A 224,745-nucleotide genomic window follows, 5' to 3' on the forward strand; every position below is an offset into this window, starting at 1 on the left:
GACGGAGACGATGATGCTCACGATGTTGATGCCGTTGACGGCGTCCTGGATGCCGAACAGCGTGCTGAGGAAGCCGCCGAGCAGCGCGCCCACGATGCCGAGGACGATCGTGATGATCCATCCGCCGCCCTGCTTGCCCGGGAGGATGAGCTTGGCGAGCGCCCCGGCGATGAGGCCGAGGATGATCCAGCTGATGATGCCCATGATGTTTCTCCTTCAGTTCGTGCTCGATCGGCCGTTCCGATGCGAGCGGAGACACCGGCGGGCCGGTGTCCTGTGAGTCGTGGAAGCGGGGGTCAGCGGAGGCGGCGCTGCACCTTGTCGCGGGCCTTGCTCGCGATGGCGGTGAGCTGCTTGGCCTCGCGCTTGGAGGTCTTCTTGAGCTTCTTGCGGGTCTTCTTCGTGGCCGGGTCGTTCCACACGCCGAGTGCGAGGTGGCGCAGCTCTTCGTAGCGGCCGCGGCCGGCGCGGGAGCCGAACACGTAGGCGGTGAAGGCGACCAGTGCCAGCAGGACGAGGCGGGGATTCATGCGGTGACCCTTCCATCGGAGAGCACCGGGTCGTGCTCGACACCCATTTGACTCTCCTGCGCAATCCGTGACAAACCACGGCCCGACCATTGACAGGGACCCCTCGCATCGTGTTCCGCGTGCGCGTGTACCCGATTCAGCCGCAGGCCGGAGACGTCTCGGACGGGAAGCGAGCGTGGAGGTAGTGGCCGTAGCCGCCCTCGACCCGGTTGTCGCGGCGGCCGGAGGTGACCACCTCGCCGCGGTCCGTCGCTCCGACCCGGGCGCCGCTCGCGCGCAGCCGCTCGACGAGCAGGACGTCCTCGTGCAGCGGCTCCCGGCCGAAGCCGCCCGCCGCGAGGTATGCGCTCGCGCGGACGCCGAGGTTCGCGCCGTGGATGCTGCCGATCGACTCCTCCCGCGCGCGGACGTCTCGCCAGCGCGAGTAGGCACCGGGGGAGAGGTCGGCCGGGTCGGGCCGGACCGTGCCGAGCAGCGCGTCGTGCCGTCGGGAGTGCTCGACGTGGGCGGCCAGCCAGTCGCGGGGGACCACGGTGTCGGCGTCGGTGTTGGCGATCCACACCTGCTCGAGCGGAGCGGTGACGGAGGAGAGGGCGTGCGCGATCCCGGCGGAGCGGGCGGCGCCGACTCCGCAGCGGGCGAGCTCCAGCACCTCGGCGCCGGCGGCGCGGGCCCGCTCACCGGTCGCGTCGGAGCAGCCGTCCGCGGCGACCACGAGGCGCATCCCGATGCCGGGCGCCCGGTGGGCGAGGTGGGTCGCACTGGCCTGGACGGAGGCGATCAGGCCGCCGATCCGCTCCTCCTCGTCGCGCGCGGGCACGACGACCAGCACCTGCGCGAGCCGGCTCACACCAGCCCCGTCCGGCGGGCGACCGAGCGGGAGTCGCGGGCGTGGACCTCGAGCAGGACGTCCTCCTCCTCGTGGCGGGCGAGGCGGTGCAGGCCCAGCTCGGCCACGGCGGACTGCACGGCGTCGCCGTCCAGAGCGAGCCCCTCGATCGGATGCCGCCAGTGCACAGTGACGAGCTCCCCGGCGGGGGCGAGGGCGTCGCGGATGGTGCGCAGCACGCCGGGGAGGGCGTCGCCGAGGTAGTAGCCGACCTCCGAGAGCACGACCAGGTCGAACGGACCCTCCGGCATGCCGCGGGTGATGTCGTGGTGCTCGACCCGCACGTGCTCGAGCGGAGCGAGGCGGCGGGCGGCGCGCTCGACGGCGGCGCTCGACACGTCGATCGCCAGCAGGCTGTCGGCCCGGTCGGCCAGCGCCTCCGCCAGCACGCCGATAGAGGCGCCGATCTCCAGCACCGAGCCGTAGCGCTGCTCCGGCAGGCTCGCGAGGGTCAGGGCGCGTTTGCGCTGCTCGTACCAGCGGCTCGTGTACCCCCACGGGTCCTCGTGGCGGGCGTACAGCTCGTCGAAGTAGCTCATGCGATCCTCACCAGCCGGTCGTCCCCGGTGAAGGTGCGCAGGAAGAGCGGATGGAGCACCGGACCGGTCCCGTCGGGCGCGGGGCGGGTCTGGCTGGGGTAGCGGGAGCGGGCGCGGCGGGTCCGCTCGAGCAGCTCGTCGTCGAGCGGCAGGCGCACGAGATCGCCCCACGGCACCTCGGGGTCCTCCGGGTCCGCCCAGTGCCACAGCCAGATCGGCGCGGCGAGCAGCGGCTGCCCGCGCTCGCGCGCGACCTCCGCGCAGATCTCGCCGACCACGCGGTGGTCCCGGTGCCCGTCCCCGGTCCAGGTGGAGAGGAGCAGGACGGTCCCGGGGGCGCCGGCCGCCCGCTCGCGCACCTCGCGTGCGATGCGCTCGTGGTGCTCCGGGGTCGCCGAGTCCGGCACGTCGAGGAAGGCGAGCCCGATGCCGGGGCCGAGCTCCGCCAGGGCGTCCGAGGCCTCCCGCCGGCGCTCGGCAGCGAGGTCCGCGTCCCGCTCCCCGTGGGCCGCGGCTCCGTCGGTCACGACGACGACGTCGACCGCGATCCCGCGCCGACGCGCGAGCGCGATGGTGCCGCCGCAGCCGAGGGTCTCGTCGTCGGCGTGCGCCACGACCACCAGGACGCGCCGGATCCCGTCGGGCAGGGTCAGCTCCGGGAGGCGGTCGCGGCGGCCGTCCGCGGTCCAGCGCTCGAGAGGAGTGCCCTCGAGGCGCCCGTCGAAGGGCCGGCTCACCAGGAGGCCGCCTCGCCCGAGGCGAGCACGGCGCGGCCGAGAGCGGCGTCGTCGCGCTCGGCGTGGTGCTGGCGGACGTAGAGCGCGAGGTCGGCGACGCGCTTGGCGTGCTCGGCGTCGAGGGCGAGCGGAGCCGGGCCGAGCGCGCGGCCGGCGCGGAGCAGGATCTCCTCGACCGCTCCGGCGACGCTCGCCCGCACGCGCTTGGCGAGCAGTGAGCCGCGGGGGCCGTCGGCCTCGCCCGCGTCGACAGCCGCGGCGGCCTCGTCCAGCGCCCGGCGCGACGCGGAGAGCGCCGTGTCGATCGCTCCGAGGTGGGCCAGGAGGTGCGGGTCCTCGCGTCGGTCTGCCGCTGCCGCGACGGCAGCCGCGACTCCGAGGGCTCCGCCGTGCCAGCAGGCGGCGACGCCGATGCCGCCCCAGGCGAAGCCGGGCCGCGAGAGGTACCAGCCGGCGTCCCCCACGGGAACGGCGCGGGTGCCGGAGAAGCGGACCGGTCCGCTGGGCACCTCCGTCAGGCCGCGCGCGTGCCAGGCGTCCTGCTCCGGCGTCGCCGTCCCGTCCCGCAGCGCCACGGCGAAGAGGCGGCGCTCGCCGGAGGCGTCGCCGACGTGGGCGGTGACGAGGGCGGCGTCGAGGCGGTCGGCCAGCGAGCACCAGGGCTTCACTCCGTCGAGCAGCCAATCGCCGTCGCTCTCGCGGGCGACCAGAGGATCCCCGCCGCCCTCGGCCGCGAAGACCCCCCAGGCGGCGTCGGCGGCGACTCCGAGTCCGGACGGGTCGAGCTCCGCCTCGCCGAGGATCGCGAGAGCGTCGAGGTGCGGCTCCACCGCGCGCGCGACGCCGAGGTCGTGCCGAGCCAGGCGCTCGAGGAGACCGTGCAGCTCGGCGGTGCGACCGGTGCCGGGCCGGGGCGCGTCGGCGCTCAGACCGCGCGCGAAGCCGAGCGCGCCGTCGACGTCGTGGGGGAGGAGAGAGGAGGAGTGCTGGTCCATCGCCTCCGAAACTACGCAGTCGAGCGGGCGGCGTCCGGCGATTGTCCCCGAACGGACGGGGTGCTAAGCGTCAGATGTCAAGGTCGTTGATCCTGTGCAGGAGAGAGGCGAAGAGCTCGACGTCGGCGAGCGCCCAGCTGCGCAGCTCCTCGTGCATCAGCGCCTGGTTCGAGCTGCGGATCTCGCGCAGCCGCGCGGCGGTCGCCGGAGTCACCGAGAGGATCGTGGCGCGGCCGTCCTGCGGGTCGGGGGTGCGCTCGAGGAAGCCGAGGCGGTCGAGCGCCGTGATCTGGCGGCTGAGCGCCGACTTGTCCATCTCGAGGAGCTCGGCCAGCACGCCCGAGTGCACGGGTCCGCGGCGCTCGAGCGCCGAGATCGTCTTGTAGCCCAGCGGCGTCAGCTCCGGGTGGAGCCGCTCGGCGTAGGAGCGCATCGCCGCCCGCACGCGGTTGAAGAGGGTGCTGAGCTCGCCCTCCACCGAGGCGATCGCGGAGTCGACGTCGCGGGCGGAGTCGGGGGTCGGGCCGGTCATGCCTCCAGCATCCCGCGCGCGGGCCCTCCTCCTCGACTTGCGCCCGCGCGCCGCGATGACGTACGCTTCCCGAAGCCAAAGACCGCCGGTTTCCGGTGTGCGCACGAGCAGGGCCCCGGCCCCGCGGATCGCCACCGGACGAAGGATTCGCGAAGCGAATTGCCCGCGCAGGTGCACGAGTTCAGTTCCGCCTCACCGCGATCCCGAAGCTCCGCGCCCCTGTGCCGGAGCTTTTTTCTTTGCCTGCCTTCGGGCTACCGGCACGAGAATTCACAGGAGTAGCCATGGCGAACAAGGAAGCCTCGGTTGCCGAACTCACGGAGAAGTTCCAGAGCTCGACGGCCGTTCTGCTGACCGAGTACCGCGGTCTCACTGTTGCTCAGCTCAAGACGCTGCGCAAGGACATCAGTGAGCACGCAACCTACGCCGTGGTGAAGAACACGCTGACCAAGATCGCGGCGAACAACGCCGGTATCTCGTCCTTCGACGACGAGCTCGCTGGCCCCTCGGCCATCGCGTTCGTGCACGGCGACCCTGTCGCCGTCGCGAAGTCGCTGCGTGCCTTCGCCAAGGCAAACCCTCTCCTCGTGGTCAAGGGCGGTTACTTCGACGGTAACCCGCTGACCGCAGAAGAGGTGGGCAAGCTCGCCGACCTCGAGTCCCGCGAAGTTCTGCTCGGCAAGCTTGCCGGCGCCTTCAAGGCCTCGCTGTTCGGTGCCGCATATCTGTTCAACGCTCCGCTCTCGAAGGCCGTTCGCACGGTCGAGGCGCTGCGCGAGAAGCAGGAGTCCGCGAGCTGACGTCTTCCCCTTCCGGGAAGCAGTGCGCGCGCGGTTCGTAGACAAAGAAAAACAAGGAGAAAAATCATGGCAAAGCTCACGCAGGACGAGCTCATCGAGGCCTTCAAGGAGCTCACGCTCATCGAGCTCTCGGAGTTCGTCAAGAAGTTCGAAGAGGTCTTCGAGGTCACCGCTGCGGCGCCCGTCGCCGCCGCCGGTGTGGCCGGCCCGGCCGCCCCCGCCGAAGAGGTCGAGGAGCAGACCGAGTTCGACGTCGTGCTCGAGGCCGCCGGCGAGAAGAAGATCCAGGTCATCAAGGAGGTGCGCGCCCTCACCAGCCTCGGCCTCGGTGAGGCGAAGGCGCTCGTCGACGGTGCCCCCAAGGCGGTCCTCGAGGCCGTCAACAAGGAGACCGCCGAGAAGGCCAAGGCTCAGCTCGAGGGCGCCGGCGCGACCGTCACCGTCAAGTAATCCCCTTCACCCGTCGCGGGTGCCGGCTCCGGCCGGTCGCTCGTCAGGGTGACGCAGGCACGCCTGCAGACGCAGGGCGTCGTCTCCTCGGAGGCGGCGCCCTTCGTCGTTCCCGGCCGTTCGAGGCGCGCGCCCCTAGGATCGGAGCGTGACTGCTCACGATCTGCTCGCCGGGCTCCCCGCCCGCGACGTCCCGCCCAGCGAGGTCTCGCTCAGCGAGCTCCTGAGCGACTTCGTCTCGGTGACGCACCGGATCACCCGCCTCGCCGCCCAGGCGACCGGCAACCAGGAGTCGCAGGCCGTCTGGCGCACGCTCTCGGTGCTCCTCTCGATGGGCCCGATGCGCCTGGGGGAGCTCGCCTCCCAGAGCCGCGTCTCGCAGCCCACGATGACCAAGATCGTGAAGAACCTCGTCGAGACCGGCTGGCTCGACCGCATCGCCGATCCCCTCGACGCGCGCGCCTGGCAGATCCGCCTGGCTCCCGCCGGCGCAGACGCGCTGAACGCCTGGCGGACCGACCTCGGCGACGCGCTGACGCCGATCTTCGCCGATCTCACCCCGGAGGACCGCCGCGTCCTCGAGCGCGCCGTCGAGATCATGCACGAGCGCCTCGTCGTCGGTCCGCGCGACTGACCCCTCCCGCGCGGTTCCGCCGCGCGGCACACTGGTCGCGTGCAGATGCGACTCGAGCTCGTCCCCCTCCCCGTCAGCGACGTCGACCGCGCGGTCGCCTTCTACACGGAGGTGATGGGCTTCCACCTCGACCACGACGTGCGGCCCTCCGCCGCGATGCGCGTGGTCCAGCTCACGCCGCCCGGCTCGGCCTGCTCGATCGTGGTCGGCAGCGGGATGGGCCCCGGTCCGGAGGAGGGCGTCGTCCGCTCCCTCCACCTCGTCGTCGACGACATCGCCGCCGCTCGCGCGGAGCTCGTCGGCCGCTCGCTCGAGATCAGCGAAGTCCAGGACTTGGGCGGCGTGCAGTACGCGTACTTCGCCGATCCGGACGGCAACACCTGGGCGCTCCAGGAGATCGGGAGCAGGACGCCCCCGGAGTGAGTCAGTCCTCGGGCCAGCGGACCCGAGCGTCGACGTCCGGGTGCTTGCGCAGCCAGGCCGCGACGAAGGGGCAGCGCGGGACGACCGTGCCGCCCGCCTCCGTGATCGCGGTGACCGCGGCCCGCGCGAGGATGCTCCCGAGGCCGTGGCCCTCCCACGCGTCGTCGACGACGGTGTGGGTGAGCGTCACCTCGTCGCCCTGGCGGGTGTACTCGGCGAAGCCGGCCGGAGTGCCGCCGACCTCGATCACGAAGCGGGACCGCTCGGGGACGTCGCGGACAGTGGGGGTGTCGGAGTCGCTCATGCTCCGATTCTCGCCCCCCGCGGCGCCGAGGTGCTGGTGCGGATCACCAGCGAGGCGGGGATCAGCGTGTGGCGGGCCGGGGGAGGGGGCTCGCCGCGACCGAGGGCGGCCAGCGCGTCCAGCACCAGCGCGACCGCGAGCTCGCCCTGCTGGCGCGGGTCCTGGCGGATCGAGCTGAGACCGAAGAGCTCGGCGAGGGGGTGGTCGTCGATCCCGATGACGGAGACGTCCTCGGGCACCGAGAGGCCGAGCTCGCGCGCCGCGAGGATGATCCCGATCGCGATCTCGTCGGAGGCGGCGAAGATCGCCGTCGGCCGGGTCCGCGGGTCGCCGAGGACCTGCCGTCCGGCGCTGTGCCCGCCGGGGATGTCGAAGGTGGTGGGCACGATGTCCTGCGCGTCTGGCTCGAGGCCGGCGGCCGCGAGCGCCTGGCGGAAGCCGTCGCGGCGCTGCGTGTGGACGTGGAAGTCCATCTCCTCCTCCGCGAGCCCGCCGATGTGGACGACCCGCTCGTGGCCGAGGGAGAGCAGGTGCTCCGTGGCGAGGCGGGAGGCGGCGACGTCGTCGATGCTGAAGGTGGGGATGCCGGGGAGCTCGCCGCCGATGCCGACGATGGGCTTGCCCAGGGCGAGGAGCGCCTCCGTCTCGTGCGGCGAGATCTCGAGCGTGACGGCGACGATCGCGTCGACGCGCTTGCGGACGAGGTAGTACTCGAACACGCTCCGGCGGGCGTCGAGGTGCTTGTCGATGTTGTAGAGGAGCAGGTCGTAGCCGGCGGCGAGCAGGGCGCGCTCGATGCCCTCGATGATCCCGGCGAAGAACCACTGGTTGATGATCGGGATGATCACGGCGATGTTGTTGCTGCGGCCGGTGACGAGGCTGGAGGCGTTGGCGGAGACGACGTAGCCCAGGCTCGTCGCGGCGCGCTCGACGCGCTGCTTCGTCCCCGCGGAGACGTAGCCCCGGCCGCTGAGCGCGCGCGAGACCGTCGCCTTCGACACTCCTGCGAGCTCGGCCACCTCTTCGATGCCTGGCACGGCGTTCCTCCCGACCGTCCGGCCTCGATGCTGGAAACGGTTCCAGGAAGTTATACCCCGCCCGGCGGCCGGGCGTCGCGCCGAGATCGATCTCCGCCCGGCCCGGCCGCCGCGATCGCTGTTCTGACGCCGAATCGTTATCTCAGAGAGCGCTCTATCACCGGCGTTGTGCTTTCATCGTTCTTGTGGAAAGGTTTCCCTCCGTGGGAGCCCACCCACACGAATCCGGTGATCCGCTCGGAGTTCCTCCTGGCATCGCCATCACCAGCATCCGAGTCGTCGCGGCACACGCTTCGAGCCGCCACAGCCTCCCGATCCCGATCGGCGAGGAGCGGCCTGCTCGGCTGGTTCCACCACTCAATGAGGAGGAAGAATGCGGTCATCCCTGCACCGCCGTATCACCGTCCCGGTCGCCGTTCTGGCAGCGGCCGGCATCGCACTCGCGGGCTGCTCCAGCAGCAGTGACCCCAACGACCCGAACGCCGGCGGCGGCAGCTCGGCCGGCACGGTCGGCACCGCCGACGGCGTCGTCAACGTCTACGGCACCATCAACGGCGACGAGGCCACCCTTCTCGAGCAGTCCTGGGCGGACTGGGAGAAGGAGAGCGGCATCGAGATCAAGTACACGGGCGACAAGGAGTTCGAGAAGCAGATCGGCATCAAGGTCCAGGGTGGCGACACCCCCGACCTCGCGATCTTCCCGCAGCCGGGTCTGCTCGCCGACACCGTCGCCTCCGGCAAGGTGCAGGAGCTCCCCGAGGGCGCCCTCGCCAACGTCAAGCAGAACTGGTCCGAGGACTGGCAGAAGTACGGCCAGGTCGACGGCACCCAGTACGGCGCGCCGCTGATGGCGTCCGTCAAGGGCTACATCTGGTACTCCCCGGCCAAGTTCAAGGAGTGGGGCGTCTCCGTTCCCACGACGTGGGACGAGATGGAGGCGCTCGGCAAGACGATCGCCGAGAAGACCGGCGGACCGTCCTGGTGCGCGGGCTTCAACTCCGGTGAGGCCTCCGGCTGGCCCGGAACCGACTGGATCGAGGACGCCGTCCTCCGCGAGGCCGGCCCCGACGTCTACGACTCCTGGGTCGCGGGCGACACCCCCTTCACCGACCCGGCCATCAAGTCCGCGTTCGACTCCGTCGGATCGATCCTCCTCGACCCGACCCTCGTCAACGCCGGCTACGGCGACGTGAAGTCGATCAACTCCACCGCCTTCGGCGACGTCGCCCAGAACATGGCGAACGGCACCTGCGCGCTGACCCACCAGGCCTCGTTCTTCGAGGGCTTCCTGACCTCGGCCGGCGCCAACGTGGCCGAGGACGGCGACGTGTGGGCCTTCCTCACCCCGCCGGTCAAGGCCGACGACGCCCAGGCCGTCACCGGTGGTGGCGAGATGGTCGCCGCGTTCTCGAACGACGAGGACACCGCGAAGGTCCAGGAGTACCTGGCCAGCGCCGACTGGGCCAACAGCCGCGTCTCCCTCGGCGGCGTCATCTCCGCGAACACCGGTCTCGACCCGGCCAACGCGGGCAGCGACGTCCTGAAGGACTCCATCGCGATCCTCCAGAACCCGGACACCACGTTCCGCTTCGACGCGTCCGACCTCATGCCGAAGGCAGTGGGCTCGGACAGCTTCTTCAAGGGCATGGTCGACTGGATCGACGGCACGAGCACCGACCAGGCGCTCGAGGAGATCCAGGCCGGCTACACCTCCTAGCAGCGGAGCAGAGCCGCCGCTCCCGAGTGGCGGCTCAGCTGTGACGGCCCGGCCCCCGGATCCACGGATCCCGGGGCCGGGCCCCTCCTGAGTCCAGAGTCGCACTCGAAAGGGCGTCCATGTCCCCCATCACCATCTCGGGGTTCTTCCAATGGCTGGCGGGAATCCCGCCGCTCGCGCAGATCCCGCTCATCCTCCTGGCCTTCGCGGCCGTGGTGGCGCTCATCCTCTTCTTCGTCGAGATCGCGCCCCGCCGCGGCACCGGCTACACGGTCCTCCGGCTCGCGGTCACGGTCGTCCTGCCGGTCGTCCTCCTGCTGGTCTTCGGCCTCTACAACTCCGTCCTCTGGGTCGCGGTGGTGGCCGCCGTCATCGGCGGCGCGCTGTTCCTGCTCGACTTCCGGTCCCGCAAAGGCGCGGGCTACGGACTCCAGCTCATCGCGTTCATGGCACCGGCCGCCTTCTTCATCCTCATCGGCCTGATCTACCCGACGATCACGACGGCCATCAACGCGTTCATGAAGAACGACGGCTCAGGATTCGCCGGCATCGACAACTTCGTCTGGGTCTTCACCAGCCCCGACGGCATCACCGCCTTCCTGAACACGGTGGTCTGGGTGCTCCTGGCCCCCATCACGGCGACCGCGATCGGTCTCGCCTACGCGGTCTTCATCGACAAGAGCCGCGGCGAGAAGTTCTTCAAGCTGCTGGTCTTCATGCCGATGGCGATCTCGTTCGTCGGCGCGTCGATCATCTTCAAGTTCTTCTACGACGTGCGCCAGGGCGAGCAGATCGGCCTCCTCAACGGCATCCTCACCGCCTTCGGCGCCCCGCCGGTCGACTGGCTGGGACTCGAGCCGTGGAACACGCTGTTCCTCGTCGTCGTCCTCATCTGGACCCAGGCCGGATTCGCCATGACGGTGCTCTCCGCCGCCATCAAGGGCGTCCCCTCCGAGCAGCTCGAAGCGGCCTCGCTCGACGGCACCAGCGCGTGGCAGTCCTTCTGGAACGTCACCGTCCCCGGCATCCGCTCCTCGATCGTGGTCGTCCTCACGACGATCTCGATCGCGTCGCTGAAGGTCTTCGACATCGTCTCGGCGATGACCGGCGGCCGCTCCGACACCACGGTCCTCGCGTTCGAGATGGTCCGCCAGTTCCAGCTCGGCGCCCGCAGCGGCTACAGCGCGGCCCTCGCGGTCATCCTGTTCCTGCTCGTGCTCCCGATCGTCGTCTACAACGCCCGCCAGCTCGCCAAGCAGAGGGAGATCCGATGAGCGTCACGCCCACTCCGATCCAGGTTCCGGTCGACCGCAGCACCGAGCGCGCGCTCGCCCGCGGCGAGTCCAGGATCGAGGCGGCCAGCGGCAAGGTGAAGAAGGCGACGACGTCGCGCGGCGCCACCCTCGCCGCGCTGATCATCGCCGTCATCTGGACCGTCCCCACCCTCGGTCTGTTCATCTCGTCGTTCCGCCCCGCGAACGACATCAAGACGACCGGCTGGTGGACGATCTTCGCCAACCCCGGCTTCACCCTCGACAACTACGCGAACGCGCTCAACTCCGGCGACAGCCTGACCCTGGGCAAGGCGTTCGTGAACTCGCTGGTCATCACGCTGCCGGCGGCGCTGATCCCGATCACGATCGCCAGCCTCGCCGCCTACGCGTTCGCCTGGATCGACTTCAAGGGCCGCAACACGCTCTTCGTCCTCGTGTTCTCGCTCCAGATCGTCCCCATCCAGATGGCGCTCGTGCCGCTGCTGCAGCTGTTCTCGGACGGCCTGCGCATCGGAGGGCTCTACATCCTCCCCGGCCTCGGGGTGAACGGGTTGGACGGCTCCTACGCGAAGGTGTGGATCGCGCACACGATCTTCGCGCTCCCGCTCGCGATCTTCATGCTCCACAACTTCATCTCCGAGATCCCCGGCGAGGTCATCGAAGCGGCACGAGTGGACGGCGCCGGACACGGCCAGATCTTCTTCCGCATCGTGCTCCCGCTCTCGGTCCCCGCCATCGCCTCCTTCGGCATCTTCCAGTTCCTCTGGGTCTGGAACGACCTGCTGGTCGCGACGGTCTTCACCTCCGGACAAGGGCTGCCGATCACGAAGGCGCTGCAGGACCTCACCGGCTCCTACGGCCAATCGTGGGAGCTGCTCACGGCCGGCGCGTTCATCTCGATCATCGTGCCGCTCATCGTGTTCTTCTCCCTCCAGAGGTTCTTCGTCCGCGGCCTCCTCGCCGGCGCCACCAAGGGCTGACGACCCGCGGGGGTGCCGTGGGCGGCGTTGTCGTCGTCGGCGGTAGCTCCGCTACAGCTCTCCTCCTCCGCCTTGCCCACGACACCCCCGCGGGCCGTCAGCACTGCTCGTCAGGGGGAAGAGGGGGGCACGAACGAAGGCCCGGGTCCTGCTGTGCAGGACCCGGGCCTTCGTCGTGCGGTGGCGCCGGGGGCGGCCACCAGGGAGGGGGGGGGGGCACGGCGCCGGAGGCGGCCGACGGGGCGCGGCGCGGGCTTGCACGACTTCGCCGTGGGCGGAAGGGCGGGGGTCCGGGGGCGGGCGGGGCTAGGGTCGAGCCGTGAGCAGGATGGGTGACGTCGCGGCAGGCGGCGGGATGCGCGGAGGGGCGCGCGGCGGGAGGATCTCGAGCAGCGATCCGGACAGCCAACGGGAGATCAACGCGGCGGCTCCGAAGGTCGACGACCTGCTCCGGCGCATCGCGGGACTCTTCCGCGACCACCGCCCCAAGCTCACGCTCACCGTGATCCTCGTGCTCGTCGGCGCCGCCCTCACGGTGGTGCCGCCGCTCCTCACCCAGCTGGCCTTCGACCGCGGGCTCTTCCCGCCCGGCGGACGCCCGAACCTCCCGGTGCTGCTCGAGCTGGTCGGCGTCATGGTGCTGGTCTGGGCGTTCTCGGCGATCCTCGGCGTCTGGCAGACCTACCTCACCGCGACCGTCGGCAACACGGTCATGGGGGAGCTGCGCATCCGCCTCTTCCGCCACCTGCAGGCGATGGAGCTAGGCTTCTTCACTCGCACCCGCACCGGCGTCATCCAGTCGCGCCTCGCCAACGACGTGGGCGGCGTGGCCAACGTGCTCACGAACACCGTCTCGAGCGTCCTCGGCAACACCGTCACCGTGATCGCGGCCGTCGTCGCGATGCTCCTGCTCTCGTGGCAGATGACGATCGTCGCCCTCGTCCTCACTCCGGTGCTCGTCGTGGCCCAGCGCCGCGTCGGCCAGGTGAGGGCGCGCATCGCGACGAAGACGCAGGAGTCGCTGTCCGAGATGACCGCGATCACCCAGGAGACCCTGAGCGTCTCGGGCATCCTCCTGGCCAAGAGCTTCGGCCGCCAGGAGTCGGAGGTGACGCGCTACGCCGACGAGAACGGCCGGCAGATCGAGCTCCAGGTGCGGCAGCAGATGTCCGGCCAGTGGTTCTTCGCGATGGTGCAGATCTTCCTCTCCGTCATCCCCGTGATCGTGTACCTCGTGGCCGCCTGGCTGATCCTCGGCGGCACCACCGTCACCGCCGGGACCGTCGTGGCCTTCACCACCGTGCAGGCGCGCCTGATGTGGCCGCTCCTGGGCCTGATGCGCGTCGCGCTCGACCTGCAGACGGCTGGAGCGCTGTTCGCCCGCATCTTCGAGTACCTGGACCTGCGCCCGGCGATCACGGACCGGGCCGATGCACGCGAGGTCTCGGGCGAGCTCGGCCGGGTCGAGCTCGACGACGTCGTGTTCCGCTACCCCGACCAGGCGGAGGACGCGCGCCCGACGCTCGACCACGTCTCGGTCGCGATCGAGCCGGGCCAGTTCGTCGCCTTCGTCGGTCCCTCCGGCGCGGGCAAGACCACCATCTCGTACCTCGTCCCGCGCCTCTACGACGTGGCCGGGGGAGCGGTGCGCTTCGCCGGCACCGACGTGCGCGAGCTGCGGCAGGAGTCGCTCGTCTCGCACATCGGCATCGTCAGCCAGGAGACCTACCTCTTCCACGCGACGATCGGCGACAACCTCCGCTACGCCCGCCCGGACGCGACGCAGGAGGAGCTGGAGGCGGCCGCCCGCGTCGCGAACATCCACGCGACGATCACGTCGTTCCCCGACGGCTACGACACGCTGGTCGGCGAGCGCGGCTACCGGCTCTCCGGAGGCGAGAAGCAGCGGCTCGCGATCGCGCGCGTCCTGTTGAAGGACCCGGCGGTCCTCATCCTCGACGAGGCGACCAGCGCCCTCGACACCGTCTCGGAGCGGATCGTCCAGACCGCGCTCGACGACGCCGCCCGCGGCCGCACCACCATCGCGATCGCTCACCGGCTCTCGACCATCGTGTCGGCCGACGTCATCCACGTGGTCGAGGGCGGACGGATCGTCGAATCGGGCACCCACCGCGAATTGCTCGGCCTCGGCGGTCTCTACGCCTCGCTCTACGCGCAGCAGACGGAGTCGGCCCTCCAGGGCTGAGCCGCGGATCGGCGGCCGGACTCCGCGGGGCTACTCGCAGCCGACGCCGTCTCCGTCGCGGTCGAGCTTGCGGCTGTAGCCGGCGTCACCCGTGCGGATCGGCGCGGCCCCGGCGGCACGGACGGCGTCGCAGTTGGCGTAGAACGCCGCTCCTCCTCCTCCGGTCGAGGCGGCTGCCGGCGCTGCTGCGGCCGGGGCCGCGGCGGGAGCGACCTCGGCGACCGCGACCGGGACGGCGGCGGCAGCTGCGGTGGCGGCGGCCTCGAGTTCGGCGATCCGGGCGTCGCGGCTCGCCAACGTCGTGGTCGAGGTGGCGGCGTCGGCCGTCATCGTGTCGATCCGCTGCTGGAGTCCTGCGGCTGACGCCTCGGCGGCGCTCCGCTCGGCTTCGGCCCCGGCGCGCGCCTCGGTCTGCTCGTCGAGCGAGTCCTCCGCCGTGCTCAGCTGCTGCTGCACGGCCGCGAGCCGCTCCTCCAGTTCGGTCTTGTCGGAGGCGCCGCCCGCGCCGCCGAGGGCGGTTCCGACCACGAGGGCTCCGACGGACGCCCAGACCAGTGCGACGAGCGGGACGCGACGGCGACGGCGGTCCTGCTTCCGCCCCCTGTCCTTCGTCGACGGGAGCGGCGGAGGCCAGACGCTCGCGGACGGGCTGGGATCGGTCATGTGCTGCTCCTCGAGGCGGTCTCGCGCCCTGATGGTCGGGGCGCGGGGAGCATCCAACCGGCATCTGTCGGTCAGGTCAAGGCGATTCCACTCAGTGCACGTGCAGCCGGCCGGAGCGAAGGGTGGCCGTCGTGCGCGATGCCGGCGGAGAGGCCTCCACCGCTGCGGCGGCACGCGCCCTCGAGCGGCTCCGGCTCCGACTCCGTGCACGACGTCGGCGGAGAGCACGCGCCCTGCCCCGGTGGGGGAGGCGCATCGCTCTCAGCCGCCATCGCCCGCGCCGGAGTCGGTCACTCCGCCGGGCGGTCCTCGAGCATCTGCTCCATCAGCGAGATCTCGGCCTCCTGGGCCTTCACGACGGAGGAGGCGAAGTCAGTGGCGACCGTCACGCGGCTCCGGGCGAGCAGCGCCTCGGCCATGTCGATCGCGCCGCGGTGGTGGGCGATCATCAGCTCGAGGAACATCCGGTCGAAGTCGCGGCCCGACGCGCTGCTGAGGGCGGTGATCTGGTCCGGTGTCGCGAGACCGGGCATGCTCGCGGGCACGACGCCGTCCTCGGTCCCCATCCCCATCGACGAGTGCTCGTCGGCGGCTCCGGCCAGGGTCGGCCGGCCCATCCAGGTCATCGAGGGCTCCGGAGCAGCCTGCGGCAGGCCCCACGAGTTCAGCCAGCCGAAGAGCTGCCCGGCCTGCTGCTGCTGGGTGAGCAGGATGTCCTTCGAGACGGTGAGGACCTCGTCGTCGGCGCTGCGCTCGCGGGCGATCATCGCCAGCTCGGCGCCCTGCAGGTGGTGCACCTGCATGTCGCGCGCGAAGCCCGCTTCGGCGCTGGCGCTCGAGGGCGTCGCGGCGGAGGCGAACGGGGCGAGCGCGCCGAAGAGGTAGCCGCCGGCCGCCCCGAGGAGGAGCGCGACCACGGCGACCGCGGCGACGAGGATCCGGCCCCTACTGCTTGCCGGGCGCATCGATCCCTCCGGTGCAGGGGGCGCCGGGCTCCGGAGCGCTCGAGGACTGCCAGAAGCGCTCGACGAAGGCATCGATGCGGGGGTCCTCGGGCGAGTCGATCGCGACCTGGGCGTCCCAGGCGCTCAGCACGATGGGCGACTCGAGGCCCTCGTAGGGCGAGACGACGGAGTAGGTGTCGGGCATCGCGGCGATCAGCGCGTCGACCTCGCTCTGCGGGAGCTCGGGGTCGTAGGTGGCCCAGACGGCGCCGTGCTCGAGGTCGTGCACCGCGTTCTCGTTCGGGACGGGCTCGTCGTAGACGCCGCAGTTCATCCACACGGCGTTGTGCGGGCCGCCCGCCGGCGGGGTCTGCGGGTAGTCGACGGCGCCGGCGACGTGGGTGGCGTCGTTGTCGAAGGTCTGCAGGCCGTCGATCTCGCGCGCCTCGACGATCTGCTGGTTCCCGAAGACGGTGACCGCGACGATCCCGCCGACCGCGAGGACGGCCAGGGCCGACAGCGACCAGATCCAGATGCGGGAGCCGCGCTTGCGGCGGTCCTGCTCGCGCTTGTAGGCCTCGAGCTTCTCCTGTCGGGCGCGATTCTTGGCGGACATCGTGTCTTTGGGCACGGCGGCGTCTCTCGTTCTGAGGGCGGAAGGCGCCTGGGGCGGGCGCAGGCGCCTGAGAGGCGCTCTCAGAGGATAACGAGCGAGGCTTCGGATCGGATCAATGCGCGGTCAGGAGGGATCTCGGTATGCCCGAAGAGCGGGCCGCTCGATCAGCGGGAGAGGAGGCCGCGGAGGAGTGGGACGGTGCGCCGCCGCTCCGCTCAGGGGGCGAGGAGGCCGCAGAGGAGTGGGACGGTGCGCCGCCGCTCCGCTCAAGGGGCGAAGGTGAGCCAGAGCAGCAGGCCGTTCAGGACGATGAGGAAGACGGCGGCCAGAGCGGCGGCGAGGGTGGTGAACCAGCGGTTCGTCTGGTCGCCCATCAGGCGGCGGTCGCGCGTCAGGATCACGAGCGGCACGAGCGCGAAGGGGATGCCGAACGACAGGACCACCTGGCTGAGCACCAGCGCGCGCGTCGGGTCGAAGCCGATCGCGAGCACCAGGAGCGCCGGGATCAGCGTGACCAGACGACGGGCGACGAGCGGCACCCGCACCTGGAGCAGACCGTGCATGATCTCGGCCCCCGCGTACGCGCCGACCGAGGTCGAGGCGAGGCCGGAGGCGAGCAGGCCGACGGCGAACAGGGTCGCGACCACCGGGCCGAGCGCCGCTCCGATGGCCGCGTGGGCGCCCTCGAGGCTGTCGGTCCCGGCGACTCCCGCGAGGGAGTGCGCGGCGAGGAGCAGGATCGCGAGGTTCACGGTGCCGGCGATGGCGAGCGCGATCGTCACGTCGATCCGGGTGGCGACCAGGATCCTCCGGCGCGCGCCGACGCCCTCGACGTGGCCGAAGCGGTCGCGGGCGAGCGCGGAGTGGGCGTAGATCGCGTGGGGCATGACGGTCGCGCCGAGGATCGAGGCGGCGAGCAGCACCGATTCCGAGCCCTCGAAGCGCGGCACGAGACCGGCTACGGTCGCGCCCGCGTCCGGCGGATCGACGACCACGCCGACCGTGAAGCCGACGGCGATCAGCACCATCAGCGCCGTGATCACCCGCTCGAACGGCTGCGCCCCGCCCCGCGTCTGCACGAGCAGCAGCACCAGCGAGACCGCGCCGGTGACCACGCCGCCGGCCAGCAGCGGCAGTCCGAAGAGCAGGTTCAGCGCGATCGCGCCGCCGATCACCTCGGCCAGGTCGGTCGCCATCGCGACCGTCTCGGCCTGCAGCCAGTAGGCCCGGCGGCCCCAGCGGCCGCGCAGGCGGTCGCCGAGCAGCTCCGGGAGGCTGCGGCCGGTCATCAGGCCGAGCTTCGCCGAGAGGTACTGGATGAGCCAGGCCATCAGGTTGCCGAGCACCACCACCCAGACCAGGAGGTAGCCGAACCGGGCGCCGGCCGTCATGTTGCTGGCGACGTTGCCCGGGTCGAGGTAGGCGACTCCGGCGACCAGCGCCGGGCCGAGCAGGCGGAGGAGGTGGATGTCGGCCGGACGCCGCGGCGGTGCGGCGATCGGTGAGGTCATTCGGGGTCCGTTCCGGGTCGACGGCGGCGCTCGCGGACCCCCACGATAGGGCACCGGCGCGACCGGCGGCACTCCCCTCCCGCGACCGCTCCCTGTGCCTCCGCCCACCCCCGTCACACGCCCGGAGCCGGTTGCTACGCTGGCGGGATGAGCCTGGATCGCGCCCTTCCCGCACGCCCGGAGACCGGGATGGCCTACGCCGATTCGGTCCTCGACCTCATCGGCGACACCCCGCTGGTGAAGCTGGGCCCGGTCGCGGCGGGCGTGCAGGCGACCGTGCTGGTCAAGGTCGAGTACCTGAACCCCGGCGGCTCGTCGAAGGACCGCATCGCGACCCGCATCATCGACGCCGCCGAGCGCGACGGGCTGCTGAAGCCCGGCGGCACCATCGTGGAGCCGACCAGCGGCAACACCGGCATCGGCCTCGCCCTCGTCGCGCAGCAGCGCGGCTACCGCTGCGTGTTCGTGCTGCCGGACAAGGTGGGGGAGGACAAGCGCAACGTCCTCACCGCCTACGGGGCCGAGATCGTCGTGACGCCGACGGCCGTCGCTCCGGAGGACCCCGCCTCCTACTACTCCGTCTCGGACCGCCTCGCCCGCGAGATCCCCGGCGCCTTCAAGCCCAACCAGTACGCGAACCTCAACGGACCGCTCAGCCACTACGAGACCACGGGCCCCGAGATCTGGCGCGACACCGCCGGCCGGCTCACCCACTTCGTCGCGGGAGTCGGCACGGGCGGCACCATCAGCGGCGTCGGCCGCTACCTCAAGGAGGTGTCGGAGGGCCGCGTGCAGATCGTCGGCGCCGACCCCGAGGGCTCCGTCTACTCGGGCGGCGGCGGTCGCCCGTACCTGACCGAGGGCGTCGGCGAGGACTTCTGGCCGAGCGCGTACGACCCGAGCGTGGTCGACCGGATCATCGCCTCCAGCGACGCCGAGTCGTTCGCGATGACCCGCCGCCTCGCCCGCGAGGAGGGGCTGCTCGTCGGCGGATCGAGCGGGCTCGCCGTCTCCGTCGCGCTCAAGGCCGCCGCCGGTCTCGGGCCGGACGACGTCGTCGTCGTGCTCCTGCCGGACGGCGGGCGCGGCTACCTCGGCAAGATCTTCAACGACCGCTGGATGCGCTCCTACGGCTTCCTCGAGATGCGCGACGAGGGCACCGTCCGCGACGTGCTCCGCGCGCGGGCGGCGAGCGGGCAGGCCGACCTCCCGGCGCTCGTGCACGCTCACCCGACCGACACGATCCGCGACGCGATCGGCATCATGACCGAGTACGGCGTCTCGCAGCTCCCGGTGCTGACCGCCGAGCCGCCGGTCGTGATGGGCGAGGTCGTCGGAGCCGTCGACGAGCGCGAGCTGCTCGACCGCGTCTTCGCCGGATCCGCCTCGATGAACGACCCGCTCGGCGACTGCGTGGGCGACGCGCTCGCGCTGATCGGGCTCGGCGAGAGCATCACCGCCGCCCGCGCCGCGCTCACCGAGCACAGCGCCCTCCTCGTCACCGACGAGGGCAAGCCCGTCGCGGTGATCACCCGACAGGACCTCCTCACCTACGCCACGGCCTGACGGCCGCCGCCTCCGCACCTCCGACCCAGGGAGCCCGCACCATGCCCAAGAAGCAGCACTTCGACACCCGCGCCATCCACGCCGGCCAGGAGTTCGATCCGACCACCGGGGCGGTCGTGCCGCCCGTCTACATGACCTCCACGTTCGTCCAGGACGGCATCGGCGGTCTCCGGGGCGGCTACGAGTACGCCCGCTCGGCGAACCCGACGCGCGACTCGCTCCAGGAGCTCATCGCCTCGCTCGAGGGTGCGGACGTCGCCTACTCCTTCTCCTCCGGCCTCGCGGCCGAGGACACCCTGCTGCGCGCCGCCCTCGCGCCCGGCGACCACGTCGTCCTGGGCAATGACGCGTACGGCGGCAGCCACCGCCTGATCGACCGGGTGCACAGCGCCTGGGGCGTGCGCAACACGGCCGTCGACATGTCGAACCTCCGCGAGGTGCAGCGGGCGATCGTCCCCGGTGAGACGAAGATGCTCTGGGTCGAGACCCCGTCGAACCCGCTGATGACCATCAGCGACATCGCCGAGCTCGCCGACCTGGCCCACGCGCACGACCTGATCGTCGTCGTCGACAACACCTTCGCCTCCTCCGCCCTGCAGCAGCCGCTGGCCCTCGGTGCCGACGTGGTCGTGCACTCGACCACGAAGTACCTCGGCGGCCACTCGGACGTCGTCGGCGGCGCGCTCGCCCTGCGCTCGGGGCCGCTGGCCGAGAAGATCGCGTTCCTGCAGTTCGCGGTCGGAGCGATCTCGGGCCCGATGGACGCATGGCTCACGGTCCGCGGCATCAAGACCCTCGGGGTGCGGATGGAGCGCCACTCCGTCAACGCGCAGGCGGTCGCCGAGTTCCTCGTCGAGCACCCGGCGGTGACGGCCGTGCACTACCCGGGCCTGCCCTCGCACCCCGGCCACGAGCTGGCGAAGCGCCAGATGTCGCGGTTCGGCGGGATGCTCTCGCTCGAGCTCGCGACGCCGCGCGCGGCCCGGAAGTTCGCCGAGTCGACCGAGCTGTTCCAGCTCGCGGAGTCGCTGGGCGGCGTCGAGTCGCTGATCGGCTACCCGAGCGAGATGACGCACGCGTCGGTGAAGGGCACGCCGCTGGAGGTCTCGGAGTCGCTGGTGCGCCTCTCGGTGGGCCTCGAGGACTCGTCCGACCTGATCGCGGACCTGTCGGCGGCGCTGCCGAAGAAGTAGAGGCGGGAACGCCGTCCCGCGGGGCGGCATCTCGATGGTGCGCCCGGTCCGGCCCCTGCCAGGATCGGGCGCATGACCTCCTCGCGCCGCTTCGTCGACCTCAGCCACACCGTCGCGGACGGGCTGGTGACCTACCCCGGCCTGCCCGCTCCGCGCATCCGGCCGCACCTCACCCGTGAGGCGTCCCGCGCCTCCTACGCGCCCGGCACCGAGTTCGCGATGGACGTCATCGAGATGATCGGCAACACGGGCACCTACCTCGACAGCCCGTTCCACCGCTACGAGGGCGGAGCCGATCTCGCCGCTCTCCCGCTCGAGACGCTGGTCGACCTGCCGACCGTCGTGGTCGACGCGACCGGAGCCACCGGACGGGGCATCGGCTCGGACGCGGTCGCGGGACTCGACGTCCGCGGCGCCGCCGTCCTCCTCCGCACCGGCTGGGACGCGCACTTCGCCACGCCCGGGTACGGCAGGGGCGCCCCCTTCCTCAGCGGCGCGGCGGCGGAGTCGCTCGTCGCCGCCGGCGCGGTGCTGGTCGGCATCGACTCGGTGAACATCGACGACACGGAGTCCGGCGGATCGCGGCCCGCGCACTCGGCCCTCCTCGCCGCGGGAGTGCACGTCGTCGAGCACCTCACCGGCCTCGGCGGGCTGCCGGCGACAGGGGCGCGCTTCACCGCCGTGCCGCCGAAGGTGCGGGGCTTCGGGACCTTCCCGGTGCGGGCCTTCGCGGTCGTCGACGAGCCCTGACCGGCGCAGGGCCCCCGGGCGCCTCCGGCTAACCTGGACCGATGCATCCCGCTCTCGCCGCCGTCGGCCGGCGCGTCCGGCCCCGCACGCGCCTCGCGGCGCTGGGCCGTCGTGTCCGCCCCCGCACGCGGCTGCGCTCCGCGGCCCGGGTCGTCCGCTCCGCCCCTCAGCGCCTCTCGGAGCGCCGCGCCGCCGTGATCGCCGCCCGGCCGATCGACCACCCCTCGCCCGCGCTCCGGCGCGAGCTGGTGCTGCTCGACCTGGCCAACCGCTTCTCCCGCCGCTCGGCAGTCGATCCGGCGGGCGAGGTCGTGGTGACGATGACCACGCACGGCGAGCGGCTGCAGCGGGTCCACATGGCGCTCGAGTCGATCGCCCGCGGCGACGCCCGGCCCGCGCGCCTGGTGCTCTGGCTCGACGACCCGGCCCTGCACGCCGACCTGCCCGCGCCGCTGCGCCGCCTCCGCCGCCGCGGCGTCGAGATCCGCCTGGTCGACGGCTACCGCGTGCACACGAAGTACTACCCGCACCTGCTCTCGGGCCGGGCGGGGGAGCGCGACCTCGTCACCTCCGACGACGACATCGTGTACCCGCGCACCTGGCTGAGGGGTCTGCTCGACGCCCGCTCGCGCTACCCCCGCGAGACCGTGCTCTGCTACCGCGCCCACCGGGTGGGGATCGTCGACGGCGCCGTCGCTCCGTACACGAGCTGGACGCCGGTCACCGACACGCGCGCGTCGACCGACGTCTTCGGCACCTCCGTCTCCGGGCAGCTGCTGCCCGCTCCGCTCCTCGGCGAGATCGCCGCTCACGGGGACGCGTTCCGCGAGATCGCCCCGGACGCCGACGACATCTGGCTGCACGTGCGCGCGGTCGACGCCGGCTACCGGATCGCGCAGATCGAGCCCCGCGCCCAGCTGTTCCCGTTCGTGCCGCGGACGCAGCAGTCCGGGCTCTACCTCGTCAACTACTGGGACGGCGGCAACGACCGCCAGGCCCGCGCGGCCTACACGCCCGAGGTGACGGCGCGGATCGCGGCCGACGCCTCCGCGAGAGGGGAGGTGCGCTGATGCGCCTGCTGTTCGTGAGCAACCTCTACCCGCCCCAGGTGCTCGGCGGATACGAGATGACTTGTGCGCGCGTCGCGGAGGCGATGGCGGCCCGCGGCCACACCGTGCGCGTGCTGACCACGCCGACCTACCTGCCGCCGGAGCCCTCGGGCGTCGAGGTGCACCGCACGCTGAGCCTGCGCACCTACTTCCCGCTGCCGCAGACGGGCGGCGAGATCGCTCAGCTGCTGCACCACGAGAGCGCCGTCTCGCGGTTCGAGAACACCCGCATCCTGCTCGAGGAGCTGCGCGACTTCGCGCCGACCCACGTGGTGGCCTTCAACCTGCTCGGGATCGGCGGCCTCGCGCTGATCGACCTGCTGCGGACGGTGGAGGCCCCGTGGATGTGGAACCTCGGCGACCGCATCCCGAACGCCCTGGTCGACGGGCTGCCCGAGCGCGTGCTCCGCGTCTACGGCGCCCAGGCCCCCGACCACTTCGACCGCGGCGAGATCGTCGCGGTCAGCCGCTCGCTCGTCGACGCGATCGAGGCCGGCGGGCTGAGCCTGGGCGAGGTCGAGGTGATCGGGCGCGGAGTGTCGGTTCCCCCCGACACCGCGGAGCCGCGGCGCTACCGCGAGGGCGGGACCACCCGGTTCACGTTCGCCGCGTCGCTCGGCGAGCACAAGGGCGTCGGACTGGTGCTGGAGGCGGCGGCGTCTCTCGCGGAGGAGACCCGCGACTTCCGCGTGGACCTCTACGGCGACGGAGACGTGGACGGCTGGCGCGCCCGGGCGGACGAGGCGGGCCTGGCCGGCCTGGTCGAGTTCCACGGAGCGACGCCGCACGCCGAGGTGCTCGACGCGCACGGCCGCGCCGACGCGTTCCTCTTCCCGACCTGGGCCGGAGAGGCGTTCGGCGTCGCGCCGGTCGAGGCGGCCGCGGCGGGCGCCGTGCCGATCGTGACGGCGGCCAGCGGAGTCGCGGAGTTCCTCATCGACGGCGTCGACTGCATCAAGATCACCCGCTCCGCCCCGGCGCTTCTCGAGGCGATGCGGGACGTGGCGAGCGGGGCGGTGGACCTCGAGGCGCTCGGTCGGCGGGGCCGGGCCGCGGCGCGCGGACCGCTCTCGTTCGAGCGCTCCGTCGAGCTGATCGAGGCCTCGCTCGAGCGCCGCTCCCGGCCGGGCCTCGCCGACCGCCTCGCCGACACCACCCTCGAGGCCGACATCATGGACAAGGATCTGCGGGCGATGGACGTGCTCCACCGCCGCTTCTCCGGACGGGACCACGACGATGACCACTGACCACGACTTCCTCCAGGACCCCGGCTCCGCGCCCACCCGGCTCGGCCGCGGCGGCGTCGTGCTCCGCGACGCGGTGCACCGGCTGGTCGCCCCCTGGTTCGAGCAGGCGCGGCTGCGCACGGAGGAGCTGCGCGCCGAGACGGCGGCCCTGCGCGACGAGGTGGCCGGGCTCCGCGGCGAGCTGAGCGCGGTGCAGGGCGACGTCTCCGTGCTGCGCGACGAGTCGGCGGGCCTCCGGGAGGCGCTGGACGAGCTCAGCGCGTCGGTCGCGGCCGACCGAGCCTCGTCCGAGGCGGCGGGTGCGGCGGCCGCCGATCAGGCCGCCGACACCGCGGCGGCTCTCGACGAGCGCGTCCGCGGGGCCGAGCTCGAACTGCGGGCGGTCACCCGGCGCCTCGCGGAGGCGCTCGACCGCTGAGGCGGCGAGGCCCGGTTTTCGCGGCGATCAGGCGGGGACCGCCGTCCGCGCGAGCAGCTCGGCGATGCGCCCGGTGCAGCCGCCGCAGCCCGTGCCGGCGCGGGTCGCCCGCCCGACGCAGGCGACCGTCCCGTGTCCCGCCGCAGCCGCATCGGTGATCACCGCCGCCGTCACGCCGTTGCACCAGCAGACCGTGGCATCGGGGGCGAACGGATCGCCGGTCGCCACGGCACCCGCATCCGGGGCGTCCAGACGCAGGAGGCTCGACCGGTCCGCCGGCAGCTCCGAGCCCCGCTCGAAGAGGAGGCTGAGCTCGGCGCCGACCCTGGGCAGACCCACCGAGACGAACCCGCGCAGCACTCCTCCCGCGGTCACGAGCTTGGCGTAGCCCCCGCGGGCGGGGTCAGCCCATAGCGTCACCTCGAGGTGCTCCTCGCCCGGGCGGTGCGGGTCCCACGGCTCCGGGGCCACGTCGCCTCCTGCCACGAGGTCGACGCCCTCGGCCTTCAGCATCACGACCGCCGGTCGGGCGTCGGGGACGCGCTCCTCGCCGCAGCGGCCCTCCGCCTCCGCCCGGATCCGCGCTGCGAGCCGGTCCGCCTGCTCCCATCCCGGACCGATCAGTCCGCTCGGTCCGCCGGGCACGCGGCCGTCGGGCAGGGCCGAGCCGCGGGGGGCGACGTGCGCGCAGTCGCCGATCGCGAAGACGTCCGGGTCGCTCCAGCTGCGCAGCTGCTCATCGACCAGGATCCCGGTCGAGACGGCGAGCTCCGCGCCCGCGGCCAGCTCGACCCGCGCACCGACACCGCACGAGAGCACCAGCAGATCCCCCTCGATCTGCTTGCCGTCAGCGCAGACGAGCGCCTGGAAGTGCGCACGGCCGCGGTCGTCGTGCGCGAGCAGGACGCTTTCGGACCGGGCGTGCGCCACCATCTCGACGCCGGCCGCGCGGGCGGCCGCGGCCAGCATCCGGCCCCCGCCCGTGTCGAGATTGCGGGCCATCGGGATGTCGCCGTGGAAGACCACCACCACCTGCGCGCCCTGCTCGGCGGCCGCGAGGGCGAACTCGATCCCGAGCACTCCCGCCCCGAGCACGACGAGGCGCGCGCCGGAGCGCACGGACTCGCGTACCACCCGGGCGTCGGCCAGGTCGCGCAGCGCCACCACCCGCTCCGGGAGGGGCCGGGAGCCCGCGTCGAGCGACTCCGGATCGGCGGCGCGCACCGTCCGCTCGCGTCGGGACCGCTCCATCCCGGCGAGGGTCGGCACGTTCGCCCGGGCGCCGGTGGCCAGGACGACGCGGTCGTAGGGCAGCCGCTCGCCGTCGTGCAGCCGCACGACGTTCCGCGCGCGGTCGATCCCCACGACGGCCGCTCCCAGGCGCAGGACGACGCCCGCCGCCTCCGCCGCCGTCCGGTCGCCGAGGTCGAGGCGCTCGCGGGTCGCCCGGCCGACGGCGTACTCCGCGAGCAGGACACGGTTGTACGGGTCGTCGCTCTCGGCGCCGACCACCGTCAGCGCGACCAGACCGGCCCGCACGGCCGGCAGCAGCTCCTCGACGAAGCGCGAGCCGACGGGGCCATAGCCGATCAGGACGATCCGCTCGGGAGGTGTCTCAGGCATGTGCCGTCCCTTCCGCGCGGACCCAGACCCGCGTGCGCTTGAACTCGGGCATCGACGACACCGGGTCCACGACGGCCTCGGTGAGGAGGTTCGCGCACTGCTCACCCGCGTAGTGGAAGGGCAGGAACACCGTGTCGTGGCGGATGTCCGCGGTGACGCTCGCGCGGGCGCGGACCACGCCGCGCGCGTTCCCGATCGCCACAGGTGCTCCGTCGCGGACGCCGAGCCGGGAGGCGGTCGCCGGGTGGATCTCGAGCCGAGCCTCGGGGCGGGCCGCATCGAGCTCCGCGACCCGCCGGGTCTGGGTGCCCGACTGGTACTGCTGGAGGTAGCGGCCGGTCACCAGGGTCAGCTCCTCGCCGCGGTCCACGACGACGGGGACGGCGGGGATGACGGCGACCAGGCGCGCCCGGCCGTCGGGGTGCCCGAAGCGCTCAGCGAAGAGGCGCGGCGTCCCCGTGCCGCCCGCGGGGTAGGGCCAGTGGGCGGCGATCCCGGTGTCGAGCAGGGCGTGCGAGAGGCCGGAGTAGTCGGCCACGCCTCCCGCGGACGCGCGGGCCAGCTCGTCGAACACCTCCGAGGGGACCGCCGGCCAGCTCGAGGGGGCGTCGAGACGGCGCGCCAGCTCGCTCATGATCCAGAGCTCGCTGCGCACTCCTGCCGGCGGGTCGATCGCCCGGCGGCGGCGGAGCACCCGGCCCTCGAGGGAGGTCATCGTGCCCTCCTCCTCCGCCCACTGCGGCACCGGGAGCACCACATCGGCCAGCGCGGCGGTCTCGGAGAGGAAGAAGTCGCAGACGACCAGCGTGTCCAGGGCCTCGAGCCCGGCGCGGACGGCGTCGGCGTCCGGGGCCGAGACGACCACGTTGGAGCCGTGCACCAGCAGGCAGTGCACGGAGCGTCCGAGCTCGGCGAGCAGGGCGGTGGCGGGCAGCCCTGGGCCCGGGATCGATTCGGGCGTCACGTCCCAGACGGCGGCGACGTGGCGCCGCGCCTCCGGATCGCGGATGGAGCGGTACCCCGGGAGCTGATCGGCCTTCTGGCCGTGCTCGCGTCCGCCCTGGCCGTTGCCCTGACCGGTGAGCGTGCCGTACCCCGACCCCTCGCGACCCACCAGGCCGAGCACGAGAGCGAGGTTGATCGCGGCGGTCGCGGTGTCGGTGCCGTCGACGTGCTGCTCGACCCCGCGGCCGGTCAGCACGAACGACCGCCCCGCGGCGAGCCGGCGCGCGAGGGAGCGGAGGAGCGTGGTCGGCACGCCCGTGACCGCGGACGTGCGCTCCGGCCACCACGCCGAGACGCTGCGGCGCACCGCCTCGGCGCCGGTCGTGCGCGCGGCGAGGTAGGCGGTGTCGGCGAGGCCCTCGGCGAAGACCAGGTGGATCAGCCCGAGCAGGAGCGGCAGATCCGTCCCGGGAGCGGGCTGCAGATGCGTGCCGGCGCCGTCCTCCGTCAGCCGCGCGGTGGCCGAGCGGCGCGGGTCGACGACCACCAGGCCGCCCCGCGAGCGGGCACCGGCGAAGTGGGCGAGAAGCGGCGGCATCGTCGCGGCGACGTTCGAGCCCAGGAGCAGGATCGTGTCGGCGTCGTCGAGGTCGGACACCGGGAACGGCAGTCCGCGATCGACGCCGAAGGCGCGGTTGCCGGCCGCCGCGGCCGAGGACATGCAGAAGCGGCCGTTGTAGTCGATCCGGGAGGTGCCGAGAGCGATCCGAGCGAACTTCCCGAGCTGGTAGGCCTTCTCGTTGGTGAGGCCCCCGCCGCCGAAGACGGCCACCGCGTCGGCGCCGTGCCGCTCCCGGACGCCGCGCACCGCCCCGGCGACCGCGTCGAGCGCCTCCTCCCACGACGCCTCCGCGAGGACGCCGTCGGCGCCGCGCAGCAGCGGGGAGACCAGGCGCTGTCCGCTCGCCAGCAGCTCGGCGGAGGTCCAGCCCTTGGCGCAGAGCCCGCCCCGGTTCGTCGGGAACTCCCTCCCCTCGACCGCCACGGGTACGGGGCCCGCCGCGGGTGTCAGCGTCATCGCGCACTGCAGGGCGCAGTACGGGCAGTGGGAGTCGGTCGGGGCGGGGGCGCTCATCGTCAGATCCGGGTCCCCGTCTTCGCGGCGAGGCGGAGGTAGACGCCGGCCGTGATCGCGAGCATCACCGCATAGGCGCCGACGAACCAGCCCAGCGCCGTCGTGTAGTCGCCGAACTCGGTCTTGGAGAAGCCGAGCAGCTGGGGGATCACGAAGCCGCCGTAGGCGCCGATCGCCGAGATCAGGCCGAGCGCCGCGGCGGACGTGCGCTGGGCGCCGATGCCGTCGTCACCGCGCTGGCGGGCGCGGAGGGCGAACACCGTGGGGATCATGCGGTAGGTCGCGCCGTTGCCGATGCCGGCCGCCGAGAAGAGCACGAGGAAGCAGGCGAGGAAGAGCCAGAAGCTGCCGAGCGGCAGTGTCGCGATCACGCCGAGGATCCCGGCGCCCATGGCGACGAAGGCGAGGACCGTGACAGGCGCTCCGCCGAAGCGGTCGGCCAGACGGCCGCCGGAGGGGCGGGACAGCGAGCCCACCAGGGAGCCGAGGAACGCGAGGCCGACCGTCGCCGAGCCGACGGCGAAGCCGGAGAACTCGGGGAAGGTGTCGGCGATGAGCTTCGGGAACACGCCGGCGAATCCGATGAAGGACCCGAAGGTGCCGATGTAGAGCACGGCCAGCAGCCAGAGGTGCGGCTCGCGGAGCGCGGCGAGGGAGGCGGCGACGTCGGACTTCGCGGTCGAGAGGTTGTCCATGCGCTTGGCGGCGCCGATCATCGCCACGACGATCAGGGGGACCCAGAGGAAGCCGGCGATCGGCAGGTTCAGCGTGGCCGCGGCGCCGACGGTGATCGCGATCGGTACGACGAGCTGCGCGACGGAGGCGCCCAGGTTGCCGCCCGCGGCGTTGAGCCCCAGAGCCCAGCCCTTCTGCGCGTGCGGGTAGAAGAAGGTGATGTTCGCCATCGAGCTGGCGAAGTTGCCGCCGCCGAAGCCGGCGAGCGCGGCCACCAGGAGCATGACGCCGAACGGGGTCTCCGGATTCGAGACCGCGATGCCGAGTCCGACGCTCGGGATCAGCAGGAGGCCCGCCGACACGATCGTCCAGTTGCGGCCGCCGAAGCGGGGGACCATGAACGTGTACGGGATCCGGAGGGTGGCGCCGACGAGGCTCGGCATCGAGATGAGCCAGAAGATCTGCCCGGTGTCGAAGGCGAATCCGGCCGCCGGCAGCGAGACGACGACGACCGACCAGAGCTGCCAGACGACGAAGCCGAGGAACTCGGCGAAGATCGACCACCTCAGGTTGCGGGCGGCGACGGAGCGTCCCTCCGCCTCCCACTGGGCGGGGTCCTCGGGGTTCCAGCCGTCGATCCAGCGGCCCGGCCGTCGGATGATGCCGGTGGAAGTGGCGGCGGTCGTGGGGGCGGTGGTCGGGGGTGCAGCAGTCATCGTGGTCCTCCGGAGGGTGGGCGGCGCGCGCGAGGGCGCGCTCGGGACGGGGAGGTGGAGCGGTGGTGGTGCGGGGAGGAGGCGTCAGGCGTTGCGCCCGAACAGCTCCGAGACGATGTCGACCAGCTCGCGGGCGGGCGGATCGACGGCGGTGAGGAGGGGAGCGGAGGCGAGGTCGGCCCCCGCGGAGGCGGCCAGGCCGGCGAAGTAGCCGGGCGCGAGCAGGTAGGTGGCGACCACGACGCGCGCGCCGGGGTGGGCGGCGCGCTCGGCGGCGACCGCCTCCGCGACCCGCGGCTCGGCGGCCGAGATGAACGAGGTGCTCACCTCGCGGCCGAGCTCGGCGGCGAGAAGGCGGCCGGTGGTCCAGCAGTCCGCGACGGCACCGGCGTCGCTCGAGCCGGCGGCGGCGAGCACGACGCGGTCGCCGTCGTCGAGCCCTGCCTCGTGGAGCCGGCGGGCGAGCACGCGCGCCAGGCGGGGATCGGGTCCGAGCGCGCCCGAGACCCGCACCGGCCGCTCCGCCTCCGCCGCGGCCTCGGCGAGGTCGACGTGCACGTGGTAGCCGGCCGAGAGCAGCAGCGGCACGACCACCGCCGGCCGGCCCGGCTCGAGAGAGCCCAGGGTCGCGGGGACGTCGGGCTGCTGCACGTCGACGAAGGAGTCGAGCACGTCCAGCGCCGGGTTGGCCCGGCGGACCGCCTCGACCAGCGCGGCGACGGCACGCCTCCCGTCGTCGTCGGAGGTCCCGTGGGACGCGGCGACCAGAGCGGTCCGCTGGGCGACCTCGATCGTGCCGTCGCTCTCGCGCACCTGCCAGGTGGCGAGGTGCAGCTCCGCTCGTGTGAAGCAGGCGCCGGTCTCGAGGTCGAAGACGTCCTTGTGCAGGGGCGAGGCGATCGTGGGCCGCTGCACCCCGTCGACCAGACGCGAGCCGACGATGCCGCGCGAGAGCACGGCCGCGCCGGTCGCGGGGTCGAGGTTCGAGACGGCCCGCACCCGCCCGTCGGGCAGGAGGAACAGGGCGAGCTGCACACCGCCGACCAGGGCGGCCTCGCCCCAGAGCGGCTCGAGGTCGCCGACGGCGCAGACCGGCACCCAGGTGGTGGCGGTCGCGGGGGCGAGCCGATCGAGGAGGGTCATCGCTGCGCCTTCTTCCTGCGGGTGGGCCACCGCATCCGGTCGGACGCGATGAGGCAACGGTAGGGATCGCGCGTTTCGTGCGAGCACGCCTCCGGTGTCACGGGCGTAACGAAGCCCTCACGGCCTGCGGCGCTCGCCGAGAGGCGCGCGTCACACGCTGTTACACCGGGGCAACGGCGGGGAAACGGGCCGTCCCTACGGTGGACGTCATGACTCCTGGAGCGAACCCCGCCGCCCGGCCCCGACGTGTGCTCGTCGTCGGAGCGGGACCCGCCGCGCACCGCCTGGTCGACGCGCTCGTCGCCCGGGCCGGCGACCAGGCGCTGGAGATCACCGTCCTCGGCGAGGAGGTGCACCGTCCCTACGACCGCGTCGCACTCTCGAAGCGCCTCGACGGCGAGCACGACCTGACTCTGGGCGACGGCGCTCTGTGGGAGTCGGCGCGGCTGATCACCTCCTCCCGTGTCGTCGCGATCGATCCCGACCGCCTGCGCGTCGAGCTCGCGGACGGCCGCTCCCTCGAGGGCGACGAGATCGTCCTGGCGACGGGCTCCTCCGCCACGGTCCCGCCGATCGAGGGCGCCGAGCACGGCCGCGTCTACCGCACGCTCGAGGACGTGGACGGGCTCGTCGCCGAGCTCGCCGCGTTCCGCGCCCGGCGCGGCCGCCCCGCGATCGTGGTCGTGATCGGCGGCGGTCTGCTCGGCCTCGAGGCGGCGGGAGGCGCGCACCGGCTCGGTGCGCGCACCGCCCTCGTCCACTCCGGCCGCTGGCTGATGAGCGCGCAGCTCGACGAGGGCGCCGGGCAGGCCCTCGGCCGCATCATCTCGGCGCAGGGGATCGCGCTGCACCTCGGCAACCGGCCCACCGCGATCCTCACCTCGCCGACCGGGACGGTGCTCGGCGTCGCGCTGACCGACGGCAGCAGCATCAGCGCCGATCTCGTGGTCTTCTCCATCGGGATCACGGCGCGCGACGAGCTCGCCCGAGCGGCCGGGATCGAGGTCGCACCGCGCGGAGGCGTGGTCGTCGACGAGGCCTGCCGCACCAGCCGGGCGGGAGTCTGGGCCATCGGCGAGGTCGCCGCGATCGACGGCCGCACCGTCGGGCTCGTCGCACCCGCCAACGCGATGGCGGAGGTTGTCGCCGACCGGATCCTCGGCGGCGACGCGACCTTCCCGGGGGTCGACGACGCCACCAAGCTCAAGCTCTCGGGCGTGGAGGTCGCCAGCTTCGGCGACGCCCTCGGCACCACGGAGGGAGCGCTCGAGGTCGTCTACGCCGATCCGGCCCGCGGTCTCTACCAGAAGGTCGTCGTCTCGGACGATGCGCGCACGCTGCTCGGCGGGATGTTCGTCGGCGACGCGGGCCCCTACTCCTCCCTCCGCCCGCTGCTGGGGCGCGAGCTGCCGGCCGAGCCCGGCGCCTACCTCGCGGCGGCGGGGGCGGAGGCGCCCTCGGGCGACCTTCCGGACGACGCCCAGGTCTGCTCGTGCAACAACGTCTCGGTCGGCGAGGTCCGTCACGCGATCGGCGAGGGGTGCACCGAGCTGGGGCCGCTCAAGGCCTGCACCCGCGCGGGCACCCAGTGCGGATCGTGCGTGCCCCTGGTGAAGAAGCTGCTCGACACGGAGCTGATCCGTGCGGGCGTCGAGGTCTCCCGCGCCCTCTGCGAGCACGTGGCGCTCAGCCGCAGCGAGCTGTTCGAGTCGGTCCGCATCCTCGGGCTGCACTCGGCCGAGCAGGTGATGGAGCGCTTCGGCTCCGGGCTGGGCTGCGACGTGTGCAAGCCGGTGATCGCCTCCGTCCTCGCCACCCAGACGAACGCCTACATCCTCGACGGCGGCCAGGCGCCGCTGCAGGACACCAACGACCGCGCCCTGGCCAACATGCAGAAGGACGGCACCTACTCCGTCGTCCCGCGGATCCCCGGAGGCGAGATCACGCCGGCGAAGCTCAAGGTGATCGCCGAGGTCGCCGAGCAGTACGGCCTCTACACGAAGATCACCGGCGGGCAGCGGATCGACATGTTCGGCGCCCGCCTCGAGCAGCTGCCCGAGATCTGGCGCCTCCTCGTCGACGCCGGCTTCGAGTCGGGTCAGGCGTACGGCAAGTCGCTGCGCACGGTCAAGTCGTGCGTCGGATCGACCTGGTGCCGCTTCGGAGTCCAGGACGCGGTCGGGATGGCGGTCTTCCTCGAGGAGCGGTACCGGGGTCTCCGCTCGCCGCACAAGTTCAAGCTCGGGGTCAGCGGCTGCGCCCGCGAGTGCGCCGAGGCGCGGGGGAAGGACATCGGCGTCATCGCGAGCGACCTCGGCTGGAACCTCTACGTCGGCGGCAACGGCGGCTACCAGCCGGCGCACGCCCAGCTGCTCGCGCAGGACCTCGACGACGAGACCCTGGTGCGCTACATCGACCGCTACGTCATGTACTACGTGCGGACGGCCGAGCGGCTCCAGCGGACCGCACGCTGGCAGGAGGAGCTCCCCGGCGGACTCGAGCACGTGCGCGAGGTGGTCTGCGAGGACTCGCTCGGCATCGCCGCCGAGCTGGAGGCCGCCATGGCCACGCACGTCGACACCTACGTCGACGAGTGGGCGGCGACCCTCGCCGATCCCGACCGGCTCCGCCGCTTCCGCTCCTTCGTGAACGCCCCGGACACTGCGGATCCGCGCGTCGCGACCGTGCGCGAGCGCGGGCAGGTCCGGCCCGCCGGCCGGGACGAGAGACCGGACGGACCCGTGCTGGTCGCGGGGCCGAGGATCCCCGTCGGTCCGGCCGGGATCGGATCGGACTCGTGATGCAGCTCTCCCTCGACCTCGCCGGACGCCGCGTGCTCGTGATCGGCACCGCCTCCGGGACCCGCCGCGTGCTCGCCCGCTACCGAGCCGCCGGCGCACTCGTCGAGCGGCACGAGGCGGAGGACGCGCTCACCCCGGCGCCCCCGGCCCTGATCGTGTGGGTGGAGGGGCCGGCGCCGCTCCGAGCAGCGGCGGCCGAGCTCTGCCCCTGGATCGTCGACGAGGCCCCCGCGCCGACCCGGCCGGTCGGGCACGTCAGCATCGTCGGCGGCGGCCCCGGCGATCCGGATCTGATGACCCTCGCCGCCCGCCGCGCCCTCCGCGACGCGGACGTGGTGCTCTACGACCGGCTCGGTCCGCACGAGGGCCTGGCCGAGTGGGCGCCCGGCGCCGAGCTGATCGACGTCGGCAAGACGCCGGGTCATCATGCGGTGCCGCAGCACGAGATCGAGCGGCTGATGATCGAGCGGGCCCTCGCGGGTCTGGACGTCGTGCGCCTGAAGGGCGGCGATCCGTTCGTGTTCGGCCGCGGGTCGGAGGAGGTGCGCGCGTGCCGGCTCGCCGGCGTCGGCTCCACGGTCGTCCCCGGAGTGACCAGCGCGATCTCGGTGCCCGCCGCCGCCGGGATCCCGGTCACCCACCGCGAGGTCAGCAGGGCCTTCACCGTGGTCTCGGGCCATGCGCCGTTCAGCGAGCAGGAGCTCGGCCATCTGGCCGGGCTGGGCGGGACGATCGTGGTGCTGATGGGCGTGAACACCCTCCCGCACCTCGTCGCCGGGCTGCAGCGCGCGGGGATGCGCGCCGACACGCCCCTCGCGATCGTCGAGCGGGGCTGGTCGCGCGACCAGCGCACGACGGTCTCGTCGGTCGGCGGAGTGCTCGGCCTGCTCGCCGAGCTGGCACCGCGCTCGCCCGCCGTGATCGTCATCGGCGAGGTGGTCCGGCAGGCCGCGTGCCATGATGCGGGGGACCCCGAGAGCATCGCCCGAGCGGTCGATGCACTGACCGCGTGAGACCCCGAGGGGGCCGAGCATGACCGGCACCGATCCCGACGCCGCCGTGGGGTTCCGACCCGACCAGCTGGACGGCTTCCGCATCGGGGTCACCTCCGACCGCCGCTCCGAGGACCTGATCGCCGCGTTCGAGCGCCGCGGTGCCGCCGTCACGCACGCCCCCACCATCCGCATGCGCGGCGTCGACACCGAGGGCGCGCTCGAGGAGGAGACCCGCGCCATCGTCGCCGCCCGTCCCGACGTGCTCCTCGCCACCACCTCCTACGGCCTGCGGCGCTGGCTCGAGGCCGCGGACGCCGCGGGGATCGAGCTGGCCGACGCGCTGTCCTGCGCGCGGATCCTCGTCCGAGGACCCAAGGCGCGCGGAGCGATCCGTGCGGCGGGTCTCGACGACCACGGGATGAGCGAGCGCGAGACGACCACCTCCCTCGTCGACCTGGCTCTGCGCGAGGGCGTCGCCGGCCGCACGATCGCGGTGCAGCTGCACGGATTCACCGACCCGGCTCAGCTGCAGCGTCTCCGCGACGCCGGCGCCCGGGTGCTCACGGCCGCGCCCTACCGCTGGAGCGTGCACGAGGACTCCGCCCGGGTGCTGCGGCTGATCGACGCGGTCTGCGGAGGGGGCATCGACGCCGTCACCTTCACCAGCGCGCCGGCGGTGGAGGCGCTCTTCACGGTCGCGGAGGCCGCGGGCCGCCTCGACGACCTCCAGGCGGCCTTCCGCGAGACGGTGGTCGCCGCCGCCGTGGGCCCCGTGACCGCAGCACCCCTGGTCGAGGCAGGGATCCTCCCGGTCGTGCCGGACCGGTTCCGGATGGGCGCGCTCATCCGCCTGACCTGCGAGCACCTCGAGCAGGCGTCGCCCCGCATCGAGACGGCCTTCGGCACTCTCGAGCTCCGAGGCCGGCACGCCGTCCTGGCCGGGACCCGGGTGGCGCTGACCCCGGTCGCGCTCGCGCTGTTCCGGACTCTCGTCGCCGCCGAGGGCGCGACCGTCGCGCGTCACGTCCTCGCGGCCTCCGCGCCGGAGGCTCTCGACGACCACGCGGTCGACGTCGCTGTCAGCCGCCTCCGTCAGGCCCTCCCCGAACCGCGGCTCGTGGCGACGGTGATCAAGCGCGGCTACCGGCTCGCGACCCCGCTCTGAGCGGCGGCGCGGTGCCACACTGAGCGCGTGGGCAGGCTGAGGGTCGTCGTCGCGCCCGACTCCTTCAAGGGGTCGGCGAGCGCGGTCGAGGTCGCACGGGCGATCGCCGAGGGCTGGAGCGCTGCGCGCGCGGGGGACGAGATCGTCCTCGCGCCGATGGCCGACGGGGGAGAGGGCACGGTCGAGGCCTTCGCGCTCGCGGTCCCGGGGTCGCAGCGGCGGCCGGTCGTCGTGCCCGGCCCGGACGACCGGCCGGTCCGCGCCTGGTGGCTGCTGCTCCCCGACGGGACAGCCGTCGTGGAGCTCGCCTCCACGAGCGGCATCACGCTGCTCGACCCGCTCCGACCGCTCACCGCGCACACCCGCGGCTTCGGCCGCGCGATCGCCGCCGCCCTCGACGCGGGGGCGCACGCCCTTCTGCTGGCGATCGGCGGCAGCGCCTCGACCGACGGCGGAGTCGGCGCGCTCCGCGAGCTCGGCGCGCGCTTCTCCACCGCCTCCGGCCGCGACCTCGGCGAGGGAGGCGGTGCGCTGCCCGCGCTCGCCGCCGCCGACCTCCGCGGGCTGCGTCCTCTGCCGCCCGGAGGCGCGGTCGTGCTCAGCGACGTCGCGACCCCGCTGCTCGGCGACTCCGGGGCGGCCCGCGTCTTCGGACCGCAGAAGGGGGCCGGCCCCGAGGACGTCCTCCTCCTCGAGAGCGGTCTCCGCCGTCTCGCCGCGCACCTGGACGCGGATCCCGATGCGCCGGGCTCCGGGGCGGCGGGCGGGACGGGCTTCGGGCTGCTCGCCTGGGGCGCGCGCCCGACCTCCGGCGCCGACGCCGTCGGACGGGCGATCGGGCTCCCGGCGCTCCTCGCGGGCGCGGACGTCGTCATCACGGGGGAGGGGCGCTTCGACGCGCAGTCCGCCGCCGGCAAGGTCCCGGTGCACGTCCTCGCGCTCGCCGAGGCGGCCGGGGCGCGGACGCTCCTCGTCGCCGGGGCGATCGCGGCGCCGACTCCCGGCTTCACCGCGGCGGTGTCGCTGACGGAGGCGGCGGGCTCCTCGTCCGCGGCCCTCGCGGACCCGTTCCCGCACCTGCGCGCCGTCGCCCGGGAGTGGGCCGCGCAGCTCCTCTGACCGTTCGCGGTGTCGGTGGTCGGGCGTATCGTCCGGGCATGACCCGCGATGCGATCCGACCACCACATCTTGTGGTCGAGCCGCCGCGCGGACCCCACCGGTCGGGCATGCCGACACGCCGTGGCGCGTTGTACACAGTGAACGGGATCCTTCTGTCCACACCTGTGGATGGTTCGTCCGGATCCGCGTCCTTCCGCGGTTCCACGGGCTCCGGCCTGTGGATGAACGGGGGAGGAACCGGTGGATAACTACACGGCTGTAACTACTACGTCTAGTGGGCTGACACCGGCCCGCCCCCTATATGTAGTATTGCTGAGCAGGTCGGAGCGAGAGCCCCACCGGCACCCAGAACTCACCCGGACCACCCTCCGACCCCGCCCGCATCGCGAGCCGCCGGTCGGGGAGCGGCACCGGGACACCCCCTCCGAAAGGCGACACCCATGGCTGTGACGGTCTACACCAAGCCCTCCTGCGTCCAGTGCACCGCGACGTACCGCGCCCTCGACAGCAAGGGCATCGACTACGAGGTGTTCGACCTCTCCGTGGACGAGAAGGCCCTCGAGGCCGTCAAGGCCCTCGGCTACCTCCAGGCGCCGGTCGTCATCACGGACGACGACCACTGGTCCGGCTTCCGCCCCGACAAGATCGCGACCCTCTGAGGCGCACGGACGGCGATCCGCGACGTCGTCGGCGGGCGCCGTAGCGCCGCTGCGGCTTCCTCCTCCGCCTCGCGGCTCACCGCGCAGCCGCCTCGGAGGCGGGACCGAGAACAGCAGCTGACGGGGAGAGGGGCCGAAGGATGAGCGGGCTCGTGTACTTCTCCAGCAGCTCGGGGAACACGCACCGGTTCATCGAGAAGCTCGGACGGCCGGCGCAGCGCATCCCGCTCCACGCCCGTCGCGACGGAGCCGCCCTCGACACGCTCCACGTCCACGAGCCGTACGTGCTCGTCCTCCCCACCTACGGCGGCGGCAACGGCGGGGGAGCGGTCCCCAAGCAGGTCATCCGGTTCCTCAACGATCCGTGCAACCGCTCCCTGATCCGCGGCGTCATCGGCGCCGGCAACACGAACTTCGGCGAGGCGTACTGCCTCGCCGGCGACATCATCGCCCGCAAGTGCGAGGTGCCGCACCTCTATCGATTCGAAGTATTCGGAACACCCGACGACGTCCGCGCCGTCGACGAAGGATTGGACACGTTTTGGACGCAGCAGTGATCGACGCTCCCCGCGACGCCGCACAGATGGACTACCACTCGCTCAACGCGATGCTGAACCTCTACGGCCCGAACGGAGAGATCCAGTTCGACAAGGACCGCGAGGCCGCTCGCGAGTTCTTCCTGCAGCACGTCAACCAGAACACGGTGTTCTTCCACACGCTCAAGGAGCGCCTCGACTACCTGGTCGAGAAGGAGTACTACGAGCAGGCCGTGCTCGACCAGTACTCGTTCGAGTTCATCCAGCAGCTCAACGACCTGGCGTACTCGAAGAAGTTCCGCTTCGCGACCTTCCTCGGCGCGTTCAAGTACTACACCTCGTACACGCTCAAGACGTTCGACGGGAAGCGCTACCTCGAGCGCTTCGAGGACCGCGTCGTGATGACCGCCCTCGGCCTCGCCCAGGGCGACGAGACGCTCGCGACCGCCCTCGTCGAGGAGATCGTCGCCGGCCGCTTCCAGCCCGCGACCCCGACCTTCCTCAACACCGGCAAGGCCCAGCGCGGCGAGCTCGTCTCCTGCTTCCTGCTGCGCATCGAGGACAACATGGAGTCGATCGCCCGCGGCATCAACTCCGCGCTCCAGCTCTCCAAGCGCGGCGGCGGCGTCGCCCTCTCGCTCTCGAACATCCGCGAGGCCGGCGCCCCGATCAAGCAGATCGAGAACCAGTCCTCGGGCATCATCCCCGTGATGAAGCTCCTCGAGGACAGCTTCAGCTACGCCAACCAGCTCGGCGCGCGCCAGGGCGCGGGAGCGGTGTACCTCTCGGCCCACCACCCCGACATCCTCCGCTTCCTCGACACCAAGCGCGAGAACGCCGACGAGAAGATCCGCATCAAGACGCTCTCCCTCGGCGTCGTCGTGCCCGACATCACGTTCGAGCTCGCGAAGAACAACGAGGACATGTACCTCTTCTCGCCCTACGACGTCGAGCGCGTCTACGGCATCCCCTTCGGCGACATCTCCCTCTCGGAGAAGTACCGCGAGATGGTCGACGACCCGCGCATCAAGAAGACCAAGATCTCGGCGCGCGAGTTCTTCCAGACCATCGCCGAGATCCAGTTCGAGTCGGGCTACCCCTACATCGTGTTCGAGGACACGGTGAACCAGGCGAACCCGATCAAGGGCCGCATCAACATGTCCAACCTCTGCTCCGAGATCCTCCAGGTCAACACTCCGACGACCTACAACGAGGACCTCTCCTACGCGCAGATCGGCAAGGACATCTCCTGCAACCTCGGATCGCTGAACATCGCGCTGACGATGGACTCGCCCGACTTCGGCCGCACCATCGAGACCGCTATCCGCGGCCTCACCTCGGTGTCCGACCAGTCGCACATCACCTCGGTCCGCTCGATCGAGGACGGCAACGACAAGTCGCACGCCATCGGCCTCGGCCAGATGAACCTGCACGGCTACCTCGCCCGCGAGCGGATCCACTACGGATCCGAGGAGGGCATCGACTTCACCAACATCTACTTCTACTCGGTGCTGTTCCACGCCCTGCGCGCCTCCAACAACCTCTCCATCGAGCGCGGCACCACCTTCGAGGGCTTCGCCGACTCGAAGTACGCCTCGGGCGAGTTCTTCGACACCTACACCGAGAAGGAGTGGGCGCCGGCCACCGAGCGCGTCTCCCGCCTCTTCGCCGACTCGGGCATCGCGGTCCCCACCCGGGACGACTGGCGTGCGCTCAAGGCCTCGGTCATGGAGCACGGCATCTACAACCAGAACCTGCAGGCCGTCCCGCCGACCGGCTCGATCTCGTACATCAACAACTCGACGTCCTCGATCCACCCGATCGCGTCGAAGATCGAGATCCGCAAGGAGGGCAAGCTCGGCCGCGTCTACTACCCGGCGCCGTTCATGACGAACGACAACCTGGAGTACTACCAGGACGCGTACGAGATCGGCTACGAGAAGATCATCGACACCTACGCCGCCGCCACGCAGCACGTCGACCAGGGCCTCTCGCTGACGCTCTTCTTCAAGGACACGGCGACCACGCGCGACGTCAACCGCGCCCAGATCTACGCCTGGCGCAAGGGCATCAAGACGATCTACTACATCCGCATCCGTCAGCTGGCGCTCGAGGGCACCGAGCTCGACCAGTGCGTCTCGTGCATGCTCTAGAGCACGCAGCCCCACCCCCCTCCGCACGACCCATCCGCAGCAGCGAGAAGGAATCATGACTCCCCCCGAGAAGCTCAAGCTCGTCGACTCCGTCCAGGCGATCAACTGGAACCGGATCCAGGACGACAAGGACGTCGAGGTGTGGAACCGCCTCACGAGCAACTTCTGGCTGCCCGAGAAGGTCCCGCTGTCGAACGACATCCAGTCGTGGAACACGCTCACGCACCAGGAGCAGCAGCTCACCATGCGCGTGTTCACCGGGCTCACCCTGCTCGACACCGTGCAGGGCACCGTCGGCGCCGTCTCGCTCATCCCGGACGCGATCACGCCTCACGAGGAGGCCGTCTACACGAACATCGCGTTCATGGAGTCGGTCCACGCCAAGTCGTACTCCTCGGTGTTCTCGACCCTGTCGAACACCCAGGACATCGACGAGGCCTTCCGCTGGTCGATGGAGAACCCGAACCTGCAGAAGAAAGCGTCCATCGTGATGGACTACTACCGCGGCGACGACCCGCTGAAGCGGAAGGTCGCCTCCACGCTGCTGGAGTCGTTCCTCTTCTACTCGGGCTTCTACCTGCCGATGTACTGGTCCTCGCGCGCCAAGCTCACCAACACGGCCGATCTCGTGCGCCTGATCATCCGCGACGAGGCCGTGCACGGCTACTACATCGGCTATAAGTTCCAGAAGGGACTCGAGCGGGTCGACCAGGCCAAGCGCGACGAGATCAAGGACTACACGTTCTCGCTGCTCTACGAGCTCTACGACAACGAGGCGCAGTACACGCAGGACCTCTACGACCAGCTCGGCCTGACCGAGGACGTCAAGAAGTTCCTGCACTACAACGCCAACAAGGCGCTGATGAACCTCGGCTACGAGCCGATGTTCCCCAAGCAGGTCACCGATGTGAACCCCGCGATCCTGTCGGCCCTCTCGCCCAACGCGGACGAGAACCACGACTTCTTCTCGGGCTCCGGCTCCTCCTACGTGATCGGCAAGGCCGTGAACACCGAGGACGAGGACTGGGACTTCTAGGCGTCGACACCACGTCCCGGCCTCCACGGCGAACGGCCCCTCCCCTCGCGGGTGAGGGGCCGTTCCTCGTCTCCGGGCGGCGGGCGAGCGCCCGGTCGCCGCGCCCGCCGAGGCACCGCCCTGTCGCCGAGGCGCCGTCCTCCCGGCGGCGCCTCGGCGGTTCGGCGGTGTCTCGGCGGAACTGGGCCGGAGCGGCTGTCGCGGGCGCCGTCAGAGGGCAAGGCGCATCAGCACCCGGGGGAAGCCGTCGAGCACGGGGTGCACCGCCGCCCAGCCGACCACTCCGCCGATTCACCACTCCGCCGGATGAATCGCACCAGCACCCCCTGTTGGACGGCGCCCAGGCGGGGCGCCTACCGTGGACGAGGTATCCAACGAAGGAGCACTCCCTGTGAAGCACGTCCCCCTCGGCACCTCCGGTGTCGACTCCCCGAACGTCGTCCTCGGCCTCATGCGCATCCCCGAGATGAGCGACGAGGCGATCCGCGGCCTCGTCGGCGCCGCCCGCGACTCCGGCATCGACTTCTTCGACCACGCCGACGTGTACGGCGGCGAGCTGCACCGCTGCGAGGAGCGCTTCGCCGAGGCGATGGCGCTCACCCCGTCGGAGCGCGAGCAGGTCGTCCTGCAGACCAAGGCGGGCATCGTCCCCGACGGCCCCTACTTCGACTTCTCGTACGAGCACCTGATCGCCTCGGTCGAGGGCTCGCTGAGGGCGCTGCGCACCGACTACGTCGACGTGCTGCTCCTGCACCGGCCCGACGCGCTCGTCGAGCCCGATGAGGTGGCCCGCGCGTTCGACGAGCTGCACGCGTCCGGCAAGGTGAAGCACTTCGGCGTCTCGAACCAGACGCCGTACCAGATCGAGCTGCTGAAGAAGTCGCTGAACCAGCCGATCGTGGCGAACCAGCTGCAGCTCTCGATCACCCATGCGCCGCTGATCGCGCAGGGAGTCGCCTCCAACATGGTCGGCGAGGACCAGTCCGTGATGCGCGACGCCGGCATCCTCGACTACTGCCGCCTGAACGACATCACCGTGCAGGCCTGGTCGCCCTTCCAGGCGGGGTTCTTCACCGGCGTCTTCCTCGACAACCCGGCCTACCCCGAGCTGAACGCCGTCATCGACCGGCTCGCAGCGACGTACGAGGTCCCGGCGATCGCCGTGGCCACCGCCTGGATCACCCGCCACCCGGCGGGCATGCAGGTCGTGCTCGGCACGACGAACGAGCAGCGCGTGCGCGATGCGGCCCTCGGCTCCGATCTGCCGCTCACGCGGCCGGAGTGGTACGAGCTGTTCCGCGCGGCGGGCTACCTCGTCCCCTAGAGCTCCCACCCCGGAGGAAATGCGCGTCGGCGCAGAGAGGCACGGACTCCCCGGAGTCCGTGCCTCTTCCCGTCCCCGCGAGACGCCGGTCGGTACGCCCGCCGCGACGCGACCCGTCGCGGACCGAAGCGGCATCTCGCGGGGGAGGGGCGGGAATAGGAACGGCACCCCTGCGTTGAACTTGAGCGTAACCGACTCAACTTCCTCAGGAGGACAGGTGCCCGACAACTACAGCGAGGCCGGAGCGAGCTCGTTCGACGACTTCCTCGCCCGCTACCTCGACGGTGAGCGCGCCCGCGCGGCGCGGTCGATCGACCTCAGCCGATTCCTCACCGCCCGTACCCGCGACATCCTGCAGTCCGCAGGACGCTTCGCCCTCGAGCGCGGCCAGACCGAGCTCGACGCCCTGCATGTGCTCCGCGTGCTCATCGACGACGAGACCGTCTCGCAGGCCGTGCGCCGCATCGGCGTCGACCCCGCCGCCATCGCCACCGCCGCGGAGGCGCGCCTCCCGCAGGCCGACGAGGCCCACGCCTCGCAGAACGCGGCCACCATCACCCCCAGCGCGCAGCGCGCGCTGTTCCACGCCTACCAGGTCGCCCGCTCCAGCGGTTCGACCTACATCGAGCCCGAGCACCTCTTCTTCGCGCTCGTGCTCGGCCAGGACGCCCCCGCCGGGCAGGTCCTCGCCCGCGCCGGCGTCACCGCCGAGGCCCTCACCCAGGGCATGCGCGAGACCGAGGCCCCGCAGCAGCAGGAGGCGGGACAGCCCGCCTCCGACACTCCGATGCTCGACAAGTTCGGCACCGACCTCACCGCTCTCGCCCGCGAGGGCCGGCTCGACCCGGTCATCGGGCGCGCCGACGAGATCGAGCAGACCGTCGAGATCCTCAGCCGCCGCACCAAGAACAACCCGGTGCTCGTCGGCGAGGCCGGCGTCGGCAAGACCGCGATCGTCGAGGGCCTGGCCCGCGCGATCGTGGCGGAGGAGGTCCCCGAGCAGCTGCGCGGCAAGCGCGTGATCTCGCTCGACCTCCCCGGCATGCTGGCCGGCACCCGCTACCGCGGCGACTTCGAGGAGCGCCTCACCGGCACCATGGACGAGATCGCGGCGCACTCCGGCGAGCTGATCGTCTTCATCGACGAGGTCCACACCGTCGTCGGTGCGGGCGGCGGCGGCGAGGGCGGCATGGACGCGGGCAACATCCTCAAGCCGCGTCTGGCCCGAGGCGACCTGCACCTCGTCGGCGCCACCACGCTCAAGGAGTACCGCACCATCGAGAAGGACCCGGCACTGGAGCGGCGCTTCCAGCCGGTCCGCGTCGGCGAGCCCGGCATCGAGGACGCGGTCGCCATCCTGCACGGCCTGCGCCCCGCCTACGAGGAGCACCACCGCGTGCGCTTCACGGACGAGGCACTCCGCGCCTCCGTCGAGCTCTCGGCCCGGTACCTCACCGACCGCGTGCTGCCCGACAAGGCGATCGACCTGATCGACCAGGCCGGCGCGCGCCTCCGCCTCCGCCTCGGAGCCGGCGTCGACACCGGAGCTCTGCTCGAGCGTCTGGCGACCCTGGAGGCCGACAAGAACGCGGCCGTCTCGGCCGAGCACTACGAGGAGGCGTCCCGCGTCCGCGACGAGATCAGCGCCGTGCAGGCGGAGCTCGACGCGGCCACCGGCAGCGCCCCCGCGGAGGCGGTCGTCGGCGAGACCGAGATCGCGGCCGTCATCGCCCGCGCCACCGGCATCCCGGTGTCGCGACTCACAGAGGGGGAGCGCGAGCGCCTCGCGCACCTCGAGACCGAGCTGCACCAGCGGGTCATCGGCCAGGACGACGCGGTCACCGCTGTCGCCCGGGCCGTCCGCCGCAGCCGCACAGGCCTCGGCGACTCCTCGCGCCCGGTCGGCTCGTTCCTCTTCCTCGGCCCGACCGGTGTCGGCAAGACGGAGCTGGCGCGCACCCTCGCGGGCTCCCTCTTCGCCGACGAGCAGTCGGTCATCCGCTTCGACATGAGCGAGTTCGGCGAGCGTCACACGGTCTCGCGGCTGGTCGGCGCCCCTCCCGGGTACGTCGGCTACGACGAGGCCGGTCAGCTGACCGAGCGCGTGCGCCGGAACCCGTACTCGGTGGTCCTCTTCGACGAGATCGAGAAGGCGCACCCCGACGTGTTCAACCTGCTGCTGCAGGTGCTCGACGACGGGCGTCTGACCGACGGCCAGGGGCGGGCGGTCGACTTCCGCAACACGGTGATCATCATGACCTCGAACCTCGGCTCGGAGTTCCTGGCCTCGCGGTCGGGTGCGCTCGGCTTCGTCGCTCAGAGCGACGCGTCGGCCGAGGGCTTCGCCTCGGAGAAGGACCTGCGCGATCGCGTCATGGGCCGTCTCCGCGAGGCGATGCGCCCCGAGTTCCTCAACCGGATCGACGAGATCGTCCTGTTCCGCCGCCTCGGCCGCGAGCAGCTGCGGGAGATCGTCGGCATCGTCCTCGACACCACGCGCTCCCGCCTCGCTCCCCGCGAGGTGACGCTCGAGGTGACGGAGGCGGCCGTCGACTGGCTCGCCGAGAACGGCTACGAGCCGCAGTACGGTGCCCGGCCCCTGCGCCGGCTCGTCCAGCGCTCCATCGACGACCGGATCGCCGACCTGTTCGTCAGCGGCGAGGTCTCCGACGGAGGCGCGGTCCGCGTCGACGCCGTCGGCGGCGAGCTGCTGGTGACCTCGGCCGTCGCCCTCCCGCTGGCCGCGTAGCCGGTCCCGCTCCGACCCCCGTCCCTCCTCCTCCCCCGAGACGCCACTCGTGACGACGGCACCGCCCGTCGTCGCGAGCGGCGCCCGCGGAGGGGGAGGGGCGGGGGTCTTCGCGTCCCCACGGCTTGCAACAGCGGTCCCGGCGGGATAGACACGAGAGCACGAGAACCGGAGGCACGATGTCGAACCCGCGCTACTACGACCCCGTGGGCAAGGCGGTCCGGGCGCTGCTCGTGCTGAGCCTCGTCTGCTTCGCCCTGGCGGTGGGCATGTTCGCCCTCGACATCGTCATGCCCGGCACCATGACGGACGAGCGACGGCCCTGGGCCGAGGCCAGCGGGGCGCTCGCCTCGTTCGGCGTGCTGGCCCTCATCGTCTACTTCGCGACCGTCGCGATCGTCGGCGCGATCCGGGGGCGCGGGCAGTAGCCCCGGCTCCGACGCCGTCGTCCGACAGGAACGCGTCCGGCCCGCGGGATCCGAGGATCCTCGCGGGCCGGACGCGTTCTCACGAGCCGTCAGGCGCCGGTCAGGGGCACTTCTTCGCGGTGATCGTCACCTTCAGCGTGGCGTCCGGAGCGACGGGGGAGCCGCCGGCCGGCTCCTGCCCGGTGACCTGGCCGGCGTCGGGCGCCTTCGGGTCCTCGGCGCAGGCGAGCGTGATCTTCGTGAAGCCGGCTGCGCCGAACGCGTTCTTCGCGGCCTCCAGATCCTGGCCCGTCACGTTCGGCACGGTCTTCTGGTTGCCGGAGCTGGTGAACACGGTGATCGCGGTGCCGCGCGGGGCCGAGCCCGTCGGGTCGGCGCGGGTGACCGTCCCGACCGCGGCGTCGCTCGCCTCCGTGCCGCCCTGCACGACGCCGAAGCCGGCCGCCTCGAGCTTGGCCTCGGCGTCGGCGGAGGAGAGCCCGACGACATCCGGGATGTCGACCTTCGGGACGACCTGCAGCGAGCCGTCGGCCTCCGGGAACTCCGTCCCGCCGTACGTCGCGTCGGCGGCGCGCATGACGACCGGCCAGATGCGGTGGCGCGCGGTGGCGGCGGATCCGGAGTCGAAGGAGTAGCGGCCGAGGCGCAGGTTCGCGTCGCCCTTCACGTTGAACACGCCGACGGCGGTCGCGACGCGGGTGCTCGCTCCGGTCATCCAGGTGGCCTTCGCGTCGTCGGTGGTGCCGGTCTTGCCGATCAGCGGAACGCCGTCGCCGGTGCGGGAGGCCACGGCCGTCCCTCCGCCGGTGAAGGTCGCCTGCAGCGCGACGGCCGCGGTGGCGGCGACGTTGCGGTCGATCGACTGGCGGCAGTTCGCCGGGGGCACCGGCTGGTCGGCTCCGGCGGAGTCGGTGATGCGGTCGATCGCGACGGGGTCGCAGGTCGTGCCGCCGGAGGCGATGGTGGCGAAGGCGCCGGCCATCGAGAGGGGCGAGACGTAGTTCGTGCCGAGCACCGACGACGGGTTGTGCTCGAGCTCCTCGCCGCTGCCCTGCTTCACGCCCATGTCGACCGCGGTGTCGCGGATGCCGCACAGGTCGAGCTCACGGGCCATGCCGACGAAGCCGGTGTTGAGGGAGGTCTTCGTGAAGGACACCGGGGTGCCGACCTCGCCGGTGCCGCCCTCGTCGTTCTTCGCGCTCGTCTCGTTGCTCGTGTCGGTGCCGCCGGAGACGCAGGAGTCCGTGAAGGTGCCCCAGGTGGACTTGCGCGTCCCGTCGACCGACTCGTTGATGCTGTGGCCCTCCTTCAGCCACTCCACCAGAGTGAAGAGCTTGTAGGTCGAGCCCGGCTGGATCCCGGAGGATCCGCCGTTGGCCCGATCGGTGCTGTAGTTCACGGCGCTGTAGGACGGGTCCGTCGTGAGGACGTCCGGATCCTGCGAGTACTTCTTGTTCTGCGTCATCGCGAGCACGCGCCCGGATCCGACCTCGACGCTGACCGAGACGGCTCCGACGTCGAAGTTCCAGGTCTGCGGGACCTGCGCGTCGACGGCGGCGACGGCCGCGTCCTGCAGGCCGACGTCGAGCGTCGTGTAGACGTCGAGGCCGCCGCGGCGGAAGTTGGTCCAGCGGGTGTCCTCGTCGGCGCCGAAGATCTCGTTGTTCTTCAGGACGTTGGTGACGTAGTCGCAGAAGAAGCCGGCGTTACCCGCGGTCGAGCAGCCGGTGCTCGGCTGGGTGATGCGGGGCTCGATCGGAGTGGCGACGGCGGCGTCGTGGTCCTCCTGCGAGATCTTCCCCTCCTCGAGCATCTTGCCGATGATGTAGTCGCGGCGGTCCTTGTTGCGGGCGTAGCCGTTCGCGGCGCCGTTGTCCGGGTTGTCGGGCTGGTCGATCCGCAGGACGGCCGGGTTGTTGACGATCGCGATGAGGCTCGCGGCCTGGGCGATCGAGAGGTCCGCGGCCGAGGTCGCGTAGTAGTAGTTCGCGGCGGTCTCGAGGCCGTAGGTGGTGCCTCCGAAGAACGCGATGTTGAGGTAGCCCTGGAGGATCTGGTCCTTCGTGTACTGCTTCTCGAGGCCGATGGCGAGCTTCATCTCGCGGAGCTTGCGCTCGGGGGAGGTCCGGGTGGCCTCGTCGATCGCGGCCGCGCGCTCGGCGTCGTCCGAGATGTTGCGGACGGCCTTCTCGACGAGGACGTTCTTCACGTACTGCTGGGTGATCGAGGATCCGCCCTGCACGTCGTTGCCGAGCACGTAGGTCTGAGCGACGGCGCGGAGGGTGCCGGGGAGGTCGACTCCGCCGTGGTCGTAGAAACGGGGGTCCTCACCCGAGACGGCGGCGTCCTTGGCGGCCTGGGCGATGCGGTCGAGCGGCACCTCGACGCGGTTCTCGACGTAGAAGGAGGCGAGCAGCTGCGGGCCGTCGGAGCCGGTCGCGTAGATGTTGCTCTTCTCGGAGAGCTTGTCGACCTCGAGGTAGTCGGGCAGGCCGTCGAAGACGCCGATCGACTGGTTCGCGGCGACTCCGGCGAGCGCCACGGCCGGGGTGACGGTGGCGGTCACGAGGACTCCGGCCACGACGCTCATGCCCAGGAAGCCCACGATCGCCTTGACCACACCACCGGTGGTCCTTCTGTCGGACGCCAAACCTTCTCCTTCGCGAATCCCCCCGGATGCTGCGACGACCGCGGCCGACGCCCTGCACGCTCCGTGCGGCAGGTCAACCTCGACAGACTAACCCGAGAGCCCCCGAAGACGAAGGCCCGGCCAGAGGCCTGAAAAGACCCTGACCGCCACCCGGGGGACGGCGTTCCCTAGGCTGTCGGCATGGCGAGCCCCTCCTCCGACCCCCGACCGGCCGACGCGACGACCCCGGAGGCCGCTCCGGTCGCGCCTCCGCAGGCCGTCCCCGCACCGCCCACGGGCGCCCTCTCGTACGCTCTCGGCTTCCTCGCGTTCATCGGGATCCCGTTCCTCAGCCTCATCGTGGGCGGCATCGTCATGGCGTCCGTGTACCCGTCCGCCCGGAGGAAGGGCGGCCTCGCCGCCGAGAACGCGCGGAACGCGGCGAACTGGGGCCTGACAGTGATCCTGATCGGGGTCGTGACGCTCGGCGCGCACGTCGTGCTGCTCTTCGCCGCCTCCGACACCCCGCTCGCGAAGGACTTCTACCCGATCGGCATCCCGATCACGCTGTTCGCCGTGCTCTGGCTGGTGCACTTCGTGCTGATCATCTGCGGACTGGTGAAGGCGAACCAGCGCGAGGTGTTCCGTCCGCGCGTCGCGATCCCGTTCCTCCGCCCGCCCGCGGCCTGAGCTCAGGCGCCGACGGGCCAGAGGTAGTCGAGCCCCGGCGGCGTGTCGGGGAACAGCGGGCCGTAGTGGTCCTCGTCCTTGGTCACGAGCTTCGAGCGGTGCGAGAGGTGCAGCCGCTCGTCGCCGAACCACGGCGGGAGCGCGTAGTCGCCGGTCAGGTAGGCGGCGAGATCCTCCGGGGCGGCGGCGAGGGCCTCCTCGGTCTTCACGAGGCACGTGTCGGCGAAGCCGCGCTCCGTCCACTCCGCGCAGGTCTCGCGCTGGTAGGTCATCAGCGCCGGTCGGTAGCCCCGCCACATCCGCGTGACGGGGTGGTTCTGCCAGCCGTACCCCGGAACGGTCAGCGCCCGCATGACCTGCAGCGTCTCGACGCGCTGCTTGCCGAGCCGCTTGCCGTCGAGGGCGCGGACGCTGCGGTGGAAGTCGGGGTAGGGGAGGAAGGTCTGCACGCCTCCCAGTCAACAGCGGCCCGTCTCCCTCCGGCCACCCTCCCGTCACGCCGATGTCGCCTGGCGTGCGTAGCGTCCGGGGCATGACCGGACTCCCCCTCCTCGCCACCGACGACGTGCAGCTGCGCTGGGCGCGGCCCGAGGTCCTCGACTCCGCCCGCCACCGGATGCTGCGCCTGCTCACCCTCGCCGAGCGCCTGCGCTACGAGGCGACGAGTCGGCGCGAGGTCCGGGACGGCTTCCTCCTCGGCCGGGTCCTCGTGCGCGAGCTGGCCGCCGAGACGCTCGGGATCGATCCCCTCGAGGTCGCCGTGGACGCGCGCTGCGAGCGCTGCTCCGGACCGCACGGCCGCCCGGTGCTCCGCGGCGAGCACCCGGCGCTGGAGCGGATGCGGATCAGCATCGCGCACTGCGACGGCGCGGTGGTCGCGGCGCTGGCGACCGGACGCGACATCGGGATCGACGCGGTGCGCGCCCGCACCGTCCGTGACCGCGTGGCCTCCGGGGCGACGACGGCGGAGCAGGTGCTCGCCGATCTGCGCTCGCAGGCGGTCGCGAAGGCCGACGGGCGCGGGACCTCGAGCGACGAGCCCGTCCGCTTCCGCACCAGGGAGGGTGCGACCGAGGCCTGGATCGAGGGCTCGAGCCGCTACTTCGCCGTCTCGGAGCCGGCGGTCCACTCCGCGCTCGTCGTGGCGGTCGCGGTCGCTCAGGAGTGACCGCGGGGCGCGGTCCCCGGCCGTTGCGCTGGTCCGCGCCTAGGCGAACAGCGACAGCGTGATCGTCGAGCGGTAGGAGCCGGCCTCGACGTCCGGCTCGGCCAGCAGCCGCAGCTCGGCGTCGGCGGTCCAGGTGCCGGCCCCGCCGGCGGCTCCGAGCAGCAGCGCGTCCTGCAGGCCCGCGCCGCCCTCGAGGGAGGAGGCGACCGGATCGCCCGCGACGGCGCCGGTGCCGGTGATCAGGCGCGGGGTCCAGCCGAGGTGGTCGGCTCCGATCGAGGCGCTCGGGCCGGTGAGGGCGCTCGCCGAGGCGAGGACGTACCAGTCGTTCTGCGCGCCGACGCGCGAGTCGGTGACGGTGACCGTGGGCAGCCCGCCCGTGAACCGGCGCTGGAGGGCGGTGGAGCCCGACTCGGCGAGGTCGACGGCGTCGGCGGCGACGGAGAGCGAGAGGGAGCCGGGCTGCGCGGGAGGGGTGATGTCGACGTCGACGTCCACTCCGTCGAGGTCGTGGAGCAGGGGCGGCGTGCGGACCGGGTCCTCGCCGGTGAGGGGATCGGCGGTGTCGGGTGGGGTGGCGGTGGGGGAGTCGGCGGGCCGGTCCGCGGCGGGCGGGTCTGTGGCGGGCCGGTCTGCGGGGGAGGAGCCGGTCGTCGGCTGCGCGGACTCGACGGGATCCGCGGAGGAGGGGCTCGAGGAGCGGCGGTCGGAGGCGCCGGATACCGCACCGGGAGCGGAGGGGTCCGCAGTCGCCGCCGCATCCTCCGCGGGCGAGGCGGCGGTCGGCGTCGACACCGCTTCCGGGGCGGTCATCGCCTCGGGCGCGAGTGCGGCGGAGGCGAACACCACGGAGAGCACGAGGGTCGTCGTCGGGACGAACGCGGCGAGAGCGCGGGTGGTGCGGGTCACGGACGGTCCAGTTCTGCGGGCTCTGCGATGCGCCCACCTGTGATTACTACCAGGAGCGCGAAGTGCTCTGCACCCCCGCTTCCGGGTGGAGTGCCGCGGAGCGCGCCAGCGGGGGCTGCTTACCCAAGGTCGCGCTACTCTCCGATACATCCTCATTTGTCTTCGATCGGAGTTCCAATGTCCGTGTCTTCAGGGCGTGCACGCGCCCTCGTTCTTGTCGTGGCGGCACTAGCCGGCTCCGCCCTGTCCGCTCCGCTGGCCTCCGCTTCGGAGAGCCAATGTCCGGATGGATTCAGTTGCGTCTGGACAGACGCCGACTACCAGGGCAGCTACTCAGGGCGCGGCAATGCGAACTACGATGAATGGCACGCGGTCGGAGGTCACGTCTTCAACGATTCGATTTCGAGCCTGAAGAATCGCTACCCGGGCACGAAGGTCTGGTTCGAGCATTCCAATAGGGGAGGTGCTCGGCTCGAGATCGGCGCTGGGGAGAGGAGACACAACCTCCAGGAGCAGCGAACCGATCTTTGGTATCACGCCGACTGGAACGACTTCATCTCGAGCGTCGACTGATGAGGCCGCTCGGGCGTCCGACCGCCGTCTTCCTCGTCGGCGCGAGCGTCCTTCTCCTCGTCGGATGCTCACCAGCGACACGACAACCGGTACCGGACGATCTCGACCTCGGCCCCTACGCCGACGTCCACGCGGTCCTCGACCCTGCGACGGAGTCGATCAGGACGCCGATGGACGCGTACTTCCTCGACGAGAAGGCGCTGAACCGGATCGACCAGGCGAACAATCTCCTCTTCGGGGAGTGCCTCCGGGCGAGCGGCCGTTCCTTCCCGCCCGCGGAGGTCGACCTGACGGCGCTCCCACCCCGTCCCGACACGTCCTTCGGCATCTGGAGCCCCGAGCGGGCGGCCAGGCTGGGGTACGGCTTCGACGACTCTGGGGATGCACCGTTGGAAGCGGCGAACCAGGCGTCCATCGCTCGAGGAGACGCCGATCCGGGGTGGGGTGCGGCGACGGATGCCTGCGACGAGTCGATCGAGCGCCTGCCCCATCTCGGACGCTATTCGGGGAGCGACGCCGCCCGAGCGGTCGCAGGGCCGGCCTACGACGTCCTTCACGACGCAGGAATGCTCTCCTCGGCCGACCCCCGATGGGAGGAGGCCCGCTCCGAATGGATCCGGTGCTCGGAAGAGCACGGACTCCGGTTCGATCCTGCGGAGCCGCACGCCTCGGGGCCCGAGATCCCGGATGATCCGGAGGCCGCGATCCGGACCGCCGTCGTCGACGTGCAGTGCAAGGTGGACACGCGCCTCATCGAGAAGCTGACCTCGCTCCGGTCGCAGTACGAGGCCGCTCTGATCGACCGGCACCGGACCGAGCTGGACGAGGTGGCGGAGAAGGAGCGCGAGGTCCTCGAGCGCGCCGACGCCGTCATCGCCCGGCACGGAGCGGCGGCGTGACCGCCGAGCCGCGATCCGGCACCCGGGCTCGCGTCCGCCGTACGGGACTCCGCGCTGCTCCCGTGGCGCTCGCCGTGCTGCTGCCGATGGCCGGGTGCGCTCCCGCTGGGGCACCCGTCGACGAGCGTCTCGACATCAGCGCCTACTCGGAGGTGCACGCCGTCCTCGACCGGACGAACGAGCTGATGACCTACCCGATCGACGCGTACTTCATCGACGCGGAGGGGCTCGGCCGGATCGTGCAGGCCAACGCCCTGCTGCTGGACGACTGCATGCGGGAGGGCGGCCGGACGGACCCCTCCGCGGCGTTCGACCTCACCCGGTCCGCCGTCGTCACGGAGACGACCTTCGGCATCTGGAGCCCGGAGCGCGTGGCCCGCTCCGGATACGGCTTCGACACGCCTCCCGCGGCGGCCGTCGAGGCGGCGAGTGCGGCGGTCCTCGAGGCCGCCGCCGCCGATCCGGGGTGGGAGGACGCGATGAGCGCGTGTGAGGACCGGGTCGAGACCCTGCCCGGCCTGGGACGCGACTACGCGGCCGATAAGGGGATGGAGATCACTCAGCTGCCGCAGGCGATCACCAACGACGCCGGGCGCCTCGCATCGGCGGATCCCCGGTGGAACCGGGCGCGCACCCGGTGGGGCGACTGCCTGATCGCGCACGGACTGCAGCTCCGCACCGACAGCGAGCAGCCCTGGTCGCCCCAGGTGCCCGACGACCCCGAGGCGGCGATCCGGACGGCGGTGCAGGACGTGCAGTGCAAAGAGGACACCCGGCTCGTCGAGACGCTGAGCTCTCTGCAGGCGCAGTACCAGGCGGCGCTGATCGACAGGCACCGCGCCGAGCTGGACGAGGTGGCGCAGAAGGAGCGCGCAGTCCTGGAGCGCGCCGATGCCGTCATCGCGCGGTACGGGCGCTGAGCCGTGGCCGACCAGCACGGATCGGTGCGCCTGCCCGCCGTCGCCCGGCCGCGAGCGCTCGTAGCCTTCCTCGTGAGCGTCCTCCTCGTCGGAGCCGTCGGAGTGGGCGTGGGAGCCTCGCTCCGATCCGCCGACGACCTCGACGCGGCGGCCGAGCAGCCGCCGCCCCCGGTCGAGGTCGAGGTGGAGCGGCGCTCCATCGAGCCGCCGCGGACAGTGCAGGGCGTCGTCGACCCGGGTGACATCCGGACCGTTCCGTTCGCGGGCATCAGTGCACCCGCGGTCCTGCCCTACGTGACCGAAGTGGGGACACCGCAGGGCGGGGTCCTCGCCAGCGGGGGACTCCTGCTCGCCGTCGCAGGCCGTCCGCTCCTCGGGCTGCGGGTCACGGCTCCGCTGTACCGCGATCTGCACGTCGGCGACTCGGGGCCCGACGCCGAAGCATTCGAGGTGGCGCTCAGCGCGCTCTCCGACGCCGACTTCGCTGTGGACGGCACCGTGACCGAGGCGACCGTCGCTGCCGCCGACGCGCTGTGGCGCGAGCGCGGCTACCGGCTCCCGACCGAGACCGTCGCGTCACCTGAGGGCGGATCGTCGAATCCGCGTGCGACGCCGGCTCCCACTGCCACGGCGCCCTCCGCCGCGCTCACGAGGCCTTTCGTCGACGTGACGCAGATCGTGCAGCTGGAGTCCGACTCGGTCTCCGTGCTCTCGGCGCTCGCCGTGGGAGCGACCGCGACCACTGCGGAACCGCTCGCGGTCCTCCAGACGAGCCCCCGGCGCATCGTCGCCCGGGCGACCGTGCTCGACGCCGAGGCGCTTCAGGCGGGGACGCCGGTCGTGCTCCACGCGGACGGCCGGCCCGAGCGATCGGGGACCGTCGCGCGACAGGGGGACTTCGTCGCCGCGGACGGTACCGCGGGGAGCGCCGCCGGCCGCGACCTGTTCCTCGACCTGCCCGCGGACTGGGCCGATCTGGGCGACAGGGCGTCCGTCGTGGTCGCCGCGGCGACGGCCGGAGCCCCCGTCCTCGCCGTCCCGCTGACGGCGGTCAACCGGGCCTCCACCGCTCCGTTCGTCGTGGTCGGCCGGTCCTCCCGATACCGGACGGGCGAGGAGGTCCCCGTGACAGTGCTCGGAGTCGGAGACGGCTGGGCACACCTCGACGAGTCGACGGGACCGGCCGAGGGCGACATCGTCGTGGTGACGCCGTGAGCGGGCCGCTGCTGTCGCTGCGCGGCGTCGGCCGCCGCTATCCCGGCGGGGGATCAGCGGGCGCGCTCTCGGGGCTCGACCTCGACGTCCGTGCGGGGGAGTTCGTCGCGATCGTCGGACGCTCCGGCGCCGGCAAGTCGACGCTGCTCAACATCCTCGGGCTTCTCGACTCGGCGGACGAGGGGGAGTACCGCCTCGCAGGCGTCGACGTGGCCTCGCTCCCGGAGCGGGAGCGCGACGCGCTGCGGTCCCGGACCTTCGGCTTCGTGTTCCAGGACTCCTTCGTCCTGCCGCGGGAGACGGTCGCCCGGAACACGGCGCTCCCGCTCCGGACCCGCGGAGAGCGGACGGGGGACCAGCGCGACCCGGTCGCGCAGGCGCTGGAGGGCGTCGCGCTCCTCCCACTCGCGGATCAGCGCGCGGGCACGCTCTCCGGAGGCGAGCGGCAGCGGGTCGCGATCGCGCGCGCCGTCGTCGGCCGACCGGCCGTGATCCTGGCGGACGAGCCGACCGGGAACCTCGACTCCGCGACCGCCGATGCCGTCCTGGAGGTGCTGTCCGCGCTGCACCGCGCGGGCGTGACGATCGTGCTCATCACCCACTCGCCGGAGGTGGCAGCGCACGCCCAGCGCCGGCTCCGCCTCGAGGACGGACGAGTGGTCGACGACTCGGGTGCGGTGCCGGACGCAGACCAGGGCGCGGGTCTGTCCGCTGCGGACTCCTCCGAGGCGGCACAGGGCGCCACCGATCCGTCCGACCCCGCCCCTGCTGCAGCACCGCGTCGCCGCCGCGCTCCGCACCTCGCCGACGCGGTGTCGTCGCTCCTGCTCTCGCCCGCCCGGACCCTCGGGATCCTCGCCGCGTTCGTCCTCGCTGTCGCCGGGCTGGTGACCTCGGTCGGGATGAGCGCGGCCGCGGCGCAGCAGATCTCGGCACGGCTGGACGCCGCGGCCCTCGATCAGATCACGGTGCGCCTCCCGGCCGAGACGACCCTGCCTCAGCTGCGGGAGGCGGCGTCCGACATCGGGGGCCTCGAGGGAGTGGAGGCGGCGAGCGCCCGCCTGACCCTTCCGGCGGCGGTCGCGCACCCGGAGCGCTGGGTGGCCTCCTCCGTCGTCGCCACCGACGCTGCGGTGGTCGCCGTCGACCGGGCCTTCCTCGACGTCGAGCTCGTCACCACCCGTCCCTCCGCCGCTTCCGAGTGGCTCGACGCGGTGGACGGAGGTCCCGTCGCCCTGCTGGGCGCAGGAGCGGCGGCCGATCTCGGGATCCCCGTCGGCAGGACGGGCGACACCGTCCGGATCGCCGGGACGCCCGTGGTGGTCGCGGGCTTCGTCGAGTCCTCCCAGCGCGATCCGGCGCTCGCGGAGTCGATCCTCGTCTCGCTGACCGACCTCGAGGTGCCCGCCCGAGCCGAGCCCTCGGTGGTCGCCCGCACCGCGCCCGGCCGGCCCGCCGCGATCGCCGAGTCCGTGCCGCTCGCCGTCGACGCCGCCCACCCCGAGCGCTCGGTCGTCCAGACGGTCGCCGACCTGCGGCTGCTCAGCCGGGGCGTGAGCAGCGACCTCGCCGCGAACCTCCTCCTGGTGTCGCTGCTCCTGCTCGTGCTGGTCTGCCTGACGAGCGCGACCTCGATGTTCCTCGCCGTCTCGGCTCGCACCCGCGAGATCGCGCTGCGGCGGGCCGTCGGAGCGACACGGTCCGACATCAGGGCGCTCTTCCTCGCCGAGGGGACGGTGATCGGAGCCGCGGGCGCCTTCTCAGGCCTGGCTCTGGGGGTCCTCGCGACCGCCGTCCTCAGTGCCGCGCAGGGCTGGACGCCGGTGCTCGACCCGCTCAGTGCCGCGGCGGGAGTCCTGGCCGGGATCGGAGCGGGCGCGGTCTCGGCCGTCGCCCCCGCCCTCCGGGCCGCGCGCATCGAGCCCGCGCTCGCCCTCCGCGCCGGATGACCCTCCGCGGACGGGCCGCCACTGGACGACCAGAGCGAGTGGACTGCGATGCAGGGCGAGCGCCCCCCGACCCTCCGCCGCTTCCGCCCCGGACGCCCGGCCGCACACGCAGAGGAGGGAGCGCCCGCGGGCACTCCCTCCTCCGTCACGACCGGTCGACCGGCCGCCGTGCGCTCAGCAGACGCGGGCCGGGTAGGCCACCGTCTGCGCGAGGGTCTCGGAGCCCGCCGTGGCGGTCACCGTCACCTGGCTGCCCGGCATGCTCGCCAGGCGGGTGGTGAACGCGGCCGATCCGCTCGCGCCCGCGGCCACCGCGGTGACCGTCTTCGAGCCGTAGGCCGAGGCCATCGCGACGTCGATCGGAGCGGTGCCGCCGTTCTTGGCGAGGACAGTCAGCACCGCCTTCCCGGCGACGCAGCGCGACGTCACGGTCACCGGCACCGTCAGCGCCGGGGCGGCCGCCTCGGGGACGACGATCTCGCCGATCTTGAGGAACGAGCCCGGCGTGGAGAAGGTCAGCTTCAGGCCGGTGGCCGAGACCGCCGCGAACGGGATCGTGGTCAACGTGCCGTTCGCCGCCGGAGCGACGTTCTGCGCGGTGGTCGGCTTCCAGGTGCCGTCCTCGGCGCGGTAGGCCACGCTCACCGACGCCAGGGTGCCCTCGGTGTTGGTGAAGGTGAGCCCGGCGACGCGGTGCGCCTCGGTGTTCGTCAGCGTGAACTCGGCGCTGCCGGCGAAGGTGCCGTCGGTCCAGGTCGACCAGGGGGTGCTCACGGTGCCGTCGCAGGCGTTCTTCGCGGGGAGGGTCGCGTACTTCGTCTGGCTGAACGACGCCGAGACCGCGGCTCCCGGGACGCGGCAGACGTTCGTCGGCGGCGCGGTGCCCCAGATCTGCACCTCCGAGACCGACTGCCACGTGTTCGCGGCGCTGGTGAGGTGCAGGCGGAGGCCCGTGGTGTCGGGCAGGGAGGACAGGTCGAGGATCGCCGTCGGGGCGGATCCGGTCGCGGCCTGGCTGAGGGTGTTGGCGACCGAGGAGGTCGTCCATGCGCCGTTCACCTGGTACTCGACCTCGATCCGCGAGGGCCAGGTGGCGGTCGCACCGTCCTTGTAGGTGCTGACCGTCACCGAGTCGAGGTTCTGCGCCGCGCCCCACGAGAAGGAGAGGCGGCTGTCGCGCGGGTAGCCGGCCGAGGACCAGTCGTCCCAGCCTTTGCCCTTCACGTCGCCGTCGATGAGCTTGCCGGCGAGGTCCGTGCGGCTCGAGACCGCGACGGACGCTCCGGGAGCGAGGTTCGCGATGCCCGGCTCCGCCACCTCGATCGTGCGGGTGAAGCGGCGGCCGGAGGAGAACCCGGCGTCGGCGGCGAGCGTGCCCGTCACCTGCACCGTGCCGAGCTCGGCGGGGCCGGGGGCGGCCCAGGTCACGGCGACGTCGCGGGTCGAGCCGTTGCTCGCGACCGAGACCGTCGAGGGGAGCGCGGCGGCGATGTCGGCGCCGCGGCGGACCTGCTTCGGCAGACGGGCGTCCACGACCGACCAGACGCCCTCGCCGACCCCCTTGTCGTCCCAGTAGGAGAGGTTCCAGCCGGACCCCCAGCGCGCCGGGTCCTCCTGAGCCGGATTCCGCATCTCGAGGCGGCCGTTCTCGCCGACCGTCATCGGGAGCCAGACGTAGGTCGAGTCCGACTTCCCCTCGTTCCAGCGGTCGCCCATGTAGACGTACTTGCCGGGAGCGAGAGTGAGGACGTTCGTCGACTGCGAGCCGAAGGTGGTCTTGCGGGAGTCGCCGATCGAGAGCAGGCCGTCGCCGCCCTCCGGGATCGCGTTGTAGGCGACGTTCTCGTTCGCGTCGCCCTTCTCGACTCCGCGGGTCCATGCGCCGAGGATCGAGTCGGCGGTGTAGTAGGTCTGCGGGTTCGGCGCCCAGCCGGTCGCCCCGGAGGCGATCGTGTAGTACTTGCCGCCGTTGGCGAAGATCGCGGGCGCCTCGAGGTGTCCGCACTCCTTCACGATCTGGAAGTCGGTGCCGCGCACCGGTGCTCCGGCCGCACCGTCGGCGAAGACGTAGGGGTACGTCCCGTCGGCCGAGTACTGGTTCGCGTCGAGGGTGTCGGTCGTGGTGGTCCGCTCGACGTTGGTGTAGTCGGCGTCCAGCTTCGCCACGTAGAGCGAGTAGTTCTCCTCGGAGGAGTAGGAGATGTACGCGGTGCCGTCCTCGTCCTGGAAGACGGTCATGTCCCGCGCCTGCCCGGGCACGGCGGAGGTGGTGCAGGACTTGTAGTCCGTGCGGTTGTAGAGGCGGTAGACGCCCTGGAGCGTGAAGGGCCCGGTCGGGCTGTCCGAGACGGCGACTCCCGCCATCGAGCGCGCATAGGTGCTGCCACCCGGGGTGATGCGGCCGTCGGAGTGCCACCACATGACCCACTTGCCGGTCTTCTCGTTGAAGAGGACCTTGGGGCGCTCGAAGATGGCGGTGTTCGGCGAGGCCTGCGTCGTGTCGAGGTGGTAGTCGAGCTCCGCGATGCGGTCGGCGCGAGGGGCTCCGGAGTCGTCGACGGTGTCGTAGAGCGCGTCGAAGTAGGGGGCCTCGAGGTCGGCCGGAGCCGAGACGCTGCGCAGCGCGGTTCCCTTGTTCTCCCAGTTGTGGCCGTCGGTGGAGCGGTAGACCGCGACTCCGGGGCTGTTCCAGTAGCCCTTCGTGCGGTCCTCGCCGTACCAGTACTGGACCTGCTGACCGCCCTCCTCGACGGTGACGATCTGGCCGCCGTGCGCCTGGATGTGGCGGCCGTCGGTGTCGTACCAGTAGGGCTGGAAGTAGCCGGCCGCGGTGCTGCCCGGGTCCTGCACCGCCGGGTAGTCGGTGTAGGTCACGGGCGTCGAGGTGCGCGGCACTCCGTCGTCGGGATCCGTGGCCACGGCGGCCGAGGCCGACTGCGCTCCTGTTCCCAGGAGTGCTGCGACGAGCAGCGCGGCCACCGCCGCGGCGGCCGTTCGTGGTCGAGACGTCATGCTGTGCTCCTTTGCACCGGGGACTTCGCGCATGTTCACGCAAACATCAGGCTTCCACGAGGCTCTGATGACGTCAACATCCGAATCCATTCGGTCGCCGGATACCGACGGCTGCGCGGGCCCGTTCCTCGCTGCTCGACCGTCCGGCGCGAACGCTCCGCCCGGTTGGAGGGCGCGCTCCGCGAACCGTCGATCATCCGGTGCCGCCCGAACCGCGACCGCCCCCGGGCCGGAGGGCTCGAGGGCGATCGGACGTGCGGTGCGGCCTAGCCGCCGACCGCCTGGCGAGCGCTGTCGAGCCCGCTCGAGAAGGCGTCGGCGGAGGAGACGTTGCCCGACTCCAGCTCGACCAGCGCCCCCGAGAGGGCGGCGCCGATCGCTCCGGTGTCCGGGCCGTTGACGAACGAGGGGAAGTCCTCGACCGAGCTCGCGACCACCTCGCCGATCCTCGAGTCGCCGAAGAACGGATCGGTGTAGGCGCGGACGCTGTCGCTCTGCAGGGCGGCGGTGGCGGCGGGGAACGTGCCGGAGGTGGCGAAGTGGTCCTCCTGGCCCTCCGCCGACATCATCGTCTGGATGTACTGCCACGCGGCCTGCGGGTGCTCGGCCCGCGCCGGGATGGCGATGACGCTGCCTCCCCAGTTGCCGCCGACTCCGGGGACCGAGGTGACGCGCCAGTTCCCCGCGGTGTCGGGGGCGTCGGTCTTGATGCCCTGGAGGATCCAGGACGGAGCGACGGTCACGGCGAACGAGCCGTTCGCCCGGCCGGGTGCCCAGCCGGAGGAGAAGGCGGCGATGCCGGCGCTGATCCCTGCGTCGTGGGCCTTCACGGCGATGTAGAAGGCGTCCTCCACCTGCGGGTTCGCGTCGTAGACGAGCTCGCCGTCGGGGGAGTAGTACTTCTCGGTGACCTGGTTGATCGTCGAGTAGAAGACGCTGGTCTCCACGTTGTCGACGAAGGGCTCACCGGTCGCGGCCGTGTACTTCTCGCCGGTCGCGAGGAAGCCGTCCCAGTCGCTCCAGAGCGCGGCGACCTCTTCCGGATCGGTGGGGAGGCCTGCCTGCTCGAACAGGTCCGCGCGGTAGGCGAAGCTGAGGCCGCCCACGTCGGTCGGCACGCCCACGACGGAGCCGTCCGCCGCGGTCGCCGCGTCCGCCGCCCAGGGCAGGTAGTCCGCTCCGACGTCGTCGCCGCCCAGCGTGCGCAGGTCGAGGAAGTTGGCGCTGTTCTGGACGAAGCGCGGGAGGTCTCAGGGCTGCGAGGATCTCGCGCGCTCGAGGATGGCCGCGATCACGGCGGACTTCGCCTCGGCGTAGTCGTTCCCGTCCTCCCAGCGCCGGAGGAGGAGAGACGCCTTCGTGCTGCGGTAGAGCTCGCGGTCGGCCGGGTCGGTGCGCAGCCGGTCGCGCAGGAGGAGGTACGCGTCGATCGCGGGATGACCCTCCTCGTAGATGTGGACGTGGGCGTCCCGTCCGGGCGTGCGGACGAGCCGGTGCCCGGGCTCGCGGGTGCGCAGGACGTAGCCGGCCGCGAGCAGCGGCGCGACGTGGTCCTCCTCCGCCGTGACGTCGGGCACGACGACCAGCACGTCGACGATCGGCTTCGCGGGCAGGCCCGGGACGGAGGTCGAGCCGATGTGCTCGACCCGCACGCCCGGGACGGCCTCGAGGATGCGCCGCCGGTGCTCCTCGAACAGGGCGGACCACTCGGGGTCGTGCTCGTGCAGGGCGAGCTCGAGCGGCTCCGGTCCACCGACGAGCTCGACGGAGACGACGTCGGGGCGGCGGGGGGAGCGGTGCGGAGTCACCGGGTCATCCTGCCAGGGGTGCCGCAGGGCGGGTGCGGTTCACTGGAGCCGTGAGCACCCTCCTCGTCACCGCGCACCCCGACCGCGACTCCCTCACCGCCGCCCTCGCCCGGCGGCTGCGGGAGGAGCTCGGCCCCGACGGAGTGGAGACGGCCGACCTCGACGCCGAGGGCTTCGACCCGCGGTTCGGCGCGGCCGACCGGGACCGCTACCGCGGTGTCGGCCCGGTTCCCGACGACGTCCTCCGCGAGCAGCGCCGGCTCGACGGCGTCGACCACCTCGTGCTCGTCTTCCCCGTCTACTGGTGGTCGATGCCCGCGCTGCTGAAGGGCTGGATCGACCGCGTCTTCCTCGCCGGCTGGGCCTTCGACATCGACCCCGTCCACGGCACGCAGCGCAGGCTCGGCGCTCTGACCGTCCACCTCGTCCTCGTCGCGGGGGACTCCGCCGGGACCTACGAGCGGCACGGCTACGAGCAGGCGCTGCTGACGCAGATCCAGCACGGGATCATCGACTACTGCGGAGCCCGGCGCGGCGGGGCCGTCTTCGTCCACGAGTCCGAGCGCGAGGACGACGCGAGCCGCAGGGCGGCGGTCGAGGACGCGGTCGAGCGGACCGTGGAGGCGATCAGGGCTGATCCGCCTGCAGCGCTCCGGTGACGAGGGCCTGCACGAGGGTGTCGGCGTCGTAGTCCGGATCGTGGGCGGCGCCGATGCAGAGGTTGCCGATGCCCTTGAGGAGCATGTAGCCGCTGAGACTCGACGCCGGGATCCGGGCGGGTCGTGCCGCCTCGAGCAGGTCGCCGCAGACGGGGACGAGCCGCTCCACGAAGTAGGCGTGCAGGGCGTCGGATCCGGCGCTGTCGCCCTGGAGCGCACCGGCGAGGCCGTGCTTGGTCACCAGGAGATCGACGAAGTGGGCGACCCAGGCCCGGAGGGCGGCCTCCGGAGTCGCGCTGTCCGCGAGCAGCCGTGGGCCCGCCTCCGCGCAGGCCTCGACCTGGTGGCGGTAGACGGCGACCACGAGCTCCGAGCGGGTCGGGAAGTGCCGGTAGATCGTCCCCATGCCGACGCCGGCCTCCGCCGCGATCTCGCGGACCGGCGCGTCCACGCCGGAGGCCACGAACACCGTCGCCGCGGCGGCGAGCAGTGCGTCGCGACTCGTCCGCGGTCGGCCGGGCGTGCGGGGCACACGGTCGCTCATCGGTTCTCCTTGCTTTTCGGAGCGGCGCTCCGTAATGTCTCCGAGCGCAGCTCCACCACGTTCCGGAGCAGCGCTCCGCAATGTTCCGGAGCAGCGCTCCGACGATTGTGCCAGAGCGCCGCCCCCCAGGAAGGATCCTCGTGCCCACTCCGCTCCTCGACTCCCTCGACCGCGTCGTCGGACCCGGCGCCCCCGTCGTCTCCCTCGCTCCGGTCGCGCTCGACGCCCCCGGCCGCCCGGTCCCGCTCGAGGTCCGCGTCTCGGCCCCGACGACGGGGTCGGATCTGCCCGTCGTGCTGTTCTCGCACGGCAACGGCTGGAACCTCGACGGCTACGCCCCGCTGACCGCCTTCTGGGCGTCCCGCGGCTTCGTCGTGATCCAGCCCACCCATCTCGACTCCCGCCGCAACGGCTTCGGCTTCGACCACCCGGTCTTCCCGAGCATCTGGACGGAGCGGATCGCCGATCTGACCCGCTCCCTCGACCGGCTCGACACCCTCGAGGCGGCCCTCCCCGGCCTCGCCGGACGGATCGACCGCGCCCGGATCGCCGTGGCCGGCCACTCCTGGGGCGGGCAGACCGCGCAGGCACTCCTCGGCGCCCGCGTCCTCGACGACGACGGCACCGCCGGAGCCGACCTCTCGGACGAGCGGGTCCGCGCCGGGATCCTGCTCGCGGCGACCGGGCTCGCCGGGGACGACCTCGCGCCGTTCGCCCGCGAGCACTTCCCCTTCCTGCGGCCCTCGTTCGCCGAGCTGACCACACCGACCCTGGTCGTCGCGGGCGACCGTGACCAGTCGCGGATGTCGCGGCGCGGCCCCGACTGGTTCACCGACGCCTTCACGCGCAGCCCCGGCGCCTCCGACCTGCTGACCCTCCACGGTGCGGAGCACTCGCTCGGCGGGATCGTCGGGGACTCGGTGGCGGAGACGACCGACGCGGACCCCGAGCGCGTCGCCGCGCTGCAGCGGCTGAGCACCGCCTATCTCCGCACCGCGCTCGGCGTCGATCCGCGGAGCTGGGGCGCCGCGCGGGACGCCTTCCGACACCACGGGGCCGCCCTCGGCCGGATCGACGGGAAGTAGCGGCTCCGGTCGACCCCCGGTGAGCACCGCCCGATGCGCGCGGTCCGCACGGCCGAGCGCGACCCCTCTCGATCCGTCGCGAACGGCCCGTCGTCGAGGGGCGGACGGGCCGTTCGCGACGGATGAGCGGAGCGGGTCCTGCCGTCAGCGCGGGGCGCGCAGCCCGGCGAGCGGGCCGTCGTGCAGCGGCTCCGTCTCCCAGCGGACGCGGGCGGTGCGGTCGGGAGCGAGCTCGACGTGCAGGCGGTGCGGGGTCTCGAGGAACACGACGTCGACCAGGACGCCGTCGCCCGAGGGTCCGGCGCTCGCCGCGAACGGCCCGTCGACGGTCCAGGCTCCCGCGCCGGGCGTCACCGTGAAGCGCTCGTCGCCCTCGGTCAGCGCGAGCGTCCAGCCGCCCTCGTCGGCCGTCACCTCGACGGCGTCGGGCCACGATCCCACCGGCGTGTAGCTCCCGGTCGCGGGGGAGGCGCCCTCGAGCGGGGGCAGGGCGAGCTCCGACAGCCGGTCGGCCAGTCGGGCGTCGGCCTCCGCCGTGGACCCTCGGCCGACGGCGGGGAGCAGGTGCTCCCAGGCGAGCGCGAGCAGCGTCTGCGTGTCCGAGGTCTGGCCGGTCAGCGCGATCACGAGCTCGTGCTCGGGCACGATCAGGCTGAACTGCCCGTACGCGCCGTCCGCGCGGTAGCCGTGCAGCGACCGCCAGAACTGGAAGCCGTAGCCCTGCTGCCAGTCCGGTCCGCCGTCCTCGTGGGTCGGGACGTGCGCGCGGGACGCCTCGGCGACCCATTCCGGCGAGAGGATCCGCCGGTCGCCCCAGCGCCCCTCCTGCAGGTACAGCAGTCCGAGCGCAGCTGCCGCCTCGGTGGTGGCGTGCAGCCCGCTGTAGCCGAGCTCGCGCCCCGAGTCGTCGCGATGCCAGGCGACCTCGCCGATGCCGAGCGGATCGAGCAGGCGCGGGCGCAGGTAGTCGGTCAGCGACTGCCCGCTCACGCGCTGCACGATCGCGGCGGCGGCGAAGGTGCAGGGCTGGTTGTAGGCGAAGACGCTGCCCGGCTCCTGCTCCGGCGGGAGGAGGAGGAAGCCGCGCACCAGGTCGGCCGGGTCCGTCTCCTCGGCGCGGTCGATCGTCTCGGCGGAGTGGCCGCTCGCCATCGCGAGGACGTGGCGGACGCGGATCGCACGCGAGCGCGGGTCGGTGATCTCGTCGTCGAGCTCGGGGAAGTACGAGAGGACGGTGGCGTCCAGGTCGACCAGGCCCTCGGCGACCGCGAGGCCGACGGCGGTCGCGGTGAAGCTCTTGCTCAGCGAGTAGAAGAGGTGCAGCCGCTCGGCCGAGTACGGCGCCCACCAGCCCTCGGCGACCACGTCGCCGCCCTGCACCACCATCAGCCCGTGCAGCTCGACGCCGGGAGCGGCCTCGACCCCGTCGACGAAGGCCAGCACTCCCTCGGCGTCGACGGAGCGGGCGGACGGGGTGCTTCTCGGCAGTGAGCGCGTCATCCTCCGATGCTACGACCGGGGCGGCACCGCCTCCGCCCGGGGGCAGGAGGCGGCGCCGCCTAGGCGGTCGGCTCGGCGGGGAAGGGGCCGAGGCCGAGCAGGAAGCGGAGGATCGCGTCGGCCGGCACGCGCAGGGCGGGGCCGGAGCCGAGCTCCCACTCCGCGTCGGTCGGAGCGAGGGTGCGACCGCGGACGGCAGCGCGGATCGCGAGCGGCGCCCGCTGCAGGCGGTCCAGGGCCACCCCGCCGGTGATGCGGGAGGAGAGGGCGAGCGGCTCGGGGGAGAGCGCGAGCTCGACGCGGACGACCTCGACCAGCTCGGCGACCGAGCGGGGACCCGCGCCCGCGCGGCGAGCGGAGGCGAGAGCGGCCAGGGCCGGGGCGATCTCGGCGGCAGGGGGAGGGGAGGAGGCCTCGCGGGCGCCCATCCGCGTCGCGAGGCGCTGGCCGGTGCTGCTCGAGAGCCGCACGACGAGCTCTCCGAGCAGGGCGTCCCGGGAGACGGCACTGGCCGCCTCGCCCTCCGTGGTGGAGGGGGAGGCGGCCAGGACGGCGAGGCGGTCGAGCCTCTCGGCGACGAGGGGGCGCCAGTCGTTGCTGACGCCCGTCTCGTCGACCGAGGGCCCGGTGCTCAGCGGCAGGAACCGCGACCAGTCGGGCACGACCGCAGGGCCTAGCGTCCGCCCGAGCGGCGCTTGTTGTAGACGTCGAAGGCGACCGCGAGCAGGAGCACGAGGCCCTTGACCGCCTGCTGCCACTCGATGCCGATGCCCATGATCGACATGCCGTTGTTCAGGACGCCGATGATGAGGCCACCGATGATCGCGCCGCCGATGGTGCCGACGCCGCCCTGGACCGCCGCGCCGCCGATGAAGGCGGCCGAGATGGCCTCGAGCTCGAAGCCGTCGCCCGCCTTCGGGCCGGCGAGGTTGAGTCGCGCGGTGAAGACGAGGCCGGCCAGCGCCGCGAGGACGCCCATGTTGACGAACAGCCAGAAGGTGACGTTGCGGGTCTTGATGCCGGACAGCTCCGCGGCGTGCAGGTTGCCGCCGATCGCGTAGACGTGACGGCCGAAGACGGAGCGGTTCATGACCACGCCGTAGATCAGGACGAGCACGGCGAGCACGATCAGGGTGACCGGGATGCCCTTGAAGGTGGCCAGCGCGAAGGAGAAGGCCGCGATCACGACGGAGACGAGGACGAGCTTGGTGACGAACCAGGCGCCCGGCTCGACGCTCTGCGCGTACTTCTGGCGGCCGCGGCGGGTGCGCACGGACTGCACGGCGAAGGCGACGATCGCGAGCGCGCCGATGACGAGCGACAGCGGGTCGAGGTCGGTCTCGCCGAACAGGTCGGTGAGGAAGCCGTTGCCCAGCGCGCGGTACTCGGTCGGGAAGGAGCCGATGTTCGCGTTGCCGAGGACGACGAGCGCCAGGCCGCGGAAGATCAGCATGCCCGCCAGGGTCACGATGAACGCCGGGATCCCGACGTACGCGATCCAGAAGCCCTGCCACGCTCCGACCAGGGCGCCGATGAGGAGGGAGAGGATGATCGACAGCCACCACGGGAGACCCATGTTGACCGCGAAGACGCCCGAGATCGCTCCGACGAACGCCGCGACCGAGCCGACCGAGAGGTCGATGTGCCCGGCCACGATGACCATCACCATGCCGATGGCGAGGATCAGGATGTAGCCGTTCTGGACGATCAGGTTCGAGATGTTCTGGGGGCGGAGGAGGATTCCGCCGGTCATCACCTCGAACAGCAGCACCACCACGATGAGGGCGATGAAGATGCCGTTCTTGCCGAGGTCGCCCAGCACGTGGCTGAGGCGCTTCGTGAAGGCGTTCTCGGTGGGCTTCACCTGCGCACCGGCCGCGGTGGACGGTTCGTTCTGCAGATCGGTCATCGTTGCTTCTCCTGGGTCATGAGGGTGAGGACCGCCTCGGGCGTCGCCTCGGCGATGGGCAGCTCGCCCGTGATCCGGCCCTCCGACAGCGCGTAGACGCGGTCGCAGATGCCGAGCAGCTCCGGCAGCTCGGAGGAGATGACGATGATCCCCTTACCCTGCGCCGCGAGCCGGTTGATGATGGTGTAGATCTCGTACTTCGCACCCACGTCGATGCCGCGGGTGGGCTCGTCGAGGATGAGGACGTCCGGGTCGGAGTAGATCCACTTCGACAGGACGACCTTCTGCTGGTTGCCGCCGGAGAGCTTCCCGGTCTTGGCGAGCACGGTCGGCGACTTGATGTTCATGCTGCCGCGGTACTCGTTGGCGACCTCGAACTCGCGGTTGTCGTCGACGAGTCCGCCGCGGGCGACCTTGTCGAGCGACGCGAGCGAGATGTTCCGCTTGATGTCGTCGATGAGGTTGAGGCCGTAGTGCTTGCGGTCCTCGGTCGCGTAGGCGAGCCCGTGGGCGATCGCCTCCGAGACGTTGCGGATCTTGATCTCCTTGCCGGCCTTGAAGACCTGGCCGGAGATGCGGCTGCCGTAGGAGCGGCCGAAGAGGCTCATCGCGAACTCGGTGCGCCCGGCGCCCATGAGCCCGGCGATGCCGACGATCTCGCCGCGGTGGACCGACAGGTTGACCTTGTCCACCATGACGCGGGTCGGGTCCTGGGGGTGGTGGGCCGTCCAGTCGACCACGCGCAGGATCTCCTCGCCGATGTGCGGCGTGTGGTCCGGGTAGCGGTGGTCGAGGTCGCGGCCGACCATGTCCTTGATGATGCGGTCCTCGGTGACGTCGTCGTGAGCGATCGTCTCGATGGTCTTGCCGTCGCGGATGACCGTGACGGTGTCCGCGATCTTCTTGATCTCGTTCAGCTTGTGGCTGATGATGATCGACGTGATGCCCTGCTCCTTGAGGTGCAGGATCAGGTCGAGCAGGTGGTCCGAGTCCTCGTCGTTCAGGGCCGCGGTGGGCTCGTCGAGGATGAGCAGCTTGACCCGCTTCGAGAGCGCCTTCGCGATCTCGACGAGCTGCTGCTTGCCGACTCCGATCTCCATGATCTTGGTGGTCGGGTTCTCGCGCAGACCCACGCGGGCCAGCAGCGCCGCGGCCTCCTGGTTGGTCTTGTTCCAGTCGATCAGGCCGCCGAAGCCGCGCACCTCGTTGCCGAGGAAGATGTTCTCCGCGATGGAGAGGTAGGGGCTGAGGGCCAGCTCCTGGTGGATGATGACGATGCCCTTCGCCTCCGAGTCGCGGATGCTGGAGAACTGCATCACCTCGTCCTCGAAGACGATGTCGCCCTCGTAGGTGCCGTGCGGGTAGACGCCCGACAGGACCTTCATCAGCGTCGACTTGCCGGCGCCGTTCTCCCCGCAGATCGCGTGGACTTCGCCGCGCTGTGCGTTGAGCGTGACGTCCTGGAGCGCCTTCACGCCCGGGAACGTCTTGGTGATGCCGCGCATCTCGAGGATGTTCGAGGTCACGCCGCCTCCCTTCCTTCGTAGTGGGGGAGGGCGCCCAGTGGGCGCCCTCCCGGGGTGTTCCTTCTCGGGTGAGGAGAGAGGACTAGCCGTTCACTTCCGCGTCGGTGTAGTAGCCGCCGTCGACGAGGACGGACTGGATCTGGTCCTTGGTGACGATGACCGGCTCGAGCAGGAAGGACGGGACGACCTTCTTGCCGTTGTCGTAGGTGTCGGTGTCGTTGACCTCGGGCTCGGTGCCCTCGAGCACGGCCTGGGCCATCTTCACGGCCTCCTTGGCGAGCTCGCGGGTGTCCTTGTAGATGGTCGCGTACTGCTCGCCGGCGATGATCGCCTTGACGGAGTCGAGCTCGGCGTCCTGACCGGTGATGATCGGGAAGTCGGAGCCGACGGTGTAGCCGGCGTCGGTCAGAGCCGAGATGATGCCGCGGCTGAGGCCGTCGTAGGGCGAGAGGACGCCCTGGACCTTGGAGCCGTCGGAGTACGTCTTGGTGAGGATGTCCTCCATGCGGCTCTGGGCGACCTCGCCGTCCCAGCGGAGCGTGGCGACGGTGTTGAAGTCGGTCTCGCCGGACTTCACGACGAGCGTCTTGTCGTCGATGTACGGCTGGAGGGTGTCCATCGCGCCGTTGAAGAAGAACGTGGCGTTGTTGTCGTCGGGGCTGCCGGCGAACAGCTCGACGTTGAACGGGCCGGCGGGGGCGTCGGCGGCCTTCGCGCCGGTGAGGTCGGTGAGACCGAGGCCCGCGAGGAGCGAGGTGGCCTGCTGGACGCCCACCTTGTAGTTGTCGAACGTGGCGTAGTAGTCCACGTTCTCGGAGTCGCGGATGAGGCGGTCGTAGGCGATGACGGGGATGTCGTTGGCCTTGGCCTCCTCGAGCACGCTCGTGAGGGTGGTGCCGTCGATCGAGGCGACGATCAGGGCCTTGGCGCCCTTGGTGATCATGTTCTCGAGCTGCGAGACCTGGGTGGGGATGTCGTCCTCGGCGTACTGCAGGTCGACCTTGTAGCCGGCCTCCTCGAGCTGCGACTTGACGTTGTTGCCGTCAGCGATCCAGCGCTCGGACGACTTGGTCGGCATCGCGACGCCGACGAGGCCGCCGTCGCCGGATCCCGAGCCCGAGCCGCCACCGGTTCCGGAGGAGCAGGCGGCGAGGGAGAGGATCATCGCTCCGCCGGCGATGCCGGCGATGAGAGCGCGCTTCATTGTGGTCACTGTGATTCCTTCGTCATTGAATGCAGTGGATGCAGGGCCGCCCTCGGGATCGGGGCGGAGATGTGATGCCATGTGAGCGATCACATTGCGTCATGCTAGACCCGACGGCGCCGTTCGTGTCAACGCGTACGTCTCGACTCGGTAACGGGACACCGGCGGCCTCGCATACCGCGTCGTCCGCTCCCCGACCGCTCGTGTCAAGGGTCCCCGGCCCCGGAAGGGAGCCGGAGCCGTCGGCGTTGCGTCCAGCACTGTCGAAAGGACGCACACCATGACGAAGACCTGGTTCATCACCGGCGCCTCGAAGGGCTTCGGCCGCGAGTGGGCCGAGGCGGCGCTCGAGCGCGGCGACTCGGTCGCCGGCACCGCCCGCCGGATCGAGACCCTCGACGCCCTCGTCGAGGAGTATCCGGACACGTTCCTCCCGCTGACCCTCGACGTGACCGACCGCGCGGCCGGCTTCGCCGCTGTGCAGGCCGCGGCCGAGCGGTTCGGCCGGCTGGACGTCGTGATCAACAACGCCGGCTACGGGCACTTCGGCATGATCGAGGAGCTCACCGAGGAGGAGGTCCGCGCGCAGCTCGAGACCAACGTCTTCGGCGCCCTCTGGGTCACCCAGGCCGCGCTGCCGATCCTCCGCGAGCAGGGCGCGGGCCACATCGTCCAGGTGTCGAGCATCGGCGGCATCAGCGCGTTCCCCTCGATCGGCGCGTACCACGCGTCGAAGTGGGCGCTCGAGGGCTTCACCCAGTCGCTGGCCGCCGAGGTCGCCGGCTTCGGGATCCACGTGACCCTCGTCGAGCCCGGCGGGTACTCGACCGACTGGTCCGGTCCCTCCGCGTCGCGCAGCGAGCCGATCGCCGCCTACGACGAGGTCCGCGAGGCCGCGAGCCGTCGCCCCTCCGCCGCCCAGCAGGGCGACCCGAGGGCCTCGCGTCTCGGGATCCTCGCGGTCGTGGATGCGGAGGAGCCGCCGCTGCGCATCTTCTTCGGGCGCGCGCCGCTGGGCATCGCGACGGCGGACTACGAGTCGCGCCTGGAGACCTGGAAGCGCTGGAACGACGTGTCGATCGCCGCTCACGGCGAGTGATCCCGGGCGGTCGTGGCGCGTGGGCGCCGCGGCCGCCGTCAGCGCGAGCTGGCGACGCTCGCGTTCCGGGGGACGGCCGTGGATCCGCGGACGACCAGCTGCGGAGCGATCGGTGCCGCCTTCTCCGGCCGGTCGCCCTCGATCAGGCTGAGCAGCGCGGCCACGCACCGGCGTCCGAGCTCCACGAAGTCCTGGCGGACGCTGGTCAGCGGCGGCCAGTAGAACGCCGCCTCGGGGATGTCGTCGAAGCCGATGACGCTGACGTCCTCCGGCACGCGCACCCCGCGCTCGTGGAACGCGCTCATCAGTCCGAGCGCCATCTGGTCGTTCCCCGCGAACACCGCGGTGAAGTCGAGGAAGCGCGAGAGCTCGAGGCCCACGCGGTGGCCGCGCTCGGCGCTCCAGTCGCCGAGCAGCGGCGGGCGCAGCGGGATCGAGCGGTGGTCGAGCTCGGCGAGGTAGCCGCGCATCCGTGCCTCGGCCTCGATCCAGTCCTGCGGGCCGGCGAGGTGCACGATCTCGGTGTGACCGAGGTCGATCAGGTGCCCGGTGGCGATGCGGGCGCCGGCCATCTGGTCGACGTAGAGCGCGTCGTCGCGGTCGTCCTCGCTCGTCTGCAGCGTCACGTGCGGGATGCGCAGCGCGACTCCGGAGAGGATGTCGAAGACGCGGATCTGCGGGGCGACGACCACGAGGCCCTCGACCGCCTGGTTGAGCAGATGCCGGATCCCGGCCTGGATCGACGCGCCGTCGGTGCCGTCGACGTTGGCCGTGACGACGAGGTATCCCGCGTCGCGCGCCGCCACCTCGATGGCCTGGATGCTGGAGGCCGGACCGTACTGCAGACTCTGCGAGGACAGCACGCCGACGGTGCGGGTGCGGCTGGTGACCAGTGCCCGCGCGGCGAGGTTGGGGCGGTAGTCGAGCTCGGCCATGACCTCGAGCACGCGCTTCTTCGTCTCGGCGCGGAGGCTCGGGTGGTCGTTCAGGACCCGGGAGACGGTCTGGTGCGAGACGCCGGCCGCGCGGGCGACGTCGTAGATGCTCGGCGCCCGCGACGCGGGCTTGTCTTCCGGCATCGGGCACCGCGGCTCTCTGTGATCGGCGCCTCCGACGCAGGACCGGGGCGCCCTCACGGGCGGCTCGCCCGTCCGCGGGCGCGTGTGAGCACACTTTACGTCCCTCGGCGCGGGGGCCTGCACACCGACGGAACCTCGACGGCTCGGACGGGTGCCGCTCCCGGATCGGCCGGACGTTCCGGCACCGCTGGTGCGGGCGCGCCGGAACGACGCGATCCGCGCCTCCGCCCCGCGGTCGTCGCAGCGGGTGGTCGACGCGGTCGGGTCAGCCGTCGAAGACCTCGGCCGAGGCGAAGGCCGCATCGGAGCGGAGCACGGCGACGAGGTCCGCGGGACAGTCCTCGAAGGCCGTCCTCTCCGGACCGGGAGGCGTGTGCGCTCGGACGTCGACGACGGATCCCTGGGGCGCGACGGCGTCGGGCGATCACAGGCGCCACCCTGCGGTCCGGGGTACTTTCCTGCGTGTGAACGACAGCGACGAGAAGTCCGGGAGAGGCTGGCGCATCGATCTCGGCGAGCCGCCGGAGAGCGTGTCCGGCGATGTCGTCGACGCTCTCGATAAGGTGTCCGCGGAATTCGCGGCATTCCGGAGCGGGACTTCCGGCGAGGGCGGAGAAAGGGCCGCGGCCCTCCGCGGAGCCGCCCGACTCGGGGCCGGAGAGCACCGGCTCGCCGTCGCCTCGGGACTGACGCGGGAAGGCGTCCGCGCCTTTCTCGCGGGGGGATGACAAGCCGTCGGAGAGGCGGTTCCCCCGTGCCTCGACGAGCCGGCGCCGAAAGAAGAGAAAGGCCTCGAGAAGGCGCGGCATCCGGAGAGATCGGAGACGACGAATGGACGACGAGGAGTGGGCTCGGAACCTTCTCGCGATGAAGCGCCGAGCACCGACGGATCAGGACGGCGCGACCGCGGAATGCCGTGACGCGATGCTGGCGGCCGTCCTGCGGGAGCTGGACGCGGTCGATCCGTACGGACTCGAGCCGGGTCGCGAGGACGGCGCTCCCCGCGAGGAGTACGCGTCTGAGGCGGCCCCGATCGCGAGCATCCTCCTGCGCCGAGGACGGATCACCGGCGAGGAGCTCGACGCCGTCTGGCGGTTCTGGTTCGGCGAGCCGCTGAGCGCCCTGCTCGGCGACGGCTTCGCCCCGCTCCTGGCGCGGCTCGACCGGCTCGCTCCTCCCTCGGCGGAGGACTGACGGGCGTCGGGTTCCGGCGGCGGACCGGCCGCGGTCCCGGCGTCCCGTATCGCTCCGCCCAGCTCCGCCCAGCTCCGCCCAGCTCCGCCCAGCTCCGCCCAGCTCCGCCTAGCTCCGCTCGCGGAAGAAGCGGATGAGCTCGCGCAGGGCCGGGAGCGTCGCGCTCTCGGCCTCGGCGTCGTCGAGGTCGTCGAAGGAGGTGCGGAGCCCGGCGGCGTCGGCGTCGGCGGCTGACTCGAACGCCATCGACCACTCCGGGAACAGCCGCTCCCGGATCGGCTCCTCGAGGAGGGTGCGCAGCTGCGCGTGGCGCTCGTCGGCGGCGATGACGGCCATCCGCTCGCGCAGGACCGCGTCCGGCCCCTCGAGCACCTGGAGGAATCGGCCGTCGCGGTGCAGGAGCATGCCGGTCAGGCCGAGGCGCTCGTTGTTCGCGCGGCACTGGGCGAGCAGCGCGGGGAGGTCGGCGTCCGTGAAGCCGGCGGAGGTGCGGCTGGAGTAGACGAGGGAGAGCATGGCGTCCGTTCCGGGTGGGGGAGGCGGGCGCCTCCGCTCCCAGTGGACCACCGACAGCGCCTCCCGCACGGCCACTTCCGCCGGCGGCGGCGGGCTGCTAGAGCTAGCCGACCGTGATCGGAGCGGCGGACGGACGGGTGCCCTGCCGCATCCAGACGAAGAAGCCGACCAGGGTGAAGGCGCCGTAGAACACGTACATCAGCCCCGACGCGTAGTAGCCGGCCGAGAACAGCAGCGGCACGCCGACCAGGTCGACGGCCACCCAGATGAGCCAGAACTCGGTCCAGCCCTTCGCCATGCCGTAGGTGGCGAGGACGGAGCCGACGAAGATCCACGCGTCGCTCCAGACCGGCTCGTAGGAGCCGAGCGCGCGGAACACCGGGGTCAGCACCGCGGTGCCGCCGACCATCCCGAGCACCAGCAGGCCGCGGGTGCGCCACGACGCCCAGCGCGGCTCGATCAAGGTGGTCGAGTCGTCGGGGCGGTGGGTCCACCGGTACCAGCCGTAGACGCTGACCAGGATGAACATCACCTGCCGCCCGGCCTGGCCGAGCAGGTTGACGGGGTTCGGAGTGCCGAACAGGGCGCCCATGAAGACCGTGAACAGCAGCACGTTGCCGATGAGGCCGACGGGCCAGGCCCAGACCTTCCGCCGCATCCCGCCGAGGGCGCTGAGGAGCCCGAAGACGTTGCCGATGACCTCCCGCCAGAGGACGGTCTGCTCGCCGATGACGATCTGCGCGTCGAACAGCCAGTGCACGAGGTCCACGAGGCCTTCTTCCTGAGTCGGGATGCCGGGTGGTGCAACCCTGCCCCATCCCGGGCCATTCCCGTCGCGGGCGGATGCGGGCGCCGCGCTCGGACCACGCTGGATCCCGCTCCGCGGCGGGGAGCGCGACCGGCGCCCCGCTGTGCCGCCGCGACCGTAGGCTGGCGGGATGACGTCCCGGGTGCGACTCCTGCTGGCCTCGTCGCACCCCGGGCCGACCGTGACGGTCACCGTGCTGGCGACCGTGATCGCGGCGGCGTCCGGGCATCCGCTCGGGCAGGTCGTGCTGGTGGCGCTCGCCGTGCTGCTCGGGCAGCTCTCGATCGGGCTCGCGAACGACTGGATCGACGCCGACCGCGACCGCGCGGTGGGGCGCACCGACAAGCCGGTCGCGCAGGGGCTGATCGGCGTGGGCGCCGTCCGCACCGCCGCACTGGGGACGGCCGCGGCCGCCGTGGTGCTCTCGCTGCTGCTCGGACCGGTCGCCGCGGTCGCGCACCTGGTGCTGGTCGCCGCGGGCTGGGCCTACGACGCGGGGCTCAAGCGCACGGTCTGGTCGGTCGCTCCGTTCCTGGTCGCCTTCGGGCTGCTGCCGGTGGTGGCGGTCGCGGCGGGCGACGGCCGGCTCCCCGCCTGGTGGGCGATCGCGACCGGCGCCGTGTTCGGCGTCGCGATCCACTGCACGAACGTGCTCCCCGACCTGGTCGACGACGAGGCCACCGGGGTCCGCGGCTTCCCCCACCGCCTCGGCCTGCGGCTCTCCGGAGTCGTCGCCTTCGGGTCGCTGGTGGTCGCCGCGCTGCTCGTGCTCGTCGGACAGCTCGTCGGCGACCAGCCGGTGCGCGGGACGGGCGTGGTGCTCGCGGTGATCGGGACCCTCGCGGTGGTCGTGCTCGCCGCGGCGGGCATCCGCCTGGTGCTGACCGGCCCGCCCACGCGCACCCTGTTCCGGCTGGTGATCGCGGCCTCGCTCGTGCTGGTGGTCGAGCTCGGGCTGGCGGGCGCGCGGCTGGTCGGCTGACCGGCCGCCCTCAGGACCAGCGCATCGCGTAGACGCGGGCGAGCAGGTCCGAGGTCGGCAGGGCGAGGGCGGTGCGGAGGAACGCCTCGCGGCCGCGGTGCGCGAGCGAGCCGAGCGGGCGTCCGAGGGCCATGTTCGCCTCCGCCTGCCGCGCCGCGCGCCGGGCCGCGGTGGTGCGGCGCCGGGCGAAGTCGGGCCAGGGGCCGGCCTCACCGCGGCGCACGGCACCGGCCAGGAGCGGAGCGAGCTCGGCGGCGTCGAGCCAGCCGAGGTTCATGCCCTGCCCGCCGATCGGACTGATCTCGTGCGCGGCGTCGCCGATGAGGACGACGCGGCCGACGCCCATCCGCTCGGCCTCTCGGCGCCGCACCTGGAAGCCGCTGAGCATCGTGCAGGTCTCCGGGTCGGCGTCGGCGCCCGTCCGGTCGCGGACCGCGGCGGCCAGGGCGCGCGCGGCCTCCTGGTCGGGGGCCTCCTCGGGCCGCCACGCGGGGGCGCCGAGAGAGCGGTCCGGGCCGCTCAGGGCGACGTACCGGCGCCGACCGCCCGGGAGCGGGAAGGACTCCACCACTCCCGCCGGGCCGACGTCGACCAGCGCGGTGCCGGTGAGACCGCCGGGCTCGGGGTCGGCGAAATCGCCCATCACGTAGCGGTCCGGGTAGTCGCGGCCGGTGGTGCGGATCCCGAGCAGCTCGCGGACGGTGCTCCGGGCGCCGTCGGCTCCGACGACGAAGGCGGCGCGGACCGAGACCGGCTCGCCGCCGGGGCCGGTGCCGGTCGCCTCGACGGTGGAGCCGCGGCGGAGCAGGCCGGTCAGCGCGACTCCGGGACGCAGCGCCTCCGGAGCCGCCGCCTCCAGCCGCTCGCGGAGGATCGCCTCGGTGCGGTGCTGGTCGAGGGTGACGACGTAGGGGTGCGTCGCGGACGCCCGCGCGAACGAGAGCGTGCCGAGGGTGCGGCCCCGGCTGCGCGCGACGCCCTCGCGGACGCGGGTGGCCTCGGCCAGGACGGGAGCATCGGCGCCGACCGCGGCGAACGCGTCGAGCGAGGGCGGATGGATGCCGATCGCCCGCGAGCCGCGCGGGACCGAGGAGCGCCGCTCCCACACCTGCACGCCTGCGCCCGCCCGCGCCAGGAGCGCGCCGAGCAGGAGTCCGACCGGACCGCCGCCGACCACGAGCACGTCCGTCTCCGCTGTCACGGGTCGAGCCTAGGCAGCGGCGGCGCGGCGGGCGAGGGGGTGCGCTCGACCGCCGCGCGTGCTCAGGGTGCGAGCGGAGGGATCAGAGCGCGTCGACGGCGGCGAGGACGTCCTCGGTCTCGGTGCGCGTCGTGTAGTCGACATGCACGTCGGCGGTGCGGACGATCCGGTCGGCGTCGACGACCAGGACGGTCGGGTACGGGACGGCCGGGGTGTCGTCGGCGTTGCTGTCCTTCACGGCGAAGCCGAGCGCGGTGTGCGCCTCCTGCGCCTCGCCGCTCGGCGCGGTGACGATGCCGAGAGCGCTCGCCAGCGTGTTGCCGGGGTCGGAGACGACGGTGAAGCCCAGGTCGCCGTTCGCGACCGCCGCGCGCGACCCGTCGGGGGTCTGCGGGCTGATCGCGACGAGGGCGACGCCGCGCGACGCGAGCTCGGGGGCGAGGGTCTCGTTGTAGTGCTTGAGCGTGATGTTGCAGTACGGGCACCAGGCTCCGCGGTAGAAGACGAGGACGGCCGGGCCGGCGCCGAGGACGTCCGCGAGGTCGACGGTCTCGCCGTCGACGGTCACGACGGAGGCGGCGGGGAGCGCGTCGCCGGCGGTGACGGCTCCGCTCGGGGCGCCGGCGGCGACGAGGTCGTCGCGCTCGCCGGAGAAGACGGCGGCGAGCTCGGGGCCGACCGTCTCGTCGAAGCCGACGGTGAACTCGTCGAGCTGGGTGCGGACGGAGGTGCTGGTCATCGGAAGTCCTTCGGTCGTGACGGTCGTGGTCCCCCGTCCGGGAGCCTAGGCACGCGGGGGACCGGGCGCCGGGCGCCCGTCACGCGGCGTCACACGACGGCCGACGCGTGTCGGCCGGCGTGCGTGGGGACGGGCCCCGTCGCTCCGTCACTCCGGGGCGACGACCAGCTCGCCGCCGGCGGAGCGCGAGACGCACGGCATGATCCAGCGGTCCTGCTCCTCGGGGGTCAGCACCAGGTCGCGGTGCTCCGCCGTCCCGCCGACGAGGCGCAGGCGGCAGGTGCCGCACGTGCCCGACTCGCAGGAGGAGTCGACGTCGATCCCGGAGGAGCGGAGCGCGGTGAGGAGCGAGCGGTCGGCCGGGACCTCCACAACGGCTCCGGTCGGCTCCCAGACGGCGGCGAAGGGGACGGCTCGGTCGCCGACGGCGTCGACGCCCGCGAAGTCCTCGACGTGGATCCGGCTCGGGCGCCAGTGCATCGTGAGGGCGAGGACCTCGTCGATCAGCGCGGACGGACCGCAGCAGTAGATCCGGGTGTCGTCGTCGGGCTCGGCGACGAGCGGCCAGAGGTCGAGCCGGCCGTGGATCGCACTGTGGTGCACGAGGGAGCCGTCGGCGGAGAACTCGTCGAGCCACGCGGTGTCCTCGGGGGTGCGGCTGAGGTAGACGACCTGCACGGCCGATCCCTGCGCCCGGAGCTCGGCGGCCATCGCGCGGATCGGGGTGACCCCGATCCCGCCGGCGATCAGGAGGTAGCGGGCGGCGGGCCGGAGGGCGAAGGTGTTCGCGGGCGGCGCGGAGGAGAGGACATCGCCGACGCGGACGTCGTCGTGGAGGCTCCGCGATCCGCCCCGACCCCCGGGCTCGCGGCGCACCGCGATCGCGTAGTGCGACGGCTCCGCGGATCCCGGCTCGACGAGGCTGTAGCTGCGGCGCTCGCCGGAGGGGGTCGTGAGCGTGAGGTGCGCGCCGGCGGAGTAGCCGGGCAGCGGGGCGCCGTCCTCGCTCCGCAGCACGAAGCGGGTGACGGCCGGGGTGAGCGCCTCGCGCTCGGCCACCACGAGCCGCAGCTCAGCCACGGAGCACCAGCTCGTCGCCCACGCCGAGCGTGCCGCCGTCGAGGACCTCCGCGTAGACGCCGAGGAGCTCGTGGCCGTAGGTCTCGTGCAGCAGGCGAGGGACCGGCAGGTCGCGCCGACCGGTGCCCGGCTCGACCTCGGTCGCGGCGCACCGCTCGGTGGCCTTCGTGATCCGCAGCCGCAGCCCGCCCGCGGTGAGCTCGCGCCCGAGCAGCTCGAGTTCGCTCCACGCCGGCAGCCCCTCGAGATGGATGTTCCCGCGGAACCGCAGCGGATCGACGCTCCGGCCGGTGCGCTCGGCGAGGTCGCGGACACTCGCCAGGTTGATCAGCGAGACGTACTCCATCTCGACATCGGAGTTGTGGGCCGTGTCGGTGTAGCGGCGCCCCGCGTCCTGGGCGATCACGGGCTCGACGCCGGGCGGCAGGTCGAGCACGCGGGCGGCGAAGGAGCGCAGTGCGGCCCGGCCGTCCTCCGCGCCGAGGTCGGCGGAGAGGACCCGGTGGCCGCGGACGTCGACGGTGAGCACTCCGCTGCCGGGGTCGAGGTGCGTGGTCAGGCCGGCGAGGCGCGCCTCGGCGACGAGCACGAAGTACTCGCGCTTGGAGATGCCGTGCCGCATGCCGGGCCGGTAGGCGCCGCCGGGGCGGGCGAGGGCGATCGTGCGGTCGAAGGGGACGCCGCGGCCGGCGGTGAGCTCGACGCGGGGGAGCGGCTGCGGGGTCAGGCCCTTCACCGGGTAGACGAAGAGGCCGTCCACGCGTGTCGTCATGCCCCCATCCTGGCGCATCGCCGGGGAGCCGGCAGGGCCGTCGCGGCGCAGCGGAGCGCGAGGAACGGACGCGGCGCCGTGCGGATCCTGCGAGGGCGGGCGGAGGGATCCCCTCCGCCGGGCCTCGTCAGTACTGGAGGGAGAGGCCGACCAGGGGCGGGACGACGAGCGCGCCCAGCTCGACGATCGCGACGCTCGCGCCGACGCCGAGCGTGACGGCCGAGAGCAGCCGGGCGCGGTCCTTCCGCGCGACGCCGATGACGCCGACGATCGCGGTCGCCGTCGCGAGCACGAGCATCGTGACCCCGAGGGCGGCGAAGAGCGCCCCGATCTGCGTGGTGTCGAAGCCGCCCTGGAACGCGAGGACCGGGATGGCCGTGGTGAGCGCGGTCCGCCCGATCTGCGCGAGGACGAGGACGATCGCGAGGACGAGGCCGACGATGCCGACGACGTCGCGGGGCCGGGGCTGGGGGGCGGGGACGGAGGCGGTCACGCCGTCGAGCCTAGGGGCGGGCGCGGCGGCGGGGCGAACGGGCGGGGGCGTTCCGGCGGGGACGGACGGAGCGGGCTCGCACCGCGGACCGCCTCGGACGAGCTCCGCGATCCGCAGCACCCGGTCGGCCGACGTCCGGGCGGACGGGTCGTGTGCTGGGACCCGCGCGGACCTCCGCGGTCGGCGGGACGTCGTGTCCTGTTCGCCTGCCGCCCCTTGCCCGCGCGCCGCTCCGAGCGCACGCTGGAGCCATGACCGCCTGGAGCCCTCTCGAGACCGTCGGCGCCGTGGTGCTCGCCCTCGCGCTGATCGGGCTCGCCGCCGCGGCCGTGGCGGTCGGAGCGGGCGACGAGATCGCGTTCATCGGCGTGCTGGTCGCCTTCGCAGTCGCGGTCACCGGGCTCGGCCTCCACATCGCCGGCCGCGAGGCGCGGTACCGCCGCGACAACCGGTGACTCCGTCGCGCTACCGCCGCGACGACGGCTGAGGAGGCGCGCTCCCGCCGCGACGACACTCGGCCGATCAGTGCCCGAGCTCCACCAGCAGCACGCCGGCGATGATCAGGCCGATCCCGCCGAGCATCGTCCAGGTCAGCGGGTCCTGGAACAGCCAGCGGCCGAGCACTGCCGTCAGCGCGACTCCGACCGCCGCCCAGATCCCGTAGGCCACCCCGATCGGCATGCCCTGCGCGAGCGCCCCGGCCAGCAGCGAGAACGCGACGACGTAGCCGACTCCGACCACGACGTACCAGCGCTTCCGGCCGTCCGTCGCGGGTTTGAGGCTCATCGTCGCGGCGACCTCGGTGAGGATCGCGCCCGAGAGCAGCAGCCAGGCCATCAGCGCACCGCCCGGCGCGCGGCCTGCGCTCGCTGCGAGCCGATCTCGACCAGCAGCACGCCCGCGATGATCAGCACCAGCCCGATCGTCATCACGCCCGTCAGCGGCTGCCCGAAGAGCACGGCCGCGAGGACCGCCGTCAGCGCGACTCCGCACGCGCCCCACACGCCGTAGGCGACTCCGATCGGCATGCCGGCCTTGAGCACCCGGCTGAGGAGGACGAACGCCGCCAGGTATCCCGCCACCACGAGGGCGTACCAGCCCGGCGACTCGATGGCGGCCTGGAGGGCGAGCGACGCCGTCACCTCGGTGAGGATCGCGCCGGCGAGGAGCACCCAGCTCATCGCGTGCCGTCGGATCGGGTCATCCGGCCAGCGTAGGGCGGGCGCGGGGGCGTGCGACCGCGGAACGAGGGCTCAGCGCGCGGGGAGGGTGGGAACGATCGTTCTCCGGGCAGTGACGCGCTCACCGCGCGAAGTGCTCGTGCACCTCCGCCTGCCAGCGCTCGCGGTCCTCCTCCGTGATGAACGCCGCGTCGAAGGAGTTGAGCGCCAGCTGCTCGAGCTGCGCGTCGTCAATCCCCAGCTCCTCGACCAGGGCGCGGTAGTTCTCGTCCACGTAGCCGCCGAAGTAGGGCGGGTCGTCGCTCGAGACCGTCACGACGAGTCCCTCGCGGAGCATCGCGGGCAGCGGGTGGTCGGCCATCGTGTCCACCGCGCGCAGGGCGACGTTCGACAGCGGGCACACCGTCACCGGGATGCGGCGCTGGCGGAGCATCGCGACGACCTCCGGGTCCTCCATCGCGCGGATCCCGTGGTCGATCCGCTCGACCTTCAGCAGCTCGACGGTGGCCGCGACCGTCTCCGGCCCGCCCTCCTCGCCGGCGTGCGCGACCAGGCGCAGTCCCTCCGCCGCGGCGCGCGCGTAGACGTCGACGAACAGCTCCGGGCCGAAGCCCACCTCGTTCGAGTCGAGCCCGACGCCGATGATGTGCTCGCGCCAGGGGAGGATCGCCGTCAGCATCTCGTCGGCCGCGTCGGCGCCCAGGTCGCGGAGGAAGCACATGATCAGGTCCGTCGAGATCCCGTGGGTCTCCTCGCTCCGACCGAGCGCACGGGTGATCCCGCTCATCACGGTGTCGAGCGCGACGCCGTTGCCGAGGTGCGTCTGCGGGTCGAAGAAGATCTCGGCGCGGCGGACGTTCGCCTTCTGCGCCCGGTCGAGGTAGCCGGTCGCGAGCTCGAAGAAGTCCCGCTCCGTCTTCAGCACGGTGAGGTTCGAGTAGTGCAGCTCCAGGAACGACGCGAGGTCGGTGAAGGAGTACCGCGCGCGGAGGGCGTCGAGATCCTCGGTGGGCAGGGCGACCCCGTTGCGGCGCGCCATCTCGACGATGTGCTCGGGCTCGATCGTGCCCTCGAGGTGGATGTGCAGCTCGGCGCTGGGCGGGGCGGGGAAGGCGGGGCGGGGCATGCGGATCCTCCAGGGAGCGGCCGGGGCGGCGGGGTCGCTCCCGACCGTAGGCCTCCGCTGTTTCGCGCGCGTTTCCGGCGGGAGGCGCGCGATCCGGATCCGGAGCGGCCCCGCCCCCGGGTGCTAGAGCTCGCCCTGCTGCGAGGTGCCGGCCGGGATCGGGACGAGCCGCGTCACGACGGGAGGATGGGCGACGAGTCCGCGGATCGCCGCGTTGAGGCGGACGACCGGCTCGCCGGCGCCGTGCGCGTCGAGCAGGTCGCCGCTCGTCCACTTCTCCAGCATGACGATGGTGCCGTCGGGCGAGTCGTGGATCGCGTAGAGCTCGCAGCCCTCCTCCTCGTGCACCTCCGCGATGGCGGTGGAGAGGGCGGCGACGAGCGCGTCGCGCTGCCCCTCGGCGGGAGTGAAGATCGCGGTGACGACGACGGGATCGGACATGGCGTGCCTTTCGGAGGGGGAGGGGGATCAGCGCTGCGGGGGTGCGGCGCAGCTGGAGCGGATGACGAGGTCGGCCTGCACCTCGATGTGCTGCGGGGCCTCGGGGAGGCGGCCCTGCATGCGGGCGAGGACGAGCTCGACGCTGTGACGGGCGAGCATGTCGATCGGCTGGCGGACGACGCTGAGCGGCGGGGTGACCAGCTCGCTCCACGGGTTGTCGTCGAACACGACGACCGAGAGGGCGTCCGGGATCCGGATCCCGAGCTGGAAGAGCCGGTGCACGGCGCTGCGCACCTGCGCGGTGTTGGCGACGACGAGGGCGGTCGGCGGCTCCGGCAGCGCGAGGAGGGCGGCGACCGCCTCGCCGCCGACGTCGCCGCGGAAGGGCACGTCGCGCACGAGCGTGGAGTCCAGAGGCAGGCCGGCCGCGGTGAGGGAGGCGCGGTACCCGGCGACGCGGGCCTGGCCGGTGGAGGTGTGCGCGGGTCCGGAGAGGATCGCGATCCGGGTGTGGCCGAGCGCGATCAGGTGGTCGGTGGCCCGGGCGGCGGAGGCGGAGTTGCCGATGCTCACGACGTCGACGTCGTCGAGCCCGGGCGTGGTGCGGTCGACGAAGACCACGTCGACCCCGGCGCGGCGCAGGCGCGACCACTTCTCGAGGTTGTCGCCGGAGGGGGTGGCGATCACGCCCCCGACGGAGCGGTCGAGCAGGCTCGTGAGCGACTCGCCCTCGACGTGGGAGTCCTCCTGCGTGGTGACCAGGAGCACCTGGGCCCCGCGGGCGCGCGCCTCCCAGACCACCTTGTCGGCGAGGCGGGCGAAGAACGGGTTGGTGAGGTCGGGCAGGACCAGGCCGATCGCGAGGGCCTGCCCCTGGCTGAGCTCGCGGGCGGCGGCGCGGGGGCGGAAGCCGAGCTCGTCGATCGCCTCGACCACGCGGCGCCGCGTGTCGACCGCGACCGGGCCGGTGCCGTCGTTGAGCACACGGGAGACGACCGAGACCGAGACGCCCGCGGTGCGGGCGACGTCGCGGATCGTCGGAGCTTTCTGCACGGGTCCTCCCGGGGGCCGGCGGGGTCCTCGTCGAACGCCGCGATGCGAACTGCTGTTGACACAGCCTAACGGGCGCTGGTACAAAACTGGTACCGGTTCCACCCCGACCGGTCAGCAGAATTCCTCCGAAGAAGACTGCGCACGACGACGACGTCCACCGCCCTCACCGGCGGCTCTCCGCGTCCGTGCGCCACCGGACCAGAGAGGTCAACGTGAACCTGTACAAACTCCTCGGCGATCGCGAACGCGAGGGCCGCCCCATCCGCGTCGGGCTGATCGGCGCCGGCCGCTACGGCACCATGTACCTCTCGCAGGCGCGCAACATCCCCGGCGTCCACGTGGTCGCCATCGCCGACGTGAACGTGGCCCGGGCCCGCGGCGCCTTCGAGCTGGTCGACTGGCCCGCCGAGGCGATGGCCGCCGACATCCCCGAGGCGCTCGCCAACCGCACCACCACCATCGTCGACAACGCGGCCGTCCTCTTCGAGCACGACATCGACGTCATCGTCGAGGCGACCGGCAACCCCATCGTCGGCGTGCACCACGCCCTCCGAGCGATCGAGACCGGCAAGCACATCATCATGGTCACCGTCGAGGCCGACGCCCTCGCCGGACCGGCGCTCGCCAAGCGGGCGGAGAAGGCGGGCATCGTCTACTCGATGGCCTACGGCGACCAGCCGGCCCTCATCATGGAGCTCGTCGACTGGGCCCGCACGAGCGGCTTCGACGTCGTCTGCGCCGGCAAGGGCGCCAAGTACCTCGAGCACTACCACCAGATGAATCCCGACAACGTCTGGGAGAACTGGGAGTTCAGCAAGGAGCTCACCGACTCCGGCCAGCTCAACCCCTACATGCACACCTCGTTCCGCGACGGCACGAAGGCCGCCATCGAGATGGCCGCTGTCGCCAACGCGGCCGGGCTCGTCCCCTCCGACGCCGGCCTCACCTTCACCCCGGGCGACGTCGAGGAGATCGCCACGATCAGCCGCCCCCGCTCGATCGGCGGAGCGCTCGACCACGAGGGCACCGTCGACGTGATGTCGAGCGTCACCCGCGACGGCGCGCTCATCCCGCACAACACCCAGGAGGGCGTCTACGTCGTCGTCAAGGCGACCAACCCCTACGTGTCGACCTGCTTCGACGAGTACCCGTGGCACCCGGACCCGACCAAGCAGTACGCGGCGCTCTACCGCCCGTACCACTACGTCGGCCTCGAGCTGAACATGTCGATCGCCAACGCCGCCCTGCGCGGCATCTCGACCGGCCACCCCGAGGGCTTCTACGGCGACGTGGTCGCGACGGCCAAGAAGGACCTCAAGGCCGGCGAGTTCCTCGACGGCGAGGGCGGCTTCACCGTCTACGGCAAGCTCGTCTCCGCGAAGCACTCGGTCGCCACCGGCGCCCTCCCCGTCGCGCTCGCCCACCACGTCGAGCTGCGCAACGACATCGCGCAGGGCGCGACGGTCGGCTGGGACGACGTCATCATCGACGAGTCCCTCGCCGAGGCGCTCGAGCTGCGCCGCGAGACCGAGGCGCTGCTCGCCTCCTGATCCGACCCCGGGCCGGGCGGCCCCCCTCCGCCCGGCCCGGACCACCCCCCCCGATTCCCCTTGATCCCCCCTACCTTCCAATGACGAAAGGCCCCCCTCCCATGTCGTTCCCCACCCGCGCCGCCGGCGTCGCCCTCGCCGGCCTCGCCTCCCTGACGCTCCTCGCCGGATGCTCGGCCTCGCCCGACGGAGACGGCGGCGGATCCGCCGGCGGCTCCGGCTCCGGCGCCGACATCGTGTCGCTCGTCGACGCCTCCGCGCAGACTCCCGCCGACGAGGTCGCCTCCTCGCTCGGCACCCCCACCGTGCCGGACGGCGCGAAGCTCTGCTACATCACCCGCACCCTCTCCAACGAGTTCTGGGGCTACGAGCGCGACGGCTTCGAGAACCGCGCGAAGGAGCTCGGCGTCGACTACCAGACCTTCGACGTCACCGACGAGTCCTCGATCACCGAGCAGCTCGACAAGGCCAAGAGCGCCATGAACCAGGGCTGCTCCGCCATCCTCGCCTCGCCGATCTCGGCCACGGGCCTCGACTCGATCTTCGAGTCGGCGCTCGCCGACGGCATCCCCGCGATCGTCCTCAACGACGCCAAGAGCGGCGTGGCCGGCACCGTCTACGTCGGACCCGACGCGACCACCATCGGCGCGACCGCCGCCGACTACATCGCCGACAAGCTGCCCGACGGCGGCAAGGTCGCGATGATCGAGGGCGATCCGGGCTCCTCCAACGCGATCAACCGCGGAGACGGCTTCACCGCCGCCCTCGCGAAGCACGAGAACCTCGAGCTCGTCGCCTCCCAGACCGCCTCGTGGGACCAGACCAAGGCGCAGGAGATCGCGACCACGATGCTGACCGCGAACCCCGACATCGCGGCCTTCTACTCGCAGAACGACGGCATGGCGCTCGGCGTCCAGGCCGCCATCGACGCGAAGGGCCTCACCGGCAAGGTGATCCTGGTCGGCACCGACGGCATCCCGCAGGCGAAGAAGCAGATCCTGGCCGGCGACTACACCGCCACCGTCAGCGAGCTGCCCACCACCGAGGGCGCGACCGGCGTGGACGCCGCGCTGTACCTGCTCGCCGGGAAGAAGGTCCCCGCGTGGATCGACGTCCCCGCGTTCATCATCGACAGCACCAACGTCGCGCAGTACGAGACCGGGATGCCGTAACCCGTCACCTCCTCCCTCCCCACGACCTCCTCGACAAGGAAGTAGACGGAACATGGCCGAGCATCTGCTCGAGGTCCGCGGCATCGCGAAATCGTTCCCGGGCGTCCGCGCCCTGGACGGCGTGAGCTTCACGCTCGACCGCGGCGAGATCCGCACCCTCGCCGGCGAGAACGGCGCGGGCAAGAGCACCCTGCTGAACATCCTCGGCGGGGCCCTGCGCCCGGACCGCGGCTCGATCACGATCGACGGCGTCCGGCGGATGGAGTACACCTCCCGCCAGGCGCTCGCCGAGGGGGTCCGCATCGCGCACCAGGAGCCGGCCATCGTGCCCCAGCTCACGGTGATGCAGAACCTGCTCCTCGGGCGGACGCGCAAGCAGCGCGCGTCCGCCCAGGACGACATCGACCGGGCCCTCAAGGACGTCCATCTGATGGGCTTCCCGATGGAGGCGAGGACCCCGGTCGGCCGGCTCAGCCCGGCGCAGCGGCACGCGCTCACCATCGCCCGGGCGTTCGCGTTCGGCGCGAAGATCGTCGCGCTCGACGAGCCGACGACGAGCATGCTCGAGCACAACGTCGAGGGGGTCCTCACCCGGGTCCGCGAGATCGCCCACGGGCGGGGCGTCGGCGTCATCTACGTCTCGCACAAGATGCCGGAGGTGATGAGCGTGTCGGACACGGTCGTCGTCCTCCGCGACGGCCGGCCCGCCTACGACGCTCCGATCGGCGAGACCTCGTCCGAGGACATCGTGCGGCGGATGGTCGGCCGGGAGCTGCTCTCGTTCGAGCGGCGCCACCCGGTCGCCCCGGACGCCGAGGTGCACTTCGAGGCCACGGGCGTCGTCCACCCGAGCGGAGTCGGACCGGAGTCGATCAGCGTCCGCCGCGGCGAGGTCGTCGGCATCGCCGGCCTCGTCGGCTCCGGCCGCACCGAGTTCCTCCGCGCTCTCATCCGCGCCGACGACGGCACCGAGGGGACCGTCCGCCTGGGCGGCCGTCCGCTGCGCATCCGCTCGCCGCGCGACAGCCGCGACGCCGGCATCGCGTTCATCCCCGAGGACCGCAAGCACCAGGGCCTCGTCCTCCAGACCCCGGCCTACGCGAACGTCGCCCTCACCTCCGACCGGCAGTTGAACGGCTTCGGCCCCTTCATCAGCACGAAGCGGCAGATCGAGACGGCGGAGGAGATGGGCCGGCGCATGTCGCTGCGTCCCGCCGACGTCCGCCTCAACGCCCGCCAGTTCTCGGGCGGCAACCAGCAGAAGATCGTGATCGCGAAGTGGATCTGGCTCGGAGCGAGCGTCTTCCTCTTCGACGAGCCGACCAAGGGCGTCGACGTCGGCGGCAAGGTCGAGATCTACGAGCTCATCGATCAGCTGGCCTCCGAGGGGCACGCCGTGATCGTCGTCTCGAGCGACCTGCCCGAGATCATCTCCATCAGCGACCGGGTCCTCGTGATGAGGTCCGGGCGCTTCGTCTCCGAGCACGTCGGCGACGACATCACCGAGCACAGCATCGTGGCCAACGCCATGGGCGTGGCGAAAGGAACCTCATGACCTCCCCCGAGACCGGGAGCGTCGCCACCCCGCGCCGGCGCTCCTTCAACCTGCAGGCCTTCGGCATCTACATCGCCGCCGTCGTCCTCTTCGTCATCCTGGGCGTGCTGAACCCCAACTTCCTCACCATCGGCAACCTCCGCGACGTCGCGGTGTCGGCCAGCGTGAACGCCATCATCGGCATCGGCCTCACCTTCGTCATCATCACCGGCGGCATCGACCTGGCCGTAGGCGCCATGGCCAGCTTCGTCGGGATCGTCAGCGCCTCGCTGATGGTCAACGGCGGCGTGCCCCCGCTGCTCGGTCTCGCGGCCGGCATCGTCCTCGGCCTGATCTGCGGAGGGATCAACGGCCTGCTGGTCACCAAGCTGAACCTGCCGCCCTTCATCGCCACGCTCGGCACGATGAGCGTGTTCCAGGGAGGCGCCTACGTCGCCACCAACGGCAAGCCGGTCTACGACGTGCCGAAGGAGTTCATCCTCCTGCTCAACAGCTACATCGGAGGCGTGCCCGTCGTGGTCGTCATCGTGGCTGTCGTCGGAGTCGCGGCCTGGCTGCTCCTGCGCAAGACCGTGTTCGGCCAGAACGTGATCGCGGTCGGCGGCAGCGAGGAGACCGCCTGGCTCTCGGGGGTCCGGGTCCACCGCGTCAAGATCGCCGTCTACTGCATCTCCGGCGGGCTCTCGGCCCTGGCCGGCCTGGTCATCGTCGCCCGCATCAACGCCGCGCAGCCGGACGCGGGCAGCCCGTACCAGCTCACCGCGATCGCCGCGGCGGTCATCGGAGGAGCGAACCTGATGGGCGGCGAGGGCCGCATCGCGGGCACCCTGGTCGGCGCGCTCATCCTGGGCGCGCTCACCAACGGCCTGGTGCTTCTGAACGTGCCGAGCTTCTACGAGCAGATCGTCACCGGCCTCGTCGTCCTGATCGCCGTCACGCTCGACCAGGGCAGCAAGGGCTGGCCGATGTTCTCGAGAGGCCGCAGGAAGAAGCAGGAGGACGTCGCCGCTCCTCCGACCGAGTCGACGCCGTCGGTGAACGCGTGACGGCGCTGACCGCCCTCGACGGCGCGCGGGTCCTCGTGACGGGCGGCTGGGGCCTCATCGGGCGGCCCACCGTCGCGGCGCTCCTGGCGGAGGGAGCGGTCGTCACCGTCCTCGACCGCAGCGACGCGGGGGCGGACCCGGCCGTCCGGACCGTCGTCGGCGACGTGACCGACGAGGCCGTCCTCGCCGAGGCGCTGGCCGGCCAGCACGCGGTCGTCCACCTCGGCGGCTACGCCGGACTCGGAATGGCCGACGCGGTCGAGACCTACCGCGTGAACGCCGTGGGCACCTTCGCGGTGCTCGCGGCGTCCGCGGCGGCCGGAGTCGCCAAGGTCGTCTACGCCTCCAGCATCAACGCGAACGGCTACCCCCTCGGGGCCGAGCAGGCGCTCCCGCCCGTGTTCCCCTACTCCGAGGACGCGGCGCCCCGGATCTCGGACGAGTACTCGCTCTCGAAGCTCGCGAGCGAGGACGCGGCCCGGATGGCGCACGCCACCTGGGGCCTCGAGCTCACCGGCCTCCGTTTCCCGCTGGTGCGCGACATCACCCTCGACGGCGGGCGGCGGTTCGGCGAGCACCTGCGCACCGCGATCGCCGCCGACCCGCGCCGCCAGGCGGCGGAGGGCTTCAGCTACCTCGACGCGGCCGATGCCGCCCGCTCGGTGCTCGCGGCGCTGCTGCACGACACGCCTCCCGCGCCGGGGATCCTCGTCGCCGCTCCGCTCACCTACCTCCGCGGCGACACCGTGGCCGCCCTCGACGCGATCGCCCCCGGCGTGCCGCGTGGCGAGCTGCCGGGCCGCTCCGTCGGGCTCGACCTCACCCGCTCCCGCGAGCTGCTCGGCTTCGAGGCCGCGGTGCTGCTCGACGACGTGGCGCCGGACCAGCTCGCCGAGGTCGCCCCGTGACGCTCTCGCTGCTCGGCCTCGGACCCATGGGCGCCCCGATGGCGCGGAACCTCGTCGACGGCGGCGGCCTCGCGGTCTGGAACCGCACCCGCGCGAAGGCCGACCCCTTCGCCGCGCTCGGGGCCCGTGTGGCGGCGACTCCGCGCGAGGCGGCGGCCGACATCACGCTGACGGTGCTGCCGGACCTCGCGCAGGTCGAGTCGCTGCTGGACGGAGAGGACGGCCTGCTTGCCGGCTGGCGCGAGCAGGGCATCGCGGATCCGGTGCTCGTGGTGCACGGGACCGTCTCGCCCTCGGCGGTGGCCGCGCTCGCCGCCCGTCTCGCCGAGGAGCACGGCGTCCGCGTCGTCGACGCCCCGCTCAGCGGCGGCACGGTCGGCGCCCGGGACGCGACCCTCAGCATCATGGTGGGCGGAGAGACGGAGGCGGTCGCCCGCGTCCTCCCCGTGCTCGCGCGGCTCGGCCGCACGGTCCGCCACCTCGGCCCGAGCGGCGGCGGAGCGACCGCCAAGCTCTGCAACCAGATCGTGGTCGCCGGGACGGTCGCCGTCGTCTCCGAAGCCCTGCTGCTCGCCCGCACCGCCGGACTCGACCCGGAGGTGATGGTGGAACTGCTGCAGGGCGGCCTCGCCCGCACCACCGTGCTCGAGCAGAAGAGCGCCAAGTGGCTGGAGGACGACTTCGCCGAGGGCGGCAGCGCCCGCAACCAGCTGAAGGACCTCCGCTACGTCCGCGAGGCTGCGGACGCCGAGGGCGTCGTCCTGCCCGCGATCACCGCCGTGGCCGGCCTGTTCGAGAGGATGGTCGCCGAGGGCGACGGCGATCTCGACCACACCGGCGTCGTCCGGACGATCGCGCGCCTCGGCGCTCCGACCCCGGGGAGGCACGCATGAACGGACTCGTCGTCATCGACGCCCACCACCACCTGACGGATCTCCGCCGCTCCTACCCGTGGCTGGAGGGGCCGGCCGAGCCCTTCCGCTACCACGGCGACGACCGGCCGATCCGCCGCTCCTACAGCGTCGACGACTACCTCGCCGACGCCCGGGACGTGACCCTCGTCGCCTCCGTGCACGTCGAGAACGGCGCGGCCGACGCGCTCGCCGAGACGGCCTGGATCGACGCCCTCTCCCGCGAGCGCCCGGTGCCGACGGTGCACGTCGCGCACGTGTCGCTCCTGAACGCCGACGCGCCCCGGCAGCTGGAGGAGCACGCCGGGTACTCCGTGACGCGCGGCGTCCGCGACATCCTGAACTGGCACCCGGATCCGGTCTTCACGCACCGCGATCGGCCGGGGATCTCGGCCGATCCGGTCTGGCGCGCGCACTTCGCGCGGCTCGAGCCGCTGGGCCTGTCGTTCGACCTGCAGGTGTTCCCCTCGCAGCTGCAGGAGGCGGCCGAGCTCGCCGGCGCCTTTCCCGGCACCGCGATCGTGCTCGACCACCTCGGCATGCCGATCGGCCGCGACCCCGACTCGGTGGACGAGTGGCGGAGGGGGCTGCGCGCCGTCGCTGAGCGCGAGAACACGGTCGTGAAGATCTCGGCGATCGGCACGAACGACCACTCCTGGACCCGCGCGTCGATCGCGCCGTTCGTGCACGAGACGCTCGAGGCGTTCGGGCCGGCGCGGACGATGCTCGGCAGCAACTTCCCGGTCGACAGCCTCTACTCGAGCTTCTCCGAGCTGTACACCGCGTTCGACGAGCTCACCGCGGCACTCTCGCCTGCGGAGCGGCGCGACGTCTTCGCGGCGACGGCCGACCGCTTCTACCGGATCGGAGCGCCGCTGCCCGCGGTCTGAGGAGGCCGCGGCTGCCGCGGCACCTCCGGCCGCCGGAGCAGCCGCAGGCCGGTCGCGAGCTGCCAGGCCGTGACGGCGTAGACGGAGGCGCGCTCCCAGACGCCGTCGGGCAGCAGATCGACGCCGGGCACGCGGGTGTCGACCTGCAGCATCAGCAGCGCGAGCAGGCCGGCCGCGCCGAGCACGATCCCGACCGTCCCGAGCGCCCACGGGGCGCGGCCGCGACGGGCCGCGGCACCGGCGACGATCGAGGCCGCGTTGCCGCCGACGATCGCCATCGCGGCGCCGACCACGTGCAGGCCGCCTATCCCGTTCTGCGCACTGGCGCTGCTCCCGTGCACGAGGCCCACCACGGCGATGCCCACGGCGTAGACCACGGCGAGGGAGAGGAACAGCCCCCGCGATCCGCCCCGCGCCGCCCGCACGGTCGTGACGGCGGCGGCGAGGTAGAGCGCCCCCTGCAGGAGGAATCCGGCGTTCATCACCGCGTGCAGCGGCGAGTCGATCGCGCGCCCCTGGAACACGCCCACCTCGGGCACGCCGAGATCGCTGATGTAGTTCCGTGCGTAGCTGTAGCCCGGGAACGCGGACGCGGCGACCGCCTCCGCTCCCACATAGGCGAGCGCGCTCACCACCCACAGCACTCCGGCCCCACGAGTTCCCATGGGCCCATCATCCCCGGGCCCGGCCGCGCCGGTCGTCGGCGCCGGACGGCTCCCCGCCGCTCCGGTCACAGGCTGAACCCGCCGTCGGTCGTGAGCACCTGCCCGACGACCCAGCTGCCCGCCGACGTGGCCAGCCATGCGATCAGCTCCGCGGGGTCCGCCGGCGCGCCGACCCGGCCGAAGGGCGTGGTCGCGACGTACTCCTCGAGGTCCTCGAGCGACCGGTCGGTGGTCTCCGGGTCCAGGTATCCCGTGTTCACCGGACCGGGATCGATCGTGTTGAGCACGATCCCGAGCTCCAGGAGCTCGGCGGCGACCGTGGCGGTGACGCCGGCGAGTGCGGCCTTGCTCGCGGCGTAGGCGACCTCTCCGCGCATCGCGCCGTGGATCTGGCCGGACGTCATCCAGAACACGTGCCCCTGTGCCCGGGCGTAGGGTCCGGCCCCGACGATCCGGTCGCCGGGCCGGCGGGGTCCGTCCGTGCGGGGAGCCCGGAGCCGCGCGAACTCCGCGGTGAGCAGGAGGGTGGAGCGGGTGTTGACGTCCCAGAACGCGGTGAGCCGCTCGGGCGTCATGTCGAGGATGCTGCCGTCGTCACCGCTCTTCGCGTGGTTGCAGACGAGGACGTCCAGGCTCCCGGTGAGGTCGGCTGCGGTGGCGATCAGACCGGGGATCGTGGAGGGATCGGCCAGGTCCGCGGCGACGTCGGTGAACCGCGCGCCCTCCGTGAGGTGCGCGCGGAGCTCGGACCGGACCGCGTCGAGGTCGTCGCCTCCCCAGGGGAGGTCGAGATCGTGAGGGCGGTGATGGTGGACGACGAGGTGCGCGCCGAGGGAGGCGAGCTTCGCGGCGACGGCGAATCCGATGCCGCGCCGCCGCGAGACGCCGGTGACGAGAGCGGTCCTGCCCTGCAGGGGGAGGAGTGCGGACACGGGAGCCTTTCGATCGCGCCCGAGCGGGCCGGAGGGAGCGGGACGGAGCGACGGGGATCGGGAAGGCCTCAGCCGCACTGCACGATCCCCACCGTATCGAGCCGCCGGTGGCCTCCGTCCGGCGATGAGGTGCCCCTCAGACCTGCTGGAAGACCCGCAGGCCCCGTCCCCGGGAGAAGCCGAGGCGCGAGTAGCTGTCCGCCAGCCGCTCGTCGGCGGCGACCGCCACGACGACTCCTCCCGCGGGGACCGTGGCCAGCAGCTCCCTCGTCGCGAGCAGCGCCGACAGGCGGGTCCCGGGTCGCTGCGAGAGCGCCATCACCGTCCACCGCCGCCCGGGAGGCGTCTCCGCGCCGACGGCCGCGGTGAGGGGGGTCCCGACCAGCAGGGCCCCCGCCCCCACGGCTCCGCCGAGGAGCGCCGCGAGGACCAGGACCGCGCCGAGCAGCCCCGAGAGCGCGACCCACACGGCCGCCACCACGGCCAGCAGGACGACCGGGACGGTGACGGCGATGCTCACCAGGGCGTCGGCGACAGGCCGGTAGCGCCCGAACACGACCAGCCCGTTCCGGTCGGCCGTCTCATGGGCGGCGCGGCGGATCACGGAGGGCGCGAGCGAGAGCAGCGCCGTCGGGAAGGCCAGGACGGCGAGGTCGCGGTGCCGCGTGAAGGCGCGCACCATCAGCCACGAGACGGCGGGCAGACGTCCCCATCCGACCGGTGCCGACGCCGCTGCCATCGAGCCAGTCTGCGCGATCGGGGAGGCGCGGGGCCACCCGGTACGAGGACGCCGCTCCGGCTCCGCTGCGCGAGGGAGGCCGACCTGGACTACTCCTCGTCCGCCCGGTAGACCTTCCGGAACGCGTCCTTGCGGGCGATCCTCCCGCCGCGGAACTCGTAGATGTCGCAGCCCCGCGTGACCTGGGGTCGGCCGTCGGGGCCGGTCCCGGTGAAGGACCAGGTGGCCGCGCCGCGCGTCCCGGCGATGAGGGGAGCCCCCTCCTCGTGCCGCTCCTGTCCGGTGTCGAAGGCGAGCATGAGCGCGAATCCCTCGCGGACCTGCTCCTTCCCCGTCCAGGTGCGGCCGGGCTCGGGGCCGACGGACGCGCCGTAGACGCAGTCGTCGGTCATGTGGCTCATCAGCGCTTCGAGGTCGTGGCGGGTCCAGGCGTCGCTGAACGCGGCCAGCACCTCGGGCGTCATCTCGCTCGTGCTGGTCTCGGTCGAAGAGGAGTCGTCCATGAGCGGGCCTCGGTCCTTCTGATCGGTGGACCGTCGTCGGTCGCTCTGCGACCGTGGCAGGTGAGCGGCCGCAGTGGCAACGCCCTCTAGCGGTCATGTCCGGAAGCGGACGGCCGGCGGATCAGTGGTCCGTCGATCCGCCGACCAGCGGGTGAGCGCGACGGCGGGGGCGGTGCACTGCGGGCGGCGGGAGCGGCCGCCGAGGCGACCCGCTCCACCGGGCACTGCCCCGTCTCGATGCTGAGCCCCTTCGCGAAGGCCGTGCCGAAGTCGGACGCGGGCCGGTCCTCCTCCGCCTCCTCGGTCGCGGCTCCCGGGTCGCCCGCGGCGGCCGGATGCTAGGCGCTCGCCGCCTCCTCCGCCACCTCCTCCCCGCCGACCGGCGCCGACGCGCAGGATGAGGAGCACCGATCGCGGCGGGCACCGACTCCGCACCCGACCGGCACCGAGACCGCCACGAGCCCGCGCCGGCGGGAGGACAGCGAGAGCACCATGGGATTCTGGGGACCGACCGACGAGACCCGCGGCACGCGCCCGGTCGACGAGCCGCTCGGCGAGCTGGAGCTCGTGCACGCCTTCACCAGCGGGCCGATGCCCACCGGCGTCAGCGTCTCGCACACCGGGCGGATCTTCGTGAACTTCCCCAAGTGGGGAGACGAGGTCCCGGCCACGGTCGTGGAGCTGGTCGACGGAGCGGCGGTGCCCTACCCGGACGAGGCCTGGAACACGCCGTCGGGAGTCGACGACGCCGGCGCCCTCGTCTCGGTGCAGAGCATCGTCGTCGATCCGGCCGACCGGCTCTGGATCCTCGACACCGGCAGCCCGATGTTCGAGCCGACGAAGAAGGGCGGCCCCAAGCTCGTCCGCGTCGACCTGGCGACCGACACCGTCGAGCAGGTGATCGTCCTCGAGCCGGACGTCGCCCTGCCGACCACCTACCTCAACGACGTGCGCTTCGATCTGCGGCGCGGCATCGCCTACATCACCGACTCGGCCGACTCCGGCCCGAACGGGATCATCGTCGTCGACCTCGACACAGGGACCGCCTGGCGCCGCCTGCACGACCACCCGAGCACGAAGGCGCTCACTCCTCCGGAGCTCGTGCCGATGGCCGAGGGCCGCGTGCTGATGAAGCGCCCGGCAGACGGCGACCCGCAGCCGGTGACGATGGGCGCCGACGGCATCGCGATCTCGGCCGACGGCGAGCGCCTCTGGTACTGCCCGCTCGCCTCCCGCCGCTGGTTCAGCGTGGCGACGTCGGCCCTGGTCGACCGGTCGGTGCCGGACGAGGACGTCGCGGCGACCGTCGTCGACGAGGGCGACAAGGGCGGGGGAGCGGACGGCCTCGAGACGGATGCGCTGGGCCGCTTCTACGCCACGAGCTACGAGAACAACGCGATCGTCCGCCGTCGCACCGACGGCACGATGGAGACGATCGTGCACGACGAGCGGCTGCTCTGGCCCGACACCATGTCGATCGCGACGGACGAGCACCTGTACGTCACCGCGAACCAGCTGCACCGCCAGGCCGACTACCAGGGCGGCACGGATCTGCGGACGTACCCGTACTCGCTGTTCCGGGTGCGGATCGGCGCGGGGCCGGTCCTCCTCCGCTGAAGGCCCCCGCCTGGTCGCCTGCGCCGAGATCCGCAGCGCGGATCAGCGCCAGTGGGCGAGCTCCGTGCGGAGGGTCCCGCGGGCGCGGGCGAGCAGTCCGCGGACGGTCGAGGTCGTGAGCCCCAGCTCGTGCGCGATCGCGTCGTAGCTGCACTGCTCCAGCTGGCGCAGCTCCCAGCAGCGGCGCTGGGCCGGGGGCATCGCGGCGAGCACCCGGTTGGCGTCGGCGGCGAGCGATCCGCAGTGCGCAGCGTGCTCCGGGTCGTCGGCAGCGGAGGCGGGGAACTCGTCGTCCAGCTCGGCTCGCAGCCGCGAGACGCTGGAGCGGAGCCGGTCGACGCTGCGGCGGCGGGCGGTCGTGACGAGCCAGCCGGCGATGGTCTCGCCGTCGATCACGCTGTCCACGTGGGTCCACGCCGCGAGGAACGTCTCCTGCACCACGTCGTCGACGTCGGCGCTGCTGCGGAGGGAGCGGGCGGCCGTCGCGCGGAGCAGCCCGGTGTAGCGGCGGACGATGGTGGCGAACGCGCGGTCGTCGCCCTCCGCGGCGCGGATGACGAGCATCCGGTCCGAGTCGGGTTCGAGCAGTGCGAGCGGCGGCGCGGCGAGGGTCGAGGTGCGGGCCCTCGGGAGGCGTGCGGGGGTGGTGGCGGTGAGCATGCGGACTCCGGTCGACTTGATGTGTACGCATGATTCGGAGGCGCGCTCCGGCCCGGTTTCCCGGGGCGGGACCCCAGTGGGAGGGGCAGGTCTGTCCGGTTTCCGGGGACGTCAGCGCCGCCGCGACCACCAGCGGCGGGACCGCTCCGGCTCGGCGGCCGCCCGGGCCTCGGTCGCGGCGGCGCGATCGGCGCGCCGCTGCGACCAGGCGGCGACCTCCTCGTCGACGTCCCGGAGCGGGGTGACGACGGGCGGCCCGCCCAGCAGCTGGCGGCGTGCCTCGATCACCCGCGTGTTGAAGTCGGCGAGCTCGGCGCGCACCTCCTCCTCGCGGTGCAGGCGGTCGAGGCGCTCGTCGAGCGCGCGGTCCTCGGCGCGGAGGAGGAAGGCGGCCGGGCCGATCCCGGTGAGGTTCTCGCGCTCGATCTTGCGACGGATCCACCAGTCCGGGTCGTGGGCCGCGCCCAGGTCCGGGAGCGGCTTCCCCGATCCCGGCAGGTCGTCGAAGTCGCCGCGGCGGATCGCGAGCTGGATCGCCGTCTCGACGAACGCGGCCCGCTCGAGCGGATCCTCGGGCAGGGCGGGCTGCTCCGACTCCTCCTCGCCCGCGGCGCCGGCCCGGTACCGGGCGGCGCGCTCCCTCGCATCCGACATTCCTCCACGCTAGATCGGGCTCCTCGCCGCGGGCAACCACCCCTCCCGCCGTCTCCGTGGTCGGTGGGGCTCCGCGGGTCGACATCGGCGGACCGGCGTGCGTAGTATCGATACTCGATAACATCGACGATCGATAAGGAGTACGTCATGACGAGTGTCATCCCCAGCGGACCGGTCCGGGAGCGTCCGCGCGTGTTCCGGGTGGCGAGAGCGGTCCTGCTCATCGTCGCGGTCTTCTCCGTGCTCACCGCGCTCCTGCAGACCTGGACGGTCACCACCGGGCGCACCCTGCTGGTCTTCGGGGGAGCGGACGGCCGCCTCCCGCTCCGGAGCCTCCCGCAGCTGCTGCAGGCCGAGCCGCGCGAGGGCACCGCGCCCACGCTCGCCGACGCCGCTCTCTCCCTCCGCCTGCTCGGTGCGCTGCCGAGCCTCCTCCAGGCGGTCACCATCGTCCTCGCCACGGTCTTCCTCCTGCGGGTCCTCCGCGGCATCGCGGCTGGACGCCCGTTCGACCCCTTCGTCCTCGCGAACTGGCGCCGTCTGAGCCTCGCCCTGCTGATCGGAGGAGTGGCGCAGGGCCTCGCCGACACCGCGGCGGGCCTGTACCTCAGCTCCGGCATCGGCCTGCTGTTCGCCGCCGGCCGGGTGACCGACGAGCAGCGCGATGCCTTCCTCGGCGGCGACTACCAGGCCATCGGGACGAACCTGCCGCAGTGGCCCGTCCCCGTCCTGCTCGCCGGAGTGGTGGCCCTCGCCCTGACGGCGGCGTTCCGCGCCGGCGCGAAGCTCGAACGGGACGTCGACGGCGTTGTCTGAGCCCGCCGACGACGAGAGGCACCGGATCGACTGCCACCTCGGAGCAGTGCTGGCCGAGCGCGGCGTGACCCTCACCGCCCTCTCTGCCCGCACCGGCATCACGATGGCGAACCTCTCCATCCTCAAGAACAACCGCGCCCGCGCGATCCGCTTCACGACGCTGACGCTCATCTGCGACGCGCTCGACTGCACCCCGCAGGAGCTGTTCTCGATCCGGGCCGTCGACGAGCGGGGGTAGCGGCGGGCGGATCGGCCAGGGGATCTCTGCGGGGCCGATGGTGTGGACGCCGTCCGATCCGACCGTCGATCGAGCAGGCCTCAGTCGCGCTCCACGTCCGCCCCTCCTGGGATCGGCCGGAGCTCCCCGGAGCTCGCTCTCGTCCCGACCCATGGATGAGCCTCACCAGCGCGGTCGGCGGCCTCGGCCATCGACCTTCCGCAGGGGAGCGAGCTCGTCAGCGGGACCGTCGAATGCGCCTCCGGTGGATGCCGGCGGCTGCTCGCGGTCGTCCCGCCCGACGCGAATCACTCCCGAGCAGTTGTCGAGCGAGCTCGAAAGGACCCAGCAGACACGCATCGCGGGAACCCTCCGGGACCCTCGCTCCATCTCGGTGGCTTCCACCGTCGAGGGCCCCTCCTGAAGATCCGGGCCGACTACTGGTCCCAGGAGTACCCTGGGGACGTATGCGAAGCGTCCTCGTGCGTGCTTCCGCGAACCGGTCCCGTCGCGCTGTGCGATCTCCCTGAGACGGCGGCGGTGTACCCGTCGACGAGGCCGCCGGTCATCGACCCCGCGAGGAGCGCCCGCTTCAGACCCGCACCGACGACGAACACGTCGATCGACCAGGGTTCCCGAACGGGAGACGGACCGTGATGCACGTCTGGTCGTGCTGAGCGGCGGTCAGCGGTCGAGGACTTGGCGAATGACGAAGACCCGGTTCTCCGTCGACTCCCGCCCGACCGGGTCGAACCCGCTCGCCGTCGTCACTGAGACCCTGCTCGAGCCGGTCGGCGTGCTCGTGCGCGCCGCGCTGCGGCCGCGTCCCGCCCGCTCAGTCCAGCGGGTAGCCCGGCAGCCCGTCGATGCTGACCGCGTTCCGCGTGGCGCGGTACTCGGCCATGCCGTCGGGGCCCTTCTTCTCGGCCTGGAGGAGGAGCAGGTCGCGCTCGCCGACCGGCTCCATCACCGGCACGCCCCAGCCGCACGCGTCGCTGATGCGGGTGAGCTCGACGGTGACGACCGCGCGGGTGCTCGGGTGCTCGGGGTGCTGCTCCGCGACCTCGGTGAACGCCTCCGAACCGGGCAGGTGCACGGAGCCGGTGCCGTGCAGGCGGACGATGCGCGGACGCGATCCGAACGACGCGAACATCAAGCACACGCGCCCGTTCTCGCGCAGGTGCGCGATCGTCTCGACTCCGCTGCCCGTGTAGTCGACCCAGCCGACCCGCCGCGGGCCGAGGATCGAGAACGAGTCGTGGCCGCGCGGCGACATGTTGACGTGCCCGTCCGCGGCGAGGGGCGCGGTGGCGACGAACCACATCGGCTGCTCGTGGATCCAGGAGGAGAGGCTCTCGTCGATCTCGTCGTAGACGTGCGCCACGGGATCAGGCCCCGGCCGCGCGGCGGACCAGCTCGGTGACGGCGGCGCGCGTCTCGGCGTCGGCGGAGACGAGCGCGTAGGCGGTCGGCCAGATCGTGCCGTCGTCGAGCTGCGCGCCGTCCTGGAAGCCGAGGGTCGAGTAGCGCGTGCCGAACTTCGCGCCGGGCTGGAAGAAGACGATCGCCTTGCCGTCGGAGCGCGCGTAGGCGGGGAAGCCGTACCAGGTCTTCGGGAGGAGGTCGGGAGCGGTCTCGCCGACGACGTCGTGCAGCATCTGGGCGATCGGCCGCTCCTCGTCGGTCATCGCGGCGATCGCGGCCTCCGCGTCCCTGCGGTCGGCGTCGGCCTTGTCGGCGCTCTTCTGCCGCTTCGCCTCCGCCCGCAGCTCGGCCGCGCGCTGCTTCATCGCCGCGCGCTCGTCCTTCGAGAAACCGTCTTCGGAGGCCATGTCCGCCCGTCCCGTCCGTCTGCGGCTCCCGGTCCGGGAGCGTCCCCGCACATCGTGACAGCGCCGCACTCGCCGCACAACGGCGGGAGCGAGCGCGACCGCGCGCCCCGGAAGCCCAGCCTCCGCGGTTAGCGTGGGCGGATGCGCCTCCTCCTGATCCGCCACGGCCAGACCCCCTCCAACGTCGCCGGGCTCCTCGACACCCGCATCCCCGGACCCGGGCTCACCGACCTCGGCCGCACCCAGGCCGCGGCATTGCCCGGTCGGCTCGCCGGCGAGGGGATCGGCGCGCTGCTCGTCTCGACGATGGTCCGCACCCACGAGACGGCCGCCCCTCTCGCCGCGGCGCTCGGGCTCGAGCCGATCGAGCGCGACGGCATCCGCGAGGTCGCGGCCGCGCGGCTCGAGATGCGCGGCGACGACGCGGCGGTCGAGGAGTACATGGGCACGGTCTTCCGCTGGGCCGGCGGCGAGACGTCGATCCGGCTGGCGGGCGGCGAGACGGGCGACGAGTTCGCGGCGCGCTACGACGCGGTGGTGGCGGAGGCGGAGGCGCTCGGGCACGAGGTCGTCGCGCTGGTCAGCCACGGCGCGGCCATCCGCTGCTGGGCGGGTCTGCGCTCCCTCGACCTCGATGCGCGCTTCATCGCCGACCACCTGCTCGACAACACCGGCGTCGTCGTCCTCGAGGGCTCGGGCGACGCGTGGACGCTCGTGTCCTGGCAGGGCGAGCCCGTCAGTGGAGTCGGCGCGGCGGCCCCCTCGGGCCCGGCGGGCGAGACCACCGTCTGAGCTGCGGGGCCTCCTCGCCGGTCGAGCAGCGGCGGATGGAGACCGGCCGGAACGAGCGCCGCCGGCCGCGCCATCACGGTAACGATCGCGCAACATTACGGAAACCAGCTCCGACCAGCACATTCGCTCGCGCCGATCGGTTCATCACCACCCCTGGACCCGCCCCCGCAATTGTCCGACGTTTGCCCCTCGGCGGCTCCGCGGCTACCGTGGTCGGCGGTCCTCACGGGCCCCGATGAACCGGTCCGCGCTCGCACGGCGTCCCCCAGGACGCGCCGCGATCGTACGGTCAACGGGAGTGGAGGCGGCCCCGAGGCCGCCTCGGACGCTCTCGCCTCCACCCCCTGCCGCGCTGAGCGGCGGGACGCACGCGGAGGCTCGACGCACGGCTGTCCCACGCTCCCGACCCGGCACCACGAGATGAGCGCAGGGCGTCGTCCCTGCGCGCCGACGGAGTGTACGTGCACCAGAACCAGCAGATCATCAGCGAGCCCCGGAGCGAGGCGGGCGCCGATCCCGCGACCCCCGCTCTCGAGGCCCGCCACCTCTTCAAGGTGTTCGGCCGGAAGCCCGACGAGGTCGTCCGCCGACTGGGCGAGGGCGCCGACCGCGGCGAGCTCGCCGGACTCGGCACGGCCGCGGTGATCGACGCGTCCTTCACCGTGCGCCGCGGCGAGATCTTCGTCGTGATGGGCCTCTCCGGCTCCGGGAAGTCCACCCTGATCCGCATGCTGAACGGGCTCCAGGAGCCCTCCGCGGGCGAGGTCCTGATCGAGGGCTCCACCATCACCGGCGTCTCCGAGGCGGAGCTGCGCCGCGTGCGCCGCTCGTCGGTGTCGATGGTGTTCCAGCACTTCGCGCTCCTCCCGCACCGCACCGTGCTCGACAACGTCGCGTACCCGCTCGAGATCCAGGGCGTCCCCGCGGCCGAGCGCCGCGAGCGGGCCCTGCTCGCGGTCGAGCGCGCCGGTCTCGCCGGCTGGCACGAGAAGATGCCCGACGAGCTCTCCGGCGGCATGCGCCAGCGCGTCGGCCTCGCCCGGGCGCTCGCCGCCGACACCGACATCGTGCTGATGGACGAGGCGTTCTCGGCACTCGACCCGCTGATCCGCCGCGAGATGCAGGAGCAGCTGATCGAGCTGCAGCACGAGCTCGGCAAGACCATCGTCTTCATCACGCACGACCTCAACGAGGCCATGTTCCTCGGCGACCGCATCGCGGTGATGCGCGACGGCCGCATCGTCCAGATCGGCACCCCGGAGGAGATCCTCACCGACCCGGCGAACGACTACGTCGCCCAGTTCGTGCAGGACGTCGACCGCGCCCGCGTGCTCACCGCCTCCGCCGTGATGGAGCCCGCCCGCTCCGTGGTCACCCTGGCGGCCGGTCCCCGCGCCGCGCTCCGGAGCATGCGCGACCTGCAGACCTCGGCCGCGTTCGTGGTCGGCGGCGGACGCCGCCTGCTGGGCACGGTCCGCGACCGCGACGTGATCGAGCAGGTGCGCCGGAGCACCGGCGACCTCTCGGCGGTCCTCGCCTCCGACGTCGTCACCGTCGGTCCGGACACCGCCCTCAGCGAGGTCATCGAGCCCGCCGTCGAGTCGGCGCTGCCGGTCGCCGTGGTCGACGCCGACGGGCGTCTGCTCGGAGCGATCCCGCGGGTGACCCTGCTCGCGGCGCTCGGCAACGTGCCCGCCCGCACCGGCGAGCACCCGGTGATCGAGCCGCCCGCCACCGTCTCGACCGAGGTCGTCACCGCGACCCTGCACGCGACCGGAGGCCCCGTCGAGGACGCCGTCCTCGCGGCGGACGGAGGTGCACGATGACCGATCTCGGCTTCCGCCTCCCGCTCGGCGCCCTCGCCGAGGGTGCCGTCGACGTCCTCACGCAGACCTTCCAGCCGGTCTTCGATCTGCTGCGCACCGTCTTCGGCGCCCTCTACTCCGGCGTCGACCTCGTCCTCGCGACACCGCCCTTCTGGGTGATCGTCGCCTTCCTCGCCGTACTGGCCTACGCCGTCCGCGGCTGGGTCTTCGCGGCCGGCACCGCCGTGGGGCTCCTGCTGATCGTGGGGGTCGACCAGTGGGAGAACGCGATGGACTCCCTCGCGCTGGTGCTCGTCGCCTCCGTGATCGCCATCGCGCTGAGCGTGCCGCTGGGCGTGCTCGCCGCGCGCAACCGCACGGCCTCCGCGGTCATCCGGCCCGTGCTCGACCTGATGCAGACGATGCCGGCCTTCGTCTACCTGATCCCCGCGCTGATCCTGTTCCGGGTCGGAGTGGTGCCCGGCATCGTCGCGACCATCGTGTTCGCGATGGCGCCGGGCGTCCGGCTCACCGAGCTGGGCATCCGCGGCGTCGACCCGGAGCTCGTCGAGGCGGGGGAGTCGTTCGGCTCCTCGAAGTGGCGGATCCTCCGCCAGATCCAGCTGCCGCTGGCGCTGCCCTCGATCCTGGCGGGCCTCAACCAGGTCATCATGCTCTCGCTCTCGATGGTCGTCATCGCGGGCATGGTCGGCGCCGGAGGGCTGGGCGGCGACGTCGTCGCGAGCCTCAACCGGATCGATGTCGCGCTCGGCTTCGAGGCGGGCATCTCCGTCGTGATCCTCGCGGTCGTCCTCGACCGGATGACCGGTGCGCTGGGCTCGCCCTCGCCGGCGAGGGTCGCCCGGGCGAAGAACCGCCGCGCCGTCGTGGCGACCCGCTCGGCCGTCGGCGTCGTCTCGATCGGCCTGGTCGCGTCCCTCGGGGCCGCGACCCTCGCCGCTCCCGCCACCGCCTCCTCCGTCGACAACGGCGACCGCACCGACCTGACCGTCGCCGTGTTCCAGGGCTGGGACGAGGGGATCGCCGTCTCCGCTCTGTGGGAGGCGGTGCTCGAGGAGCAGGGCTACGACGTGACCCTGCAGAACGCCGACGTCGCCCCCGGCTTCCAGGGCCTCTCGACGGGCGACTACGACCTCGCCCTCGACACCTGGCTGCCGCTCACCCACGCCCGGTACGTCGAGCAGTACGGCGACTCGATCGTCGACCTGGGCGCGTGGAACGACGAGGCGAAGCTGACCATCGCGGTCAACGAGGACGCTCCGATCGACTCCCTCGAGGAGCTCGCCGCCGACCCGGGCGTCGTCGGCAACCGCCTGATCGGCATCGAGCCCGGCTCCGGTCTCAACAAGACGACGACCGAGGACGTCATCCCCGGCTACGGCCTTGAGGGGATGGACTACCTCACCTCGTCGACGCCGGCCATGCTCCAGGAGCTCTCGAGCGCGACCGCCGCGGGCGAGAACATCGCCGTCACGCTCTGGCGCCCGCACTGGGCCTACGACGCCTTCCCGGTCAAGGACCTCGAGGACCCGAAGGGCCTGCTCGGGCAGGCGGAGGGGATCCACTCCTTCGGCTCGGCCGCGTTCGACGCGGACTACCCGACGATGAGCCGCTGGATCCGCGACTTCCGGATGGACTCCAAGACGCTCTACTCGCTCGAGAACGCGCTGTTCAACGACGGGGCCGACGACCGCTCCGCCGCCCTCGCCGCGTGGATGGACGAGAACCGGGAGTACGTCGACACGCTGATCACCTGATCCGCCGCCACGACGAAGGCCGAGAGGCCGGGCGGCCCCGGACCAGGGCTGTCCCGGCCTCTCGGCCTTCGTCACGCAAGGATCAGGCGGCGCTGACTCGGCGTCCCGCGGTGGCGCGGACCAGGAGGGTGACCACCAGCACCACGGCGGCGGCGACCAGCGCGGCGATCCCGGCGGGGACCGAGACGAGCTCGCCGGCGAAGCGGCCGACGGCGACCCAGGAGAGTCCCCAGACGAGCGAGAGCATCGGGGCGATGCGGCCGCGGCCGGTGACCGCGATCAGGAGTCCGACGAGCGCGGCGACGGCGAGGACGACGACCGCCCAGACCGCGGCGCCCGGACCGTCCGCGCTGCCGACTCCCGCGCCGACGAGCCCGGCGGTGACGTTCGCGGCCGTGGCCACGCACACCCAGCCGAGGTAGAGCCCGAAGGTGCCGTCCGTCACGATCGCGTCGACCACTCCGGCCGACCGGGTGGTCCGCAGGATCACGAAGATGCGCGCGAGCACGGCGAGCAGCAGGGCGATCACGACGACGCTGAGCGTCAGGAAGCCGGCCTGGACGACCAGGATCCACGCGGCGTTCAGGAGGAGGCTGGCGGCGGCCCAGTAGCCCAGCCGGCGGTGGCGGGTGCGGGCGGTCTGCGAGGGCAGGAACTGCCAGATCGCGTAGGCGATGAGGCCGGTGTAGATGACGCTCCAGATCGCGAAGGCGGGGCCGTCGGGAGCGATGGGGGTCGAGGACGCGGTCAGGGCGCCGCCGGCCGCGTTCTGGATCTGCGTGCCGCCCGCGGCGCCCGAGCCGATGAACGAGCCGATGAGGGCGAGCACCGCGCTCACGGCGACGACGACCTGGCGGATCCGGTCGGCGCGGTCGGGGGTTCGTGTGGCGGTCATGTCGCTCCTCCATTAGTCAGCTGGCTGAGTAATGAGAGTAGCGCGATTCCGCTCCCCGTCCACTGGGGCTTGCGGCGCGGCCCCGGCCCGGGATGAGGGCCGGGGCCGGATTCTCAGGCGCGGGCGGCCGCGTACTGCTCGCGGATGACGGGGCGGTGGTCCGGCGCGGGCTCGGCCACCGAGGTGACGGTCCACGTCGGACGCGATCCTGTCAGCGCCCAGGCGGCCTGCACGGCGGCACCGTCGGCCACGTACTCGCCGGGCGTCGGCACCTGCACGGGCACGTCGAACACCTGCGATGCAGCGAGCTGCACGGCGCGGTTCTGCGCGGCTCCGCCGATGAGGAGGATGCGCCGCGCCTCCACTCCCTGCGCGCGAACGGCGTCGAGCCCGTCGGCCAGTCCGCAGAGCATGCCCTCGATCGCCGCGCGGGCGAGGTTCGGTCGCGTGGTCGAGGCGATGGTCATCCCGTGCAGGCTCGCGGTCGCGTCCGGCAGGTTCGGCGTGCGCTCGCCCTCGAAGTAGGGGACCAGCACGAGGCCGTCGGCACCCGGCTCCGCCTCGAGCGCCAGTGCGGCGAACTCGTCGAAGTCGCTGCCGAGCAGGGTCGCGGTCGAGGCCAGCACGCGCGCGGCGTTGAGCGTCGCGACCAGCGGCAGGAAGCGCCCGCTCGCATCGGCGAAGCCGGCGACGGTCCCGGAGGCGTCGCGCACCGGGTCGTCCGTGACGGCGAAGACCGTGCCGCTCGTGCCGATGCTGACGACCACGTCGCCGGGGCCGGCGCCGAGGCCGAGCGCGGCGCCCGCGTTGTCGCCCGCGCCGGGGCCGACGACGAGTCCGCTCTCGGTGCGGCCCGCCTCCTCCGAGGGGCCGAGCACGCGGGGGAGCAGCGGGCGGTGGCCGAGGGCGCGCTCGAGCAGGTCGAGGTCGTAGCCGTCCGCTCCCCAGTACGAGGTGCCGGACGCGTCGGACCGGTCGGTCGTGAGCGCGTCGAGCTGCGGACCGCGGGCGCAGTCGGGGCCGTAGCCGAGCAGGCGCCAGGTCAGCCAGTCGTGGGGGAGCGCGACGGCGGCGACACGGGCGGCGTTCTCGGGCTCGGCGTCGCGCAGCCAGCGGAGCTTGGTGGCGGTGAAGGAGGCGACCGGCACCGATCCGGTCCGCTCCGCCCAGGCCCCGGCTCCGAGCTCCTCGATGAGCGCGGCGGCGGCGGGCGCGCTGCGGGTGTCGTTCCAGAGCAGAGCGGGGCGGATGACGGCGCCGCTCTCGTCGAGGACGACCATGCCGTGCTGCTGGCCGCCGACCGAGATCGCGGCGACGTCGTCGAGGCCGCCGGCGTCGGCGAGGGCGAGCTGCAGCGCCTCCCACCACGCGGCCGGATCGACCTCGGTGCCGTCCGGGTGGCTCGCCCGGCCGGTGCGCACCACGGCGCCGGTGTCGAGGTCGCGGACGACCACCTTGCAGCTCTGGGTCGACGAGTCGATCCCTGCGACGAGCGTCATCGCTGTCCTCTTTCGTTGGGGGGTACGGGTTCGGGCGTCCGGTGCGGAACCGGGCCGGATGCAGGAGAACGGACGAGATCCCGTGCCGGTGCAGGGGATCTCGTCCGTCTCAGGTCGTCCCGCGGCTGACCGCGGGCTCAGAGGGTGCGGGTCAGCCGCGGGCGCCGAGCAGGTGCTCGGTGGCCAGCTGCTGCAGGCGCACGAAGCCGAAGCCCTTGCCGCCGAGGTAGGCGTCGGCGTCGAACGACTCGTACGAGGCGGTGTCCGCGAGCAGGTCGTCGTACGACTCGCCCTCGTTCAGCGTCGGGGTGGAGAGCTCGGCGACCTTCGCGGCTGCCAGCGCCTCCTGCACCTCGGGGTCGGCGCGGAAGGCCGCGGCGCGCTCCTTGAGCAGCAGGTAGGTGCGCATGTTCGCGGCGGCCGAGTCCCAGACTCCGGTCTCGTCCTCGGTGCGCGAGGGCTTGTAGTCGAAGTGGCGCGGGCCGTCGTAGGCCGGGACGCCGCCGGGGCCGCCGTTCTCGAGGAGGTCGACGAGCGAGAACGCGTTGTGCAGGTCGCCGTGGCCGAAGACCAGGTCCTGGTCGTACTTGATGCCGCGCTGGCCGTTGAGGTCGATGTGGAAGAGCTTGCCGTGGTACAGCGCCTGGGCGATGCCGGCGGTGAAGTTCAGGCCCGCCATCTGCTCGTGGCCGACCTCGGGGTTCACGCCGACGAGCTCGGGGCGCTCGAGGGAGTCGATGAACGCGATCGCGTGGCCGAGCGTCGGCAGCAGGATGTCGCCGCGGGGCTCGTTCGGCTTGGGCTCGATGGCGAAGCGGATGTCGTAGCCCTTGTCGGTGACGTAGTCGCCGAGCAGGTTGACGGCCTCGCGGTAGCGCTCGAGCGCGGCGCGGATGTCCTTGGCGGAGTCGTACTCGGCGCCCTCGCGGCCGCCCCACATGACGAACGTCTTCGCGCCCAGCTCGGCGGCGAGGTCGATGTTGCGGAGGACCTTGCGCAGCGCGAAGCGGCGGACGTCGCGGTCGTTCGAGGTGAAGCCGCCGTCCTTGAAGACCGGGGCGCTGAAGAGGTTGGTGGTGACCATCGGCACGATGAGGCCGGTGGACTCCAGCGCGCCCTTGAGGCGGTCGATCTGGGTCTGGCGCTCGGCGTCGGTGGAGCCGAAGGCGAACAGGTCGTCGTCGTGGAAGGTGAGGCCGTACGCGCCGAGCTCGTCGAGCTTCTCGACCGCGCGGACGACGTCGAGCGGCTCGCGGGTCGGGCCGCCGAACGGGTCCGTCCCGTTGTAGCCGATGGTCCAGAGGCCGAAGGAGAACTTGTCGGCGCGGGTGGGGGTCAGGGACATGGGATCCGAATCCTTTCCGGCGACGTCGCCGAATTGTTGTTGGGCCCAACATATCCCGTGAGGGTCGGGAGGCGCAACGAGCGGAAGGCCCCGCGCGTCGCCCTCCGGCCCCTCGCGGGTGCCGCCGGCTCATGCCGCGGAACCGCTCGCGGAGCGGGCCGGCGCCCGCGGAGGTCGTCGCGAGGATCGCTTGCGCAAGCGCTTCGACTGTGCGTACAGTCGCTCCAGCACGACCGGTCGAAGCGCTTCGAAGCCCGACCGCGACCGACGACGACGTCCGGCAGGAGGAGCCATGGCGACCATCCACGACGTGGCCCGCGCTGCCGGAGTCTCGATCAGCACCGTCTCCTACGCCCTCTCCGGCAAGCGCTCGATCGCCGCCTCCACCCGGCAGCGCGTCGACGACGCGGTGCGCCAGCTCGGCTACCGGCCCCACGCGGGAGCCCGGATGCTCGCCGGGGCGCGGACCCACATCCTCGCCCTCTCCGCCCCGATGCGCGGCGAGCTGCACCTGCCGACCCACATGCGCTTCGTCACCGAGGTGCTCGAGCGCGCCCGGGAGTCGGACTACGACGTCCTGCTGCTCGTCACCGACGAGGCCTCCAGCGGCATCGGGCGCGTCTCCTCCTCCTCGCTCGTCGACGGCATCGTCCTGATGGGCGTCGACGACGACGACGACCGCGCCGAGCTGATCCGCGCGGCCGGGGTCCCCGCCACCTTCATCGGCGTGCCCGCCGACTCCCACGATCTCGCCTGCGTCGACCTCGACTTCGCCGAGGCCGCCCGCCAGAGCGTCCGCCGGCTCGCCGAGCTGGGCCACCGCTCGCTCGGCCTGCTCGAGCACCCGCAGTCCTACACCGACCGCAACGCCGGCTTCGTCCGCCGCTTCGACGAGGCGTTCCGCGCCGAGGCCGCTGCGCTCGGAGTCGAGATCGCGGTCGAGCGCCCGCACATCGGCCGCCCGAGCGCACAGGCCGCGATCGACGCGATCCTCGCCACACCCGTCCCGCCCACCGCGCTCGTGCTGCACTGCAACGAGCCCGTGGCGGAGGCGGCGATCGAGCGCGTCCTCGAGCGCGGCCTCTCCGTCCCCGGCGACCTGTCGATCCTGGCGGCCTGCGCCAGCTACGACGGCGGCGCCCTCCCGGTCCCCACCAGCAGTCTTCCCCTCCCGTTCGACGCGATGTGCCGAGCGGCCGTCGCGCGGACCCTCCAGCAGATCGACTCCGGCCGCACCGTCGGCGTCGAGCTGCTCCCGCCCTCCTACGTCGACCGCGGATCCCTCGCGGTCGCTCCGACCAGCGCTCCGGTGCCGGCGGTCCCGTCCGGCACTCCCGCGCCGGCCTCCCTCTAGTCCTCCACCCTCTTCCCGCCCGCTCCGGCTCTGCGGACTGTCGAAACGCTTCGACACCGCGCCTCCGCGAGAGAGCGCTCCCTGCACCACCTCCGCAGCACCACCGCACCGTTCGAAGGAGAACCACCGCAATGTCGCTCCGATCCCGCTCCGCCTTCCACCGCCCGACCGCCGGTCTCAGCCGGCGCAACCTCCTCGCCGGCGGAGTCGGCCTCAGCGCGATGTTCGCGCTGGCCGCCTGCTCCGGTGGCGGCTCCGACGCCGGCTCCGACGCGCTCTCGACCACGGTCGACGGCGCCGGCCGCACCCTCACGCTCTGGGACTTCGAGACGCCCGACAGCGACCGCGGCATCGCCTGGCTCGCCGCCCGCGACATCTTCACCCAAGAGACGGGGGCCGAGATCGCGTACGAGTTCAAGGCCTTCGAGCAGCTGCGCACCGGCGCCAGCCAGATCTTCAACTCCAACTCGGCGCCCGACGTCGTCGAGTACAACAAGGGCAACGCGACCAGCGGGCTCCTCTCGAGCCAGGGCCTGCTCACCAACCTCGACGAGGCGGTCGAGTTCTACGGCTGGGACTCGCTGATCCCCGGCGCGCTGCAGACCACCGCGAAGTACGACGAGAACGGGATCATGGGCTCCGGCTCCTGGTACGGCATCCCCAACTACGGCGAGTTCACCTTCGTCTACTACAACAAGGACGCCTTCGCCGCCAACGGCCTCGAGGTCCCCACCACCTACGAGGAGTTCACGGCCGTCCTCGACGCCTTCGTGGCCAAGGGGATCACCCCGCTGGCCGAGGCCGGCGCCGAGTACCCGCTGCAGCAGCTCTTCTACCAGCTCGCGCTGCTGAAGGCCGACCGCTCCTGGATCACCGACTACCAGACCTACACGGGCGAGGTCGACTTCGAGGACGCGGCCTGGAGCTACGCGGCCGACCAGCTGAAGACCTACGTCGACAAGGGCTACTTCTCGGCCGACGCCTCCGGGCTGAAGGCGGAGGACGCGGGCACGGCCTTCATTTCGGGCGAGTACCCGATCTTCTTCTCGGGCTCCTGGTGGTTCGGCCGCTTCAAGACCGAGATCACCGGATTCGAGTGGGACACGTTCCTCTTCCCGGGCGCCGAGTTCACGATGGGCTCCGCCGGCAATCATTGGGTGATCCCGGAGACGGCGAAGAACAAGGACCTCGCCTACAAGTGGATCGACATCACGATGCGACCCGAGATCCAGAACCTCATCGGCAACAACGGAGGCATCCCGCTGGTCGTCGACGAGAGCGCCATCACCGACGAGAAGAGCAAGGCGCTGCTCTCGCAGTGGAAGACGGTCGTCGACGGCGACCAGCTCTCCTTCTACCCCGACTGGCCCACCGCGACCTTCTACGACGACCTGGTCGCCGCCACGCAGGAGCTCATCAACGGCTCCTCCGACGAGTCCGCCATGCTCTCCGACCTCCAGGCCAAGTACGACGACGGAGTCGCCGACATCAAGTGACGCGTCGCGTCACTCGATGTCGGAGCCCCCTCTCCCCCCGCGAGATGCCACTTCGGTACGCGACACGCCGTCGCGCCCGTACCGAAGTGGCATCTCGCGGCAGCGCACACCACGACCCCGTCCGACCTAGGAGTACCCATGACGACGACAGCACCTCGTCGCGCGGAGAGCGCGCCGCCTCCCACGACGCCGCCCCGCGAGAAGCGCTCCGGCGGCTACTGGCTCTACCTGATCCCCGGGTTCGTGCTCTTCACGTTCATCGTGCTGATCCCGCTGATCTGGAACGTCTACATCAGCTTCACGTCCTGGCGCGGCATCAAGCCGCCGATCTTCATCGGCCTCGACAACTGGATCGAGCTGATGGGCGACGACCAGTTCTGGACCTCGTTCCTCAACTCGGTCTACATGATCATCGCGATGGTGATCGTCCCCACGATCCTCGGACTCCTGCTCGCGGCGATCCTCTTCGATCTCGTCGGCAAGAAGTTCGGCGGGCGCCTGGCGAGCTTCCTCCGTGCCACCTACTACCTCCCGCAGATCCTGCCGACCGTCATCGCCGCGATCGTCATCGGCTGGATCCTCCGCCCCGACAACGGCGCGCTGAACTCGATCCTCGAGGCCGTCGGGCTCGGCTCCCTCTCGCACGACTGGCTCGGCAAGCCGGACACCGCGATGCTCTCGATCATGGTCGTGATGATCTGGGTGCAGCTGGGCTACCCGGTCGTCATCTTCATGGCGGCGCTGCAGCGCGTGGACCCCGAGCTCTACGAGGCGGCGGAGCTCGACGGGGCGAACTGGTTCCAGCGCTTCCGCTGGATCACGGTCTCGATCATCCGGCCCGAGATCTTCGTGGTCACCCTCACCTGCACCATCGCCGCGCTGAAGGTCTTCGGCCCGATCTACGCCCTGACCCGCGGCGGCCCCGGCGACTCCACGATCGTCCCCTCCTACTACTCGTACACCGAGTTCTTCCAGAAGCAGCAGGTGGGCTACGGCGCCACCATCGCGACCGCGCTCACGATCGTCATCGTGATCCTCGCCGTGCTGTTCATCCGCGCCCAGGAGCGCGTCGAGCGCAGCGAAGGAGCCCGCTGATGTCGGCCATCGAGACCCTGCCCCTCACCCAGGCCGGCACGCAGGACGCGGACCTCTCGTCCTCCCGTCCCGCCAAGCCCGCGAAGGGCACGACGAAGCGCACCCTCGGCGACTGGGTGATCCTCGCCGTCGCCGTGGTGATCGGGCTCGTGATCATCAGCCCGGTGCTGCTGATCCTGCTCAACTCCTTCAAGACCCCCGCGGAGTACTCGGCGAACGGCCCGCTCGCCTTCCCGACCGGCCTCTCCTTCGACGGCCTCTCGACCTTCTGGAGCCGCGTCGACTTCCCCGAGAAGCTCGGCAACTCGATCCTCATCTCGGGGTCGGTCGCGATCCTCGCCGTCGCCCTCTCGGTGCTGAACGCCTACGCGATCGGCATCGGCCGGGTCCGCGGCCGGAGCTGGATCATCGTCCTGTTCCTGCTGGCGAACATGCTCCCGCAGGAGGCCCTGCTCTACCCGCTGTACTACATGTTCAAAGCGGTCGGGATCTACGACACCCAGCTGTCGGTCATCGTCATCTTCACCGTCATCCAGTCGGCGTTCGGCACCTATCTGCTCTCGAGCGTCTACGGCACCTTCCCGAAGGAGATCCTCGAGGCCGCGGCTCTCGACGGCGCCTCGAAGTGGCAGGTCCTCACCCGGGTGATCGTCCCGATCTCGCGGCCCACCCTCTCGGTGCTGATGATCTTCTTCTTCATCTGGACCTGGAACGAGTTCCTCATCCCGCTGGTCTTCCTGGTGAGCGACGCGACGCAGACCGTCCCGATCGCGATCTCGAGCCTCCAGGGCGACAAGATCATGGACGTCACCACGACCAGCGCGAGCGCCCTCCTGGGCCTTCTCCCGACGCTGATCTTCTTCCTGATCTTCCAGCGCACCCTCACCCGCGGCATCACCGCCGGCGCGGTCAAGTAGCCCTCTCTCCCTCCGTCGGCGCCTCCCTCGCGGGATCCGCCGGCGCGCCATCGAAAGGCACCCCCATGAAGTTCACCGACGGGTTCTGGCAGACGCGGGCCGGATTCACGCCCCTGTTCGCGCAGGAGGCGTACGACATCCGCACCGACGGCACCACGCTCGAGGTGATCGCCCCGACCCGGGTCATCCAGGGCCGCGGCGACGTCCTCAACCGGCCGGCGCTCACGGTCACGGTGTCCTCGCCGGCCGAGGGGGTCGCGCGGGTGCGGATCGAGCACTGGCGCGGCACGGCGGTGCGGCCCGGCTTCGAGCTGGCCGGGGGCGACGTCGGAGCGGCGGAGGTGACGGAGTCCGGAGGCGTGCTGCGCACCGGCGACCTCGAGGTCCGGATCAGGCAGGGCGCTCCGTGGTCGCTGGAGTTCTGGGACACCTCGACCGGCACGCGCCTCACCGGGTCCGGGCACAAGGCGCAGGGCTACCTGACCGGACCGGACGGAGCCGCCTACCTGCACGAGCAGCTCGACCTCGGCGTCGGCGAGCTGGTCTACGGGCTCGGCGAGCGCTTCGGCCCCTTCGTGAAGAACGGCCAGACGGTGGACGTGTGGAACGCCGACGGCGGCACCTCCTCCGAGCAGGCCTACAAGAACGTCCCGTTCTACCTCTCCAGCCGCGGCTACGGCGTGCTCGTGAACGATCCCGGCCTCGTCTCGTTCGAGATCGGCTCCGAGGCGGTCGAGCGCGTGCAGTTCTCGGTCGGCGGCGAGGCGCTGGAGTACCTGGTGATCCAGGGCCCGACGAAGAAGGACGTGCTGCGGCGCTACACCGGCCTCGCGGGCCGCCCCTCCGTCGTGCCCGCCTGGAGCTACGGACTGTGGCTGACGACCAGCTTCACCACGAGCTACGACGAGGAGACGGTGAACTCCTTCATCGACGGCTTCGCGGAGCGGGAGCTGCCGCTGTCGGCGTTCCACTTCGACTGCTTCTGGATGCGCGAGTTCCAGTGGACCGACCTCGAGTGGGACCCGCGCACCTTCCCGGACCCCGAGGGGATCCTCGCCCGCCTGCACGAGCGCGGACTGCACACCTGCGTCTGGATCAATCCGTACATCGCGCAGGCGTCGCCGCTGTTCGCCGAGGGGCGCGAGAAGGGGTACCTGCTCAGAACGGCCTCCGGCGACGTCTGGCAGTGGGACATGTGGGTCGCCGGCATGGCGTTGATCGACTTCACGAATCCGGAGGCGACCTCCTGGTTCCAGGAGAAGCTCCGCGTCCTCGTGCGCCAGGGCGTCGACTCCTTCAAGACCGACTTCGGCGAGCGGATCCCGTCGGAGGGCGTCGTCTGGGCCGACGGGACCGACCCCGAGGCCATGCACAACTGGTACACCCAGCTCTACAACCGCGCGGTGCACGAGGTGCTCGAGCAGGAGCTCGGCGAGGGCCGCGCGGTCCTCTTCGCCCGCAGCGCCACGGTCGGCGGGCAGTCGCTGCCGGTGCACTGGGGCGGGGACAACACCTCCTCCTACGTGTCGATGGCCGAGACCCTGCGCGGAGGCCTCTCGCTCGCGCTGGGCGGGTTCGGCTTCTGGGCGCACGACATCGGCGGCTTCGAGGGAACGCCCGATCCCGGAGTGTTCAAGCGCTGGCTCGCGTTCGGCCTGCTCTCCTCGCACTCGCGGCTGCACGGATCCTCCTCGGTGCGCGTGCCGTGGGCGTTCGACGAGGAGGCCGTGGAGGTCACCCGGCTCTTCACCCGGCTGAAGCTCTCGCTGATGCCCTACCTCTTCGCGGCGGGGGCGGAGGCGGCGCGCACCGGGGTCCCGATCATGCGCCCGATGGCGCTCGAGTTCGAGGACGACCGCAGCGCCGCCCACCTCGACACGCAGTACCTGCTCGGGCACGACCTGCTCGTCGCTCCGGTGTTCACCGAGGACGGCACGGTCGAGTTCTACCTCCCGCGCGGGACGTGGACGAGCTGGTGGACGGGCGAGCGGATCGTCTCGACGGGGGAGTGGCGCCGTGAGGTCCACGGCTTCGACTCGCTGCCGCTGTACGTGCGCGAGGGTGCGGTGATCCCGGTGGGGGCCCGCCAGGACTCGGCCGAGTACGACTACCTCGACGGGCTCGAGCTGAGGGTGTTCCCGGGGCCGGACGGAGCGACGCCGGTCCGGGTCGTCGCGCACGACACGGGGGAGGAGACGGTCTTCACCGTGACGCGCTCCCGCGGCGACGTCTCGGTCGACGGCCCGGCCGGCACCTGGACCTGGGTCGAGGCCTGAGCGGCGCCCTCCTGCTGATCGAGCAGCGGGCGCAGCCCTCCCCTCGAGACCCCGGCCCTGCCCCCGGCTAGGCTGACCCCCGCAAGCAGAGGAGACCGCGGATGCCCGACCACGCGACGCGCGGCAACAACCTCGACCGCGTCAGGCGGCACAACCTCTCGGCGATCCTCCGCCTCGTGCACCGCGGCGGCCCCCGCTCCCGCTCGCAGCTGACCCGCCTGACCGGCCTCAACCGCTCCACGATCGCGGCGCTGGTCGGCGAGCTGGTGGAGCTCGGCATCGTGCGCGAGCGCGAGCCCGCCACGCCGAACCAGGTCGGCCGGCCGAGCCCCGTCGTCGAGGCCGATCCCGGAGTCGTCGCGCTCGCCGTGAACCCCGAGATCGACGCCGTCACGGTCGCCGTGGTCGGCGTCGACGCCGTCGTCCGCCGCCGCATCCGCCGCTCCGCCTCCGTCCCCACCGCCGAGGCCGCCGCCCGTCTGGCGGCCGAGGCGGTCGCCGAGCTGCTCGCCGAGCTGCCCGAGGAGACGCGGACCGTCGGCATCGGCGTCGCCGTGCCCGGCCTCGTCCGCGACGCCGACGGCCTCGTCCGGGTCGGCCCGCACCTCGGCTGGGACGACGAGCCCTTCTCCCGCATGCTCGCGGACGCGACCGGCCTGCCCGTCCTCTCGGCGAACGACGCCAACCTCGGTGCACTCGCCGAGAGCGTCCTCGGCGCCGGCCGCGACGTCTCGCACCTCGTCTACCTCAACGGCGGCGCGAGCGGAGTGGGCGCCGGCGTCATCGTCGGCGGCGCGCCTCTGCACGGCATCGACGGCTACGCGGGGGAGATCGGCCACACCCTCGTCAACAGCGCGGGCATCGACTGCCACTGCGGCGCCGTCGGCTGCCTCGAGACCGAGGTCGGCCGCGCCGAGCTGCTCACCGTGCTCGGCCTCGACGAGAGCGAGCGGCTGGAGGAGGCGCTCGCCGCCTCCGAGGACCCGGCCGTCCGCGCCGAGGTCGAGCGCCAGCTCGGGCACCTCGCGGTCGCCCTGCGCAACGTGATCAACGTGTTCAACCCGCAGCTCGTGGTGCTGGGCGGCTTCCTCGGGGCGCTGATCGGAGTCGCGCCGGGGTTCCTGGAGGAGCGCCTGGGCCGCGGCGGCCCCTTCCGGGTCGCGCTCGACTCCGTGCGCATCGTGCGGACCGAGCTCGGTGCCGATCTGCTCATGCTGGGCGCCGCCGAGCTCGCCTTCGAGCGCCTGCTCGCCGACCCGCTCGGCACTCCGCTCCACCCGGTCTGACCCGACGGCGAGCCGAGGGGTGGCGCCGCTGTCCGACACGTGATCGAATTGATTCGACCAAGCGGCGTGGAGCCGACGAGGTCCGCTCCCGCGCCGAGGACGACACCGGCCGACCCCCTCCCTCCCATACCGCTGCGCCCTGCGCAGGAAGGCACTCCGTGTCCACTCCCGCCTCGACTCCGACCGGCTCCCTCCCCGTGCACCGCCACCCGGGCGACGCCCTGACGGCCCGCCAGCGCCTCGTCTACGTGATCGTCCTCGGCTCGCTGACCGCCCTCGGGCCGTTCACGATCGACCTCTACCTGCCGGCGTTCCCCGCGCTGCAGAGCGAGCTGAACGTGTCGGAGGCGGCGGTCCAGCTGACCCTCACCGGCACGACCCTCGGCTTCGCGCTCGGCCAGCTGGTCGTGGGCCCCTGGAGCGACGCGGTCGGCCGGCGCCTGCCGATCCTCCTGGCCACCTCGCTGCACGTGCTGGCCTGCGTCGGTGCGGCGCTCGCCCCCGAGATCGTCACCCTCGGCGTCTTCCGCTTCCTGATGGGGGCCGGCGCGGCGGCGGGCGGCGTGGTCGCGATGGCGATGGTCCGCGACCTCTTCGGCGGACGCCCGCTGGTGCGGATGCTGTCCCGGCTCGCCCTGGTGTCGGGCCTCGCGCCCGTGCTCGCGCCGGTCATCGGCTCGCAGCTGCTGCTGATCATGGACTGGCGCGGGATCTTCGTCTTCCTCGCCGCCTACGGCGTGCTGGTCGTCGCGGCCGTCGGCCTGCTCGTCGTCGAGACCCGGCCCCGCGCCGCCCGACACGAGCGCGAGCACCGCTCGCTCGTGCAGCGCTACCGGGCCGTCCTCAGCGACCGCGTGTTCCTCGGAGTGGCGGTGATCGGGGGCATGACCTTCGCCGGCCTGTTCACCTACCTCTCCAGCTCCTCGTTCCTGTTCCAGGGCCTCTACGGATTCGACGCGCAGCAGTACGGGCTGCTCTTCGCCGTGAACTCGCTCGGCGTCGTCCTCGGCGTGCAGGCGTCCTCCTACCTCAGCCGGAGGATCGGGCCGCAGTGGATCCTCGCGATCACGACGCTGACGCTGTTCACCTCCGCCGGCCTGATCGCCCTCTTCGACGTGCTCGGGCTGGGGCTCTGGGGCACGCTCGTCCCGCTGTGGTTCTTCATCGCGTCGTGCGGCTTCAGCTTCCCGTGCGTGCAGGTCCTCGGCCTGGTCAACCACGGCCGGGAGGCGGGGACGGCCGCGTCGCTGCTCGGAGCGGTCAACTTCGGCACCGCCGGACTGCTGTCGCCGATATCAGGGGTCTTCGGCGCCGGCTCGGCCGTGCCGATGGCCCTGGTGATGATGGCGACGGCGACCGTGTCGATCCTGGCGCTCTGGCTGATCGTCCGGCCGAGGAGCGTCCCGGCGCTGCAGGACTGAGCGCTCGGCTCCGGGTCCCGGCGGTCCGGCACGCCCCGCTCCTGCGGCTCCTCCCGGGCGTTCCGGCCCGCGCTGGATCCGCTCCCGAGCGCCGCTGATACAGTCCCCTCCCATGTCCTCCCGCGACTCCTCCGCCCTGCTCGCCGAGCTCTCCGACCCCGACCGCGACGTCCGCCTCCGCGCGGCGATGACCCTGGGCGAGATCGCCGAGCCCGCCACCGCCGAGCCCCTCGCCGCGCACCTGTGGGAGGAGCCGGACTTCTTCGTCCGCGACGTGCTCACCTGGTCGCTCGGCCGCCTCGGCTCCGCCGCCGTCCCCGTCGCCCGCGAGGCGCTCGGCCGCGAGCCCCGAGTGCGCACGCAGGCGCTGCACGTGCTCAGCAAGATCCTCGACCCGGCGACGCTCGACGACATCGCCCCGCTGGCCGCCGACTCCGAGCCCGCCGTCGCCGCGAAGGCCCGCTTCGCGCTGGGCCGCCTCGGCGACGAGCGCGCGCTGCCGGTCCTGCTCGGCCTGCTCGGCGACGACGACGCGGAGGCGCAGAACGTGCTCACCGACGTCCTCGCCTCCTTCGGCGCCGCGGCCGTCCCCGGACTGGAGCAGGCCCTCCGCGAGGGGTCCGCGCCGGTCCGGCGTCACGCCGCTGCCGCACTCGGCTACCTGGGCGACGACGCGCGTCCTGCCGTCGACGCGCTGGACGGGGCCGCTGGCAGCGACGACTCCGCGCTCGCGGTCTCGGCCGTGATGGCGCTCGGCTCGATCACCGGTCCCGACGCGGCCGCCGCCCTCGAGCGGGCCTCCGCCTCGGACGACTCCCGCGTGAGCGCCGTCGCCGCGCGGCTCCTCGCCCGCTCCTCCGAGCCGACCCGGCTCGACGCCCTCCGCGCCGCCCGCCTGGCCCGCGCGGCCGGCTGAGCCGCGCCGCGAGACCCCCGCGGGGGAAGGCCGGGCATCCGCACGGCCGGTCGAACCGTGCCACGAACCCGGCGCACGGACGCCGGGCTTCCGAACGGTCGGCCGAGCCGTCCCGCAACCCCCAGCGGGGGAACGCCGGGTGACGGCATCATGTCCGGATGGATCACCGCGACGACCGCCTGTCGACCGAGCCCGGAATCGCGCGCCCCGACGCCGTCCAGCGTGCGCGGATGCGCGAGCAGGTGCCGTCCGACGACGTCGCCGCCCGGCTGCTGACGAAGGAGGCGGCCCACCGGGTCTCCCGCCGCTGGCCGCTGATCTCCGCGTCGCTCGCGATCCTGCTCACGGTGCTCCTCGCCGTGCTGATCGCCTTCCGCCCCACCTCGGCCTTCCGCTTCGACGTGGAGTGGATGGACGAGATCGTCGAGCACCGCTCGCCGGTCTGGGACATCCCGGCCCTCGTCATGAACACGGTCGGAGCGGGGCTCGTCGGCACGACGCTCATCCCGCTCGGCATCGTCGCCGTGCTGCTGGTGTTCCGCAGGCGGTGGGCCGCGCTCTACTACGCGATCGCCGCGCTGGTCAGCGTGGGCGCCACCCAGCTCGTCAAGGAGCTGGTGGGACGCGCCCGCCCGGCCGACATGCTCGTCACCAGCGACTACGGCTCCTTCCCGTCCGGCCATACCGCCAACGCGGCGACGACGGCGATGGTGCTGGCCCTGGTGTTCCCGCTGCTGTGGGTCTGGATCGCGGGCTTCCTCTACACCGTGGCGATGATGGCGAGCCGCACCTACCTCGGCGCCCACTGGCTGAGCGACACCGTCGGCGGCCTGCTGCTCGGGATCGGCGTGGCGCTCGTGGTCTGGGCTCCGCTCGCCGGCCGCCTGCGCACCGAGGCCGAGCTCCCGCACCCGCCGATCTGGATCCGCCGCACCACCTGACCGGCGCAGCGCTCCCCGCGAGGGCTTCGAGCCCCTGAGGGTCGGCGCCCGAGGAGCGCGGAGGCTCGCCGATCAGCCGAAGGCGGCGAGGGAGTCGAGCTCGTTGAAGGTGTAGACGTGCAGGCCCGCGAGGCGGTCGCCCGCCGCCGCTTCCAGGCGCGCGACGAACGCGGACGGGTCGAAGCGGCGTCCGCGGAGGAGCCCGCCGGCCACCGAGGTGCTCCGCTTCAGGAAGCCGAGCGAGGAGCCCACTCCGATCCGCGCGCCCAGCGTCAGCAGCCGCGAGCGCTCGACCGGCCCCGGCACGCCCGCCCACAGATCGGCCGTGATCCCCGTCTCGCGGAGCCGATCGGCGTAGCGGACCACCGCGTCGACGTCGAAGCACATCTGCGTGACGATCGAGCGGATGAACGGAGCGCGCTCGCGCAGGTGCCGCTCGATGCTCTCGTCGGAGAGGTGCGGGTGGCCCTCGGGATAGCCTGCGATGTCCAGGGCCAGCCCGGGTGAGATCTCGCGGGCGTCGCGGATGAGCTCGAGGCTCGTGGAGTAGGTGCCGGCCGCCGAGGACGCGTCGCCCGAGATCACGAACGCCTCGTCGATCCCCGCCTCGCCCATCCGCTCGAGGACCTGCTCGAGTGCGGCGCGGCCCTCGACGTTCCGCGCCGCCAGGTGGGGCACCACGCGGAACCCGCGCCCGGCCAGCGCGACCGCGCAGTCCACGGTCCGCCCGGTCCCGTGCTTCGGCAGGCTGGTCACGGTCAGCGTCACCGCGGAGGGGTCCGGGAACGCCCGTGCGGCGCGCTCGCCGATGTCGTCGGCCGGGATGATCTCGAAGCGCGCGCGGGTCATCGGCCCAGCCTGCCACGCGGAGACGGCGCGGCGCGGGTGGTGGCCGCAGCCGCACGAGTGTCGGAGGGGCGCCCTAGCCTGGAGCCGATCGCCGCCCGGTGATCGCGGAAGGAGTCGCGTGTACCTGGAGTCCGGCCGCGTGGTCACGAGCCCCACCGACCTGTCGAACTGGGCGGCCTGCGAGTGGGCGGTCCTCCGCCGGTTCGACGCCCTGCTGGGCCGCGCGCCGCGCCTCGAGGCCGAGAGGGACGGGATGCTCGAGCGCACCGCGGTACTCGGCGACGAGCACGAGCACCGCTTCCTCGCCGAGCTGAAGCGCACGCACGAGGTGCTCGAGTTCGAGCGCCCCGAGCCCGCCGGCTACCCCGCGGCGGCCGAGGCGGCCGTCGAGGCGATGCGCGCCGGGGTCGACGTGCTCTACCAGGCCACCTTCTTCGACGGCGAGTTCCTGGGCTTCTCGGACTTCCTCCTCCGCACCGCCGACGGCGCCTATGAGGTCTACGACACCAAGCTCGCCCGGCACGCGAAGATCCCGGCGCTGCTGCAGCTCGCCGCCTACGCCGAGCAGATGCAGGCGCGCGGCATCCGCGTGGGGGAGCAGGTGCACCTCGTGCTCGGCGACGGCTCCGTCACCAGCCACGAGCTGGCCGTCGTCGCCCCGGTCCAGCGGGTGCAGCGCGCCCGGCTCCGCGCCGTGCTCGACGAGCGCCTCGCCGCCGACGAGCCGCTGGAGTGGGGCGATCCGCGCTACCCCTCCTGCGGACGCTGCTCCGTCTGCGCGCCCGAGGTCCAGGCGCACCGCGATCCGATCCTCGTCGCCGGGATGCGGCTCGACCAGCGGGCGAGGCTCGGGGCGGCCGGCGTGCTCACCATCGACGCCCTCGCCGAGCACGACGGCCCCGTCCCCGGGCTGAGCGCGGGCACGCTCGAGGGCCTGCGCGCCCAGGCGCGGCTGCAGCTGCGGTCGGAGTCCTCGCCGGTGCCGGCCGTCGAGGTGATCGACGCCTCCGTGCTCGCCGGGCTGCCCGCCCCCGACCCGGGGGACCTCTTCTTCGACTTCGAGGGCGACCCGCTCTACACCGAGGACAACCGCGAGTGGGGCCTCGACTACCTCTTCGGCATGGTCGACGACCAGGAGCGCTTCACCGCGCTCTGGGCGCACGACCTCGCGGCCGAGCGCCGGGCGCTCCTCGACTTCCTCGCGCTCCTGCGGGCGCGCCGGGCTGAGCACCCCCGGATGCGCGTCTACCACTACGCCTCCTACGAGCGCAGCCACCTCCTCTCGCTGGCGCTCCGCCACGGGGTCGGCGAGGAGGAGGTCGATGCGCTCCTGCGCGACGGCGTCCTGGTCGACCTGTACCCGGTGGTGCGGCGGGCGCTCCGCGTGGGCTCGCGCAGCTACTCGCTCAAGAAGCTGGAGCCGCTCTACATGGGCGAGGAGGAGCGGGACGCGTCCGGCGTCACGAACGCCGCCGACAGCATCGAGATGTACGTGGAGGCGCGCGCCGCACAGAGGGCCGATCCTGCCGAGGGGCAGCGCGGGCTCGACCTCGTCGCCGAGTACAACGCCTACGACTGCCGCTCCACGCTCCGCCTGCGCGACTGGCTCCTGGAGCTCGCTCCGCCGCGCGAGGAGCTGCCGCCGCTGCTCGAGGTCGAGATCCCCGTGCCCCGCGAGCCGCACCCGGTCGCGGTCGCACTGCTGGCGCAGGTCGAGGGGGTCGAGCCGCGCGAGCGCACGGCCGACCAGACCGCGCTCGCCCTCGCCGGCGCGGCCATCGACTACCACCGCCGCGAGGCCAAGACCTTCTGGCAGGAGCACTTCGACCGCCTCCGGCAGCCGCTGGACGAGTGGGCGGACACCCGCGACGTCGTGATGATCGACCGGGTCGAGGTCGTCCGCGACTGGGCGAAGCTCCCGCGCGCCCGCACGCAGTCGCGCGAGCTGCGGATCCTCGGCCGGCTCGCTCCCGGCAGCCGGCTCGGCACCGGCTCGTCGCCGTACCTGGTCTACGAGGCCCCGGCGCCCCCTGGTGCGCCCTCGCCCGGTCCCGGTCTGCGCGGCGCCTCCGAGCGCTCCGAGATCCTCGCGGTCGACGACGACGGGGAGCGGATCGTCCTGCTCCTCAAGGAGGGCCTGAAGGCGGGGGAGGATCCGCACGACGACGCTCCGGTCGCCCTCGCCCCCGCGCCGCCGCCGCGCGCCGCGCCCCAGCCCGAGGCGATCGCGGAGTGGGGCGGCGAGGTCCTCGACGCGCTGCCCGCGATGCTGGCCGACCCGGCGCTCGACGTCCTCCGCCGCGTGCCGCCGGGAGCCGTCGCTCCTGTGCAGGGCGACGACGTGATCGGCGCGGTCGTCACCACTCTGCTCGGACTCGGCCGGGCGACCCTCGCCGTGCAGGGTCCGCCCGGCACCGGCAAGACCTACGTCGGCTCCCACGTGATCGCCCGGCTGGTGAACGAGCACGGCTGGCGCATCGGCGTGGTCGGCCAGTCGCACTCGGTGGTCGAGAACGTGCTGAGCGCCGTCGTCGGCCGCGGCGTCGATCCCTCCAGGGTGGCGAAGGTGCCCAAGAACGGCACGCCGCCCGAGGCGCTCGTGGCGGCGCCCTGGGCGCCGGTGAAGAACGCGGCGGCACTCACCGCGATCCTCGAGGAGGGCGGCGGCTGCGTCATCGGCGGCACCGCCTGGACCTTCGCGAACCCGGTCACCGTGCCGCGCCGCTCGCTCGACCTCCTGGTGGTCGACGAGGCCGGGCAGTTCTCGCTCGCCCCGACGATCGCGTCGGCCGTCTCCGCCCAGCGGCTGCTCCTGCTCGGCGATCCGCAGCAGCTGCCCCAGGTGAGCCAGGGCGCGCACCCGGAGCCTGTCGACGAGTCGGCGCTCGGCTGGCTCGCCGACGGGCACGACGTCCTCCCGCCCGAGTACGGCTACTTCCTCGCGCAGACCCACCGGATGCACCCGGCGCTCTCCGACGCCGTCTCCGAGCTGTCCTACGAGGGCGCGCTGCGGTCGCGGGCGCCGCAGGTGCGCCACCTGGAGGGGGTCGAGCCGGGCGTGCACTCCATCCCGGTCGAGCACGCGGGCGACACCACCTCCTCGCCGGACGAGGCGAGGCGCGTCGTCGAGATCGCCCTCTCCCTCGTCGGCCGCGCCTGGACCGACGAGCACGGCGAGCGGACGCTGACCGCGGCCGACGTCATCGTCGTCGCGCCCTACAACGCCCAGGGCGGGCTCCTCCGCACCGCCCTCGACGCCGCGGGCCTCGAGGAGACCCCGGTCGGCACGGTCGACCTCTTCCAGGGCAGGGAGGCGGTGGTCGCCATCGTGTCGCTCGCCGCGTCCTCCGGGGCCGACGTCCCGCGCGGGATGGAGTTCCTCCTCCTGCCCAACCGCCTGAACGTCGCGGTCTCGCGGGCGAAGTGGGCGGCGTACCTGGTGCACTCGCCGGCGCTCGCCGCCTCGCTCCCGACCTCGCTGACCGGCCTCGGGCACCTCTCCGGCTTCCTCCGCCTGCTCGAGCGGGGGGAGCGGGCCGCCCTGTGACGGATCCGGTGGCCTAAAGGCGCGCTCCGCTCCGATTCCGTCGGTGCTCGGCATGGTGGACGACGCGATCCGTCGCTACGGTGTCCCCATGAGAATCCTCCTGGTCGGCGCCGGCGGCGTCGGCGACGCCTTCGCGAAGATCGCCGCGCGCCGCTCCTTCTTCGAGCAGATCATCGTCTGCGACTACGACCTCGCTCGCGCCGAGCGCACGGTCGCCTGGATCGCGGAGCGGCACGGTGCCGACGACCGCTTCGTCGCCGCGCGGATCGACGCCTCCGACGCCGAGAACGTCGAGACCGTCGCCCGCGCGCACGGGGCGACCCACGTGATGAACGCCGTCGAGCCGCGCTTCGTCCCGACGATCTTCGCCGGAGCGCTCGCCGCCGAGGCCGACTACCTCGACATGGCGATGAGCCTCTCGCTCCCGCACCCCGAGCGGCCCCACGAGCTGACGGGGCTCAAGCTCGGCGACGAGCAGTTCGCCGCGGCGGAGGAGTGGTCCTCCCGCGGCCGCCTCGCCCTGGTGGGCATGGGCGTGGAGCCGGGACTCTCCGACGTCTTCGCCCGCTACGCCTCCGACCACCTCTTCGACGAGATCGACGAGCTCGGAGTGCGCGACGGCGCGAACCTCGTCGTGCACGACGCGGACGGCCGCGAGATCTTCGCTCCGTCCTTCTCCATCTGGACCACGATCGAGGAGTGCCTGAACCCGCCGGTGGTGTTCGAGCGCGACCGCGGCTGGTACACCACCGCCCCCTTCTCGGAGCCGGAGGTGTTCGAGTTCCCCGAGGGCATCGGCCCGGTCGAGTGCGTGAACGTCGAGCACGAGGAGGTGCTGCTGATGCCGCGCTGGCTCGACGCGAAGAAGGTCACCTTCAAGTACGGCCTCGGCGAGCAGTTCATCGGCGTCCTGCGCACCCTCCACCTCCTCGGCCTCGACAGCACCGAGCCCTTGCGGGTCCGCTCGGCCGGCGGTCCCGTCGAGGTCTCGCCGCGCGACGTCGTCGCCGCCGCCCTGCCCGACCCCGCCGGCATCGGCCCGCGGATGACCGGCAGGACCTGCGCCGGCCTCTTCGTCTCCGGCACGAAGGACGGCGCCCACCGCGAGGTGTACCTCTACCACGTGAGCGACAACGAGTGGACGATGGCCGAGTACGGCACCCAGTGCGTGGTCTGGCAGACGGCGCTCAACCCGGTGGTCGCGCTCGAGCTCCTCGCGACCGGCGTGTGGACCGGCGCCGGAGTGCTCGGGCCGGAGGCGTTCAGCGCCGACCCGTTCCTCGAGCTGATGGCCCGCCCCGAGGCCGACGGCGGGTACGGACAGTCCTGGCACGTCCGCGAGGACTGATCGGCGCCGCCGACCTAGGCTGAGCCCATGAGTGACGACGACGGGCTCGCCTCGGCGAGGGACGAGGCGCGCGCAGCCCTGGAGGCCGCCCGCCGACTGCAGGCGGAGGCCGCCGAGGCCCTGGCGAGAGCGGAGGCGGCGGCCGCGGCGCTGAACGCGGCGGCCGGCCCGGAGGAGGCGGAGGCCGTCGCGGACGACGTGCGGCTGGTGGCGGCGTCGGGGAGCGGAGCGGAGCAGTCCGCTGCTCCCGTTGCCCCGGACGCCGTCGCTTCCGGTCCGATCGCTCCGGATGCACCTGCTCCGCCCGCCCCCTCGGCGCCCGCCCCGGCCCCCGGTCCGCTCCCCGAGAGCGCCGTCGACGCCGTGCGCGCCGGGTACGCGTTCACCGGCCCGGCCCTCGAGCTCGGCGCCCTCGTCAACGGCGACGCGCGGATCGACGTGCCCGTCCGCATCCCGCTCGGCATGCTCAACCGGCACGGCCTCGTCGTCGGCGCGACCGGCACCGGCAAGACGAAGACGCTGCAGGTCCTCGCCGAGCAGCTCTCGGCCCACGGCGTCCCCGTCTTCGCTGCGGACATCAAGGGCGACCTCTCCGGCCTCGCCACTCCGGGCACCGCGAGCGACGCGCTGCTCGCCCGCACCCGCGGCATCGGTCAGGACTGGCGGGCGGAGGCGGCCCCCGCCGAGTACTTCGCGCTCGGCGGCATCGGCACCGGCGTCCCCGTCCGCGCCACCGTGACGGGATTCGGCGCGCTGCTGCTCGCGAAGGTGCTCGGCCTCAACCACACGCAGGAGTCGAGCCTCGGCCTCGTCTTCCACTACGCCGAGAGCGCCGGTCTCCCGCTCGTCGACCTGTCCGACCTCCGCGCCGTGCTCACCTACCTCGTCGGCGACGAGGGCAAGGCGGAGCTCGCCGAGCTCGGCGGGCTGTCCAAGGCGACCGCCGGCGTGATCCTCCGCGAGCTGATCGCGTTCGCCGACCAGGGCGCCGACGTGTTCTTCGGCGAGCCCGAGATCGACACGGCCGAGTTCCTCCGCCTCGCCGCCGACGGGCGCGGCGTCGTCAGCCTCCTCGAGGTCCCCGGAGTCGCCGACCGACCGGCTCTGTTCTCCACCTTCCTGATGTGGCTCCTCGCCGACCTCTTCAACGACCTGCCGGAGGTCGGCGACCTCGACAAGCCGAAGCTGGTGTTCTTCTTCGACGAGGCGCACCTGCTCTTCCGCGACGCGTCGAAGGACTTCCTCGCCGCGATCACCCAGACCGTGCGCCTCATCCGCTCCAAGGGCGTCGGCATCGTCTTCGTCACGCAGACCCCGAAGGACGTGCCCGGCGACGTCCTCGCCCAGCTCGGCTCCCGCGTGCAGCACCAGCTCCGCGCGCACACGCCGGACGATGCCAAGGCCCTACGCGCCACCGTCTCGACCTACCCCGAGAGCGACTACGACCTCGGCGAGGTCCTCCAGGCGCTCCCCATCGGCGAGGCGATCGTGACGGTCATGAACGAGCGCGGCGCCCCGACCCCGGTCGCCTGGACGCGTCTCCGCGCCCCGCTCGGCTCGATGAAGCCCACCCCCGAGGCCGACCGCGAGGCGAGCGTCCGGAGGTCCCCGCTCCTCGCGCGCTACGGCACGCCCCTCGACCGCGACTCCGCCCGCGAGATCCTCACCCGCCGGCTCGACGCCGCCGCCGACGCCGAGGAGGCCCGCGCCGCCGCCGAGCAGCAGGCCGCCGACGACGCCCGCCGCGCGAAGGAGGACGCGCGTCGCGCCGAGGAGGAGACCGCGGACGCCGCCCGCCGCGCGAAGGAGCGGGCCGCCGCCGAGCGCGCCGCCGACCGGGCCGCCGAGCGCTCCCGACGGCGCACGGCACCGACCTCCCGCGGGACCCGCACCGCCCGCCGCGACAAGACGGTCGTCGAGGAGGTGCTGGGCTCGAGCGCCGGCAGGACGCTGCTGCGCGAGGTGGTCCGCGGGATCTTCGGGACCGCCCGACGGCGGTGACGCGACCCGGGCCGCTCGGGGAGACGAGGCGCTAACGGGAGCGTGTTAGCGTCGGTAGCGTGAGTGAGAGCGGGACGACGCGGGAGCGGATCCTCCGAGCGACGGTCGAGCTGCTGGCGGACGGCGGGCGGGACGCGGTGTCGACGCGGGCGATCAGCGCGGCGGCGGGGGTGCAGGCCCCCACGATCTACCGGACGTTCGGCGACCTGCGCGGGCTGCTCGACTCGGCCGCGGCAGCCGGATTCGCCACGGCCCTCGCCGACTTCGAGCGGAGCGAGGCGCCGGCCGACCCGGTCGACGCGCTCCGTGCCGCCTGGGATCACCACGTCGCCTTCGGACTCGCCGAACCGCACCTCTACGCGCTGATGTTCACCGCGCGGCCGGGGGAGGAGTCGGAGGCGGCGCGCCTGTCCCGCGGCGTCCTCCTCGACGCGGTCCGGGCCGTCGCCGAAGCCGGCCGCCTCACCGTCGACGTCGAGCGGGCCTCCCGCCTGCTCCAGTCGGCCGCGCTCGGCTGCACCCTCACGCTGACCGCCCTCGCCGACCCCGACGACGAGCTCTCGTCCCGCTCGCGCGAGTCCGTCCTCGCGGCGATCACCACGGCGGAGGCGGGCCCCACCGATCCCGCCGCCCGTGCGGTCGTCGCGCACGCCGTCGCCCTGCGGACGGCGCTGCCGCAGATCGAGCCCCTCAGCGCGGGGGAGCGGCTCCTGCTCGACGAATGGCTCGAGCGCATCGCCGACTGACGGCCGGCGTCGCCGGAGGGTCCGTATCGCCGCCCTGTCGTCCGCGTCGTCGTAATACGGATGGCGACGGGCACGATCCGGGATCGGCACCTACGGTCGGACCATGTCGCGATCCATAGCCGAACTCTTCTTCCGCCCCGTCTGCGCCGCCTGCTCGGCCCCGCTCGTCGCTCGTCGTGGCGCTTTCTGCTCCGACTCCTGCGCGCGGACGAACCACCTCTACGGCTGATCCCGCGCCCGGCACGCGCCGGACGATCGGCGGCCCCTGCTCGGCGCGACCTCGTCGGCTGCAGCTGGGTGTGCCCCGGCAGGGCGAACCCAGCGATGCGTGAGTGGGCCGCTCCGATCGACGCCTTCACCGGTCGACCGGGCTCCGACGATCGGCCGCACCGGTTAAACAAAACGGTGCCCGTGCTGGCGAGAGCAACGGACACCGTTCGCGGAGGATGGGGGATTCGAACCCCCGAGGGCTTTCACCCAACACGCTTTCCAAGCGTGCGCCATAGGCCACTAGGCGAATCCTCCTGGCACGACCTGAGCCGCGACTCATCGATACTAGCCGGTGTCGGAGGCTCCCGCTGACCACGACCCCGACACGCCCCGCTCTCCTCGGCCGCCGTCGTCGGTTAGACTGTCACCCGGCTCCCCGCGTGGCGCCATCCAGGCCAACTCCCCCAGGGCGGAAACGCAGCAAGGGTAACCGGGCTCTGGCGGGTGCGCGGGGGGTCTTCTTCCGTTAACCGGCCCGCCTGCTCCGCCGATGGACCGCCGCACAGCCGCTACGAGGCCCTACCGACTGCGGACGCTCCTCCACAGCCGCGCGCCATGCACGCCCTCCCATCCCTGGCCTCTACTCAGCCAGGCGGAGGGACCCCCTCGGTAGGCTGGATCCGATGGTTCAGAGCATCTACATCTCGTCCGCCGAAGGTCATTCGGGCAAGTCCACGGTCGCCCTCGGCGTCCTCGATGCGCTCAGCAGCCAGGTGCAGCGGGTCGGCGTCTTCCGCCCGATCGCCCGCTCCACCTCCGAGCCGGACTACGTGCTCGAGATGCTGCTCGGCCACTCCGACTCGGGCCTCGCCTACGAGGACTGCATCGGCGTCACCTACGAGGACGTCCACGCCGACGGCGAGGCGGCGCTCTCGCGGATCGTCGAGCGGTACAAGGGCGTCGAGGCCCGGTGCGACGCCGTCGTCATCCTCGGCTCCGACTACACGGACGTCGGCAGCCCCACCGAGCTCGGCTACAACGCCCGCATCGCCGCCAACCTCGGTGCCCCGGTCCTGCTCGTCCTCACCGGCCGGGACTCGTCCCGCAGCGAGCAGCTGGGCCAGGCTCCCGCGCGCACGCCGGAGGAGATGCGCCAGATCACGGAGCTCGCCTCGGTCGAGCTGCGCACGGCCCACGCGAGCCTCATCGGAGTGATCGCGAACCGCGCCGATCCCGACACCGCCGCCGACGCCGTCGCCGCGATCCGCGAGAGCATCCCCGCCACCGTCCCGGTCTGGGCGATCCGCGAGGATCCGTTCCTCGTCGCTCCGAGCCTGTCCCGCCTCGTCGAGGCGGTCGACGGCGTCGTCGTCGCGGGCGATCCGGAGCTGCTCGGCCGCGAGGCGCTCGGCGTGGTGATCGCCGGCATGTCCATGGTGAACGTCCTGCCGCGGCTCACCGAGGGCGGCGTCGTGATCGTCCCCGGCGACCGGCCCGAGGTCGTCCTCGCCGTGATCATGGCGTACGCCTCCGGCACGTTCCCCACCGTCACCGGCATCATCCTCAACGGCGGCTTCGAGCTGCCGGAGCCGATCGTCCGGCTGATCGAGGGCGTCGACAGCCGCGTGCCGATCGTGATGACCGAGCTCGGCACCTACGACACCGCCGTCCGCGTCACCGCGGCCCGCGGCCGCCTGGCGGCCGACTCCCCGCGCAAGCGCGACACCTCCCTCGCCCTCTTCCAGGAGGCGGTCGACGCGGTCGAGCTGCTCACCCTCCTCGACGTCGGCCGGTCCGAGGTCGTCACGCCGCTGATGTTCGAGTACGGGCTGATCGAGCGCGCGCGCATCGCCGACCGCCACATCGTCCTGCCCGAGGGCGGCGACGACCGGATCCTCCGTGCCGCCGCGACCGTGCTCAAGCGCGGCATCGCCCGGCTCACGATCCTCGGCGAGGAGGCCGAGATCCGCGCCCGTGCGGCGGGCCTCGGCCTCGACCTCGACGGCGCGCGCGTGCTGAGCACCCTCGACCCCGAGCACCGCGCGCGCTTCGCCGAGGAGTACGCCCGCATCCGCGCGCACAAGGGCATTACCTACGACCACGCCTACGACACCGTCACGGACGTCTCCTACTTCGGCACGATGATGGTGCAGCTCGGCCTGGCCGACGGGATGGTCTCGGGAGCCGCGCACACGACCGCGCACACCATCCGCCCCGGCTTCGAGATCATCAAGACGAGCCCGGGCGTCTCCGTCGTCTCGAGCGTGTTCCTGATGGCGCTCGCCGACCGCGTGCTGGTCTACGGCGACTGCGCGGTGAACCCCGACCCCACCGAGGCGCAGCTCGCCGACATCGCGATCTCGTCCGCCGAGACCGCCCAGCAGTTCGGGATCGACCCCCGCATCGCGATGCTCTCCTACTCCACCGGCGAGAGCGGAGCCGGCGCCGACGTCGAGAAGGTCCGCGCGGCGACGGCTCTGGTGCGCGAGCGCCGGCCCGACCTGCTCGTCGAGGGCCCGATCCAGTACGACGCGGCGGCCGACGCGGCGGTCGCGGCCTCGAAGATGCCCGGCTCCCAGGTCGCCGGGCGCGCGACGGTGTTCATCTTCCCCGACCTCAACACGGGCAACAACACCTACAAGGCCGTGCAGCGCTCGGCCGGCGCCGTCGCCATCGGACCGGTCCTCCAGGGTCTGCGCAAGCCGGTCAACGACCTCTCGCGCGGCGCGCTCGTGCAGGACATCGTCAACACCGTCGCGATCACGGCCATCCAGGCCGCCACCCAGGCCATCGTCCCGCCCACCGCCGCCATCCCCGTAGTGCGCTAGCGGCGACCCCGCCGCCGCCCCTCCCGACCCCGATCACCCCAGGAGTCCCCTCATGTCCGTCGTCCTCGTCGTCAACAGCGGATCGTCGTCGTTCAAGTACCAGCTCATCGAGATGACCACCGAGGAGACGCTCGCCAGCGGCCTCGTCGAGCGGATCGGCGAGGACACCGGCCGCACGAAGCACACCCGCGACGGGGAGTCGTTCGAGATCGAGGGGCCGATCCCCGACCACACCGCCGGCTTCGACGCGATGATCCGCGCGTTCGGCGAGCACGGCCCGAGCCTCGACGAGTTCCCTCCCGTCGCCGTGGGCCACCGCGTCGTGCACGGCGGCAAGCGCTTCTTCGAGCCCACCGTGGTCACCGACCTGGTCAAGATCAACATCGAGGACCTCGCCGACCTCGCCCCGCTGCACAACCCCGCCAACCTCGAGGGCATCGAGGCGGCGCAGAAGGCCTTCCCGGACGTCCCGCACGTCGCCGTCTTCGACACCGCCTTCCACCACACGATCCCGGCCGAGGCGTCGACCTACGCGCTGCCCGCCGAGCTCGCCGAGAAGCACCGCGTCCGCCGCTACGGCTTCCACGGCACCTCGCACAAGTTCGTCTCGGAGGCCGCCGCCGCCTACCTCGGCCGCCGCCGCTCCGACCTGAAGACGATCGTCCTGCACTTGGGCAACGGAGCGTCCGCCTGCGCCGTCGACGGCGGCGTCTCCGTCGAGACCTCGATGGGCATGACCCCGCTCGAGGGCCTGGTGATGGGCACCCGCTCCGGCGACCTCGACCCGGCCGTCGTCTTCCACCTCGCCCGCAAGGCGGGCCTCTCGATCGACGAGCTCGACACCCTCCTCAACCGCCGCAGCGGGCTCCTCGGCCTCACGGGTCGCGGCGACATGCGCGACGTCCAGGAGGCGGCCGAGGCCGGCGACGAGCGGGCCCGCGCCGGACTCGAGGTCTACTACCACCGCCTCCGCCACTACATCGGCGCCTTCTACGCCCAGCTGGGCCGCGTCGACGCCGTGGTGTTCACGGCCGGAGTCGGCGAGAATGTCGCCGCCGTCCGCGCCGGCGCCCTCCGCGGCCTCGAGGGCCTGGGCATCGAGCTCGACCCCGAGCGCAACACGTCCTCCGACCGCGGCGCCCGCCGCATCTCCACCGACGACTCCCGCGTCGCCGTCCTCGTCATCCCCACGAACGAGGAGCTGGAGATCGCCCGGCAGTCCTTGTCGGTCGTGTAGCGGCGCAGCCGCGACACGACTCGCGGTCGGCTTCCGGGGGTGGCGGCTCCCGTGGAGCGGCTCCTGTCGGGCTGTCCTGAATCGCTCGCACGCGGCGGTGCCCGCTCGTCCTGCAGCGGTGGCCCGCTGCACGACCGCGGTCGGCCTCTCAGGGGTTGCGTTCCGCAGAGCGTGGAGCGTCGGGCTGCCCTGAATCGCTCGCACGCGATTCCGGGTCGCGGCCCTCTTCCGACTACTCGGGCCCTGCTCCTGGTCGAGTAGCCGCGGGACGCGGCGTATCGAGTCCCACCGAGCGCGAGGGAGGAGATCTCGATGCGGCCGCTGTGCGGGCTGCTCCATCGGCTGGTGCCGGCTGTGGAGCCCCGGCTCAGGGCAGCAGCCGCGCGTCGCCCGCGTAGAGGTTGAAGCCGGAGCCGCGGCTGAAGCCGATCAGGGTGAGGCCGGAGTCGCGAGCCAGGTCCACCGCCAGCGACGACGGGGCACCGACCGCGGCGAGCAGGGGGATGCCGGCCATCACGGCCTTCTGCACCAGCTCGAACGAGGCGCGCCCCGACACCTGCAGCAGCGTCCCCCGCAACGGCAGCCGGCCCTCCCGGAGCCCCCAGCCGACCACCTTGTCCACGGCGTTGTGCCGCCCGACATCCTCCCGGAGCACCAGCAGCGAGCCGTCCGCGTCGAACAGCCCGGCCGCGTGGACGCCGCCCGTCCGCTCGAACACCGCCTGCGCCTCGCGGAGCCGATCGGGGAGCGAGACCAGCAGCTCCCGCTCGACCCGCAGGTCGTCCTCCGCGACGCTCCACGCCGAGTCGGTGGCGACCGCCTCGAGCGACGCGAGCCCGCACACTCCGCACGAGCTCGTCGTGTAGACCGACCGCTCGCGCTCGAGCAGCACGGCCTCCCGCCCGCCGCGGACGCTCGCGTCGACCACGTTGTACGTGTTCTCGCCCGGACCGGAGCCGCTCGCGCAGTAGCGCATCGCCGCCAGCTGCTCCGACTCGGTGAGCACCCCCTCGGACACCAGGAATCCCGCGACCAGGTCGAAGTCGTCGCCGGGCGTGCGCATGGTCACGCTGAAGCGCCGTCCGCCGACGCGGATCTCGAGCGGCTCCTCGACGGCCAGGACGTCCTCGCGGCGTCGGGGCGGATCGCCGGCGCGGACGGCGGTCAGGCGGGTGCGGGCGACACTGCGGCTCATGGGTCTCCTCAGGCGGTGGAGGTCATCCTCCCACCGGGAACCGGGAGCGATGCCGGGATGCGGACGTACGATGCAGGAATGGTCGATGACGCCGAGCCCCGCGAGAGTCCGATCGACGAGAGCCGCCTCTCCGTCCGGTCGCCGAAGAGACGCGCCGTCGGGATCCCCGGCGTCGCCCACGCCCTCGAGATCTCGCTCAAGCAGATGGGCCCGGTGCGCAGCGCCGAGACGCTCCTGCGGGTGAACCAGAAGACCGGATTCGACTGCCCGGGCTGCGCCTGGCCGGAGGGCGACAAGCGCCACGTCGCCGAGTTCTGCGAGAACGGAGCGAAGGCGGTCGCCGAGGAGGCCACGCTCCGCACCGTCACATCGGCGTTCTTCGCCGCGCACCCCGTCGCGGAGCTGGAGGAGTGGGACGACTTCGCGCTCGGCCAGCAGGGCCGGCTCACGGAGCCGATGCTGCTCGAGGAGGGCGCGACGCACTACCGGCCCGTGGGCTGGGACGAGGCGCTCGACCTCGTGGCCGAGGAGCTGCGCGCCTGCGCGAGCCCCGACGAGGCGATCTTCTACACGTCCGGCCGGACCTCGAACGAGTCGGCCTTCGTCTACCAGCTGATGGTCCGCGGCTTCGGCACGAACAACCTGCCCGACTGCTCGAACATGTGCCACGAGTCCAGCGGATCCGCCCTCACCGAGACGATCGGGATCGGCAAGGGCTCGGTGAGCCTGCGCGACGTGGAGCGGGCTCCGCTGATCATCGTCGCCGGCCAGAACCCCGGAACGAACCACCCGCGGATGCTGACCGCGCTGGAGCGCGCCAAGCGCGCCGGCGGCACCATCGTGGCCGTGAATCCGCTGCCGGAGGCGGGGCTGCTCCGCTTCCAGAACCCGCAGACCGTCCGCGGCACCCTGGGCGACGGCACGGCCCTCGCCGACCACTTCCTCCAGGTCCGGCTGGGCGGCGACCAGGCCCTGTTCCAGGGTCTGGGCAAGGCGCTGCTCGAGGCGGAGGAGGCGCGCGGCGACGTCTTCGACCACGCCTTCATCCGCGAGAGCACCGGCGGCCTCGCCGAGTACCTCCACGGGCTGCGGGAGGTCCAGTGGGACGAGATCGAGCGGGCGAGCGGGATCGACGAGACGCGCATCCGCACCGTCGCCGAGCTGATCGCGGCGTCCGAGGGCACCGTCGTCTGCTGGGCGATGGGCCTCACGCAGCACGCGCACTCGGTCGCGACGCTCAAGGACGTCGTCAACGTGCTCCTGCTCACCGGCAACATCGGCAAGCCCGGCGCGGGCGTCTGCCCGGTGCGCGGCCACTCGAACGTGCAGGGCGACCGCACGATGGGCATCTTCGAGCGGATGCCGGACTCCTTCCACGACGCGCTCGACCGCGAGTTCTCCTTCTCCTCCCCGCGCGTGCACGGGACGGACACGGTCGCCGCGATCCGGGCGATGCGCGACGGGAAGGCCCGCGTGTTCATGGGGCTCGGCGGCAACTTCGCCCGGGCGACGCCCGACAGCGGAGTGACGGAGGCGGCGATGCGCTCGCTCGCCCTCACCGTCCACGTCTCGACCAAGCTCAACCGCTCGCACGTGGTCACCGGCCGGCGCGCGCTGATCCTGCCCACCCTCGGCCGCACCGACTCCGACGTGCAGCGCTCGGGCGAGCAGCGGGTCACGGTCGAGGACTCGATGAGCGCCGTGCACGCCTCCCGGGGCCGCCTGCGCCCGCCGAGCCCGGGCCTGCGCTCGGAGGTGGCGATCCTCACGGGGATCGCGGAGCGGCTGCTCGAGGGCCGCGAGAACGTCCCCCGGGTCGACTGGGCGGGACTGCGCGACGACTACCGCCGCATCCGCTCGCACATCGCCAACGTCGTCCCCGGTTTCGACGGCTTCGAGGCCCGGATCGACGTGCCCGGCGGCTTCGTCCTCCCGCACCCGCCGCGCGACGCGCGCCGCTTCGACACGCCCTCCGGTCTGGCCCGCTTCACCGCGAATCCGCTCGAGTACCCGCGGGTGCCGGAGGGCAGGCTGCTGCTGCAGACGCTGCGCTCGCACGACCAGTTCAACACCACGATCTACGGCAAGGACGACCGCTACCGCGGGATCCACGACGGCCGCCGGGTGGTGTTCGTCCACGCCGACGACGTCGCCGAGCTGGGCTTCGCGGACGGCGCGATGGTCGACCTGGTCTCGGAGTGGCCCGACGGCGTCGAGCGGCGGGCGGAGGCGTTCCGCGTCGTGGCGTACGACACGCCCCGCGGCTGCGCGGCCGCCTACTACCCCGAGACGAACGTCCTCGTGCCGCTGGACTCGACCGCGAAGATCAGCAACACGCCGACCTCGAAGTCGGTCGTGATCCGCCTCGAACCGGCGGCGTAGGCCTCACCAGGGCAGCGGCAGCAGGCGCACCGAGTCGCCCGCTGCCGCTCCCGGTGCGGGCACGACGGCCACGGCCTCCGAGGCGGCGAGACCGGTGAGCATGTGCGAGCGGATGCCGGCGGAGGCCCGCCAGCCGTCCTCGCCGGAGGAGACGGGCACGAGCACCGTGGTCCCCGCGCGCCCGAGCGGCTCGGCGAGGACGCCCCGGCCGAGGGGCCGGGCAGCGGCGCCGGACGCCGCGTCGAGGGCCGGCGGCAGGAAGGATACCGCCGCGAGCAGGGCGGCGAGCGGGTTGCCCGGCAGCGCGATCACCAGCGTCCCTCCCGGCAGCAGCGCAGCCATGGTCGGGTGGCCGGGGCGCATTCCGACGCCGTCGACGAGGACGCGCGCGCCCACCGCATCGAGGGCGCGACGGACCGCGTCCACCCGGGAGCGCCCGGTCCCGCCCGTCGTGAGGAGGATCGGCGCCGTGCCCGCCAGCAGCGTCCGTGCGATCGCCTCCTCGTCGTCGCCGCGGCGCACGACCTCTCCCACGGCTCCGCCCGAGAGCTCGACCAGCGCGGGCAGCAGCGGCGTGAACGCGTCGCGCACCCGTCCGGCGGGCGGCATCCCCTCGGTGTCGACCTCGTCTCCCGTGAGGAGCAGGTCGACCGCGGCGGGCGGGCGGACGTCGAGCGCGTCGATCCCGGCGACCGCGAGCAGGGCGAGGTGCGCGGGAGTGAGGCGGGTCCCGGCGCCGACCAGCACGGCCCCGCGGGCGGCCTCGTCGCCCGCGCGCCGGACGTGGCGGCCGGGCGGGAGGGGCGCCCGCGCCGTGAGCAGGTCGTCGCGGACTGCGCCCTGCTCGGACGGCAGCACCGCGTCGCTCCAGTCGGGGACGGCGGCTCCGGTGACGATCGGCGCGGCGATGCCGTCCTCGAGCGGCCAGGGCCCGGGTCCGCGCACGGCCCAGCCGTCCATGGCCGAGGAGTCGTAGTGGGGGAGCGGCCGGGCGGCGGCGACGGCGCGGTCGAGGACGGCTCCGCGGGCGTCGAGGAGGGGGACGCTCGAGACGCCGGAGCGCGCCACCGCTTCGCCGACGATCCGCCTGGCCTCGTCCCAGTCGGTCGCCTCGTGCCCGTGCGCGCTCATCCCGTCCATTCTCCCGGGGCTCGGGGCGGGCCCTGGGCAGGACCCGCCCCGTCGGTCATCCCAGGTAGCCGTTCGGGTTCAGCACGAACTTCTTCGCGGCGCCCTTGTCGAAGTCGGCGTAGCCGCGGGGAGCGTCGTCCAGGCTGATCGCGGTGGCCTGGACCGCGTCGGCGATGTGGACCCGGTCGTGCAGGATCGCCATCATCAGCTGCCGGTTGTACTTCATGACCGGGCACTGGCCCGTGGTGAAGGACAGCGACTTCGCCCAGCCGAGCCCGAGGCGGATCGACAGCGAGCCCTCCTGGGCCGCCTCGTCGACTCCGCCCGGGTCGCCCGTGACGTAGAGGCCCGGGATGCCGAGGGCGCCGCCCGCCGCGGTGATCGACATCAGCGAGTTCAGCACCGTCGCCGGCGCCTCCTTCCCCGAGTCGGCGCCGTTGCCGTGCGCCTCGAAGCCGACGGCGTCCACTCCGCAGTCGACCTCGGGCACGCCGAGGATCTGCTCGATCTGGCCGGCCGGATCGCCCTTCGAGACGTCGACCGTCTCGCAGCCGAAGGAGCGCGCCTGCGCCAGACGCTCCTCGTTGAGGTCCGCGACGATCACGACGGCCGCTCCGAGCAGCTGCGCTCCGACCGCCGCGGCGAGTCCGACCGGTCCCGCTCCTGCGACGTAGACCGTGGAGCCGACGCCGACCCCGGCGGTCACCGCGCCGTGGAAGCCCGTCGGGAAGATGTCCGAGAGCATCGTCAGATCGAGGATCTTCTCGAGCGCCTGATCGCGGTCCGGGAACACCAGGAGGTTCCAGTCGGCGTAGGGGACCATCACGTACTCGGCCTGCCCGCCGACCCAGCCGCCCATGTCGACGTAGCCGTACGCGCTGCCCGGGCGGTCCGGATTCACGTTGAGGCAGATGCCGGTCTTGCGCTCCTTGCAGTTGCGGCAGCGGCCGCAGGCGATGTTGAACGGCACGGACACGATGTCGCCGACCTTGACGAACTCGACGTCGGGGCCGACCTCCACGACCTCGCCGGTGATCTCGTGGCCGAGCACGAGGTCCGACGGAGCGGTGGTGCGGCCGCGGACCATGTGCTGGTCCGAGCCGCAGATGTTGGTGGAGACGGTGCGGAGGATGGCGCCGTGCGGCAGCTTCCGCCCGATGTTCGCCGGATTGACGCCGGGTCCGTCCTTCAGCTCGAAGGTGGGGTAGTCGATGTCGATGACCTCGACGACTCCGGGGGACTTGTAGGCGACGGCTCTGTTGCCTGACATGCGGGGCTCCTTCAGATGGACGACCGCGGCGCAGTCGGCCGCGGGAGTCCTGCGCCGCTCTCGGTCCGAGCCGCGGCACCGGGACTCGGGGGAACCGTACGGCGTCGGCCTGGTGCCGGATCGAGGCCGGTGGAGTAGCGTCTCAGGAGGCGTGCGTACGCTCGTCCACCGCCCGGTGCGAGGCCGTGAGCGCGGCGTCGAGCGCGTCCCGGCCGCCCCCGGCCAGGCCCGCCGCGTAGCCCGCGAGGAACGTGGTCAGCGGAGCCGCCGGCCGGACCACTCCGTGCGCCGCGCGACCGGCGAGGGCGAGCAGGGCGTCCGGGTCCACCGGGACCTCGCCGAGGCCGAGCGCGGAGCACAGCTCGGCCCACCAGCCGGCGAGCACCTCCTCCGTGGGGCGGGCGCCGTCGGAGGCGGAGGGGCGGGGGCCGGTCGTGTCGTCCATCCGCTCAGTCTGCGCCGCGCGGGCCCGGCAGGTCGATCCCGTGCCGGAGCGCGTCGGCGGGCGCGTCGACGTCGTCGGTCGTCCCTCCGGGCACCGTCACGAGCCGCGGGGGAAGGTCCCGGAGGAGGGCGCGCACCGAGGCGCCGTCGGGATCGCCGAGCGCGGTGAGCGCTTCGACGAGGGCCGCTCGCCGGTGCACGCCGAGGAGCTGCTGGGCTCGGCCGCTCGCGTCGACGGCCAGGAGGGAGGCCTCGACGGCGCTCGATGCGACCTCGAGCAGCGTGTGCACGGCGGGAGCGGGGGCGACGAGATCGGCGGCGAGAACGACGACCCAGTCCGGAGCGCCCGGGCGGTCGAGCAGGAGCAGCGCGGCGGCCAGGCCCGCGACCGGGCCGCCGAACGGCGGATCCTCCTGGACGAGCTCGGCGCCGTCGACGGCCTGTGCGAGCGACGACGGTCCGGCCACGACCCTCCGCTCGGCTCCGCGCACGGCTGCGAGGGCGGTGCCGAGGAGCGTCGACTCGCGGTGCCGGAGGAGCGGCTTGACCGCGCCGCCGAGGCGGGAGGCGCGTCCGCCGGCGAGCACGACCGCGTCGAAGCGGGGGAGCGGAGGCGGCGGGAGCACGGGACCGAGGCTACGCGCGCTCCGGTCTCCGCCGTCCCGGCTCCGGTGTCGGAGGTCGCGGCTACTCTGGTCGGGTGGTAGCAGCCCTGTATCGCCGGTACCGGCCCGAGACGTTCGCCGAGATGATCGGCCAGTCCCAGGTGACGGATCCGCTCATGACGGCGCTCCGCACCAACCGCGTCAACCACGCCTACCTCTTCAGCGGCCCCCGCGGCTGCGGCAAGACCACCTCGGCGCGCATCCTCGCCCGCTGCCTCAACTGCGCGACGGGCCCGACCGACACCCCCTGCGGCGTCTGCGACAGCTGCGTCGAGCTCAGCCGCGAGGGCCAGGGCTCGCTCGACGTGGTCGAGATCGACGCGGCGAGCCACAACGGAGTCGACGACGCGCGCGATCTGCGCGAGCGCGCCATCTTCGCCCCGGCGCGCGACCGCTTCAAGATCTTCATCCTCGACGAGGCGCACATGGTCACGCCGCAGGGCTTCAACGCGCTGCTCAAGATCGTGGAGGAGCCGCCGGAGCACGTGAAGTTCATCTTCGCGACCACGGAGCCGGACAAGGTCATCGGCACGATCCGCTCGCGCACGCACCACTACCCGTTCCGGCTCGTCCCGCCGGCGCAGATGCTCGACTACACGCAGGAGCTCTGCGAGCGCGAGGGCGTGCACGTGGCGGCCGGCGTGCTGCCGCTCGTGGTCCGCGCGGGCGGCGGGTCCGTCCGCGACACGCTCTCCCTGCTCGACCAGCTGATGGCCGGCTCCGAGGCCGAGACCGTCGAGTACGAGCGGGCCGTCGCCCTCCTCGGCTACACCCACGGCGCCCTGCTCGACGAGGTGGTCGACGCGCTCGCCGAGCACGACTCCGCCGAGGCGTTCGGAGCGGTCGACCGCGTCATCCAGACGGGGCAGGACCCGCGCCGCTTCGTCGAGGACCTGCTCGAGAAGCTCCGCGACCTGATCGTCGTCGCGGCGACCGGGGGAGCGGCCTCGGCCGTCCTCCGCGGCGTCTCGCAGGACGAGCTCGACCGCATGGCCGGCCAGTCGCGCGCGCTCGGCCTGGCCGAGCTCTCGCGCATCGCCGACGTGGTCAACGAGGCCCTCACCGAGATGACCGGTGCGACCTCGCCGCGCCTGCACCTCGAGCTGATGATCGCCCGCACCCTGGTGCACGGCACCGGCGCCGGCATCGCGCCCGCTGCGGCCCAGGAGGAGCGCCCGCGGCACGTGGCCCCGCCGCGCGAGACCGCGGCGCCCGCTCCGCGGTCGTCCGAGGCGTCGCGCGCGTCCGAGCCGTCCCGTGCGCCCGAGCCCCACCACGCCTCGCACGCCGCCGCTCCCGGCTCGGTGCCCGAGTCCATCGCGGCCGCTCCGCGCACCGAGGCGCCGGTGACGGCGTCCGCACCGGTCGCTGCGCCGCCGGTGAAGGCGCCCGACGAGACGGCGGCCGCCCCGGAGGCGGACGAGTCCGCGCCGGCCGAGTCAGGACGCCCCCGCGCGACGGCCGCCGCGGCGGCTCGTCCGGAGCCGGTCGGGCAGGAGCCGTCGGATCAGGCCGCTGCGTCCCCTGAGGCGGCCCCAGCCTCGGCGCCCGCTGCCTCCGCACACGCTGCGGCCGCGGGCGACGCCTCCGCCGACGGCGCGGTCACCCTCCAGCGGATGAAGGACACCTGGCCCGAGATCCTCGAGGTCGTGCAGAAGGCGAAGATGACCGCCTGGCTGGTGGCCTACACCGCCCAGGTGCGCGCCCTCAAGGACGACGTGCTGACCCTCTCGTTCCCGAGCCAGAACGACGTCGAGTCGTTCAAGATGCCGGGAACCGCCGGGCAGCCCGGAGTCAGCGAGTACCTGCGTCAGGCGATCCAGCAGGTCCTCGGCCTGCGGGTGAAGTACATCGCCCGCGTCGAGCCTCGCGCCGCCGCCCCGGAGGCCGAGCGCGCCGCCGTCGAGGCGACCGCCGCGCCCGCCCCGGCTGCGCCGATCCCGGCCGTGACCGGCTCCGACGGCTGGGCCACGGTGGCGATCCCCGCCGATCCGACCCCTGCGGCCGAGGCGGCTGCTCCCTCCGCTCCGGTGGAGGCCCCCGCTGCGGCCGCCGAGCCGGTGCGCGCCGCCCCCCTCGCCGCCGCTGAAGCCGCTCCCGCCGGCGACGAGCCCCCGTTCGACGAGGAGCCGCCGGAGGAGGACATGCCGCCGGTCGAGCCGCCGATGCCCGACTCCTGGGCGACCGTCGCACCTCCCGGCGAGCCTGCCGCCGCGCCCGAGCCCGCCGCCCCGCCGCGGCCCGCCCCCGTCGCCGAGCGTCCGGCTCCCGCCGCGCGCCCGGTCACCCGCACGACCCGCTCGGCGACCGCCGACGGCCGTCAGCGCTACGGCGAGGCGGTCGTCCGCGAGATCCTCGGCGCCCAGTTCATCGAGGAGCAGCCCCACACGCCGCGCGGCCCCCGCGTGACCGGCGCGTGAGACCCCGCCGCCCCTCCGCCGCCCGCACCGCCACCCCCGTCCGCCCCACCCGAGAGGAGGCGACCGCATGTACGAAGGCATCGTCCAGGAGCTGATCGACGAGCTCGGCCGGCTCCCCGGCATCGGCCCGAAGTCCGCCCAGCGCATCGCGTTCCACATCCTGCAGACCGAGACGTTCGACGTCACCCGGCTCGCCGAGATCCTGCTCGAGCTGCGCGGCCGCGTGCACTTCTGCGACATCTGCGGGAACGTGGCGGAGGAGGCGACCTGCGGGATCTGCCGCGATCCGCGCCGCAGCCGCGCCGTCATCTGCGTCGTGGAGGAGGCGAAGGACGTCCCGGCGATCGAGCGCACCCGCGAGTTCCGCGGGCTCTACCACGTGCTCGGCGGCGCGATCAGCCCGATCGACGGCATCGGCCCGGATCAGCTCCGCATCCGCCAGCTGCTGCAGCGGCTCGCGGACGGCGAGGTGCAGGAGGTCATCATCGCGACCGACCCGAACCTCGAGGGCGAGGCGACGGCGACCTATCTCTCGCGCATGCTCAGCACCCTCGGCATCCGCATCACCCGTCTGGCCTCCGGGCTGCCCGTCGGCGGAGACCTCGAGTACGCCGACGAGATCACCCTCGGCCGCGCCTTCGAGGGCCGCCGGCTCGTCGAGAACTGACGCGGCCGCCGGAGTCGCATGACCGCTCCGGCATGCGGTCGACCGGTAGACTCGCCCGTCGGGTCGCGACGGCGGTCCAGCCACCGACACGGGAGCAGCACGTGAGCCTGATCGTCCAGAAGTTCGGCGGGTCCTCCGTCGCAGACGCGGAGAGCATCAAGCGGGTCGCGAAGCGGATCGTCGCCACCAAGCAGGCGGGCAACGACGTGGTCGTCGCCGTCTCGGCCATGGGCGACACCACCGACGACCTGCTCGAGCTCGCCCACCAGGTCACTCCCATCCCCGCCCCCCGCGAGCTCGACATGCTGCTCTCCTCGGGCGAGCGCATCTCGATGGCGCTGCTGGCGATGGCGATCAAGAGCATGGGCTTCGAGGCCCGCTCCTTCACCGGCAGCCAGGCCGGCATGATCACGGACGCGCAGCACGGCGCCGCCCGCATCGTCGACATCACCCCGGTCCGCCTCCGCGAGGCGCTCGACGAGAACGCCGTCGTCATCGTCGCGGGCTTCCAGGGCTTCAACCGCGACACGAAGGACATCACCACCCTCGGCCGCGGCGGCTCCGACACCACCGCCGTCGCGCTCGCCGCGGGACTCGGCGCCGACACCTGCGAGATCTACACCGACGTCGACGGCGTCTTCACCGCCGACCCGCGGGTCGTCAAGAAGGCCCGCAAGCTCGACCGCATCACCAGCGAGGAGATGCTCGAGCTGGCCGCCGCGGGCGCGAAGGTGCTGCACATCCGCGCCGTCGAGTTCGCCCGCCGCCACGGAGTCACGCTCCACGTGCGCTCCTCCTTCAGCCCCAACGAGGGCACCATCGTCTACAACGCCGAGACCGCCGGCGCCGAGCAGAACGGACAAGCCGTGGAAGAGCCCATCATCGCCGGAGTCGCCGCCGACCTGAACGAGGCGAAGATCACCGTCGTCGGAGTCCCCGACATCCCGGGCAAGGCCGCGCAGATCTTCACGATCGTGGCCAAGACCGGCTCCAACATCGACATGATCGTGCAGAACGTGTCGGCTGCGGCCACCGCCCGCACCGACATCTCGTTCACCCTGCCCAAGGCCGACGGCCAGACGGTCCTCATGGCTCTCAACGCCGAGAAGGACGAGGTCGGCTTCGAGTCCCTGCAGTACGACGACCAGATCGCCAAGCTCGCGCTCGTGGGCGCCGGGATGCGCACCAACGCCGGCGTCTCCGCGAAGCTGTTCCGCTCCCTCTACGAGGCCGGGATCAACATCGAGATGATCTCCACGAGCGAGATCCGCATCTCGGTCGTCACCCGCGCCGACACCGTGAACGAGGCCCTGCGCGTCGTGCACACGGCCTTCGGGCTCGACGCCGAGGACGAGGCCGTCGTCTACGCCGGCACCGGCCGCTGACGGCCGGACACCCTCGCGATCCGGCCGTTCCTCCCGAGCGGCCGGACCGACCGGTACCCTCTCCCTCGATCCCCCCGCCACGAGCGGCCCGCGCGCCGCACGGACGAAAGAGCACAGCATGAGCAGCACCCCCCTCCACGTGGGCGTCGTCGGCGCGACCGGCCAGGTCGGGAAGGTGATGCGCCGCCTCCTCGAGGAGCGCGACTTCCCGATCGCGTCCATCCGCTTCTTCGCCACCGCCCGCTCGGCGGGCACGACGCTGCCGTTCCGCGGCGAGGACGTCGTGGTCGAGGACGTGGAGACCGCCGATCCGTCGGGGCTCGACATCGCCCTGTTCTCGGCCGGAGCCACGGGCTCGCGCGCGCAGGCGCCCCGCTTCGCCGCGGTCGGCGTCACCGTGATCGACAACTCCAGCGCCTGGCGGATGGACCCCGAGGTCCCGCTGGTCGTCAGCGAGGTGAACCCCCACGCCATCGACCAGGCGGTCAAGGGCATCATCGCCAACCCCAACTGCACCACGATGGCCGCGATGCCGATCCTCAAGGTCCTCGACCGCGAGGCGGGGCTCACGCGCCTGATCGTCAGCACCTACCAGGCCGTGTCCGGCAGCGGACTGGCCGGAGCGAACGAGCTGGCCGGCCAGGTCCGCGCCGCCGTCGCCGACGAGCACCTGCTCGACCTGGTGCACGACGGCTCGGCGGTCGACTTCCCCGCGCCGGACAAGTACGTCGCCCCGATCGCCTTCGACGTCATCCCCTTCGCGGGGAGCCTGGTCGAGGACGGCTCGAACGAGACCGACGAGGAGAAGAAGCTCCGCAACGAGAGCCGCCGCATCCTCGAGCTCCCGGAGCTGCTGGTCTCGGGCACCTGCGTGCGCGTCCCCGTGTTCACCGGCCACTCGCTCTCCGTCAACGCAGAATTCGCCTCCGCCCTCAGCCCCGAGCGTGCTCGCGAGCTGCTGGCCGACGCGCCCGGCGTCGTGCTGCGCGAGGTGCCGACTCCGCTGGAGGCCGCGGGCAAGGACCCGAGCTTCGTCGGCCGCATCCGCGCCGACGAGGGCGCTCCGGAGGGACGCGGCCTCGCGCTCTTCATCAGCAACGACAACCTCCGCAAGGGCGCGGCCCTGAACGCCGTGCAGATCGCCGAGCTCATCGCGGCGAAGCAGCCCGTCTCCTGACCTCCGTGGACGGGGCCGGCGCCGAGCGCTCCGGCCCCTTCCGGGTGGAAAAGCCGCGAATTTGATGGGGGAGCGGGGCCCCTCCCCGCCGCGGCGTGCTCGGGCGAGCGTAAACTCGACTCTCGTGAACTCCTCGGAACCGGTCGACGTCGCCCTCATCGGTGGGGGCATCATGAGCGCCACGCTCGGCGCCCTCATCACCCAGCTGCAGCCCGACTGGACGATCGCCGCCTACGAGCGCCTCGGCGACGTGGCGCAGGAGTCGTCGAACCCGTGGAACAACGCGGGCACCGGTCACGCGGCCCTCTGCGAGCTGAACTACATGCCCGAGGCGGCCGACGGCTCCGTCGACCCGGCCAAGGCGATCCAGATCAACGAGCAGTTCCAGATCTCGCGCCAGTTCTGGTCGAGCCTGGTGGAGTCCGGCGACATCCGCGAGCCCTCCAGCTTCATCAACCCGGCGCCGCACATGACCTTCGTGCACGGCGAGGCCAACGTCGAGTACCTCCGGAAGCGCTACGAGGCGCTCAAGGACCAGCCGCTGTTCGCCGGCATCGAGTTCACCGAGAGCGTCAAGACCATCCACGAGTGGGCGCCCCTGCTGATGGAGCAGCGTCCCGCCGGCGGCGGCCCCTACGCGGCGACGCGCATGCCGGCCGGCACCGACGTCGACTTCGGCTCGCTGACCCACCAGCTGTTCGACCACGTCGTCGCCCACGGCGGCACGCTCGACACCGGCCGCGAGGTCACCGACATCACCCGGCAGAAGGACGGCACCTGGCGCCTCGACCTCAAGCAGGTCGTCGGAGGCACGCCCCAGTCGGTGACCGCCCGCTTCGTCTTCGTCGGCGCCGGCGGCGGTGCGCTGCACCTCCTGCAGAAGTCGGGCATCCCCGAGATCAAGGGCTTCGGAGGCTTCCCGATCTCGGGCCAGTTCCTCCGCACCGACAACCCCGAGCTGGTCGCCCGGCACAAGGCGAAGGTCTACGGCAAGGCCGCGGTCGGCGCGCCCCCGATGTCGGTGCCGCACCTCGATGCGCGCGTCGTCGACGGCGAGTCGTCCCTCCTCTTCGGCCCCTACGCGGGCTTCACGCCCAAGTTCCTGAAGCGGGGCTCGTGGCTCGACCTGCCCCTGTCGATCCGGCCGCACAACATCGGCCCGATGCTCGCGGTCGCCCGCGACAACCTCGACCTGATGAAGTACCTGATCGGCGAGGTGCTCGCCGGCCGTGGCAAGAAGATGAAGGCCCTGCGCGAGTTCCTGCCCACCGCCCGCGACGAGGACTGGTACCTGATCACGGCCGGCCAGCGCGTTCAGGTGATGAAGAAGGACGAGAAGAAGGGCGGCGTGCTGCAGTTCGGCACCGAGGTCATCACCGGAGGGGACGGCACGATCGCCGGCCTGCTCGGCGCCTCGCCCGGAGCCTCGACCGCCGTGCCGATCATGCTCGACATCGTGCAGAAGTGCTTCCCCGACCGGATGAAGGCCTGGGAGCCGCGGATCCGCGCGATGGTGCCGAGCTACGGCTCGACGCTGAACGACGCGCCCGAGAAGGCCGAGCAGACGGTCACCGCGACCGCTGAGACGCTGGAGCTGTCCGCCTCGGTCTGATCGGCTGCGACCCGCTCGAACGTATGTTCTAATGGCCCCATGAGGTGGAGCGGGCAGTCGATCGGCACGGCCGACGAGGCCGCGCTGCCCGGGCTCGTCAAGCTCACCGACCTGGTGCGGACGGTGCGCACGCCGGAGTTCGAGGGCATCACCTTCTACGAGGTGCTCGCGAAGTCGGCGCTCAACCGCGTGCACACCTCCTCGAAGATGCCGTTCGGCTGGAGCATCAACCCGATGCGCGGCTGCACCCACGCCTGCACCTACTGCTTCGCCCGGCCCACGCACGAGTACCTCGAGTTCGACGGCGGCCGCGACTTCGACTCGCAGATCGTCGTGAAGGTGAACGTCGCCGAGGTCCTCACCCGGGAGCTCGCGAAGCCGAGCTGGGAGCGGCACCCCGTGGCACTCGGCACCAACACCGATCCGTACCAGCGCGCCGAGGGCCGCTACCGGCTGATGCCGGGCATCATCGCCGCGCTCGCCGCCTCGGGCACCCCGATCTCGATCCTCACGAAGGGCTCGCTGCTGCGGCGAGACCTGCCGCTGCTCCGCGAGGCCGCCGAGCACGTCCCGGTCGACCTCGGAGTGTCGATCGCCGTCTACGACGAGGGCCTCCAGCGCTCCGTCGAGCCGGGTGCGCCGACCGCGGCGGCGAGGCTGGCGACGGTCACCGCGGCACGGGAGGCCGGCTTCGACTGCTCGGTGTTCCTGATGCCGATCCTGCCGTTCCTCACCGACACACGGGCGCACCTCGACGAGTCGCTCCGGGCCTGCCGCGAGGCGGGCGCCAGCACGATCATGTACTCGACCCTCTATCTCAAGCCCGGGGTGAAGGAGTGGTTCCTGCAGTGGCTCGGGCAGGAGCACCCCGAGCTGGTCGACAAGTACCGAGCGCTCTACCCGGGCCGCGACGCCTACGCGCCTCTCGAGTACCGGCGCTGGCTCTCCGCGCGCATCCGCCCGCTGATGCGCGCGCACGGGCTCGAGCGCGGCGAGGAGGACCCGGCCACCGGCTCCGTCAAGTCCTCCGCCCTGAATTCGCTCGGGACGCTGCGGACCCTCGGCGGCGAGCGGCGCTCCCTCCAGCACGACGGGCTGCTGGTCGGGGAGCTCGGGCCGGAGCGCGCCGCGATCCTGCCCGGCGTCGGGCAGCCGACGCTGTTCTGAGCCGGGGGCGGGCCCGGCCGCGGCTAGGATCGTCCGCATGGTCACCCGCTCCGGTGAGCCCTCGGGCTCCTCCGCCCGGAGCGCCCGCGACGCGGCACCCCGTGCGGTCCGGCTCGGCCTGCTCGACCCGCGCGAGGACCTGCTCGCGGCGACGAGCGCGTGGATCCGCACCCACGCCCCGGACTTCGAGGTCGTCGTGGCCGCCTCCACCTGGCACGACCTGGTGACGAGCGATGTCTTCCCCACCCAGGTGGTCGTGATGGACGTCGAGCTGCGCGAGCCGATCTCGATCGAGGCGCGGATCCGGACCTGCCGGGCGGCCGGAGCCGCGGTCGTGGCGCTCTCCGCGAGCGAGGACGACGAGGTCCGCGAGCGCGCCCTGAAGGCCGGAGCGGTGCGGCACCTGGCGAAGTCGCGCCCGCTCGCCGAGGTGATGGAGCAGACCCGCGCCGCTCTCGAGATGCGCTCGGCCGACGTCTCGTCCGCGCAGTGGCGGCCCCTGCCGTCCGGAGTCGCGGCGCAGCAGCGCCCACGGCTCAGCGCCGGCGAGCTGGAGGCGCTGCGCCTCTACGCGTCCGGATCGAGCACCCCCGAGGTCGCCGCCAAGATGAACGTGCAGTTCGAGACCGCGAAGACCTACCTGCAGCGCGTGCGCCGCAAGTACGTCGCCGTCGGCAGGCCCGCGAGCCGCCGGGCCGATCTGATCCGCCGCGCCGGCGAGGACGGGTTCCTCCCGTGACCGGCCCCTGCTCACCCCGGGGGCCCCGCCTCCGGACCCGCCCCGAGGAGACCTGATGGCCAAGCTGTACTTCCGCTACGGAGCGATGAACAGCGGGAAGAGCACGTCGCTCCTGCAGGCCGCGCACAACTACGAGGAGCGCGGGCACCGGGTGCTGCTGGCCAAGCCGGCCGTCGACACGAAGGGCGAGGAGCTGATCGTGTCGCGGCTCGGCGTGACCCGTCCGGTGGACATCCTGTTCGAGCCCGACGGGGACCCGGTGGCCGTCTTCACCGCGGCCCGGGCCCGCGTCCTGGCCGAGTCGAAGCGCGACGTGAGCGCTCTGCTCGTCGACGAGGCGCAGTTCCTGCCGGAGTCGCACGTCGACGATCTGCTCCGGATCGCCATCCTCGAGAACGTGCCCGTCCTGGCGTACGGCATCCGCACGGACTTCCGCACCGCCGCGTTCCCGGGCAGCAGGCGGCTCCTGGAGATCGCCCACAGCCTCGAGGAGCTGAAGACGATCTGCCGGTGCGGGCGCAAAGCGATCTTCAACGGGCGCGTCGTGGACGGCCGCTTCGTCTTCGACGGCGATCAGGTCGCGATCGACGGAACGGCGGTCACCTACGAGTCGCTGTGCGGCGCGTGCTACCTCCAGGAGAGCCGCGGCCGGCTCCGCGGCTGACCGGTCGAGCGTTCCTCACCGGTGCGACACCCCTCCGAAACGAGGAAGTGGGTAGCCTGACGACGTGACAACACCGGAAACGGAATTACGCCTTTCGAAGCAGCAGGAAAGGTCGGGGGAAACGATGACGGCGCAAGGGGCACCGCTGAGGCGTCGGCCGTCGTGGGAGCAGGACTACCGGCGACGGCTGCTCATCACGGACGTCGTCGCGATCGTCCTCTCCGTCTTCGGCACGCAGCTCTTCTGGTTCGACCTGAACCTGAACTCGGATCTGGGGTTCAAGAACCCCGCCGACATCGCGGTCAGCTACACCTGGGTGTCCGTCGCCCTGTCGGTCGGCTGGCTCCTCGCCCTCCAGGTCTTCGACACGCGCGACCGCCGGATCGTCGGCACCGGCTACGTCGAGTACCGCCGCGTCGTCGACGCCTCCATCTGGCTCTTCGGCATCGTCGCGATCATCGCCTACCTGCTCCAGATCCTGCTCGCGCGCGGCTACATCATCACGGCGTTCCCCGCCGGGATCGTGCTGATCTGCGTCGGCCGCCTGGTCTGGCGCTCCTGGCTCACCCGGCAGCGCCGGGCGGGCCGCTTCTCGAGCCAGGTCGTGCTCCTCGGCTCCCGCGCGAGCGTCCTGCACACCGCGCGCGAGCTGCGTCGCGGCACCGAGGCCGGCTACAAGCTCGTCGGCGCCGTCTCGACCTCGGTCGGCGGTGCGGACGCGCTGCGGAGCGAGCAGGAGCTCTCGGGCCTCGCGGTCCACGGGTTCACCGGGATCGACGGCGTCCGCGCCGTGATGGACGCCACCGGCGCCGACACGGTGGTCGTCACGAGCTCCGACGAGCTGGCGCCGCAGCGGATCCGCGAGCTGAGCTGGACGCTCGAGCCCGGGCGCGAGCACCTCGTCGTGGCGCCGAGCCTCACCGACATCGGCGGTCCGCGCATCCACACCCGCCCCGTCGCGGGCCTTCCGCTGATCCACGTCGAGACCCCGCGCTTCGACGGCCGCCAGCGGTTCGCCAAGCGGCTCTTCGACATCCTCGCGTCGACCATGCTGATCATCCTCAGCGCGCCGGTGCTCGTCGTCGTCGCCGTGCTGGTCAAGGTCACCAGCCCCGGGCCCGTGCTCTTCCGGCAGGAGCGCATCGGCCTGAACGGCGCGACCTTCGAGATGCTGAAGTTCCGCTCGATGGTCGTCGACGCGGAGGCGCGACTGGCGGCTCTCGCGTCGCAGCAGCGTGCGGAGGGGAACTCGATCCTCTTCAAGATGGCGAAGGACCCGCGCGTCACCCGGGTGGGTGCGATCCTCCGGCGCTTCAGCCTCGACGAGCTGCCCCAGTTCCTGAACGTCTTCCGCGGCGACATGTCCCTGATCGGCCCCCGCCCGCCGCTGGCCCGCGAGGTCGAGCAGTACGAGGAGCACGTGCACCGCCGCTTCCTGATGAAGCCGGGCATCACCGGGCTCTGGCAGGTCAGCGGACGCTCGAACCTCTCGTGGGAGGACACCGTCCGCCTCGACCTGTACTACGTCGAGAACTGGTCGATGACCGGCGACATCGTCATCCTCTTCAAGACCGCGCGCGCCGTCCTCGCCCGCGACGGGGCGTACTGATCGCCGGGGGGAGGGGCGCCGAGCCCCGCACCCTGTCCGTCTCGGTCCTCGAGACCCCGTTCCGCGTGGTCTTCGGACGCGGCGTCGGCGACGAGGACGCGGCGCGGATCGCCGACAGCTGGGCCGCCTGCGCGTCCGAGCCCGACGCGGGAGCACGCGACGTCCTCGCCGAGGTGGGGCACGATCCCTCCGTCCCGGTCGACGGCTCGCCCCGGGTCTCGAGCGCCACGCTCGCGCAACTCGAGGAGTCCCTGACCTCGACCCTGACCCTCGAGGCGATCGGCGCCAGGCGCGCCGACCTGCTGATGCTCCACGCCTGCGGGATCTCCGACGAGTCCGGCCGCGTGCTGGCCTTCGTCGCCGCCTCCGGGACCGGCAAGACCACCATCGCCCGGACGCTCGGGTCCCGCTTCGGCTACGTCACCGACGAGACGGTCGGCGTGACCCCGGAGGGGCGCGTCCTGCCCTATCCCAAGCCGCTGTCGGTGAAGCCGCTGACCGGATCGGCGCCGAAGGCGCAGCTGGCCCCCGGGTCGCTCGCCCTCCGACCGGTCCCGGAGGCGCCCCTGCGTCTGGCGGGCGTCCTCCTGCTCGAGCGCCGCGACGGCGTCAGGACGCCCTTCCTCGAGCACGTCGACCCGGTCGACGCGATCGAGGATCTGGTGCCGCAGACCTCGTACCTCTCGGCCCGACCGCGGCCGATCGCCGATCTCGTCCGCACCCTCTCGGCGCGGGGCGGCGTCCGGCGACTGGTCTACTCCGAGGCCGCGAGCGTGGTGCACCTGGTCGAGGAGGTCTTCGCGTCCCTCGGCGCCGAGGCCCCGTCCGCCTGGTCCGAGGTGGTCTCCGTGCCGCTCGACGCCGTGGGCGAGGCCCTGCCCGGCACCGTCCTGCGCGCCCCTGCGGACGACGCGGTGGAGCTCCCCGGCGGCGAGCTGCTCGTGTTCTGCGGCGGCACCCTCGTGCGCCTCTCCGGCATCGGCCCGACGATCTGGCGGCACGCCGGCCAGGGATCCGATCTGCCCGGTCTCGTCGCCGCAGTGCTCGAGGAGGCGGGCCCGCCGCCCGCCGGCGTCGATGCGGCGGCGGTCGTCGAGTCCGCCCTGGTCGAGCTCGAGGGCCTCGGAGTGATCACGAGAGGGACTCCGCCGCAGCCCACCCCCGACGGGTGGCACGGTTGACGCGCCTGGCGCCGAGGGCGCGGAAGCGCTGTGTCAGAATTCGGAAGAACCCGTCTCCGGCGCCCGCCGCGTGATCCGTACCAGCGAAGGAAATCTGACTCTGTGGAACTTCGAGACGTCCTCCGGCTGCTGCGCGACCACTGGATCCCGATCGTCGCGGCGATCCTCCTCGGCACTCTCGTCGCCTTCGGCTGGTCGCTGACGCAGAAGCCGCGGTACGTCGCCGACTCGCAGGGCCTCGTCTCCGTCGCCACCACCGGTGCCGACGACAGCCAGGCGATCTACACGCAGCAGATCGCGCAGTCCGTCGCCAAGTCGAGCCTCGCCACCTACGTCCCGATCGCCACCTCGCGCGACGTGGCGCAGATCGCGATCGACAGCCTCGGCCTCGACGTCTCGCCCGCCACGCTGATCTCGGCGATCGCGGTGCAGGCCGACACGGTCGCCCCGGTGATGAAGGTCAGCGCCACCGCCTCCACCCCCGAGGGCGCGCAGAAGCTCGCCGACGCCTGGGTCGCGGCCATCGCCACCAAGGTGCAGCAGGTCAACCAGGAGACGGGCGTCGGCGACACGGTCTCCCTCACCGTCCTGCAGACCGCGGCGCTCCCGTCCTCGCCGGCGTTCCCGAACCTGCGCCTCGTCCTCGCGGTCGGCGCGCTCGCGGGCCTCGTCCTCGGCCTCGTCTACGCGTTCGTCCGCAACACGCTGGACCGGCGCATCCGCACCGCCGAGATGGTCGAGCGCCTGTTCGACCTCCCCGTGGTCGGCACCCTCCCCGTCGACAAGCGCCTCAGCGAGACCAACCGCATCGTCCCCGAGGCCGACACGACCGACTACATCAAGGCCGACGGCAAGCACGCACTCGCCGAGGCGCTGCGCGAGCTCCGCACGAACCTGCAGTTCATGAACATCGACAGCCCGCCGCGCATCATCGTCGTGACGAGCCCGCTGCCCTCGGACGGCAAGTCGACGGTGACCGCGAACCTCGCGGTGACGCTCGCCGCCTCCGGCCAGCGGACCGTCGTCGTCGACGGCGACCTCCGCAAGCCCACCGTCGCCAAGTCGTTCGGCCTCGTTCCCGGCGTCGGCCTGACCGACCTGCTGATCGGCAAGGCGGAGCTGCAGGACGTCCTGCAGCCGTGGGGCCCGTCCGGCAACCTCTGGGTGCTCGGGGCCGGGTCGATCCCGCCGAACCCGTCCGAGCTGCTCGGCTCCAACGGCATGGACATCCTCCTGCACGAGATCGCCCGTGAGGCGATCGTGATCGTCGATGCGCCGCCGCTCCTGCCCGTCACGGACGGCGCCATCCTCACCGCCCGCACCGACGGAGCGCTCGTGGTCATCTCCGCGGGCAGGACGACGACCGACGAGCTCGGCAAGGCGATCCAGAACCTCGAGCGGGTCAGTGGCCACACCCTCGGCGTGATCCTCAACCGCGTGCCCGCGCGCGGCCAGGTCGGCCGGGGCTACGGCTACTACTACACGAGCTACTACGGCTCCGAGCGATCGGGTGCCCGCCCGGACACGGCCGTCGAGCCCGAGCCCGCGTCGACCTCGGCCTGAGCGCCCCGCGATGATCTTCCCGGGAGACGACTCCGCCCGCCCCGCCCGCCGGAGCTGGCGACCGGACGAACCGGTCGCCGCCTCCGCCGCGCCCGTCTTCACCGTGCTCTCGGTCTGCACCGGCAACATCTGCCGGTCGCCGATGGCGGAGCAGCTGCTGCGCGCCGCACTCGCCGATGCGACCTCGCCCGCGGGAGGTCCGCTCTTCGCGTTCACGAGCGCCGGAGTGAGGACGCGCGACGGACTGCCGATGGACCCGGTCTCGGCCCGCTTCTCGGCTCAGCACGGGGGAGATCCGGCCGCGCACACGAGCGCGGTGCTCGGCGACGCGATCGTCGGCGACGCCGACCTCCTGCTCACGATGACGCGCGACCACCTGGTCGACGCCTCCCGGCGCTTCCCGTCGCTCCTCCTCCGCGGCTTCACGCTGCTCGAGTTCGCCCGCGTGCTGCCGTTCGTGCTGCGGGAGGTGCCGCTGCCGACGGTCGAGGACCCCGCCGCGCGGCTCCGCGCCGTCGTGCGGCTCGCCGCCGCCCACCGCGGGCGCGCCCCGCGGGGCGAGGGCGGCGACGACATCGAGGACCCGATCGGCCGCAGCGAGGCCGTGCACGAGCGCGTGGCGGCGCAGATCGCGGCGGCTGTCGCCGACGTCTCCCGTGATCTGAGAGCATTGGCGCGGCGGTAGTCGCGCGTCCGCGGGCGCGCTGACGCCTCGCCGCATCGCATCGCTCCTCCTCACCGTCGCGACCGCGACACGAACCCGCCACGATTCGGAGAACCCCTGTGAAGCTTTCTGTCATCGGCTGCGGCTACCTCGGTGCCGTCCACGCTGCCGCCATGGCCGAGCTCGGCCACGACGTCATCGGCATCGACGTCGACCAGAAGAAGATCGACGCCCTGGCCGCCGGCACCGCGCCGTTCTTCGAGCCCGGCCTCCCGGAGCTGCTGTCCTCCGGCGTCGCCTCCGGGCGTCTGCGCTTCTCGACCGACATGGCCGACGCCGCCGGTGCGGCCGTGCACTTCGTCGCCGTCGGCACCCCGCAGAAGCCGGGCGAGAACGCCGCGGACATGACCTACGTCGACTCGGCGATCGACGGTCTCCTGCCCTACCTCGAGGCGGACTCCCTCGTCGTCGGCAAGTCGACCGTCCCCGTCGGCACCGCCGCCCGCCTGGCCGACCGCATCGCCTCCTCCGGTGCGACCCTCGCCTGGAACCCCGAGTTCCTCCGCGAGGGCTTCGCCGTCAAGGACACGATCAGCCCCGACCGGCTCGTCTACGGCGTGCCCGCGGGCGAGGCTGGAGCAGCGGCGAAGGCGACCCTCGACGAGGTCTACGCGACGGCGCTCGCGGCCGAGACCCCACTCGTGGTCACCGACTACGCCACCGCCGAGCTGGTGAAGGTCTCGGCCAACGCCTTCCTCGCGACCAAGATCTCGTTCATCAACGCGATCGCCGAGATCGCGGAGGTCACCGGCGCGGACGTCACGCAGCTCGCCGACGCGATCGGCTACGACGTGCGGATCGGCCGCCGCTTCCTGAACGCGGGCATCGGCTTCGGAGGCGGCTGCCTCCCGAAGGACATCCGCGCCTTCTCTGCCCGCGCCGACGAGCTCGGCGTCGGCGAGTCCGTCGCCTTCCTCAAGGAGGTCGACGCGATCAACCTGCGTCGCCGCCAGCGCGTCGTCGACCTCGTCACCGAGGGCCTGGGCGGCTCCGTCGAGGGCCGCCGCATCGCGGTGCTCGGTCTGGCGTTCAAGCCGGAGTCGGACGACATCCGCGACTCGCCGTCGCTCGACGTCGCCGCGCGCCTGCACGACCTCGGTGCGACCGTGGTCGCGACCGACCCCGAGGCGATCGAGAACTCGCGCCGCCGCTACCCCGAGATCACCTACACGACCGACGTCGACGAGGCGCTGGCCGGTGCCGACGCCGTGGTCGTCGTGACGGAGTGGAAGCAGTTCCGCGCCCTCGACCCCGCGGCCACGGCGGCGAAGGTGGCCAACACCTTCCTCGTCGACGGTCGCAACTGCCTCGACCCCGCCGCCTGGCGTGCGGCCGGCTGGGAGTACCGCGGCCTCGGCCGCTGACGCGGCAGAGCCGTCGTCTCAGCGGACGCGGCTCGGCTGATCCGCCACGACGCCGGAGGTGCCGCGGAGGGGGATGTGCGCGAAGGCGTCGTCCCACTCCGCCGCCCTCCGGCGTCGTCGTGCGCGGACGACCATCCGGAGCAGGACGCCGGCGACCGCGCCGAGGAGGGCGCCGGAGGTGTTCATCACGACATCGTCGACGGTCGCGAAGCGCGCCGAGAGGAAGAGCAACTGGCCCGCCTCGATCAGCGAGCTCACGACGGCGCCGACGGCGACGGCGACCCACGCCCTCCGGAGCCGCAGGTTGAGGGCCAGGAGCAGCCCCAGGGGCACGAACAGGGCGATGTTGGCGGTCGACTCGATGAACGCGTAGTCGACCATCGGGAGGCCGTGCCGGGCGAACCAGGAGGTCACTCGGCCGAGATCCCCCCGCACTCCCGCATCGACGGGCGTCGGCCAGAAGGCGATCGCTGCGAGCGCGACCACGTAGGGCACGCCGATGGCGAGGGTGAGGCGGGTGAGCGACCGGGTCACGGTGCTCCTCTCGTCGGTCGTCGGGCGGGGGCGGCGACGACGGCGGAAGAACAGTCTCGCTCCCGGCTGCTGGGATCGGGCCGGGAGGCGCGGGGGAGTGGGCTGGAGGCACGCCCGTGCGCAGGACGCTCGGGACGCCGACAGGGGTGCTCGAGCCGGAGAGCGCGGGGCGGTGATCGCGCCGGCTCCGTCGTCGACCGGGCTCCGGCCCGGGCGAGCATCCGCCTGCGGGCGAGCCCCGCCACAGCAGAATTCCGAGAACGCCCCGGGAACGACGAAGCCCGGCCGGATCATCGATCCTGGCCGGGCTTCTCACCGGTCGGGGTAGCGGGATTCGAACCCACGACCTCCTCGTCCCGAACGAGGCGCGCTACCAAGCTGCGCCACACCCCGGTGTGCTCATCACGGAGAACCGCTCACGAGCCTCGACAATAGTAGCCGATTTCCGGACCGCCGTCGGACACCCCTTGTCAGGCCGCCGGAGTGAGCGTGACGAGGGTCACCTCGGGCCGGCAGGCGAAGCGCACCGGTGCGTAGATCGAGGTGCCGACTCCGGCGGACACGTTGAGGTACGAGCTGCGCAGTCCGTTGTCCCACGTCGTCGAGCCGGCGACCTTGTCGCGCGGGATGTCGCAGTTGGTGACGAGGGCGCCGAAGCCCGGGACGCAGACCTGCCCGCCGTGCGTGTGCCCGGCGAGGATCACCTCGGCGCCGCGGGCGACGAAGTCGTCGAGGATGCGCTGGTAGGGCGCGTGCGCCACGCCGATGCTGACCCCGGCCGGTCCGTCCTCCGCGCCGCGCAGCTCGTCCACGGCTCCGGCGACGAGGTCGATGCGGTCGAGGCCGATGTGCGGGTCGTCGACGCCGAAGAACTCGATGCGCGTCCCCTTCACCGTGATGCTCTCGGCGCGGTTGTTGAGGTCCACCCAGCCGAGCCCGTCCGAGAAGAAGCCGGTCAGCCCGTCGGTGTCGAGATCGGCCTCGTGCTGCTTGGGGTTCTTGGAGGGGCCGACGAAGTAGCGGAGCGGGTTCTTGATCCGAGGGCCGAAGTAGTCGTTGGATCCGTTGACGAAGGCGCCGGGGATCCCGGCGAAGGGCTCCAGGGCCCGGCGGATGCCGAGCACGCCGTCGCGGTGGCCGAGGTTGTCGCCGGTGTCGACCACGACGTCGGGCGCCAGGGCGAGGAGCGAGCGGATCCACTCCTGCTTCTTCGTCTGCCACGGGGCCATGTGCAGGTCCGACACGTGCAGGACGCGGATCGGCTCGGAACCGGCGGGCAGCACCGGGAACGACGTGCGCCGGACGGTGAACAGCGTCCGCTCGACGCCGATGCCCCAGGCCGCGGCGACGGCTCCGGCCGCGGCGACGGTCGCGAGGGCGGTGGTGAGGGGGCGACGGGTGCGTCCGGTCATGGGTCCTTCTCTCGCACGTCGGCCGCGAGCGCGGCCGCGTTCATTCTGCCGGACGCTCCCTCGGGAGCAGCCGGGGGTGCGGGGGCTCAGCCCGCGCGGGGCGGGGCGCCCGGTCCGGCGCTGATCTGCAGGGTGATCTCCGCGCCCCGGGAGACGCGCGACCCGGCGGGCGGGTTCGTCTGCGCGACCGTCCCTGCCGGGCGGTCGGAGGGGACCGGAGAAGTGTCGACGCGGACCGTGAAGCCGACGGAGCGCAGGCGTGAGGCCGCCGCAGAGGGGCTCTGGCCGGTGACCTGGGGCACGGCCTCCTGCGGAGCGTCGACGAGCGAGCGGACCGGAGCCGGGAACGCCGTCCCGCCGTACTTGGCGTCGGCGATGCGCATGATGCGCGGCCAGATCTGGTGGCGCACCTGACCGGCGTTCACCCGGTTGAGACTGAACCCGCGCATGGAGGTGAAGCCGGTCACGTTGCCGACCCAGGTGGCGGTGGCGACCTCGGTGCTCGCGCCGACCATCCACGTGTGCAGCGCGTCGTCCGTGGTGCCGGTCTTGCCGATGTGCGGCACCCCGGTGCGGGGGTTGGAGGGGGCGCCGGTGCCGCCCGTCACCACCTGCTGCAGGGCGTAGCCGGCGGTCGCGGCCACCTCCTCGGACATCCCCTGGCTGCACTCGGAGGCGGGCGGCGCGACGTCCGCGCCCGTGCGGTCGACGATGCGGTCGATCGCGATGGGCGTGCAGACGGTGCCCTTGTTCGCGAAGCCGGCGAAGGCCGTGGCCATCGTGAGCGGAGCGATCTCGTTGGTGCCGAGGATGGTCGGCGCGAGCTTCTGCAGCTCGGTCCCGTCGGCACGGTGCACGCCCATCGCCAGCGCCGTGTTGCGGATGCCGCAGAGGTCCAGCTGCTGGGCCATGGCGGCGAACGAGGTGTTGATCGAGCCGGTCGTGGCCTGCAGGGCCGTGGTCACTCCTCCGTTGCCGCCCTCGTCGTTCCCGGGGTTCCAGGACTCGCCGTAGTAGACGCCGTCGGGCTCGCAGCTGTCACGGAAGGTCGTGTAGGCGCGGCGGGTGCCGTCGACGCTCTCGCCGAGCGAGTGCCCCTCCTGCAGCCACTCCGCGAGGGTGAACACCTTGTAGGTCGAGCCGACCTGGAATCCCGAGGAGCCGCCGTACCCGAAGTCGGTGTTGTAGTTGACGCTCGTGTAGTTGGGGCCCGTCAGGTCCGGATCGTTGGAGTAGTCCTTGTTCTGGGTCATCGCGAGGATGCGGCCGGTGCCGACCTCGACCGAGACGCTCGCGCTGCCGATGTTCACGTTCGCCATCGACTTGGGCACCCAGTCGTCGGTGGCCGAGACGGCGGCCTGCTGCAGGTCGGAGTCGAGGGTCGTGTAGATCCGGTAGCCGCCGCGCTTGAAGGTGGCGTCGCGCTCGTCCTGACTCGCACCGAACGCGTCGTCGTTCTTGATGACCCAGGTGACGTAGTCGCAGAAGAAGGCCGCGACTCCGGCCGTCTGGCAGCCGGTGCTCGGCTCGGTGATGTCCGGCGTCACGGGCTCGGCGACGGCCGCCTGCGCCTGCTCGGACGTCACCTTCGACTCGAGGTCCATGCGGGTCACGATGTAGTCGCGCCGGTCCCGGGTCTGCGGGTAGCCCTCCGCGGCGGGGTTCGCCGGGTCGCCGGGCCGGTCGAAGCGGAACTTCTCGGGGTTGTTCACGATCGCGACGAGCGCGGCGGACTGCGCGAGCGAGAGGTCCTTCGCGCTCACTCCGAAGTAGTAGCGGGCGGCCGCCTCGACGCCGTAGACGGTGCCGCCGAACAGGGCGATGTTGAGGTAGCCCAGCAGGATGTCGTTCTTCGGGTACTCCTTCTCGAGCCCGATGGCGAGCCGCATCTCGGCGACCTTGCGCTCCGGAGTGGTCTCCGTGGCCTCGCGGTAGGCCGCGTCGCGCTCGATCGGATCGCTGAGCGCCTCCGCCTTCTGCACGAGCACGTTCTTGACGTACTGCTGCGTGATGGAGGAGCCGCCCTGGACGTCCCCGCCCATGGCCGTCGTCGCGGCCGCGCGGACGGTGCCGAGCAGATCGATGCCGCCGTGCTCGTAGAAGCGGGGGTCCTCGGAGGCGACCACGGCGTCCTTCACGAACGGCGAGATCTCGTCCCAGCCCACCTCGACGCGGTTCTGGGCGTAGAAGGAGGCGAGCAGCACGTCGCCGCCGGAGGAGTCCTTCGCGTACACGTCGCTCTTCTCGGCGAGCGTGCCGATCTCGAGGTACTCGGGGAGGTTGTCGAACATCTCCACCGTGTTGCCGGCGGCCATGCCGCTCAGCGCGATCGCCGGCGTCACCGAGGCGGCCACCAGGACTCCCGCGACGACGCTCATGGCGACGATGCCGATCAGACCGCCGACGGCGCCCCCGATGGTCTTCACGACTCTGGTCCCGCCCTGCCCCGACATAGAATCAGCGTAGTCGCCGCGCTCGGACGAGCCGCGGCGCTCATCCCGCCGACGCGCGGCGGTCAGCAGTCGTCCCGCACCGGCCGCACCCGAGGAGAGCCATGTCCGTCCCGCGCTGGGAGTACATCACCACCCCGCTGATGATCCACAACACCACGGCGATCCTGAACACCTGGGGATCCGAGGGCTGGGAGCTGGTCCAGATCGTGACCGGTCCCGAGGGCGGCCTCGTCGCGTACCTCAAGCGCCCCGTCGCCGAGGCCGGCGCGTGATCGCCGAGCGTCTCGCGGAGCTCGGCGTCGAGCTGCCCGCCGTGGCGGTCCCCGCCGGCGCCTACGTCCCCGCCGTCGTGCACGGCGGCCTCGTCTACACGGCCGGGCAGATCCCCTTCGTCGACGGCGCTCTGCCGCTGGTCGGCAAGGTCGGCGCCGAGGTGTCGCCCGAGCAGGCGAAGGAGCTGGCCCGCACCTGCGCCCTCAACGCGCTCGCGGCCGTCGCCGACGCGATCGGATCGCTCGACCGGGTGACGCGGATCGTGAAGCTCACCGGCTTCGTCGCGTCCGCCTCCGGCTTCACCGGGCAGCCCGGCGTGATCAACGGCGCCTCGGAGCTGCTCGGCGACGTGTTCGGCGAGCCCGGCCGTCACGCGCGCTCGGCCGTCGGGGTGGCGGAGCTGCCCCTCGGCGCTCCCGTCGAGGTCGAGCTGATCGTCGCCTTCGACTGACGCACCGCCCCCTCCGGCCCACGCGGCGGGAGGGGGCGGCGCCCGGTCAGTCCGCGGCGATCGCGGAGGAGATCACCGCCATCACCTGCGTGTCCGCGAGCGTCGTCGTGTCGCCCACGGCACGTCCCTCCGCCACGTCGCGCAGCAGCCGGCGCATGATCTTCCCCGAGCGGGTCTTGGGCAGCTCCTGCACCACGAAGATCCGCTTCGGGCGGGCGATCGCGCCGATGTGCTCGGCGACGTGCGCCTTCAGGGTTGCCTCGAGCTCGTCATGTCCGTGGGCCAGCGCCTCGGCCTGGCTCGCCTTCGCGATCACGAACGCGACCACGGCCTGGCCGGTGGTCTCGTCCGCGGCTCCCACGACGGCCGCCTCGGCGACGACCGGGTGCGAGACGAGGGCCGACTCGATCTCGGCCGTCGAGAGGCGGTGGCCGGAGACGTTCATCACGTCGTCCACGCGCCCCAGGAGCCAGAGGTCGCCGTCCTGGTCGCGACGCGCTCCGTCACCCGCGAAGTAGCGGTCGCCGAACTTCGACCAGTAGGTCTCGACGTAGCGCTCCGGGTCGCCCCAGATGCCGCGCAGCATCGCCGGCCAGGGCTCGGTGATCACGAGCAGTCCGCCCTCGTCGGCGCCGACCGGCGTCCCGGAGTCGTCGACCACGTCGATCGAGATCCCCGGCAGAGCGACCTGCGCGGACCCGGGCTTGAGAGTCGTCACCCCGGGCAGGGGGGACACCATCATCGCGCCGGTCTCGGTCTGCCACCACGTGTCGACGATGGGGGTGCGGCCGCCTCCGATGACGTCGCGGTACCAGACCCACGCCTCCGGGTTGATCGGCTCGCCGACCGATCCGAGCAGGCGCAGGCTCGAGAGGTCGAAGCGCTGCGGGATCTGCCGGCCGAGCTTCATGAAGGAGCGGATCGCCGTGGGCGCCGCGTAGAGGATCGTCACGCCGTGCTTCTCGACGATCTCCCACCAGCGGCCGGGATGCGGGCTGTCCGGAGTGCCCTCGTACATCACCTGGGTGGCGCCGTTGGCGAGCGGGCCGTAGACGACGTAGCTGTGCCCGGTGATCCAGCCCACGTCCGCGGTCGACCAGTAGACGTCCGACTCGGGGTGCAGGTCGAAGACCGCGCGGTGCGTGAAAGCGACCTGGGTGAGGTACCCGCCGCTGGTGTGCAGGATGCCCTTGGGCTTCCCGGTCGTGCCGCTCGTGTAGAGGATGAAGAGGGGCTGCTCGGCGGGGAACGGCTTGGCGACGTGGTCGGCGTCGACCGCCACGATCTCCTCGTGCCACCAGAGGTCGCGCCCCTCGTGCCAGGCGACCTCGTTGCCTCCGCGGCGCACGACCAGGACGTGCTGGACGCTGGACTCGCCGCCGAGGGCGAGCGCGGCGTCGACCGCCGGCTTCAGGGGCGAGACGGCGCCCTTGCGCCAGCCGCCGTCGGCGGTGATGACGAGTGTCGCCTCCGCGTCGTCGATGCGCGCGCGCAGGCTCTCGGCGCTGAAGCCGCCGAAGACGACGGAGTGGACCGCCCCCAGCCGGGCGACGGCCAGCATCGCGATGACCGCCTCCGGGATCATGGGCAGGTAGATCGCGACGCGGTCGCCGGCGCGGACGCCGAGGCTCGTGAGCAGGTTCGCGGCGCGCTTCACCTCGGCGGTGAGCTCGGCGTAGGTGATCGAGCGGGAGTCGCCGGGCTCGCCCTCCCAGTGCAGGGCGACGCGGTCGCCGTGGCCGGCCAGGACGTGGCGGTCGAGGCAGTTGTAGGCCACGTTCAGCTCACCGTCGTCGAACCACTTCGCGAACGGGGGCTCGCTCCAGTCGAGCGTGCGCGTGAACGGCCGGTGCCAGTGCAGGAGCTCTCGGCTCCGGTCGGCCCAGAAGGCGAGGCGGTCGGCCGCGGCCTCGTCGTAGAGCGCGGCGGTCGCGACCGCTCCGGCGGCGAGATCGGCCGGCGGCGGGAACCGGCGGGTCTCGTGGAGGAGGTTGTCGATGGCGTTCCGGTCGGCGGCCGGGGCGTCGGGGGGAGTGGACATCTGCGATTCGCTCCTTCGCGAGTGAGACGTTCGCCGGCCCGCGCGGTCGGCGTCGCACCACCGTAGCGCCCGCCTCCGGCGGGGATCGCTGCGCGCCGCAAGCTGGGTGCGGGGCGGGTGTCGGATAAGAGTCCGCAGAGAACAGGATCCGGGCTTGGCGAATCGCGATCCGTCCCCTACAGTTGCATACGGCCGAATGAACTTCGGCCCAGCGGCGCAAGTGATTCCCCCCAATCCAGCGCCGCCGAGGCGGCACCCGTTCCCCCCAATGGGTGCCGCCCCCTTCTTCCCGCCGGATCCGGCGGAGGGACGCCCCCGCTCGAGCCCTGCTCGCGGGGGCGTTTCCGCGTTGCCGGGACGTCTCCTCGTCGACTGGGCTTCTCTGCGCCGTGGGGCCCCTCCTCGGAGCGGCTCCCTGCCCAGAGCCCCGGGCCGCCCCTGCGCGCGCGTCCGGCCCGGGTCGTTCCTCCACAGGCGCCGACGCGGGCGTCTCTCCTCCGATCGGGCAGGGAGCGCCCCGGCGCGCGGAACGGGCTCCTAGCGTGCCGGGATGACTCGCGACTTCGTCCCCCTCGTCCCCGCCGAGCACCGCCGCGACCCGCTGCCGGTGCGGCCCGCCGCCGCCGGTCTCGGGCTGCTCGCGCCGCACGCCGCGGATCCCGCGGTGACCGACCTCTTCGTGAACGGCGGCGGGGGCCTCTGGATCGACCGGGGCGGTGGTGCGGAGCGGGTTCCGGAGTGGACGCTCGACGCCGCCGGAGCACGGCGGCTGGCCGTCGCGCTGGTCGCGGCCGGTGGACGGCACGTCGACGAGGCGAGCCCGTGCGTGGACGTCAGGCTCCGCCACGGGGTCCGCGTGCACGTCGTGCTGCCGCCGGTGGCGACCGGGGGAGCGCTCGTGTCGGTGCGGGTGCCGCGGTCGGACTCCTGGACGCTCGGGGAGCTGCAGGCGGCCGGGATGCTGGACGACGACGGAGTGCGGCTTCTGCGCCGGGCGGTCCGCGAGCGGTGGAACCTGCTGATCACGGGAGCCGGTGGATCAGGCAAGACCACCCTGCTCGGCGCCCTGCTCGGGTGCGCGGCGCCGACCGAGCGGATCGTCGCCATCGAGGACGTCGGCGAGCTCCGGCCCGCGCATCCGCACGTCGTCTCGCTCGAGGCGCGGCAGCCCAACCTCGAGGGCGCCGGTGCCGTGGGCCTGGACCGGCTCGTGCGGGAGGCGCTGCGGATGCGTCCGGACCGCCTGGTCCTCGGCGAGTGCCGCGGCGTCGAGCTGCGCGAGCTGCTGTCCGCGCTGAACACCGGGCACGACGGCGGTGCGGGGACCCTCCACGCGAACTCCCTCGAGGACGTGCCCGCGCGTCTCGAGGCGCTCGGGGTCCTCGCGGGACTCGGGCCCGAGGCGATCGCCCGCCAGACGGTCAGCGCGATCGACCTGGTGCTCCACCTCGAGCGCCGCGACGGGCGGCGGCGGCTGGCGGCATCCGGGACGTTCGCGCTCGACGCGGCCGGCCGCCTGAGGGTCGAGGACGGGTCGCTCCCGAGCGCCTCGACGTCGAGCGCGTGACGGGCCGCGACGGGCTGGACGAGGTCGCGGCCGTCGTGCACCGACTGGCCGTCCTCCTCGCGGCGGGAGTGGCTCCCGCGTCGGCCCTCGGGCATCTCGCGGGGGCGGAGGGGGCGGACAGCGGGGACGCGCGGCGGCGGCGACTGCTCCGGGCGGTGTCGGAGGAGGCCGGCCGCGGGGGCGACGTGACGGAGGCGCTGCTGCGCGGGACGCCGGTTTCGCGGCGGAGCGGCTCGGAGCGGAAGCGGCCGCGACGGCGAGCGCCGGACACCGGTGAGGCGACCGCGTGGGCGGCGCTGGCCGCCGCGTGGCGGGTGGCCGCCGACTCCGGCGCGCCGGTCGCCGCCGCTCTCGGCGAGCTGGCGGAGTCCCTGCGCGAGCTGGCGCGCGCCCGCCGGGACATCGAGGTGGCTCTGGCCGGTCCCTCCGCCACCGGGAGGGTCGTGAGCGCTCTGCCGCTGGCGGCGCTGGGTCTGGGGGCACTGCTGGGCTTCGACGTGGTCGGCGTGCTCCTCGGGACGGTGCCCGGTGCGGTCTGCCTGGTGGGGGGAGCCGGGTTGATGGCGGCCGCGCACGCGTGGACGCGGCGCCTCGTCCGAAGCGCGGCCCCGGCCGATCCGGCGCCCGGGCTCGCGCTCGACCTCCTCTCGGTGGCGCTGGCCGGTGGCGGCTCGATCGAGTCGTCGCGCGCCCGGGTCGTGGCGGCGCTCGCCGAGTGCGGGCTCGACTCGGGCGAGCGCGTGCTCTCCGACGCGGACCCGGTGCTCGCCCTCTCCGCGGCAGCGGGCGTGCCGGCCGGACGCCTGCTCCGGAGCGAGGCGGCTCTGGTCCGGGCACGGGCGTCCTCCGGGGCGCGGGAGCGAGCCGCTCGGCTCGGCGTGACCCTGATGCTGCCGCTCGGGATCTGCGTGCTGCCGGCGTTCCTGCTGCTCGGAGTGGCTCCGATGGTCGTCTCGGTGCTGCTCTCGACGTTCTCGGTGGCGGCGTGACGCGGTCGACCGCTCCTCCACAGGGGCGGGATCGGGAGGCGTCTCCACGGATCGGCCGGAGGGCCGATCGGCGGGATCGGGAGTCCGCGATCCTCGGAGGAGGGGCACGGAGCGGGGCGGAACGGAGCAGGACGGATGAGAAGTGACACGGCGATCAGCGGCGGGGGAGTCTCCCGGAGTCGAGGACTCGGTAGGAGCAGGGATGCGGGAAGTGGTGTGCCCGGAACGAGCCGGGGCTCGAGGAGCGGCGGAGGTGCGGCGTCCGGCGGAGGAACGGGCATCGACGTCTCCGCGGGGCGCGTCGAGTGGCGCCGACCCGGGTGGGGAGGTCTCGGCGCTCTGGGCGACGAGGAGGGGTCGGCGACGGCGGAGTACGCGATCGCGACGATGGCCGCGGTCGGCTTCGCCGGGCTGCTGGTGGTCATCCTCAAGGGCGACGAGGTGCGGAGCATCCTGACCGACCTGGTGACCCGCGCGCTCACCGCGGCGGGATGAGAGGCCTCCCGCAGCTGCGCGGGCGGCTCGTCCAGGAGGAGGGCTCGGCCACGGCCGAGCTCGCGCTCGTGCTCCCGGCGGTGGTCGCGGTGCTGGCGCTGTGCCTGGGGTCGGTGGCGGCCTCGGCGCAGTACGTCCGGCTCGTCGACGCGGCCGCCGACGCGGCCCGGTCCGCGGCCCGGGGCGACGACCCCCGCGCGCCGCTCGCCCGGGTGACGGGGGCGTCGCTCACGGCGGGGGAGCAGGACGGACTGGTCTGCGTCGACGTCGCGGCCCGGCTGCGCCCGCTCCCGGCGGTCTCGCTCCCGGTCTCGGTCCGGTCCTGCGCGCTGGGCGGGGGCGGGTGATCCGCCGGCTCCCCGGGGCTGTCCGCGACCGGGAGGAGGGCTCGGCCGCGGTCGTGTCGATCGGAGTCGTCGCGGGCACGATCCTGGTGACGGCCGCCGTGCTCGCCGGCTGCGCAGGAGTCGTCGGGCACCAGCGAGCCGTCGCCGCCGCGGACGCCTCGTCCCTGGCAGCGGCCGACGTCGCCTCCGGCCTGCTGGCCGGGGATCCGTGCGGACGTGCCGCCGCCGTGGCCCGCGCGAACGGCGCCGAGCTCGTCCTCTGCGACGTCGACGGCGGCGTCGCGAGAACGGAGGCGGCCGTCGCCGCGGGTCCGCTCTCCCTCACGGTGCGGTCGAGGGCCGGCCCGCCGCCCTGAGGGCGGAGGCAGCAGCGGGAGTCGCCCGGACCGAGGTGCGGACGACTCCCGCTGGAGCGCGTCAGTCGGAGGAGAGGCGCTGGTACCGGTACGCGGCGGCGGTCGGCAGGGCGCCCGCGCCCTCGTCGTGCTCGAGGCCGCCGGCGAGGAGGTAGATGTAGCGGGAGCCCGCCCTCGCCCCGGGGATCTCGAGGCGTGCGGCGGGGGCCTGATCGTCGCCGTATCCCCGGCGGAGGGTCTTGCCCTCCAGCGGTCCGTCGAGGAGCTTGGCCGTGTAGGCGGAAGTCGTGGTGGTGTGCGTCGTTGCCATGCCTCATCATGCGCCGATCGGCGCCGCGCGTCACCCCCGTCGACGGCAGGCCGGGCAGGGGGCTCCGAGGCCGTGTCCAGCGTCCTCCCGACGTCCCCGTGTCCTCGGGAGGGGGCAGCACGTCCGGGGTCAGTGTGTATGGTGTGCCTGTCGGGCGCCCCCGCCGATGGGGACGCGTCGCCGTTCCCCGCACCACGTCGCCGCGCACCGTCTCCCCGCAGCAGGGGACGTCGGACCACTGGTCGTCCGACCCGACAGCACCAATCGAGGAGAACTGTGTCCGGCACGAAGAAGCTGGTGATCGTCGAGTCGCCGGCGAAAGCCAAGACCATCGCCCAGTACCTGGGCGACGGCTACGAGGTGCTCGCCTCCGTCGGGCACATCCGCGACCTCATCGAGCCGAAGAACCTCCCCCCGGAGCTGAAGAAGGGCCCGCTGGGCAAGTTCTCCGTCGACGTCGACAACGGCTTCGAGCCCTACTACGTCGTCTCCGACCAGAAGAAGAAGACGGTCGCCGACCTCAAGCGCGCGCTGAAGAACGCCGACGAGCTCTACCTCGCCACTGATGAGGACCGCGAGGGCGAGGCCATCGCGTGGCACCTCCTCGAGGAGCTCAAGCCCAAGGTCCCCGTGCACCGCATGGTCTTCCACGAGATCACGAAGGACGCGATCCAGAAGGCGCGCGACAACACCCGGGACATCGACACCTCCCTGGTCGACGCCCAGGAGACCCGCCGCATCCTCGACCGCCTCTACGGCTACGAGATCTCGCCCGTGCTGTGGCGCAAGGTCGGCCCCGGGCTCTCGGCCGGCCGGGTGCAGTCGGCCGCGACCCGCCTGGTGGTCGACCGCGAGCGGGAGCGCCTGGCGTTCGTGTCGGCGAGCTACTGGGACCTCGCCACCGTGCTGGCGCCCGAGTCGGACGCCGCGGCGGGCTTCGACGCCCGCCTGGCCCGGCTCGACGGCAAGCGGATCGGAAGCGGCCGCGACTTCGACGACCGCGGTCAGCTGAAGGGCGACGTCACCGTCCTCGACGAGTCCACCGCCGGTGCCCTCGCCGAGGCCCTGCGTGACCCCGCCACCACGGTCCGGGTCTCGAACCTCGAGTCCAAGCCGTACTCGCGCCGCCCCGCCGCCCCGTTCACCACGTCCACGCTCCAGCAGGAGGCGGCGCGCAAGCTCCGCTTCTCGGCGCGCCAGACGATGAGCGTCGCGCAGTCGCTCTACGAGAACGGCTTCATCACCTACATGAGGACCGACTCGCCCGGGCTCTCGCAGCAGGCGCTGAACGCCGCACGCACCCAGGCCGCGTCCCTCTACGGAGCCGAGACCGTCCCGGACAAGCCCCGGCTGTACTCCGGCAAGAACAAGAACGCGCAGGAGGCGCACGAGGCCATCCGGCCCGCGGGCGAGACCTTCCGCACCCCGGACCAGCTCTCGGGCACCCTCCGCGGCAACGACCTCCGCCTCTACGAGCTCATCTGGAAGCGCACCGTCGCCTCGCAGATGGCTGACGCCAAGGGCTCGACCGCCACCGTGACGCTGCTCGCCGAGCCGGCCGGCGACGTCGCGAAGACAGCCGAGTTCACCGCCTCCGGAACCGTCATCACCTTCCGCGGATTCCTGCTCGCCTACGAGGAGGGGCGCGACGAGGAGCGTCACGGCGCCCGCGACGAGAAGGACGCCAAGCTGCCGGTGCTCGAGGTCGGCCAGAGCCTGGTCGTCGCCGAGGTCGAGGCCAAGGGCCACGAGACCTCGCCGCCCCCGCGCTACACGGAGGCGAGCCTGGTCAAGGCGCTCGAGGAGCTCGGCATCGGCCGGCCCTCGACCTACGCGTCGATCATCTCCACCATCGTCGACCGCGGCTACGTCACTCCGCGCGGCACCGCCCTCGTGCCCAACTGGATCGCCTTCTCGGTGGTCCGGCTGCTCGAGGACTTCTTCTCCGACCTGGTGGAGTACGACTTCACCGCCGAGATGGAGGGCGACCTCGACCGCATCGCCGGCGGCGAGGAGGACCGCGTCGCCTGGCTCAACCGCTTCTACTTCGGCGGAGGCACGCACCCCGGGCTCCGACACGTCGTGGACAACCTCGGCGAGATCGATGCGAAGAGCATCAACTCCGTCCGGATCACCGACGACATCACCCTGCGCATCGGCAAGTACGGCCCCTACCTCGAGGTGGCCCAGGAGGAGGGGCAGGAGACGCCGCGTCGCGTCAACCTGCCGCTCGAGCTGGCTCCCGACGAGCTCACGCCCGCCAAGGCGCAGGAGCTCGTCGACGCCCCGGTGCAGACCGACCGCGTGCTGGGAAGCAACCCCGACTCGGGCAAGACCGTCGTCGTCAAGGACGGGCGCTTCGGCCCCTACGTGACCGAGGTCGATCCGGAGCCGGAGACCACGGCGGATCCCGCCACCGGGGAGGTCGTCGAGCCCGCGCCCGCGAAGCGCGGCGCGAAGAAGCCCGCTGTCGTGAAGCCGCGCACCTCCTCCCTCTTCAAGTCGATGGACGTCGCGTCGATCGACCTGGCGACGGCGCTGCGCCTGCTCGACCTGCCGCGCACGGTCGGCGACGACCCCGAGAGCGGCGAGCCGATCACGGCTCAGAACGGCCGGTACGGCCCTTACATCAAGAAGGGCACCGACAGCCGGTCGCTCACCAGCGAGGACCAGATCTTCGAGGTCGACCTGCCGACGGCGCTCGAGATCTTCGCCCAGCCGAAGTACGGGGCGCGACGCGCGTCGAGCGCGCTGAAGGAGTTCGAGGCGGACCCCGTCAGCGGCAAGCCGATCCGGATCCGCGACGGACGCTTCGGCGCCTATGTGACCGACGGCGAGACCAACGTCACGATCTCCAAGGGCCTCACGATCGAGGAGATCGACTTCGAGCAGGCGGTCCAGATGCTCGCCGACAAGCGCGCGAAGGGCCCGGCCAAGAAGGCTCCGGCCAAGCGCGCGCCGGCCAAGAAGCCCGCGGCGAAGACGACGGCGGCCAAGACGACGGCGGCCAAGACGACGGCGGCCAAGACGACGGCGGCCAAGACGACAGCGGCCGCCAAGAAGACGACCGCAGCGAAGAAGCCCGCCGCGCCCCGCGCCACCGCCGCGAGCCGCGCGGCTGCGGCGGCCGCCGCCGAGACGTCGGACGCGACGGAGTCGTGACCGGGCTGTTCGTCACCCTCGAGGGCGGGGACGGCGCGGGCAAGACCACGCAGGCCCGGCTGCTCGAGGAGTGGCTGGGCACGCGGGGCGAGACCGTCGTCCGCACCCGCGAGCCCGGAGGCACCGAGGTGGGCCTGCAGATCCGCGAGATCGTTCTGCACCACCGCGGCGAGATCGACCCGCGGGCCGAGGCCCTGCTCTACGCGGCGGACCGCGCCCAGCACATCGGGACGCTCGTGCGACCGGCGCTCGAGCGCGGCGAGGTCGTCGTGCAGGACCGCTACATCGACTCCTCCGTCGCCTACCAGGGAGCCGGGCGGGTCCTCGACGCCGTCGAGGTCCGGCGGCTCTCGGAATGGGCCACCCGCGACCTGAGGCCCGACCTCACCGTCCTGCTCGACCTCGACCCCGCCGTCGCGCGGGGCCGGCTCGACGCGGCCCGCACCCGCTTCGACCGGCTGGAGGCCGAGAAGGCGGAGTTCCACGGGCGCGTGCGCGAGGCGTTCCTGGCGATCGCCGAGACGGACGCCGAGCGCTTCCTCGTCCTGGACGCCGCTCTCCCCGTCGAGGAGATCGCGGCCGCGGTGCGGGAGCGGGTCGCCGCGCTCCTCGACGGCGCGTCGGCTGTCGGTGCTCGCGGTTAGCCTGGTGGCATGACCGTCTGGAGCCAGCTCGTCGGGCAGGAGCACGCCATCGGCGCCCTGCAGGACGCCTCGACGCCCCGGGACGACCGTGGCCGGGAGTCGTCGTCGATGACGCACTCCTGGCTCATCACCGGCCCTCCCGGGTCCGGCCGCTCGAACCTCGCCTACGCGTTCGCCTCCGCACTGCTCTGCCGCCACGGCGGCTGCGGGGAGTGCCCCGACTGCCGCCAGGTCGCCGCCCGCTCCCATCCCGACCTCGCCGTGCTGACGACCGAGCGCGTGATCATCTCGATCGACGAGGTGCGGCGGCTGGTCAGCAGCTCGCAGTACTCGCCCTCGGTGTCGCGCTACCGCGTCATGGTCATCGAGGACGCCGACCGGATGAGCGAGCGCACGTCCAACGTGCTGCTGAAGGCGCTCGAAGAGCCGCCGGAGCGCACGGTCTGGATCCTGTGCGCCCCGAGCGAGGCCGATCTGCTCCCCACCATCCGCTCCCGCGTCCGCTCCGTGCGGCTCCGCGTGCCGAGCGTCGAGGACGTCGCCGGGCTCCTCGAGCGCCGCGACGGGGTCGACCCCGAGACCGCCGAGCGCGCCGCCCGCCAGGCTCAGAGCCACATCGGGATGGCGCACCGCCTGGCGACCGACGCGAACGCGCGCGAGCGCCGCGAGGAGACGCTCCGCATCGCCCTGCGCCTCCGCGGCGTCTCGGACGCGGTGCTCGGCGCTGCCCGGATGATCGAGGTCGCGACCGAGGACGCCAAGGCGATCACCCTCGAGCGCGACGAGGCCGAGCGGCAGCAGGCGCTGCGCTCGCTCGGCGTCGAGCCCGGGGGCACCGTGCCCGCGCAGCTCCGCTCGCAGCTGCGGGCGCTCGAGGAGGATCAGAAGCGACGCGCGACGCGGAGCCTCCGCGACGGCCTCGACCGGATCCTCGTCGACCTGCTCTCCCTCTACCGCGACGTGGTGCGCCTCCAGCTCGGAGCGCCCGGCGGCGTCATCAACGAGGAGGTCCGGACCGAGATGACCGCGCTCGCCGACGCGACTCCGCCCGACCGCACGCTCGCCGTCCTCGACGCGATCGCGACCGCCCGGCAGCGGATCGACGCGAACGTCTCCCCGGTCCTCGCTCTCGAGGCGCTGCTCGTCGTCGCGGCGCGCCGCCCGGTGGCCGCGTGAGGCGGGGGCGCCGGTCGGCCGCCGTCGTCGCGCTCGCCGCGGCCGCGTCCCTCCTGACCGGCTGCTTCGCGCCCGGCCCGAGCGTCGACCGGAACTCCACCCCCTATCCGCAGACCGTCGACGACTCCCTGGAGCGCTACTACTCGCAGGTGCTGGTCTGGGACGACTGCGGCGACGGCGCTCTCTGCACCGACGCGACAGTCCCGCTCGACTGGGACGACCCCTCGGGGGAGACGGCGTCGATCGCCCTGGTGCGCCGACCCGCGACGAAGGGACCGGCGATCGGCTCCCTGCTCGTGAACCCGGGCGGACCGGGAGCGTCGGGCGTCGACTTCATCCGCGACAGCGCCGACTACGCGGTCGACACCGCGCTCGCCGCCCGGTACGACGTCGTCGGCTTCGATCCGCGCGGAGTGGGCGCCTCCACCGCGGTCTCCTGCCTCGACGCCGCGGGCCTCGACTCCTACCTCTACGACATCACGCCCGGGGAGCGGGGCAGCGACGAGTGGATCCAGGCGCAGCGCACGTCCGCCGCTGCGTTCGCCGCCGCCTGCCAGGAGCGCAGCGGGCCGCTGCTGCCCGAGGTCGGCACCCCGAGCGCCGCCCGTGATCTCGACGTGCTGCGCGCGGCGCTCGGCGATGAGACGCTGCACTACCTCGGCTACTCCTACGGCACGTTCCTCGGAGCGACCTACGCCGGGCTGTTCCCGGACCGGGTCGGCCGCCTCGTCCTCGACGGCGCGATCGATCCGGCGGCCACCTCGTTCGACGTGGTGCGCGAGCAGGCGAAGGGGTTCGAGAGCGCACTGCGCGCCTACCTCGCCGACTGCCTCCGCTCGGACGACTGCCCGTTCACCGGCACCGTCGACGCGGGGATGGCCCAGCTGAAGCGCATGCTCGAGGACGTGGACGCCTCGCCGATCCGGGCCGCCGACGGCCGTGAGCTCGGCGCGAGCACGCTGTTCACCGCGATCGTCTACCCGCTCTACGACGCCACGGCGTGGGGAGCGCTGAGCGAGATGCTGGCCGGCGTCCGCCGGGGCGACCCCGCGGTCGCGTTCCAGTACGCGGACGCCTACAACGGGCGCGACGCGGACGGCCGGTACGCGGACAACACCACCGAGGCGTTCCTCGCGATCAACTGCGTCGACTACTCCTACGACGCCGACACCGCCTCGATGCGCGCCGACGAGGCCGCTCTCGAGCAGGCCGCGCCGACGATCGGCCGCTACATGGCCTACGGCGACATCCTCTGCAGCGAGTGGCCGGCGGCGTTCGAGGGCTCCCGCGAGCCGATCACCGCGGAGGGCTCGGCGCCCATCCTGGTCGTGGGCACCACGAACGATCCCGCGACGCCCTACGTGTGGGCGCAGGCGCTCGCGGGCGAGCTCTCCGCCGGTCACCTGGTCACCTACGACGGCGAGGGCCACACGGCCTACAACAAGTCGACGTCCTGCGTGAACGACGCGGTCGACGCGTACCTGCTCGAGGGGACCGTCCCGGAGGTGGACCCGCAGTGCTGACCGAGCAGGAGCGGTCCCGCGAGCAGCAGCCCGGGCTCCGCGAGCGCAAGCGCCTGGCCACGCGGCGGGCGATCGAGATCGCCGTCCTCCGCCTCGCTAGCGAGCGCGGGCCGGAGCGCGTGACCATCGACGACGTCTCGCGCGCCGCCGACGTCTCCACGCGCACCTTCTTCAACTACTTCGCCTCGAAGGAGGACGCGCTGGTCGGCGGGCTCCCGGTCATCGCCGACGAGACGGCGGCGGCGTTCGTCGCGGGCCGGGGCGCCGTGCTCGAGGACCTGCAGAGGGTCTTCGTCGCCGCGATGGAGGAGCCGCTCGAGGAGGACCGGGAGCTGCACGTCCTCCGCCGCGCGCTCTTCCGCGAGCACCCGCATCTGGTCGGTCTGAAGATCGCGGGCATGCGCGAGTTCGAGCTTGCGGTCGAGGGGCTCGTCGCCGAGCGTCTCGGCCAGGAGGACGACGACGCGGAGCGGGTGCGCAGCCGGGCGCGGATGCTGACGCTCCTCGGGCTCGCCGCCGTCCGCCACGCCTGGGCGGCCTGGGTCGATCACGACGGCCGGGAGGCCCTGCCCGGACGCATCGCCCGCTCCTTCGAGGAGCTCCGCGGCGCGCTCGCCTGAGCCGAGCGAGGCGGTCGCCGCCGCCGTCGCGGAGCCTCTGCTCGACCGCGCCGTCCTGATTCACGCCCGGGGGCGCGAGCAGGCTATGCTGTGTAATCGTGTCCGGGGCTCAGGCCCCGCGTGCACGCCGCCTTAGCTCAGTCGGCAGAGCGTCTCACTCGTAATGAGAAGGTCGTGGGTTCGATTCCCACAGGCGGCTCCCTCTCCCGTCATCCGCGACGTCCCGGCCGGATCCGCGAGTTCCCGGCCTCATCCGCGACGTCCAGGTCGCGTCGAACTCGCGTCGCTACCCTGTTGCGGATGACCGACACGCCTCCTCCCCGCCGTCGCCGCACTCTCGTGGTCGCCGCGGTGCTCGCGGCCGCCGTGCTCGGTGGCGGCGCCTTCGGCGTGGGGACGGCCCTCGGCAGCGCCGCGGAGCCCGGGGCGCTGCCCGTCGTCTCGACCCCGACCGCCACCGCGACTCCCGCACCGACGCCGACGGCCACGGCGCGGCCGACCGCCGAAGCGGCGGCCGAGGCGCTCCGCACCTGCTCGGTGGCGGGGCTCGCCGCCGACCCGCGCCTCGGCTCGATGCAGGCGCGTGTGGTCGACGCCGCGACGGGCGAGGTCCTGTTCGACCGCGGGGGCGGGACCGCGTCCCGCACCGCCTCCGCCCTCAAGATCCTCACGGCCGCGTCGGCGCTCGCGGTCCTCGGCCCGGACACGCGGATCGCCACCACCGTGGTCCGGGGGAGCGAACCCGGGAGCGTCGTCCTTGTCGGCGGGGGAGACCTCACCCTGACCCGGCTCCCGACCGGCCGGGAGTCGACCTACGCCGGAGCGGCCCACCTCGACGACCTCGCGGCGCAGGTCGAGAGCGCCTGGGAGGCCGACCCCTCCACCGCCGGGACGCCGATCACGTCGCTGGTGCTCGACTCCTCCCTCTACTCGGGCGAGACCTGGCAGCCGAGCTGGAACCGCAAGGAGCAGGTCGACGGCTACATGCCAGAGATCACGGCGCTCCAGGTGGACGGCGATCGCGAGGACCCCACGGCCTCGACCTCCGAGCGCGGCACGGATCCGGTCGGCCGGGCCGGAGAGGCGTTCGCCGACGAGCTGGACGGCTCGCCCGTGGTCTCCACCGGGACCGCTCCCGCGGGCGCCGCGGTTCTCGGCTCGGTCGAGTCGGCCCCGGTCGGCACGCTCGTGCAGCAGATGCTGCTCGTCTCCGACAATGCGATCGCCGAGATGCTCGCGCGGCTCGTCGCGATCCGCACCGGCGCGGGCAGCGACTTCGCTGCCGAGCAGGCCGGTGTGCTGCAGGGGCTCGCCGGTTACGGTGTCGACACGTCCGGGATCGCGATCGTCGACGGCTCCGGTCTGAGCGACGACAACGCGGTCGCGCCGGCGTACTTCACCGAGCTGCTCCGGAAGGTGCAGGCCCGCGAGGGGCAGCTGGGGATCCTCCTGGACGGCCTGCCGGTGTCGGGCCGGACGGGCTCGCTCTCCTACTCCGACCGCTTCGCCGGCGACAACGCCGCGGCCGACGGCGCGGTGCGGGCGAAGACGGGCTGGATCGACACCGGCTACACCCTGGCCGGCGTGGTCACCGCGGCGGACGGCACCGAGCTGACCTTCGCGGTCTACGCTCTCGGCGACGTCTCCGACTCGGCGAAGACCGCGATCGACGCCCTCGTGACGGGCGTCTACCGCTGCGGATCCTCGCTCTCCGACTCCTGACCCGGACGGGTCGGCCGCCCGCTCCTCCTCTCCACCTCCTCCCGGAAGGCCCACGATGACCACCGCACTCCTGATCGTCGACGTGCAGAACGACTTCACCGAGGGCGGCGCGCTCGCCGTCACAGGCGGCGCGGCCGTCGCCCAGGGCATCACCGCGCATCTGGCGGCGCACGCCGACCGGTACTCCGCGGTGCTGGCCTCCCGCGACTGGCACGAGGGCGACTCCGACAACGGCGGCCACTTCGCGGTGGAGCCGGACTTCGTCGACAGCTGGCCCGTCCACTGCGTCGCCGGCACGGACGGCGCGCGGTTCCACCCGGCCCTGGACACCGCTCGGATCGACGTGCAGATCCTCAAGGGGCAGGGCCGCCCCTCCTACTCGGCCTTCGAGGGCACGACGGAGGCGGGCGAGGAGCTCGGCGCCGTGCTCGCGGAGCGGGGCGTCACAGCGCTCGACGTCGTGGGACTCGCGACCGACCACTGCGTGCGCGCCTCGGCACTCGACGCGCGACGGGCGGGGCTCGAGGTCCGCGTGCTCGAGGACCTGGTCGCGGGCGTCTCCGAGGAGGCGAGTGCCGCGGCGCTGCGAGAGCTCACGGAGGCGGGAGTCCGCGTCGAGCGGTCCGTCTGAGGGCTCGTCCCTCCACAGGGCTCAGGGAGGCGCAGGTCCTCGCGGCTCCCGGCGACCCCGCCCCCGGAGCGATCGCCCGTCCTACACTGGGACGACGAGAAGCTCCTCCTGGCGCGGTCTGCGCGCTCCGATCCGAAGAAGTGGTTCCCTCCTGTGACTGATTCCGTCGCGTCCCGCGCCGCCGAGACCGCTCTGCTCGCCCGCATCCCCACGCAGCTGCTGATCGGCGGTGAGTGGGTGGACGCCTCAGGCGGCGGCTCGATCGACGTCGAGGACCCGGCTACCGGAGCGGTCCTGGTCTCGATCGCCGACGCGACTCCGGAGGACGGGGTCCGGGCGCTCGACGCCGCCGTCGCCGCCGGTCCGTCGTGGGCCGCGACGGCGCCGCGGAAGCGGGGCGAGATCCTCCGGCGGGCGTTCGACCTCCTGCAGGAGCGCACCGAGGAGTTCGCGCTCCTGATGGCGCTCGAGATGGGCAAGCCGGTCGCGGAGGCGAGGGGCGAGGTCGTGTACGGCGGCGAATTCCTCCGCTGGTTCAGCGAGGAGGCGGTGCGCATCAGCGGACGCTACGGAGTCTCGCCCGAGGGCAGCGGCCGGATGATCGTCTCGCAGCACCCGGTGGGCCCCTGCTACCTCATCACCCCCTGGAACTTCCCGCTCGCGATGGCGACGCGGAAGATCGCTCCGGCGCTGGCGGCGGGCTGCACCGTCGTCGTGAAGCCGGCCGAGCTCACTCCGCTCACCACGCTCGCCTTCGCGGCACTGCTCGCCGAGGCGGGGCTCCCCGACGGCGTGCTCAACGTGGTCACCACGTCCTCGGCGGGAGCCGTGTCGGCTCCGATCCTGTCGGATCCCCGCCTGCGGAAGGTGTCCTTCACCGGCTCCACGCCCGTTGGGCGCACGCTGCTGCAGCAGGCCTCCGAGAACGTGCTGCGGACCTCGATGGAGCTGGGCGGCAACGCGCCCTTCGTCGTGTTCGAGGACGCCGACCTCGACCGGGCGGTCGAGGGCGCGATGCTCGCGAAGTTCCGCAACATCGGCCAGGCCTGCACGGCCGCCAACCGCTTCTTCGTGCACGAGTCGATCGCCGAGGAGTTCGCGGCGCGGATCGTGGGGCGCGTGCGCGCTCTGCGCGTCGGCCGCGGCACCGAGGACGGAGTGACCATCGGCCCGCTGATCGACGAGCGCGCGGTCGAGAAGGCGTCCGCGCTGGTGGAGGACGCCGTCTCCCGCGGCGCGCGCCTGCTCACCGGCGGCGATCGGATCGAGGGGGCGGGCCACTTCTACCGGCCGACCGTGCTCGCGGGGGTCGACCGGGAGAGCGAGATCCTGCGCACCGAGATCTTCGGCCCGGTCCTCGCGATCGTGCCGTTCACCGACGAGGACGACGCCGTCGCGCTCGCCAACGACACCGAGTACGGACTGGTGTCCTACGTCTTCACGCGCGACCTCGCCCGCGGTCAGCGGATGATCGAGCGGCTCGCCACCGGAATGATGGGCCTCAACGTCGGCGTGGTGTCGAACGCGGCGGCGCCCTTCGGCGGGGTGAAGCAGTCGGGCCTCGGCCGCGAGGGCGGACTCGAGGGGATCCACGAGTACCTCAGCACCAAGTACACGCTCACCCCCGACCCCTTCGCCTGATCCGGTGGAGCGGATCGAGGTCACCGCGCTCGACGACCCGCGGCTGCGCGACTACGCGCACGCGACCGACGTCGCGCTGAAGAACGCCCGCGGCCCGCACGGCCTGTACATCGCGGAGTCGGCGCTCGTGCTCGAGCGCGCGATCGCCGCCGGGCACCGGCCGCGCTCGGTGCTCGCCCTCGGCGGGTCGGCCGGCGAGGCCGAGCGCCTGGTCGGCCGCTTCGACGTCCCCGTCCTCACGGGCCCGGGTGAGCTCCTGGCCGAGCTCACCGGGTACACCCTGCACCGCGGCCTGATCGCGGCGATGGACCGGCCCGTGCTGCCCGACCCGGCCGGCCTGCTCGCGGGAGCGCGCCGCGTCGTCGTGCTCGAGGACGTGGTCGACCCGACGAACGTCGGCGCGATCTTCCGCTCCGTCGGGGCCATCGGAGCCGATGCCGTGCTGGTGACGCCGCGCTGCTCCGATCCGTACTACCGCCGCGCCATCCGCGTGAGCATGGGAACGGTCCTCCAGGTGCCCTGGACGCGCGTCGGCGACTGGCCCTCGACGCAGCGGCTCCTGCACGGAGCGGGCTTCACGATCGCGGCGATGGCTCTGACCCCGGAGGCGGTGCCCCTGCGGGACTTCACCGCCCGCGCTCCGGAGCGCGTCGCCCTCGTGCTCGGCACCGAGGGGCAGGGTCTCACCGCCGACGCGCTCGCCGCCGCCGATGTCGCCGTCCAGATCCCGATGCGGCACGGGATCGACTCGCTCAACGTCGCTGCGGCGTCGGCGGTCGCGATGTGGGCGCTCGCCGAGCCCTCCTGACAGGCGCGCCTGTGCCCCGTTGGGGGTGCCACTGGGGCGTGAGAGCGCGCCCAGCGCTCGCCGGAAGCATCGACTGCGCTACCGTGGCCGCACTCCCGCCCGCAGCCGTCACGAACGAGGTCGTCCATGCTCCTGCGCACGACGCTCCGCCCGCCCGTCGCGCTGCTCGTCGGAGTCGCGCTCGCACTGAGCCTCACCGCCTGCTCCGGTCCCGCTGCGGAGGTGCCGGACGGGTCCGTGCGCGACTCGGGCTCCGTCGCTACCGCTGCCCCGGCGCCCACCGGCACAGCCGATGCCGAGAGCGGAGCGCGCATGACCCGACTGATCAGCGACTGCCTCGCCCGCTACGGCCTGAGCGACCGGCCGCCGCTCGCGAGCCCGCTCGCGGAGGAGGAGGTCCGCCTGGCGGCGCAGCGCGCCCGTGACGCCTACGACGCCACCCTGACCGACTGCTCGGCGCAGGCGCTCGCGTCCGGAGAGCCGAGCAGTGATCCGACGGGGGAGCCCGGCAGCGAGCCGACCGACGATCCCGACGCCGACTCCACCCCCGCTCCGGCGGGCTGACCATGCGACTCGAGGGGACGTCCGCGCTGATCGCGGGGGGAGCGTCCGGACTGGGAGCCGCGACGGCGACGGCGCTCGACGCCGCAGGAGCGCACGTGGTCGTGCTCGATCTGCCGCACGCGGTGGAGGCCGCGCGTCTGCCCGCCTCCGTGCAGCTGATCGCCGGGGACGTCCTCGATCCGGACGCCGTCTCGCGCGCCGTGGCGGCGGCGGGGGAGCTGCGCGTCGCCGTGAGCTGTGCAGGCGTGGCCACACCCGGGCGGCTGCTCGGACGCGACGGGCCGCTGCCGCTCGAGCAGTTCGAGCGGGTGCTGCGGATCAACACGACCGGGACGCTCAACGTGCTGCGCCTCGCCGCGGCGTCGATCGCCGAGCGGGAGCCGGTCGACGGGGAGCGGGGAGTCCTGGTGACGACCGCCTCCGTCGCCGCCTTCGAGGGGCAGATCGGGCAAGCGGCCTACGCCGCGTCGAAGGGAGCCGTGGCGGCGATGACCCTGCCGCTCGCGCGCGAGCTCGCGGCCCGGCTCGTGCGTGTGGTGTCGATCGCACCGGGCACGTTCGACACGCCCCTGCTCGCCGGGCTGCCGGACAAGGCCCGCGAGGCGCTCGGCTCGGCGACGCCGCATCCGGCCCGCCTCGGACGCCCCGAGGAGTTCGCGGCCCTGGTGCGGCACATCGTCGAGAACCCCATGATCAACGGCGAGACCATCCGGCTCGACGGGGCCCTGCGGCTGCCGCCGCGCTGAGGGACGAGCGGGCGCAGGCTGCCGGTCGAGACGTGCGGGCGCTCGACACGCCGCTGCGCGGCTGGTCGACCGGCATGAGGCGGCGGCGGTCGCGAGACGCCGCTGCGGCGTCCGTCAGACGAGCAGCTGGTGCTTGGCGAGGTCCCGGTAGAGCGGCGTCGACTCGACGAGCTCGGAGTGGGTGCCGACTCCCACGACCTCGCCCTTCTGCAGCACGACGATGCGGTCGGAGTCGACCACCGTCGACAGGCGGTGCGCGATCACCAGCAGGGTCCGGTTCTCGGCGACCGCGTCGATCGCCAGGCGCAGGCGCTGCTCGTTGAGGCCGTCGAGGCTCGACGTGGACTCGTCCAGCAGCAGGATCGGCGGGGCCGCCAGGAGCGCGCGGCCGATCGCGAGGCGCTGACGCTCACCGCCCGAGAGCATCACTCCGCTCTCGCCCACCGGCGCGTGCAGGCCGAGCGGGTTGCGCTCGAGCACGTCGGTCAGGTTCACCGCCTCGAGCACCCGGAGGCAGTCGGCGTCGTCGGCGTCGGGGCGGCCGAGGACGAGGTTCTCGCGGATGGTGCCGGCCAGGACGGGGGCGTCCTGCTCGACGTAGCCGATCTGCGCGCGGAGCGCGTCGCGGTCGATGGCCGTGATGTCGACACCGCCGAGTCGGACGACGCCGGCCTCCGGGTCGTAGAACCGCTCGATGAGGGCGAGGATCGTGCTCTTGCCCGCTCCCGACGGCCCGACCAGGGCGGTGCGCTTGCCGCGCGGCACGGTGAAGGAGACGCCGCGCAGGACGGTGCGGTCGCGCTCGTCCGCCACGGCCGCCGCGTCGGGCACGGCGCCCTCCTCGTAGGAGAACACCACGTCCTCGAAGGAGATGGCCTCCTCCGCCACGCCGGCGCCGAGGCCGCCCGCGGAGGCGTCGCCGTCGCCCTCGATCGGCAGGTCGATGATCTCCTGGATGCGGCCGAGGGCGCCCAGCGCCGAGTTCACCGAGGTGATGGCGCCGATGAAGTTGCCGAGCGGCATCACCATCATGAAGAGGAAGAGGATGAACGAGACCAGCTGGGCGATGTCGATCGCGCCGGACGCGACGCGGTAGCCGCCGACGCCGAGGACGGCGAGGAAGGCGACCTGCATGGCGATCCCGGCCACCGGCACCACGAGGGCCGAGACGTGTGCGACGCGGATCCCGAGGCGGTACGCCTCCGTCGCGTGCTGGTCGACGACCGCGATCTCACGGTCGGTGGCTCCGGCGGCACGGATCGTCCGGACGGCGCTGATGGCGCGCTCGACGGCCGCGGCCAGATCGCCGACCTTCTCCTGCGCCTTGCGGCTGGCGGTGCGGATGCCGCGGCCGAGGGTCAGCGCGAGCCCGAGGGCCACCGCCACCACCGCCACGATGATCAGCAGCAGCACCCAGTCGATGACGGCCATCGCGATGATCGCGCCGACGAAGACGAGGGAGCCCGCGATCGAGTCGACGAGCCCCTGGGTCAGCACGGCGCGCAGGAGCGTGGAGTCGGAGCCGACGCGGGAGACGAGGTCGCCGGTGCGGCGCGCGTCGAACTCCCGGATGGGGAGGCGCAGCAGCCGTGCGACGAGGCGGCGGCGGCTCGAGAGCACGATCCCCTCGCCGGTGCGCTGGAGCAGGTAGTGCGCGAAGCCCGAGATGAGCCCGGAGGCCACGACCAGGCCGACGAGGGCCCAGACGAGCGGGCCGAGATCGAGACCGGACTGGACCCGGGTGATGACCTGGCCGACGAGCAGGGGCTGGCCGAGGCTCGCCGCCGCTCCGAACAGACTGAGGACCACGACGACCGAGAGGATGCCGCGGTGCTCGAGCAGGTAGGGCACGAGCTGCGAGAAGGAGGCGCGGGGTCCGTCGTCGCGGGAGGGTCGTCGTCCGCCGCGCCGGGAGGTGGTGGTGCTCATCGCCGTCCATTCTGCCCCGTCGTCGCTGCGAGCAGGCCGCCAGAGGGCGGGCCCGGTGCTCAGGGAGGCGGCGGAGACGCGGACGGCCCGCCGGGGGATCCCGACGGGCCGTCCTCTGCAGGGAGTCCTACGACACGTTGTCGTGGTACGACGCGTTCTTCGTCTCCTTGGAGAGCAGGAGCGCGATCAGCGTCAGCACGGCCGCGGCGCTGAGGTAGAGGCCGACCAGCACGGTGCTGCCGCCCGCCGCCCTCCAGAGCGCGACCGCGATGATCGGCGCGAGGGCCGCTCCGAGGATCGATGCGAGGTTGTACGCCATCGCCGAGCCGGTGTAGCGGACGTTGGTCGGGAACAGCTCGGGGAGGACGGCGCCCATCGGGCCGAAGGTCAGGCCCATCAGCGTGAAGCCGAGGATCAGGACGGCCATGACGCCCGCGAAGCCGGCGCTGAACAGGGGCACGAAGAGCAGGCCGAACACGAGGATCGCCGCGGTCACCACGAGCAGCGTCCGCCGGCGGCCGAAGCGCTCCGCGAGCGGGCCGGAGACGAGCGTGAAGATCCCGAAGAACACCACGCCGACGATCAGCATGACGAGGAAGTCGTTGCGCGTGTAGCCGAGGCCCGGAACCGCGCCGTCGACGGGCGAGGTGCCGTAGGTCAGCGTGAACGTGGTCATCAGGTAGAAGAGCACGTAGGTCGCCAGCATGATGAAGGTGCCCAGGATGAGCGGGCGCCAGCTGGTGACGAAGACGCGGGCGAGGGGCAGCTTGGCGACCTCGCCCTTCTCGACGACCTTCTGGAACGCCGGCGTCTCGACGAGCTTGAACCGCACGTAGAGCCCGATGATCACGAGCACGGCGCTCGCCAGGAACGGCACGCGCCAGCCCCAGGCCGCGAACGTCTCGTCGCTCATCGTGCTCGCGAGCACCAGGAACAGGACGTTGGCGACGATGAAGCCGATCGGTGCGCCCAGCTGCGGGAAGGTGCCGTAGATGGCGCGCTTGCCGGCCGGTGCGTTCTCGGTCGCGAGCAGCGCGGCTCCGGACCACTCGCCGCCGAGGCCGAGGCCCTGGCAGAAGCGCATCACCACGAGCAGGAACGGAGCGAGGAACTCCCAGCCGGGCGTGAGCGCGGTGGGCAGGCAGCCGATCAGGAAGGTCGCGACGCCCATGGTGAGCAGCGAGGCGACGAGGGTGCCCTTGCGGCCGACGCGGTCGCCGAAGTGGCCGAAGATGATCGACCCGATCGGGCGCGCGATGAACGCGACGCCGAAGACGGCGAAGGAGGCGAGGAGGGCCGTGGCCGGGTCCTCGTTGACGAAGAAGAGCGACGGGAAGACCAGGACGGCGGCGGTCGCGTAGGCGTAGAAGTCGTAGAACTCGATCGACGTGCCGATGAGGCTGGCGAGGATGACGCGGCCGCGGGAGTTCTGCGGGGCGGCTGCTGGCGCGTCGGAGACGGCGGGAGAAGACATGAGGGAGGGGCTCCGTGTGGACGGCGGCTCCCCCCGAGCCGGCGGGGCGGGGCGTCGATCGGGCGTCGCGGGCCGCTGTGGCGAGGGGGAGGAGAGAGGGGTCGCTCGTGACGACCCGTCCACTTTACTCCGTGTTCTCCCAGGTTCGTGTGCGGGCGGCCCCAGGACGGGAGCCGCCCGCAGTGGTTCAGCCGCGCAGCGAGCGGAGGAGCAGAGCGGTCGAGACCGCCGCCTCGGCCGCCTCGCGCCCCTTGTCCTCCTTCGAGCCGGGAAGGCCCGCGCGATCGATGCCCTGCTGCTCGGTGTCCAAGGTGAGCACGCCGAAGCCGACCGGCTTGCCGGTCAGGATCGAGACGGTGGTGAGCCCGGAGGTGGCGGCGTCCGAGACGTACTCGAAGTGCGGGGTGCCGCCGCGGATGATCACGCCGAGGGCGACGACCGCGTCGGCCCCCGCCTCCAGGGCCGCCTTCGAGGCGACGGGCAGCTCGAACGAGCCGGGCACGCGCACGAGCGACCAGGACGCTCCGGCCTCGTCGAGGGCTCGGCCCGCTCCGGCGATCAGACCGTCGCTGATCTGCTCGTGCCAGGTGCCCGCGATGACGACGACGCGCAGTCCCGCGCCGTCGAGAGGGGAGGTGGTGGGGGCGCCGCTACCGGCCATTGCTACTCCTTCGTGGTGGCGCCGGCGATCCCGGCGTCGAGGGCGAGGCCGGAGATCCCGGCGTCGAGGGGGTCGTGGTCGAGGACGCTGTCGAGGGTGTGGCCCATGCGGTCGCGCTTGGTCTCGAGGTAGCCCTCGTTGAAGGCGCCGACTCCGACGACGAGCGGCACGCGCTCGGCGACGACGATGCCGCGGTCGGTGAGCTGGCGGACCTTCTCGGGGTTGTTGGTGAGCAGGCGCACCTCGGTGAGGCCGAGGTCCTCGAGGATCCCGACCGCCGCTCCGTAGTCCCGCGCGTCGGCGGGGAGCCCGAGGGCGAGGTTCGCGTCGAGGGTGTCGAGGCCGTCCTCCTGCAGGCGGTAGGCGCGCAGCTTGTTGATCAGGCCGATGCCCCGGCCCTCGTGCCCGCGGAGGTAGACGACGACGCCGCCGTCCCGCTGGATCGTGTCGAGGGCGGCGTCGAGCTGGGGTCCGCACTCGCACTTCAGCGAGCCGAACGCCTCGCCGGTCAGGCACTCGGAGTGCACGCGCACCAGGGCGGGCCGCCCCGCGGCGACCTCTCCCGCGAGGATCGCGACGTGATCCGCTCCGGTCTGCCGGTCGCGGTAGGCGCGGATGCGGAACGGGCCGTGGGTGGTCGGCACCGTGGTCTCGACCTCGAAGCTCACCCGCGCGCTCTCCGGGACCGCGACCGTGACGGGCACCTCCGCGTCGCAGTGGAACTCCTGCAGGTACGCGATGAGGGCCGCGACCGTGGTCACCGGCACGCCCTCGCGCTCGCCGAGGGCGATCAGGCCGGGCAGCCGCATCATCTCGCCGTCCTCGGCGACGATCTCGGAGATCGCGCCCACGGGGTACAGGCCGGCGAGCTTCATCAGGTCGACGGCCGCCTCCGTGTGCCCGTCGCGCTCGCGCACGCCGCCGTCGACGGCGCGCAGCGGCAGGATGTGGCCGGGGCGGTTCAGGCGGGAGGGGGTCGCCTCGGGGTCGGCCAGCACGCGGAGGGTGTGCGCGCGGTCGGAGGCGCTGATGCCGGTGGAGAGCCGGTCGGCCGCGTCGACGGACAGCGTGTAGGCGGTGCCGCGCGGGTCCTCGTTCTCGACCACCATCAGCGGCAGGGCGAGGCGGTCGGCGATCTCGTTGGTCATCGGCGCGCAGATGAACCCGGAGGAGTGGCGGACCATCCAGGCGATCGTCTCCTGGCTGGCGAGCTGGGCCGAGACGATGACGTCGCCCTCGTTCTCGCGGCCCTCGTCGTCCGCGACGATGATCGGGCGCCCGGCGCGCAGTGCCTCGACGGCCTCGGGGATGGTGGCGAGGCTCATGAGCGGGCCTCCGCGATCGAGCGCAGGGCGAGCATCCGCTCGACGTGGCGGGCCAGGACGTCGGTCTCGATGTTGACCTGATCGCCGATCGCGCGCGCGCCCAGCGTGGTGACGGCGAGCGTCTCGGGGATCAGCGAGACCTCGAACCACTGCTCCGGCTCGGCGGCGGGGCTGATCGCCGAGACGGTCAGCGAGACGCCGTCCACCGCGATCGAGCCCTTGTCGACGACGAGCGGAGCGATGCCGGTCGGCAGCGAGAACCGCAGCACCCGCCAGGCCTCGCCCGGTGCGATGGCGAGCAGCGTCGCCGTGCCGTCGATGTGGCCCTGGACGATGTGGCCGCCGAGCCGGTCGCCGACCAGCGCGGCGCGCTCGAGGTTCACGGGGTCGCCGACGCCCACGGTGTCGAGGGTCGACATCCGCAGGGTCTGCGCCATGACGTCGGCGGTGAAGCCCTGGTCGGTGTGCTCGACCACGGTGAGGCAGACGCCCGAGACCGCGATCGAGTCGCCGTGCCGCACGCCCTCGACGGCGAGGGGCCCGCGGATGCTGAGGCGGATCGCGTCGGCGCCCGCCTCGACGGCGGTCACGACGCCCTTCTCCTCGATGATTCCGGTGAACATCAGTGGGTCTCCATCTGCAGGGCGTGGGGGAGGCGGGCCGGGGTGCCGGCACCGCCCGCGGGGAGGACGTCGGGGCGCGCGGTCACGAGGAGGTCGTCGCCGAGGATCTCGACCGAGCGGAGGGAGAGGCGCCGGGCCCCGCCGATGCTCTCCACGCCGAGGTCGCCGAGCGCGAGGCGGGGGCCGCCGAGGAGTGCCGGCGCGAGGAACACGAGGTACTCGTCGACCAGTCCGGCGGCGACGAGCGCGGAGGCGAGGGTCGGCCCGGCCTCGACATAGACGCTGCGGATCTCGGCGGAGTAGAGGTGCGCGAGGACCGCGGCGAGGTCGCGGGTGCGCTCGACCATCGCGGCGCGGGGGTGCTCGTGCAGGCGGGCGCCTGGCGGCACGGGGCGCGTGCCGACGACGACGGGCACCGGCTGGTGGGCGAGGAGCTCGCCTCCGTCGCCGCGGGCGGTGAGCGCGGGATCGTCGGCGAGGACGGTCCCGGTGCCGACGAGGATCGCGTCGTGCGCGGCACGCTGCTCGTGTACGCGCTGCCGGGCCGCCGCTCCGGTGATCCAGCGGCTGCTGCCGTCCGCCGCCGCGGTGCGGCCGTCGAGGGTCGAGGCCCACTTGAGCGTGACGAAGGGGCGGTGCAGGCGGGTCGCGGTGAGCCACGGGTGGAGGAACTGCTCTCCCTCCTCGGCGAGCACGCCCTCGATCACCTCGACGCCGGCCTCGCGGAGGGTGCGACCGCCGCCGGCCGAGCGCTCGCCCGGGTCCGGCACGGCGTAGACGACGCGGGAGACGCCCGCCTCGATCAGGGCGCGGCTGCAGGGACCCGTGCGCCCGGTGTGGTCGCACGGCTCGAGCGAGACGACGGCCGTCGCGCCCTCGGCGGCGCCCGCCGCGACGTGCGACAGGGCGTCGACCTCGGCGTGCGCGGTGCCGGCTCCGTGGTGCCAGCCCTCGCCGAGGACGGTGCCGTCGGGCGCGAGGATCACGCAGCCCACGCGCGGGTTGGGTCCGCGGGCGGGCCCGCGCTCGGCGAGCGCCAGCGCCCGGCGCATCGCGTGCTCGTAGTCGATCGTCATTCCCGGTTCTTCCGTTCGTCGCCGAACTCCGGGGTCTCGATCGACGGTGCGCGGGCACCGTCGCTCAGCATCGCGCGGTGATGCGCGACGCTCGTGCTGCCTCTCCTCCGGACTTTCACCGTCGGTCCTGGAGTTCCACCAGGTCAACCGCCGCCCCTCTCGAGGGGCTGCGGCTCGCGGACTGTGACCGCCGGTTCGGAATTCCCACCGACCCCGGAGCACGTGCTGTCCGGTCAGCCTACTCACCCGCCGCCCGGAGGGAGCCTCCGCGCGTCACACTCCCGGCGCACGGTCGGCTGGCGCGGGCGGGCGGCGCTCGGACGCAGGGGCCGGGTCGCGCTCGTCGAGTCCCGCGCGGCAAAGGACGCCCGGCTCAGTGCCGGTGCTCGTCCACCCAGCGCGGGAAGGGGTCCGCGTACTCCGCCCAGGCGGCGGGGCCGGCCAGCAGCTCCTCGGGGGTGAGCAGGCAGCTCTGCAGGACGGCGGTCAGCCTCCCGGTGTCCAGGCCCGTCCCGAAGAAGGCGAGCTCCTGGCCGAGAGGCGCGTCCTCGTCCCAGCTGAGCAGGCTGGTCGGGTCCAGCGTCAGCACGTCGCCGGCGACCGACCACGAGCCGACCCGGTCGGCGCGCGTCGCCAGGCGCACCAGGCCGCGGGAGCGGAGGATGCGGCCCACCTTCTCCGCCACCAGCTCCCCGTGGACCGCCGTGCTCAGGCGGCCGGGGTGGAAGGGCAGCGGATCGCGGAACACGAACTCCTCGACGGTCGTGCCCGAGGCGCGGCGCCGCGAGGTCCCGTTGAGGGCGCACTGCCAGCCCATCGAGGAGGCGATCGCGTGCGCGCGCCGGGGGTGGAGCCTCCGTGGCGCCGCCGGGAGCTCACCGGCGGGGAGGAGATCGGCGGTGGGGGCGAGTGCTCGCAGGAGGTCGCGGACGAGTGCGGTCCGCTCGGGGTCGCTGTCGGAGAGGGGCTCGGCGAGGGCGATGAGGCTCGAGAACTCCAGGCGGGCGGCGAGGCGCTCCGCCGAGTCGAAGGAGGGGCCCGCGCCGCCGCAGAGCACGCGCAGGATCTCCTCCGTCGACGTCACGGCGACCACGTCGAGGATCGCGATGCGGGTGTCGGCCGGATGCCGCCGCGCGCAGAGGTGCTCGAGGACGAGTCCGATCTCGAGCGGGTCCGCCTCGGCGTCGAGGGCGACGACGGTGTGACCGCGGTGACCGTCGTCGGCGTCGGCGGCGAGGCGCCGGTGCAGCTCCTCCGCGAAGGCGGGGCCGTCGGCGCCGGGCAGGTCGACCTCGAGGTCGATCCGGGACTCGGGCCTGCCGGCGAGGAGCGCGGCGGTCCGCGCGGCGTCGTGGGGCTCGGTCGCGCTCACGAGGGTGACGGCGAGTGCGGGGGGTGCGGGGTGGCGGGGATCCATGAGCCGCTACTCTATCGATAACAGTTCTCATTAACGACAGGAGCATCCGTGAAGGTCCGCAACTCCCTCAGGTCGATGAAGGCGCAGCCCGGCTCGCAGGTGGTCCGCCGACGCGGCCGCGTCTTCGTGATCAACAAGCTGAACCCGCGCTTCAAGGCCCGTCAGGGCTGAGCGCCGACGGGAGGGTGCGAGCCCTCCCGTCGCGCACGGCCTCAGTGCTCGTCGTAGTGGCCGGCGTGAGCGGCGTGCTTGTGGCCGTCGTGGACGAAGTCGACGTGGTCGTCGTGCTGCACGGTCTCGTGGCCGCAGGCGTCGCCGTGCTCGTGGTCGGCGGTCGAGTGCTCGGCCTCCGACTCGTGCTCGTCGTAGTGGTCGCCGTGCAGGGCGTGGTGGTGCGTGCCGTGGACGTAGTCGACGTGATCCTCGTGCTGCACGGCCGGGTGGCCGCAGCCCTCGCCGTGCTCGTGCTCGGTGACGGGGTGCTCGGCGTGGAGATCGGTGGTGCTCATGGTGCTGCCTTTCCGGATGCGGGGGCCGCGGACGCGACGGGCTCCAGTCGACCAGATCCATAAACGCATTGCAATGGATGCGCCTAATCGAGAGCGATCATCGTTCCCGACAAGGACGGAGGTCACCCCTCCAGGGCGTGCCGGACGGCGTCGTCGACGATGTGCGTGACGTGGGTGTCGGCGACGGAGTAGTGCGCCTCGCGGCCCACGCGCTCGACCGCGACCAGCCCGGCGGTGCGGAGCATCCGCAGGTGCTGCGAGACCAGCGGCTGCGAGAGCCCGGTCACCTCGGCCAGCCGCCCGACCGTCGACGTCTCCTCGGCGAGGGCCCGGAGCAGGCGCAGCCGGGAGGAGGAGGACAGCACCTTGAAGAGCTCGGCGGCGGGTTCGAGGTCCTCGGTCATCTGCTCATGTAAGCAGAGGTGCATGCGCCGTGTCCGCGCGGCGCCCCGCGCGCCTCCGGCTACCCTCGGTGCGATGGACGAGGACAGGTACGGGCAGGACGTGCTCGCCGGCGACTGGCGCGCCCGCGGCAGGGTCGAGGTGGCGGTGGTCGAGGCCGAGCGCGATCTGGTGGTCGAGGAGGTCGCCTCCGGCTTCGTGGGCGCCGTGCTCGGCGTGGAGCTGCGGATGGTGCGGCTGGAGGACCGGTTCGGCAAGGTCCGCGTGTTCCCGCTGGGGCCCGGGTTCCTCCTCGAGGGGAAGCCCGTGTCGCTCAAGGCGCCCGGGCTGAAGCGCGACGCCGGCCTCGGTCGCGCGCGCTCCGCCTCCGGCTCCTTCCACGTCGCCGACGCGAAGGCGCGGGTCGCCCTGCCCAGCCGCATCTACGTCGAGGGCCGGCACGACGCAGAGCTGGTCGAGAAGGTCTGGGGCCACGACCTGCGGGTCGAGGGCGTCGTCGTCGAGTACATCGAGGGCGTCGACAACCTCGACGAGCTGGTGCGAGAGTTCCGGCCCGGTCCGGGGCGCCGCATCGGCGTGCTCGTCGACCACCTGGTGCGCGGCTCGAAGGAGTCTCGGATCGCCGACCAGGTCGCCGCCGGTCCGCACGGCGCCCACGTCCTCGTCGTCGGCCACCCCTACATCGACGTCTGGCAGGCCGTGAAGCCCGGCCGGATCGGCCTGGAGCGCTGGCCCGAGATCCCGCGCGGCACCGAGTGGAAGCACGGGATCTGCGAGGCGCTCGGCTGGCCGCACGAGGAGCAGGCCGACATCGCGCGCGCCTGGCAGCGCATCCTCGGCCGGGTGCGGACCTTCCAGGACCTGGAGCCGGCGCTGCTGGGCCGGGTCGAGCAGCTCATCGACTTCGTGACGGAGCCCGCATGACCCGGCACGCGGGGCTCGGCTTCGCCCTCGACGCCGTGCTCGTCCTGGTCTTCGTGCTGATCGGCCGCGGGAGCCACGATGAGGGGTCGGCGCTGATCGGCCTGCTCACCACGCTCTGGCCGTTCCTGGCGGCGCTCCTGCTCGGCTGGGTCGTCACGCGCTCGTGGCGCTCCCCGGACCGGATCGTGCCCGCCGGGCTCGTCGTCTGGGCGGTGACCGTCGCGGGCGGGATGCTCCTGCGGATCGCCTCCGGGCAGGGCGTGCAGTGGAGCTTCGTGATCGTGACGGCCGTCGTGCTGGCCGTGTTCCTCCTCGGCCGCCGCGCTCTGACGCGGCTGATCGCCCGCCGGCGCTAGGCGGACCGGCGGCTCAGCCCACCCGCACCCCGAAGTGCTCCGCGAACAGCGGCAGCAGGAGGCTGAGCTGCAGCTCGGAGAGGGTGGCGCCGCGGAGGCCGTCCAGCCCGGTGAGCACGTGCAGCTCGGCGCCGCGCAGATCGAGGTGCTCGATCCGGGCCCGGGAGAGATCGAGGGAGCGGACGTCGCAGTCGACCAGGCGCAGCCGCGTGCCGGTCGCACCCGCCAGGTCGAGCTCGTCGATCGTGCAGCGCTCGAGCAGCACGTCGCGCACCGCGGCGCCGCGGAGGTTCAGGTAGCCGAGCTTGCAGTCGGCCACGCGCACCTGCTCCCAGGTGCTCTCGTAGAGCTCGGCCGAGCCCAGCCGCGAGGCGAGCAGCTCGACGGATCGGAGCCGGCTCCGCGGCGCCGAGAGCCCGGGGACGTCCAGCCGCTCGAGCCGCGACTCCGCGATCGACGCGGCCCGCAGCTGGGCGCCGTCCAGGACCACTCCCTCCAGCGCGCACTCGCTGAAGGAGGCCGCGGTGAGATCGGCGCCGGTGAGGTCGGTGCCGGCGAAGCGCAGCCCTTCGGCGTGCTCCCGGGCGCCCGTGTCCCCGGCGTACCCCTCGGCGAGGCCGTCGAGGAGGAGGGGGTCGAGCCGGGGAGGAGCGGTCGCGTCGCGCACGCGGCGAGCCTAGTGCTGGCACCATGGCGGCATGCCCTGCCTGCTCGCCGTGTGCCGCGTCGCCCGCCTCCTGCCCGACTCCGGCACGGTCGGCGTGACCGCGATCGACAAGCGGCCGGTCGAGGGTCCCGTCGGAGTGCGCGACCTGGGCCTCTACGGCGACGTGCAGGCCGATCGCGCGCACCACGGCGGCCTCGACAAGGCGCTCTACGCCTACTCCGACGAGGACGCGCTCTGGTGGGCGGAGCGCCTGGGGCGGCCGGTTGCCGCGGGGATGTTCGGCGAGAACCTGCGGATCGCGGGCCTCGACGTGAGCGGAGCCGCGATCGGCGAGCGCTGGCGGATCGGCGAGGCGGTCGAGGTCGAGGTGACGATGCCGCGGACGCCGTGCGCGACGTTCCAGCGGGCCCTCGGAGAGCCCCAGTGGGTGAAGCGCTTCGCCGACGAGGGGCGCACCGGCGCGTACCTGCGGGTGCTGCACCGCGGATCGGTGGAGGCGGGCGACGCCGTCGAGGTCCTGAGCCGGCCCGGGCACGGCGTCCCGGTCGACCGCTGGTACCGCGAGCACAGCCCGGCGGACGCGCAGGCGCTCCTCGAAGCGGAGGAGGCGGGTGCGCTCCGGCCGGCTCCGGCGCTGCGGGCGTCGATCGAGCGGGCGCTCGCCTGACCCGGTCTACTCCCCGCGCGCCTCGCGCTTGAGGCGGCGCTTGACCGCTCGCTCCGTGAGCACCGTCAGGTAGTCCTGCACGGGCCGGTCCTGCAGGTCCGCGAGCTCCTCGCGCACGAGCGGCGCGACCTGCTCCTCGGAGTGGTCGGGGAACTTCTTGCGCACGTTCGCGGTCACGTCGCGCACCACCTGGTCGAGATCGAAGTCGGTCGTCATGCGGAGATCCTGGCCCCTCCAGGTGAACAGGAGGGGCGCGGAGCCCACGGCCCCGCGCCCCTCCTCCGTGCCGATGGTCAGCTCGCGGCGACGGCGATCTCGTTCGGCGTGACGTCGAGCTCGCCCGTGGCGACGACCTCTCCCGTGGTGAGGTCGACGGCGTGGATGCTGTCGGCGGCCGGGTCGGTCACGTAGGCGATGTCCCCGGCGACCGTGATCGCGGGGTGCGGGTCCTGCCACTCGACCGGGCTCTCCCAGGCGTCGACGACGGGGTAGGAGGCGGTCAGCTCGCCGGTCCCGGGGTCGAGGACGTGGATCGCGCCGTCCGAGGCGATCATGTACGCCAGGTCGTCGGGGCCGCGGGCGACGCCGCGGAAGGTGTACTCGACGCCCTCGGGCAGGTCGACGACGTCGAGGGTCTTCGCCTCGGTGTCGATCAGCGCCACGCGGTGCAGGAGGTAGCCCTCGGCGTCGCGGTCGTCCTTGTAGTCGCCGACGATGATCGGGCTGGTCTCGCTGACCCAGGCGTTGCCCATGCGGCCGTACGGCTGGTCCGGAGCCTCGAGCTTCGTGATCTCGCCGCCGTCGTAGACCAGGGCGCCGTTCTCGCAGCCGAAGACGACGACCTCGTTCTCGGCCGTGCCCTCTCCGTGGACTCCGGGGCACTGGTCGTTCGTGGCCGTCACGGCGCCGGAGGCGTCGCGCACCTCGATGCCGTTGCGCCCGTCGGCGTCACCGACCGTGGTGAGGAAGGTGCCGTCCTCGAGGACGATCGAGACGCCGTGGTGCGCCTCGACTCCCGGGATGGTCTCGGTCTCGGGCATCCCGTCCGAGGACGCCAGGTCGGCGGTCTCGAGGACGGTCGTGTCGCTCGTGCCGTCGGCGTAGAGGACGGTCTTCCCGGCGTGCCGGACGACGTGGCCCGGGGTGTCCGCGGGGAAGACGATGTCCGTCAGCTCCGGCTCGCCGCCGGTGCCGGCGGCGGTGTCGAGGAGCTGGAACCCCTCGCTCATGGTGACCATGACGTGGCGGTCGTCGCCGGCGGGGTTGAGGCGGGTGAACTCCTCGGAGTCCATGTCCGCGACGGTCTCGAGGGTCTCGCCGTCGAGGACGAGGATGCCGCCCTCGTAGGCGACGGCGACGCGGGCGCCGGCGGCCGCCGCGGCCTCGGTGGCCGGTGCGGTGGACGCCGAGGACTCGGCGGCCGGGGTCGAGCTCGACGAGCAGGCCGCGAGGACCGTGATCGAGCAGGCGGCGATCAGGCCGAGGCCCGCCCGCCGGACGTGGGGATTCTGCATGGGTGCTTCTTCTTCCTGGTGGTGGATCGGAGGGCTCACGGGGAGAGCCCGGTGGCGATGCGCTGCGTGTTGACGCGCATCATGGCGAGGTAGTCGGGAGCGCCGCCCTCGGGCCCCGTCAGGGACTCCGTGAACAGCTCGACCACCTCCACGCGGATGTCGGCCTCGCTCGCCAGCGCCTGGACCAGGCGGTCGGGAGACGAGGACTCCGCGAAGATCGTGGGGACGCCGGTCTGCTCGACCGCGTCGACGAGATCGGCGAGGTCGGAGGCGGACGGCGCCGCGAGGGTCGTGCCTCCCGGGATGACGGCGCCGACGACGTCGAAGTCGAAGCGGTCGGCGAGGTACCCGAAGACGTGGTGGTTGGTGACGAGGGCGCGGCGCTCGGCCGGGATCGCGGCGAACGCCGCGGCCATCTCGGAGTCGAGCCGCTCGAGCTCGGCGCGGTAGCCGGCCGTCCGGTCCCGGACGGCGGCCGGATCGACGCCGTCGAGCGCGGCGAGCACGGGCCCGAGGGCGTCGACGACGTCGATCATCCGGCCGGGGTCCGTCCAGAAGTGCGAGTCCGGGCTCCCCTCCGCGTCGCCCTCGCTGTAGTCGAGGACGTCGACGGCGTCGCCGGCGACGAACGCGGGGACGTCCTCACCGGAGGCCTCGTCGAGGTGCTGCTGCAGGCCCTCCTCGAGTCCGAGCCCGTTCGAGACGACGAGGTCGGCGGAGCGCAGGCGCGCCGCCTCCTGCGCCGAGATCTCGAAGGAGTGCGGGTCGGCGTCGGGCTTCATCAGCGTGACGACCTGCGCCTCGTCGCCGACGAGCTCGCCCACGACGTCGCCGAGGATGTTGGTGGAGACGATGACGAGGGGCCTCTCGTCCTCCTCCGCGGACGTGCAGCCCGACAGGAGCAGGACCGCCGCGGCGGAGGCGAGGGCCCAGCCGCGCCTCATCGGCCCGTCTCCGCCGTGAAGGCCGGCTCGGTGGCGGTCTCGAAGGTGCGGGCGAGGCGCGCGCCGTCCGCGTAGTCGATCTCGTGCAGCTTCCGCTCGGCGGGCGCGCTGAGGTAGGCCCGCTGCTGGTCGGCGATCAGGACGGGCCGCGAGCCGTCCGCGGTCGTGTCCGCGACGAGTGGCGCGGTCTCGGCGAGGACCGCACCGTCGGAGCCGTCGAGCACCAGCACGCGGCCGTCGGCGGCGAGGGCGAGGACGGTCTCGTCCGCGTCGTCCACCGCGGTGACCTGCGCCAGCGGGGCGGGAGAGGGGAGGAGGCTCCAGGAGCGCTCCCGGGTGTCGAGGAGCCAGATGCCCGCGTCCCCGGCGAGGCCGGCGACCGTGGGGCGGCCCTCGCGGTTGTCGAAGGAGGCGGCGGGTGGCGCGGTGGTGCCGGCGGGGTAGGGGATCCGCTCGACGACGAGCTCCTCGTCCTCGATCGACGCCAGGAGTGCGCCGTCGGAGCAGCCGATGACGGCGCCGACGCGGGTGGTGATCGTCCCGGCGGGGTCGGGGCAGGCCTCGCGGAGGCCCGTCGGCTCGCCGTCCGAGTCGTAGCCGGCGACGGCCGCTCCGGATCCGGACCCCTCGGTCACCAGTGCGGACGAGCCGACGGGCACGACCATACCGGGTCCGGGCTCGACGTCCTTCCGGAACCGCTCGACGATCGCCCCCCTCGACAGTGCCTCGGTGTCGAGGAGGACCGCCTCGCCGGAGTCGGGGAAGAAGAGTCCGGTTCCGCCGGTGGTCGAGAGGTTCGTCGTGGCGACGACGGCCGTCCCGGAGCCCTCGACCGTGCCGATCAGGCGGGGGTCCGCGCGGTAGTAGTGGAAGTGGTCCACGTGGTCCCAGGTCCACACGCCGCTGTCGACGATCTCGACGCCCGCATCGGTCTGGGCGAAGAGGTAGCGGCCGTCGGTCGTCATCGCGCTCGGTGCGCCGATGGTGCCGAGGCCGGTGACCGTCTCGTCGAGGAGGTCGAGGTGCGACACGGCGCCCGACGGGTCGATCGACGTCAGCCCCAGGCGCGGCTCGGCGAGCTCGGCGGCGTTCGCGACGGCGCCGTGGCCGGAGCCCGTGTCGTCCGCGGCCGGCGCGGAGGCATCGGTCGAGCAGGCGGCCAGGCCCAGCGCGAGAGCGCCCAGGAGGACGGTGGAGGCGGTGGTTCGGGAGTGCACGGAGTCCTTTCGAGGGTGAGCGGGGGAGGAGCGGTGCCGGCAGGGCCTCATGCGGCGACCGGCTGAGGGCCCGACCGGGACGCGAGGGCCGACGCGGCCGAGCGGACCGCCCAGGACACCGCGGCGACCGCGATGGCCGTGCCGGCGACCGAGGCGCCCGCGGCCGTGGCCGCGTGCCAGGAGACGAGCAGGCCGACGAGCACGGAGGCCGCGCCGAGGATCGACGCGAGCAGCATCCGGGTCGGGATGCGGGTGGTCCAGTGCCCGGCGGCCACCGCGGGAGCCAGAAGGAGCCCGACGACGAGGAGCGAGCCGACCGCCTGGTAGGAGGCGACGACGGCGAGGGTCACCAGGCCGACCAGCGCGGCCTGAGCCGAGCGCGGACCGAGCCCGAGCACCGCGGCGATGCGCGGATCCAGCGCCAGGGCGACGAGCGGGCGGTGGAAGGCCGCTGCGACGAGGAGGCCGACTCCGGCGGCGGCGGCGAGCAGCCCGATGTCGACGGGAGTGATCGCGAGGATGTCGCCGAAGAGGATCGAGGTCGCGTCCGTGGCGAAGCTGCCCGAGTGCGAGATCACGATGACCCCCAGCGCCAGCATGGCGACGAAGAGCAGGCCGATGCTGGTGTCGTAGGACAGTCGTCCGCGCCGCTGCAGGGCCGCGATGCCGAGGCTCATCAGCACCGCGCTGGCTGCGCCGCCCACGAGGACGGGCGCGCCGAGCACCGTCGCGAGGGCGACGCCGGGGAGCATCCCGTGGGCGAGCGCCTCGCCGAGGAAGGCCATCCCGCGGAGGACCACCCAGGTGCCGACGACGCCGCAGAGGACCGCGACGAGGACGCCGCCGAGGAGGGCGCGCTGGAGGAAGTCGAGAGCGAACGGCTCGAGGATTCCGGCGAGGAGGCTGGGCATGGTGCCCGACCGTACACGATAATGAGAACAGTTATCACTCCTGTACGCTCGTCGGGATGGACGTCTCACCCCTGCCCGAGCCCCCGGTCCGCCTCCGAGGCGCTCACGTCGACTTCGGCTCCCGCCGCGCTCTCGCGGGGGTCGATCTCGACGTCGCCGCGCGCTCGCTCACCGTGATCGCCGGGCCGAACGGCGCCGGCAAGTCGACGCTCCTGGAGGTGATCGCGGGAGTGCGTCCACTGACGTCCGGCACGCGGGACGTCACCGGAGCGATCGCCTTCGTGCCGCAGCGGGCGTCGATCCCGGACCGCCTCCCGGTGACGGTGCGCGACGTGGTCGCGGTGGGCACCTGGGGTCGGCTCGGCCGCCTCCGCCGCAGCGACGCGCGCGCGGCGGACGCGATCGCCACCGCGCTCGAGCGGATGGAGATCGCCGCGCTCGCCCGGGAGCCCTTCGCGGTGCTCTCCGGCGGTCAGCGGCAGCGGGCGCTCCTCGCCCAGGGGCTCGCCCGCGGGGCCGGCCTGCTGCTCCTGGACGAGCCCACCACCGGCCTCGACTCGGCGAGTGCGGAGCGGATCCGGTCGGTCCTGCGCGCGGAGGCGGACCGCGGCGCGACGGTGGTCTGCGTCTCGCACGACCCCTCCGTGCTGGCCGATGCCGACCGCGTCGTCGGACTCGTCGACGGGGCCCTCGCTCCGGCGGACCGATCCGTCACCCGCCGCCCGTGAAGCGGGGGCGCACGGGCCGTCCGTGACGGATCGCACCTGAGCGACGGGCCGCGGGCTGGGAGGATGGGGGGATGACCTCGACGCTGCTCGACCGGATGCCGACGCCCGACGCGGACGGGCGCGTCGACGACGACGCGGTCTACCTCGCCTTCACCGAGTGGGCGGAGTCGCGCGGCCTCCCGCTCTACCCGGCGCAGGACGAGTCCATGCTCGAGATCGCCTCCGGCTCCAACCTGATCCTCTCGACGCCCACCGGCACCGGGAAGTCGCTCGTCGCGATCGGCGCGCACGCCGCGGCGCTCGCCTCCGGACGCCGCAGCTTCTACACGGCGCCGATCAAGGCGCTCGTCTCCGAGAAGTTCTTCGCGCTGGTCGACGTCTTCGGCGCCTCCAACGTCGGGATGGTCACCGGCGACTCCTCGGTGAACGCCGACGCGCCGATCATCTGCTGCACGGCCGAGATCCTCGCGAACCTCGCGCTCCGGCACGGCGAGGACACCCCGGTCGACCAGGTCGTGATGGACGAGTTCCACTTCTACGCGGACCCGGCGCGCGGCTGGGCCTGGCAGGTGCCGCTGCTCACCCTCCCTCACGTGCAGTTCGTGCTGATGTCGGCCACCCTCGGCGACGTGACGGCGCTCGCCGCCGACCTCAGCCGCCGCACGGGCCGGGAGACCGCCCGGGTCACCGGCGTGGAGCGCCCGGTGCCGCTGCACTACTTCTACGAGATCGCGCCGATCCACGACTCCATCGAGGAGCTGCTCTCGACGAACCAGTCGCCGGTCTACGTCGTGCACTTCTCGCAGGCGGCCGCTCTCGAGCGTGCGCAGGCGCTCACCAGCGCGAACATCGCCACCCGCGAGCACCGCGACCGCATCGCCGAGGTGATCGGCGGCTTCCGCTTCACCACCGCGTTCGGCAAGACCCTCTCCCGGCTGCTCCGGCTGGGGATCGGCGTGCACCACGCGGGCATGCTGCCGAAGTACCGCCGCCTGGTCGAGCAGCTCGCCCAGCAGGGCATGCTGCGCGTGATCTGCGGCACGGACACCCTCGGCGTCGGCATCAACGTCCCGATCCGCACCGTGCTGCTCACTGCGCTGACCAAGTACGACGGCACCCGGACCCGCCAGCTCTCGGCCCGCGAGTTCCACCAGATCGCCGGCCGCGCCGGTCGCGCCGGGTACGACACCGCCGGGACCGTGGTCGTGCAGGCCCCCGAGCACGAGTCCGAGAACCGGAAGGCTCTCGACAAGATGGGCGACGACCCGAAGAAGCGGAGGAAGTGGGTCGCCAAGCGCGCGCCGCAGGGCTTCGTCAGCTGGGGGGAGCCGAGCTTCCGCAAGCTCGTCGACGCCGAGCCCGAGACGCTGACCTCGCACATGACGATCACCTCGGCGATGCTGCTGAACGTGATCGCCCGCGGCGGCGACGCCTACGCGAACGTGCACGCCCTGATCTTCGACAACCACGAGCCGTGGAAGCGGCAGCTGCAGCTGGCCCGCCGGGCGCTCGGCATCTACCGGACGCTGCGGGAGGCGGGAGTGGTCGAGCAGAGCGTCGGCGCCGACGGCGTGACCCGCATCCGCCTGACCGTCGACCTGCAGCCGAACTTCGCGCTCAACCAGCCGCTCTCGCCGTTCGCGCTGGCCGTGTTCGACGTTCTCGACCCGGAGTCGCCGAGCTTCGCGCTCGACGTGATCTCGGTGCTCGAGGCGACCCTCGACGACCCGCGCCCGATCCTGGGGGCCCAGCAGTTCCAGGCCCGCGGCGAGGCCGTCGCCGCGATGAAGGCCGACGGGATCGAGTACGAGGAGCGGATGGAGCTGCTCGAGTCCGTCACGCACCCCAAGCCGCTCGAGGAGCTCCTCGAGGCGACCTTCGAGACCTACACCGCGGCGCAGCCGTGGGTGAAGGACTTCGAGCTCTCGCCGAAGTCGGTCGTGCGCGACATGTACGAGCGGGCGATGTCCTTCGGCGAGTACACCGCGTTCTACAAGCTCTCCCGCTCGGAGGGACTGGTGCTGCGCTACCTGTCCGACGCGTTCCGCGCGGCCCGGCAGACCATCCCCGACGAGCTGAAGAACGAGGAGCTGCACGACCTGATCGAGTGGCTGGGCGAGCTGGTGCGCCAGGTCGACTCCTCGCTGGTCGACGAGTGGGAGGAGCTGGTCAATCCGGCGCTCCACGCGGCGGACCAGGCGATCGTGCCGCCCGCTCCGCGCCGCCTCACCGCCAACCATCGCGCCTTCCGCGTGCTGGTGCGCAACGAGATGTTCCGCCGGGTGACCCTCGCCGCCCTCGACGACCACGAGGCGCTCGGCGAGCTCGACGCCGCCGCCGGCTTCGACGCCGACGCGTGGGGCGCCGCGCTGGACGACTACTACGACGAGCACGACAGCATCGGCATCGGGCCCGACGCCCGGGGGCCGAAGATGCTGCTCGTCACGGAGGAGCCGACGCAGTGGCTCGTGCGGCAGATCCTCGACGATCCGGCCGGCGACCACGACTGGGGGATCTCGGCGACCGTCGACCTCGCCGAGTCGGACGAGCAGGGTGCGGCCGTCGTCCGCGTCACCTCGGTCGGCCGCCTGGACTGATCAGCGGCCGCGCTTCTCCCGGCGCTGCATCTCGGCGGCGATGTCCGCCTCGGTGATCTCCTTGCGGGCGGGACCCCAGATCGACGCGGCCTGGCCGACGACGCCGATCCCGATCCCGATCATCGGCCAGATCGGCCAGAAGTAGCCGTCGGCCCCTGTGCCGACCCAGACGGCGGTCGTGATCGCCGAGACGCTCGCCCATCCGCCGACCGATCCCAGGAAGTCGCGGCGCCGCTTGACCTCGCGCACAGCGAGCGCGCGCTCGGCGTCCTCGACGCGGGCGGTCTCCACCTCCTCGCCGGAGGCGGCCGCCGGGACGACCTCCGCGGACCGGTCTCGCCGGGCGGACGGATCCGGAGTTCCCCACTCGTTCGTCATGCGGCCAGCCTACGCACGGGCCGTCGGCAGCGGTACGCGGGCTTCAGGCGGCGGTACGCGGGCTCAGGGGGCGGCCGCCTGCTCCGGCTGGCAGTGCGGGCACCACCAGGTGCGGCGCTGCTCGGGGTCGTCGCGGACCTCGTCGCGGACGAGCACCGTCGTGCCGCAGCGCAGGCACGGGCGCCCGGCGCGCCCCGCGACCCAGTGCCGCTCGCCGCGGCGGGTGTCACCGGTGGTGGTCTGGAACATCCCCGGGATCGTGACGGAGGCGCGGAGGCCTCTCGCCGCGGTCGCCACGAGGGCGCGGACGTCGAGGGAGCCGATCGGCCGCCAGGGCCAGACCCCGCGGAGGAAGCAGACCTCGTTGGCCCAGAGGTTGCCGAGACCCGCGAGGCAGCGCTGGTCGAGGAGTGCGGCGACGACGGGCCGGTCCGGGAGGCGGGAGAGGCGCCGGACGGCCTCGTCGGCGTCCCAGTCCGCGCGGAGCGGGTCGGGCCCGAGGTGCCCGACGGCGCGCGGCTCGTCGCGGGTGGCGAGGAGCTCGACGACCGGGAGGTCGATGCCCCACACGGTCGAGTCGTCGTCGAGGCGGAGGCGGACGCGGACGTCCTTCTGCACCGAGCGGGGGACCGCTCGGCCGGGAGCGGTGACGGTCCAGGAGCCCTGCATCCGCAGGTGGGTGTGCAGGGTCGTTCCGCCGGAGAAGCGGGTGAGGAGGTGCTTGCCGTGGGTGTCGTGCTCGAGGATCCTCAGCCCGGCGAGGGAGGTGCCGGCCGCGTCCCCGGAGCGCAGCTCGCCCTCGAGGACGGTGCGGCCGTCCGCCGCCCGCCTGAGGCGGGCGGCGAGACGGTGCACACTGTCTCCCTCGGGCATCCCCGAACTCTAGGAGCCGGAGCTCGTCGAGGTCAGGGGTCGCGCGGGATCAGGCGCCGCGGTACGCCTGCTTGTAGACGCGCTCGGTGCCGTCGGGCGCGGTGACCTCGATGGTCGCCGTGCCGGCCTTGATGGGCTTGAAGACGGTCACGGTCTTGACCGTGAACGACTGGCCGGGCTTGACCGTCTTCTTCGTCTTGCTGCCGTACGCCGTCGTGATCTCGATCGAGACCGTCTCGTCGCCGTTGTTCACCGCCGACACCGTCAGCGTCCGCACGACGGCGAGGCGCTTGGTGGAGGCGGTGGTCGCGACGTCGATGACCGTGACGGGCTCGGGCTCCGGGTCCGTCTGGGTCTCGGGCAGGTCGAGGCCGACGACGACCGGGTCGTGGTCGCTGGAGCGGTACGCCGAGGTGTCGTAGAAGATCGTCGCGTTGTAGTCGTAGCGGCTGTACTCCAGTGCCACGGACTCGCCGCTGTTGATGTTCCAGGTGTCGACCCCGGTGACCGTCCTGTCGGCCGCGGGCGAGGCGAAGACGTGGTCCAGCGAGCCGACCGCGCCGTCGAACGAGTACGAGTACTTGCCGTCCTTCGCACCCTGGTCGATGTAGCCGGCGTCGGTGATCACCTTCACCGGGTCCTCCTTCGAGTAGGCGTTGAAGTCGCCCAGCAGGTAGACGAGCTCGGTGGCCTTCTCGGTGCGGAGGCGGTCGGCGAAGGCGACGAGGGCGGTCGCCTGCTTCACGCGCGAGGCGTTCGAGGCGCCCTGGCCGTCGCCCTGGTCGGCGTCGGCGCCGGATCCGGAGCCCTTCGACTTGAAGTGGTTCACGATCGCGACGAACTCGCTGGCGCTGTCGCCGAGGAGGCGGAACTCCTGGGCGAGGGGCTTGCGGGCGTTCGAGAAGTTCACCGTGTCGTTGAGCACGACGGACTCGCCGACCGGCTCGATGACGGCCTTCTTGTAGATGAAGGCGGTGCGGATGACGTCCTCGTCCGCGAGCGCGGGGAGCGCTGCGGGGGAGGGGACGTAGGCCCAGACCTCGGAGCCGGCCGCCGTGTTCAGCGCGGCGGTCAGGGTGGCGAGGGCCTCGTCGCGCGGCTTGCCGAACTTGGCCGAGTTCTCGATCTCCTCGAGCGAGACGACGCCCGCGCCGAGGGTGTTGATCGCGGTCACGATCTTGGCCTGCTGGCGCTCGAGGTCGTCGGCGTTCGCCGCTCCGCGGGCGTCGCAGCCGCTGTTGACCGTGACGGGGTCGCCGTCGCGGTCGGTGTAGAAGGTGCAGCCGGTGATCGAGTCGCCGGTGGTGGAGAAGTAGTTGAGCACGTTGAAGGACGCGATCGAGAGGTCGCCGCCGACGGCCTCGGGCTTCGCGGTCCGGGTGTTCGCGAAGGTCGCGGGCTGCACGTCGCCGGCGTTCTCGACGGTCAGCTGCGTGGTGGGCTGGAAGGCCCAGCCGCCGTTGCGGTAGTCGAGGACGACGGGGCGGGTGAAGGTCGCCGGAGCACCCACGCGGATCGGCGCGGTGGTGGTGAGGTAGGGCAGCGGGATCGCCTTGTTCGCGGCGGCGCCGAGGAAGTTGATCGAGGCGCCGTCGTCGAGGGTGATCGCGCGGGCGGCGTTGTCGGCGACGACGGCCGCGAGCTCCGGCGAGCCGGGGCGGGCGACCTCGGTCGGCGTGAGCAGCGGGGACGTGCCGGCGGCGAGGCCGACCGAGCCGAAGCTGTTCAGGTCGAAGGTGTCGGTGACCGTGTAGGCGCCCTGCGGAGCGATCAGCATGCTCTCGAGCACCTCGCGCTCGGCGGCGGTGCGGGGGAGCGCGACAGCGGCCGGGACCGGCGCTGCGGCGGCGTCGTCGAGCTTCACGACGGTCGCGGCCGAGGTCGGGGTGAGCTCGGTCAGGCCGTTGTACTCGCTCACCTCGCCGGTGATGCGCAGGTGGTCGCCGATCGCGACCGACCCGACGGAGGCGGAGGAGAAGACGAAGACGGCGTCGGAGGCCGTGCGCGAGCTCGCGCCGCCGGTGCCGGGGGTCTGGATGACGTAGCCGTTGTAGCCGCCGGACGGGTAGCGCGCGGTGACGACGCCGGAGGTGGTGACGGTGCTGCCGACGAGCGGCGACGCGTCGCCGGTGCCCTGGATCTCCGCGATGGAGACGGCCGGGATCTCGGCCGGCGGGGTGGTCGGGGGAGTGGTCGGCGGGGTGGTCGTCGGCGGCGTCGTGGGCTCGGGCTCGGATCCTCCGCCCGCGGCCTGCGGGGTCGGTGCGCCGAGCGCGAAGTCGGCCGAGTTGACGTCGGTGTCGCCGGTGGCGGTGTCTGCGCGGGCGATCGTCTGGGTGAGCGAGGGGACCGTGGCGACGGACGACTCGAAGGTGTTCGAGGTGCCGTAGCCGACGAGGTCGATCACCGCGTCCGGCTGGGCGGCGGCGCCGGTGGGCGGCGCCACGAGCGCCGAGGTCCCGTCGACGAGGAAGAGGGTGCCGCCCGCGGCGGCCATGTTGAGGCCGTTCGCGCTCTGGTCGGGCGTCGGCAGGGCCGCGCCGTTGGTGCCGTTGCTGGCACCGGCGAGCAGGAAGTGGCCGCCCGCGGGTACCGAGCCGGTGAGCGGCACGGTCGTGGTGGGGTTCGCGGTGCCGGTCGCCGAGCGGTACTGGATCGAGAGGCCGCCGAGGGCGATCTCGGCGGCGGTGGGGTTGTAGAGCTCCACGTAGCGGTTGCTGAACGCGGCACCGGCGGAGCCTCCGCGGGCGAAGACCTCGCTGATGACGAGCTCGTCGCCCGAGGGCGCGGCCGCGGCGGAGGTCGCGACCAGCGGAGCGGCCGCCAGGGCCAGTCCGGTCAGGGCCGCCAGGCCGAGCCCGCGCCTCCGGCGGCGGTCGGGCGGGGTGGGAGAGTCGGGCATGGTGGTCCTCTCGATCGCCGCTCGGAAGAGCGGTCGCAGCGTCGTCGCCGCGCGGCGCGGCCGGCGCACCCCCGGAAGGGGCACGCATGGTCACGCTATGCAGTGCGGGTGCCCGGCCTGTGAACCGGACGTTTCATGAACGTAAACTCATCCACCGACATCGGGGCGCGCGGGTGCCGCTCGCGGCGCGTTCGCGGCTTCGCGGGCCACACTCGTCGGATGATCTCCTTCGAGCTGGCCCGTGCCCTGCGCACGGCGGGCGTGCGCTGGACGCCCCGCACCGGTGACCGCTTCCGCATCGAGCGGGAGGGCTTCGACGGCGACGTCTTCACCGTCAGCGACATGACCATCGAGGCGCACGAGTACCCGAGCGGGACCGTCCTCGGCTTCAACGGCACCACGGAATGGGCGCTCGACTCCGTCTCCCTGGAGGACTCGCTCTGGCTGCCGCGGGAGGACCAGCTGCGCGAGCTCCTCCGCGGGACCTTCCGCTCCCTCCGTCGCCTCGCCGAGCCGGAGACGCGGTTCGCCGTCGAGGTCGAGCTCGGCGGCCGGGCGCGGACCTTCGAGGACGCGGCGGCCGAGAACGCCTACGCGGAGGCGCTGCTCGCGCTGGTCAGCTCGGTCGCGGTCGACCTCGACGACGTGGACGAGCTGGACGCGGCCGACGAGCCCGACCGGGCGGCCGAGCGGGCCTGAGGCTCCGTCAGACCCCGACCCTCCGCATCCGGCGGGGCTAGGACGCCGCCTTCTCCGCCGCCGCGGTCTTCTTCGGGGTCCGCTTCTTCGCAGGCGCGTCGGCGCCCTTCTCCGGGTCGGCTCTCTTCGCCGCGGGCTTCTTCTTCGCGGCGGTCGTCGCCGGAGCCTTCGCCGCCTTCTTCGGGGCAGGCGTCGTCGCCGCCTTCTTCTCGGCGGGAGCCTCCTCCGCCGGCGCGCCCTTCGCCCCGCGGCTGCGCTCGACCGAGCGCTTGAGCGCCTCCATCAGGTCGAGCACCTCGCCGCCGCCGCCCTCCTCTTCCGGTGCCTCGCCGAAGGTCGCGGCGGTGTCGAGGGCGTCGCCCTGCTCGATCTTGGCGTCGATCAGCGTGCGCAGCTCCTCCTGGTACGCGTCGTGGAACTTCGCGGCGTCGAAGTCCTCGGAGTAGGAGTCGACCAGGTGCGCCGACATCTCGAGCTCGCGCGCCGCGATCCGGGTGCTGCCCTCCAGCGACGGGAACTCGACCTCCCGCACCTCGTCCGCCCAGAGCAGGGTCTGCAGCATCAGGAGCTTGCCGCGCACGCGCAGCGCGGCGAGGCGGGTCTTCTGCCGCAGCGCGAACTCGACGATCGCGGTGCGGTCCGTCTGCTCGAGCGTGCGCCGCAGCAGCACGTAGGCCTTGGGGGAGGAGGAATCCGGCTCCAGGATGTAGGCGCGGTCGAACATGATCGGGTCGACCTGCTCGCTGGGCACGAACTGCACGACGTCGATCTCGCGGTCGCGCTCCTCCGGCAGCGCCTTGAGCTCGTCCTTGGACAGGACCACGGTGCGCTCGCCGTCGTCGTAGGCCTTGTCGATGTGGTCGAAGGTGACGACCTCGCCGCAGATCTCGCACTTGCGCTGGTACCGGATCCGTCCGCCGTCCTTGTCGTGGACCTGGTGCAGCGGGATGTCGTGGTCCTCGGTCGCGCTGTAGATCTTCACCGGCACGTTGACCAGGCCGAAGGTGATCGCGCCCTTCCAGATGGCTCGCATGCGCCCAGTGAACACCGTGTCCCCCGGCCGCCGGAAGCCCTGTCGGACGTGAGGGAGCCCCCGACCGTCGAAGGGACCCGCCGCAGCTCGACGGTCCGGGGTCCCCTCAGGGCGGAACGACGGAGCCGCCCGGTCGTCGCGGAGCGACGGCCGGACGGCTCCGGGGCGGTGGCGGCTAGCCGCGCTCGGCGCTCCGGCGGCGCAGCGCGGCGAGCAGGAGCCCGCCGACGCCGCCCGCGATCAGCAGTCCGCCGAGGCCCAGAGGCAGGCCGATGTCGGCTCCCGTCGAGGCCAGGGGCGGGCGGCCGCCGGGGTGCGGCGCCACGGCGGTCGGCGTGCTGCTCGGGGTGGGAGCGGCCGTCGGCGCGGTGGTGGGCGCGCTCGTCGGGGCGACGGTCGGCTGCGCGGTCGGAGCGACGGTCGGCTCGGCGGTCGGGGCCACGGTGGGCTCCGGCGTCGGAGTCGGCGTGGTCGGGTCCTTCTCGGCGTCGATCGCGGAGGTGTCCGCGGCGAACGAGGCGGTCACGAAGGCGATGGCCTTCGACGTGATGCCGAGCGCCTCCTGGTTGATGTTGTCGATGTCGTCGGCGGGGGAGTGGTAGTTCGGGTCGTGCGTGATGCCGGCGGTGCCGCCGAACAGCGCGACCTCCTCCTCCGTCTTGACGTCGTCGGCGCCGGTGAAGACGCCCGAGGACGGGATGCCGACCGAGATGAAGCCGTCGTAGTCGCTGCGGCCGTCGAACGCGGTGTCGATCCAGGGCTGGTCGATCGAGTCGAAGTAGTCGGTGAACGCCTTCTCGGTCGCGATCGAGCCGGCGGGCACGTCCACGGGGGCCTCGTAGGTGGACTGGTCCGCGTCGTAGACGGAGATCACGTAGTTCGGCGAGGCGACCATGTCGAAGTTCATGTAGGTCGCGATCTTCGAGGCGTCCTCCTCCGTCAGGGAGTCGACGTAGGTGTAGGAGCCGACCAGGCCCACCTCCTCGGCACCCCACCAGGCGAAGCGGACCGCGTTGGTCGTGTCGCCCGCGGCGGCCAGCTGCACGGCCGTCTCGAGCAGCGTCGCGGATCCGGAGCCGTTGTCGTTGATGCCGGGGCCGGCGGGCACGCTGTCGAGGTGCGCGCCGAGCATGACCACGTTGTCGTGGTCGCCGCCCGGCGTCTCCGTGACGATGTTGAAGGTCTCCACCTCGGTCGTCGTCTGGTCGATGAGGACCGAGACGCTCGCGGGGAGCGACGCCAGCAGCGCCTGCCCCTCGGCCTGCGTGACGCCGACGCCGGGGACGGCGGCCTCGTCCTGTCCGCCGAACGTCCCGTTGAGGGCGTCGCTCGGCGCGTTGTCGTAGATGATGATCGCGGCGGCGCCGGCGGCACCGGCGGCGACCGACTTCTCGAGGAAGCTGCAGGAGCCGCGGCTGACGAGCGCGACCTTCCCGGTGGCGTCGAGGCCGGTCCAGGCGTCCGTGGTGCAGCCGAGCGGATCGACGGGGGCGATGAGCTCGCCGGTCACGCCGCCCTCGGGCGTCGACGGAGTGAACTCCATCGGGGTGCCGACGGCGCCGGTGCCGGTGGTCAGCGTGAACGCGTCGATCGTCTGCGTCGCGGTGGTGAAGTCCTGGCGCTGCGTCGTGTAGCCGGCGTCCGCGAGGACCTTCTCGACGTACGCGCCGCTCAGCTCGTAGCCCGGAGTGCCGATCGCGCGGGTGCCGCCGTTGGCGTCCGCGATCGCCTGGAGCGCCTCCAGGTGGGTCATGATGCCGTCGACCGTGACGGTGTCGGCGAAGTCGACCGGCTCGACGGCGCTCGCCGTCGGCGCGAAGGCGAAGCCGGCGACGAGGGCGCCCGCTCCGATCATCGCGCTCGAGCCGATCACCGAGCGGCGTCGGCGGCCGCTCGGGGTGTTCGTGGTGGTTCGCGCCACTGGGGCTCCCTCTCCTCGAGAACGGGCCGCCGCGTCGGCGGCCCCGACGCGCACCTCCCGAAGACTGGGAGGGGATCGCGTCCTCTGCGAGGGTATTCACAGGAAACGGTGCGGCCCAGTCCCCCCTGCCAGATTTCATCCGCACGAAACACGGACCGGGTCGGCGAGCGGATCAGGCCGTCGCCGGGCTCTCGGCCCACTCGCGGAGCATCGCGAGCGTCTCCTCCGGACGGTCGCGGTGGGGGCTGTGACCTGCGCCGGCCACGACCGCGTACCGGATGCGCGGATTCGCGCGCAGCACCAGGGCGGCGAGGGAGAGAGGGAGCAGCGTCTCGACCTGCGGATCGCCGGCCAGCACGAGGACCGGCGGGCGGAGGCCCGGCAGGTCCGCCAGCAGGTCCCACGGGTCGTTGTCGTCGATCGTCGCCGCCACCGCGGACGGGTCGGCGTCCCGCACCGCGGCGAGCTTCTCGGCCCGGTCCCGCTCGTCCCAGAGCGGCTGCGCGACAGCGAGCTCCTCGGCCGAGACCGCGAGACCGGCGAGCTCGCCCGCGCGGACGGCGGCCCGCTGCTCCGGGGCGAGCCGGAGCACCGGGTCCAGCAGCGCCAGGCGCCCCGCCCAGCCGGACTCGCGGGCGGCGGCGCGCACCGCGACCGCTCCGCCGAGCGAGTGCCCGACGACGAGGTCGAACGGTCCCCGCGCGAGGGCGTCGTCGGCGTAGGCGTCGTGGCGGGAGGAGCCGCCGCGCGGCCCGTCGCCGTGTCCGCGCAGGTCGGGAGCGGAGACGCTCCAGCCCGCCGCGGTCAGCTCGCGGCTCAGCCGCCACCAGGTGCGGCCCGAGCCACCCAGGCCGTGCAGGAGCAGGACCCTGCCCGCCGTCATCGCCGGAGCCTCAGTCGAAGCGCGGGTCGCGGCCGGTGCGCTCACCGGTCGCGAGCCCGGCGATCGCGGCGAGGTCCTCGTCGTCGAGGGCGAAGCCGAAGACGTCCAGGTTCTCGCGGATCCGCTCCGGCGTCACCGACTTCGGGATCACGACGACGCCGAGCTGCACGTGCCAGCGCAGTACCGCCTGCGCCGGCGAGACGCCGTGCTTCGCGGCGATGCGGGCCAGGGCCGGCTCGTCGAGGAGGCGCCCGCGGGCCAGCGGCGACCAGGCCTCGGTGACGATCCCGTGGGCGGCGTCGAAGGCGCGCAGCTCCTCCTGGGGCAGCCGCGGGTGCAGCTCGACCTGGTTGATCGCGGGCACCACTCCCGTCTCGTCGAGCAGGCGCTGCACGTGCTCCTCGGCGAAGTTCGAGACGCCGATCGAGCGGGCCCGCCCCTCGCTCTGCAGGCGCTCGAGGGCACGGTAGGTGTCGACGTAGCGGTCGCGCGAGGGGATCGGCCAGTGCACGAGGTAGAGGTCGACGTAGTCGGTGCCGAGCAGCTCGAGGCTCCGGTCGAAGGCGGCGAGGGTCTCGTCGAAGCCGTGGTCGTCGTTCCAGACCTTGGTCGTCACGAAGACCTGCTCGCGGGGGAGGCCGCTCGCGCGGATCCCCTCGCCGACTCCGCGCTCGTTGCCGTAGAGGGTGGCGGTGTCGACGTGCCGGTAGCCGGCCTCCAGGGCGACGGCGACCGTGCGGGCCGCCTCCTCGTCGCCGATCTTGTAGACGCCGAGCCCGAGCTGGGGGATCGCGCGGCCGTCGTTGAGGGGGATCAGGGGGACGCTCATGCCTCCCATGCTGGCATGCGCCTCAGACGCTCCAGTCGAGCTCGCCGTGCGGTCCCACGTGCACGTCGTCCTCGATCAGCGCCGCGAGACCGGCCACCCCGAAGAGGAGGCGCCGCTCGGCGCGCTCCGCGTCGCTGCGCTCGTCGATGCCGCGCACGGCGAAGTGCACGTCGTGGCCCGCCTGCAGGCCCTCGACGCCGAGCCGGCCGCGGAGCGCACGCACGGGGCGCCGGCCGATGCCGAGACCCCGCCAGAGGGAGCCCGTCTCGAGGACCACCGCCGTCTCGGAGGCGACGACCCCGTGCTGCTCGCGGTGCGCGGTGAGCTGCCACCCGTAGCCGAGGTGGTGCAGGCGGGTCGAGTGCGGGCCGCGCCAGGCGTGGGAGGACTCCTCGCGGCGGAAGTAGACGGGACTCGGGCGGAAGGACCCCTGCCAGAGCGCGGCGGCGAGCTCGGTGCACCACTCCGGGGTCTCCGGATCGGACCAGGGGTCGAGGAGGTCGGTCCGGGCGGCGGCGCGCCGGTGCTCGCGCACCAGCTCCTCCGCGTCCTCCCGCAGTCCCATGCCGCCCCCTCGCCGTCGTGGGCCTTCACCCTAGGGTGCCCGACAGGCGCCGGACAACCGGGGTGGCGGCCTAGGAGGGCAGCGTGACCGGCTCGGTGTCGGGCAGCGGGCTGGCGTCGCGCCCGCGGAGATCCGGGTGGTACCGGCGGCCGAGCAGGGGCACCAGGAAGCCGACCAGGGCGAAGGCGGCGGCGACGACGATGGCGGCGGTCGGCCCGGCCTGGTCGATCTGCACGCCGGCGATCGCGGAGCCCAGCGCCGCGCCGATCAGCTGACCGGTGCCGACCCAGCCGTAGGCCTCCGCCGTGTCCGAGAAGCGCACGCTCGAGGCGGTGATCGCGAACAGAGCCGCGAGAGCGGGGGCGATGCCGATGCCGGCGAGGAACAGCGTGACGCACAGCCACCAGAAGTCGGTCGAGACCGCCGCCAGGCCCATGCCGACCGTGACGATCAGCATCCGCCGCGCGGTCGCCCACCGGCTGATCGGGATGTGGCCGAGGGCGAGGCCGCCGACCAGGGACCCCGCCGCGAACACGGCGAGCACGACGCCCGACTCGACTCCGCCCTCGCCGAACACCGCGACGACGCCCGCCTCGACCGCCGAGCAGGCGCCGATCAGGAGGAAGCCGACGACCGTGGCCAGCAGCACCGGGGGCTTCGTGAGCACCACGCCGAGGCGGCGCTTCGAGCGCGGGATGCGGACGCGGCCCACCTCGGGCGAGGCGATGAACCAGATCCCGCCGCCGATCAGGAACGCGGCGGCGGTCAGGATGCCCGCGACCGTCGACACCTGGATCGACACGAGCGTCGCCAGCACCGGGCCGAGCACCCAGATGATCTCCTGCGCGGAGGCGTCGAGCGAGAAGAGCGGGGTCAGCTGCGAGCTGGTGACCATCTTGGGGTAGATGGTCCGCACGGCCGGCTGCACCGGCGGCATGCTCAGGCCGGCGATGAACCCGATCACGACGAACTGCCACACCTCGAGCGGGAGCACGGCCATCGCGATGATCGCGCCCGCGCAGACCACGAGGGTGATCGTCAGCACGCGGCGCATCCCGAGCCGCCCCATCAGGCGGCTGGTCAGCGGCCCGGCGATGGCCTGCCCGATCGACATCGAGCCGAGCACCAGGCCGGCGGCGGCGTAGGAGTGGTGCACCCGCTCCACGTGCAGGAGGAACGCCAGCGAGAGCATCCCGAACGGGAAGCGCGCGGTCAGCTGCGCGAGGATGATGCGCCCCACCCCGGGGGTCTTCAGGAGATCGGTGTAGCTGCCCACCGGACGACACTAGCGCTCCGGAGGGAACTGCGGTTCGTCGAGGGAGACCGCTGCCCGAGGGTCCCTCGACGGGTCGCGGTTCCCTCGGCGGAGGGGCGCGTCAGCCGGCCAGCACCTTGCGGATCCGCTGCAGCGACACGCTCTCGGCGGTGCCGAGCGACTGCGCGAAGAAGCTCACCCGCAGCTCCTCGATCATCCAGCGGGCGCGCGCGATCCGCTCCGGGGCGTGCGCGGGCAGCGGCACGACGCCGCCTGCCGAGCGGTAGAGCTCCTGGGCCGCCTGCACCTCGTTCAGCCAGACGCGGTCGCGCCCGACGTTCTCGGCGATCTTGCCGAAGCGCTCGGTGATCCCGCCGAGGTAGCGCGGGAGGTGCCGCAGCCGCTCCACTCCGGTCGCCGAGACGAAGCCCGGGTAGACCAGGCCCGAGAGCTGCTCCCGCGCATCCGTGAGAGCGGGCAGGAGCGCCATGCTCGTCGAGGCCTTGAGCGCCTTCTCGACGCCCCGGGCGGTGGTGAGGATCGTCGTGACCGTCTTCACTGTCTCGAACATCGCGTCCATGACGCTCGCCGAGACCCGGTCGCGCACGGCGTCGAACTCGGCGCGGAGGAAGAGCATCCCGTCGGGCTTCATCCGCCAGAGGACCGCGTCGACGCAGGCGAGCAGGCAGTCGGTGAAGAGCGCGGTGGTGTTCTGGTACGGGCTCTGCGCGAGCACGAGCTTCTCGTTCGAGGTGAGGTGCTGCTGCACGTAGGCGACGGGGCTCGGCGTCGCGAGCAGGAGGAGGCGGCGGACGCCTCTCGGGTGCTCGCGCGCCTGGTCCTCGGCCGTGGCGAGCAGGCGGATCGAGACCGAGTCGCCGTCGTCGATCAGGGCGGGGTAGGCGCGGATGGTGTTCCCGCCCTGCCGGGTGTCGGTGACGCGGGGCAGCTCCGGCATGTCCCAGGTCTTCAGGCCCCGGCGCTCGAGCGCGTCGGGGACCCGGGCCTCGACCACGCGGGCGACCTCGTCGCGGACCCGGCCGCGCAGGCGCTCGGCCAGCGGGGCGAGCTCCTTGCCGGCGGCGACCGTGCGCCCCCGCTCGTCGGCGACGGCGAAGGTGACCCGCAGGTGCGAGGGGATGCGCTCGAGGTCGAAGTCCTCGGGCTGCACCACCACGCCGGCCTTGCGGCGGATCGCTCCGGCCAGGGTCGCCGCGAACGACTCCGTCGGCGGGTTCGGCACGTCGTGCGGCAGGGACGCGGTGAGCTTGCGCGCCCAGTCGTTCGCGGGCACCACGTTCCGGCGCAGGTGCTTGGGCAGCGCCTTGATCATCGCGGTGACCAGCTCGGCCCGGAGTCCCGGCACCAGCCAGTCGAAGCCGAGGGGCGTCACGCGGGGCAGGAGCGCGAGCGGCACGTGCACCGTCACTCCGTCCTCCTCCGTCCCCGGCTCGAACCGGTACGAGAGGCGGAAGCGCTGGTCGGCCTGGCGCCACTGCGTGGGGAACGCGGTCTCGTCGATCTGCTCCGCGTCCTCGGGGAGGAGCGTCTCCTGCGTCATCGTCAGCAGGTCGGGCTCGTCGTGCTGGGTCGTCCGCCACCAGGAGTCGAACGAGCGCACCGAGGTGATGTCGCGGGGGAGCCGGCGGTCGTAGAAGTCGAACACGGCCTCGTCGTCGACGAGCAGGTCGCGACGGCGCGTGCGCTCCTCCAGCCGCTCGAGCTCGGCCCGCAGGGCCCGGTTCTTGCGGTCGAAGGCGTGGCGCGACTCCCACTCGCCCTCGACGAGGGCGTGCCGGATGAACAGCTCGCGGGCGTACGAGGCGTCGATCCGCGAGAACTGGACGCGGCGGCGGGCGATGATCGGCACGCCGTAGAGCGTGACCTTCTCGTAGGCGACGGCCGCGCCCTGCGACTTCTCCCAGTGCGGCTCGCTGAACTGCCGCTTCACGAGGTCGCCCGCGATCGCCTCGGCCCAGGCCGGATCGATCGCGGCGTTCGAGCGGGCGAAGAGGCGGCTGGTCTCGACCAGCTCGGCGCTCATCACCGCGTCGGGGAGCTTCTTGGCCAGGGCGCTGCCGGGGAAGATCGAGAACTTCGCGTTGCGGGCGCCGATGTACTGCACGTTCTGGCGCTCGCGGCTCTTCGCCGCGCGCTGCGCCTGCTGCGAGGTGGTGTCCTTGATGCCCAGGTGCGAGAGCAGGCCGGCCAGGAGGCTCCGGTGGATCCCGTCGGGGTCGACCTTCGGCTCGCCCAGCTCGAGCTTGAGGGGGCGCGCGAGCTGGCGCAGCTGGCGGAACACGTCCTGCCACTCGCGCACGCGCAGGTAGTTGAGGTACTCGGCCTTGCACAGGCGCCGGAAGGCGCTCGAGGAGAGCTCCTCCTGCTTCTCCTCCACGTAGTTCCAGAGGTTCAGCAGGGTGAGGAAGTCGCTGGTGGGATCGACGAACCGCGCGTGCTGCTGGTCGGCCTGCGCGCGGCGCTCGAGCGGGCGCTCGCGGACGTCCTGGATCGTGAGGCCCGCGACGATCGCCATCACCTCGCGGCTGACGCCGTGGCGGCGCGACTCGATCACCATCCGGCCGAAGCGCGGATCGATGGGGAGCCGCGCGAGGTCGCGCCCGATGCGCGTGAGCTGCGGCGCGGCCTCCGCCCCCTTGCGCGGGATGCCACTCGAGTGCGCGCTCGGCGGCGTGCCGCGCACCGGAGCGGCATCCCGTGGAGCAGCGGAGGCGGCGGAGGGGGAGCCGGGGACGCGGAGGGCGCCGAGCTCCGTGAGCAGGTCGAGGCCGTCCTTGATGCCGCGGGAGTCGGGCGGAGTGAGGAACGGGAACGAGGCGATGTCGCCCAGTCCGAGCGAGATCATCTGCAGGATGACCGCGGCCAGGCCCGTGCGCAGGATCTCGGGATCGGTGTACTCGGGACGGCGGAGGTGGTCCTCCTCGGAGTAGAGGCGGATCGCGATGCCCGCGCTGGTGCGGCCCGAGCGGCCGGAGCGCTGGTTCGCGGAGGCCTGCGACACCGCCTCGATCGGCAGCCGCTGCACCTTCGAGCGCGCGCTGTAGCGCGAGATGCGGGCCGTGCCGCCGTCGATCACGTAGCGGATCCCGGGGACGGTGAGGCTCGTCTCCGCCACGTTGGTCGCGAGCACGACGCGGCGGCGGACGCCGGGGGTGCGCCCCTTCTCGAAGACGCGGTGCTGATCGGCCGCCGACAGGCGCCCGTAAAGGGGGAGCACCTCGGTGCCCGGCAGATTCCGGCCCCGGATGGCGTCCTCGGCGTCGCGGATCTCGTTCTCGCCCGAGAGGAACACCAGGACGTCGCCCGGATCCTCGCGCGCCAGCTCGGCCAGGGCGTCGGCGATGCCGGTCATCAGGTCGCGGCTGCCGCTCGTCGCGTCGGGGACGTCGGTGTCGTCGTCCTCCTCCGGCTCCTCGGCGACCAGCGGGCGGTAGCGGATCTCGACCGGGTAGGTGCGGCCGGAGACCTCGATGATCGGCGCGGGCTCGCCGGCGGCGTCGGCGAAGTGGGCCGCGAAGCTCTGCGGGTCGATCGTCGCCGAGGTGATGATCACCTTCAGGTCGGGGCGCTGCGGCAGCAGGCGGTGCAGGTAGCCCAGGAGGAAGTCGATGTTGAGGCTGCGCTCGTGCGCCTCGTCGATGATGATCGTGTCGTACCGGCTGAGCATCCGGTCGTGGTTCATCTCGTTGAGCAGGATGCCGTCGGTCATCAGCTTGATCCGCGTCGAGGCGGACGCCTTGTCGGTGAACCGGACCTGGTAGCCGACCAGCCCGCCGACCTCGTCGTCGAGCTCCTCCGCGATGCGCTCGGCGATGGTGCGCGCGGCGATGCGCCGGGGCTGCGTGTGCGCGATGCTCTCGCGGCCGAGCTCCAGGCAGATCTTCGGCAGCTGGGTCGTCTTGCCCGATCCGGTCGCGCCGGCGACGATGACGACCTGGTGGTCGCGGATCGCGGCGGCGATGTCCTCGCGCCGCGCCGACACGGGGAGTTCGGGCGGGTAGCGGATGCTGAGCACGTCTGACATGAGCCCTCCATCCTACGCCGCGTGCGACAATGCCCTGTCTCGTGAAACATCGCGGGCCACCCTGCCCGGTCGGGCGCTCCGGCGCCGGTCGACCGCGGCGCACGATCCCGTGGAGCACCCCGATGAATCCGCAGTCCCTGCTGGTCGTGCTGAACATCGTGCTGCTGCTCTTCGCGATCCGGGGCGTGCTGTCGAACCCGAGGCTCTCGAAGGTCGCGAAGGTCTCCTGGGTGGCGTTCATCGTGATCGCGCCGTTCATCGGCAGCCTCGCCTACCTGGCGGTGGGCCGTCGCGGTGGGAGCGGCGGAGGCGGCACGGTCGTGCGCGGCACGGAGCGGCCGTCGGGCTGGTTCTTCGAGCGCTGAGCGGTCGGGCGGCCCTACGGCGGGGGAGACCCGCGGACGTCGGCGCTCCGCGGACCTCCTGACCCTCCGTCCCGCGGCAACCCCCTCACCGCAGGCTCCGCCCGCGTCTAGCGTGGAGCGCATGGCCGTTCGTCTGCGCTCCAGTGTCAGCCCCTACCTCCGCTCGCACGCGGACAATCCGGTCGACTGGTTCCCCTGGGGCGAGGAGGCGTTCGCCGAGGCGGTGCGCCGCGACGTCCCGGTGATGGTGTCGATCGGCTACTCCACCTGCCACTGGTGCCACGTGATGGCGCGGGAGTCGTTCTCGGATCCGGTGCTCGCCGCGCGGCTGAACGCGGACTTCGTCGCGGTGAAGGTCGACCGCGAGGAGCACCCGGACGTCGACACGGCCTACCTGACGGCCGCGAGCGCGTTCACCCGGCAGCTCGGCTGGCCGCTGACGGCCTTCGCCACCCCCGCCGGCGAGACCTTCTTCGCCGGCACCTACTTCCCGCCGCGCGCCGTCGGCGGCGTGCCCGCCTTCTCGGACGTCCTCGACGCGGTCTCGGAGGCGTGGCGGCTGCGGCGCGACGAGGTGCAGGCGACGGCGGGCGGCCTGGCCGCGGCCCTGCGCGAGGCGACCGCGGCGCTGCCCGCCGACTCCGCGCTGCCCGGCGACGCCGAGCTCGACGGCGCCGTCCGCGCACTCGAGGACGAGGAGGACCGGGTGCACGGCGGTTTCGGCGGCGCCCCGAAGTTCCCGGTGGCCCCCGTGCTCGGGTTCCTGGCCTCGCGGCCCTCGGGAGCGGCGCTCGCCGAGCGCACGCTGCTCGCGCTGGCCGCGTCCCCGCTCCGCGACCGCGACGGGGGCTTCTTCCGCTACGCGACGCAGGCCGACTGGAGCGATCCGCACTACGAGCGGATGCTGTACGACAACGCGCAGCTGCTCGACGTCGCGGCCGTCCTGCTCGGGCACGACGGCGCCCGGGTGGAGGAGCTGACCGGGATCGCGGAGGGCGTCGCCGCGTTCCTCCTGAACACTCTCGAGCGGCCGGGCGGCGGCTTCGCATCGGCGCAGGACTCGGAGAGCATCGTCGACGGCCAGCGCTCGGAGGGCGGCTACTACCTCGCCGAGGACCGGTCCCGCCTCGCGCCTCCCGCTCTCGACGAGAAGGTCGTCACCGGCTGGAACGGCCTGGCGATCCGCGCGCTCGCCCGCGCCGGACGCGTGCTCGGACGGGAGGAGTGGCTCGACGCCGCCCGGCGCGCGGCGGACGCGGTGCTGCAGCGGCACCTCGTCGACGGCCGCGTCGCGGTGCGCGCCTCCCTCGACGGTGCCGTCTCCGCGGCCCGCCCGGCGCTGGAGGACCTCGGGATGCTGGCCGGCGGGCTCCTCGAGCTCGCCGTGGCGGAGGGCCGTCCGCGCTACGCGGTCGTCGCGCGCACCCTGATCGACGGCGCGCTCGACGCGGCCGACGGCCCGCTGCCGTTCGCGCTGCCCGGGGGAGGAGACCCGGCGCTGACCGCGCGGGGACTCCTGCTCGCGGCCGATCCCTCCGAGGGCGCCTACCCCTCCGGCCTGTCGGCGACGGCGGACGCGGCGCACGAGCTGTACCTGCTCACCGGATCGCAGCGCTACCGGGAGGCGGCCGAGGCGGTCGTCGCCTCGATCGCTCCGGGCGCGGTCCGGCAGCCGATGGGCTTCGGCGCCGTGCTCGGGCTCGCTTCGCGGCTGGCTCGCCCGGTGCGGCAGCTGGTCGTCGTGGGCCCCGGCGCGGCGGAGGCGGTGCAGGGCGCGCGGTCCGCCGGGATCGGCGTGCTGGTCGGCGTGTCCGACGAGGGCGCCCGGGACTGGGCGGACGCGGGCTTCGAGCTGTTCGAGGGGCGGATCTCGCGGGAGGGGCTGCCGACCGCCTACTCCTGCGAGGCCTTCGTCTGCGCCCTGCCGACGACCCGCCTCCCGGAGGAGCTGCTCACGCGGCCGTGACCACCAGCGGCGCCTGGGGGTCGGCGGCCCACTCGTTGAGCGAGCCGTCGTAGACGACCGCCGTGTGGACTCCGAGCACCGCCAGTGCGAGCGCATCGGCCGTCGCGGCGATCCCGCCGCCGCAGTAGAGGACGATCCGCTCGGCCTGGAGAGCGTCTCCGAACAGCGACCGCAGCCGCTCCGGCGGCAGGAGCGTGTTGTCGGCGCGGTCGACGAGCCGCCCGGCGGGGACGCTCCGCGAGCCCGGCAGGTGTCCGAGGCGGGGGCGGCGCCCCTCCTCCCCGGTGAACTCCCTCGGCGGGACCGCGCAGACCAGCGCCCCGGGAGCCTCGCCGCGCACGACCCTCTCGACGCCGGCCTTGTCGATCCAGAGCGGCCGCTCCTCGCGCACGCTGATGCCTCCGCTCACCGCGGGCTCGACGTGCCCCGTCTCGATCGGGCGCTCCTCCCGCCGCCAGGCCGGGAGCCCGCCGTCGAGCACCGCGACGGCGTCGTGCCCGGCCGAGCGCAGCAGCCACCACACGCGCGAGGCCCACTGGCCGACCGCGGAGTCGTACACGACGACCACCGAGTCGTCGTCGATGCCGAGCGCGGCGGTCGCGGCGGCGAAGCGCTCCGGGTCGAGCCGGGTGAAGGGCAGGGGAGCCGCCGGATCCGATAGCTGCTCGAGCAGGTCGCCGAACACGGCGCCGGGGACATGCCCCTCGAGGAGGTACTGCTCGTCGCCGCTGAGGTAGCCGGGCCGCCCGTCGAAGCCGGGCACGAGCAGCACGCTGGCGTCGACGACGACGAGGTGCTCGCGGCCGAGCTGGTCGGCGAGCCACTGGGTCGAGACGATCGGCCGGGCGAGGTACGGGGCGGAGGAGGTGCTCACCCGCCCCACGGTAGGCGCGACCGCCGACAGGCGCGCCCCCGTGCGTCACGCACGGTCACGGACGCCGCCGGGCGCTCAGCACTCGATGACGTTGACCGCGAGGCCGCCCTCGCTCGTCTCCTTGTACTTCGACGACATGTCGATGCCGGTCTGGCGCATCGTCTCGATGACCGCGTCGAGCGACACGCGGTGGTCGCCGTCGCCGTGCAGCGCGAGGCGGGCCGCGCTCACGGCGGTGGAGGAGGCGATCGCGTTCCGCTCGATGCAGGGGATCTGCACGAGGCCGCCGACCGGGTCGCAGGTCAGTCCGAGGTGGTGCTCCATCGCGATCTCGGCCGCGTTCTCGACCTGGCGCGGACTGCCGCCGAGCACCGCGCAGAGCGCTCCGGCGGCCATCGCGCAGGCCGAGCCGACCTCGCCCTGGCAGCCCGCCTCCGCACCGGAGATCGAGGCGTTCGTCTTGCAGAGCGAGCCGATCGCGGTGGCGGTGAGGAGGAAGCGGCGCAGCCCCGCGCGGTCGGCGCCCGGGACGAAGCGGAGGTAGTAGTGCCCGACGGCGGGGATGATGCCCGCCGCTCCGTTCGTCGGAGCCGTCACGACGCGCCCGCCTGCGGCGTTCTCCTCGTTCACCGCGAGGGCGAAGGCGTGCAGCCACTCCACGGAGGTCGCGCGGGCGCGGTCGAGCGGGTCCTCCTCGAAGGCCTCGAGCCGCTCGCGCAGCACCGAGGCGCGGCGGCGGACGCCCAGGCCGCCCGGCAGCACGCCGTCGGTCGCCAGGCCGTGCTCGACGCAGGCGGCCATGGCGTCCCAGATCGCGTCGAGGCGGCCGTCGATGTCGACCCCGGGGTGCAGAGCGCGCTCGTTCGCGGCGGCGATCTCGGCGATGCCGGAGCGGGTCCGGTCGCAGGTCGCCAGCAGGTCGAGCCCGGAGACGAAGGGGTAGGGGTGCGGGGCCAGGGCCGCCAGCTCGGCGCGCTCGCCCGCGCGACGGATGAAGCCGCCGCCGATCGAGTAGTAGGTCTCCTCCCGCACCGGCAGCGCGTCGTCGCCGACCCAGACGCTGAAGGTGAGGGCGTTCGGGTGCTCCGGCAGTCTCGTGCGCGACTCGAAGGCGATGTCGTCGCGCGTCATCGCGAGCTGCTGCTCGCCGGCGAGCAGGATCGTCCCCTCGGTGCCGAGGCGCTGCCAGGCCCCGCGCACCAGCGCCGGGTCGCACGTCTCGGGGTCCAGGCCGGCGAGACCGGCGACCACCGCGTCGGGGGTGCCGTGGCCGATCCCGGTGGAGCCGAGCGAGCCGTAGAGGGTGCACCCCACCCGGCTCACGCGGCCGAGGAGCCCGGCGTCGCGGATCCGCTCGGCGAGGGCGAGGGCTGCGCGCATCGGTCCGACGGTGTGCGAGCTGGACGGGCCGATCCCCACGCTGAACAGGTCGAGGACGGAGACGTAGGCGCTCATCCGTCGAGCGTACGCCCGTCCGCGGACGGTGGGAGGGCGGGCACCTTCCCGGATGCCCGCCCTTCTCCGGGTGCCGTGCGGGTCACTGTTCGCCGTGCACGACATCGCTGTGGCCGGGCCCACTCGGGCCGAGCGTGAGAGTCGCGCCCAGAGCGCTTCAGGCGCCCTGGAGATCCGGCCCGCCTCCATCCCGTTATCGAGAAGGAGGCCGACCCCCACCGCGAGATGCCACTTCAGCACGCGACACGCCGCGGGAGGCGTGCACAAGTGGCATCTCGCGGAGCGTAGCGGGTCAGCGCAGCGTCTTGCGCGCCGAGATCTGGCCGGTGTCGAAGCCGAGCAGGTGCAGGCCGCCGTGGAAGCGGGCGTGCTCGACCTTGATGCAGCGGTCCATCACGACGGTCAGGCCCTTCGACTCGCCGTACTCGGCCGCCTCCTGGTTCCAGATCCCCAGCTGGACCCAGACCGTGGGCGCGCCGACGGCGAGGACGTCGTCGATCACGGCGGGGATGTCGCTCGCCTTGCGGAACACGTCGACGATGTCGGGCACGACCGGGAGCTCGGCGAGACTGCGGTAGACCGGCTGCCCCAGGATCTCGGTGGCGTTCGGGTTCACGAAGTAGAGCTCGTAGTCGCTCGACTGCTGCAGGTAGGTGGCGACGAAGTAGGAGGAGCGGGCCGGGTTCGGCGAGGCGCCGACGATCGCCACGGTCTTCGCGCGGCGGAGGATGTCGAGTCGCCTGCGGGCGTCGGGGCCCACCCAGGTGCGCTGCGAGCGCAGCATCTTCGCCAGCGGCGAGTTCGCCGGGACCGAGCAGCTCAGCCCGTTGGACAGCTGGACGACCGTGTCGGCGGTGTCGGTGGTGCTCATGCTCAGACCTCCACGGCCGGGGTGTGCAGGGTGGTGGTCGTGTCCTCGGGGAGCTCGGTCGGAGCGTCGGGGGTGCCGTGCTCCTCGACCGCGCGGGCGAGCGCCTGGTCGAGATCGTAGATGATGTCGTCCGCGTCCTCGATGCCGACGGAGAGGCGGACGAGTCCGGGGAGGACGCCCGCGTGGAGGAGCTGGTCCTCGGTGAGCTGGGCGTGGGTGGTCGAGGCGGGGTGGATCACCAGCGTCTTCGCGTCGCCGATGTTGGCGAGGTGGCTGGCGAGGTCGACCGATTCGATGAAGGTCTGGCCGACGGCGCGGCCGCCCTTGACCACGAAGCTGAAGACCGAGCCCGGTCCCTTCGGCAGGTACTTCTGCGCGCGGTCGTGGTGCGGGTGCGCGGGGAGCCCGGCCCAGTAGACGGCCTCGATCCGGGGGTCGGCGTCGAGCCATTCGGCGACGCGGCGCGCGTTGTCGACGTGCGCCTGGATCCGGTACGGCAGCGTCTCGACGCCCTGGGCGAGCAGGAACGCGGAGTGCGGAGCGAGGACCGGCCCGATGTCGCGCAGCTGCTCCGCGCGCAGGCGCGTGAGGAAGCCGTACTCCCCGAAGTTGCCGTCCCACGACAGGTCCCCGTAGGAGGCCACCGGGTCGTGCAGCAGCGGGAACTTCTCGGGGGAGTAGTGGAAGCGCCCCGACTCGACGACGACGCCGCCGAGCGTGGTGCCGTGTCCGCCGAGGAACTTGGTGGCCGAGTGGATGACGATGTCGGCGCCCCACTCGATCGGGCGGACGAGGTAGGGAGTGGCCACCGTGGAGTCGATGACGAGCGGGATGCCGGCGGCGTGGGCGACCGCGGCGAGGCCCTCGATGTCGGCGATCTCGCCGGAGGGGTTCGCGATCGTCTCGGCGTAGAGCACCCTGGTCTTCTCGGTGATCGCCGCCGCGTAGTCGGCCGGGTCGCTCGAGCGGACGAAGGTGGTGTCCACTCCGAAGCGGCGGAGCGTGACGTCGAGCTGGGTGATCGATCCGCCGTAGAGGTTGGCGGAGGACACCACGTGGTCGCCCGCGCCGACGAGCGCCGCGAAGGTGATGAACTGCGCCGAGAGCCCGGAGGCCGTGGCGACGGCGCCGAGGCCGCCCTCGAGGCTCGCGACGCGCTCCTCGAAGGAGGCGACCGTGGGGTTCGACAGGCGCGAGTAGACGTTGCCGTACTTCTGCAGCGCGAAGCGGGCCGCGGCGTCGGAGGTGTCGTCGAAGACGAAGGCGCTGGTCTGGTAGATCGGCAGAGCGCGGGCGCCCGTCACCGCGTCGGGGATGTTGCCCGCGTGGATCGCACGCGTCTTGAAGCCGTACTCACGATCTGCCATGCGATCGACGCTAGCGGGAGCCGCCGACACCGCCGCGCCGGAGCGACGCATCGCGTAACAGAGCGGCCCCGCAGTGCAGAGCGACCGTGCGCGACAGAGCGGTCGAGCGGATCGGAGCGCCGATCAGAGTGCCAGCTGCACCGCGGCCAGTCCCATCGCCGCGATCGCCGCCCACGACACCAGGGCGACGAGGAGAGCACGCCACCCCGTCGTCACGAGCGCGCGCACCCGGACGGCGCTGCCGAGCGCGAAGAGGGCCGCGGCGAGGAGCCAGGTCTGCGCGGTGTCGGCGGCGGCGAGCAGTCCCTCCGGCAGGGGGAGGAGCGTGCGCAGCAGCACCGCGGCGAGGAACCCGACCACGAACAGCGGCACGATCGCGGGGCGCGTCCCGCCGGTCCCGCCTCGGCGCCTCGTGACCGCCGCCGCCACCGCGACCATCGGCGCCAGCATGACCACTCGGGTGAGCTTCACGACGACCGCCACGGCCAGCGCCGACGCTCCCGCCACCTGGGCCGTCGCCACGACCTGGCCCACGTCGTGCACCGAGGCGCCGACCCAGTGCCCGAACTGCACGTCGGAGAGCCCGAGCGGCTGCTGCAGGGCGGGGAGCACTGCGATCGCGAGCGTGCCGCAGAGCGTCACCAGCGCGACCGGCGTCGCCTGCTCCTGCTCCTTCGCCCGGGTCGCTCCGGCCATCGCGCCGATCGCCGAGGCCCCGCAGATCGAGAAGCCCGCCGCGAGCAGCAGCGGCTCCTGCCCGGGCAGCCGGAGCGCCCGGCCCAGCGCCCAGGTCAGGCCGAAGGTGGCCAGGACGATCCCGACCACGACCAGGATCGCGCCCCAGCCCAGCGCAGCGATATCGATCAGAGAGAGCTTCAGCCCGAGCAGGACGATGCCGGCGCGCATCAGCGAGCGGGACGAGAACTTCAGGCCCGGCGCCAGCGCCCCGCTCAGCAGGGGGCGCGCCGCGGGCAGCTGCGCCACGAGGATCCCGAGCGCGACCGCCGCGGTCAGCATCGGCACTGCCGGCACCGTCGCGTGCAGCAGGGCCGCGATCACCGCCGAGACGGCGCAGGCCGCGACTCCCGGGCCCAGCCGCCGGATCAGACCCACGAGGGCAGCCACATGTGGGCCTGCCAGAAGGGGAAGGACGTCTGCGCGCCGATCCAGAGCGGCAGGAAGTAGGCCGTCAGCGCCGCCGCCGCCACCGCGAAGACGAGCACCACGAGGACGCCCCGGGTGCGCCGCCTCCGCTCGTCGCCCGGACTCCCGATCACGATCCCGGCCGTCAGCGCCAGCGCCAGCATCATGTAGGGCTCGAAGACGACGCAGTAGAACTGGAACACCGTGCGGTCGAGGTAGAGAAGCCACGGCAGGTAGCCCGCGACGATCCCCATCAGCACGAAGCCGGCGCGCCACTCCCGGTACCGCGCGAGCCGGTAGAGGAGGTACACCAGCGCCAGGACCCCGGCGTACCAGATGAGCGGATTGGCGACCGAGGTGATCGCCTCGTCGCAGCGTGCGGCGGTGCAGCCGTCGACGCCCGTCGCCTGGTCGACGAAGTACATGCTGGTCGGTCGGAGCATGAGCAGCCAGGTGAGCGGGTTCGCCTCGTAGGGGTGCGAGGCCCGCAGGTTGATCGAGTAGTCGTACATCTGCACGTGGTAATGCCAGAGGCTCTGCGCCCAGTCCGGCACCCACGCCAGAGCCCCGGTCCAGGCGTTGCCGGGGGCCTCCGACGCCCACTGCCGGGCCCATCCGCCGGAGGTGCGCAGCCAGCCCGTCCAGGTGACGAGGTAGGCGATCAGGGCGATCGGCACGACCAGGAGGAAGGTGACCGGACCCTGCTTGAGGATCGCGCCGCTGCCCCAGAACGGCACGCCCGCGCGGCGCCGCATCAGCGCGTCGACGACCACCGCGTACACGCCGTACGCCGCGAGGAAGTAGACGCCCGTCCACTTCACGCCCGCGGCCAGGCCGAAGAGCACGCCGGCCGCGAGCAGCCAGGGCCGCCACCACAGGACCGGCCCCCAGCTCGGCAGCGCTCCCGCCGCCACCTTCCGCGCCAGCTGCAGCTCGGCCCAGCGCCGGTCCAGCAGCACCGCCGCGACCCCGCAGAGCGCGACGAACATCAGGATCCCGTCCAGGAGCGACACCCGCGACATCACGATCGCGTGGCCGTCGAGCGCGAGCATCAGCCCCGCGAAGGAGGAGAGGAGGG

Annotated in this window: 203 protein-coding genes, 3 tRNA genes, 1 other RNA gene and 1 riboswitch (2 of these 208 only partly in view); of the genes, 110 read left to right on the forward strand and 97 right to left on the reverse strand. The window is 72.8% G+C overall.

All coding sequences use genetic code 11. The features are described from left to right. The 7 genes from GSU40_RS04200 to GSU40_RS04230 all read right to left on the reverse strand — a co-directional run. Positions 1-204, reverse strand: the 5' portion of a protein-coding gene (locus tag GSU40_RS04200; protein ID WP_068255196.1) for a GlsB/YeaQ/YmgE family stress response membrane protein. It extends 63 nt beyond the left edge of the window; 204 of the gene's 267 nt are visible here — the first part of the coding sequence; it begins with the start codon at positions 202-204; its stop codon lies beyond the left edge, outside the window. A 92-nt stretch (positions 205-296) separates the two neighbouring features. Next, entirely contained in the window at positions 297-530 is a 234-nt protein-coding gene (locus tag GSU40_RS04205) for a hypothetical protein (RefSeq protein ID WP_104227476.1), read from the reverse strand. Between the two features lie 136 nt (positions 531-666). Next, on the reverse strand, positions 667-1,380 hold the full coding sequence (locus tag GSU40_RS04210; protein ID WP_104310073.1) for a glycosyltransferase: 714 nt from the start codon (positions 1,378-1,380) through the stop codon (positions 667-669). Beyond that, positions 1,377-1,958, reverse strand: coding sequence for an SAM-dependent methyltransferase (locus GSU40_RS04215; protein WP_160033800.1), 582 nt, complete (start codon positions 1,956-1,958; stop codon positions 1,377-1,379). The genes GSU40_RS04210 and GSU40_RS04215 overlap by 4 nt, the downstream gene beginning before the upstream one ends. Further along, positions 1,955-2,695: a PIG-L deacetylase family protein gene (locus GSU40_RS04220; RefSeq protein WP_160033802.1), complete on the reverse strand. Its 741-nt coding sequence runs from the start codon at positions 2,693-2,695 to the stop codon at positions 1,955-1,957. Before GSU40_RS04220 ends, GSU40_RS04215 begins: the two co-directional genes overlap by 4 nt. Next, positions 2,692-3,690 (reverse strand): acyl-CoA dehydrogenase, encoded by a 999-nt coding sequence (locus GSU40_RS04225; protein WP_160033804.1) that lies wholly within the window; start codon positions 3,688-3,690, stop codon positions 2,692-2,694. The genes GSU40_RS04220 and GSU40_RS04225 overlap by 4 nt, the downstream gene beginning before the upstream one ends. Positions 3,691-3,760: 70 nt before the next feature. Next, a complete protein-coding gene (locus tag GSU40_RS04230; RefSeq protein WP_104224334.1) occupies positions 3,761-4,222 on the reverse strand; it encodes a MarR family winged helix-turn-helix transcriptional regulator in 462 nt (153 codons plus the stop codon). A gap of 284 nt (positions 4,223-4,506) precedes the next feature. Between GSU40_RS04230 and rplJ the strand changes: the two genes are divergently transcribed. The 4 genes from rplJ to GSU40_RS04250 all read left to right on the forward strand — a co-directional run bounded on the left by rplJ (position 4,507) and on the right by GSU40_RS04250 (position 6,529). Then, the gene (gene rplJ, locus GSU40_RS04235) at positions 4,507-5,022 is read left to right on the forward strand and encodes a 50S ribosomal protein L10 (RefSeq protein WP_055791018.1); all 516 of its coding nucleotides are present in this window, start codon (positions 4,507-4,509) and stop codon (positions 5,020-5,022) included. A 66-nt stretch (positions 5,023-5,088) separates the two neighbouring features. Then, on the forward strand, positions 5,089-5,472 hold the full coding sequence (gene rplL, locus GSU40_RS04240) for a 50S ribosomal protein L7/L12 (RefSeq protein ID WP_104224335.1): 384 nt from the start codon (positions 5,089-5,091) through the stop codon (positions 5,470-5,472). A 148-nt stretch (positions 5,473-5,620) separates the two neighbouring features. Further along, the gene (locus GSU40_RS04245; RefSeq protein ID WP_244229591.1) at positions 5,621-6,106 is read left to right on the forward strand and encodes a MarR family transcriptional regulator; all 486 of its coding nucleotides are present in this window, start codon (positions 5,621-5,623) and stop codon (positions 6,104-6,106) included. A 39-nt stretch (positions 6,107-6,145) separates the two neighbouring features. Further along, positions 6,146-6,529, forward strand: coding sequence for a VOC family protein (locus tag GSU40_RS04250; protein ID WP_181074635.1), 384 nt, complete (start codon positions 6,146-6,148; stop codon positions 6,527-6,529). 1 nt (position 6,530) lies between these two features. Here GSU40_RS04250 and GSU40_RS04255 read toward each other — a convergent pair whose 3' ends face one another. Further along, positions 6,531-6,833, reverse strand: coding sequence for a GNAT family N-acetyltransferase (locus tag GSU40_RS04255; RefSeq protein WP_160033806.1), 303 nt, complete (start codon positions 6,831-6,833; stop codon positions 6,531-6,533). Continuing rightward, positions 6,830-7,870, reverse strand: coding sequence for a LacI family DNA-binding transcriptional regulator (locus tag GSU40_RS04260; RefSeq protein WP_160033808.1), 1,041 nt, complete (start codon positions 7,868-7,870; stop codon positions 6,830-6,832). The genes GSU40_RS04255 and GSU40_RS04260 overlap by 4 nt, the downstream gene beginning before the upstream one ends. A gap of 373 nt (positions 7,871-8,243) precedes the next feature. Between GSU40_RS04260 and GSU40_RS04265 the strand changes: the two genes are divergently transcribed. From GSU40_RS04265 to GSU40_RS04280, 4 genes are all read left to right on the forward strand, one after another. Next, positions 8,244-9,587 carry an ABC transporter substrate-binding protein gene (locus GSU40_RS04265; RefSeq protein ID WP_104227181.1) on the forward strand — a complete coding sequence of 448 codons (1,344 nt, stop codon included), beginning with the start codon at positions 8,244-8,246 and terminating at the stop codon, positions 9,585-9,587. Between the two features lie 119 nt (positions 9,588-9,706). Then, positions 9,707-10,861, forward strand: coding sequence for a sugar ABC transporter permease (locus GSU40_RS04270; RefSeq protein ID WP_181027270.1), 1,155 nt, complete (start codon positions 9,707-9,709; stop codon positions 10,859-10,861). After that, positions 10,858-11,841 carry a carbohydrate ABC transporter permease gene (locus GSU40_RS04275; protein WP_104224339.1) on the forward strand — a complete coding sequence of 328 codons (984 nt, stop codon included), beginning with the start codon at positions 10,858-10,860 and terminating at the stop codon, positions 11,839-11,841. Before GSU40_RS04270 ends, GSU40_RS04275 begins: the two co-directional genes overlap by 4 nt. A gap of 328 nt (positions 11,842-12,169) precedes the next feature. Further along, positions 12,170-14,047, forward strand: a complete 1,878-nt coding sequence (locus GSU40_RS04280) for an ABC transporter ATP-binding protein (protein ID WP_160036119.1) — start codon at positions 12,170-12,172, stop codon at positions 14,045-14,047. A 30-nt stretch (positions 14,048-14,077) separates the two neighbouring features. Here the strand turns inward: GSU40_RS04280 and GSU40_RS16900 are convergent, their stop codons facing one another. The 4 genes from GSU40_RS16900 to GSU40_RS04300 all read right to left on the reverse strand — a co-directional run bounded on the left by GSU40_RS16900 (position 14,078) and on the right by GSU40_RS04300 (position 17,781). Further along, positions 14,078-14,710: an excalibur calcium-binding domain-containing protein gene (locus GSU40_RS16900; RefSeq protein ID WP_208543358.1), complete on the reverse strand. Its 633-nt coding sequence runs from the start codon at positions 14,708-14,710 to the stop codon at positions 14,078-14,080. Between the two features lie 290 nt (positions 14,711-15,000). Next, positions 15,001-15,675, reverse strand: a complete 675-nt coding sequence (locus GSU40_RS04290) for a DUF305 domain-containing protein (RefSeq protein ID WP_104224341.1) — start codon at positions 15,673-15,675, stop codon at positions 15,001-15,003. Then, on the reverse strand, positions 15,656-16,270 hold the full coding sequence (locus tag GSU40_RS04295) for a DUF3105 domain-containing protein (RefSeq protein WP_104224342.1): 615 nt from the start codon (positions 16,268-16,270) through the stop codon (positions 15,656-15,658). Before GSU40_RS04295 ends, GSU40_RS04290 begins: the two co-directional genes overlap by 20 nt. Positions 16,271-16,536: 266 nt before the next feature. Continuing rightward, positions 16,537-17,781: an Nramp family divalent metal transporter gene (locus tag GSU40_RS04300; RefSeq protein ID WP_104227179.1), complete on the reverse strand. Its 1,245-nt coding sequence runs from the start codon at positions 17,779-17,781 to the stop codon at positions 16,537-16,539. A 189-nt stretch (positions 17,782-17,970) separates the two neighbouring features. Here GSU40_RS04300 and GSU40_RS04305 point away from each other — a divergent pair, with 189 nt between their 5' ends. The 6 genes from GSU40_RS04305 (at position 17,971) to GSU40_RS04330 (ending at position 24,064) form a co-directional block, all read left to right on the forward strand. Beyond that, entirely contained in the window at positions 17,971-19,347 is a 1,377-nt protein-coding gene (locus GSU40_RS04305; RefSeq protein WP_104234473.1) for a cystathionine beta-synthase, read from the forward strand. A 41-nt stretch (positions 19,348-19,388) separates the two neighbouring features. After that, complete coding sequence (locus tag GSU40_RS04310) at positions 19,389-20,540, forward strand: cystathionine gamma-synthase (protein ID WP_104224345.1); 1,152 nt, start codon at positions 19,389-19,391, stop codon at positions 20,538-20,540. Between the two features lie 72 nt (positions 20,541-20,612). Then, on the forward strand, positions 20,613-21,290 hold the full coding sequence (locus GSU40_RS04315) for a cyclase family protein (protein ID WP_160033810.1): 678 nt from the start codon (positions 20,613-20,615) through the stop codon (positions 21,288-21,290). 41 nt (positions 21,291-21,331) lie between these two features. Beyond that, on the forward strand, positions 21,332-22,360 hold the full coding sequence (locus GSU40_RS04320) for a glycosyltransferase (protein WP_160033812.1): 1,029 nt from the start codon (positions 21,332-21,334) through the stop codon (positions 22,358-22,360). Continuing rightward, the gene (locus tag GSU40_RS04325; RefSeq protein WP_160033814.1) at positions 22,360-23,646 is read left to right on the forward strand and encodes a glycosyltransferase; all 1,287 of its coding nucleotides are present in this window, start codon (positions 22,360-22,362) and stop codon (positions 23,644-23,646) included. Before GSU40_RS04320 ends, GSU40_RS04325 begins: the two co-directional genes overlap by 1 nt. Further along, a complete protein-coding gene (locus tag GSU40_RS04330) occupies positions 23,636-24,064 on the forward strand; it encodes a hypothetical protein (RefSeq protein ID WP_160033816.1) in 429 nt (142 codons plus the stop codon). The genes GSU40_RS04325 and GSU40_RS04330 overlap by 11 nt, the downstream gene beginning before the upstream one ends. Positions 24,065-24,091: 27 nt before the next feature. Here the strand turns inward: GSU40_RS04330 and GSU40_RS04335 are convergent, their stop codons facing one another. From GSU40_RS04335 to nirD, 4 genes are all read right to left on the reverse strand, one after another. Further along, positions 24,092-25,687, reverse strand: coding sequence for an FAD-dependent oxidoreductase (locus tag GSU40_RS04335; RefSeq protein WP_160033818.1), 1,596 nt, complete (start codon positions 25,685-25,687; stop codon positions 24,092-24,094). After that, a complete protein-coding gene (locus tag GSU40_RS04340; protein WP_160033820.1) occupies positions 25,680-27,767 on the reverse strand; it encodes a molybdopterin oxidoreductase family protein in 2,088 nt (695 codons plus the stop codon). The genes GSU40_RS04335 and GSU40_RS04340 overlap by 8 nt, the downstream gene beginning before the upstream one ends. A 2-nt stretch (positions 27,768-27,769) precedes the next feature. Beyond that, positions 27,770-29,158 carry an MFS transporter gene (locus GSU40_RS04345; protein ID WP_104326350.1) on the reverse strand — a complete coding sequence of 463 codons (1,389 nt, stop codon included), beginning with the start codon at positions 29,156-29,158 and terminating at the stop codon, positions 27,770-27,772. A gap of 84 nt (positions 29,159-29,242) precedes the next feature. Beyond that, positions 29,243-30,301 carry a nitrite reductase small subunit NirD gene (gene nirD, locus GSU40_RS04350; protein ID WP_104250934.1) on the reverse strand — a complete coding sequence of 353 codons (1,059 nt, stop codon included), beginning with the start codon at positions 30,299-30,301 and terminating at the stop codon, positions 29,243-29,245. A gap of 209 nt (positions 30,302-30,510) precedes the next feature. Here nirD and nirB point away from each other — a divergent pair, with 209 nt between their 5' ends. From nirB to GSU40_RS04405, 11 genes are all read left to right on the forward strand, one after another. Then, a complete protein-coding gene (gene nirB / locus GSU40_RS04355; RefSeq protein ID WP_160033822.1) occupies positions 30,511-33,102 on the forward strand; it encodes a nitrite reductase large subunit NirB in 2,592 nt (863 codons plus the stop codon). Then, positions 33,102-34,115, forward strand: coding sequence for a uroporphyrinogen-III C-methyltransferase (cobA, locus tag GSU40_RS04360; protein ID WP_104227191.1), 1,014 nt, complete (start codon positions 33,102-33,104; stop codon positions 34,113-34,115). The genes nirB and cobA overlap by 1 nt, the downstream gene beginning before the upstream one ends. 19 nt (positions 34,116-34,134) lie before the next feature. Further along, entirely contained in the window at positions 34,135-35,262 is a 1,128-nt protein-coding gene (locus GSU40_RS04365; RefSeq protein WP_160033824.1) for a uroporphyrinogen-III synthase, read from the forward strand. 36 nt (positions 35,263-35,298) lie between these two features. Beyond that, positions 35,299-36,381, forward strand: coding sequence for a glycerate kinase (locus GSU40_RS04370; protein WP_208543382.1), 1,083 nt, complete (start codon positions 35,299-35,301; stop codon positions 36,379-36,381). 440 nt (positions 36,382-36,821) lie between these two features. Then, positions 36,822-37,040, forward strand: coding sequence for a glutaredoxin-like protein NrdH (nrdH, locus tag GSU40_RS04375; RefSeq protein WP_068255139.1), 219 nt, complete (start codon positions 36,822-36,824; stop codon positions 37,038-37,040). A gap of 140 nt (positions 37,041-37,180) precedes the next feature. Beyond that, positions 37,181-37,597, forward strand: coding sequence for a class Ib ribonucleoside-diphosphate reductase assembly flavoprotein NrdI (nrdI, locus tag GSU40_RS04380; protein WP_104224357.1), 417 nt, complete (start codon positions 37,181-37,183; stop codon positions 37,595-37,597). A gap of 26 nt (positions 37,598-37,623) precedes the next feature. Further along, positions 37,624-39,729: a class 1b ribonucleoside-diphosphate reductase subunit alpha gene (gene nrdE / locus GSU40_RS04385; protein WP_104250945.1), complete on the forward strand. Its 2,106-nt coding sequence runs from the start codon at positions 37,624-37,626 to the stop codon at positions 39,727-39,729. Between the two features lie 55 nt (positions 39,730-39,784). Then, positions 39,785-40,765, forward strand: coding sequence for a class 1b ribonucleoside-diphosphate reductase subunit beta (gene nrdF / locus GSU40_RS04390; protein ID WP_104224358.1), 981 nt, complete (start codon positions 39,785-39,787; stop codon positions 40,763-40,765). Positions 40,766-41,156: 391 nt separating this feature from the next. Beyond that, positions 41,157-42,089, forward strand: a complete 933-nt coding sequence (locus GSU40_RS04395) for an aldo/keto reductase (protein WP_279630840.1) — start codon at positions 41,157-41,159, stop codon at positions 42,087-42,089. A gap of 217 nt (positions 42,090-42,306) precedes the next feature. Continuing rightward, complete coding sequence (locus tag GSU40_RS04400) at positions 42,307-44,838, forward strand: ATP-dependent Clp protease ATP-binding subunit (RefSeq protein WP_160033828.1); 2,532 nt, start codon at positions 42,307-42,309, stop codon at positions 44,836-44,838. 179 nt (positions 44,839-45,017) lie between these two features. Next, complete coding sequence (locus GSU40_RS04405) at positions 45,018-45,266, forward strand: hypothetical protein (RefSeq protein WP_104224361.1); 249 nt, start codon at positions 45,018-45,020, stop codon at positions 45,264-45,266. Between the two features lie 100 nt (positions 45,267-45,366). On the opposite strand, the gene GSU40_RS04410 is transcribed toward GSU40_RS04405, so the two are convergent. Next, positions 45,367-47,916 carry a transglycosylase domain-containing protein gene (locus tag GSU40_RS04410; protein ID WP_244229592.1) on the reverse strand — a complete coding sequence of 850 codons (2,550 nt, stop codon included), beginning with the start codon at positions 47,914-47,916 and terminating at the stop codon, positions 45,367-45,369. 180 nt (positions 47,917-48,096) lie between these two features. On the opposite strand from GSU40_RS04410, the gene GSU40_RS04415 reads away from it, so the two are divergent. Then, on the forward strand, positions 48,097-48,585 hold the full coding sequence (locus GSU40_RS04415; protein ID WP_160033830.1) for a DUF4870 domain-containing protein: 489 nt from the start codon (positions 48,097-48,099) through the stop codon (positions 48,583-48,585). A gap of 2 nt (positions 48,586-48,587) precedes the next feature. Here GSU40_RS04415 and GSU40_RS04420 read toward each other — a convergent pair whose 3' ends face one another. After that, positions 48,588-49,034 carry an MSMEG_6728 family protein gene (locus tag GSU40_RS04420; RefSeq protein WP_160033832.1) on the reverse strand — a complete coding sequence of 149 codons (447 nt, stop codon included), beginning with the start codon at positions 49,032-49,034 and terminating at the stop codon, positions 48,588-48,590. A gap of 83 nt (positions 49,035-49,117) precedes the next feature. On the opposite strand from GSU40_RS04420, the gene GSU40_RS04425 reads away from it, so the two are divergent. Beyond that, positions 49,118-49,753: a 4-phosphopantetheinyl transferase gene (locus GSU40_RS04425; protein WP_160033834.1), complete on the forward strand. Its 636-nt coding sequence runs from the start codon at positions 49,118-49,120 to the stop codon at positions 49,751-49,753. A gap of 39 nt (positions 49,754-49,792) precedes the next feature. Here GSU40_RS04425 and GSU40_RS04430 read toward each other — a convergent pair whose 3' ends face one another. After that, the gene (locus GSU40_RS04430; RefSeq protein WP_160033836.1) at positions 49,793-50,662 is read right to left on the reverse strand and encodes a hypothetical protein; all 870 of its coding nucleotides are present in this window, start codon (positions 50,660-50,662) and stop codon (positions 49,793-49,795) included. 527 nt (positions 50,663-51,189) lie between these two features. On the opposite strand from GSU40_RS04430, the gene GSU40_RS04440 reads away from it, so the two are divergent. The 4 genes from GSU40_RS04440 (at position 51,190) to GSU40_RS04455 (ending at position 56,218) form a co-directional block, all read left to right on the forward strand. Next, positions 51,190-52,134, forward strand: coding sequence for a hypothetical protein (locus GSU40_RS04440; protein ID WP_160033840.1), 945 nt, complete (start codon positions 51,190-51,192; stop codon positions 52,132-52,134). Next, a complete protein-coding gene (locus tag GSU40_RS04445; RefSeq protein WP_160033842.1) occupies positions 52,131-53,054 on the forward strand; it encodes a hypothetical protein in 924 nt (307 codons plus the stop codon). The genes GSU40_RS04440 and GSU40_RS04445 overlap by 4 nt, the downstream gene beginning before the upstream one ends. A 72-nt stretch (positions 53,055-53,126) precedes the next feature. Beyond that, a complete protein-coding gene (locus GSU40_RS04450) occupies positions 53,127-54,269 on the forward strand; it encodes a hypothetical protein (RefSeq protein WP_160033844.1) in 1,143 nt (380 codons plus the stop codon). Beyond that, entirely contained in the window at positions 54,266-56,218 is a 1,953-nt protein-coding gene (locus GSU40_RS04455; protein ID WP_160033846.1) for an ATP-binding cassette domain-containing protein, read from the forward strand. Before GSU40_RS04450 ends, GSU40_RS04455 begins: the two co-directional genes overlap by 4 nt. Positions 56,219-56,392: 174 nt before the next feature. Here the strand turns inward: GSU40_RS04455 and GSU40_RS04460 are convergent, their stop codons facing one another. The 3 genes from GSU40_RS04460 to GSU40_RS04470 all read right to left on the reverse strand — a co-directional run bounded on the left by GSU40_RS04460 (position 56,393) and on the right by GSU40_RS04470 (position 61,038). After that, positions 56,393-59,230 carry a family 43 glycosylhydrolase gene (locus GSU40_RS04460; RefSeq protein ID WP_160033848.1) on the reverse strand — a complete coding sequence of 946 codons (2,838 nt, stop codon included), beginning with the start codon at positions 59,228-59,230 and terminating at the stop codon, positions 56,393-56,395. Positions 59,231-59,496: 266 nt separating this feature from the next. Further along, positions 59,497-60,438, reverse strand: a complete 942-nt coding sequence (locus GSU40_RS04465; protein WP_160036127.1) for an extracellular solute-binding protein — start codon at positions 60,436-60,438, stop codon at positions 59,497-59,499. Between the two features lie 42 nt (positions 60,439-60,480). After that, positions 60,481-61,038 carry a GrpB family protein gene (locus tag GSU40_RS04470; protein ID WP_104283949.1) on the reverse strand — a complete coding sequence of 186 codons (558 nt, stop codon included), beginning with the start codon at positions 61,036-61,038 and terminating at the stop codon, positions 60,481-60,483. Between the two features lie 50 nt (positions 61,039-61,088). Here GSU40_RS04470 and GSU40_RS04475 point away from each other — a divergent pair, with 50 nt between their 5' ends. After that, positions 61,089-61,697 carry an NAD(P)H-dependent oxidoreductase gene (locus tag GSU40_RS04475; protein ID WP_104324799.1) on the forward strand — a complete coding sequence of 203 codons (609 nt, stop codon included), beginning with the start codon at positions 61,089-61,091 and terminating at the stop codon, positions 61,695-61,697. On the opposite strand, the gene GSU40_RS04480 is transcribed toward GSU40_RS04475, so the two are convergent. Continuing rightward, a complete protein-coding gene (locus tag GSU40_RS04480; protein ID WP_104227392.1) occupies positions 61,666-62,241 on the reverse strand; it encodes a TetR/AcrR family transcriptional regulator in 576 nt (191 codons plus the stop codon). The two genes, GSU40_RS04475 and GSU40_RS04480, sit on opposite strands and share 32 nt — an antisense overlap. 140 nt (positions 62,242-62,381) lie before the next feature. Between GSU40_RS04480 and GSU40_RS04485 the strand changes: the two genes are divergently transcribed. After that, positions 62,382-63,326 (forward strand): chlorophyllase, encoded by a 945-nt coding sequence (locus GSU40_RS04485; RefSeq protein WP_244229593.1) that lies wholly within the window; start codon positions 62,382-62,384, stop codon positions 63,324-63,326. 144 nt (positions 63,327-63,470) lie between these two features. On the opposite strand, the gene GSU40_RS04490 is transcribed toward GSU40_RS04485, so the two are convergent. From GSU40_RS04490 to chvE, 5 genes are all read right to left on the reverse strand, one after another. Further along, on the reverse strand, positions 63,471-64,826 hold the full coding sequence (locus GSU40_RS04490; protein WP_160033852.1) for a serine hydrolase domain-containing protein: 1,356 nt from the start codon (positions 64,824-64,826) through the stop codon (positions 63,471-63,473). Between the two features lie 59 nt (positions 64,827-64,885). Next, positions 64,886-65,488, reverse strand: coding sequence for a hypothetical protein (locus tag GSU40_RS04495; protein ID WP_104234507.1), 603 nt, complete (start codon positions 65,486-65,488; stop codon positions 64,886-64,888). A gap of 11 nt (positions 65,489-65,499) precedes the next feature. Next, positions 65,500-66,735 carry a multiple monosaccharide ABC transporter permease gene (mmsB, locus tag GSU40_RS04500; protein ID WP_104227395.1) on the reverse strand — a complete coding sequence of 412 codons (1,236 nt, stop codon included), beginning with the start codon at positions 66,733-66,735 and terminating at the stop codon, positions 65,500-65,502. Continuing rightward, positions 66,732-68,261: a multiple monosaccharide ABC transporter ATP-binding protein gene (gene mmsA, locus GSU40_RS04505; RefSeq protein WP_104256398.1), complete on the reverse strand. Its 1,530-nt coding sequence runs from the start codon at positions 68,259-68,261 to the stop codon at positions 66,732-66,734. Before mmsA ends, mmsB begins: the two co-directional genes overlap by 4 nt. A gap of 82 nt (positions 68,262-68,343) precedes the next feature. Next, complete coding sequence (gene chvE / locus GSU40_RS04510; protein ID WP_104227397.1) at positions 68,344-69,465, reverse strand: multiple monosaccharide ABC transporter substrate-binding protein; 1,122 nt, start codon at positions 69,463-69,465, stop codon at positions 68,344-68,346. Positions 69,466-69,745: 280 nt separating this feature from the next. Here chvE and GSU40_RS04515 point away from each other — a divergent pair, with 280 nt between their 5' ends. After that, a complete protein-coding gene (locus tag GSU40_RS04515; RefSeq protein WP_160033854.1) occupies positions 69,746-70,564 on the forward strand; it encodes an SDR family oxidoreductase in 819 nt (272 codons plus the stop codon). A 38-nt stretch (positions 70,565-70,602) separates the two neighbouring features. Here GSU40_RS04515 and GSU40_RS04520 read toward each other — a convergent pair whose 3' ends face one another. Then, positions 70,603-71,643 (reverse strand): LacI family DNA-binding transcriptional regulator, encoded by a 1,041-nt coding sequence (locus GSU40_RS04520; RefSeq protein ID WP_160033856.1) that lies wholly within the window; start codon positions 71,641-71,643, stop codon positions 70,603-70,605. 464 nt (positions 71,644-72,107) lie between these two features. Between GSU40_RS04520 and GSU40_RS04525 the strand changes: the two genes are divergently transcribed. Next, positions 72,108-72,371: a hypothetical protein gene (locus GSU40_RS04525; protein ID WP_104227400.1), complete on the forward strand. Its 264-nt coding sequence runs from the start codon at positions 72,108-72,110 to the stop codon at positions 72,369-72,371. A 139-nt stretch (positions 72,372-72,510) separates the two neighbouring features. After that, positions 72,511-72,837 carry a hypothetical protein gene (locus tag GSU40_RS04530; protein WP_160033858.1) on the forward strand — a complete coding sequence of 109 codons (327 nt, stop codon included), beginning with the start codon at positions 72,511-72,513 and terminating at the stop codon, positions 72,835-72,837. 108 nt (positions 72,838-72,945) lie between these two features. Here the strand turns inward: GSU40_RS04530 and GSU40_RS04535 are convergent, their stop codons facing one another. Both GSU40_RS04535 and pnuC read right to left on the reverse strand, forming a co-directional pair. Beyond that, on the reverse strand, positions 72,946-73,353 hold the full coding sequence (locus tag GSU40_RS04535; protein WP_104227402.1) for a BLUF domain-containing protein: 408 nt from the start codon (positions 73,351-73,353) through the stop codon (positions 72,946-72,948). A gap of 103 nt (positions 73,354-73,456) precedes the next feature. After that, complete coding sequence (gene pnuC, locus GSU40_RS04540) at positions 73,457-74,122, reverse strand: nicotinamide riboside transporter PnuC (protein WP_104227403.1); 666 nt, start codon at positions 74,120-74,122, stop codon at positions 73,457-73,459. A 169-nt stretch (positions 74,123-74,291) separates the two neighbouring features. Here pnuC and GSU40_RS04545 point away from each other — a divergent pair, with 169 nt between their 5' ends. Further along, entirely contained in the window at positions 74,292-75,143 is an 852-nt protein-coding gene (locus GSU40_RS04545) for a UbiA family prenyltransferase (RefSeq protein WP_160033860.1), read from the forward strand. Positions 75,144-75,153: 10 nt separating this feature from the next. Here the strand turns inward: GSU40_RS04545 and GSU40_RS04550 are convergent, their stop codons facing one another. From GSU40_RS04550 to GSU40_RS04570, 5 genes are all read right to left on the reverse strand, one after another. Continuing rightward, entirely contained in the window at positions 75,154-76,344 is a 1,191-nt protein-coding gene (locus GSU40_RS04550) for an NAD(P)/FAD-dependent oxidoreductase (RefSeq protein ID WP_160033862.1), read from the reverse strand. A gap of 82 nt (positions 76,345-76,426) precedes the next feature. Continuing rightward, on the reverse strand, positions 76,427-77,083 hold the full coding sequence (locus tag GSU40_RS04555; protein ID WP_160033864.1) for a peroxiredoxin-like family protein: 657 nt from the start codon (positions 77,081-77,083) through the stop codon (positions 76,427-76,429). A 147-nt stretch (positions 77,084-77,230) separates the two neighbouring features. Continuing rightward, entirely contained in the window at positions 77,231-78,163 is a 933-nt protein-coding gene (locus GSU40_RS04560) for a PDR/VanB family oxidoreductase (protein ID WP_104250910.1), read from the reverse strand. Beyond that, complete coding sequence (locus GSU40_RS04565) at positions 78,156-78,935, reverse strand: MOSC domain-containing protein (RefSeq protein ID WP_159939649.1); 780 nt, start codon at positions 78,933-78,935, stop codon at positions 78,156-78,158. The genes GSU40_RS04560 and GSU40_RS04565 overlap by 8 nt, the downstream gene beginning before the upstream one ends. A gap of 127 nt (positions 78,936-79,062) precedes the next feature. Beyond that, positions 79,063-79,428 (reverse strand): hypothetical protein, encoded by a 366-nt coding sequence (locus tag GSU40_RS04570; protein ID WP_104269709.1) that lies wholly within the window; start codon positions 79,426-79,428, stop codon positions 79,063-79,065. Between the two features lie 251 nt (positions 79,429-79,679). Between GSU40_RS04570 and GSU40_RS04575 the strand changes: the two genes are divergently transcribed. After that, positions 79,680-79,883, forward strand: a complete 204-nt coding sequence (locus GSU40_RS04575; protein WP_104248362.1) for a hypothetical protein — start codon at positions 79,680-79,682, stop codon at positions 79,881-79,883. A 67-nt stretch (positions 79,884-79,950) separates the two neighbouring features. Here the strand turns inward: GSU40_RS04575 and GSU40_RS04580 are convergent, their stop codons facing one another. From GSU40_RS04580 to GSU40_RS04600, 5 genes are all read right to left on the reverse strand, one after another. Then, positions 79,951-80,265: an SMR family transporter gene (locus GSU40_RS04580; protein WP_104239710.1), complete on the reverse strand. Its 315-nt coding sequence runs from the start codon at positions 80,263-80,265 to the stop codon at positions 79,951-79,953. Further along, entirely contained in the window at positions 80,265-80,609 is a 345-nt protein-coding gene (locus GSU40_RS04585) for an SMR family transporter (protein WP_160033866.1), read from the reverse strand. The genes GSU40_RS04580 and GSU40_RS04585 overlap by 1 nt, the downstream gene beginning before the upstream one ends. Before the next feature lie 121 nt (positions 80,610-80,730). Next, a complete protein-coding gene (locus tag GSU40_RS04590) occupies positions 80,731-81,735 on the reverse strand; it encodes an adenosine deaminase (RefSeq protein ID WP_160033868.1) in 1,005 nt (334 codons plus the stop codon). Positions 81,736-81,858: 123 nt separating this feature from the next. Then, positions 81,859-82,176 carry a putative quinol monooxygenase gene (locus GSU40_RS04595; protein ID WP_104224889.1) on the reverse strand — a complete coding sequence of 106 codons (318 nt, stop codon included), beginning with the start codon at positions 82,174-82,176 and terminating at the stop codon, positions 81,859-81,861. Between the two features lie 27 nt (positions 82,177-82,203). Next, positions 82,204-83,229 (reverse strand): LacI family DNA-binding transcriptional regulator, encoded by a 1,026-nt coding sequence (locus GSU40_RS04600; protein WP_160033870.1) that lies wholly within the window; start codon positions 83,227-83,229, stop codon positions 82,204-82,206. A gap of 212 nt (positions 83,230-83,441) precedes the next feature. Between GSU40_RS04600 and GSU40_RS04605 the strand changes: the two genes are divergently transcribed. The 7 genes from GSU40_RS04605 to GSU40_RS04635 all read left to right on the forward strand — a co-directional run bounded on the left by GSU40_RS04605 (position 83,442) and on the right by GSU40_RS04635 (position 91,261). Then, positions 83,442-84,779, forward strand: coding sequence for a Gfo/Idh/MocA family oxidoreductase (locus tag GSU40_RS04605; protein ID WP_104251308.1), 1,338 nt, complete (start codon positions 83,442-83,444; stop codon positions 84,777-84,779). A 101-nt stretch (positions 84,780-84,880) separates the two neighbouring features. Next, positions 84,881-85,951 (forward strand): substrate-binding domain-containing protein, encoded by a 1,071-nt coding sequence (locus tag GSU40_RS04610; RefSeq protein ID WP_104346463.1) that lies wholly within the window; start codon positions 84,881-84,883, stop codon positions 85,949-85,951. A gap of 52 nt (positions 85,952-86,003) precedes the next feature. Then, entirely contained in the window at positions 86,004-87,506 is a 1,503-nt protein-coding gene (locus tag GSU40_RS04615; protein WP_104239248.1) for a sugar ABC transporter ATP-binding protein, read from the forward strand. Beyond that, on the forward strand, positions 87,503-88,552 hold the full coding sequence (locus GSU40_RS04620) for an ABC transporter permease (RefSeq protein WP_104239249.1): 1,050 nt from the start codon (positions 87,503-87,505) through the stop codon (positions 88,550-88,552). Before GSU40_RS04615 ends, GSU40_RS04620 begins: the two co-directional genes overlap by 4 nt. Further along, positions 88,549-89,460 (forward strand): NAD(P)-dependent oxidoreductase, encoded by a 912-nt coding sequence (locus GSU40_RS04625; RefSeq protein WP_160033872.1) that lies wholly within the window; start codon positions 88,549-88,551, stop codon positions 89,458-89,460. The genes GSU40_RS04620 and GSU40_RS04625 overlap by 4 nt, the downstream gene beginning before the upstream one ends. Beyond that, positions 89,457-90,353 carry an NAD(P)-dependent oxidoreductase gene (locus tag GSU40_RS04630; protein ID WP_244229594.1) on the forward strand — a complete coding sequence of 299 codons (897 nt, stop codon included), beginning with the start codon at positions 89,457-89,459 and terminating at the stop codon, positions 90,351-90,353. The genes GSU40_RS04625 and GSU40_RS04630 overlap by 4 nt, the downstream gene beginning before the upstream one ends. Beyond that, entirely contained in the window at positions 90,350-91,261 is a 912-nt protein-coding gene (locus tag GSU40_RS04635) for an amidohydrolase family protein (RefSeq protein ID WP_160033874.1), read from the forward strand. The genes GSU40_RS04630 and GSU40_RS04635 overlap by 4 nt, the downstream gene beginning before the upstream one ends. Here GSU40_RS04635 and GSU40_RS04640 read toward each other — a convergent pair. The 4 genes from GSU40_RS04640 to GSU40_RS04655 form a co-directional block, all read right to left on the reverse strand. Continuing rightward, positions 91,228-91,926, reverse strand: coding sequence for a DUF998 domain-containing protein (locus tag GSU40_RS04640; RefSeq protein WP_104346466.1), 699 nt, complete (start codon positions 91,924-91,926; stop codon positions 91,228-91,230). The genes GSU40_RS04635 and GSU40_RS04640 overlap by 34 nt on opposite strands. A gap of 65 nt (positions 91,927-91,991) precedes the next feature. After that, a complete protein-coding gene (locus GSU40_RS04645) occupies positions 91,992-92,858 on the reverse strand; it encodes an SDR family oxidoreductase (RefSeq protein ID WP_244229595.1) in 867 nt (288 codons plus the stop codon). A 136-nt stretch (positions 92,859-92,994) separates the two neighbouring features. Then, positions 92,995-93,597 carry a hypothetical protein gene (locus GSU40_RS04650; RefSeq protein WP_160033876.1) on the reverse strand — a complete coding sequence of 201 codons (603 nt, stop codon included), beginning with the start codon at positions 93,595-93,597 and terminating at the stop codon, positions 92,995-92,997. Positions 93,598-93,686: 89 nt separating this feature from the next. Continuing rightward, the gene (locus tag GSU40_RS04655) at positions 93,687-94,100 is read right to left on the reverse strand and encodes a nuclear transport factor 2 family protein (RefSeq protein ID WP_208543359.1); all 414 of its coding nucleotides are present in this window, start codon (positions 94,098-94,100) and stop codon (positions 93,687-93,689) included. Positions 94,101-94,592: 492 nt separating this feature from the next. On the opposite strand from GSU40_RS04655, the gene GSU40_RS04660 reads away from it, so the two are divergent. Then, positions 94,593-95,717, forward strand: coding sequence for an L-dopachrome tautomerase-related protein (locus tag GSU40_RS04660; RefSeq protein WP_160033878.1), 1,125 nt, complete (start codon positions 94,593-94,595; stop codon positions 95,715-95,717). A 42-nt stretch (positions 95,718-95,759) separates the two neighbouring features. Here the strand turns inward: GSU40_RS04660 and GSU40_RS04665 are convergent, their stop codons facing one another. After that, a complete protein-coding gene (locus GSU40_RS04665; protein WP_160033880.1) occupies positions 95,760-96,377 on the reverse strand; it encodes a sigma-70 family RNA polymerase sigma factor in 618 nt (205 codons plus the stop codon). A 111-nt stretch (positions 96,378-96,488) separates the two neighbouring features. Then, complete coding sequence (locus GSU40_RS04670; protein ID WP_160033882.1) at positions 96,489-97,031, reverse strand: DUF1992 domain-containing protein; 543 nt, start codon at positions 97,029-97,031, stop codon at positions 96,489-96,491. A 147-nt stretch (positions 97,032-97,178) separates the two neighbouring features. On the opposite strand from GSU40_RS04670, the gene GSU40_RS04675 reads away from it, so the two are divergent. Together GSU40_RS04675 and GSU40_RS04680 are read left to right on the forward strand one after the other, a co-directional pair. Beyond that, a complete protein-coding gene (locus GSU40_RS04675; protein WP_104227364.1) occupies positions 97,179-97,847 on the forward strand; it encodes a hypothetical protein in 669 nt (222 codons plus the stop codon). Further along, positions 97,840-98,085 (forward strand): helix-turn-helix domain-containing protein, encoded by a 246-nt coding sequence (locus tag GSU40_RS04680; RefSeq protein WP_104224883.1) that lies wholly within the window; start codon positions 97,840-97,842, stop codon positions 98,083-98,085. Before GSU40_RS04675 ends, GSU40_RS04680 begins: the two co-directional genes overlap by 8 nt. A gap of 814 nt (positions 98,086-98,899) precedes the next feature. Here GSU40_RS04680 and GSU40_RS04685 read toward each other — a convergent pair. After that, on the reverse strand, positions 98,900-99,448 hold the full coding sequence (locus GSU40_RS04685) for a pyridoxamine 5'-phosphate oxidase family protein (protein WP_104234560.1): 549 nt from the start codon (positions 99,446-99,448) through the stop codon (positions 98,900-98,902). Positions 99,449-99,452: 4 nt separating this feature from the next. Further along, on the reverse strand, positions 99,453-99,896 hold the full coding sequence (locus GSU40_RS04690) for a hypothetical protein (protein WP_104227361.1): 444 nt from the start codon (positions 99,894-99,896) through the stop codon (positions 99,453-99,455). Positions 99,897-100,037: 141 nt separating this feature from the next. On the opposite strand from GSU40_RS04690, the gene GSU40_RS04695 reads away from it, so the two are divergent. The 3 genes from GSU40_RS04695 (at position 100,038) to GSU40_RS17200 (ending at position 104,271) form a co-directional block, all read left to right on the forward strand. Further along, on the forward strand, positions 100,038-100,688 hold the full coding sequence (locus tag GSU40_RS04695; RefSeq protein WP_160033884.1) for a histidine phosphatase family protein: 651 nt from the start codon (positions 100,038-100,040) through the stop codon (positions 100,686-100,688). A gap of 482 nt (positions 100,689-101,170) precedes the next feature. Beyond that, positions 101,171-102,514: a glycine betaine/L-proline ABC transporter ATP-binding protein gene (locus GSU40_RS04700; protein ID WP_160036133.1), complete on the forward strand. Its 1,344-nt coding sequence runs from the start codon at positions 101,171-101,173 to the stop codon at positions 102,512-102,514. Then, positions 102,511-104,271, forward strand: a complete 1,761-nt coding sequence (locus GSU40_RS17200; protein ID WP_104346475.1) for an ABC transporter permease/substrate binding protein — start codon at positions 102,511-102,513, stop codon at positions 104,269-104,271. The genes GSU40_RS04700 and GSU40_RS17200 overlap by 4 nt, the downstream gene beginning before the upstream one ends. Positions 104,272-104,353: 82 nt before the next feature. Here GSU40_RS17200 and GSU40_RS04710 read toward each other — a convergent pair whose 3' ends face one another. The 3 genes from GSU40_RS04710 to xylA form a co-directional block, all read right to left on the reverse strand. Beyond that, positions 104,354-105,166, reverse strand: a complete 813-nt coding sequence (locus GSU40_RS04710; protein ID WP_104224878.1) for a tryptophan-rich sensory protein — start codon at positions 105,164-105,166, stop codon at positions 104,354-104,356. Between the two features lie 113 nt (positions 105,167-105,279). Next, a complete protein-coding gene (gene xylB, locus GSU40_RS04715; RefSeq protein WP_160033886.1) occupies positions 105,280-106,665 on the reverse strand; it encodes a xylulokinase in 1,386 nt (461 codons plus the stop codon). 151 nt (positions 106,666-106,816) lie between these two features. After that, entirely contained in the window at positions 106,817-108,010 is a 1,194-nt protein-coding gene (gene xylA, locus GSU40_RS04720; RefSeq protein ID WP_160033888.1) for a xylose isomerase, read from the reverse strand. A 292-nt stretch (positions 108,011-108,302) separates the two neighbouring features. Here xylA and GSU40_RS04725 point away from each other — a divergent pair, with 292 nt between their 5' ends. From GSU40_RS04725 to GSU40_RS04765, 9 genes are all read left to right on the forward strand, one after another. After that, positions 108,303-109,364, forward strand: coding sequence for a LacI family DNA-binding transcriptional regulator (locus GSU40_RS04725; RefSeq protein WP_160033890.1), 1,062 nt, complete (start codon positions 108,303-108,305; stop codon positions 109,362-109,364). Positions 109,365-109,495: 131 nt separating this feature from the next. Beyond that, positions 109,496-110,860 carry an extracellular solute-binding protein gene (locus tag GSU40_RS04730; RefSeq protein WP_244229596.1) on the forward strand — a complete coding sequence of 455 codons (1,365 nt, stop codon included), beginning with the start codon at positions 109,496-109,498 and terminating at the stop codon, positions 110,858-110,860. A 138-nt stretch (positions 110,861-110,998) separates the two neighbouring features. Then, complete coding sequence (locus GSU40_RS04735) at positions 110,999-111,955, forward strand: sugar ABC transporter permease (RefSeq protein WP_104224874.1); 957 nt, start codon at positions 110,999-111,001, stop codon at positions 111,953-111,955. Next, complete coding sequence (locus tag GSU40_RS04740; protein WP_104256489.1) at positions 111,955-112,872, forward strand: carbohydrate ABC transporter permease; 918 nt, start codon at positions 111,955-111,957, stop codon at positions 112,870-112,872. The genes GSU40_RS04735 and GSU40_RS04740 overlap by 1 nt, the downstream gene beginning before the upstream one ends. Before the next feature lie 65 nt (positions 112,873-112,937). After that, positions 112,938-115,148 carry an alpha-xylosidase gene (gene yicI, locus GSU40_RS04745; protein ID WP_160033892.1) on the forward strand — a complete coding sequence of 737 codons (2,211 nt, stop codon included), beginning with the start codon at positions 112,938-112,940 and terminating at the stop codon, positions 115,146-115,148. Positions 115,149-115,249: 101 nt separating this feature from the next. Next, positions 115,250-116,434 carry an ROK family transcriptional regulator gene (locus GSU40_RS04750; RefSeq protein WP_104227455.1) on the forward strand — a complete coding sequence of 395 codons (1,185 nt, stop codon included), beginning with the start codon at positions 115,250-115,252 and terminating at the stop codon, positions 116,432-116,434. Positions 116,435-116,592: 158 nt separating this feature from the next. Beyond that, a complete protein-coding gene (locus GSU40_RS04755) occupies positions 116,593-117,855 on the forward strand; it encodes a multidrug effflux MFS transporter (protein ID WP_104314786.1) in 1,263 nt (420 codons plus the stop codon). A 112-nt stretch (positions 117,856-117,967) separates the two neighbouring features. Continuing rightward, positions 117,968-118,771, forward strand: a complete 804-nt coding sequence (locus tag GSU40_RS04760) for a HEAT repeat domain-containing protein (RefSeq protein WP_160033894.1) — start codon at positions 117,968-117,970, stop codon at positions 118,769-118,771. A 158-nt stretch (positions 118,772-118,929) separates the two neighbouring features. After that, positions 118,930-119,712, forward strand: coding sequence for a phosphatase PAP2 family protein (locus GSU40_RS04765; RefSeq protein WP_244229597.1), 783 nt, complete (start codon positions 118,930-118,932; stop codon positions 119,710-119,712). Between the two features lie 72 nt (positions 119,713-119,784). Here the strand turns inward: GSU40_RS04765 and GSU40_RS04770 are convergent, their stop codons facing one another. Continuing rightward, the gene (locus GSU40_RS04770) at positions 119,785-120,561 is read right to left on the reverse strand and encodes a methylenetetrahydrofolate reductase (protein WP_160033896.1); all 777 of its coding nucleotides are present in this window, start codon (positions 120,559-120,561) and stop codon (positions 119,785-119,787) included. Positions 120,562-120,679: 118 nt separating this feature from the next. Between GSU40_RS04770 and GSU40_RS04775 the strand changes: the two genes are divergently transcribed. The 5 genes from GSU40_RS04775 (at position 120,680) to GSU40_RS17150 (ending at position 128,432) form a co-directional block, all read left to right on the forward strand. Further along, a complete protein-coding gene (locus GSU40_RS04775) occupies positions 120,680-124,108 on the forward strand; it encodes a bifunctional RecB family nuclease/DEAD/DEAH box helicase (RefSeq protein WP_160033898.1) in 3,429 nt (1,142 codons plus the stop codon). 88 nt (positions 124,109-124,196) lie between these two features. Further along, positions 124,197-125,456, forward strand: a complete 1,260-nt coding sequence (locus GSU40_RS04780; protein WP_104227456.1) for a saccharopine dehydrogenase C-terminal domain-containing protein — start codon at positions 124,197-124,199, stop codon at positions 125,454-125,456. Between the two features lie 27 nt (positions 125,457-125,483). Further along, a complete protein-coding gene (locus GSU40_RS04785; protein WP_160033900.1) occupies positions 125,484-127,457 on the forward strand; it encodes a helicase HerA-like domain-containing protein in 1,974 nt (657 codons plus the stop codon). A 59-nt stretch (positions 127,458-127,516) separates the two neighbouring features. Continuing rightward, positions 127,517-128,203 (forward strand): TetR/AcrR family transcriptional regulator, encoded by a 687-nt coding sequence (locus GSU40_RS04790; RefSeq protein ID WP_104227474.1) that lies wholly within the window; start codon positions 127,517-127,519, stop codon positions 128,201-128,203. A 103-nt stretch (positions 128,204-128,306) separates the two neighbouring features. Further along, positions 128,307-128,432, forward strand: a complete 126-nt coding sequence (locus GSU40_RS17150; RefSeq protein ID WP_258060618.1) for a hypothetical protein — start codon at positions 128,307-128,309, stop codon at positions 128,430-128,432. Between the two features lie 211 nt (positions 128,433-128,643). On the opposite strand, the gene GSU40_RS04795 is transcribed toward GSU40_RS17150, so the two are convergent. Beyond that, positions 128,644-128,728: transfer RNA gene (locus GSU40_RS04795), tRNA-Ser, on the reverse strand. A 112-nt stretch (positions 128,729-128,840) separates the two neighbouring features. On the opposite strand from GSU40_RS04795, the gene ffs reads away from it, so the two are divergent. From ffs to GSU40_RS04810, 3 genes are all read left to right on the forward strand, one after another. Next, positions 128,841-128,937, forward strand: an RNA gene (gene ffs, locus GSU40_RS04800) — signal recognition particle sRNA small type. A gap of 159 nt (positions 128,938-129,096) precedes the next feature. Beyond that, positions 129,097-131,241, forward strand: coding sequence for a phosphate acetyltransferase (gene pta, locus GSU40_RS04805; protein ID WP_104227473.1), 2,145 nt, complete (start codon positions 129,097-129,099; stop codon positions 131,239-131,241). Positions 131,242-131,293: 52 nt separating this feature from the next. Next, positions 131,294-132,478 carry an acetate kinase gene (locus GSU40_RS04810; RefSeq protein WP_160033902.1) on the forward strand — a complete coding sequence of 395 codons (1,185 nt, stop codon included), beginning with the start codon at positions 131,294-131,296 and terminating at the stop codon, positions 132,476-132,478. Between the two features lie 367 nt (positions 132,479-132,845). Here GSU40_RS04810 and fdhD read toward each other — a convergent pair whose 3' ends face one another. Then, positions 132,846-133,673 (reverse strand): formate dehydrogenase accessory sulfurtransferase FdhD, encoded by an 828-nt coding sequence (gene fdhD, locus GSU40_RS04815; protein WP_160033904.1) that lies wholly within the window; start codon positions 133,671-133,673, stop codon positions 132,846-132,848. A gap of 78 nt (positions 133,674-133,751) precedes the next feature. On the opposite strand from fdhD, the gene GSU40_RS04820 reads away from it, so the two are divergent. Further along, a complete protein-coding gene (locus GSU40_RS04820) occupies positions 133,752-136,055 on the forward strand; it encodes an FdhF/YdeP family oxidoreductase (protein WP_104314594.1) in 2,304 nt (767 codons plus the stop codon). Positions 136,056-136,058: 3 nt separating this feature from the next. Here the strand turns inward: GSU40_RS04820 and GSU40_RS04825 are convergent, their stop codons facing one another. The 4 genes from GSU40_RS04825 to GSU40_RS04840 all read right to left on the reverse strand — a co-directional run bounded on the left by GSU40_RS04825 (position 136,059) and on the right by GSU40_RS04840 (position 139,526). After that, positions 136,059-137,186, reverse strand: a complete 1,128-nt coding sequence (locus GSU40_RS04825; RefSeq protein ID WP_160033906.1) for a molybdopterin molybdotransferase MoeA — start codon at positions 137,184-137,186, stop codon at positions 136,059-136,061. A gap of 55 nt (positions 137,187-137,241) precedes the next feature. Continuing rightward, positions 137,242-138,456, reverse strand: coding sequence for a formaldehyde dehydrogenase, glutathione-independent (fdhA, locus tag GSU40_RS04830; protein ID WP_104225123.1), 1,215 nt, complete (start codon positions 138,454-138,456; stop codon positions 137,242-137,244). 142 nt (positions 138,457-138,598) lie between these two features. Then, entirely contained in the window at positions 138,599-138,901 is a 303-nt protein-coding gene (locus tag GSU40_RS04835; RefSeq protein WP_219827812.1) for a DUF6457 domain-containing protein, read from the reverse strand. 4 nt (positions 138,902-138,905) lie between these two features. Further along, on the reverse strand, positions 138,906-139,526 hold the full coding sequence (locus tag GSU40_RS04840) for an NTP transferase domain-containing protein (protein WP_244229598.1): 621 nt from the start codon (positions 139,524-139,526) through the stop codon (positions 138,906-138,908). A gap of 74 nt (positions 139,527-139,600) precedes the next feature. Between GSU40_RS04840 and GSU40_RS04845 the strand changes: the two genes are divergently transcribed. From GSU40_RS04845 to GSU40_RS04905, 13 genes are all read left to right on the forward strand, one after another. Then, positions 139,601-141,985 carry a DNA polymerase III subunit gamma and tau gene (locus tag GSU40_RS04845; protein WP_160033908.1) on the forward strand — a complete coding sequence of 795 codons (2,385 nt, stop codon included), beginning with the start codon at positions 139,601-139,603 and terminating at the stop codon, positions 141,983-141,985. Positions 141,986-142,052: 67 nt separating this feature from the next. Next, complete coding sequence (gene recR, locus GSU40_RS04850; RefSeq protein WP_104222157.1) at positions 142,053-142,652, forward strand: recombination mediator RecR; 600 nt, start codon at positions 142,053-142,055, stop codon at positions 142,650-142,652. 101 nt (positions 142,653-142,753) lie between these two features. Next, positions 142,754-144,037, forward strand: coding sequence for an aspartate kinase (locus tag GSU40_RS04855; RefSeq protein ID WP_104222160.1), 1,284 nt, complete (start codon positions 142,754-142,756; stop codon positions 144,035-144,037). Between the two features lie 118 nt (positions 144,038-144,155). After that, positions 144,156-145,214, forward strand: coding sequence for an aspartate-semialdehyde dehydrogenase (locus GSU40_RS04860; RefSeq protein ID WP_160033910.1), 1,059 nt, complete (start codon positions 144,156-144,158; stop codon positions 145,212-145,214). Between the two features lie 64 nt (positions 145,215-145,278). Further along, positions 145,279-146,826: a malate:quinone oxidoreductase gene (locus tag GSU40_RS04865; protein ID WP_104237729.1), complete on the forward strand. Its 1,548-nt coding sequence runs from the start codon at positions 145,279-145,281 to the stop codon at positions 146,824-146,826. A 39-nt stretch (positions 146,827-146,865) separates the two neighbouring features. Further along, a complete protein-coding gene (locus tag GSU40_RS04870; protein ID WP_104222165.1) occupies positions 146,866-147,993 on the forward strand; it encodes an Rv2578c family radical SAM protein in 1,128 nt (375 codons plus the stop codon). Positions 147,994-148,030: 37 nt separating this feature from the next. Further along, the gene (locus GSU40_RS04875) at positions 148,031-148,732 is read left to right on the forward strand and encodes a response regulator transcription factor (protein ID WP_104237728.1); all 702 of its coding nucleotides are present in this window, start codon (positions 148,031-148,033) and stop codon (positions 148,730-148,732) included. Positions 148,733-148,787: 55 nt separating this feature from the next. Continuing rightward, entirely contained in the window at positions 148,788-149,396 is a 609-nt protein-coding gene (locus GSU40_RS04880; RefSeq protein WP_104227256.1) for a thymidine kinase, read from the forward strand. A 124-nt stretch (positions 149,397-149,520) separates the two neighbouring features. After that, a complete protein-coding gene (locus tag GSU40_RS04885; RefSeq protein ID WP_104222171.1) occupies positions 149,521-151,005 on the forward strand; it encodes a sugar transferase in 1,485 nt (494 codons plus the stop codon). A gap of 65 nt (positions 151,006-151,070) precedes the next feature. Next, positions 151,071-152,186, forward strand: a complete 1,116-nt coding sequence (locus tag GSU40_RS04890) for a hypothetical protein (protein WP_160033912.1) — start codon at positions 151,071-151,073, stop codon at positions 152,184-152,186. Positions 152,187-152,288: 102 nt separating this feature from the next. Beyond that, entirely contained in the window at positions 152,289-153,749 is a 1,461-nt protein-coding gene (locus tag GSU40_RS04895) for a polysaccharide biosynthesis tyrosine autokinase (protein ID WP_159939611.1), read from the forward strand. Between the two features lie 10 nt (positions 153,750-153,759). Beyond that, on the forward strand, positions 153,760-154,434 hold the full coding sequence (locus GSU40_RS04900) for a low molecular weight phosphatase family protein (RefSeq protein WP_104227254.1): 675 nt from the start codon (positions 153,760-153,762) through the stop codon (positions 154,432-154,434). Positions 154,435-154,532: 98 nt separating this feature from the next. Continuing rightward, positions 154,533-155,837 (forward strand): UDP-glucose/GDP-mannose dehydrogenase family protein, encoded by a 1,305-nt coding sequence (locus tag GSU40_RS04905; protein ID WP_104222179.1) that lies wholly within the window; start codon positions 154,533-154,535, stop codon positions 155,835-155,837. Between the two features lie 18 nt (positions 155,838-155,855). Here the strand turns inward: GSU40_RS04905 and GSU40_RS17045 are convergent, their stop codons facing one another. From GSU40_RS17045 to GSU40_RS04925, 4 genes are all read right to left on the reverse strand, one after another. Further along, the gene (locus GSU40_RS17045) at positions 155,856-156,371 is read right to left on the reverse strand and encodes a VanZ family protein (RefSeq protein WP_244229599.1); all 516 of its coding nucleotides are present in this window, start codon (positions 156,369-156,371) and stop codon (positions 155,856-155,858) included. Between the two features lie 319 nt (positions 156,372-156,690). Continuing rightward, positions 156,691-156,764: transfer RNA gene (locus GSU40_RS04915), tRNA-Pro, on the reverse strand. A 77-nt stretch (positions 156,765-156,841) separates the two neighbouring features. Next, positions 156,842-157,783, reverse strand: coding sequence for a metallophosphoesterase (locus tag GSU40_RS04920; RefSeq protein WP_104222183.1), 942 nt, complete (start codon positions 157,781-157,783; stop codon positions 156,842-156,844). Between the two features lie 86 nt (positions 157,784-157,869). After that, positions 157,870-160,236, reverse strand: a complete 2,367-nt coding sequence (locus tag GSU40_RS04925) for a transglycosylase domain-containing protein (RefSeq protein WP_160033914.1) — start codon at positions 160,234-160,236, stop codon at positions 157,870-157,872. A 101-nt stretch (positions 160,237-160,337) separates the two neighbouring features. Here GSU40_RS04925 and GSU40_RS16865 point away from each other — a divergent pair, with 101 nt between their 5' ends. Together GSU40_RS16865 and GSU40_RS04930 are read left to right on the forward strand one after the other, a co-directional pair. Further along, positions 160,338-160,508 carry a hypothetical protein gene (locus tag GSU40_RS16865; protein WP_164861113.1) on the forward strand — a complete coding sequence of 57 codons (171 nt, stop codon included), beginning with the start codon at positions 160,338-160,340 and terminating at the stop codon, positions 160,506-160,508. Continuing rightward, entirely contained in the window at positions 160,505-160,960 is a 456-nt protein-coding gene (locus GSU40_RS04930; RefSeq protein WP_208543361.1) for a RidA family protein, read from the forward strand. Before GSU40_RS16865 ends, GSU40_RS04930 begins: the two co-directional genes overlap by 4 nt. A gap of 46 nt (positions 160,961-161,006) precedes the next feature. On the opposite strand, the gene acs is transcribed toward GSU40_RS04930, so the two are convergent. Further along, positions 161,007-163,001 (reverse strand): acetate--CoA ligase, encoded by a 1,995-nt coding sequence (gene acs, locus GSU40_RS04935; protein ID WP_104233737.1) that lies wholly within the window; start codon positions 162,999-163,001, stop codon positions 161,007-161,009. 550 nt (positions 163,002-163,551) lie between these two features. On the opposite strand from acs, the gene GSU40_RS04940 reads away from it, so the two are divergent. The 5 genes from GSU40_RS04940 to GSU40_RS04960 all read left to right on the forward strand — a co-directional run bounded on the left by GSU40_RS04940 (position 163,552) and on the right by GSU40_RS04960 (position 166,755). After that, positions 163,552-164,568, forward strand: coding sequence for a TadA family conjugal transfer-associated ATPase (locus GSU40_RS04940; RefSeq protein WP_160033916.1), 1,017 nt, complete (start codon positions 163,552-163,554; stop codon positions 164,566-164,568). Beyond that, entirely contained in the window at positions 164,565-165,557 is a 993-nt protein-coding gene (locus GSU40_RS04945) for a type II secretion system F family protein (RefSeq protein WP_104227249.1), read from the forward strand. Before GSU40_RS04940 ends, GSU40_RS04945 begins: the two co-directional genes overlap by 4 nt. 216 nt (positions 165,558-165,773) lie before the next feature. Continuing rightward, entirely contained in the window at positions 165,774-166,052 is a 279-nt protein-coding gene (locus GSU40_RS04950; RefSeq protein ID WP_244229600.1) for a DUF4244 domain-containing protein, read from the forward strand. Further along, complete coding sequence (locus tag GSU40_RS04955; protein ID WP_160033918.1) at positions 166,049-166,399, forward strand: TadE family type IV pilus minor pilin; 351 nt, start codon at positions 166,049-166,051, stop codon at positions 166,397-166,399. The genes GSU40_RS04950 and GSU40_RS04955 overlap by 4 nt, the downstream gene beginning before the upstream one ends. Then, positions 166,396-166,755, forward strand: coding sequence for an Rv3654c family TadE-like protein (locus GSU40_RS04960; RefSeq protein ID WP_208543362.1), 360 nt, complete (start codon positions 166,396-166,398; stop codon positions 166,753-166,755). Before GSU40_RS04955 ends, GSU40_RS04960 begins: the two co-directional genes overlap by 4 nt. A gap of 61 nt (positions 166,756-166,816) precedes the next feature. Here the strand turns inward: GSU40_RS04960 and GSU40_RS04965 are convergent, their stop codons facing one another. After that, positions 166,817-167,065, reverse strand: coding sequence for a hypothetical protein (locus tag GSU40_RS04965; RefSeq protein WP_104222197.1), 249 nt, complete (start codon positions 167,063-167,065; stop codon positions 166,817-166,819). Between the two features lie 276 nt (positions 167,066-167,341). Between GSU40_RS04965 and topA the strand changes: the two genes are divergently transcribed. The 12 genes from topA to GSU40_RS05025 all read left to right on the forward strand — a co-directional run bounded on the left by topA (position 167,342) and on the right by GSU40_RS05025 (position 180,302). After that, positions 167,342-170,227: a type I DNA topoisomerase gene (gene topA / locus GSU40_RS04970; RefSeq protein WP_160033920.1), complete on the forward strand. Its 2,886-nt coding sequence runs from the start codon at positions 167,342-167,344 to the stop codon at positions 170,225-170,227. Continuing rightward, the gene (gene tmk / locus GSU40_RS04975) at positions 170,224-170,871 is read left to right on the forward strand and encodes a dTMP kinase (RefSeq protein WP_160033922.1); all 648 of its coding nucleotides are present in this window, start codon (positions 170,224-170,226) and stop codon (positions 170,869-170,871) included. The genes topA and tmk overlap by 4 nt, the downstream gene beginning before the upstream one ends. A 9-nt stretch (positions 170,872-170,880) precedes the next feature. After that, positions 170,881-172,047 (forward strand): DNA polymerase III subunit delta', encoded by a 1,167-nt coding sequence (locus GSU40_RS04980; protein ID WP_104222203.1) that lies wholly within the window; start codon positions 170,881-170,883, stop codon positions 172,045-172,047. Next, the gene (locus GSU40_RS04985; protein WP_160033924.1) at positions 172,044-173,570 is read left to right on the forward strand and encodes an alpha/beta hydrolase; all 1,527 of its coding nucleotides are present in this window, start codon (positions 172,044-172,046) and stop codon (positions 173,568-173,570) included. Before GSU40_RS04980 ends, GSU40_RS04985 begins: the two co-directional genes overlap by 4 nt. After that, positions 173,564-174,190 (forward strand): TetR/AcrR family transcriptional regulator, encoded by a 627-nt coding sequence (locus GSU40_RS16905; protein WP_181027157.1) that lies wholly within the window; start codon positions 173,564-173,566, stop codon positions 174,188-174,190. The genes GSU40_RS04985 and GSU40_RS16905 overlap by 7 nt, the downstream gene beginning before the upstream one ends. A 126-nt stretch (positions 174,191-174,316) precedes the next feature. Further along, a tRNA-Thr gene (locus GSU40_RS04995) sits at positions 174,317-174,389 on the forward strand. A gap of 101 nt (positions 174,390-174,490) precedes the next feature. Next, a complete protein-coding gene (gene dacB, locus GSU40_RS05000) occupies positions 174,491-175,912 on the forward strand; it encodes a D-alanyl-D-alanine carboxypeptidase/D-alanyl-D-alanine-endopeptidase (RefSeq protein WP_160033926.1) in 1,422 nt (473 codons plus the stop codon). 55 nt (positions 175,913-175,967) lie between these two features. Continuing rightward, positions 175,968-176,543, forward strand: coding sequence for a nicotinamidase (locus GSU40_RS05005; protein WP_160033928.1), 576 nt, complete (start codon positions 175,968-175,970; stop codon positions 176,541-176,543). A gap of 153 nt (positions 176,544-176,696) precedes the next feature. Next, positions 176,697-178,184 carry an NAD-dependent succinate-semialdehyde dehydrogenase gene (locus tag GSU40_RS05010; protein ID WP_160033930.1) on the forward strand — a complete coding sequence of 496 codons (1,488 nt, stop codon included), beginning with the start codon at positions 176,697-176,699 and terminating at the stop codon, positions 178,182-178,184. Between the two features lie 4 nt (positions 178,185-178,188). Further along, positions 178,189-178,992, forward strand: a complete 804-nt coding sequence (locus GSU40_RS05015) for an RNA methyltransferase (RefSeq protein WP_160033932.1) — start codon at positions 178,189-178,191, stop codon at positions 178,990-178,992. A 126-nt stretch (positions 178,993-179,118) separates the two neighbouring features. Continuing rightward, positions 179,119-179,556: a hypothetical protein gene (locus GSU40_RS05020; protein WP_160033934.1), complete on the forward strand. Its 438-nt coding sequence runs from the start codon at positions 179,119-179,121 to the stop codon at positions 179,554-179,556. Positions 179,557-179,558: 2 nt separating this feature from the next. After that, the gene (locus GSU40_RS05025; RefSeq protein ID WP_160033936.1) at positions 179,559-180,302 is read left to right on the forward strand and encodes an SDR family NAD(P)-dependent oxidoreductase; all 744 of its coding nucleotides are present in this window, start codon (positions 179,559-179,561) and stop codon (positions 180,300-180,302) included. Between the two features lie 114 nt (positions 180,303-180,416). On the opposite strand, the gene GSU40_RS05030 is transcribed toward GSU40_RS05025, so the two are convergent. The 7 genes from GSU40_RS05030 to GSU40_RS05060 form a co-directional block, all read right to left on the reverse strand. Then, positions 180,417-182,231 (reverse strand): ABC transporter ATP-binding protein, encoded by a 1,815-nt coding sequence (locus tag GSU40_RS05030; RefSeq protein WP_104233721.1) that lies wholly within the window; start codon positions 182,229-182,231, stop codon positions 180,417-180,419. A 127-nt stretch (positions 182,232-182,358) separates the two neighbouring features. Beyond that, positions 182,359-183,705 carry an MFS transporter gene (locus GSU40_RS05035; protein WP_104222221.1) on the reverse strand — a complete coding sequence of 449 codons (1,347 nt, stop codon included), beginning with the start codon at positions 183,703-183,705 and terminating at the stop codon, positions 182,359-182,361. 187 nt (positions 183,706-183,892) lie between these two features. Further along, a complete protein-coding gene (gene ribH, locus GSU40_RS05040) occupies positions 183,893-184,366 on the reverse strand; it encodes a 6,7-dimethyl-8-ribityllumazine synthase (protein ID WP_104292283.1) in 474 nt (157 codons plus the stop codon). A gap of 2 nt (positions 184,367-184,368) precedes the next feature. Further along, entirely contained in the window at positions 184,369-185,691 is a 1,323-nt protein-coding gene (gene ribA / locus GSU40_RS05045; protein ID WP_104222225.1) for a GTP cyclohydrolase II, read from the reverse strand. Beyond that, positions 185,688-186,314, reverse strand: a complete 627-nt coding sequence (locus GSU40_RS05050) for a riboflavin synthase (protein ID WP_104233719.1) — start codon at positions 186,312-186,314, stop codon at positions 185,688-185,690. Before GSU40_RS05050 ends, ribA begins: the two co-directional genes overlap by 4 nt. Next, a complete protein-coding gene (gene ribD / locus GSU40_RS05055) occupies positions 186,314-187,390 on the reverse strand; it encodes a bifunctional diaminohydroxyphosphoribosylaminopyrimidine deaminase/5-amino-6-(5-phosphoribosylamino)uracil reductase RibD (protein ID WP_244229601.1) in 1,077 nt (358 codons plus the stop codon). The genes GSU40_RS05050 and ribD overlap by 1 nt, the downstream gene beginning before the upstream one ends. 91 nt (positions 187,391-187,481) lie before the next feature. Next, positions 187,482-187,614, reverse strand: a riboswitch (FMN riboswitch). A 149-nt stretch (positions 187,615-187,763) separates the two neighbouring features. Further along, positions 187,764-188,807: a GTP-binding protein gene (locus GSU40_RS05060; protein ID WP_160033938.1), complete on the reverse strand. Its 1,044-nt coding sequence runs from the start codon at positions 188,805-188,807 to the stop codon at positions 187,764-187,766. Between the two features lie 48 nt (positions 188,808-188,855). Between GSU40_RS05060 and ykgO the strand changes: the two genes are divergently transcribed. Then, positions 188,856-188,978, forward strand: a complete 123-nt coding sequence (ykgO, locus tag GSU40_RS05065; protein WP_104226896.1) for a type B 50S ribosomal protein L36 — start codon at positions 188,856-188,858, stop codon at positions 188,976-188,978. 41 nt (positions 188,979-189,019) lie between these two features. Here the strand turns inward: ykgO and GSU40_RS17050 are convergent, their stop codons facing one another. Together GSU40_RS17050 and GSU40_RS05075 are read right to left on the reverse strand one after the other, a co-directional pair. Then, a complete protein-coding gene (locus GSU40_RS17050; RefSeq protein ID WP_104222233.1) occupies positions 189,020-189,316 on the reverse strand; it encodes a hypothetical protein in 297 nt (98 codons plus the stop codon). Positions 189,317-189,438: 122 nt separating this feature from the next. Beyond that, positions 189,439-189,720 carry a metalloregulator ArsR/SmtB family transcription factor gene (locus GSU40_RS05075; RefSeq protein WP_104222235.1) on the reverse strand — a complete coding sequence of 94 codons (282 nt, stop codon included), beginning with the start codon at positions 189,718-189,720 and terminating at the stop codon, positions 189,439-189,441. A 73-nt stretch (positions 189,721-189,793) separates the two neighbouring features. Between GSU40_RS05075 and GSU40_RS05080 the strand changes: the two genes are divergently transcribed. Together GSU40_RS05080 and GSU40_RS05085 are read left to right on the forward strand one after the other, a co-directional pair. Beyond that, the gene (locus tag GSU40_RS05080) at positions 189,794-190,642 is read left to right on the forward strand and encodes a DUF3097 domain-containing protein (RefSeq protein ID WP_104233716.1); all 849 of its coding nucleotides are present in this window, start codon (positions 189,794-189,796) and stop codon (positions 190,640-190,642) included. Continuing rightward, complete coding sequence (locus GSU40_RS05085; RefSeq protein ID WP_104250613.1) at positions 190,639-190,998, forward strand: DUF3054 domain-containing protein; 360 nt, start codon at positions 190,639-190,641, stop codon at positions 190,996-190,998. The genes GSU40_RS05080 and GSU40_RS05085 overlap by 4 nt, the downstream gene beginning before the upstream one ends. 13 nt (positions 190,999-191,011) lie before the next feature. On the opposite strand, the gene GSU40_RS05090 is transcribed toward GSU40_RS05085, so the two are convergent. Next, positions 191,012-191,665 (reverse strand): pentapeptide repeat-containing protein, encoded by a 654-nt coding sequence (locus GSU40_RS05090; RefSeq protein WP_104237705.1) that lies wholly within the window; start codon positions 191,663-191,665, stop codon positions 191,012-191,014. 31 nt (positions 191,666-191,696) lie between these two features. On the opposite strand from GSU40_RS05090, the gene GSU40_RS05095 reads away from it, so the two are divergent. Next, a complete protein-coding gene (locus GSU40_RS05095) occupies positions 191,697-192,332 on the forward strand; it encodes an MOSC domain-containing protein (RefSeq protein ID WP_160033940.1) in 636 nt (211 codons plus the stop codon). A gap of 6 nt (positions 192,333-192,338) precedes the next feature. On the opposite strand, the gene GSU40_RS05100 is transcribed toward GSU40_RS05095, so the two are convergent. From GSU40_RS05100 to aztB, 5 genes are all read right to left on the reverse strand, one after another. After that, the gene (locus tag GSU40_RS05100) at positions 192,339-192,548 is read right to left on the reverse strand and encodes a hypothetical protein (RefSeq protein ID WP_104262881.1); all 210 of its coding nucleotides are present in this window, start codon (positions 192,546-192,548) and stop codon (positions 192,339-192,341) included. Between the two features lie 77 nt (positions 192,549-192,625). Then, complete coding sequence (aztD, locus tag GSU40_RS05105; RefSeq protein ID WP_160033942.1) at positions 192,626-193,846, reverse strand: zinc metallochaperone AztD; 1,221 nt, start codon at positions 193,844-193,846, stop codon at positions 192,626-192,628. 35 nt (positions 193,847-193,881) lie between these two features. Continuing rightward, positions 193,882-194,790 (reverse strand): zinc ABC transporter substrate-binding protein AztC, encoded by a 909-nt coding sequence (gene aztC, locus GSU40_RS05110; RefSeq protein WP_160033944.1) that lies wholly within the window; start codon positions 194,788-194,790, stop codon positions 193,882-193,884. After that, positions 194,787-196,007, reverse strand: a complete 1,221-nt coding sequence (locus tag GSU40_RS05115; RefSeq protein ID WP_160033946.1) for an ABC transporter — start codon at positions 196,005-196,007, stop codon at positions 194,787-194,789. Before GSU40_RS05115 ends, aztC begins: the two co-directional genes overlap by 4 nt. Before the next feature lie 47 nt (positions 196,008-196,054). Further along, positions 196,055-196,918: a zinc ABC transporter permease AztB gene (gene aztB / locus GSU40_RS05120; RefSeq protein ID WP_104283876.1), complete on the reverse strand. Its 864-nt coding sequence runs from the start codon at positions 196,916-196,918 to the stop codon at positions 196,055-196,057. 56 nt (positions 196,919-196,974) lie between these two features. Between aztB and aztA the strand changes: the two genes are divergently transcribed. Then, the gene (gene aztA / locus GSU40_RS05125; protein WP_160033948.1) at positions 196,975-197,646 is read left to right on the forward strand and encodes a zinc ABC transporter ATP-binding protein AztA; all 672 of its coding nucleotides are present in this window, start codon (positions 196,975-196,977) and stop codon (positions 197,644-197,646) included. A 71-nt stretch (positions 197,647-197,717) separates the two neighbouring features. Then, entirely contained in the window at positions 197,718-200,243 is a 2,526-nt protein-coding gene (locus GSU40_RS05130; RefSeq protein ID WP_104250621.1) for a DEAD/DEAH box helicase, read from the forward strand. Here GSU40_RS05130 and GSU40_RS05135 read toward each other — a convergent pair whose 3' ends face one another. The 3 genes from GSU40_RS05135 to GSU40_RS05145 form a co-directional block, all read right to left on the reverse strand. Beyond that, complete coding sequence (locus GSU40_RS05135) at positions 200,244-200,621, reverse strand: 2TM domain-containing protein (RefSeq protein WP_104222259.1); 378 nt, start codon at positions 200,619-200,621, stop codon at positions 200,244-200,246. It abuts the gene before it with no gap. 63 nt (positions 200,622-200,684) lie between these two features. Then, positions 200,685-201,494, reverse strand: coding sequence for a DNA-formamidopyrimidine glycosylase family protein (locus GSU40_RS05140; protein WP_104222261.1), 810 nt, complete (start codon positions 201,492-201,494; stop codon positions 200,685-200,687). 49 nt (positions 201,495-201,543) lie between these two features. Continuing rightward, positions 201,544-204,396: an ExeM/NucH family extracellular endonuclease gene (locus tag GSU40_RS05145; RefSeq protein WP_160033950.1), complete on the reverse strand. Its 2,853-nt coding sequence runs from the start codon at positions 204,394-204,396 to the stop codon at positions 201,544-201,546. Between the two features lie 219 nt (positions 204,397-204,615). Between GSU40_RS05145 and GSU40_RS05150 the strand changes: the two genes are divergently transcribed. Next, positions 204,616-205,095 (forward strand): pilus assembly protein CpaE, encoded by a 480-nt coding sequence (locus tag GSU40_RS05150; RefSeq protein ID WP_244229602.1) that lies wholly within the window; start codon positions 204,616-204,618, stop codon positions 205,093-205,095. Between the two features lie 37 nt (positions 205,096-205,132). On the opposite strand, the gene GSU40_RS05155 is transcribed toward GSU40_RS05150, so the two are convergent. From GSU40_RS05155 to hrpA, 7 genes are all read right to left on the reverse strand, one after another. After that, positions 205,133-206,128 (reverse strand): Ku protein, encoded by a 996-nt coding sequence (locus tag GSU40_RS05155; protein WP_160033952.1) that lies wholly within the window; start codon positions 206,126-206,128, stop codon positions 205,133-205,135. A gap of 175 nt (positions 206,129-206,303) precedes the next feature. Further along, positions 206,304-208,049, reverse strand: a complete 1,746-nt coding sequence (locus tag GSU40_RS05160; protein WP_160033954.1) for a M28 family peptidase — start codon at positions 208,047-208,049, stop codon at positions 206,304-206,306. Positions 208,050-208,221: 172 nt separating this feature from the next. Then, entirely contained in the window at positions 208,222-208,932 is a 711-nt protein-coding gene (locus GSU40_RS05165) for an alpha/beta hydrolase (protein ID WP_160033956.1), read from the reverse strand. A 10-nt stretch (positions 208,933-208,942) separates the two neighbouring features. Further along, entirely contained in the window at positions 208,943-209,761 is an 819-nt protein-coding gene (locus GSU40_RS05170; RefSeq protein ID WP_104274316.1) for an aldo/keto reductase, read from the reverse strand. A 22-nt stretch (positions 209,762-209,783) separates the two neighbouring features. Beyond that, positions 209,784-210,326 carry a hypothetical protein gene (locus tag GSU40_RS05175; RefSeq protein WP_104226914.1) on the reverse strand — a complete coding sequence of 181 codons (543 nt, stop codon included), beginning with the start codon at positions 210,324-210,326 and terminating at the stop codon, positions 209,784-209,786. A gap of 70 nt (positions 210,327-210,396) precedes the next feature. Further along, positions 210,397-211,602: an MFS transporter gene (locus GSU40_RS05180; RefSeq protein ID WP_104226915.1), complete on the reverse strand. Its 1,206-nt coding sequence runs from the start codon at positions 211,600-211,602 to the stop codon at positions 210,397-210,399. 100 nt (positions 211,603-211,702) lie between these two features. Continuing rightward, positions 211,703-215,626, reverse strand: coding sequence for an ATP-dependent RNA helicase HrpA (gene hrpA / locus GSU40_RS05185; RefSeq protein WP_160033958.1), 3,924 nt, complete (start codon positions 215,624-215,626; stop codon positions 211,703-211,705). A gap of 122 nt (positions 215,627-215,748) precedes the next feature. Here hrpA and GSU40_RS05190 point away from each other — a divergent pair, with 122 nt between their 5' ends. Together GSU40_RS05190 and GSU40_RS05195 are read left to right on the forward strand one after the other, a co-directional pair. Beyond that, positions 215,749-215,991: a PLDc N-terminal domain-containing protein gene (locus tag GSU40_RS05190; protein ID WP_160033960.1), complete on the forward strand. Its 243-nt coding sequence runs from the start codon at positions 215,749-215,751 to the stop codon at positions 215,989-215,991. A 121-nt stretch (positions 215,992-216,112) separates the two neighbouring features. Then, on the forward strand, positions 216,113-217,957 hold the full coding sequence (locus GSU40_RS05195; protein WP_160033962.1) for a DUF255 domain-containing protein: 1,845 nt from the start codon (positions 216,113-216,115) through the stop codon (positions 217,955-217,957). Here the strand turns inward: GSU40_RS05195 and GSU40_RS05200 are convergent. The 6 genes from GSU40_RS05200 to GSU40_RS05225 all read right to left on the reverse strand — a co-directional run. Next, a complete protein-coding gene (locus GSU40_RS05200; protein WP_160033964.1) occupies positions 217,944-218,831 on the reverse strand; it encodes a rhodanese-like domain-containing protein in 888 nt (295 codons plus the stop codon). The genes GSU40_RS05195 and GSU40_RS05200 overlap by 14 nt on opposite strands. A 75-nt stretch (positions 218,832-218,906) precedes the next feature. Next, positions 218,907-220,286 carry an L-serine ammonia-lyase gene (locus tag GSU40_RS05205; RefSeq protein WP_160033966.1) on the reverse strand — a complete coding sequence of 460 codons (1,380 nt, stop codon included), beginning with the start codon at positions 220,284-220,286 and terminating at the stop codon, positions 218,907-218,909. A gap of 292 nt (positions 220,287-220,578) precedes the next feature. Further along, positions 220,579-221,070: a CoA-binding protein gene (locus GSU40_RS05210; protein ID WP_181065523.1), complete on the reverse strand. Its 492-nt coding sequence runs from the start codon at positions 221,068-221,070 to the stop codon at positions 220,579-220,581. A gap of 89 nt (positions 221,071-221,159) precedes the next feature. After that, the gene (locus tag GSU40_RS05215) at positions 221,160-222,524 is read right to left on the reverse strand and encodes an O-acetylhomoserine aminocarboxypropyltransferase/cysteine synthase family protein (protein ID WP_160033968.1); all 1,365 of its coding nucleotides are present in this window, start codon (positions 222,522-222,524) and stop codon (positions 221,160-221,162) included. 123 nt (positions 222,525-222,647) lie between these two features. Next, positions 222,648-223,637 carry a putative sulfate exporter family transporter gene (locus tag GSU40_RS05220; protein ID WP_244229603.1) on the reverse strand — a complete coding sequence of 330 codons (990 nt, stop codon included), beginning with the start codon at positions 223,635-223,637 and terminating at the stop codon, positions 222,648-222,650. Further along, positions 223,628-224,745, reverse strand: partial view of a phospholipid carrier-dependent glycosyltransferase gene (locus GSU40_RS05225; RefSeq protein ID WP_244229604.1) — the 3' portion only. 562 nt of this gene lie beyond the right edge of the window; only the last 1,118 of its 1,680 coding nucleotides appear in the window; its start codon lies off the right edge, out of view; its stop codon occupies positions 223,628-223,630. Before GSU40_RS05225 ends, GSU40_RS05220 begins: the two co-directional genes overlap by 10 nt.

The organism is Rathayibacter sp. VKM Ac-2805 (genome assembly GCF_009834265.1).
Lineage (GTDB): Bacteria > Actinomycetota > Actinomycetes > Actinomycetales > Microbacteriaceae > Rathayibacter.

What these genes read in the sequence shown, in the direction of transcription:
- GSU40_RS04205 (WP_104227476.1), bottom strand. Translation starts at nt 530, where the DNA reads ATGAATCCCCGCCTCGTCCTGCTGGCACTGGTCGCCTTCACCGCCTAC.
- GSU40_RS04215 (WP_160033800.1), bottom strand. Translation starts at nt 1,958, where the DNA reads ATGAGCTACTTCGACGAGCTGTACGCCCGCCACGAGGACCCGTGGGGG.
- GSU40_RS04225 (WP_160033804.1), bottom strand. Translation starts at nt 3,690, where the DNA reads ATGGACCAGCACTCCTCCTCTCTCCTCCCCCACGACGTCGACGGCGCG.
- GSU40_RS04230 (WP_104224334.1), bottom strand. Translation starts at nt 4,222, where the DNA reads ATGACCGGCCCGACCCCCGACTCCGCCCGCGACGTCGACTCCGCGATC.
- rplJ (WP_055791018.1), top strand. Translation starts at nt 4,507, where the DNA reads ATGGCGAACAAGGAAGCCTCGGTTGCCGAACTCACGGAGAAGTTCCAG.
- rplL (WP_104224335.1), top strand. Translation starts at nt 5,089, where the DNA reads ATGGCAAAGCTCACGCAGGACGAGCTCATCGAGGCCTTCAAGGAGCTC.
- GSU40_RS04255 (WP_160033806.1), bottom strand. Translation starts at nt 6,833, where the DNA reads ATGAGCGACTCCGACACCCCCACTGTCCGCGACGTCCCCGAGCGGTCC.
- GSU40_RS04265 (WP_104227181.1), top strand. Translation starts at nt 8,244, where the DNA reads ATGCGGTCATCCCTGCACCGCCGTATCACCGTCCCGGTCGCCGTTCTG.
- GSU40_RS04270 (WP_181027270.1), top strand. Translation starts at nt 9,707, where the DNA reads ATGTCCCCCATCACCATCTCGGGGTTCTTCCAATGGCTGGCGGGAATC.
- GSU40_RS04275 (WP_104224339.1), top strand. Translation starts at nt 10,858, where the DNA reads ATGAGCGTCACGCCCACTCCGATCCAGGTTCCGGTCGACCGCAGCACC.
- GSU40_RS04280 (WP_160036119.1), top strand. Translation starts at nt 12,170, where the DNA reads ATGGGTGACGTCGCGGCAGGCGGCGGGATGCGCGGAGGGGCGCGCGGC.
- GSU40_RS16900 (WP_208543358.1), bottom strand. Translation starts at nt 14,710, where the DNA reads ATGACCGATCCCAGCCCGTCCGCGAGCGTCTGGCCTCCGCCGCTCCCG.
- GSU40_RS04290 (WP_104224341.1), bottom strand. Translation starts at nt 15,675, where the DNA reads ATGCGCCCGGCAAGCAGTAGGGGCCGGATCCTCGTCGCCGCGGTCGCC.
- GSU40_RS04295 (WP_104224342.1), bottom strand. Translation starts at nt 16,270, where the DNA reads ATGTCCGCCAAGAATCGCGCCCGACAGGAGAAGCTCGAGGCCTACAAG.
- GSU40_RS04300 (WP_104227179.1), bottom strand. Translation starts at nt 17,781, where the DNA reads ATGACCTCACCGATCGCCGCACCGCCGCGGCGTCCGGCCGACATCCAC.
- GSU40_RS04305 (WP_104234473.1), top strand. Translation starts at nt 17,971, where the DNA reads ATGGCCTACGCCGATTCGGTCCTCGACCTCATCGGCGACACCCCGCTG.
- GSU40_RS04310 (WP_104224345.1), top strand. Translation starts at nt 19,389, where the DNA reads ATGCCCAAGAAGCAGCACTTCGACACCCGCGCCATCCACGCCGGCCAG.
- GSU40_RS04315 (WP_160033810.1), top strand. Translation starts at nt 20,613, where the DNA reads ATGACCTCCTCGCGCCGCTTCGTCGACCTCAGCCACACCGTCGCGGAC.
- GSU40_RS04320 (WP_160033812.1), top strand. Translation starts at nt 21,332, where the DNA reads ATGCATCCCGCTCTCGCCGCCGTCGGCCGGCGCGTCCGGCCCCGCACG.
- GSU40_RS04325 (WP_160033814.1), top strand. Translation starts at nt 22,360, where the DNA reads ATGCGCCTGCTGTTCGTGAGCAACCTCTACCCGCCCCAGGTGCTCGGC.
- GSU40_RS04330 (WP_160033816.1), top strand. Translation starts at nt 23,636, where the DNA reads ATGACCACTGACCACGACTTCCTCCAGGACCCCGGCTCCGCGCCCACC.
- GSU40_RS04335 (WP_160033818.1), bottom strand. Translation starts at nt 25,687, where the DNA reads ATGCCTGAGACACCTCCCGAGCGGATCGTCCTGATCGGCTATGGCCCC.
- GSU40_RS04340 (WP_160033820.1), bottom strand. Translation starts at nt 27,767, where the DNA reads ATGAGCGCCCCCGCCCCGACCGACTCCCACTGCCCGTACTGCGCCCTG.
- GSU40_RS04345 (WP_104326350.1), bottom strand. Translation starts at nt 29,158, where the DNA reads ATGACTGCTGCACCCCCGACCACCGCCCCCACGACCGCCGCCACTTCC.
- nirD (WP_104250934.1), bottom strand. Translation starts at nt 30,301, where the DNA reads ATGACCCTCCTCGATCGGCTCGCCCCCGCGACCGCCACCACCTGGGTG.
- nirB (WP_160033822.1), top strand. Translation starts at nt 30,511, where the DNA reads ATGACTCCTGGAGCGAACCCCGCCGCCCGGCCCCGACGTGTGCTCGTC.
- cobA (WP_104227191.1), top strand. Translation starts at nt 33,102, where the DNA reads ATGCAGCTCTCCCTCGACCTCGCCGGACGCCGCGTGCTCGTGATCGGC.
- GSU40_RS04365 (WP_160033824.1), top strand. Translation starts at nt 34,135, where the DNA reads ATGACCGGCACCGATCCCGACGCCGCCGTGGGGTTCCGACCCGACCAG.
- nrdH (WP_068255139.1), top strand. Translation starts at nt 36,822, where the DNA reads ATGGCTGTGACGGTCTACACCAAGCCCTCCTGCGTCCAGTGCACCGCG.
- nrdI (WP_104224357.1), top strand. Translation starts at nt 37,181, where the DNA reads ATGAGCGGGCTCGTGTACTTCTCCAGCAGCTCGGGGAACACGCACCGG.
- nrdE (WP_104250945.1), top strand. Translation starts at nt 37,624, where the DNA reads ATGGACTACCACTCGCTCAACGCGATGCTGAACCTCTACGGCCCGAAC.
- nrdF (WP_104224358.1), top strand. Translation starts at nt 39,785, where the DNA reads ATGACTCCCCCCGAGAAGCTCAAGCTCGTCGACTCCGTCCAGGCGATC.
- GSU40_RS04405 (WP_104224361.1), top strand. Translation starts at nt 45,018, where the DNA reads ATGTCGAACCCGCGCTACTACGACCCCGTGGGCAAGGCGGTCCGGGCG.
- GSU40_RS04415 (WP_160033830.1), top strand. Translation starts at nt 48,097, where the DNA reads ATGGCGAGCCCCTCCTCCGACCCCCGACCGGCCGACGCGACGACCCCG.
- GSU40_RS04425 (WP_160033834.1), top strand. Translation starts at nt 49,118, where the DNA reads ATGACCGGACTCCCCCTCCTCGCCACCGACGACGTGCAGCTGCGCTGG.
- GSU40_RS04460 (WP_160033848.1), bottom strand. Translation starts at nt 59,230, where the DNA reads ATGACGTCTCGACCACGAACGGCCGCCGCGGCGGTGGCCGCGCTGCTC.
- GSU40_RS04480 (WP_104227392.1), bottom strand. Translation starts at nt 62,241, where the DNA reads ATGAGCGACCGTGTGCCCCGCACGCCCGGCCGACCGCGGACGAGTCGC.
- GSU40_RS04490 (WP_160033852.1), bottom strand. Translation starts at nt 64,826, where the DNA reads ATGACGCGCTCACTGCCGAGAAGCACCCCGTCCGCCCGCTCCGTCGAC.
- mmsB (WP_104227395.1), bottom strand. Translation starts at nt 66,735, where the DNA reads ATGACCGATCTGCAGAACGAACCGTCCACCGCGGCCGGTGCGCAGGTG.
- chvE (WP_104227397.1), bottom strand. Translation starts at nt 69,465, where the DNA reads ATGAAGCGCGCTCTCATCGCCGGCATCGCCGGCGGAGCGATGATCCTC.
- GSU40_RS04515 (WP_160033854.1), top strand. Translation starts at nt 69,746, where the DNA reads ATGACGAAGACCTGGTTCATCACCGGCGCCTCGAAGGGCTTCGGCCGC.
- GSU40_RS04520 (WP_160033856.1), bottom strand. Translation starts at nt 71,643, where the DNA reads ATGCCGGAAGACAAGCCCGCGTCGCGGGCGCCGAGCATCTACGACGTC.
- GSU40_RS04530 (WP_160033858.1), top strand. Translation starts at nt 72,511, where the DNA reads ATGAAGCGCCGAGCACCGACGGATCAGGACGGCGCGACCGCGGAATGC.
- GSU40_RS04535 (WP_104227402.1), bottom strand. Translation starts at nt 73,353, where the DNA reads ATGCTCTCCCTCGTCTACTCCAGCCGCACCTCCGCCGGCTTCACGGAC.
- GSU40_RS04545 (WP_160033860.1), top strand. Translation starts at nt 74,292, where the DNA reads ATGACGTCCCGGGTGCGACTCCTGCTGGCCTCGTCGCACCCCGGGCCG.
- GSU40_RS04555 (WP_160033864.1), bottom strand. Translation starts at nt 77,083, where the DNA reads ATGACCAGCACCTCCGTCCGCACCCAGCTCGACGAGTTCACCGTCGGC.
- GSU40_RS04565 (WP_159939649.1), bottom strand. Translation starts at nt 78,935, where the DNA reads ATGACGACACGCGTGGACGGCCTCTTCGTCTACCCGGTGAAGGGCCTG.
- GSU40_RS04575 (WP_104248362.1), top strand. Translation starts at nt 79,680, where the DNA reads ATGACCGCCTGGAGCCCTCTCGAGACCGTCGGCGCCGTGGTGCTCGCC.
- GSU40_RS04580 (WP_104239710.1), bottom strand. Translation starts at nt 80,265, where the DNA reads ATGGCCTGGCTGCTGCTCTCGGGCGCGATCCTCACCGAGGTCGCCGCG.
- GSU40_RS04585 (WP_160033866.1), bottom strand. Translation starts at nt 80,609, where the DNA reads ATGAGCTGGGTGCTCCTCGCCGGCGCGATCCTCACCGAGGTGACGGCG.
- GSU40_RS04590 (WP_160033868.1), bottom strand. Translation starts at nt 81,735, where the DNA reads ATGCCCCGCCCCGCCTTCCCCGCCCCGCCCAGCGCCGAGCTGCACATC.
- GSU40_RS04595 (WP_104224889.1), bottom strand. Translation starts at nt 82,176, where the DNA reads ATGTCCGATCCCGTCGTCGTCACCGCGATCTTCACTCCCGCCGAGGGG.
- GSU40_RS04610 (WP_104346463.1), top strand. Translation starts at nt 84,881, where the DNA reads ATGTCGTTCCCCACCCGCGCCGCCGGCGTCGCCCTCGCCGGCCTCGCC.
- GSU40_RS04615 (WP_104239248.1), top strand. Translation starts at nt 86,004, where the DNA reads ATGGCCGAGCATCTGCTCGAGGTCCGCGGCATCGCGAAATCGTTCCCG.
- GSU40_RS04620 (WP_104239249.1), top strand. Translation starts at nt 87,503, where the DNA reads ATGACCTCCCCCGAGACCGGGAGCGTCGCCACCCCGCGCCGGCGCTCC.
- GSU40_RS04635 (WP_160033874.1), top strand. Translation starts at nt 90,350, where the DNA reads ATGAACGGACTCGTCGTCATCGACGCCCACCACCACCTGACGGATCTC.
- GSU40_RS04640 (WP_104346466.1), bottom strand. Translation starts at nt 91,926, where the DNA reads ATGGGAACTCGTGGGGCCGGAGTGCTGTGGGTGGTGAGCGCGCTCGCC.
- GSU40_RS04650 (WP_160033876.1), bottom strand. Translation starts at nt 93,597, where the DNA reads ATGGCAGCGGCGTCGGCACCGGTCGGATGGGGACGTCTGCCCGCCGTC.
- GSU40_RS04655 (WP_208543359.1), bottom strand. Translation starts at nt 94,100, where the DNA reads ATGGACGACTCCTCTTCGACCGAGACCAGCACGAGCGAGATGACGCCC.
- GSU40_RS04660 (WP_160033878.1), top strand. Translation starts at nt 94,593, where the DNA reads ATGGGATTCTGGGGACCGACCGACGAGACCCGCGGCACGCGCCCGGTC.
- GSU40_RS04665 (WP_160033880.1), bottom strand. Translation starts at nt 96,377, where the DNA reads ATGCTCACCGCCACCACCCCCGCACGCCTCCCGAGGGCCCGCACCTCG.
- GSU40_RS04670 (WP_160033882.1), bottom strand. Translation starts at nt 97,031, where the DNA reads ATGTCGGATGCGAGGGAGCGCGCCGCCCGGTACCGGGCCGGCGCCGCG.
- GSU40_RS04675 (WP_104227364.1), top strand. Translation starts at nt 97,179, where the DNA reads ATGACGAGTGTCATCCCCAGCGGACCGGTCCGGGAGCGTCCGCGCGTG.
- GSU40_RS04690 (WP_104227361.1), bottom strand. Translation starts at nt 99,896, where the DNA reads ATGGCCTCCGAAGACGGTTTCTCGAAGGACGAGCGCGCGGCGATGAAG.
- GSU40_RS04695 (WP_160033884.1), top strand. Translation starts at nt 100,038, where the DNA reads ATGCGCCTCCTCCTGATCCGCCACGGCCAGACCCCCTCCAACGTCGCC.
- GSU40_RS17200 (WP_104346475.1), top strand. Translation starts at nt 102,511, where the DNA reads ATGACCGATCTCGGCTTCCGCCTCCCGCTCGGCGCCCTCGCCGAGGGT.
- GSU40_RS04710 (WP_104224878.1), bottom strand. Translation starts at nt 105,166, where the DNA reads ATGACCGCCACACGAACCCCCGACCGCGCCGACCGGATCCGCCAGGTC.
- xylB (WP_160033886.1), bottom strand. Translation starts at nt 106,665, where the DNA reads ATGACGCTCGTCGCAGGGATCGACTCGTCGACCCAGAGCTGCAAGGTG.
- xylA (WP_160033888.1), bottom strand. Translation starts at nt 108,010, where the DNA reads ATGTCCCTGACCCCCACCCGCGCCGACAAGTTCTCCTTCGGCCTCTGG.
- GSU40_RS04725 (WP_160033890.1), top strand. Translation starts at nt 108,303, where the DNA reads ATGGCGACCATCCACGACGTGGCCCGCGCTGCCGGAGTCTCGATCAGC.
- GSU40_RS04730 (WP_244229596.1), top strand. Translation starts at nt 109,496, where the DNA reads ATGTCGCTCCGATCCCGCTCCGCCTTCCACCGCCCGACCGCCGGTCTC.
- GSU40_RS04735 (WP_104224874.1), top strand. Translation starts at nt 110,999, where the DNA reads ATGACGACGACAGCACCTCGTCGCGCGGAGAGCGCGCCGCCTCCCACG.
- GSU40_RS04740 (WP_104256489.1), top strand. Translation starts at nt 111,955, where the DNA reads ATGTCGGCCATCGAGACCCTGCCCCTCACCCAGGCCGGCACGCAGGAC.
- yicI (WP_160033892.1), top strand. Translation starts at nt 112,938, where the DNA reads ATGAAGTTCACCGACGGGTTCTGGCAGACGCGGGCCGGATTCACGCCC.
- GSU40_RS04750 (WP_104227455.1), top strand. Translation starts at nt 115,250, where the DNA reads ATGCCCGACCACGCGACGCGCGGCAACAACCTCGACCGCGTCAGGCGG.
- GSU40_RS04760 (WP_160033894.1), top strand. Translation starts at nt 117,968, where the DNA reads ATGTCCTCCCGCGACTCCTCCGCCCTGCTCGCCGAGCTCTCCGACCCC.
- GSU40_RS04765 (WP_244229597.1), top strand. Translation starts at nt 118,930, where the DNA reads ATGGATCACCGCGACGACCGCCTGTCGACCGAGCCCGGAATCGCGCGC.
- GSU40_RS04770 (WP_160033896.1), bottom strand. Translation starts at nt 120,561, where the DNA reads ATGACCCGCGCGCGCTTCGAGATCATCCCGGCCGACGACATCGGCGAG.
- GSU40_RS04780 (WP_104227456.1), top strand. Translation starts at nt 124,197, where the DNA reads ATGAGAATCCTCCTGGTCGGCGCCGGCGGCGTCGGCGACGCCTTCGCG.
- GSU40_RS04785 (WP_160033900.1), top strand. Translation starts at nt 125,484, where the DNA reads ATGAGTGACGACGACGGGCTCGCCTCGGCGAGGGACGAGGCGCGCGCA.
- GSU40_RS17150 (WP_258060618.1), top strand. Translation starts at nt 128,307, where the DNA reads ATGTCGCGATCCATAGCCGAACTCTTCTTCCGCCCCGTCTGCGCCGCC.
- pta (WP_104227473.1), top strand. Translation starts at nt 129,097, where the DNA reads ATGGTTCAGAGCATCTACATCTCGTCCGCCGAAGGTCATTCGGGCAAG.
- GSU40_RS04810 (WP_160033902.1), top strand. Translation starts at nt 131,294, where the DNA reads ATGTCCGTCGTCCTCGTCGTCAACAGCGGATCGTCGTCGTTCAAGTAC.
- fdhD (WP_160033904.1), bottom strand. Translation starts at nt 133,673, where the DNA reads ATGAGCCGCAGTGTCGCCCGCACCCGCCTGACCGCCGTCCGCGCCGGC.
- GSU40_RS04820 (WP_104314594.1), top strand. Translation starts at nt 133,752, where the DNA reads ATGGTCGATGACGCCGAGCCCCGCGAGAGTCCGATCGACGAGAGCCGC.
- GSU40_RS04825 (WP_160033906.1), bottom strand. Translation starts at nt 137,186, where the DNA reads ATGAGCGCGCACGGGCACGAGGCGACCGACTGGGACGAGGCCAGGCGG.
- fdhA (WP_104225123.1), bottom strand. Translation starts at nt 138,456, where the DNA reads ATGTCAGGCAACAGAGCCGTCGCCTACAAGTCCCCCGGAGTCGTCGAG.
- GSU40_RS04835 (WP_219827812.1), bottom strand. Translation starts at nt 138,901, where the DNA reads ATGGACGACACGACCGGCCCCCGCCCCTCCGCCTCCGACGGCGCCCGC.
- recR (WP_104222157.1), top strand. Translation starts at nt 142,053, where the DNA reads ATGTACGAAGGCATCGTCCAGGAGCTGATCGACGAGCTCGGCCGGCTC.
- GSU40_RS04860 (WP_160033910.1), top strand. Translation starts at nt 144,156, where the DNA reads ATGAGCAGCACCCCCCTCCACGTGGGCGTCGTCGGCGCGACCGGCCAG.
- GSU40_RS04865 (WP_104237729.1), top strand. Translation starts at nt 145,279, where the DNA reads ATGGGGGAGCGGGGCCCCTCCCCGCCGCGGCGTGCTCGGGCGAGCGTA.
- GSU40_RS04870 (WP_104222165.1), top strand. Translation starts at nt 146,866, where the DNA reads ATGAGGTGGAGCGGGCAGTCGATCGGCACGGCCGACGAGGCCGCGCTG.
- GSU40_RS04875 (WP_104237728.1), top strand. Translation starts at nt 148,031, where the DNA reads ATGGTCACCCGCTCCGGTGAGCCCTCGGGCTCCTCCGCCCGGAGCGCC.
- GSU40_RS04880 (WP_104227256.1), top strand. Translation starts at nt 148,788, where the DNA reads ATGGCCAAGCTGTACTTCCGCTACGGAGCGATGAACAGCGGGAAGAGC.
- GSU40_RS04885 (WP_104222171.1), top strand. Translation starts at nt 149,521, where the DNA reads ATGACGGCGCAAGGGGCACCGCTGAGGCGTCGGCCGTCGTGGGAGCAG.
- GSU40_RS04900 (WP_104227254.1), top strand. Translation starts at nt 153,760, where the DNA reads ATGATCTTCCCGGGAGACGACTCCGCCCGCCCCGCCCGCCGGAGCTGG.
- GSU40_RS04920 (WP_104222183.1), bottom strand. Translation starts at nt 157,783, where the DNA reads ATGACCGGACGCACCCGTCGCCCCCTCACCACCGCCCTCGCGACCGTC.
- GSU40_RS04925 (WP_160033914.1), bottom strand. Translation starts at nt 160,236, where the DNA reads ATGTCGGGGCAGGGCGGGACCAGAGTCGTGAAGACCATCGGGGGCGCC.
- GSU40_RS16865 (WP_164861113.1), top strand. Translation starts at nt 160,338, where the DNA reads ATGTCCGTCCCGCGCTGGGAGTACATCACCACCCCGCTGATGATCCAC.
- acs (WP_104233737.1), bottom strand. Translation starts at nt 163,001, where the DNA reads ATGTCCACTCCCCCCGACGCCCCGGCCGCCGACCGGAACGCCATCGAC.
- GSU40_RS04940 (WP_160033916.1), top strand. Translation starts at nt 163,552, where the DNA reads ATGACTCGCGACTTCGTCCCCCTCGTCCCCGCCGAGCACCGCCGCGAC.
- GSU40_RS04955 (WP_160033918.1), top strand. Translation starts at nt 166,049, where the DNA reads ATGAGAGGCCTCCCGCAGCTGCGCGGGCGGCTCGTCCAGGAGGAGGGC.
- GSU40_RS04965 (WP_104222197.1), bottom strand. Translation starts at nt 167,065, where the DNA reads ATGGCAACGACGCACACCACCACGACTTCCGCCTACACGGCCAAGCTC.
- GSU40_RS04980 (WP_104222203.1), top strand. Translation starts at nt 170,881, where the DNA reads ATGACCGTCTGGAGCCAGCTCGTCGGGCAGGAGCACGCCATCGGCGCC.
- dacB (WP_160033926.1), top strand. Translation starts at nt 174,491, where the DNA reads ATGACCGACACGCCTCCTCCCCGCCGTCGCCGCACTCTCGTGGTCGCC.
- GSU40_RS05005 (WP_160033928.1), top strand. Translation starts at nt 175,968, where the DNA reads ATGACCACCGCACTCCTGATCGTCGACGTGCAGAACGACTTCACCGAG.
- GSU40_RS05020 (WP_160033934.1), top strand. Translation starts at nt 179,119, where the DNA reads ATGCTCCTGCGCACGACGCTCCGCCCGCCCGTCGCGCTGCTCGTCGGA.
- GSU40_RS05025 (WP_160033936.1), top strand. Translation starts at nt 179,559, where the DNA reads ATGCGACTCGAGGGGACGTCCGCGCTGATCGCGGGGGGAGCGTCCGGA.
- GSU40_RS05030 (WP_104233721.1), bottom strand. Translation starts at nt 182,231, where the DNA reads ATGAGCACCACCACCTCCCGGCGCGGCGGACGACGACCCTCCCGCGAC.
- GSU40_RS05035 (WP_104222221.1), bottom strand. Translation starts at nt 183,705, where the DNA reads ATGTCTTCTCCCGCCGTCTCCGACGCGCCAGCAGCCGCCCCGCAGAAC.
- ribH (WP_104292283.1), bottom strand. Translation starts at nt 184,366, where the DNA reads ATGGCCGGTAGCGGCGCCCCCACCACCTCCCCTCTCGACGGCGCGGGA.
- ribA (WP_104222225.1), bottom strand. Translation starts at nt 185,691, where the DNA reads ATGAGCCTCGCCACCATCCCCGAGGCCGTCGAGGCACTGCGCGCCGGG.
- GSU40_RS05050 (WP_104233719.1), bottom strand. Translation starts at nt 186,314, where the DNA reads ATGTTCACCGGAATCATCGAGGAGAAGGGCGTCGTGACCGCCGTCGAG.
- ribD (WP_244229601.1), bottom strand. Translation starts at nt 187,390, where the DNA reads ATGACGATCGACTACGAGCACGCGATGCGCCGGGCGCTGGCGCTCGCC.
- GSU40_RS05060 (WP_160033938.1), bottom strand. Translation starts at nt 188,807, where the DNA reads ATGGATCCCCGCCACCCCGCACCCCCCGCACTCGCCGTCACCCTCGTG.
- GSU40_RS17050 (WP_104222233.1), bottom strand. Translation starts at nt 189,316, where the DNA reads ATGAGCACCACCGATCTCCACGCCGAGCACCCCGTCACCGAGCACGAG.
- GSU40_RS05075 (WP_104222235.1), bottom strand. Translation starts at nt 189,720, where the DNA reads ATGACCGAGGACCTCGAACCCGCCGCCGAGCTCTTCAAGGTGCTGTCC.
- GSU40_RS05080 (WP_104233716.1), top strand. Translation starts at nt 189,794, where the DNA reads ATGGACGAGGACAGGTACGGGCAGGACGTGCTCGCCGGCGACTGGCGC.
- GSU40_RS05085 (WP_104250613.1), top strand. Translation starts at nt 190,639, where the DNA reads ATGACCCGGCACGCGGGGCTCGGCTTCGCCCTCGACGCCGTGCTCGTC.
- GSU40_RS05095 (WP_160033940.1), top strand. Translation starts at nt 191,697, where the DNA reads ATGCCCTGCCTGCTCGCCGTGTGCCGCGTCGCCCGCCTCCTGCCCGAC.
- GSU40_RS05100 (WP_104262881.1), bottom strand. Translation starts at nt 192,548, where the DNA reads ATGACGACCGACTTCGATCTCGACCAGGTGGTGCGCGACGTGACCGCG.
- aztD (WP_160033942.1), bottom strand. Translation starts at nt 193,846, where the DNA reads ATGCAGAATCCCCACGTCCGGCGGGCGGGCCTCGGCCTGATCGCCGCC.
- aztC (WP_160033944.1), bottom strand. Translation starts at nt 194,790, where the DNA reads ATGAGGCGCGGCTGGGCCCTCGCCTCCGCCGCGGCGGTCCTGCTCCTG.
- aztB (WP_104283876.1), bottom strand. Translation starts at nt 196,918, where the DNA reads ATGCCCAGCCTCCTCGCCGGAATCCTCGAGCCGTTCGCTCTCGACTTC.
- aztA (WP_160033948.1), top strand. Translation starts at nt 196,975, where the DNA reads ATGGACGTCTCACCCCTGCCCGAGCCCCCGGTCCGCCTCCGAGGCGCT.
- GSU40_RS05130 (WP_104250621.1), top strand. Translation starts at nt 197,718, where the DNA reads ATGACCTCGACGCTGCTCGACCGGATGCCGACGCCCGACGCGGACGGG.
- GSU40_RS05135 (WP_104222259.1), bottom strand. Translation starts at nt 200,621, where the DNA reads ATGACGAACGAGTGGGGAACTCCGGATCCGTCCGCCCGGCGAGACCGG.
- GSU40_RS05140 (WP_104222261.1), bottom strand. Translation starts at nt 201,494, where the DNA reads ATGCCCGAGGGAGACAGTGTGCACCGTCTCGCCGCCCGCCTCAGGCGG.
- GSU40_RS05145 (WP_160033950.1), bottom strand. Translation starts at nt 204,396, where the DNA reads ATGCCCGACTCTCCCACCCCGCCCGACCGCCGCCGGAGGCGCGGGCTC.
- GSU40_RS05150 (WP_244229602.1), top strand. Translation starts at nt 204,616, where the DNA reads ATGATCTCCTTCGAGCTGGCCCGTGCCCTGCGCACGGCGGGCGTGCGC.
- GSU40_RS05155 (WP_160033952.1), bottom strand. Translation starts at nt 206,128, where the DNA reads ATGCGAGCCATCTGGAAGGGCGCGATCACCTTCGGCCTGGTCAACGTG.
- GSU40_RS05165 (WP_160033956.1), bottom strand. Translation starts at nt 208,932, where the DNA reads ATGACGGCGGGCAGGGTCCTGCTCCTGCACGGCCTGGGTGGCTCGGGC.
- GSU40_RS05170 (WP_104274316.1), bottom strand. Translation starts at nt 209,761, where the DNA reads ATGAGCGTCCCCCTGATCCCCCTCAACGACGGCCGCGCGATCCCCCAG.
- GSU40_RS05175 (WP_104226914.1), bottom strand. Translation starts at nt 210,326, where the DNA reads ATGGGACTGCGGGAGGACGCGGAGGAGCTGGTGCGCGAGCACCGGCGC.
- hrpA (WP_160033958.1), bottom strand. Translation starts at nt 215,626, where the DNA reads ATGTCAGACGTGCTCAGCATCCGCTACCCGCCCGAACTCCCCGTGTCG.
- GSU40_RS05190 (WP_160033960.1), top strand. Translation starts at nt 215,749, where the DNA reads ATGAATCCGCAGTCCCTGCTGGTCGTGCTGAACATCGTGCTGCTGCTC.
- GSU40_RS05195 (WP_160033962.1), top strand. Translation starts at nt 216,113, where the DNA reads ATGGCCGTTCGTCTGCGCTCCAGTGTCAGCCCCTACCTCCGCTCGCAC.
- GSU40_RS05205 (WP_160033966.1), bottom strand. Translation starts at nt 220,286, where the DNA reads ATGAGCGCCTACGTCTCCGTCCTCGACCTGTTCAGCGTGGGGATCGGC.
- GSU40_RS05210 (WP_181065523.1), bottom strand. Translation starts at nt 221,070, where the DNA reads ATGCTGCGCTCGCAGCGCACCTGGGTGGGCCCCGACGCCCGCAGGCGA.
- GSU40_RS05215 (WP_160033968.1), bottom strand. Translation starts at nt 222,524, where the DNA reads ATGGCAGATCGTGAGTACGGCTTCAAGACGCGTGCGATCCACGCGGGC.